General features: G+C 71.9%; 152 protein-coding genes, 3 pseudogenes and 1 riboswitch. Of the genes and pseudogenes, 63 read left to right on the forward strand and 92 right to left on the reverse strand.

The features are described from left to right. Positions 1 to 124: 124 nt before the first annotated feature. The 3 genes from ACWDVB_RS20110 to ACWDVB_RS20120 form a co-directional block, all read right to left on the reverse strand. Positions 125 to 1,375: a vWA domain-containing protein gene (locus ACWDVB_RS20110; protein WP_451514833.1), complete on the reverse strand. Its 1,251-nt coding sequence runs from the start codon at positions 1,373 to 1,375 to the stop codon at positions 125 to 127. Continuing rightward, positions 1,372 to 2,619 (reverse strand): AAA family ATPase, encoded by a 1,248-nt coding sequence (locus ACWDVB_RS20115; protein WP_451514832.1) that lies wholly within the window; start codon positions 2,617 to 2,619, stop codon positions 1,372 to 1,374. Before ACWDVB_RS20115 ends, ACWDVB_RS20110 begins: the two co-directional genes overlap by 4 nt. 102 nt (positions 2,620 to 2,721) lie before the next feature. Next, positions 2,722 to 4,143, reverse strand: coding sequence for a hypothetical protein (locus ACWDVB_RS20120; RefSeq protein WP_451514831.1), 1,422 nt, complete (start codon positions 4,141 to 4,143; stop codon positions 2,722 to 2,724). Between the two features lie 257 nt (positions 4,144 to 4,400). On the opposite strand from ACWDVB_RS20120, the gene ACWDVB_RS20125 reads away from it, so the two are divergent. After that, complete coding sequence (locus ACWDVB_RS20125; RefSeq protein WP_451514830.1) at positions 4,401 to 5,765, forward strand: FAD-dependent oxidoreductase; 1,365 nt, start codon at positions 4,401 to 4,403, stop codon at positions 5,763 to 5,765. 18 nt (positions 5,766 to 5,783) lie between these two features. Here ACWDVB_RS20125 and ACWDVB_RS20130 read toward each other — a convergent pair whose 3' ends face one another. Continuing rightward, complete coding sequence (locus ACWDVB_RS20130; protein ID WP_451611984.1) at positions 5,784 to 6,233, reverse strand: histidine phosphatase family protein; 450 nt, start codon at positions 6,231 to 6,233, stop codon at positions 5,784 to 5,786. A gap of 1 nt (position 6,234) precedes the next feature. Next, on the reverse strand, positions 6,235 to 6,408 hold the full coding sequence (locus tag ACWDVB_RS20135; protein WP_451514829.1) for a histidine phosphatase family protein: 174 nt from the start codon (positions 6,406 to 6,408) through the stop codon (positions 6,235 to 6,237). A gap of 185 nt (positions 6,409 to 6,593) precedes the next feature. Between ACWDVB_RS20135 and ACWDVB_RS20140 the strand changes: the two genes are divergently transcribed. Together ACWDVB_RS20140 and ACWDVB_RS20145 are read left to right on the forward strand one after the other, a co-directional pair. Next, entirely contained in the window at positions 6,594 to 9,686 is a 3,093-nt protein-coding gene (locus ACWDVB_RS20140; protein ID WP_451514828.1) for a BTAD domain-containing putative transcriptional regulator, read from the forward strand. A 295-nt stretch (positions 9,687 to 9,981) separates the two neighbouring features. Next, positions 9,982 to 10,671 (forward strand): M15 family metallopeptidase, encoded by a 690-nt coding sequence (locus ACWDVB_RS20145; RefSeq protein WP_451514827.1) that lies wholly within the window; start codon positions 9,982 to 9,984, stop codon positions 10,669 to 10,671. Positions 10,672 to 10,691: 20 nt separating this feature from the next. Here ACWDVB_RS20145 and ACWDVB_RS20150 read toward each other — a convergent pair whose 3' ends face one another. The 3 genes from ACWDVB_RS20150 to ACWDVB_RS20160 are packed head-to-tail and all read right to left on the reverse strand — an operon-like array spanning position 10,692 to position 13,342. Continuing rightward, entirely contained in the window at positions 10,692 to 12,047 is a 1,356-nt protein-coding gene (locus tag ACWDVB_RS20150; protein WP_451514826.1) for an aldehyde dehydrogenase family protein, read from the reverse strand. Next, positions 12,047 to 12,643 (reverse strand): TetR/AcrR family transcriptional regulator, encoded by a 597-nt coding sequence (locus ACWDVB_RS20155; protein WP_451514825.1) that lies wholly within the window; start codon positions 12,641 to 12,643, stop codon positions 12,047 to 12,049. The genes ACWDVB_RS20150 and ACWDVB_RS20155 overlap by 1 nt, the downstream gene beginning before the upstream one ends. A 3-nt stretch (positions 12,644 to 12,646) precedes the next feature. After that, a complete protein-coding gene (locus ACWDVB_RS20160; protein ID WP_451514824.1) occupies positions 12,647 to 13,342 on the reverse strand; it encodes a type 1 glutamine amidotransferase domain-containing protein in 696 nt (231 codons plus the stop codon). Positions 13,343 to 13,493: 151 nt separating this feature from the next. Here ACWDVB_RS20160 and ACWDVB_RS20165 point away from each other — a divergent pair, with 151 nt between their 5' ends. Then, positions 13,494 to 14,447 (forward strand): DNA-binding protein, encoded by a 954-nt coding sequence (locus tag ACWDVB_RS20165; RefSeq protein WP_451514823.1) that lies wholly within the window; start codon positions 13,494 to 13,496, stop codon positions 14,445 to 14,447. On the opposite strand, the gene ACWDVB_RS20170 is transcribed toward ACWDVB_RS20165, so the two are convergent. Beyond that, the gene (locus tag ACWDVB_RS20170) at positions 14,410 to 14,988 is read right to left on the reverse strand and encodes a TetR/AcrR family transcriptional regulator (RefSeq protein ID WP_451514822.1); all 579 of its coding nucleotides are present in this window, start codon (positions 14,986 to 14,988) and stop codon (positions 14,410 to 14,412) included. The genes ACWDVB_RS20165 and ACWDVB_RS20170 overlap by 38 nt on opposite strands. Before the next feature lie 236 nt (positions 14,989 to 15,224). Between ACWDVB_RS20170 and ACWDVB_RS20175 the strand changes: the two genes are divergently transcribed. The 4 genes from ACWDVB_RS20175 to ACWDVB_RS20190 are packed head-to-tail and all read left to right on the forward strand — an operon-like array spanning position 15,225 to position 20,029. After that, complete coding sequence (locus ACWDVB_RS20175) at positions 15,225 to 15,767, forward strand: (2Fe-2S)-binding protein (protein ID WP_451514821.1); 543 nt, start codon at positions 15,225 to 15,227, stop codon at positions 15,765 to 15,767. Continuing rightward, a complete protein-coding gene (locus ACWDVB_RS20180; RefSeq protein WP_451514820.1) occupies positions 15,764 to 16,756 on the forward strand; it encodes an FAD binding domain-containing protein in 993 nt (330 codons plus the stop codon). Before ACWDVB_RS20175 ends, ACWDVB_RS20180 begins: the two co-directional genes overlap by 4 nt. Then, positions 16,753 to 18,888: a xanthine dehydrogenase family protein molybdopterin-binding subunit gene (locus ACWDVB_RS20185; RefSeq protein WP_451514819.1), complete on the forward strand. Its 2,136-nt coding sequence runs from the start codon at positions 16,753 to 16,755 to the stop codon at positions 18,886 to 18,888. The genes ACWDVB_RS20180 and ACWDVB_RS20185 overlap by 4 nt, the downstream gene beginning before the upstream one ends. Then, positions 18,881 to 20,029 carry an XdhC family protein gene (locus ACWDVB_RS20190; protein WP_451514818.1) on the forward strand — a complete coding sequence of 383 codons (1,149 nt, stop codon included), beginning with the start codon at positions 18,881 to 18,883 and terminating at the stop codon, positions 20,027 to 20,029. Before ACWDVB_RS20185 ends, ACWDVB_RS20190 begins: the two co-directional genes overlap by 8 nt. Here ACWDVB_RS20190 and ACWDVB_RS20195 read toward each other — a convergent pair. The 4 genes from ACWDVB_RS20195 to ACWDVB_RS20210 form a co-directional block, all read right to left on the reverse strand. Beyond that, positions 20,008 to 22,227, reverse strand: coding sequence for a glycosyl hydrolase (locus tag ACWDVB_RS20195; protein WP_451514817.1), 2,220 nt, complete (start codon positions 22,225 to 22,227; stop codon positions 20,008 to 20,010). The genes ACWDVB_RS20190 and ACWDVB_RS20195 overlap by 22 nt on opposite strands. A 139-nt stretch (positions 22,228 to 22,366) precedes the next feature. Continuing rightward, positions 22,367 to 23,917 carry an FAD-dependent oxidoreductase gene (locus tag ACWDVB_RS20200; protein WP_451514816.1) on the reverse strand — a complete coding sequence of 517 codons (1,551 nt, stop codon included), beginning with the start codon at positions 23,915 to 23,917 and terminating at the stop codon, positions 22,367 to 22,369. 135 nt (positions 23,918 to 24,052) lie between these two features. Continuing rightward, positions 24,053 to 26,092 (reverse strand): CocE/NonD family hydrolase, encoded by a 2,040-nt coding sequence (locus ACWDVB_RS20205; protein ID WP_451514815.1) that lies wholly within the window; start codon positions 26,090 to 26,092, stop codon positions 24,053 to 24,055. 64 nt (positions 26,093 to 26,156) lie between these two features. Further along, the gene (locus ACWDVB_RS20210; protein WP_451514814.1) at positions 26,157 to 27,464 is read right to left on the reverse strand and encodes an ATP-grasp domain-containing protein; all 1,308 of its coding nucleotides are present in this window, start codon (positions 27,462 to 27,464) and stop codon (positions 26,157 to 26,159) included. Positions 27,465 to 27,573: 109 nt separating this feature from the next. Here ACWDVB_RS20210 and ACWDVB_RS20215 point away from each other — a divergent pair, with 109 nt between their 5' ends. Next, entirely contained in the window at positions 27,574 to 28,239 is a 666-nt protein-coding gene (locus ACWDVB_RS20215; protein WP_451514813.1) for an endonuclease, read from the forward strand. A gap of 20 nt (positions 28,240 to 28,259) precedes the next feature. On the opposite strand, the gene ACWDVB_RS20220 is transcribed toward ACWDVB_RS20215, so the two are convergent. Both ACWDVB_RS20220 and ACWDVB_RS20225 read right to left on the reverse strand, forming a co-directional pair. Beyond that, the gene (locus ACWDVB_RS20220; protein ID WP_451514841.1) at positions 28,260 to 29,648 is read right to left on the reverse strand and encodes a vWA domain-containing protein; all 1,389 of its coding nucleotides are present in this window, start codon (positions 29,646 to 29,648) and stop codon (positions 28,260 to 28,262) included. Between the two features lie 26 nt (positions 29,649 to 29,674). Beyond that, positions 29,675 to 30,544, reverse strand: coding sequence for an AAA family ATPase (locus tag ACWDVB_RS20225; RefSeq protein WP_451514812.1), 870 nt, complete (start codon positions 30,542 to 30,544; stop codon positions 29,675 to 29,677). Positions 30,545 to 30,684: 140 nt separating this feature from the next. Between ACWDVB_RS20225 and ACWDVB_RS20230 the strand changes: the two genes are divergently transcribed. Then, the gene (locus ACWDVB_RS20230; RefSeq protein ID WP_451514811.1) at positions 30,685 to 30,870 is read left to right on the forward strand and encodes a CGNR zinc finger domain-containing protein; all 186 of its coding nucleotides are present in this window, start codon (positions 30,685 to 30,687) and stop codon (positions 30,868 to 30,870) included. 21 nt (positions 30,871 to 30,891) lie between these two features. Here the strand turns inward: ACWDVB_RS20230 and ACWDVB_RS20235 are convergent, their stop codons facing one another. Both ACWDVB_RS20235 and ACWDVB_RS20240 read right to left on the reverse strand, forming a co-directional pair. Continuing rightward, complete coding sequence (locus tag ACWDVB_RS20235) at positions 30,892 to 31,182, reverse strand: hypothetical protein (protein WP_451514810.1); 291 nt, start codon at positions 31,180 to 31,182, stop codon at positions 30,892 to 30,894. Between the two features lie 185 nt (positions 31,183 to 31,367). Continuing rightward, entirely contained in the window at positions 31,368 to 31,808 is a 441-nt protein-coding gene (locus tag ACWDVB_RS20240; protein WP_451514809.1) for a nitroreductase family deazaflavin-dependent oxidoreductase, read from the reverse strand. 185 nt (positions 31,809 to 31,993) lie between these two features. On the opposite strand from ACWDVB_RS20240, the gene ACWDVB_RS20245 reads away from it, so the two are divergent. Beyond that, positions 31,994 to 33,055: a PucR family transcriptional regulator gene (locus ACWDVB_RS20245; RefSeq protein ID WP_451514808.1), complete on the forward strand. Its 1,062-nt coding sequence runs from the start codon at positions 31,994 to 31,996 to the stop codon at positions 33,053 to 33,055. Between the two features lie 39 nt (positions 33,056 to 33,094). Here the strand turns inward: ACWDVB_RS20245 and ACWDVB_RS20250 are convergent, their stop codons facing one another. Both ACWDVB_RS20250 and ACWDVB_RS20255 read right to left on the reverse strand, forming a co-directional pair. Beyond that, complete coding sequence (locus ACWDVB_RS20250; protein ID WP_451514807.1) at positions 33,095 to 33,502, reverse strand: CoA-binding protein; 408 nt, start codon at positions 33,500 to 33,502, stop codon at positions 33,095 to 33,097. A 47-nt stretch (positions 33,503 to 33,549) separates the two neighbouring features. After that, on the reverse strand, positions 33,550 to 34,125 hold the full coding sequence (locus ACWDVB_RS20255) for a TerD family protein (RefSeq protein WP_451514806.1): 576 nt from the start codon (positions 34,123 to 34,125) through the stop codon (positions 33,550 to 33,552). Between the two features lie 180 nt (positions 34,126 to 34,305). On the opposite strand from ACWDVB_RS20255, the gene ACWDVB_RS20260 reads away from it, so the two are divergent. Beyond that, positions 34,306 to 34,713 carry a BlaI/MecI/CopY family transcriptional regulator gene (locus ACWDVB_RS20260; protein ID WP_451514805.1) on the forward strand — a complete coding sequence of 136 codons (408 nt, stop codon included), beginning with the start codon at positions 34,306 to 34,308 and terminating at the stop codon, positions 34,711 to 34,713. Positions 34,714 to 34,736: 23 nt separating this feature from the next. Continuing rightward, entirely contained in the window at positions 34,737 to 35,669 is a 933-nt protein-coding gene (locus tag ACWDVB_RS20265; RefSeq protein WP_451514804.1) for a M56 family metallopeptidase, read from the forward strand. 21 nt (positions 35,670 to 35,690) lie between these two features. On the opposite strand, the gene ACWDVB_RS20270 is transcribed toward ACWDVB_RS20265, so the two are convergent. Next, positions 35,691 to 36,146: a tellurite resistance TerB family protein gene (locus ACWDVB_RS20270; protein WP_451514803.1), complete on the reverse strand. Its 456-nt coding sequence runs from the start codon at positions 36,144 to 36,146 to the stop codon at positions 35,691 to 35,693. Between the two features lie 149 nt (positions 36,147 to 36,295). Here ACWDVB_RS20270 and ACWDVB_RS20275 point away from each other — a divergent pair, with 149 nt between their 5' ends. Beyond that, positions 36,296 to 36,967 carry a thiaminase II/PqqC family protein gene (locus tag ACWDVB_RS20275; protein WP_451514802.1) on the forward strand — a complete coding sequence of 224 codons (672 nt, stop codon included), beginning with the start codon at positions 36,296 to 36,298 and terminating at the stop codon, positions 36,965 to 36,967. Between the two features lie 39 nt (positions 36,968 to 37,006). On the opposite strand, the gene ACWDVB_RS20280 is transcribed toward ACWDVB_RS20275, so the two are convergent. The 10 genes from ACWDVB_RS20280 to ACWDVB_RS20325 all read right to left on the reverse strand — a co-directional run bounded on the left by ACWDVB_RS20280 (position 37,007) and on the right by ACWDVB_RS20325 (position 45,624). Beyond that, positions 37,007 to 38,806 carry an ABC transporter ATP-binding protein gene (locus ACWDVB_RS20280; protein WP_451514801.1) on the reverse strand — a complete coding sequence of 600 codons (1,800 nt, stop codon included), beginning with the start codon at positions 38,804 to 38,806 and terminating at the stop codon, positions 37,007 to 37,009. Further along, positions 38,803 to 39,246, reverse strand: a complete 444-nt coding sequence (locus ACWDVB_RS20285) for a lasso peptide biosynthesis B2 protein (protein WP_451514800.1) — start codon at positions 39,244 to 39,246, stop codon at positions 38,803 to 38,805. Before ACWDVB_RS20285 ends, ACWDVB_RS20280 begins: the two co-directional genes overlap by 4 nt. After that, positions 39,243 to 39,497: a lasso peptide biosynthesis PqqD family chaperone gene (locus ACWDVB_RS20290; protein ID WP_451514799.1), complete on the reverse strand. Its 255-nt coding sequence runs from the start codon at positions 39,495 to 39,497 to the stop codon at positions 39,243 to 39,245. Before ACWDVB_RS20290 ends, ACWDVB_RS20285 begins: the two co-directional genes overlap by 4 nt. A 31-nt stretch (positions 39,498 to 39,528) precedes the next feature. After that, complete coding sequence (locus ACWDVB_RS20295) at positions 39,529 to 41,367, reverse strand: lasso peptide isopeptide bond-forming cyclase (protein ID WP_451514798.1); 1,839 nt, start codon at positions 41,365 to 41,367, stop codon at positions 39,529 to 39,531. A gap of 26 nt (positions 41,368 to 41,393) precedes the next feature. Next, positions 41,394 to 41,504, reverse strand: a complete 111-nt coding sequence (locus ACWDVB_RS20300; RefSeq protein WP_451514797.1) for a keywimysin-related RiPP — start codon at positions 41,502 to 41,504, stop codon at positions 41,394 to 41,396. A gap of 447 nt (positions 41,505 to 41,951) precedes the next feature. Next, positions 41,952 to 43,622 (reverse strand): amidase family protein, encoded by a 1,671-nt coding sequence (locus ACWDVB_RS20305; protein WP_451514796.1) that lies wholly within the window; start codon positions 43,620 to 43,622, stop codon positions 41,952 to 41,954. 65 nt (positions 43,623 to 43,687) lie between these two features. Beyond that, on the reverse strand, positions 43,688 to 44,101 hold the full coding sequence (locus ACWDVB_RS20310) for a lasso peptide biosynthesis protein (RefSeq protein WP_451514795.1): 414 nt from the start codon (positions 44,099 to 44,101) through the stop codon (positions 43,688 to 43,690). Between the two features lie 62 nt (positions 44,102 to 44,163). Then, positions 44,164 to 44,376 (reverse strand): hypothetical protein, encoded by a 213-nt coding sequence (locus tag ACWDVB_RS20315; RefSeq protein WP_451611982.1) that lies wholly within the window; start codon positions 44,374 to 44,376, stop codon positions 44,164 to 44,166. Beyond that, complete coding sequence (locus tag ACWDVB_RS20320) at positions 44,319 to 44,600, reverse strand: hypothetical protein (protein ID WP_451514794.1); 282 nt, start codon at positions 44,598 to 44,600, stop codon at positions 44,319 to 44,321. The genes ACWDVB_RS20315 and ACWDVB_RS20320 overlap by 58 nt, the downstream gene beginning before the upstream one ends. Positions 44,601 to 44,943: 343 nt before the next feature. Further along, positions 44,944 to 45,624 carry a 4'-phosphopantetheinyl transferase family protein gene (locus tag ACWDVB_RS20325; protein ID WP_451514793.1) on the reverse strand — a complete coding sequence of 227 codons (681 nt, stop codon included), beginning with the start codon at positions 45,622 to 45,624 and terminating at the stop codon, positions 44,944 to 44,946. Between the two features lie 159 nt (positions 45,625 to 45,783). Between ACWDVB_RS20325 and ACWDVB_RS20330 the strand changes: the two genes are divergently transcribed. From ACWDVB_RS20330 to ACWDVB_RS20340, 3 genes are all read left to right on the forward strand, one after another. After that, positions 45,784 to 46,410: a YigZ family protein gene (locus tag ACWDVB_RS20330; protein WP_451514792.1), complete on the forward strand. Its 627-nt coding sequence runs from the start codon at positions 45,784 to 45,786 to the stop codon at positions 46,408 to 46,410. Positions 46,411 to 46,505: 95 nt separating this feature from the next. Next, a complete protein-coding gene (locus ACWDVB_RS20335) occupies positions 46,506 to 47,669 on the forward strand; it encodes an exonuclease SbcCD subunit D (protein WP_451514791.1) in 1,164 nt (387 codons plus the stop codon). Then, complete coding sequence (locus ACWDVB_RS20340; protein WP_451514790.1) at positions 47,666 to 50,989, forward strand: AAA family ATPase; 3,324 nt, start codon at positions 47,666 to 47,668, stop codon at positions 50,987 to 50,989. The genes ACWDVB_RS20335 and ACWDVB_RS20340 overlap by 4 nt, the downstream gene beginning before the upstream one ends. 74 nt (positions 50,990 to 51,063) lie before the next feature. Here the strand turns inward: ACWDVB_RS20340 and ACWDVB_RS20345 are convergent, their stop codons facing one another. Next, a complete protein-coding gene (locus ACWDVB_RS20345; RefSeq protein WP_451514789.1) occupies positions 51,064 to 51,627 on the reverse strand; it encodes a TetR/AcrR family transcriptional regulator in 564 nt (187 codons plus the stop codon). 72 nt (positions 51,628 to 51,699) lie between these two features. Between ACWDVB_RS20345 and ACWDVB_RS20350 the strand changes: the two genes are divergently transcribed. Continuing rightward, complete coding sequence (locus ACWDVB_RS20350; RefSeq protein WP_451514788.1) at positions 51,700 to 52,857, forward strand: FAD-dependent monooxygenase; 1,158 nt, start codon at positions 51,700 to 51,702, stop codon at positions 52,855 to 52,857. Between the two features lie 221 nt (positions 52,858 to 53,078). Here the strand turns inward: ACWDVB_RS20350 and ACWDVB_RS20355 are convergent, their stop codons facing one another. From ACWDVB_RS20355 to ACWDVB_RS20390, 8 genes are all read right to left on the reverse strand, one after another. Further along, positions 53,079 to 53,852: a polysaccharide deacetylase family protein gene (locus ACWDVB_RS20355; RefSeq protein ID WP_451514787.1), complete on the reverse strand. Its 774-nt coding sequence runs from the start codon at positions 53,850 to 53,852 to the stop codon at positions 53,079 to 53,081. A gap of 205 nt (positions 53,853 to 54,057) precedes the next feature. Beyond that, positions 54,058 to 54,453: a hypothetical protein gene (locus ACWDVB_RS20360; RefSeq protein WP_451514786.1), complete on the reverse strand. Its 396-nt coding sequence runs from the start codon at positions 54,451 to 54,453 to the stop codon at positions 54,058 to 54,060. 94 nt (positions 54,454 to 54,547) lie between these two features. Beyond that, positions 54,548 to 56,509, reverse strand: coding sequence for a HEAT repeat domain-containing protein (locus tag ACWDVB_RS20365; RefSeq protein WP_451514785.1), 1,962 nt, complete (start codon positions 56,507 to 56,509; stop codon positions 54,548 to 54,550). Further along, positions 56,506 to 57,192: a DUF7019 family protein gene (locus ACWDVB_RS20370; protein ID WP_451514784.1), complete on the reverse strand. Its 687-nt coding sequence runs from the start codon at positions 57,190 to 57,192 to the stop codon at positions 56,506 to 56,508. Before ACWDVB_RS20370 ends, ACWDVB_RS20365 begins: the two co-directional genes overlap by 4 nt. Before the next feature lie 311 nt (positions 57,193 to 57,503). Further along, on the reverse strand, positions 57,504 to 58,391 hold the full coding sequence (locus ACWDVB_RS20375; protein ID WP_451514783.1) for a calcium-binding protein: 888 nt from the start codon (positions 58,389 to 58,391) through the stop codon (positions 57,504 to 57,506). Positions 58,392 to 58,700: 309 nt separating this feature from the next. Then, complete coding sequence (locus ACWDVB_RS20380) at positions 58,701 to 59,825, reverse strand: hypothetical protein (protein ID WP_451514782.1); 1,125 nt, start codon at positions 59,823 to 59,825, stop codon at positions 58,701 to 58,703. Positions 59,826 to 60,093: 268 nt separating this feature from the next. Further along, positions 60,094 to 60,561, reverse strand: coding sequence for a hypothetical protein (locus ACWDVB_RS20385; RefSeq protein ID WP_451514781.1), 468 nt, complete (start codon positions 60,559 to 60,561; stop codon positions 60,094 to 60,096). A 355-nt stretch (positions 60,562 to 60,916) separates the two neighbouring features. Further along, positions 60,917 to 61,363, reverse strand: coding sequence for an Lrp/AsnC family transcriptional regulator (locus ACWDVB_RS20390; protein WP_451514780.1), 447 nt, complete (start codon positions 61,361 to 61,363; stop codon positions 60,917 to 60,919). 94 nt (positions 61,364 to 61,457) lie between these two features. On the opposite strand from ACWDVB_RS20390, the gene ACWDVB_RS20395 reads away from it, so the two are divergent. Beyond that, positions 61,458 to 61,985, forward strand: coding sequence for a rhodanese-like domain-containing protein (locus ACWDVB_RS20395; RefSeq protein ID WP_451514779.1), 528 nt, complete (start codon positions 61,458 to 61,460; stop codon positions 61,983 to 61,985). 26 nt (positions 61,986 to 62,011) lie between these two features. On the opposite strand, the pseudogene ACWDVB_RS20400 reads toward ACWDVB_RS20395, so the two are convergent. Continuing rightward, positions 62,012 to 62,152 (reverse strand): annotated as a pseudogene (locus ACWDVB_RS20400) (VWA domain-containing protein); the annotation flags it as partial. A gap of 162 nt (positions 62,153 to 62,314) precedes the next feature. On the opposite strand from ACWDVB_RS20400, the gene ACWDVB_RS20405 reads away from it, so the two are divergent. After that, entirely contained in the window at positions 62,315 to 63,160 is an 846-nt protein-coding gene (locus ACWDVB_RS20405; RefSeq protein WP_451514778.1) for an SDR family oxidoreductase, read from the forward strand. A 135-nt stretch (positions 63,161 to 63,295) separates the two neighbouring features. Here the strand turns inward: ACWDVB_RS20405 and ACWDVB_RS20410 are convergent, their stop codons facing one another. Both ACWDVB_RS20410 and ACWDVB_RS20415 read right to left on the reverse strand, forming a co-directional pair. Beyond that, the gene (locus ACWDVB_RS20410) at positions 63,296 to 65,029 is read right to left on the reverse strand and encodes a DUF885 domain-containing protein (protein ID WP_451514777.1); all 1,734 of its coding nucleotides are present in this window, start codon (positions 65,027 to 65,029) and stop codon (positions 63,296 to 63,298) included. A gap of 32 nt (positions 65,030 to 65,061) precedes the next feature. After that, the gene (locus tag ACWDVB_RS20415; protein WP_451514776.1) at positions 65,062 to 65,577 is read right to left on the reverse strand and encodes an Lrp/AsnC family transcriptional regulator; all 516 of its coding nucleotides are present in this window, start codon (positions 65,575 to 65,577) and stop codon (positions 65,062 to 65,064) included. Positions 65,578 to 65,661: 84 nt separating this feature from the next. Here ACWDVB_RS20415 and ACWDVB_RS20420 point away from each other — a divergent pair, with 84 nt between their 5' ends. After that, positions 65,662 to 66,942 carry a trans-sulfuration enzyme family protein gene (locus tag ACWDVB_RS20420; RefSeq protein WP_451514840.1) on the forward strand — a complete coding sequence of 427 codons (1,281 nt, stop codon included), beginning with the start codon at positions 65,662 to 65,664 and terminating at the stop codon, positions 66,940 to 66,942. Here ACWDVB_RS20420 and ACWDVB_RS20425 read toward each other — a convergent pair. Then, positions 66,842 to 68,335 (reverse strand): GNAT family N-acetyltransferase, encoded by a 1,494-nt coding sequence (locus tag ACWDVB_RS20425; protein ID WP_451514775.1) that lies wholly within the window; start codon positions 68,333 to 68,335, stop codon positions 66,842 to 66,844. The two genes, ACWDVB_RS20420 and ACWDVB_RS20425, sit on opposite strands and share 101 nt — an antisense overlap. Positions 68,336 to 68,483: 148 nt before the next feature. Next, a complete protein-coding gene (locus ACWDVB_RS20430) occupies positions 68,484 to 70,079 on the reverse strand; it encodes an alkaline phosphatase D family protein (protein ID WP_451514774.1) in 1,596 nt (531 codons plus the stop codon). Positions 70,080 to 70,284: 205 nt separating this feature from the next. On the opposite strand from ACWDVB_RS20430, the gene ACWDVB_RS20435 reads away from it, so the two are divergent. Then, the gene (locus ACWDVB_RS20435; protein WP_451514773.1) at positions 70,285 to 70,695 is read left to right on the forward strand and encodes a VOC family protein; all 411 of its coding nucleotides are present in this window, start codon (positions 70,285 to 70,287) and stop codon (positions 70,693 to 70,695) included. On the opposite strand, the gene pdxR is transcribed toward ACWDVB_RS20435, so the two are convergent. Beyond that, entirely contained in the window at positions 70,653 to 72,119 is a 1,467-nt protein-coding gene (gene pdxR, locus ACWDVB_RS20440) for a MocR-like pyridoxine biosynthesis transcription factor PdxR (RefSeq protein WP_451514839.1), read from the reverse strand. The two genes, ACWDVB_RS20435 and pdxR, sit on opposite strands and share 43 nt — an antisense overlap. 168 nt (positions 72,120 to 72,287) lie before the next feature. Between pdxR and ACWDVB_RS20445 the strand changes: the two are divergent. Beyond that, a pseudogene (locus ACWDVB_RS20445) lies at positions 72,288 to 73,076 on the forward strand (DMT family transporter); the annotation flags it as partial. Positions 73,077 to 73,163: 87 nt separating this feature from the next. On the opposite strand, the gene ACWDVB_RS20450 reads toward ACWDVB_RS20445, so the two are convergent. Continuing rightward, the gene (locus ACWDVB_RS20450) at positions 73,164 to 73,994 is read right to left on the reverse strand and encodes an alpha/beta fold hydrolase (protein ID WP_451514772.1); all 831 of its coding nucleotides are present in this window, start codon (positions 73,992 to 73,994) and stop codon (positions 73,164 to 73,166) included. 190 nt (positions 73,995 to 74,184) lie between these two features. On the opposite strand from ACWDVB_RS20450, the gene sigJ reads away from it, so the two are divergent. Continuing rightward, complete coding sequence (gene sigJ, locus ACWDVB_RS20455; RefSeq protein ID WP_451514771.1) at positions 74,185 to 75,075, forward strand: RNA polymerase sigma factor SigJ; 891 nt, start codon at positions 74,185 to 74,187, stop codon at positions 75,073 to 75,075. 306 nt (positions 75,076 to 75,381) lie between these two features. Next, positions 75,382 to 76,143 carry a GntR family transcriptional regulator gene (locus ACWDVB_RS20460; RefSeq protein WP_451514770.1) on the forward strand — a complete coding sequence of 254 codons (762 nt, stop codon included), beginning with the start codon at positions 75,382 to 75,384 and terminating at the stop codon, positions 76,141 to 76,143. Positions 76,144 to 76,221: 78 nt separating this feature from the next. Here the strand turns inward: ACWDVB_RS20460 and ACWDVB_RS20465 are convergent, their stop codons facing one another. After that, a complete protein-coding gene (locus tag ACWDVB_RS20465; RefSeq protein ID WP_451514769.1) occupies positions 76,222 to 77,379 on the reverse strand; it encodes an ROK family transcriptional regulator in 1,158 nt (385 codons plus the stop codon). Positions 77,380 to 77,538: 159 nt separating this feature from the next. Here ACWDVB_RS20465 and ACWDVB_RS20470 point away from each other — a divergent pair, with 159 nt between their 5' ends. Next, positions 77,539 to 78,012 carry a hypothetical protein gene (locus ACWDVB_RS20470; protein WP_451514768.1) on the forward strand — a complete coding sequence of 158 codons (474 nt, stop codon included), beginning with the start codon at positions 77,539 to 77,541 and terminating at the stop codon, positions 78,010 to 78,012. 25 nt (positions 78,013 to 78,037) lie between these two features. On the opposite strand, the gene ACWDVB_RS20475 is transcribed toward ACWDVB_RS20470, so the two are convergent. The 5 genes from ACWDVB_RS20475 to ACWDVB_RS20495 form a co-directional block, all read right to left on the reverse strand. Further along, positions 78,038 to 79,090 carry an enoyl-CoA hydratase/isomerase family protein gene (locus ACWDVB_RS20475; RefSeq protein ID WP_451514767.1) on the reverse strand — a complete coding sequence of 351 codons (1,053 nt, stop codon included), beginning with the start codon at positions 79,088 to 79,090 and terminating at the stop codon, positions 78,038 to 78,040. A 21-nt stretch (positions 79,091 to 79,111) separates the two neighbouring features. Next, positions 79,112 to 80,104 carry a methylmalonyl Co-A mutase-associated GTPase MeaB gene (gene meaB / locus ACWDVB_RS20480; protein ID WP_451514838.1) on the reverse strand — a complete coding sequence of 331 codons (993 nt, stop codon included), beginning with the start codon at positions 80,102 to 80,104 and terminating at the stop codon, positions 79,112 to 79,114. 13 nt (positions 80,105 to 80,117) lie between these two features. Next, positions 80,118 to 82,319: a methylmalonyl-CoA mutase gene (gene scpA / locus ACWDVB_RS20485; protein ID WP_451514766.1), complete on the reverse strand. Its 2,202-nt coding sequence runs from the start codon at positions 82,317 to 82,319 to the stop codon at positions 80,118 to 80,120. Further along, a complete protein-coding gene (locus ACWDVB_RS20490) occupies positions 82,319 to 84,166 on the reverse strand; it encodes a methylmalonyl-CoA mutase family protein (RefSeq protein WP_451514765.1) in 1,848 nt (615 codons plus the stop codon). Before ACWDVB_RS20490 ends, scpA begins: the two co-directional genes overlap by 1 nt. Positions 84,167 to 84,305: 139 nt before the next feature. Further along, positions 84,306 to 85,094 carry a GNAT family N-acetyltransferase gene (locus ACWDVB_RS20495; protein WP_451514764.1) on the reverse strand — a complete coding sequence of 263 codons (789 nt, stop codon included), beginning with the start codon at positions 85,092 to 85,094 and terminating at the stop codon, positions 84,306 to 84,308. A gap of 480 nt (positions 85,095 to 85,574) precedes the next feature. On the opposite strand from ACWDVB_RS20495, the gene ACWDVB_RS20500 reads away from it, so the two are divergent. After that, positions 85,575 to 85,994: an SAV_915 family protein gene (locus ACWDVB_RS20500; protein ID WP_451514763.1), complete on the forward strand. Its 420-nt coding sequence runs from the start codon at positions 85,575 to 85,577 to the stop codon at positions 85,992 to 85,994. Then, positions 85,982 to 87,313 (forward strand): diaminopimelate decarboxylase, encoded by a 1,332-nt coding sequence (gene lysA / locus ACWDVB_RS20505; protein ID WP_451514762.1) that lies wholly within the window; start codon positions 85,982 to 85,984, stop codon positions 87,311 to 87,313. The genes ACWDVB_RS20500 and lysA overlap by 13 nt, the downstream gene beginning before the upstream one ends. Before the next feature lie 63 nt (positions 87,314 to 87,376). Here the strand turns inward: lysA and purB are convergent, their stop codons facing one another. From purB to ACWDVB_RS20520, 3 genes are all read right to left on the reverse strand, one after another. Beyond that, positions 87,377 to 88,819 carry an adenylosuccinate lyase gene (gene purB, locus ACWDVB_RS20510; protein WP_451514761.1) on the reverse strand — a complete coding sequence of 481 codons (1,443 nt, stop codon included), beginning with the start codon at positions 88,817 to 88,819 and terminating at the stop codon, positions 87,377 to 87,379. A gap of 97 nt (positions 88,820 to 88,916) precedes the next feature. Then, a complete protein-coding gene (locus ACWDVB_RS20515) occupies positions 88,917 to 89,438 on the reverse strand; it encodes an ATP-binding protein (protein WP_451514760.1) in 522 nt (173 codons plus the stop codon). A gap of 127 nt (positions 89,439 to 89,565) precedes the next feature. After that, positions 89,566 to 90,345 carry an SGNH/GDSL hydrolase family protein gene (locus tag ACWDVB_RS20520; protein ID WP_451514759.1) on the reverse strand — a complete coding sequence of 260 codons (780 nt, stop codon included), beginning with the start codon at positions 90,343 to 90,345 and terminating at the stop codon, positions 89,566 to 89,568. 135 nt (positions 90,346 to 90,480) lie between these two features. On the opposite strand from ACWDVB_RS20520, the gene ACWDVB_RS20525 reads away from it, so the two are divergent. Further along, positions 90,481 to 90,741, forward strand: coding sequence for a holin (locus ACWDVB_RS20525; RefSeq protein ID WP_451514758.1), 261 nt, complete (start codon positions 90,481 to 90,483; stop codon positions 90,739 to 90,741). On the opposite strand, the gene ACWDVB_RS20530 is transcribed toward ACWDVB_RS20525, so the two are convergent. The 3 genes from ACWDVB_RS20530 to ACWDVB_RS20540 form a co-directional block, all read right to left on the reverse strand. After that, positions 90,742 to 91,755, reverse strand: coding sequence for a hemolysin family protein (locus ACWDVB_RS20530; RefSeq protein WP_451514757.1), 1,014 nt, complete (start codon positions 91,753 to 91,755; stop codon positions 90,742 to 90,744). Continuing rightward, entirely contained in the window at positions 91,752 to 93,083 is a 1,332-nt protein-coding gene (locus tag ACWDVB_RS20535; protein WP_451514756.1) for a hemolysin family protein, read from the reverse strand. The genes ACWDVB_RS20530 and ACWDVB_RS20535 overlap by 4 nt, the downstream gene beginning before the upstream one ends. A gap of 174 nt (positions 93,084 to 93,257) precedes the next feature. Next, entirely contained in the window at positions 93,258 to 93,683 is a 426-nt protein-coding gene (locus ACWDVB_RS20540; protein ID WP_451514755.1) for a GNAT family N-acetyltransferase, read from the reverse strand. Positions 93,684 to 94,042: 359 nt separating this feature from the next. On the opposite strand from ACWDVB_RS20540, the gene ACWDVB_RS20545 reads away from it, so the two are divergent. From ACWDVB_RS20545 to ACWDVB_RS20575, 7 genes are read left to right on the forward strand one after another with little or no spacing between them, the layout of a single operon-like run. Next, on the forward strand, positions 94,043 to 95,257 hold the full coding sequence (locus tag ACWDVB_RS20545; protein WP_451514754.1) for a B12-binding domain-containing radical SAM protein: 1,215 nt from the start codon (positions 94,043 to 94,045) through the stop codon (positions 95,255 to 95,257). Beyond that, complete coding sequence (locus ACWDVB_RS20550; RefSeq protein ID WP_451514753.1) at positions 95,254 to 96,780, forward strand: B12-binding domain-containing radical SAM protein; 1,527 nt, start codon at positions 95,254 to 95,256, stop codon at positions 96,778 to 96,780. The genes ACWDVB_RS20545 and ACWDVB_RS20550 overlap by 4 nt, the downstream gene beginning before the upstream one ends. After that, positions 96,777 to 98,546 carry an AMP-binding protein gene (locus ACWDVB_RS20555; RefSeq protein WP_451514752.1) on the forward strand — a complete coding sequence of 590 codons (1,770 nt, stop codon included), beginning with the start codon at positions 96,777 to 96,779 and terminating at the stop codon, positions 98,544 to 98,546. Before ACWDVB_RS20550 ends, ACWDVB_RS20555 begins: the two co-directional genes overlap by 4 nt. Further along, positions 98,536 to 98,835 (forward strand): acyl carrier protein, encoded by a 300-nt coding sequence (locus ACWDVB_RS20560; protein WP_451514751.1) that lies wholly within the window; start codon positions 98,536 to 98,538, stop codon positions 98,833 to 98,835. Before ACWDVB_RS20555 ends, ACWDVB_RS20560 begins: the two co-directional genes overlap by 11 nt. Positions 98,836 to 98,862: 27 nt before the next feature. Beyond that, complete coding sequence (locus ACWDVB_RS20565; protein WP_451514750.1) at positions 98,863 to 100,116, forward strand: beta-ketoacyl-[acyl-carrier-protein] synthase family protein; 1,254 nt, start codon at positions 98,863 to 98,865, stop codon at positions 100,114 to 100,116. Positions 100,117 to 100,150: 34 nt separating this feature from the next. Beyond that, positions 100,151 to 100,582 carry a PaaI family thioesterase gene (locus ACWDVB_RS20570; protein ID WP_451514749.1) on the forward strand — a complete coding sequence of 144 codons (432 nt, stop codon included), beginning with the start codon at positions 100,151 to 100,153 and terminating at the stop codon, positions 100,580 to 100,582. Beyond that, positions 100,579 to 101,316: an enoyl-CoA hydratase/isomerase family protein gene (locus ACWDVB_RS20575; RefSeq protein WP_451514748.1), complete on the forward strand. Its 738-nt coding sequence runs from the start codon at positions 100,579 to 100,581 to the stop codon at positions 101,314 to 101,316. Before ACWDVB_RS20570 ends, ACWDVB_RS20575 begins: the two co-directional genes overlap by 4 nt. A gap of 47 nt (positions 101,317 to 101,363) precedes the next feature. On the opposite strand, the gene ACWDVB_RS20580 is transcribed toward ACWDVB_RS20575, so the two are convergent. Next, a complete protein-coding gene (locus ACWDVB_RS20580; RefSeq protein WP_451514747.1) occupies positions 101,364 to 103,928 on the reverse strand; it encodes an ABC transporter permease in 2,565 nt (854 codons plus the stop codon). A 14-nt stretch (positions 103,929 to 103,942) separates the two neighbouring features. Further along, entirely contained in the window at positions 103,943 to 104,773 is an 831-nt protein-coding gene (locus ACWDVB_RS20585) for an ABC transporter ATP-binding protein (RefSeq protein WP_451514746.1), read from the reverse strand. Positions 104,774 to 104,937: 164 nt separating this feature from the next. Between ACWDVB_RS20585 and ACWDVB_RS20590 the strand changes: the two genes are divergently transcribed. Next, the gene (locus ACWDVB_RS20590) at positions 104,938 to 105,237 is read left to right on the forward strand and encodes an antitoxin (RefSeq protein ID WP_451514745.1); all 300 of its coding nucleotides are present in this window, start codon (positions 104,938 to 104,940) and stop codon (positions 105,235 to 105,237) included. Positions 105,238 to 105,241: 4 nt separating this feature from the next. Next, on the forward strand, positions 105,242 to 105,613 hold the full coding sequence (locus ACWDVB_RS20595; protein WP_451514837.1) for a fic family toxin-antitoxin system, toxin component: 372 nt from the start codon (positions 105,242 to 105,244) through the stop codon (positions 105,611 to 105,613). Between the two features lie 42 nt (positions 105,614 to 105,655). Here ACWDVB_RS20595 and ACWDVB_RS20600 read toward each other — a convergent pair whose 3' ends face one another. The 4 genes from ACWDVB_RS20600 to bioB all read right to left on the reverse strand — a co-directional run bounded on the left by ACWDVB_RS20600 (position 105,656) and on the right by bioB (position 110,065). Then, positions 105,656 to 106,327 (reverse strand): class I SAM-dependent methyltransferase, encoded by a 672-nt coding sequence (locus ACWDVB_RS20600; RefSeq protein WP_451514744.1) that lies wholly within the window; start codon positions 106,325 to 106,327, stop codon positions 105,656 to 105,658. Between the two features lie 565 nt (positions 106,328 to 106,892). Then, positions 106,893 to 107,627, reverse strand: a complete 735-nt coding sequence (bioD, locus tag ACWDVB_RS20605) for a dethiobiotin synthase (protein ID WP_451514743.1) — start codon at positions 107,625 to 107,627, stop codon at positions 106,893 to 106,895. A 1-nt stretch (position 107,628) separates the two neighbouring features. Then, complete coding sequence (locus tag ACWDVB_RS20610; protein ID WP_451514742.1) at positions 107,629 to 108,909, reverse strand: adenosylmethionine--8-amino-7-oxononanoate transaminase; 1,281 nt, start codon at positions 108,907 to 108,909, stop codon at positions 107,629 to 107,631. Continuing rightward, positions 108,902 to 110,065, reverse strand: coding sequence for a biotin synthase BioB (gene bioB / locus ACWDVB_RS20615; RefSeq protein ID WP_451514741.1), 1,164 nt, complete (start codon positions 110,063 to 110,065; stop codon positions 108,902 to 108,904). The genes ACWDVB_RS20610 and bioB overlap by 8 nt, the downstream gene beginning before the upstream one ends. A 120-nt stretch (positions 110,066 to 110,185) precedes the next feature. Between bioB and ACWDVB_RS20620 the strand changes: the two genes are divergently transcribed. After that, the gene (locus ACWDVB_RS20620) at positions 110,186 to 111,403 is read left to right on the forward strand and encodes an 8-amino-7-oxononanoate synthase (protein ID WP_451514740.1); all 1,218 of its coding nucleotides are present in this window, start codon (positions 110,186 to 110,188) and stop codon (positions 111,401 to 111,403) included. A 32-nt stretch (positions 111,404 to 111,435) separates the two neighbouring features. On the opposite strand, the gene ACWDVB_RS20625 is transcribed toward ACWDVB_RS20620, so the two are convergent. Both ACWDVB_RS20625 and ACWDVB_RS20630 read right to left on the reverse strand, forming a co-directional pair. Further along, a complete protein-coding gene (locus ACWDVB_RS20625) occupies positions 111,436 to 111,660 on the reverse strand; it encodes a DUF397 domain-containing protein (RefSeq protein WP_451514739.1) in 225 nt (74 codons plus the stop codon). A gap of 9 nt (positions 111,661 to 111,669) precedes the next feature. Next, positions 111,670 to 112,536 carry a helix-turn-helix domain-containing protein gene (locus ACWDVB_RS20630; RefSeq protein ID WP_451514738.1) on the reverse strand — a complete coding sequence of 289 codons (867 nt, stop codon included), beginning with the start codon at positions 112,534 to 112,536 and terminating at the stop codon, positions 111,670 to 111,672. A 273-nt stretch (positions 112,537 to 112,809) separates the two neighbouring features. Here ACWDVB_RS20630 and ACWDVB_RS20635 point away from each other — a divergent pair, with 273 nt between their 5' ends. Then, positions 112,810 to 113,262, forward strand: a complete 453-nt coding sequence (locus ACWDVB_RS20635) for an ATP-binding protein (RefSeq protein WP_451514737.1) — start codon at positions 112,810 to 112,812, stop codon at positions 113,260 to 113,262. 61 nt (positions 113,263 to 113,323) lie between these two features. Here ACWDVB_RS20635 and ACWDVB_RS20640 read toward each other — a convergent pair whose 3' ends face one another. After that, complete coding sequence (locus ACWDVB_RS20640) at positions 113,324 to 114,241, reverse strand: LysR family transcriptional regulator (protein ID WP_451514736.1); 918 nt, start codon at positions 114,239 to 114,241, stop codon at positions 113,324 to 113,326. A gap of 118 nt (positions 114,242 to 114,359) precedes the next feature. Between ACWDVB_RS20640 and ACWDVB_RS20645 the strand changes: the two genes are divergently transcribed. After that, a complete protein-coding gene (locus tag ACWDVB_RS20645) occupies positions 114,360 to 114,977 on the forward strand; it encodes a LysE family translocator (protein WP_451514735.1) in 618 nt (205 codons plus the stop codon). On the opposite strand, the gene ACWDVB_RS20650 is transcribed toward ACWDVB_RS20645, so the two are convergent. From ACWDVB_RS20650 to ACWDVB_RS20665, 4 genes are all read right to left on the reverse strand, one after another. After that, a complete protein-coding gene (locus ACWDVB_RS20650) occupies positions 114,916 to 115,524 on the reverse strand; it encodes a DUF6328 family protein (protein WP_451514734.1) in 609 nt (202 codons plus the stop codon). The genes ACWDVB_RS20645 and ACWDVB_RS20650 overlap by 62 nt on opposite strands. Before the next feature lie 80 nt (positions 115,525 to 115,604). Beyond that, positions 115,605 to 116,078, reverse strand: a complete 474-nt coding sequence (locus tag ACWDVB_RS20655) for a C40 family peptidase (protein WP_451514733.1) — start codon at positions 116,076 to 116,078, stop codon at positions 115,605 to 115,607. Between the two features lie 3 nt (positions 116,079 to 116,081). After that, a riboswitch (cyclic di-AMP (ydaO/yuaA leader) is annotated at positions 116,082 to 116,249 on the reverse strand. A 355-nt stretch (positions 116,250 to 116,604) separates the two neighbouring features. Next, on the reverse strand, positions 116,605 to 116,913 hold the full coding sequence (locus ACWDVB_RS20660) for a hypothetical protein (protein ID WP_451514732.1): 309 nt from the start codon (positions 116,911 to 116,913) through the stop codon (positions 116,605 to 116,607). Between the two features lie 7 nt (positions 116,914 to 116,920). Beyond that, positions 116,921 to 117,556, reverse strand: a complete 636-nt coding sequence (locus tag ACWDVB_RS20665) for an ATP-dependent Clp protease proteolytic subunit (protein ID WP_451514731.1) — start codon at positions 117,554 to 117,556, stop codon at positions 116,921 to 116,923. 234 nt (positions 117,557 to 117,790) lie between these two features. Between ACWDVB_RS20665 and ACWDVB_RS20670 the strand changes: the two genes are divergently transcribed. Beyond that, positions 117,791 to 118,075 (forward strand): type II toxin-antitoxin system Phd/YefM family antitoxin, encoded by a 285-nt coding sequence (locus ACWDVB_RS20670; RefSeq protein WP_451514730.1) that lies wholly within the window; start codon positions 117,791 to 117,793, stop codon positions 118,073 to 118,075. A 297-nt stretch (positions 118,076 to 118,372) separates the two neighbouring features. On the opposite strand, the gene ACWDVB_RS20675 is transcribed toward ACWDVB_RS20670, so the two are convergent. After that, on the reverse strand, positions 118,373 to 119,407 hold the full coding sequence (locus ACWDVB_RS20675) for an ABC transporter permease (protein WP_451514729.1): 1,035 nt from the start codon (positions 119,405 to 119,407) through the stop codon (positions 118,373 to 118,375). 121 nt (positions 119,408 to 119,528) lie between these two features. On the opposite strand from ACWDVB_RS20675, the gene ACWDVB_RS20680 reads away from it, so the two are divergent. The 7 genes from ACWDVB_RS20680 (at position 119,529) to ACWDVB_RS20710 (ending at position 125,033) form a co-directional block, all read left to right on the forward strand. After that, positions 119,529 to 120,149 carry a TetR/AcrR family transcriptional regulator gene (locus ACWDVB_RS20680; RefSeq protein WP_451514728.1) on the forward strand — a complete coding sequence of 207 codons (621 nt, stop codon included), beginning with the start codon at positions 119,529 to 119,531 and terminating at the stop codon, positions 120,147 to 120,149. Positions 120,150 to 120,347: 198 nt separating this feature from the next. Continuing rightward, a complete protein-coding gene (locus tag ACWDVB_RS20685) occupies positions 120,348 to 120,650 on the forward strand; it encodes an urease subunit gamma (RefSeq protein WP_451514727.1) in 303 nt (100 codons plus the stop codon). A 17-nt stretch (positions 120,651 to 120,667) separates the two neighbouring features. Further along, entirely contained in the window at positions 120,668 to 121,012 is a 345-nt protein-coding gene (locus ACWDVB_RS20690; protein ID WP_451514726.1) for an urease subunit beta, read from the forward strand. Then, positions 121,005 to 122,726: an urease subunit alpha gene (locus ACWDVB_RS20695; protein WP_451514725.1), complete on the forward strand. Its 1,722-nt coding sequence runs from the start codon at positions 121,005 to 121,007 to the stop codon at positions 122,724 to 122,726. Before ACWDVB_RS20690 ends, ACWDVB_RS20695 begins: the two co-directional genes overlap by 8 nt. Before the next feature lie 36 nt (positions 122,727 to 122,762). Continuing rightward, positions 122,763 to 123,437: an urease accessory protein UreF gene (locus tag ACWDVB_RS20700; RefSeq protein ID WP_451514724.1), complete on the forward strand. Its 675-nt coding sequence runs from the start codon at positions 122,763 to 122,765 to the stop codon at positions 123,435 to 123,437. A gap of 118 nt (positions 123,438 to 123,555) precedes the next feature. Then, on the forward strand, positions 123,556 to 124,239 hold the full coding sequence (gene ureG, locus ACWDVB_RS20705; protein WP_451514723.1) for an urease accessory protein UreG: 684 nt from the start codon (positions 123,556 to 123,558) through the stop codon (positions 124,237 to 124,239). Further along, on the forward strand, positions 124,236 to 125,033 hold the full coding sequence (locus ACWDVB_RS20710; RefSeq protein ID WP_451514836.1) for an urease accessory protein UreD: 798 nt from the start codon (positions 124,236 to 124,238) through the stop codon (positions 125,031 to 125,033). The genes ureG and ACWDVB_RS20710 overlap by 4 nt, the downstream gene beginning before the upstream one ends. Before the next feature lie 276 nt (positions 125,034 to 125,309). Here the strand turns inward: ACWDVB_RS20710 and ACWDVB_RS20715 are convergent, their stop codons facing one another. Continuing rightward, positions 125,310 to 126,044 carry a lysophospholipid acyltransferase family protein gene (locus ACWDVB_RS20715; protein WP_451514722.1) on the reverse strand — a complete coding sequence of 245 codons (735 nt, stop codon included), beginning with the start codon at positions 126,042 to 126,044 and terminating at the stop codon, positions 125,310 to 125,312. A gap of 222 nt (positions 126,045 to 126,266) precedes the next feature. Here ACWDVB_RS20715 and ACWDVB_RS20720 point away from each other — a divergent pair, with 222 nt between their 5' ends. Continuing rightward, positions 126,267 to 126,659, forward strand: a complete 393-nt coding sequence (locus tag ACWDVB_RS20720; protein ID WP_451514721.1) for an SSI family serine proteinase inhibitor — start codon at positions 126,267 to 126,269, stop codon at positions 126,657 to 126,659. Positions 126,660 to 126,706: 47 nt separating this feature from the next. Here ACWDVB_RS20720 and ACWDVB_RS20725 read toward each other — a convergent pair whose 3' ends face one another. The 5 genes from ACWDVB_RS20725 to ACWDVB_RS20745 all read right to left on the reverse strand — a co-directional run bounded on the left by ACWDVB_RS20725 (position 126,707) and on the right by ACWDVB_RS20745 (position 131,189). After that, positions 126,707 to 126,865: a hypothetical protein gene (locus tag ACWDVB_RS20725; RefSeq protein ID WP_219689097.1), complete on the reverse strand. Its 159-nt coding sequence runs from the start codon at positions 126,863 to 126,865 to the stop codon at positions 126,707 to 126,709. 87 nt (positions 126,866 to 126,952) lie between these two features. Beyond that, the gene (locus tag ACWDVB_RS20730) at positions 126,953 to 127,903 is read right to left on the reverse strand and encodes a cytochrome c oxidase assembly protein (protein WP_451514720.1); all 951 of its coding nucleotides are present in this window, start codon (positions 127,901 to 127,903) and stop codon (positions 126,953 to 126,955) included. 108 nt (positions 127,904 to 128,011) lie between these two features. Then, positions 128,012 to 129,037 (reverse strand): 6-phosphofructokinase, encoded by a 1,026-nt coding sequence (locus tag ACWDVB_RS20735; RefSeq protein ID WP_451514719.1) that lies wholly within the window; start codon positions 129,035 to 129,037, stop codon positions 128,012 to 128,014. Between the two features lie 144 nt (positions 129,038 to 129,181). After that, on the reverse strand, positions 129,182 to 129,910 hold the full coding sequence (locus ACWDVB_RS20740) for a type 1 glutamine amidotransferase (protein WP_451514718.1): 729 nt from the start codon (positions 129,908 to 129,910) through the stop codon (positions 129,182 to 129,184). 40 nt (positions 129,911 to 129,950) lie between these two features. Then, positions 129,951 to 131,189, reverse strand: a complete 1,239-nt coding sequence (locus ACWDVB_RS20745) for a MurT ligase domain-containing protein (protein WP_451514717.1) — start codon at positions 131,187 to 131,189, stop codon at positions 129,951 to 129,953. 141 nt (positions 131,190 to 131,330) lie between these two features. Between ACWDVB_RS20745 and def the strand changes: the two genes are divergently transcribed. Continuing rightward, a complete protein-coding gene (gene def / locus ACWDVB_RS20750; RefSeq protein ID WP_451514716.1) occupies positions 131,331 to 131,870 on the forward strand; it encodes a peptide deformylase in 540 nt (179 codons plus the stop codon). A 12-nt stretch (positions 131,871 to 131,882) separates the two neighbouring features. Here def and ACWDVB_RS20755 read toward each other — a convergent pair whose 3' ends face one another. Further along, entirely contained in the window at positions 131,883 to 132,533 is a 651-nt protein-coding gene (locus tag ACWDVB_RS20755; protein ID WP_451514715.1) for a TetR family transcriptional regulator, read from the reverse strand. A 166-nt stretch (positions 132,534 to 132,699) separates the two neighbouring features. Here ACWDVB_RS20755 and ACWDVB_RS20760 point away from each other — a divergent pair, with 166 nt between their 5' ends. Further along, entirely contained in the window at positions 132,700 to 133,926 is a 1,227-nt protein-coding gene (locus ACWDVB_RS20760) for an acyl-CoA dehydrogenase family protein (RefSeq protein ID WP_451514714.1), read from the forward strand. 3 nt (positions 133,927 to 133,929) lie between these two features. Here ACWDVB_RS20760 and ACWDVB_RS20765 read toward each other — a convergent pair whose 3' ends face one another. The 4 genes from ACWDVB_RS20765 to ACWDVB_RS20780 form a co-directional block, all read right to left on the reverse strand. Continuing rightward, positions 133,930 to 134,718, reverse strand: a complete 789-nt coding sequence (locus tag ACWDVB_RS20765; protein WP_451514713.1) for a GNAT family N-acetyltransferase — start codon at positions 134,716 to 134,718, stop codon at positions 133,930 to 133,932. Positions 134,719 to 134,793: 75 nt separating this feature from the next. Beyond that, the gene (locus tag ACWDVB_RS20770; protein ID WP_451514712.1) at positions 134,794 to 135,786 is read right to left on the reverse strand and encodes a PhlD; all 993 of its coding nucleotides are present in this window, start codon (positions 135,784 to 135,786) and stop codon (positions 134,794 to 134,796) included. A 146-nt stretch (positions 135,787 to 135,932) separates the two neighbouring features. Further along, positions 135,933 to 136,754: an MmyB family transcriptional regulator gene (locus ACWDVB_RS20775; protein WP_451514711.1), complete on the reverse strand. Its 822-nt coding sequence runs from the start codon at positions 136,752 to 136,754 to the stop codon at positions 135,933 to 135,935. 434 nt (positions 136,755 to 137,188) lie between these two features. Continuing rightward, entirely contained in the window at positions 137,189 to 138,076 is an 888-nt protein-coding gene (locus tag ACWDVB_RS20780; RefSeq protein ID WP_451514710.1) for a Gfo/Idh/MocA family protein, read from the reverse strand. Positions 138,077 to 138,275: 199 nt separating this feature from the next. Between ACWDVB_RS20780 and ACWDVB_RS20785 the strand changes: the two genes are divergently transcribed. Both ACWDVB_RS20785 and asnB read left to right on the forward strand, forming a co-directional pair. Next, positions 138,276 to 138,884: a TetR/AcrR family transcriptional regulator gene (locus ACWDVB_RS20785; RefSeq protein WP_451514709.1), complete on the forward strand. Its 609-nt coding sequence runs from the start codon at positions 138,276 to 138,278 to the stop codon at positions 138,882 to 138,884. Positions 138,885 to 139,179: 295 nt separating this feature from the next. Beyond that, positions 139,180 to 141,021, forward strand: a complete 1,842-nt coding sequence (gene asnB / locus ACWDVB_RS20790) for an asparagine synthase (glutamine-hydrolyzing) (RefSeq protein ID WP_451514708.1) — start codon at positions 139,180 to 139,182, stop codon at positions 141,019 to 141,021. A gap of 49 nt (positions 141,022 to 141,070) precedes the next feature. On the opposite strand, the gene ACWDVB_RS20795 is transcribed toward asnB, so the two are convergent. Continuing rightward, positions 141,071 to 141,346, reverse strand: a complete 276-nt coding sequence (locus ACWDVB_RS20795) for a plasmid mobilization protein (RefSeq protein ID WP_451514707.1) — start codon at positions 141,344 to 141,346, stop codon at positions 141,071 to 141,073. A 212-nt stretch (positions 141,347 to 141,558) separates the two neighbouring features. Then, positions 141,559 to 142,314 (reverse strand): sulfite exporter TauE/SafE family protein, encoded by a 756-nt coding sequence (locus ACWDVB_RS20800; protein WP_451514706.1) that lies wholly within the window; start codon positions 142,312 to 142,314, stop codon positions 141,559 to 141,561. A 170-nt stretch (positions 142,315 to 142,484) separates the two neighbouring features. Between ACWDVB_RS20800 and ACWDVB_RS20805 the strand changes: the two genes are divergently transcribed. Together ACWDVB_RS20805 and ACWDVB_RS20810 are read left to right on the forward strand one after the other, a co-directional pair. Further along, entirely contained in the window at positions 142,485 to 143,417 is a 933-nt protein-coding gene (locus ACWDVB_RS20805; RefSeq protein ID WP_451514705.1) for a LysR family transcriptional regulator, read from the forward strand. A 212-nt stretch (positions 143,418 to 143,629) separates the two neighbouring features. Beyond that, positions 143,630 to 145,708, forward strand: coding sequence for a pectinesterase family protein (locus ACWDVB_RS20810; protein WP_451514704.1), 2,079 nt, complete (start codon positions 143,630 to 143,632; stop codon positions 145,706 to 145,708). A gap of 17 nt (positions 145,709 to 145,725) precedes the next feature. Here ACWDVB_RS20810 and ACWDVB_RS20815 read toward each other — a convergent pair whose 3' ends face one another. The 3 genes from ACWDVB_RS20815 to lpdA all read right to left on the reverse strand — a co-directional run bounded on the left by ACWDVB_RS20815 (position 145,726) and on the right by lpdA (position 151,328). After that, positions 145,726 to 147,246, reverse strand: coding sequence for an MFS transporter (locus tag ACWDVB_RS20815; protein ID WP_451514703.1), 1,521 nt, complete (start codon positions 147,244 to 147,246; stop codon positions 145,726 to 145,728). A gap of 376 nt (positions 147,247 to 147,622) precedes the next feature. Continuing rightward, positions 147,623 to 149,794 (reverse strand): MMPL family transporter, encoded by a 2,172-nt coding sequence (locus tag ACWDVB_RS20820; protein ID WP_451514702.1) that lies wholly within the window; start codon positions 149,792 to 149,794, stop codon positions 147,623 to 147,625. Positions 149,795 to 149,924: 130 nt separating this feature from the next. After that, positions 149,925 to 151,328 carry a dihydrolipoyl dehydrogenase gene (gene lpdA, locus ACWDVB_RS20825; protein WP_451514701.1) on the reverse strand — a complete coding sequence of 468 codons (1,404 nt, stop codon included), beginning with the start codon at positions 151,326 to 151,328 and terminating at the stop codon, positions 149,925 to 149,927. 276 nt (positions 151,329 to 151,604) lie between these two features. Between lpdA and ACWDVB_RS20830 the strand changes: the two genes are divergently transcribed. The 4 genes from ACWDVB_RS20830 to ACWDVB_RS20845 all read left to right on the forward strand — a co-directional run bounded on the left by ACWDVB_RS20830 (position 151,605) and on the right by ACWDVB_RS20845 (position 155,933). After that, positions 151,605 to 152,486 (forward strand): SAM-dependent methyltransferase, encoded by an 882-nt coding sequence (locus ACWDVB_RS20830; RefSeq protein ID WP_451514700.1) that lies wholly within the window; start codon positions 151,605 to 151,607, stop codon positions 152,484 to 152,486. Between the two features lie 202 nt (positions 152,487 to 152,688). Further along, positions 152,689 to 153,633: a TauD/TfdA dioxygenase family protein gene (locus ACWDVB_RS20835; protein WP_451514699.1), complete on the forward strand. Its 945-nt coding sequence runs from the start codon at positions 152,689 to 152,691 to the stop codon at positions 153,631 to 153,633. Positions 153,634 to 153,818: 185 nt separating this feature from the next. Continuing rightward, complete coding sequence (locus ACWDVB_RS20840; RefSeq protein ID WP_451514698.1) at positions 153,819 to 155,480, forward strand: ABC-F family ATP-binding cassette domain-containing protein; 1,662 nt, start codon at positions 153,819 to 153,821, stop codon at positions 155,478 to 155,480. A gap of 30 nt (positions 155,481 to 155,510) precedes the next feature. Next, positions 155,511 to 155,933, forward strand: coding sequence for a YunG family protein (locus ACWDVB_RS20845; RefSeq protein ID WP_451514697.1), 423 nt, complete (start codon positions 155,511 to 155,513; stop codon positions 155,931 to 155,933). Here ACWDVB_RS20845 and ACWDVB_RS20850 read toward each other — a convergent pair. The 4 genes and pseudogenes from ACWDVB_RS20850 to ACWDVB_RS20865 form a co-directional block, all read right to left on the reverse strand. Beyond that, positions 155,930 to 156,307, reverse strand: a pseudogene (locus ACWDVB_RS20850) (cupin); the annotation flags it as partial. The gene ACWDVB_RS20845 and the pseudogene ACWDVB_RS20850 overlap by 4 nt on opposite strands. Before the next feature lie 236 nt (positions 156,308 to 156,543). Next, positions 156,544 to 156,984 (reverse strand): subtilase-type protease inhibitor, encoded by a 441-nt coding sequence (locus tag ACWDVB_RS20855; protein ID WP_451514696.1) that lies wholly within the window; start codon positions 156,982 to 156,984, stop codon positions 156,544 to 156,546. Positions 156,985 to 157,309: 325 nt separating this feature from the next. Further along, the gene (locus tag ACWDVB_RS20860) at positions 157,310 to 158,506 is read right to left on the reverse strand and encodes a diaminopropionate ammonia-lyase (protein ID WP_451514695.1); all 1,197 of its coding nucleotides are present in this window, start codon (positions 158,504 to 158,506) and stop codon (positions 157,310 to 157,312) included. A 19-nt stretch (positions 158,507 to 158,525) separates the two neighbouring features. Further along, positions 158,526 to 158,969 carry a DUF3093 domain-containing protein gene (locus ACWDVB_RS20865; protein ID WP_451514694.1) on the reverse strand — a complete coding sequence of 148 codons (444 nt, stop codon included), beginning with the start codon at positions 158,967 to 158,969 and terminating at the stop codon, positions 158,526 to 158,528. Positions 158,970 to 159,150: 181 nt separating this feature from the next. On the opposite strand from ACWDVB_RS20865, the gene ACWDVB_RS20870 reads away from it, so the two are divergent. From ACWDVB_RS20870 to ACWDVB_RS20880, 3 genes are all read left to right on the forward strand, one after another. Beyond that, entirely contained in the window at positions 159,151 to 161,931 is a 2,781-nt protein-coding gene (locus ACWDVB_RS20870) for an alpha/beta hydrolase family protein (protein ID WP_451514693.1), read from the forward strand. 22 nt (positions 161,932 to 161,953) lie between these two features. Further along, positions 161,954 to 162,151, forward strand: coding sequence for a hypothetical protein (locus tag ACWDVB_RS20875; protein ID WP_451611983.1), 198 nt, complete (start codon positions 161,954 to 161,956; stop codon positions 162,149 to 162,151). Between the two features lie 302 nt (positions 162,152 to 162,453). After that, on the forward strand, positions 162,454 to 162,975 hold the full coding sequence (locus ACWDVB_RS20880; RefSeq protein ID WP_451514692.1) for a GNAT family N-acetyltransferase: 522 nt from the start codon (positions 162,454 to 162,456) through the stop codon (positions 162,973 to 162,975). Positions 162,976 to 163,106: the final 131 nt, after the last annotated feature.

The raw sequence follows: 163,106 nt of genomic DNA on the forward strand, positions 1-163,106 counted from the left end.
GCTACGGCATTCGCGGGGGGGTGGCCGACGGTCATGCCCAGCGAGGGTGTCGCCAGGGGCCCTCCCCCCCCCCCCCCGCGCGTTCCTCCTGCCGGCCGGCCGGGATGTCGTACTCGGCGGGGGCTCACCCGATGTCGACCACGCGTGCCCAGTCGGGCGGCAGATCCGGCACGTAATCGGGGTCGTCCTCGTCCCACGACCCGTCGGCTCCCTGCCGGGGGAAGAGGCCCACGACCGTCCGGCACGGCGGCCGCGTGGCCGGCCACGGCGTCTGGCCGTCGGTCAGGACGACGATGACATCGGGGCGCGGATTCACCCGGAGCGCCTTGGCGAAGCCCGTACGCAGATCCGTGCCGCCGCCGCCCATCAGCGGAATGCCTTCACCGCGGCAGAGCGGGTGCACGAGCCGGGCGGACGCGTCGCACGGCAGCACGGTCACCAGGTCCCGACGGCCGCCCACGGCACGGGAGATCGCGGCGACTTCCAGGAGCGCGCTGCCCAGTTCGGCGTCGCTGACCGAGCCGGAGGTGTCGATGACCACGCAGACCCGAGGCGGCCTGCGCCGCAGGCTCGGCAGCACGACGCCGGGCACCCCGGCCGAGCGCCGCGCCGGCCGGCCATATGTGTAGTCCTCGCCCACGCCGGGGCCGGAGGCCGCCGACCGGACGGCCGCGCCCAGCAGCTCCCGCCACGCCTGCGGCGGATGGAACGCCTCCTCCGCCCACCGCTGCCAGCTCTTCGGGGTCCTGCCGGGCCGGGCGGTGATGCCCTGCGCCACCCGGAACCGCACCGCGTCCCGTTCCTGCGCGCTGAGTCCGTGCGCGCCGTCCGGGCCCAGCTCCCACTCCCGTTCCAGCCCGTCGGCGCCGCTGCCGCAGTCCAGCCAGGCCATGGCCTGCGTACGCGGACCGAGCCGGAACTGGCGCAGGTAGTCCTCCATGAGCTCCCCTTCGGCAAGCCCCAACGTCCCCGGCGACACGGCACCCTCGGGCCGGACCAGACCGTCACCGAACACGTCGTCGTTGATCTCGCAGTCCGCGGCGATGTTCATCCGCAGCCGTTCCCCCGGACCGGTCAGACCGCGCTCCCGCGCCACCCGGTCACTGCGTCCGTGGTGGTCGCGCAGCAGGTGGGACACCTCGTGCACCCACACCGCGGCCAGTTCCTCCACCGGCGTCCCGGCCACGAAGCCGGGTGAGACGTAGCACCGCCAGTGCCGGTCCACGGCCATGGTCGGCACCCGCCGCGACTCGACGGTGTGCAGGGCGAACAGGGCCGTCGCCAAGTACGGGCGGGCCCGGGCCGCTTGCAGCCGGGCGGCGAAGAGCTTGTCGCGGTCCAGCGCTGACAGGGCTCCCACCGTGTCCGGGATCATCGGCCGGCCTTGGTGGCCACCCGGGCCCGGGCCGCCGCGCGGTCGGCCCGCTGGGACAGGGACACCGTTCCGGCGAGGCGCTCGATCGACGCCGGTACGTCCCAGTCCGCGCGGCGCAGCGAGGCGAGCGTCGTCGCGGGGACGACGACCAGGTCAGGGGCGCCGGTCTCCACCGCCCGGACCAGGAGCGCCCACGCCGCGTCCCAGCGGGACTTCTCCGGCCTCCCGCGCACCGCCTCCACCACGCCGTCGAGTACGGCCTGGCGCAGATCCCCCCGCTCGGGCAGGGCGGCGCCCGCCGGGTCGGCGAGCAGCACCTCGGGGTCCGGGAGGTCCATCCGGTCCAGGCCCGCCAGCAGTTCGAGCCCCGGGCCGTCCCCCACGGCGCCCCTGACGAGCAGGGAGAGCACCTCACGGGAGGAGCCGGCGGCGGTCGCGAAGGCGATCAGGCGCAGGGCCGTCTCCCAGCTCCGTGGGGACGGCCAGGCGCCGCCCCGGCGCGCTTCGCCACTGGGCAGCCGGTGGACGAGTCCGGGGCGGGCGGCGAGGAGCCCGCAGACCGCGCGGCGGGCGAAGTCCGCGGCCTCCGGCAGCTTCTGAGGGGCGAGCCGCGGGAGGGTCGCGCGGGGCCAGGTGCCACCGAGGCCGCGTACGACGACCTCGTGGTCGTGGGTCCACTGAAGATGGACGAAGCGGTTGGCCAGGGGCGGACTCAGCTCCCAGCCGTCGGCCGCCGACGAACGCGGGTTGGCGGCGGCCACGATCCGGACGCCGGGCGGCAGCCGCAGGGCACCGATCCGCCGCTCCAGGACGAGGCGGAGCAGGGCGGCCTGCACGGCCGGGGGCGCGGTGGACAACTCGTCCAGGAACAGCAGCCCGCGCCCGGCCCGCACCAGGCGCACGGCCCAGTCCGGCGGGGCCATCGGGACGCCCTGCTCGGCGGGGTCGTCTCCGACGATGGGCAGGCCCGAGAAGTCGGACGGCTCGTGGACACTGGCGATCACCGTGGTCAGCGGCAGGTCGAGGGACGTGGCGAGCTGGGCGATGGCCGCGGTCTTGCCGATGCCCGGCTCGCCCCACAGGAGCACGGGCAGGTCCGCGGAGACGGCCAGGGCCAGCGCCTCCAGCTGGGTGTCGGGGCGCGGCTCGGTGGCCGTGTCCCGCAGCAGGGCCAGCAGGGCATCGGCGACGCCGAGTTGGGAGGAGGGGGGCTCGGTGGGCGCGAGCGGGGTGGACGTGGGCATGTGTGATCACCTTTGGGTTCGTGGCGTACGGAGGAGAGGCGCTCATGGATCATGGTGAGCCGCGTGGGGCCGAGGGCGAACGCCCGCACAGCGGGCCCGGGTTCAGCGAAGGGTCGAGTGACGCGGGCGTGAGCGGCGTTCACGTGAACGCCCTTGGGCCGGCGGGACGCGGTCGGGCGCGGGGCCCGACAGACCGGCCCTGTAGAGCCCGTACGTGATCCGCCCGAGCGCGGCCCTCTCCAGCTCGTCCCGCAGAGCGCCGTCGCGGAGCACCGCGTCGGGACCCAGCAGGTTCTCGACGACGGCCAGCGCACCCGCGGTGTCGCCGTGGTCCAGGCGTTCGCGGACGTCGGCGAGGCAGGACGGATGGCGGTGCGCCGCGTCGATCGCCTGAAGGCAGGGCAGCGGAGTGCCGGACAGCGCGGCCAGCAGCTCCTCCCGCCGGATCTCGGCCGGATCGTGGTCCAGCGCGGTCAACACCCCGTTGACCAGGCCGATGTGGTGTTCGGCCCCCCGGCACTTCACCGGCCGCGGCTGTCCTGCCCGCCGGAGCGCGGGGGAGGGGCCGGTCGGTGAGCAACCCGGGGCCAGCGCCGATGCGACCAGCGGGTGCAGCCGCTCGACGTCGATCGAACCGGTGCGGACCAGCTCCAGGTCGGGCGGCACCCAGGTCGCCGCGTCGGGCAGGACCGGCAGCGTGGAGGCGCTGCCGTCCGTGGGCGCGGGCGTGATCCGCGGGTCGACGGCGGGCTCGGTGCGGCCCGGGACGGGGTCCAGGACCAGCCGGTGCCGGGCGTCGACCCGCACGAGGACCGGGCCCGAGGGCCGCCCTTCGGCGCGGAGCAGGAGGTCCGCCTCGGCCGCCCAACGGTCGAGGGCGTACGGGTGCCCGTGTCCACGTCCGTCCGGCAGTGCGTCCGCGCCCACCACGGGGCTGCCCTCACTGGGCGGTCGATCGGCTCCGGAACGGGTCCGCAGCTCATCCGCCCTGCGCGCGTCCCACAGATGTCGGTGCAGATCGAGGCGGAACCGTCGGCTGGGACGCGGATGCGGGTGGTGCGAGGCGCCGGCATCGAAGCGGGAGCCCGCGCCGGAGCGGGAGCCGTCCCACAGCGCGAGGCTGATCCGCTGACCGGACTCGGCCCATGTCGGTGCCGTCCTGGCCACGAGGTACAGGGGGCCCGCGCCGCCGCGCCCCGCGTCGGCGTACCGCGCCAGGGCGATGGTCAGGCCGGGGCGCAGCAGTCCGTCGGGAGCGATCCTCGGCATGTGCCAGCGCAGGAGGTCCGGAGCCAGGTGACGCAGGTCGTCCCGGAGCCGGGCCGCGAGTTCCGTGCCATGGGTGCGGGCAACGGAGCGCGGATGGAGGTCGAGGTCGAAGTCCGCGGCGGCGCACGCCCCCGCCCAGTCGCCGACATGGCGGCGGGCGGTCGCGGACTCGATCATGGGCAGCGGCACGGCGAACTCTCGCACGCGCGACCAGAAGGAGAGGCGGGAATCCCCGCGCGCTGTGTGAGTGAGCATCAGCACTCACCTTGCGCGGACGGGGCCCCCAATCTGTGAACAGAGTGAGTCGTCATCGCGGCGATCGTAGCGCTCTCCAGTTCGATCTACCAGGTGATTTCGGCGAGACGGAAGCCGCGGCTGAAGGCATCGCATCACCGGGGGCAACCCATAAGGCAGCCTTATGGGGTCATAAATCTGACCCGGCTACTTACTTAGGCATGCCTTAGCTTAGGCTTCCCGGTGAGTACCTGATCACCGCTCGAAGGGAACTGAACATGCCTCGCCCTCTGCGGGTAGCCATTGTCGGAGCCGGCCCCGCCGGGATCTACGCTGCCGACGCGCTGCTGAAGTCGGCGGTGGCTGTCGAACCCGGTGTGTCGATCGACCTCTTCGAGCGGATGCCGGCCCCCTTCGGTCTGATCCGTTACGGCGTGGCCCCCGACCACCCCCGCATCAAGGGCATCATCACGGCCCTGCACCAGGTGCTCGACAAGCCCCAGATCCGGCTCTTCGGCAACGTCGACTACCCGAACGACATCAGCCTCGACGACCTGCGCAGCTTCTACGACGGGGTGATCTTCTCCACCGGTGCGACGGCCGACCGCGCCCTGGACATACCCGGCGTCGACCTCGACGGCTCGTACGGCGCCGCCGACTTCGTGTCCTGGTACGACGGCCACCCCGACGTGCCGCGGACCTGGCCGCTGGAGGCCGAGAAGGTCGCCGTCCTCGGCGTCGGGAACGTCGCGCTCGACGTGGCCCGCATCCTCGCCAAGACCGCCGACGAGCTGCTGTCGACCGAGATCCCGCCCAACGTCCACGAGGGCCTGAAGGCCAACAAGGCGCTGGAGGTCCACGTCTTCGGCCGCCGCGGCCCCGCGCAGGCGAAGTTCAGCCCGATGGAGCTGCGGGAGCTGGACCACTCCCCGAACATCGAGGTCATCGTCGACCCCGAGGACATCGACTACGACGACGGGTCGATCGCCACGCGGCGAGGCAACAAGCAGGCCGACATGGTCGCCAAGACCCTGGAGAACTGGGCGATCCGCGACGTCGGCGACCGCCCGCACAAGCTGTTCCTGCACTTCTTCGAGTCGCCGGTCGAGATCCTCGGCGAGGACGGCAAGGTCGTCGGCCTGCGCACCGAGCGCACCGCCCTGGACGGCACCGGCAACGTCAAGGGCACCGGCGAGTTCAAGGACTGGGACCTCGGCGCCGTCTACCGCGCCGTCGGCTATCTCTCCGACGAACTGCCCAAGCTGCCCTGGGACGTCGCGTCGGGCACGGTTCCCGACCAGGCTGGCCGGGTGATCGAGGAGACCGGCGAGCACCTCGGCTCGACGTACGTCACCGGCTGGATCCGGCGCGGGCCCGTGGGGCTCATCGGACACACCAAGGGCGACGCCAACGAGACGGTCGCCAGCCTCCTCGACGACCACAGGAACGGCCGTCTGCACACCCCCGAGGCGCCCGCTCCGGAGGCCGTGGACGCGTTCCTCGGGGAGCGGAACGTCCGCTTCACCACGTGGGACGGCTGGTACCGCCTCGACGCCGCGGAGAAGGCGCTGGGCGAGCCGCAGGGCCGCGAGCGCGTGAAGATCGTCGAGCGCGAGGACATGCTCGACGCGAGCGGCGCCTGAGGTCTCCCACCCGGGTCGTCAGCCGAGGTGACGCGTGTCGCCCAGGCTGACGACCTGCCGGTTGTGGAAGAAGTCGTCCTCCCGCAGCACCGTGATGCTGCCGGAGGGCGCCCGGAAACTGACCGAGCCCAGCGACTCGTACGGCATCCTGATCCAGGCCGCCACGACGAACGTCAGCGCGAAGCCGTGCGTCACGACGATCTGGTGCCCGCCGGGGCGGCGCAGCAGCTCGTCCATGGCCGCGTAGACGCGCCGCGCGCACTCCCCTCTCGTCTCGGCGCCCGCGACGCCCTCCTGGTGGCCCATCCGGTCACCGTCGGCCGGCGGCGGGACGAACCGCCGGTCCAGCCACTCCTGCGGCCGCCCCTCGGCCTCCCCGTAGGACTTCTCCCGCAGTCTGCGGTCCAAGGACGTCTGTACGCCGAACAGTTCCGCCGCCGCCTGTGCCGTCTGCCGGGCGCGTCGCAGATCAGGAGATCAGCTCCACTTCCGCGCCCTCGGGGATCCGGGCCCGCAGCGCCCCGGCGATGGAGGACGCCGCGCTCCGGCCCGCCGCGGTGAGGTGCGAGTCGTGCCAGCCGCCGACCACGCGCTCGACGTGATGGGTCGCCTCCGGGTGGGCGATGACGTACATGCTGCGCATCAGTGCCTGCCTTTCCTGCGGGTACCCACCATGCGTGACGCGTGGCTGATTCCCTGTGCCCGAAGCCGAGTCGGCGCCCGGCGGACGTACCATGACCGTCGATCGGGGGCGGGGTCGCAGCGAGGGGCCGGAGAGCGGGGAACACGGAGCGGGGGCGGTGCGGGGCAAGACCCATGGAGATGGGCGTGGACACGGACATGCACTACCGCTTGCTGGGGCCGGTCGAGGCATGGCGCGAGGGGCGCCGCCTGGCGCTCGGCGGCCCCAAGCCCCGCGCGCTGCTCGCGGCGCTCCTCCTGGAGCCCGGCCGTGTGGTCTCCGCCGACGCACTGATCGACGCGATCTGGGGCGACCGGCCGCCGGACACGGCACGCTCCCTGATCCAGTCGTACGTCTCGGCACTGCGCCGCGCGCTGTCCGCCGACGTGATCGAGACACAGCCGCCCGGCTATCTGATCCACGCCGACGCCGACGTCGTCGACCGCGCCGCGTTCGAGCGGCTCACGGGACAGGGGCGGCAGGCGGCCGCCGCGGGCGACCACGCCGCCGCCGCCCGGCTCCTGAGCGAGGCCCTCGCGCTCTGGCGCGGCCCCGCCCTCGGCGGCATCGGCGAGACCCTGCGGGCCATGGCGGATCAGCTGGAGGAGGCCCGGCAGGCGGCCCTGGAGGAGCGGATCGCCGCGGACCTCGCCCAGGCCGGCCGGGAGACGGAACTGGTCGCCGAACTCACCGCCCTCGTCGCCACCCACCCCACGCGGGAGCGGCTGCGCGGCCAACTGATGCTCGCCCTCTACCGGTTGGGGCGCCAGGCGGACGCGCTCGCGGTGTACACGGAGGGCCGCGACGTACTCGCCGAAGAGCTGGGCATCGACCCCGGGCCGGGGCTCCGGGCGATGCACGAGGCGATCCTGCGGGCGGACGAGGAGCTGCTGCCCGCCGCCCGGATCACACCGGTGGCCGGCGACACCGCCGTCGGCGAACGCCCGCGCCCCCACGACGCGGGCCCGCCGCCCGCCCCGGCCCTCCTGCCGCCCGCCATCGGCGACTTCACCGGACGTGAGGCGCAGCTCAGCGAGGTGCGGGCCGCCCTGACCGGCCCCGGGCCGCGCGAGGCCATGCCCGTCGTCGCCGTCACGGGACCCGGCGGCGTCGGCAAGTCCGTCCTGGGCGTCACCGCCGCGCACCGGGTCGCCGAGGCCTACCCGGACGGGCAGCTCTACGCCGAACTGCGCGGCGCCACCGACCCCGTGGCCCCCGGCGAGGTGCTCGGACGCCTGCTGCGCGCCCTGGGAGCCGATCCCCCCGAGGGCGACGCCGAGCGCAGGGACCTCTTCCGCAGCCTGGTCGCCGGGCGCCGCGTCCTGCTCGTACTCGACGACGCGGGCAGCGAGTCACAGGTGCGCCCGCTGCTGCCGGGCAGCGCCACCTGCGGCGTCCTGATCACCGCGCGCGCCCGGCTCGGCGCCCTGCCCTGCACCCACCGCACCGACCTCGACGTGCTCGACACACGGCCCGGCGCCGACCTGCTCGCCCGGGTCGCGGGCGAGTGGCGCGTGCGCGACGAGCCCGACGCCGTGCGCCGCGTCGTCGAGCTGTGCGGCGGCCTCCCGCTGGCCCTGCGCATCGCCGGGGCCCGCCTCGCGACCCGCAAACACTGGACGGCGCGCACCCTCGCCGAGCGGCTCGCCGACGAACGCCACCGCCTGGACGAACTGTCCGTCGGGGACCTGGAGGTCCGCGCCGGACTCGGCCTGAGCTACCGGGCCCTGGACGCCCCCGCCCGCACCGCGCTGCGCCGCCTCGGCCTGCTCGCCGCGCCCGACGTCGCCTCCTGGGTGATCGCCGCCCTGCTGGACGTGCCGGAGACCGAGGCGGAGCGCGTCGTGGAGCAGCTCATCGACGCCCAGCTGCTGCACTGCACCGTCGTCGACCGCGCCGGACAGGCCCGGTACAGGCCGCACGACCTCGTACGGGTCTACGCGGCCGAACGCGCCGAGGCCGAGGACACCCCCGCCGAACGCTCCGCCGCCATCGGCAGGGCGCTGGGCGCCGGGCTCTGGCTCACCGGCCGCGTCGCGTCCGCCACACCGTCCGGCGCCGTCGAACTGCACCGCGGCTTCCTCGACTCGGGCGGCCCGGTCGGCGCCGCGTCCGACGCCATGCGCCACCTCGTGCGGCCCGTCGGGCCCGACGCCACCCGGCGGGCGCTCGCCGACCCGGCCGCCTGGTTCGAAGCCGAGGCCGACGCGTTCGCCGCCGCCGTCGAACGCGCAGCCGCCTACGACCTGCACACCCTGGCCTGCGAGGCCGCGGCCGCCCTCTGCTCGTCCGCGTACGCCGTCGGCAACCGCTTCGAGGCCTGGTGGCGCAGCCACGACGCCGCCCTGGCCGCCGCCCGCCGCGCCGAGGACCGCTCCGGCGAGGCCCTGCTGCTCATCGGTCTCGGCCAACTCCGCTACGAGCAGGACCGGTTCGACGAGTCGCAGGTCTACTTCCGCCAGGCCGCCGGGCTCTGCGCCGAACTCGGCGACGGGCGCGGCCGGGCCGCCGCCCTCGCCGGACTCGGCAGCGCCCTGCGCGAAGCGGGCCGGCTGCGCGCCGCCCTCGACGTGCTCGGCCGGGCGGTCGAGGGCTTCCGCGGTCTCCAGGACGATCCGGGGCTCGGGCTCTCCTGCCGGTTCGCCGGCACGGTCCACCTCGAACTGGGCGAACACGAGCAGGCGTTCACCCTCCTCGACGAGTCGCTGCGGGCCTACCGCAGCCTCGGCAGCCGCCGCGGCGAGGCGCTCACGCTGCGCTCGATCAGCCTGGTGCACCGCGCGCTCGGCGCGTACGAGGAGGCGGAGGAGCTGTCGGACCGCGCGGTGGACCTCCTGCGCGTCATCGGCGACCCGCTCATGTCGGCGTACGCGGTGCAGGCGCGGGCCAAGTGCCGCTTCCGGCTCGGCAGGTGGGCCGAGGCGGGCACCGATCTGCGGGACGTCCTCGCCACCTGCCGCTCCCACCACGACCGCTTCGGCGAGGCGCTCGCCCTGCGCACACTCGGCGAGTGCGAACTGGCCGCAGGACGCCCCGACGCCGCCGAGAAGCACCTCACGGCGGCGGCCACGCTCTGGGCCGCCCTGGAGCTGCCGCTGCCCCGGGCCCGCACCCTGCGCGACCTCGCCGCCGCGCGTGAGGCCCTGGGCGAACGGGACCAGGCGCTCACGCTGCGCGCCGAGGCACAGGAGGTCTTCACCGCGTACGAGGCACGAGAACGGGATGAGGGGGACGGCTGACCGTCCCGGCCGTGGCTCGGGGACGACTTGGCGCGGTTTTGCAGAGAACTTGCAGCGCCTTGCGGGACGCTCTACGTGTCGGCGGCGCCAAAGGGTCGACAACACGGGGGACGAATGCAACGGGGGATCTAACGGGGGAAAGGTCACTGTTGCCTCGCACGGCCCATACGACCGCGACAGTCGGCCGTATGGGCCGTACTTCGCGTGGAGCCACTGCAAGGCGGGGGACTCCGGGGGCGGGCCGTGGCCCGCCCCCGGAGCTGTGCCCGTCACTCCTGCCACGAAGGGGCCGAGCATGCCGCCGATCATCCTCATGAACGATCCACGCGTGGTCGGCATCCCGGTCCACGAGTGCGGCGAGGCCCTCGTCGACCTGCGCCAGCTGCCCTTCGTCGATGTCGACGAGCGTCTCGCCGACCCGGCGGGGGCCTACGCCCAGCTGCGCGAGGGCGTCGTCTGGCGGCTCGCCCGCGCCGCCCGGCTGCTGCCCGAGGGCCTGCGCCTGCTGGTCACCGAGGGCTACCGCCCGCTCGACCTGCAGATCAAGTACTACGAGGAGTACGCCGCCGAACTCAGACGCGCCCACCCCGACTGGTCGGCCGACCACCTCCACCGGCAGACGAGCCGCTCCCTGTCACCGCCCGAGGTGGGCCCGCACGTCGCGGGCGCCGCCGTCGACGTGACGCTGTGCACCACGGCCGGGACCGAACTCGACCTCGGCACACCGGTGAACGCCAGCCCCGAGGAGAGCGAAGGCGCCTGCTACACCGAGACCGACCGCATCTGCGCCGCGGCCCGCCGCAACCGCCGCACACTGAGCGCGGCACTGGCCACGGCGGGCCTCGTCAACTACCCCACCGAGTGGTGGCACTGGTCGTACGGCGACCGCTACTGGGCCCACACGACCAGCGCACCCACCGCCCACTACGGCCCGGTGACGTTCGGCGCGCGCACCGGGCCGCAGGGCGTGTCGCCTCACGCCTAGGCCCTGCCCGGCTGACCCTTCTAGCCGAGGGGCACGTCCAGGCGCGCGCGGCGGTGGCTGAACGCGGCGATGGAGTGCGGGCCGTGGTAGCTGCCCATGCCGCTCTCGCCGACGCCGCCGAACGGCAGGTCCGGCACGCGCAGGTGCGCCATCGGCAGCCCGAAGCCCAGCCCGCCGGACGAGGTCTCCGCGGCGAGGCGCCGCCGGGTGGTCTCGTTCTCCGTGAAGCCGTAGAGGGCGAGCGGCTTGTCGCGGTCGTTGATGAAGGCGATGGCCTCGTCCAGGCCGGCGACCTCGACGATGGGCAGGACGGGCCCGAAGATCTCCTCCCGCATGACGGGGTCCTCGCCCGTCACCCCGGCCAGGACGGTCGGCGCGATGTACACGTCGTCGCGGTCGGTGCGCCCGCCGAACACCGTCGTCCCGGAGTCGAGCAACGCGGCGACGCGGTCGAAGTGCCGCTGGTTCACCATGCGCCCGTACGCCTCTGACGACTGCGGGTCCGGGCCGAACATGCCCTCAAGGGCCTCGGCGAGGGCGACTTCGAGGGCGCGGGCGGTGGCCGGGTCGGTCAGGACGTAGTCCGGCGCCACGCACGTCTGCCCCGCGTTGCGGAACTTGGCGTCGGCCAGGCGCGTGGCGACCGTGGTGATGTCGGCGTCCCGGTCGACGAACACCGGGGACTTGCCGCCCAGTTCCAGCGTGACGGGGGTGAGGTGCTCGGCGGCGGCGCGCATCACGATGCGGCCGACCGTGCCGTTGCCGGTGTAGAAGATGTGGTCGAAGCGCTGGGCGAGCAGCGCCGTGGTCTCCGGGATGCCGCCCTCGACGACGGCGACCGCCTCCGGGTCCAGGTACCGCGGCACGAGACGGGCCATCAGCTCCGAGGTCGCCGGGGCCAGCTCGCTCGGCTTGAGGATGACGGCGTTGCCCGCGGCGAGCGCGCCCGCGACCGGCACGAGCGAGAGCTGCACCGGATAGTTCCAGGGCGCGATGACAAGGACGGTGCCCAGCGGCTCGTACTGCGTACCGGCCGTGGACCCCTGCGGCAGTCCGGCGAGGGCCTCCTGGTCGAGCGGCGTCGGGGTGAGCCACTGGGCCAGATGGGCCAGCGTGTGGTCGATCTCGTGGACGGGGAGGTCGACCTCGGCGGCGTACGCCTCGGGGCGGGGCTTGCGCAGATCGCTGTGGAGGGCGTCGGCGATGGCCTCGCGGTTCTCGGTGAACAGGGCGCGCAGCCGGGTCAGCTGCTCCTCGCGCCAGGCGAGGGGCCGGGTGCGGCCGGTGGCGAAGGTGGCGCGCAGCCGGGCCACGAGGGCCGCGGTGTCCTCGCTGCCTCGGGTCTCTTCGGCGGGGGTGGCGGCGGTGGTGGTCATCAGGATGTTCCTCGGGGGGTGCTGGGAGAAGAGTGGGTGTGAGGGGTGTGGGCGGCGCCGAGCAGGCCCGTCACGAGGGCGGCGGTCGCCGGGGTAAGGAGGTCGCGGGCGCGGGGCGTCGCTTCCAGGCCGACGACCATCGCGACGCAGATGTCGGCGGCCTCGGACGGCTCGACGCCCTCCGTGGTGCCCGCCTCGGTGAACAGGGCGATCAGGAGGTGGCGCAGCTCCGAGGTGGACGCCGTGCAGATCTCGCCGAACAGCCGGGCCTTCCCGTCGAGCAGCTCCGTGGCGTGCGGGGAGTCCCCGGTCAGCTGGAGCACGAGGTCGAGCTTGGCGGCCAGGACGCCGTACAGCCGCTCCCCGTAAGGGGCGTCCGCCTCGGCCGCCTCCCGGGCCCGCCGGAGCGCCTGCTCGTGGAGGCGTCCCGCGAGCCTGCGGAAGGCGTCGTCCTTGCTGCGTACGTACTGGTAGACCGCTGACCGGGACACGCCCATGGTGGCGGCGATGTCGTCCATCGTGGTGCGTCGCGCGCCGTACCGCGTGAGGCAGTCGTAGGCGGCGTCGAGGACCTCGTCGAGCCGGTCGGTGCCCATGGCTCAGGCCAGCTTCTTCAGCAGCTCGGCGGCGAGCGGGGCGGAGGAGGCGGGGTTCTGGCCCGTGACGAGGTTGCGGTCGACGACCACCTTCGGGGCCCACGGCTCACCCTCCTGGAAGTCGACGCCGATCTCGACCAGGCGGTCCTGGAGCAGCCACTTGGCCTTGTCGGCGAGGCCCGCCCGGGTCTCCTCGGCGTTGGTGAAGCCGGTCAGCCGGTACCCGGCGAAGACGTTCGAACCGTCGGCCTTCGTGGCGGCGAGCAGGGCGGCCGGGGCATGGCAGACCACACCCAGCGGCATGCCGATCTCCAGCGCCAGGGCGAGCAGCCTGCCGGAGTCGGCGTTGACCGCGAGGTCCTCCATGGGGCCGTGACCGCCGGGGTAGAAGACGGCGGCGTAGTCGGCGAGGTCCACTTCCTCCAGCTTGACGGGGTGCTGCAGCTCGGTGAAGGAGTCGAGCGCGGCGGCGACCTTGTCGGCGCCCTCCTGGCCGCCGTTGGCCTCCGGCGCGAGCGAGCCGCGGTCGACGGTGGGGACCACGCCGCCCGGGGTGGCGACGACGATCTCGTGGTCGGCCGCCTTGAACGCCTCGTAGGGGGCGACGGCCTCCTCGGCCCAGAAGCCGGTCGGGTGCAGGCTCCCGTCGGCCAGCGTCCAGTGGTCGGCGCCGGTGACAACGAAAAGGATCTTCGACATGGTGGTCTCCGAGGGTGAGGAGGTTCAGTGGCTCTGACGTTTCATGCGCAGAACGTCAGTACGGCGATGTCTCGACGGTAGACCGATCGGACATAACTATCCAATGCGGAAATAAATACGAGGTATCGGAAAACCGATGGGGGAACAGGGAATGCCGGAGCAGAGCGGTGAGCGGCGGGGCTCGACCGTGCCGTCGGTCATACGAACGCTCCGGCATCTGCTGGCCCTGGACGCCACGCACGGCGCCCGTGCGGCGGTGCCCGCGCTGCGCGACACCGTACGACGCGTGCCCGAGCTGTCCGCCGAGCCCGCGAGCCCGCGGCATCTCGACAGTGAGCTGCTCGCCGCGCTCGCCGAGCTGTGCGAGGTCATCGGCTGGATCCTCTTCGACGCCGGACTCCACCGCCACGCCCACCGGGCGAACGCGCGGGCGCTGGCCCTCGCGGAGATCTGCGGTGACCGCTGGACGGCGCGCCTCGTGCTCCTGAACCACAGCATGCTCCAGGCCCATACCGGCCGCCCCCGCGCCGCACTGGAGACCGCCTCCCGGGTGGCGGGGCCCCGCGCGCTCCCGGCCAGGGTCGACGCCCTCGTCCTGATCCGCCGGGCCCACGCCATCGCCCTGCTCGGCGGCCACCGTGAGCCCATGGAGCTGATCCGCCGCGCCCGGAGCCGCTTCCTGGACGGCGTCTCCCGCCACGACCCGCCCTGGGCGTGGTGGATCGACGGCACCGAACTGCTCGGCCACCACGGCTGGGTCCTGGCCCGGCTGCGCCGCTGGAACCAGGCGATCCCGCTCCTGCACCGGGCCGCCACGGCCCCCGGCGGCCCCGCCTACCGTGACCTGTTCGGCGCCCAGCTGCTCTCGGCGCTCGCGGGAGCCGGTGCCTGGCGGGAGGCCGAGGACGTCGTCGTGGATCTCGTGCCCCGCGCCGGCCGCATCGGGTCCGCCCGCACCGCCGGGTCCCTCGCCGCCACGGCGGTCCGGCTGCGCGGCAGCGCGGCGGCCCCCGCCTCGCTGCGCGACGGGGCGGCGCACCTCTTGAAGGTGCTCGACCTCGACGGGCTCAGCGCCCCGGAGCGCCGGCCTTCAGCCCGTCCATGACGAGGTCCATGAGGCGCCCCGCACGCGCCTGCCAGTCACCGTGCGGATCGATCTGCCACAGCCCGGCGATGGCGAGCAGGAAGTCGTCGGGGCTCACCCCGGGGCGGATGGTGCCCGCCTCCTCGTTCGCCTTCAGGAGGAGCGCCACGGCCTGGGTCAGCGGGCCGTGGCCCACCCCGGCGAGGCTGCCGAGCGCGCTGGTCGCACGGCGTATGGCGTCGGCCAGTCCCGCCTTGGCCATCGCGTACTGCACGAGGCGGTCCATCCACTCCCGCAGGGCCTGGTCGGGGGCGCGGGTGTGCAGCAACTGGCAGGCGGTGTCGGAGACCTGCTGCACTTCGTAGCGGTAGACCTCCAGGACCAGGGCCTCGCGGTTGGGGAAGTTGCGGTAGAACGTGCCCTGCCCGACACCCGCCTTCTTCGCGATCGTGCTGAGCGGCGCGTCGCTGCACCGCGTCAGCTCCGCCAGGGCCACTTCCAGGATGCGGTCGCGGTTGCGCTGCGCGTCCGAGCGCAAGGGTGCGTCCTTGTGCTGCCCCACTCGCTCTCCTCCCGCGCCTCACGGCCCGATTCGGCCTTGCTAAGCGGACAGCTGTCCACTAAGTTCGAAGGCTAATGGACAACTGTCCACTTAGGGCCACCATAGCGCCAGACACGGCCAGGGGGCAGTCCGCCGTGCGCGGGACGCCCCTCTCCTTCTCCTGTACAGCGCCACCTCCTCCCGAACCTCCCGCCGGGACCGCCTCGTTCGACGCGATTCGCGAAAGAAGGCTGCTCATGGCTCCATCGACGTCCAGTGCCCTCACCCTGAACATCAACGGCGAGAAGCACACACTGACCGTCGACCACCGCACCACCCTGCTCGACGCGCTGCGCGAGCGGCTCGATCTCACCGGCACCAAGAAGGGCTGCGACCAGGGCCAGTGCGGCGCCTGCACGGTGCTGATGGACGGCCGCCGCGCCGTCTCCTGCCTGCAGCTCGCGGTCGCCGCCGAGGGGCGCGAGATCACCACCATCGAGGGCGTCGCCGACGGTGACCGGCTGCACCCCGTGCAGCAGGCCTTCCTCGACCTGGACGGTTTCCAGTGCGGCTACTGCACCCCCGGACAGATCTGTTCGGCCCTCGGCGTGATCGAGGAGCACGCGGCGGGCTGGCCGAGCGCCGCCACCACCGACGTGCGGCCCGAGGCGGGCGTGCCCGAGCTGACCGCGGAGGAGATCCGCGAGCGGATGAGCGGCAACCTCTGCCGCTGCGGCGCGTACGTGTCCATCGTGCAGGCCGTCGCCAAGGCGGCCCGCGCAGAGGAGGAAGCGATATGAGGGACTTCGAATACCGGCGGGCGCACGACGTGCCCGGGGCGGTCGCCCTGCTCGGCGCCGACCCCGACGCCCGCTACCTCGGCGGCGGCACCAACCTCGTCGACCTGATGAAGACCGGCGTCGAGCGGCCCGCGCTCCTCGTCGACGTACGCGAACTGCCCCTGGACGGCATCGAGTCCACCGACGACGGCGGGCTGCGCGTCGGCGCGACCGTCACCAACAGCGACCTCGCCGCCCACCCCGAAGTGCGGCGCCGCTACCCCGCGCTGGCCGAGGCCGTCCTCGCGGGTGCCTCGGGTCAGCTGCGCAACATGGCGACCGTCGGCGGAAACCTGCTCCAGCGCACCCGCTGCGGCTACTTCACCGATCTCAGCAAGCCCTGCAACAAGCGCGCCCCGGGCACCGGCTGCTCCGCCATCGAGGGCGAGCACCACAACCACGCCATCCTCGGCGCCACCGAGCACTGCGTGGCCACCCACCCCTCCGACATGGGCGTGGCACTCGCCGCCTTCGACGCCGTCGTGACGTACGAAACAGCCGACGGGGCAGGCGAATTGCCGCTCGCGGAGTTCTACCTCCCGGTCGGGGACACCCCGCACCTGGAGACCGCGCTGCCCTCCGGCGCGCTCATCACCGGCGTCATCCTGCCGCCCGCCCCCGTCGCCGCCCACTCCCGCTACCGCAAGGTGCGCGAGCGCGCCTCGTACGCGTTCGCCATCGGCTCCATCGCCGGGGCGCTCGACGTACGCGACGGTGTCGTACGCGAGGCACGTATCGCCTTCGGTGCCGTCGCGTCCCGGCCGTGGCGGGCGCGGGAGGCCGAGCGGACGCTGACCGGGGGCCCGGCGACCGCCGAGGCGTTCGCCGCCGCCGCGGACGCCGAGCTGGCCGCGGCCCGGACGCTGCCCCACAACGCGTACAAGGTGACGCTGACGCGCAACCTCGTCGTGGCCCTGCTGACCGAACTCACCGAGGAGGCCGCCCGATGACCACGACGACCGGACCCACCGCGGTGACGCGCTTCGTCGGCGTCGCGCACACCCGCGTCGAAGGCGTCGAGAAGGTCACCGGCGCGGCGCGCTACGCCGGTGAGATCCCCTTCGCCGACCTCGCCCACGGCTGGCTCGTGCTCTCCACGATCGCCCGCGGCCGCGTCACCTCCGTCGACACCGGACCCGTCCTCGCGATGCCCGGCGTCCTGACCGTCCTGCACCACGGGAACGCGCCGCGCGTCGACGCGGACTACGAAGGGATGCTGGGGCGCCCCGACCCGGTCGTCGGCGTCTTCCAGCACGACCGCGTGCACTTCGTCGGCTGGCCGGTGGCGCTCGTCGTCGCCGAGACGTCCGAGCAGGCCAGGGAGGCCGCCGAGGCCCTCGTGGTCCGCTACGACCAGGAGCCGCACGACATCGCGTTCTCCGCGGGACGCCCCGGCACCTACACGCCGGACGGCGACGACATGCGTACGCAAAAGGGGGACCTGGAGGCCGAACTCGCCGCCTCCACCCACCTCGTTGACGCCGAGTACACCACGCCCGAAGAGCACCACAGCCCGATGGAACCGCACGCGGCGACCGCGCGCTGGGAGGGCGGACGCCTCGACATCGTCGACTCCAACCAGGGCAGCACCTGGATCGCGGACGAGCTGTCGAAGCTGTTCTCCCTCGACCCGGCCTCGGTGCGGGTGCGCTCCGAGCACGTCGGCGGGGCCTTCGGCTCCAAGGGCCTGCGGGTCCCCCAGGTCCTCGCCGCGATGGCGGCGACCGTTCTGCACCGCCCCGTCCGCGTCGTGCTCTCGCGCCGCCAGATGTTCTCCCTCGTCGGCTACCGCAGCCCCACCACGCAACGCGTCCGGCTCGGCGCCGAGCCCGACGGACGGCTGCGTGCCCTCGACCACCAGGGGCAGAACCTGACATCGACCGTCCATGAGTTCATCGAGCCGAGCGCCGGTTACGGGCGCCCGATGTACGACGCGGACGCGCACCACACCGTCAACCGCGTCGTACGCCTCGACGTGCCGACGCCGACCTGGATGCGTGCGCCCGGCGAGGCCCCGGGATCCTTCGCGCTGGAGTCCGCGCTCGACGAACTCGCCGAGAAGTGCGGCATGGACCCCATCGCGCTGCGGGCCCGCAACGAACCGGAGGTCGGACCCGTCTCCGGGCTGCCGTTCGCCAGCCGCAACTTGACGGCCTGCTTCGAGGAGGGCGCCCGCAGGTTCGGCTGGGCGGACCGCGACCCGCGTCCCCGTCTGCGCCGCGAAGGGCGCTGGCTGCTCGGCACCGGCACCGCCGCCGCGACCTTCCCGGTCCTGGTGGGCCCGGCCACGGCGGCCGTGACGGCGCGGGCGGACGGCACCTTCACCGTGCGCATCACCGCCGCGGACGTCGGCACCGGCGCCCGGACCGCGCTCACGCTCATCGCCGCGGACGCCCTGGAGGTGGCGCCGGAGCGCGTCCAGGTCCGCATCGCCGACAGCGACTTCGGTCCCGCGATGATCGCGGGCGGTTCGATGGGCACCCGGTCCTGGGGCTGGGCGGTCACGGTCGCCGCGCGCGAGCTGCGGGAGAAGCTGGTGCCCGGGGGTGACATCCCGCCGGAGGGGATCACTGTCCGGTCCGACACCAGCGCCCTCCTCGGCACGCTCACGCAGAAGGAGCGGCACTCCTACGGCGCGCAGTTCGCCGAGGTCGCCGTGGACGTCGCCACCGGTGAGGTGCGCGTACGGCGCATGCTCGGCATCTTCGCCGCCGGCCGGATCATCAACCCGCTGACCGCGCGCGGCCAGTTGACCGGCGGCATGACCTGGGGCCTGTCCATGGCGCTGCACGAGGAGGCGGTCAGGGACCGGGCCTCGGGCGCCCCGGTCAGCCCCGACCTCGCGGGCTACCACGTCGCCGCGCACGCCGACGTGCCGCACATCGAGGCGGACTGGGTGGACGACCTGGACCCCGACGACCCCGTCGGGATCCAGGGCATCGGCGAGATCGGCATCGTGGGCGCCGCCGCGGCGATCGCCAACGCGGTCTGGCACGCGACGGGCGTCCGCCACCGGAACCTGCCGATCCGCCCCGACCGCGTGATCGAGGATGCGACGGCGACGGGCAGCAGCAGTGCTTGACATCGCCGACGACCTGAACCGATGGGTCCAGGAAGGCCGGGACTTCGCGGTCGCCACCGTCATGAACGTCGGCGGCAGCGCACCGCGCGGCCCCGGCGCCGCCCTCGCCGTCGACGGGGAGGGCACGGCCATCGGCTCGGTCTCCGGCGGCTGCGTGGAAGGGGCGGTGTACGACCTGTGCGTCCAGGCCCTCCAAGAGGGCACGGTCACCGTCGAGCGGTTCGGGTGCAGCGACGAGGACGCCTTCGCGGTCGGCCTGACCTGTGGTGGTGTCATCGAGGTGCTGGTCACCCCGGTGGCCGCGGACGCGCCGGACAGGGCGGTCTTCGCCGCCGCCCTGTCGGCCGCCGCCCACGGCGGGACGGCCGCGCTGGCCCGCATCACCAGGGGCCCCGCCGACCTGCTCGGCAGGGCGCTCGTCGTGCGCGCCGACGGCACGTACGAAGGGAGCCTGGGCGGGCACCCGGAGCTGGACCGCACGGCGGTGGGGGAGAGCCGCGCGCTCCTGGCGGCGGGCCGCACCGGCGAGTTCGTCGTCTCGGAGAGCGGGTCGCGCTGCGGGAGCGCCCTGACGTTCCTCGTCGAGTCGAGCGTGCCGCCGCCCCGCATGATCGTGTTCGGGGCCGTCGACTTCGCGGCGGCCCTGGTCCGCGCCGGGAAGTTCCTCGGCTACCACGTCACGGTCTGCGACGCCCGCCCGGTCTTCGCGACGCCGGTCCGCTTCCCCGAGGCGGACGACATCGTGGTCGAGTGGCCGCACCGCTATCTGGAGCGCACCGCGACGGACGAGCGTACGGCCTTGTGCGTGCTCACCCACGACGCCAAGTTCGACGTGCCGCTGCTCGCGGCGGCGCTGCGGCTGCCCGTCGCGTTCGTCGGCGCGATGGGCTCGCGCCGCACCCACGAGGACCGCGACCGCAGGCTCCGCGACATCGGCGTCACCGAGGCGGAACTGGCCCGCCTGCACTCGCCGATCGGCCTGGACCTCGGTGCTCGTACGCCCGAGGAGACCGCCCTGTCCATCGCGGCGGAGATCGTCGCGGTGCGGCAGGGCGGCACGGGCCTGCCGCTGACCGGCTCCCGGACGCCGATCCACCATGACGCGTCCGGGAGCCGCCCTCAGCGGGTGGTCAGCTCGTAGAAGCCCCGGCCGAACGTGGCGGCCACCAGCCGGTCGTGCCCGGCGTCGTACTCGATGTCGTCGACCGGCACCGCGGGCATGCCCCGGCCGAGCCGCGTCCACGCCGCCCCGCCCGAGCCGGAGGTGAAGACGCCCTGGTCGGTGCCGACGTGCAGCCGCCCGCCGTGCCCGAGGACGAGGTCGTTCACGGGCGCGTCAGGGAGATTGCCCGACAGGTCCCTCCAGTTCCTGCCGCCGTCCGAACTCCCGTATACATGCGCCTTGGTGGAGCCGGATCGGTAGGCGGAGTGGGTGGTGTACACGCGGTCCGGGTCGCGGGGGTCGACCACCACGCGGGTCACCCAGGAGCGGCCCTCGGCCAGCTTCGTCCAGTGTCCGCCCAGGTCCTTGGTCACCCACACCCGGCCGTCGTCGGTGCCCGCGTAGACGGTGCGGCCGTCGCCCGCGGGCGCGATCGAGGTGATCGTGCCGTAGTTGGTGTAGAGCGGGTCGGGGCCGGGGCCGCCGGACAGGTCGGGGCTGATGGGCCGCCAGGTCGCGCCGCCGTCCGTGGAGCGGTTGAGCACCTCGGAGCCGTAGTAGAGGATCTTCGGGTCCTTGGGGTCGAAGACGACGGGTGTGAACCAGTTGCGGCGTTTGTAGGTCGTCCTGTCCGCGAAGTAGGTGAGGGTGTCGCCGCCGTCCGTGGAGCGGAAGCAGTTGCCGTACTGGTAGCAGGCGAAGACGTTGTTCACGTCGACGGGGCTGATCAGGTTCTCCTCGCCGTCCCCGCCGAGGTACTCGTTGAAGCGGTCCCCGCCCCAGGAGCGCAGGGAGCCGTTGTCCTGGGAGCCGCCGGAGATCCGGCCGGTGTCCTGCGGGCTGATGGCCGCGCTGTAGAGCTGGGTGTACGGCTCGTGCCGGGCCTTGACCCAGCCGCCGTCGCCGTTCGCGTCGGAGCGGTAGACGCCGCCGTCGTTGCCGAGGTAGACGCGGCCCGGCCTGCGCGGGTCCCACACCATCGCGTGCTGGTCGACGTGGATGCTGGTGTCGTCGGCGCTCCAGGTGGCGCCGCCGTCCTTCGTGGTCATCAGGGGCACGCCCGCGACCTGCACGTGGTCCGCGTCCTTCGGGTCGGCCCACACCTTCCCGAACCACCAGCCGAACGTCGACTGCGACTCGGTCAGCTTCTGGTCGGCCGGGGTGCGCCGCCAGCTGCCGCCGCCGTCGGTGGAGGCGTAGAAGCCCTCGAAGGGCCCGCTGGTCCTGTTGACGATCGCGTACGCCTTCTCACCCGCGACCGCCAGGCCGATCCGCCCCACGTCCGGCCCCTGCTCGGGAAGTCCGCCGCCGAGCCGTCGCCAGCTCTTGCCGTCGTTGTCGCTGCGGAAGATCCCGGAGCCCACGCCGCCGTAGGTGCGCAGTTCGGGCGTGCGGCGGTGGTCCCACAGCACCGCGTACAGCCGCTTGCCCCGGACGACGATCTCGGTGGCTCCGGTGAACTCGTTCGCGCCGGTCAGGATCCGTCGCCAGGTCTTGCCGCCGTTCTCCGAGCGGTAGACGCCACGGTCACCGCCGCCGTTGTAGAGCGACCCCGCGGCGGCCACGTAGATGCGGCGCGGGTTGTCCGGATCCACGGTGATCGCGCTGATGGCGCCGGAGTCGCGCAGGCCGATCCGCCGCCAGTGCCTGCCGCCGTCGGCGCTGCGGTAGAGGCCGGTTCCTTCGTACGTGATGCTGCCGCCGCCGGGGTTGGGCTCGCCGGTGCCCGCGTACAGGGCGCCGTCCGGACCGGTGGCGACCGCGCCCATGGCCTGGGTCCAGCTGTCGGGCCAGGCGGACTTGAACGTCTGCCCCGCGTCCGTGCTGCGCCAGATGCCGCCGCTGGCCGCGGCGGCGTACAGGGTGTCGGCCCGCTTCGGGTCGAGGGCGAGCGACACGATGCGGCCGCCGATGTTGGTGGGGCCGAGCGCCTTCCACCGGCCGCCGGTGGTGGGCAGCTCGCGGGCCTGCGCGGCGGCGTTCTCATGGGCGTGCCGGGGGATCGGCTCCCCCGGCACGGTCTTCTGCAGATAGCGGTACTCGGCCGGTGCGGCGGGCCCGCGCACGGGACGGTAGACATCGCCGGGGCCCGGCGGCGCGGCTCCCGCCGGTGCGGTGGCCAGGAGGGCGACGCCCACGAGCGGGGCGAGGACCAGATGGAGCAGCCGTCTGCGCATGGGCACGCACCCTCTTCTTCGTCATGGCCACAACAAGCCATGCCGAGGTTAGGGGAGGGCGCTGGGGAGCAGTAGGGCGGAAGTTGGCCTTTGTGACGGGGCGCGGCGCGGCCGTGCGCAGCGCCGCACCCCGGCCGCGTCATGAGCCGGGCAGCTCGCGAGGCTCCAGGGGACGGGTCGCGGGCCCCTGGAGGACCTCCCCGTCGGTGCCGAAGCGGGAGCCGTGGCAGGGGCACTCCCACGTGGTCTCCGCCTCGTTGAAGGCGACCAGGCAGCCCATGTGGGTGCAGCGGGCGGAGACGGCGTGGAGCGCGCCGCTCTCGTCGCGGTGGACCGCGCAGCGGCGCCCCTCGACCCGGACCACCGCCCCCGAGCCCGCCGGGATCTCGTCCACGGAATCGACGTGGCTGCGGAGCCGGTCCCCGACGAAGTGCTTGGCCACCTCCGCCTGCTGGCCCAGCAGTGCCGGGGCCTCCCGCACGGTCTTGAGCAGTCGGCGCGGGTCGTACAGGTCGGCCCAGGGCGACTTCTCCCCGCCGATCAGCCGCGCGAGCAGCGTTCCCGCCATGACGCCGCCGCTCATCCCCCAGCCGCCGAACCCCGTGGCCACATAGGTGTTGCGGGCGCCGGGGTGGAAGGGGCCGACCATGGGGACACCGTCGGTCACGGAGTTGTCCTGGGCCGCCCACCGGTAGGCCGTCTCCCCGACGTCGAAGCGCTCCCGCGTCCACGCGTCCAGCGCCCGGAACCCGGCGGCGGGGTCGCCCGTGCCCGGCGTGAAACCCTCACCCGTGACGATGAGGAGCCGCCCGCCGTCGTCGCCGTACGGCGCGGTCCGCACCGAGCGTTTGCCCTCCTCCAGCGTGATGTACATGCCGTCCGGGTCCTGCCCCGGGGCCAGTGGCGCGGCGACGACGAGTTCACGGCTCGCCGACAGCCGGGCGAAGAGCAGGGCGCGGTCGAAGACGGGATAGTGCGTGGCGACGACGACGGACTGCGCGGTGACCGTGTGCCCGGACTCGGCGGTCACCTTGCACGGGGAGCCTTCACGCAGACCGGTCACCCGGGTCCGCTCACGGATGACGCCGCCCCGCGCGCGCAGGTCCTCGGCGAGCGCCAGCAGATAGGCGCGGGGATGGAACTGCGCCTGGTCGTCGACGCGCACCGCGCCCGCCACGGCGAAGGGCAGCCCGGTGACCTCGGTGTACTGGGCGGGCAGACCGGCCTCGCGGGCCGCGGCGGCCTCGGCCCGCAGCTCGTCGGTGCCGTCCGCCCGGGTGGTGAAGGTGTAGGCGGGCGCGCGCTCCAGCCGGCAGTCGATGCCGACCTCGTTGCAGACGGCGGCCACGTGCTCCACCGCCTCCTGCTGGGACCGGGCGTACAGGTGGGCGGCCTCCGGCCCGCGGGTGCGGCGCAGCCGCTCGTACACGAGGGAGTGCAGTGAGGACAGCTTGGCGGTGGTGTAGCCGGTCACCCCGGCGGCGATGCGGTCGGCTTCGAGGACGGCGACCGTCCGCCCGTCGCGGGCCACCTCCCACGCCGTGCTGAGCCCCGCGATGCCGCCGCCGACCACGGCGACGTCCACCTCGATGTCCTCGGCCAGCGGTGGATACGACGTCGACTCGCTGGTGTCCATCCAGTACGACTCGGGTCGGCCCGGCAGTGGCCCGGTACGAGGTGCGACAGCCATGGCGGCTCCCTGGTCTCGGCGTTCTTGGATCGTGCGGGTTCCCCCGCGTCACCGGGTTAACCCGGCCGGGCGGCGGCCGGGATCTTGCCCACAGGCTACGCAAAAGGGACATCACGCGCCCGTGGGCCCGGCCCGTCAGAGCCAGTCGCGGGGCAGCGTCTCGTTCCACGTACGGGAGAAGACGCGGCGCTCGCCCTCGTAACCGTCGAGCGTCGCGTCGACGAGGAAGGAGTCCTCGTCGCACCGCAGCACCGTGCGGGTCCGCACGCTCACCTCCCAGTCGCCCCGCGCGAAACGCATGGTCCAGGCGGATTCGCCGGCCACCGACGTGAAGTCCTCACCGGTGGACGTGTACCGCTCGAAGGCGCGGCAGCCGACGTCGAGCCCGATGTCCTCGTACCGGACGGTGCCGCGGTCCTTGACGATCTCCAGCGCGGAGTCGTAGCCGATCAGGTCACGCCTGACCTCCCAGCGCTGCTCCGGCGGCGAGAGCCGGGTGGTGGCCAGCGGCCGGGTGCCCTCGGGCTCGTCGAAGGGACGCTGCGGCGCGTCGTCCGGCTCGGAGACCGGCCGTACCGGCAGCCGCAGCGCGCTGGAACCCTCGTACACGCTGAGCAGGACGGGCCGGGGCGGGGGCCAGGCGAGCGGCCAGTACGACGTGGAGAGGGAGAGCCGGATGCGGTGGCCGGGCGGGAAGGACTGGGCCACGCCGTTGAGCTGGAGGGTCGCGCGGTAGCGGCGGCCCGGCTCCAGGGGCTCGGGCTCGCCCGTGCCGTCCCTGCGGGTCAGGTTGAGCACGCCGTACGTCACCCGGGTGGCCCGCCCGTCGGGCGCGACGTCGGAGATGCGGGCGGCGACCGTGGCCACCGGCTCACTGACCGACAGGTCCAGGTCGACGGCGGGCGAACCGAGGATCTCCACCGGCTCGGTCAGCTCGGGGGAGTCGAAGACCAGCGAACCGCCGTCCTCCTCGCGCTGGTCGTAGGGCAGGTCGGGCGGAGCGTTGTAGGAGGCCCACTTTCCGGCGAACTGGCCGACCGACAGCGGGGACTGCACGGTCATGGCCTCACCGGCGGCGTCCTCGGCGGCCACCGGTTCCCCGTCCCAGGCGATGCGGTGGCGCGTCAGGGGCCGGGCGACCTCCTCGATGTGCGGGGAGGGCCAGTCGGGCTCGCCGACCCAGCGGCCGGGACGCTCCTCGTAGGCGGTCGAGGGCGGCACGCTCTCCTGCATCCAGGCCCGCAGCATCGGGCCCTCCATGACGCCGTTGTCCTCGCCCTTGAGCCAGTGGTCCCACCAGCGCACCACCTCCTGGAGATAGCCGATGGCGGGACCGGGCTCACCCAGATGCGGATACTTGTGCGACCACGGCCCGATCAGGCCCTTGCGTGGCACGTCCAGATGGCCGAGCAGCCGGGTCACGGCGTTGGAGTAGCCGTCCGCCCAGCCGCTGGAGGCGAGGACGGGACAGCGTACGTCCTGGTAGTTCTCACAGACCGAGGCGTGCTTCCAGTACGTGTCGCGGCGCTGGTGGCGCAGCCACTCCAGGACCCAGGGGCGCGCCTGCTCCATCCGCTCGTGCCACATCTCGCGCCAGCGCTCACCGACGACGGCCGGATCGGGCGGACAGGTGGCGTAGGCGAACATCGTGCCGGCCTCGGCGAGGTTGTCCGACAGCATCGCGCCGCCCATGTAGTGCATGTCGTCGGCGTACCGGTCGTCCGTGAACGACGAGATGACGATCGCCTTCAGGCTCGGCGGCCGCCGAGCGGCGACCTGGAGCGCGGCGAACGCGCCCCAGGAGATGCCCATCATGCCGGTCGACCCGTCGCACCAGGGCTGCTCGGCCAGCCAGGCGAGCACCTCCTCGGCGTCGGTCTGCTCCTGCTCCAGGTACTCGTCCCGCAGGACGCCCTCGGACTCGCCCGTGCCGCGCACGTCCACCCGTACGCACGCGTAGCCGTGCCCCGCGATGTAGGGGTGGTGGATCGAGTCGCGTACGGAACTCAGATCGCGCTTGCGGTACGGGATGTACTCCAGGACGGCCGGGACCGGCGCGTCGTCCGAGGATGTCGGGCGCCAGATCCGCGCCGACAGCCGGGTGCCGTCGGACATCGGGACGACGACGTGTTCTTCCTCTTTGGTCGCGTACGGGAGATTGCCCACGTGGCGCATGGGGGCCGTGCCACCTCTCGGTCGGTTCCTCCGCCGGGCAGGCGGATGTCGCAGTGTGTCGGTGCTAGTCGTTGGTGAGGTCGCGGCCGCCGGGCTCCGTGTCGTCGAAGGTCAGGCCGAGCGCGGCCACGCACCGGTCGTACTTGCGCCGCAGCTCCTCCTCGCTGTCGCCGCCGGTGGATATGTGCGCCAGCTCGAAGCTGTAGCTGTCCTGATGGCCGACGTCGGAGAGCCGCTGCCCCTCCTCGACCAGGACCTCGACGCGCACGTCCCCGATCTCGCGCTCGATGCGGTCGATCTCCTCGCGCGTCGGCACGTTGTGCACCACGCCGTCGGCGAACCACCGGTAGTACCACTTGGCGGAGGTCGCGCAGGGCCCCTCGCGGTGGGGGATCGCCGGGTCCTCGTCGAAGGCGAGGCTGACCATGCAGTGGTGGTTGGGTACGCCGTCGACGTACTCGAAGAGCTCCGCGTGCGACTGCGAGTGCCGGGGGTTGATCTCCAGCAGGTTCAGCTCGTCGCTGCCCGGGTCGTAGAAGTACTCGATGCTGAACGTCGCGTCGTCCATGCCGATCTGCCGCATCACCCGCACCGAGACGTCGTGCAGGCGCCGCACCACCGGCTCCGGCAGGGTGGAGGGGTACTGATGGCGCAGGAAGCAGGAGGAGTCCGGGTAGTTGATGGAGTCGAGGACGCCGTAGACGGTGACCTCACCCCGGTGGACGTACCCCTCGACGGCGACCTGGATCCCCGAGAGCGCCTCCTCGGCGAGACAGACCTGCGCGCCGATCCCCGCCATCTCCTCGGGCAGGTCGATCTGTTCGAGGATGTACTCGAAGGGCCGGCCGACCGTGCCGATCCCCTCCTTGATCTTCGCCACGGCCGCGTCGAACTCCTTCTCGTCCCGCACGCTGTAGGCCAGCTTGGAGGAGTACGAAAGGGCGGGCTTGAGCCACATCGGGAAGCGCACGCCCTCAGGGGGCCGCGGCGTCTCGGCGTCCAGATCGACCCGCCCGAAGCGCGGATGCTCGTCGACCACCTTCTGCTGCTCGAGGCGGCTCCAGTACTTGTGCTCGCACTTGACGACCGACTCCAGGCTGGTGCTGCGCGTGCCGTACCGGTCGCCGAGCATCGCCACGAGCGTGCTCACCGGGAAGTCCCAGTAGCCGACGATCGCGTCGACGCTGCCCTCGAACGCGTCGAGCACCTTCTGCGCCTTCTCCATGAGGTCCGGTACGGAGACCTCGCCGCCCTGGAGCTCCTCGATCGTGAGCAGGGGGTGGAACGCGTAGTCCCGGGCGTGCGGGATGGCGTTCAGCGTGGGCAGATTGGCCTCGTCCAGGCCGATCACGAATACGTTCTTCCGGCTCACAGCCACAAGTTTTTCCTTTCCCGAGGTCAAGGGGGCTGTGTACCCGAGGTCCCGACACGCACACGTCGGCCATGATGACCAGAAAGAGGACCCGATCGGGAGGAGAACCATGACCGACCGGCACAGCAGCGGCCGGACCGTCGTCCGCGCCCTGCTCGACAGCCAGGGGCGCACCTACGCCCAGGACGCCGGTATCCGGCTGCGGGACACCCCGCAGCCGCTGTACCAACTCCTTGTCCTGTCCGTACTGCTCAGCGCCCGCATCCGCAGCACCACGGCGGTGGCCGCCGCCCGCGAACTCTTCGCCGCCGGAATGCGCGACGCGCGCCGCATGACGTCGGCGACCTGGCAGGAGCGGGTCGACGCGCTGGGCCGCGGCGGCTACCGCCGCTACGACGAGCGCACCGCCACCCAGCTCGGTGACGGCGCCGAGCTGGTCCTGCGGGAGTACGGGGGCGACCTGCGCCGCCTGAGGGACGAGGCGGGCGACGACGACGAGGTGTTGCGCCGGCGGCTCCAGGAGGTGCCCGGCCTCGGGCCGACGGGCACCGACATCTTCCTGCGCGAGGTCCAGCGGGTGTGGCCGGGCGTGGCGCCCTGCCTGGGGGACAAGGCCCTGCAAGGCGCGCGCCGCCTCGGTCTGCCCGACGACCCGGACGCCCTGATGCGCCTGGCCGAGGACGCGGATCCCGCGGCCCTGGCGGCGGCGCTCGTCCGCGTCGCCCTGGACAAGAGCGTCGCCGACGAGCTGATGTCCGGGCCGGGCCGTTCCTGACACAGGCTCCGGCCCGGACATCAGACCGGCAGCAACCGCCCGATCAGCGCGCTGAGCTGCCGGGCGTTACGGCACTCGTGCATCTCGACCAGTTCCGCGTACGCGTACGCCGCCGAGTCCCCGGTCGACCACTGCGAGCGCTGCTCGGGGTTGAGCCAGTACACCCGGCGGGCCCGCCCGGCGATCTCCCGCAGCGCCGGAAGGTTGGGGTCGCTCATGTTCGTACGGGCGTCCCCGAGGACGAAGACCGTGGAGCGCGGGCCGACCGCGTCGAGGTGGCGCTCCGCGAACTCGCCCAGGGACGTGCCGTAGTCGCTGCTGCCGTGCCAACCCGTCACCGCGGCCTCGCCGAGGATGCGTCCGCCGAGGCCGGCCGGGTCCGCGGAGCCGTGCGTGAGCAGCCCGGTCACCTCGTCGACGCGGTTGACGAACGCGAACACACGCACCTTGCTGAACTGGTCGTGCAGCGCCTGCACCAGCAGCATCGTGAAGTTCGCGAAGCCCGCCACCGAACCGGACACATCGCAGAGCAGCACCAGCTCGGGGCGTGCGGGACGGCGGCGGCGCAGCACCGGCCGCATCGGCACACCGCCGGTCGACAGGGAGCCGCGCAGGGTGCGGCGCAGGTCGATGGTGCCGTGCGCGGCGCGTCTGCGGCGGGCGGCCAGGCGGGTCGCGAGCCTGCGGGCCAGCGGGTGCACGGCTCTGCGCAGTTCGTCCAGATGGGCGCGGCCCGCGAGCAGGAAGTCGACCCGGTCGGCGGTGGTGGCCACGGCGCGGCGGGCGATCTCCTCCGTGCCGCGCCGCTCGGCGACCCGGCGGCGCGCCTCGGTGCGTACGCGCTCGCGGAACCCTTCGATGCGGCGCCGGATCTCGTCGGCCTCCAGGCGGTCGGTGAACGCGGCGCCCGCGGCGGACTCCCCGCCGGAGCCCGTGCGCCGGGCGGCGAGGACACGTGCGAGGAGCGTCTCCGGCCTCAGCCGGCTCAGGGTCTGGTAGGAGGACCAGCCGTCCGAGCCCTGCGACGAGCCGTAGCCGCCGAAGCCGTCCACCGCCTCGCCCGCCAACTGCCCGAGCAGCGCCTGGTCGTTGGCCGCGAGCGCGGCGACGAGGCGTTCGCGCAGCGCGTCCCGGTCGGGCCCGGCACCCCCGGCGCTCTGCCGGTCCGGCGCGCCGACACCCAGCGGGAAGTAGAGATCGAAGACCGGATCGAAGACGGCCCGCTGGCTCTCCTGGTGGAGCAGCGCGGCGGCCAGCCCCTCCCGGACGCGCTCGCGGTCGGCGAGACCGAGCGCCTCCAACGCGGCGGCCGCGTCGACGGTCTCACCGGGGCCGATGCGCAGGCCGTGGGAGCGCAGCGCCTTGACGAGACCGGTGAGCCGGCCGGTGACCCCATCGGAGGCGACCATCCCGACAAGCCCGTCGGGCAGCGCCGTCACACGGCGTCCAGATCCAGCTTGGCGGCTGCCTTCAGCACGTCGTCCTGGTGCTTGAGGACGACGCCGAGGCTGTCGCGTACGACCGTCTCGTCCAGGGTGTCGGCGCCGAGCGCGAGCAGGGTGCGCGCCCAGTCGATGGTCTCGGCGACCGACGGCACCTTCCGCAGGTCCATCGCGCGCAGCGCGCCGACCACCCGCACCACCGACTCGGTGAGCGCCTCGTCGAGTCCGGGCACCTTCATCCGGACGATGCGCCGCTCCAACTCCTCGTCGGGAAAGCCGATGTGGAGGAACAGACAGCGGCGGCGCAGCGCCTCGGACAGTTCCCGGCTCGCGTTGGAGGTGAGCACGACGAACGGGCGCCGTTCCGCGCTGATCGTGCCCAGCTCCGGCACCGTGACCTGGAAGTCGCTCAGCACTTCGAGGAGCAGGCCCTCGACCTCGACGTCGGCCTTGTCGGTCTCGTCGATCAGCAGGACCTTCGGCTCGTCGCCGCGGATCGCCGTGAGCAGCGGGCGCGGGAGCAGGAACTCCTCGCTGAAGATGTCCGTGCGCGTCTCGTCCCACGACTCGTCGCGCCCGGCGGTGATGCGGAGCAGCTGCTTGGCGTGATTCCACTCGTACAGCGCGCGGGACTCGTCGACGCCCTCGTAGCACTGGAGCCGGACCAGGCGCGCGCCCGCGACCTGGGCGACGGCCTTCGCCACCTCGGTCTTGCCGACACCGGCCGGGCCCTCCACCAGCAGGGGCTTGCCGAGCCGGTCGGCCAGGAAGACGGTGGTGGCGACCGCCGGCGAGGCCAGATACCCGGTCTCGGACAGGCGGGCCGCGACATCGTCGACGGACGTGAAGTACCCGGTCGTCATGGACGTACCTGATCAGTTCCGGCCGCCGGCCACAACAGGCGCGCGCCGTTTGCGGCACACGTCACGTCCCCGGGCCGAGGCCAGACTCACGCCGGGCGCATGCGACATAGGCAAAGGCGTTACGCTTATTTCAAGATCTCGTGCTCAAGAACAGAGGAGCAGGCCATGCCGCGCGCCGCCTCAAGACCTGCCGCAACCCGCTGTGCCGGGTGGCGTTCTACGACCGGTCCCGGAACAACAGCGGGGTGTGGCATGACGTGAAGACGTGCGGGAACGCGGCGAACCTGCGGGCGTACCGGGCGCGTCGGCGCGGACAGGAGCCGTGACCACCGGGGGCGGCGTCGGCGTCAGTTCTGGACCGTTCCCAGAAGCGGCAGCGCGGGCCCGGAGGACTCGTCCTCGTAATGAGACTTCTGCCGGATCTCGTTGCACTGGAAGGCGCGAGCTTCGTCCAGCACCTCGGCGGGGACGATGACGTCGATGTCCTGAACGGTGGGACAGACATCACGAATCAATTCGATGCTCTGCGAGTCGCTGCCCTGGGGCGACTCGTCGGCCATGGCGAGGGTGACCGTCATACCCGTCGCGGCCAAGGTCAGCATCGACCCGGCCAGCACCTTCGTGTGCGTAGAGCTCATTTTGCTGAGCGCTCCCTTCCTGGATGACCCGGCACCGGTTCGGGTGCCGACGCCGGGTCAACTGGCCCGCTCCAGAAGAGGTTGCGCGAGGACACGGGCATTCACCCAGTCGCTGAGGCATCCCACGGCCGCGCGTCCCGGACGCTCACTCAGCTACTCGCCCAGACATTCACTCAGACACTCACTCAGGCCTCGAACGGCGTCAGGATGAAGAGCGGGATCTCGCGCGTCGTCTTCTTCTGATATTCGCCGTAGTCCGGCCACACCGCGACCGCCCGCTCCCACCAGGCCCGGCGCTCCTCGCCGGTGGCGAGGCGAGCGCGGTAGTCCTTCTTCACCGGGCCGTCCTGCAGTTCGACATGCGGGTGGGCGACGAGGTTGTGGTACCAGGACGGGTTCGCGGGGTCGCCGCCCTTGGACGCCACCACCGCGTACTCCCCGCCGTGCTCGACGCGCATCAGGGGGTTCTTCCGCAGCTTCCCGCTCTTGGCGCCGACCGACGTCAGCAGAACGACGGGCTTGCCCCTCATCGTCGTGCCGTCGGTGCCGCCGGAGCTCTCGTACAACTCGGCCTGCTTGCTCGCCCAGTCCCACGTACCGGGCTCGTACTCTCCAGTCAGAGGCATGACCTGTCAAACGGCCCGCGGCCGCGGATTGTTCCGGCCGCCGACTCCGCCCGCCGTCGACCCGCCATGCGTGAGGTCGACCCGCCATGCGTGAGGTCGACCCGCCATGCGTGAGGTCGACCCGCCATGCGTTAGAAAGAGATCAAAAGACATCAAGGGTTCAGCAAGCGACGACAGGGGCGGGCATGACGGGGCAGGACATACCGGAGGAGTATCTCGACGGCTATGCCCGCATCCTCGCCGCCGCCTCGTCGACGGGGCGGCGCCTGACCCGCGACGAGCTTGATTCGCGGCGCGCTCTGGGGGAGCGGGCCGCCGACGCGGGTCTCGGCCTCCGGGCGCTGGTCGGCGCGCATCTCGCGGCCACGCGCGCCCACTGGCCCGCCGGGGCCGCGGTCTCCGCCGACAGTGCGCTGGCCGCAGCGGAGCAGGCCGTGGACGCCTTCGCCGAGGGCTACGAACGTGCCCAACGCCTCGCCGTACGCCAGGAGGAGGCGGCGCGGCGGGAGTTCATCGACGACCTGCTCTACGGACGCAGCGACCTGGGCCTGCTCGCCGAACGCGCGGAACGCTTCGGGCTGCGCCTCTCCTACGAACACGCGGTCGCCGTCGCCGAGGGCCGAAACGGGTACGAGGAGGGGCACGCCGTCCCCCGCGAGGTCGAGCGGGCCCTCATCGGCCGCTTCGGCGACCGCAGCATCCTGCTCACCACCAAGGACGGCCGCCTGGTGTGCATCGCCCCCGGCGACCAGGACGAGGTCCTCGCCTTCTTCGCCAAACAGGCGTACGCCGCCACCGACGGCGGCCGCGTCGCCATCGGCCGCCCGCAGCCGGGCCCCGGCGGCGTCGTCCAGTCGTACGAGGAAGCCCTCAACGCCCTGGACCTCGCGGAGCGTCTGGATCTCGACGAACCCGTGCTGCGCGCGGCCGACCTGCTCGTCTACCCCGTCCTGACCCGCGACCGGCAGGCCATGGCCGACCTCGTGCTCAACACGCTCGGCCCGCTGCAGAAGGCCCGCGGCGGAGCGCGGCCGCTCATCGACACGCTCGCCGCGTACTTCGACTCGGGCTGCGTCGCGGCGGAGGCCGCCCGACGGCTGGCGCTGAGCGTGCGCGCCCTGACGTACCGCCTGGAACGCATCCACAAGCTCACCGGCGCCAACCCGTCGGATCCCGTGCACCGCTACACGCTGCAGACCGCGGTGATCGGGGCGCGCCTGCTCGACTGGCCCGAGAGGCGGTTCTGAGGCCGCCGCGGGTCGGGTCGGCCCCGGCGCGGCGGTCGCTCAGCCCAGCCGCGGGATCTCGATGGCGGGGCAGCGGTCCATGACCATGTCGAGGCCCGCCGCGCGCGTCCGTTCGTACGCCGACTCGTCGATCACGCCGAGCTGGAACCACACGGCCTTCGCGCCGGCCGCCACCGCCTCGTCGGCGACCTGGCCGGCCAGGTCGCTGTTGACGAACACGTCGACCACGTCGACCGGGAACGGCACGGCGGACAGGGACGCGTAGCCCTGTTCGCCGTGGACCGTCTCGGCCTTCGGGTGGATCGGCACGACGCGCTTGCCGAAGCGCCGCAGGACGGCCGCGACGCCGTACGCCGCCCGGTCGCGGTTGCCGGACAGGCCCACGACCGCCCAGGTTTCGCCCAGCTCCGTCAGGATCTTGCGCACCGTCTCGTGGTCGCCGTACATGACCTGCCTCCTCAAGGATCGCGGCCGGATGCCGTCAGGGGCCGCGGTCAGACATGCACGCCGAAGTCCGTCGCGATGCCCCGCAGCCCACTGGCATAACCCTGGCCGACCGCACGGAATTTCCACTCCGCGCCATGGCGGTAGAGCTCGCCGAAGACCATGGCGGTCTCCGTCGACGCGTCCTCGGAGAGGTCGTAGCGCGCGATCTCCACGCCGTCCGCCTGATTCACCACGCGGATGAAGGCGTTGCGGACCTGGCCGAAGCTCTGGCCGCGGTTCTCGGCGTCGTGGATCGACACCGGGAAGACGATCTTCGTGATCTGCGCGGGCACCTGAGCGAGGTTCACCTTCACGGCCTCGTCGTCGCCCTCGCCCTCACCCGTGAGGTTGTCGCCCGTGTGCTCCACCGAACCGTCCGGGCTCGTCAGGTTGTTGTAGAAGATGAAGTGCTGGTCGGAGACGACCTTGCCGGAGTCGTCGCAGAGCAGCGCGCTGGCGTCCAGGTCGTAGTCCGTGCCGGTCGTGGTGCGCACATCCCAGCCCAGGCCGACCAGTACGGCGGTGAGGCCCGGGGCCTCCTTGCTGAGCGAGACGTTGCCGCCCTTGGCCAGGGAAACTCCCACGATGTCCTCCTGAGATCCGAGTTCTGGGTACTGATTCGTTGTTCTGGGTGCTGCTTCGTTCCGGGTGGTGGTTCCGTAGAATCTACAGGAATGTAGAAGCGGGTGGGGCGGCTCGGGCCCGTTACGATGTGGCGCTCCCGGGCCGCCGCGGAGCACGGAGAGGCTGGAGGGAGCCCGGGCATGAAGCACCACGACGAGCGCGAGGAGCGCCGGCCACGCCTGCGCCGCCGCGCGCAGGGCGAGCTGGAGCAGCAGGTGCTCGCCGCCCTGCACGCCGCCCGCGGCCCGGTCAGCGCCGCCTGGGTGCAGGAGCGGATCGGCGGCGACCTCGCGTACACCACCGTGATGACGATCCTGACCCGCCTCCTCGCCAAGGACGTGGTGACCCGGGAGCGCGCGGGCCGGTCCTTCGCGTGGACGTCCTCCTCCGACGAGGCGGGCCTCGCGGCCTTCCGCATGCGCAAGGTGCTCGACGGCGAGAGCGACCGCGAGGCGGTCCTCGCCAGCTTCGTCACGACGCTGACGCCCGACGACGAGCAGCTCCTGCGCGAGCTGCTCGGGCGGGCGGGCGCCGAGACGGACGACTGACACCCGATGGGAGCTCTTGCCTGATGGGCGTCTTCGTCTTCCTGCCGCTCGTGCTGCCGCTGACCGCCTGGCCGGTCGCCCGCCTCGCCGAGCAGCATCTCCACCCGCGCACCGCCACCCGCGTGCTCACCGCCGTCGCCGGAGTGATGGCCGTGTGCAGCACGCTCTGCCTGGCGCTCCTCATGGTCGTCGGCACCGCCCAGCTGCCCGGAAATCCCCTGCCGGACGGCTGGTCCGACCCCGAGGTGCGCGCCGCCGTCCCCTTCGACGAGGTCGCGGGGAAGGCCGCGATCCCCGCGCTCCTCGCCGTGTGCGCCGCGTGCGCGCGCACCCTGTGGCGGCACGCGCGCGTACGCCACCGGGGGCGCCGCGCCCTCGAAGGGCTGCCCGGCACGTCCGTCGCCGTGCTTGCCGACGACACGTCGTACGCGTACGCGCTTCCCTCGCGCGGCGGCGGCCGCGTCGTGGTGACCACCGGCATGCTGGCCCGGCTGGCTGCCCCCGAGCGGCGCGCGCTGTTCGCGCACGAGCGGGCCCACCTCGCCGCACGGCACCACCGGCATCTGCTGGTCACGCAGTTGGCGGCCCGCGCCAATCCGTTCCTGCGGCCGCTGCGCACCTCCGTCGCCTTCACCGCGGAACGGTGGGCCGACGAGGCGGCGGCGCGGGCCGTGCGGGACCGGCGGGTCGTCGCCCGCGCGATCGGCAAGGCCGCCCTGGTCTCGCGGGGCGTGCCCGCGCCGACCCTCGCGGGGCTCGCCGCGCCGGGGCCCGTGCCGCGCCGCGTCGCCGCGCTGCTCGCCCCGGCGCCCGCCGGCCGCACGCGCCCCTCCCTGTTCACGGCGGTGGGGCTCGCCCTGTGGTGCGCGGCGTTCGGCACCGCCGTGTCCGCGATGTCCTCGGCGAACTCCGCGGTCACGATGGTCCTCATCCTGCGCGCGGCCACGCCGCTCTGAACCGGCCCCGCGCCGCGGCGGCTACAGGTCGAACTCGTGCGGCGGCAGGTCGAGCGCGAAGCACGCCTCGCGCACCACGGCCTGCTCGTCCTTGTCGAAGTCGCCGTCGGCGCCGCCGATGACGATGCCTATCTGGATGACCGCGCGGGCCTCCGCGGGCTTCTTCTTCGCCTTGGCGACCTCCTGGAGGACGCTCACCTTGCCGAACGCGAAGTCGGCGGTCAGCTTGTCGACACAAGCGTCGAAGCGGCGGCGCAGGTCGTCCGCCGGGAAGTTCTGCAACACCTCGTTCGTGCCGATCAGCTGGGCCACGCGCAGGCGCTCGGCGGGGTCCACGGTGCCGTCGGCGGCCGCCACCAGGGCGCACATCGCCATGCTCGCGTCGCGGAAGGCGCCGCTCTTGAGGTCGTTCTTCTTCGCCATCAGCTGGGTCTGCATCGTCGATGCGGATTCCTTGACGCGGTCCCACAGGGCCATGGGGAACTCCATAAACGTATCGATGTATCAGGGGTGCACGGCGTCGGCCCCGGTCGCTGTGTACGCGTCCGCGGCCTCGCCAATTTCTACAACAGAGTAGAAACTAGCAGTCGTACCGAGAAGTTCCCGCCCAGCGGAAGGTGCGTGCGATGACCCCGACGGCACACGAACTCCTGCGGAGCACGTCCGCCCGCCTCGCGCTCGACCCGGACGCCAACCCGCTCGTCCCGCGCATCGCGGACGGCACGGCCGCGCCCCGCACGCTCGCGGTGCTCGCCCTGGAGCAGCGGCACGTCATCCCCGCCGACCGCCGCTCCTTCCAGCACCTGGCCGGGCGGGCGGCCGAGGCCAAGGACCCGGAGTCCGCGGCCTTCTTCGACGCCCTGGCCGACGGTGAGACGCTCGCCCGGGCACGGCTCGTCCCGCTGCTCGCGGCCTGCGGGGTGAGCCGGGACGAGGCGGCGACGTACGAACCGCGGGCGGGCTGCCAGGCCTACCCCGCCTATGCCGCCTGGCTCGCGCTGAACGGCGAACCGGCCGATGTCGTCCTCGCGCTCACCGCCAACTTCGCCTCCTGGGGCGGCTGCTGCGCGACGATCGCCCGGGCGCTGCGCGAGCGGCACGGTTTCGGCGACGAGGCCTGCGGGTTCTTCGACCTCTTCGCCGAACCCGCGCCGGAGCTCGACCGGCTGGCGCTCGCCGCGGTGCAGGCGGGCCTCGACCGGGGCCGGGTCACGGCGGCGCACCTGCGCTATGGGCGGCTGGTGCAGCGCTACGAGGAGATGTTCTGGGCCACGCTGGTGAGCGGCGACGAGGCCTGAGCGCTTCGGTCGACGGTGCCGCCCGATACGAGCCTCGGCTCAGAGTTTCGTGTGCGGGCGGAGCATCTGTCCGGCCGCCAGTTCGCGGTACAGCGGGCTGCCGTCGAGGAGTTCCTCGTGACCTCCGCCCGCGGTGGCGCGCCCGTTGTCCAGGATGACGATCTGGTCGGCGTGCCGGACGGTGGAGAGCCGGTGGGCGATCACCAACAGGGCGCATTCCCGCGCGACGTCCTTCATCACCGTGGTGAGCGCGGTCTCGTTGATGGCGTCGAGGTGGGAGGTGGGCTCGTCGAGGAGGAGGAGTTCGGGACGGGCGAGCAGGGCGCGGGCCAGGGCGACGCGCTGGCGCTCGCCTCCCGAGAGAGTGTTGCCGCGGTCGCCCAGCAGGCCGGACAGGCCGCCCCGCAGCCGTCGTACGACATCGTCCAGCTGGGCCAGCTCGATGACGCGCCGCACCTCGTCCTCGGGGGCGTCCGGCACGGCGTAGGTGATGTTGTCGCGCAGGGTGCCGTGCACGACATGAGTGCTCTGGTCGACGACGGCGATCCGCTCGCGGCATTCCGCGCGGGTCAGTTCGGTGGCGGGCCGCCCGTCGAAGAGGAGGTCTCCGGAGTCGGGTTCGTAGAACCGGGCCACCAGAGCGAAGAGTGTGCTCTTCCCGGCACCCGACCGGCCGACCAGGGCGGTCTGGCTCCGGTGCGGAACCGAGAAGGTGACGCCGCGCAGGACCGGCCGGTCGGGGTCGTAGCCGAAGGTGAGATCCCGCAGCGCGAGGGCGGGCTCCTCGTTCGAAGCGGCTCGCCCGGCCGCCACGCACGTGCGCGCCCGCGCGGTCGGGCGCCCGGGGCATGAGGGCTCCACGGGCAGGTTCAGTGCCTGTTCGATGCGCTGGTAGGCGCCCATGCCGCGCTGGATCAGGCCGACCGCGCGGAACACCGACGACAGGGGCAGCACGAGGTAGGAGGCGTACAGCAGAAAAGCAACCAGGTCGCCGAGGGAGTTGGCGTGGCCGGTGACGCGCAGGCCGCCGATGACCAGGACGAGCAGGAAGGAGCCCTGGACCGCGAGCTCGACCGCCGGGCTCATCAGCGACGCGAGCTTCGCGGTCCGTACGCCCGCGTCGTGGGCGGAGTCGATGCGTTCGCCGACGCGCTGTGCCTCGCGGTCCTCGGCCCGGTGGACGCGGACCATCGGCAGCGCGCCGAGCGCGCGCTCCAGATCGGCGGCGATCGCGCCGACGGAGCTCTGCATGTGCTCGGAGGCGGCGCGGATGCCCTTCAGCAGGGAAGCCACGACCGCGGCCGCGGTGGCCACGGTCAGGGCGACCAGGACGAGCAGCAACGGATCGATCCACATCATCAGGCCGATCGCGCCGACCGCGACGAGGGCTCCCGTGACGAGGTCGACGAGAGCCTGCGAGACCACCTCCCTGAGCAGGGTGGTGTCGGCGGTCACGCGGGAGATCAGGTCGCCGGTGCGGTGGCGGTCGTACTCCCGCATCTCCAGCCGCAGCAGACCCGCCACCAGGCCGTGGCGGAGTTGGCGTACGACCCTCTCACCCATGCGTTCCAGGACGAAGCGGCCGATCGCGCCGGTGGCCGCTTCGCCGATGAACAGCACGGCCAGGAGGAGCAGCAGTGGCCAGTACGCCCGTCCGTGGCCGCCCGCGTCCACGATCTGCTTGGCGACGAGAGGCTGGGCGAGCCCGAGGACGGAACCCACGAGGGTGAGCACTGTGGCCACGACGATGGAGGCCCGATGCCCGGTGGTGAGCCGGTACATGGTGGCCACCGCGGCCCGTGTCGAGCGGTCCGGCGCCTCCGCCCGGGGGTCCGTCATGGGCGGGGCGGCCGGTTCGCGGTCATGGGCGCCACCGCGAGCAGCCGCGCGAAGTAGTCGTCGGGCATGTGTTCGCCGATGGACCGGCCCTCCGCCTCGATCCAGGCGTGCGCGTTGAAGGGAGGCACCACGCTCGCCCCGGTGCACCACGTGGGCCAACCACCCGACAGCCGGCAGAGCAGGGCCGCGCCCAGAGAGCGGGGCAGACACCCCTTCGGGCCGGCGCAGAGCAGGCTGGCCGCGCACATCGCGTCCCGGGCGTTCTTCGCCTGCACGGCGGTGGCCGGCGAGGCTCCCCGGCGTACGACACCGAGGACGGCGCGGATCCGGCGCGGGGGCAGCAGCGAGAGTGCGACGGCCGGGAGCAGCACGAGGCGGGCGGCCACGCGCCGGCGGAAGGGGACGCCGGTGGGCCGCTCCAAGGCGCTCGGTGTCGTCATGAGGCGAGCCCCGACTCGCGCAGTTCCTCTACGAGAGCCGCGACGTCCTGCTCCGCGCGGGCCCGGCCGATGTCGAACTCCGTGACGAGCGCGTCGACGGCCGCCGCTTCCCCGCCGCCGTCGAGGAGGGTCTTCACGACCAGGGTGCCGGTGGGGTTGAGCTCCCAGTAGTCGCCGCTGCGCTGGTCCAGGAGGACTGTGCCGTAGTCGGTCTCCGCGGTGGAGACATCGGGGTCGAACCGCAGTGCCATGGTGGGTGACTGCCTTTCTCCGGTGGCGGGCCTAGCGGGTACGCGCGGGGGAGAGGCCACGCAGCCATACTTCGGTGGCGATGGTGGAGTAGAGGATGGCGTCGCGCAGCCCGGGGGCGGAGGGCCGCTGCGCGAGGCGGCGCAGCGCGTCGCCGTCGACCAGGCCGAGCTGTTCCAGCCGGGAGTTCTCCCACAGGGTCAGCAGGTCGGCGCGGTGCCGACGCAGTCCGTCGGCGGCGTCCATGGAGGCGGCGGCCTTCGTGGTGCGCCGCAGGCACGTCTCGGGCACGATGCCGCGCATCGCGGCGGTGAGGACGGGCTTGTACGCCCAGGGCGTGACGCGCTCGTCCGGCCGGATCGCGAGGCACGCCTCGATGACGCGGTCGTCCAGGAACGGCGATGCCATCGGTACACCTGCGCGGGCCGCCATGCGGTCCCACTGGCGGATGATGCGTGTGCACGAGCGGATCTGCTCCAGATCGGTGTGCAGGCCGCGGTCGGGGTGGAGCGGAGCGACTGTCGAAGCGGCCTCTCGCAGTGCCCGCTCGGCCATGCGTTCGGCGTCGGGGGTGACCCAGTCGAAGAGGCGTGGGGGCATGCCCCAGCCGAGGCTGGTGGTGACCGTGGCGGGGAGCGGGTAGCGCAGCTGACCGGCGGCGTCGGCGAGGAACTTCCCGTACGGGCGGGAGTCGGCCAGGGCGCGGACCGTCGCGCCGAGCGGCCACTGCCACAGGGCCCGGAAGCCGCGCAGCTGCCGCAGCGCGAACAGCGGGCGGCCGCGCGCCAGCCGGTGGTAGTACGCCTCTGAGCACCAGGCCACGTGGTCACCGCCGATGCCCGTCAGGTGCAGCCGACTGCCCAGTTCCGCCATTCTCGGCAGATGGTGCAGCACCCGTGAACGGTCCATGACGCCGATGGTCGGTTCGTCGAGCAGGTCGTCGATGCCCAGCAGACCGTCGTAGACCAGCGGCGAGGCGTCCGCGTCCCACACCACGTGCTCGACGTCCGGCAGGTGTTTCGTCGCCTGCTCGGCCCAGTACAGATCGGTGTCGGCGGGGTCGCGCCCCGGCCAGGTGCTGGCCACCACCTGGGCGGGGGACCGGTCGGCCAGGAAGCAGATGGAGGTGGAGTCCAGGCCGCCGGACAGGTCGCAACTGACCACGCCGCCTCGACGGGTACGGACGTCGACGGCCGCTGCGAGGGCCTCGCGGACCAGCGGGGCGCCGTCGGCGAGCGTACGGACCGGCTCCGGCGGGGTCCACCACCGCGAGTGGCGTACGGTCCGCCCGTCCGCGGCGACGATCAGCGCGTCCTGCGGTGGAACAGCGGTGACACCGCGCCAGAGGGACGTCTCGAAGAGCGGATAGGGGGTCGGCCACAGCAGCCGGACGGCGAGCTGTTCCTCGTCGGGGTCGTGGCCCAGCGCGGTGGCGAGGACATCGGCGCGCGTGGCGGCCACCGGCACGCCGTCCACGGCGGCGTGGAAGACCAGCCGGAGCCCGGACGCGGTGCCCTGCACCCTGAGCTGCTGGTCCAGGGCGGCGACGAGGTGGAAGCTGCCGGGCAGTGAGCGGGCCAACGTGTCCAGCTCCGCCGGATCGCGCAGCCGCCCCGCCCGAACCTCCAGTTCAGCGGCGTCGACGGGGCAGCAGCCGACCACGGCGAGGGCGGCGCGGCCGACGTGCGCCGTGACGATCTCCTCGTCGTCCCACTGCCCCACCAGCCACGGCCGACCGGAAGAGTGCTTGAGGACGCGTGCTCCGGGGTGGGCGAAGGAGCGGGCCACGGCGGCCGCGTCCGCACGGTCGCTGAAGACCGTGAAGTGCGCGTCGCCGGGGCCCGTCCCCGCACTCTCGTGCAGTTCAGTCATGACGTCGGGTCAGAAACCGTCGGTCGTCAGTTCTTGCTCAGGACGAGTCGGTCGTTGCCGGCACGCTGCAGCAGTCCGGTCTTCTTCCGGAACGTCCCGAGCCGGACGAGCGCCGGCGCTTCGTAAGCCTTCTTCATGACCTCTCCTCGGATAGAGGTTTGACGACCTCTTCCCTGGTCGGCGGCGCGCGGGGCTCCGCCGACCTGCTCGGGGCCCATCGGGGACCCCGGGGCGAGGAAGTGGTCGCAGCACCCAGCTATGTGCATAACCGGAAGGCGTGACAAGACCACGAAAGAAAGTACGACAATATGAAAAAGTAGAGACAGGGGCCTGAGCGCATCGCCAATCGCCGGTCTCGTCAAAAACCGAACAGCTGGTTGGCCGGTGTGCGAACAAGGGCAAAAACGTTTCGACCTGCGTGCCGACACCCTCGTGGCGGCCCTGCCGGAGAAAGCCGACGGCCATGGCCGGGGGGAGCCGACGGGGCGCACTCGGCTCTCGCCGCACGCTCCATCTTCTTCGCCCCTCCGCCGCGATCCGGCGCCGAGGCGTGGGGTGCTCGGTGGGTCCGAGCCCTCCTGTGTTCATCGCGGCGCGCCGGACCCGGCCGTCGGCAGGTAGCGCGGTGCTCGCCAGGCCTTCAACCGGTGTTCCACCGCGGCTCCCAGGGACAGGAGTTTGGCGTCCTGCTGGTCACCGGCCATCAGGAGCAGGCCGACCGGCAGTTCGTTCACGGACCCGGCGGGCACCGAGAGGGCCGGGTATCCGGCGACGGCTGCCGGCGTGGAGGACGGGATGACGTCGTTGTCGCCGCGCGCGCAGTCGGTTGTCCAGGCGGGCGGGTTCGTGGGCGCGGCGATGGCGTCCAGGCGGTGGGCGGCCATGGTCTCGTCGAGGGAGCGCCGGGAGAGGCTCTTCAGTTCGGCGCGCATCGCCCGGTACTTGGAGTCGGTGGTGGGCGGTGCGGCGAGGGCCTGTTCGAACAGCTCCTGGCCGGCGAAGCAGGTCTGTTCCGCGGGGTGGGTGCGGTTGAACTCGATCAGCTCGGCGAGGTTCCGGGGTCCTTCGCGCGTGCCGAGGTAGGCGTCGATGTCCCGGTGGAACTCGCTGAGCAGCGCCGGGAATTCGAGCTCGGCGAGCCGCGCCTGGTACGGGGGTGTCACCTCGACGACCACGGCTCCGGCCTTGCGCAGCTTCTTCGCCGTCCGGGTCATCACCGCGTCCACGTCGGATCCGAGCGAGGGCAGGCGCCACAGGCCGATCCGCTTGCCGCGGAGGCTGCTGCCTCCCTGGTCCGCCACCGCGTCCTTGGCCGGGAGGCCAGGCGGTCCGGGGCGGCTCTGGAGGCCCGGGAGACCTTCCAGGCCACCAGAGCGAGTGCCGTCACCACGTGAGTCCTCGCGACCGCTCAGCACCGAGAGCGTGAGCGCGGCGTCGATCACGTTGCGCGCCATGGGCCCGGCCGCGTCCTGCTCGGCAGAGATCGGCACCACGCCCGACTGGCTGACCAGACCGAGGCTGGGCTTGTGGCCGACGACGCCGTTCATCCCGGCCGGGCACACGATGGAGCCGTCCGTCTCGGTGCCGATCGCCACCTGCGACAACGACGCGGCGAGCGCGGCGGCGGAGCCGGACGACGATCCGCACGGATTCCGGTCGAGGACGTACGGGTTGTTGGTCTGTCCACCCACCGCCGACCACCCCGATGTCGGCTTCGCGCCGCGGAAGTTGGCCCATTCGGACAGGTTGGTCTTGCCGAGGATCACCGCCCCCGCCTTCCGTAGTCGGGTCACCAGTGCGGCATCGGAGTGGGGTGGGCTCCCGGCGAGCGCGAGCGACCCGGCCGTCGTCGGCATGTCACGGGTGTTCACGTTGTCCTTGAGCAGAACGGGGATGCCGTCCAGCGGCCCAAGGGTCTTACCACGTCGGTGCCTGACGTCGCTGTCGGCCGCCTGGCGCAGGGCCGCCGGGCTGGTACGCAGCACCGAGTGGATCTTGGGATCGATGTTCTCGATCCGCCGCAGGTAGGCCCGGGTCAGCGTCGACGAGGTCAGCGAACCGTCCGCCATGCGAGCCTGTAACTTCGGAATCGTCACGGTGTCCAGGTCGATCCCCGGAGCGAGTGGTGACCCGGCGAGTGGCGGCGAACTGTCGGCGCCATGCTCGGCTACTTGCGCACCGGCATGCGGTACGCCCGTCAGAAGGGACCCCGCGACAAGCGCGGTGGTCATTGCGGCAATGCTCCTCTTTCCCATGGGGGTCAGCGGACTACACGGGCACCGTCCGACGCAAGGGTGTGGGGCTTCCGTGGATCGTCCGCTCAGGCTCGCGCTGATGGGTTTTCCGGCTCCGACGTGAGCCACGCGGCATGAAGCCGCGGGACCGGTTCAGACAAGGGCGGGCATCCCACCCGTTGGAGTACCGTATGGCCGCTCTGGACGGCGGCCGGAACGTCGTTGAGGACCTCGTCGTGCAGTTCCGTCCAGGAGTGGCAGGCGAACGGCGCGCCGATCGGCGAACGCTGCCGGGCGATCACGGTCTCGGCCGGCACCCCGAGTGCCGACAAGTGGACGGCAAGCGCGGACGACCTGGTCAGGCACAGCGCGTCGGGGTCGAACAGCCGTACCACTGTGGGGTTCAGCTGGAAGTAGACGCCCTCGGCGGTGTCCAGGAGCACCCCCGTACCGTCGGCGGGGTCAAAGACTGTCTGCTCCGCCAGTTGGATCAGCGGCATTTCGGTCTCCTCTCGCGAGGTCCGGAGCACGCGCGTGCCCATCGCTCCGTGGGCGCGGGGCGTTACTCCCTCGGCACCGGGGCGAGCTTGTGCGCCAGGTCGCGCAGGAACAACTCGACCATGGCCGTACACAGCAAATTCTCCGCGTTGCGATGCAACGCGCGCGGGTCGGCGAGGACGGCGGCCAGGCGGCGCGGATCGATGACGCCCAGGACGGTCAGCCGGGCGTCGGACCGCCGGGTACGTCCGCGACGGCGTCCGGATGGCGCAGGCACCACGTCTCGTCCGGCGATCCGAGCCAGTCCTGCCCATAGTGCCGCCACACGAGGGAGGGAAGACCCCGGCGGGCGGCGACGAGACGCAGCACGGGCTTGTCGATGGTCCGGTCGGCGTGGGGGATCACCCGGTAGGCGTTCGGCAGCCGGGCCGCCATCCGGCGCAGTTCCCTGCCGCCCCAGGGCTTGGCGCAGTGGATGCCGTACGGCCACCAGACCGTCATGTTCCGGATGCGCTCCTGCGCGGCGGAGTCCGGTTCGTAGCGTTCGGCGTCGGCGTCGGGAACCCGGAACCGGGACGAGGAAGTCGCTCGCGCGCTCGGTCTCGGCGGTCGCTTCCGCGCCGTCGTAGAGCGAGTGGCCGGGGCGGATACTGCGGGCGACCCTGTCAGCTCCCACGGCGCCGTTCTGCTGGCCACCGCGGGCGTCGTCGGGCTGCCCTACCAAGCCCGTACTGCTCCTGACGCTGCTCGCCACCATGGCGCTGACGTCGTTGTCCTCACCGTCCTGGCGGCGGCACCGGCCCTCGGCATCCGCAGCGTGGAGTCCTTCCACATCCTGCTGACGTCAGGACCGGCGGCCCACGGCCGACGTCAGCGGCAGGACGATGGCCGTGGCGGCGATCCCGTCCCGGACGATCCACTGACCCGAGAACACCTTCAGCTCGACGCCCTCCACCACGGGCCCCTCGACGAGCAGCCGCGCGGTGAACGTGCCGTCCGGCTCCAGCTCCACGTGGGCGTCCTCGAAACCGAGCCAGCGCCCGGTGAGGGGGAACCACGTCTTGTAGACGGACTCCTTGGCACTGAACAGCAGACGGTCCCAGGGCGTGCCCGGATACCGGGCGCCGAGCCGGGCGAGCGCCGCACGCTCCGTCTCGTCGGCGATCAAGGTCAGGACGTCCGGGTCGCGCAGCGGCTCGCCCGGCTCCGCGTCGACGCCGAGCGAGGTCACCTCACCGGCACGGGCCACGACCGCCGCGCGGTACCCGGCGCAGTGCGTCATGCTGCCGACGACACCGGCCGGCCAGCGGGGCGCGCCGCGCTGCCCCGGCAGGATCGGGGCGGGCGGCACGCCGATGAGGTTCAGCGCGGTCCTGGCGCAGTGGCGCACGGTGGTGAACTCGTTGCGCCGCTTGGCCACCGCGTTCGCCACCACCGCCTCCTCCTCGGGGAAGAGCACGGCGTCGGCGGGGTCGTCATGTGTCTCGACGACGGTGACCGGCACGGCGGCCAGCAGGGATGCCAAGGGGCCCGAGGCTTCCGGGGTTTGGCGCACGGGTATCGAGGGTGACGTCACGAGAGATCACCGTACCGGGCAGAGGCCACGCGCGCGTGGACAGTGACCTGTGCCACCCCGCGCCGCTCCCGGTGCGGGCGGCGCCCGGCGAGCGCCTACGCTGGCGTGATGCAGGACGAGTACCGCACAGTGGCCCGCGAGGGCGTGCACGAGACCGAGATCAACCGTTCGCGGTTCCTGTGCGCCCTGGCACCCGCGGCCACCGAGCGGGAGGCCCAGGACTTCGTCGCGCGCGTCCGCAAGGAGCACCCGACGGCCACCCACAACTGCTTCGCCTACGTCATCGGGGCCGACGCGTCGATCCAGAAGGCCAGTGACGACGGCGAGCCCGGCGGCACGGCGGGTGTCCCGATGCTGCAGATGCTGACGCGCCGCGACATGCGGTACGTCGCCGCGGTCGTGACCCGCTACTACGGAGGCGTCAAGCTCGGCGCCGGCGGACTCATCCGCGCCTACGGAGGAGCGGTCGGCGAGGCGCTCGACACCCTCGGCACCGTCACCCGCCGCCGCTTCCGCCTCGCCACCGTCACCGTCGACCACCAGCGCGCGGGCAAGGTGCAGAACGATCTTCGGGCGGCGGGCCGTGACGTGCGTGACGTCCGCTACAGCGACGCGGTCACCATCGAGATCGCTCTGCCCGACGCCGACGTGGACGCCTTCCGGGGCTGGCTGGCCGACGCCACCGCGGGCAGCGCGGTGTTCGAGCTCGGGGGAGAGGCGTACGGGGACGCCTGACGCGCGGCGCCCCGCGAAGCCGGGGCCTTGGACGGGACGACGGTTACGGGAGTAGCCACCCGTGATGTCCGACCCGCCCGTTAGTCTCGGGGATCATGAGGCTGCTGCACACGTCCGACTGGCATCTGGGCCGCTCGTTCCACCGCGTGAACATGCTCGACGCCCAGGCCGCGTTCATCGGTCATCTGGCGTCGACCGTGCGCGAGCGCGAGGTCGACGCCGTCCTGGTGGCCGGGGACGTGTACGACAGGGCGGTGCCGCCGCTCGCGGCGGTCGAGCTCTTCGACGACGCGCTGCACCGCCTCGCGGACCTCGGCGTGCCCACGGTGATGATCTCCGGGAACCACGACTCGGCGCGCCGCCTCGGCGTCGGCGCGGGCCTCATCGACCGCGCCGGCATCCACCTGCGCACCGCCCCCGCCGCCTGCGCGGAGCCCGTGATCCTCACCGACGACCACGGGGACGTGGCGTTCTACGGCCTGCCCTACCTCGAACCCGCCCTGGTCAAGGACGAGTTCGGGGTGGAGAAGGCAGGCCACGAGGCGGTCATCGGCGCCGCCATGGACCGCGTGCGGGCCGACCTCGCCACCCGCGCGCGGGGCACCCGGTCCGTCGTGCTCGCCCACGCCTTCGTCAGCGGCGGCCAGGTCAGCGACAGCGAGCGGGACATCACCGTCGGCGGGGTCGCGGCGGTGCCCGCCGGCGTCTTCGAAGGCGTCCACTACGCGGCACTCGGTCATCTGCACGGCAGCCAGACGCTGGGGGCGCGCGTACGCTACTCCGGCTCCCCGCTGCCGTACTCCTTCTCCGAAGCCGACCACCGCAAGAGCATGTGGCTGGTCGACCTCGGCCCCGAGGGGCAGATCGAGGCCGAGCGCGTCGACTGCCCGGTGCCGCGCGCGCTCGCCCGCATCAGGGGCACGCTCGACGAGCTCCTCGACGACCCCGGCCTCGCGCGGCACGAGGAGGCGTGGGTGGAGGCGACCCTCACCGACGCGGTGCGCCCGGACGACCCCATGGCCCGGCTCTGCGAGCGGTTCCCGCACACCCTCAGCCTCGTCTTCGACCCGGACCGGGCCCCCGACGACCCGGACGTCTCGTACGCCCAGCGCCTCCAGGGCCGCAGCGACCAGCAGATCGCCGAGGACTTCGTCGCCCATGTGCGCGGCGCCGGGCCCGACACGCACGAGCAGGCGGTGCTGCGGTCCGCCTTCGACGCGGTCCGTACCGAAGACACCCTGCACGAGGTCGCCCGATGAGACTCCACCGGCTCCGCGTCACCGCCTTCGGACCCTTCGGCACCACCCAGGACATCGACTTCGACGAGCTGTCCGCAGCCGGGCTCTTCCTGCTGCACGGCCCGACCGGCGCGGGCAAGACCTCCATCCTCGACGCCGTCTGCTACGCCCTGTACGGGTCGGTGCCGGGAGCGCGGCAGGGCAGCGGACAGGGCATGTCGCTGCGCAGCGACCACGCGCGGCAGGGCACGCGCACGGAGGTGTGCCTTGAACTCACCGTCGCCGGGCGCCGCCTGGAGATCACCCGTCAGCCGCCGTGGGCGCGGCCCAAGAAGCGGGGCACGGGCACGACCACGGAGAAGGCGCAGAGCTGGCTCCGCGAAGGCACGCGGGCTGACGGTTGGAAGGAACTGAGCCGGTCCCACCAGGAGATCGGCGAGGAGATCAGCCAACTGCTCGGCATGAGCAAGGAGCAGTTCTGCCAGGTCGTGCTGCTGCCCCAGGGCGACTTCGCGCGCTTCCTCCGCGCGGACGCGGAGGCGCGCGGCAAGCTGCTCGGGCGGCTCTTCGACACGCGCAGGTTCGCCGCCGTCGAGCAGCGGCTCGCCGAGCAGCGGCGCACCACCGAGGCCGAGGTCAAGGACGGCGACGCGGCGCTCCTCGCCGACGCGCACCGCATGCAGCAGGCCGCGGCGGAGGGCGGCCGGGACGCCGAACTGCCGCTGCCCGACCTCGCGCCCGGCGACCCGGGCCTCGCGACCGAGGTCCTCGCCTGGGCCGCCGTGGCCCGCGCGGGAGCCCGTGAGCGCCTCACCATCGCGCACTGCGCGCTCACCGCCGCCGAATCCGCGCAGGCCGCCGCGGAACGCCGACTGGGGGACGTACGCGAACTCGACCGGCTGCAGACCCGGTTCGCCGAGGCGCAGGAGCGCGCCGCGCGGCTCCACGCGCGCGAGCCGGAGCAACGGGAGTACGAGCAGCGCCTGGAGCGGGCGCGCAAGGCCGAGACCGTCGCGCCCGCGCTCGGGCTGCGCGAGGCCGCCGAGGCGGAGCACCGCCGGGCCACGCAGGAGGAGGCACGCGCGCGTGGACACCTCCCCCCGACGTTCGAGGCCGCCGGCGCGTCGGGGCTCGCCGCCGCCGCGCGCAAGGCCGCCGAGGAGCTGGGCGGCCTCGGCTCCGCCCGGCGTGCCGAGCAGCGGCTCGCCGACATCACCGCGGAGCGCGCGGCGCTGGACCGGCAGGAGCGCGCCGACGACGATCTGCTGCAGGACGCGGCGGGCTGGCTCGACGGCTGGGAGGCGACCCGGGCCGCCCTTCAGGAACGCGTCGAATCCGCCCAGGAAGCCGCGACGCACGCCGAGCGCCTGGCGGGCCGCCTCGAACCCGCCCAGGACCGCCTGGACGCGGCCCGCCGCCGCGACCGGCTCGCCCAGGACGCGGCGGCGGCCAAGGACCGCGCCCTCACCGCACGCGAACACGCCACCGCCACGCACGAACACTGGCTCGCCCTCAAGGAACAGCGCCTCACCGGCATCGCCGCCGAACTCGCCGCGCACCTGACGCACGGCGAACCGTGCGCGGTGTGCGGGGCGACGGAACACCCAGCCCCCGCACGGAAGACCGCCGGGCACGTGGACCGTGGCGCCGAGGAGGCAGCACTCGCCGCCCACCGCGCGGCACTGGAGTCCCGCACGACCGCCGAGCGCGTACTCAGCGACGTACAGGCATCGCTGGCGGCGGCGACAGCGGCGGCGCGGGGCAGTGCGGGAGCGGAGGTCGACGGCTCCGTCGGCGCGCACGGGGGCGCGGGGTCGGTCGTCGGCGAACTCGCGGCGAAGGCGGTGGCGTGGGGCGGCGTGGGAGCGGAGGTCGACGGTCCCGCCGACGCGTATGGGGATATGGGGCCGACCGTCGACGGACTCACGACGACGGCGTGGGGCGGCGTGGGAGTGGAGCCCGGGGGCCCCGTCGGCGCGTATGGGGATACGGGGCCGACCGTCGACGGACTCGCGGCGGCGCGGGGCAGTGCGGGAGCGGAGGTCGGCGGCTCCGTCGGCCCGCAGGCGGACAAAGAGCCGACCGTCGATGAACTCGCCGCGGCCGTCGAGGAGTTGCGCCGGGCCCACGCCGAAGCCCGCGACCGCGCCTCCGGGCTGCACGCCGCGCGGGAAGCGCTCGCGCAGGCCGGGCGCGAGTACGACCGCAGGGTCGCCGGGCAGCAGGAGGCCGCGCGTCGCGCCGCGTCACGGGCCACCCTGCGTGACGTGCTCGACCGCGAACAGGCCTCCTTGAGTGCAGAGTTGACCCACGCACGTGGGACCACCGGCAGCGTCGCGGCCCGCGCCGCCCAGCTGGAGCGGCAGACCGCACTGCTCACCGAGGCCGCGGATGCCGCGCGCGTCGCCGACGACACGGCGGAGCGCCTCAAGGCGGCCGACGCGCGACTCGCCGACGCTGCCTTCCGCGCCGGGTTCGACACGCCGGAGACCGCGGCCGCCGCCCTTCTCGACGACGCCCGGTACCGCGAGCTCCAGCACCGCATCGACGCCTGGCGCAACGAAGAGGCCGCGGTGCGTTCCGTCCTCGCCGAGCCGGACACGGCAGACGCCGCGCGGCAGCCGGCCGCCGACCTCCCGGCGGCGCGGGCCGAGGCCGAGGCGGCGGGGCGGCGGCTGCGGGCCGCCGCGTCCACGCGCGACGCCGCGGCACGGCGCTGCGCCGAACTCGACCGGCTCTCCGCCCGCACCATCGCGGGGACGCGCAGGCTGGCGCCCCTGCGCGCCGCCTACGACCGGGTGGCGCGGATGGCCGCACTGGCCGCGGGCACCTCGGCGGACAACGAACGCCGGATGCGCCTGGAGTCGTACGTGCTGGCCGCCCGCCTGGAACAGGTCGCCGCCGCCGCGACGGTCCGGCTGCGGCGGATGTCGTCCGGGCGCTACACCCTCGTGCACTCCGACGACCGCTCCGGACGCGGCCGTTCGGGGCTCGGCCTGCACGTGGTCGACGCGTGGACGGGCCGCGAGCGCGACACGGCGACCCTCTCGGGCGGCGAGACGTTCTTCGCCTCACTGGCGCTCGCGCTGGGCCTCGCCGACGTGGTCACCGACGAGGCGGGCGGCGTACGGCTCGACACGCTCTTCATCGACGAGGGCTTCGGCAGCCTCGACGACCAGACCCTGGACGAGGTGTTGGACGTCCTCGACTCGCTGCGCGAACGGGATCGCAGCGTCGGCATCGTCAGCCACGTCGCGGATCTGCGGCGGCGGGTGCACGCGCAGTTGGAGGTCGTGAAGGGGCGCGACGGTTCGACTGTCCGTCAACGGGGCGGGGCCTGAGGACTCAGGGGTCAGTTCAGAGTTCTGCTGGTCTATGACCGAGCGCACTTCGCTCAGGACGGAGTCATGGACGGTCAGGGCTGATGCAGGGCGGCGGCCACGAGGCCTTCGAGGGCCTCGCGCGGTACTTCGCCTCCGCATACAAGCCGGTCGAAGACCAGACCGTCGATGCAGGACAGCAGCGTGTGCGTGCGGTTCTCGACGTCCGTCACGCCGTGCCCGGCGAGGAACAACCGAACGGCCTCGCGGCCGGCGTTCTCGCGGGGTACGAGGATCTCCCGCAGTTCCGGGTCCCGCGCGCTCTCGACGGCGCAGGCGAAGCGGGCGAGTGAGCGGCGGCGGCCCTCGCCGGTGAGTCGCTGGTGGATGAGCAGCGTCATGCTGTTCGCCAGGTCCTCGGCAGTGCGGAGGGGTGGGAGCTGCTCCGCTGTTGTTTGTAGTTCTGCCTGGTCGAGTTGGACCAGGCGTGTCACGAGTGCGGTGAGCAGTGCGGCCCGGGTGCGGAAGTATGCCGACGTGGTGCCGGGCGGCATACCCGCTTGGCGGTCCACCGCGCGGTGGGTCAGGCCGCGGATCCCTTCGTCGGCGAGTACGTCGAGAGCCGCGTCCGCGAGGAGGGTGCGCCGATCCGTAGCCATGGTTCCTTTCTACACCTGTAGTACTTCGGATAAGGTCATCTTCTACAGATGTAGAAGAAGTGGGGGCTCACCATGGGCAATACAGCAGTAGTCGTCGGAGGGGGCATCGGCGGGCTGGCCGCCGCGATCGGTCTGCGCCGCGTCGGCTGGGAGGTGAGGGTCGTCGAGCGTGCGCCTGTGCTCGACGACGTGGGGGCGGGCATCTCACTGGCCGCCAACGGCCTTCGAGCACTGGACGAACTCGGCGTGGGCAAGACGGTGCGGGAAGCGTCGCGGGGCCAGTACAGCGGCGGCACCCGCACGCCGGGGGGCGGTTGGCTGGCCCGGATGGACGGCGCGGCGCTGGAGAAGGCGGTCGGCACGCCGATCATGGGTATACCTCGCGCCACCTTGCACCGGCTGCTGCGCGAGGCCCTGCCCGCCGAAACACTGCTGATCGGCTCCGAGGCCGACTCGGTCCAGCAGGTCGGGCCCGGGGCGGTTCGAGTCGGCTGCGGCGAGACGGTCCTGGACGCCGATTTGGTGGTGGCGGCCGACGGCATCGGCAGCAAGGTCCGCGACCGTCTCTTTCCCTCGCATCCCGGTCCGGTCTACAGCGGCTCGACCGTACTGCGTGCCATCACCGAGCACGCGGTCGAACTGCGCACCGACTTCGAGTTGACCTGGGGGCACGGCGCCGAATTCGGGCACATCGCCTTTCCTGACGGGCGCGCCGAGTGGCACGCGGTCCTCAGCCTTCCCGCCGGGACGCGGTTCGCCGACCCCCTTGCCGAATTGCGCCGACGGTTCCACAACTGGCACGACCCGATCCCCGCCCTGCTCGACGCGGTCCGGCCCGACGCCGTGCTGCACCACGACGTCAACGAACTGCGCACGCCGCTTCCCTCGTACGCGGTCGGCCGGATCGCGTTGCTCGGTGACGCGGCGCACGCGATGACCCCCAACCTGGGACAGGGCGCCTGCCAGGTGCTGGAGGACGCGGTCACCCTGGCCGCCGCGCTCACCGTCGAGCCCACCGTGGAAGCGGCGCTCGCCCGGTACGACGCCGAGCGCCGACCGCGCAGTCAAGCCGTCGCACGCGCCGCCCGGCAGGCGGGGCGGATGGGCCAGCAGCTCTCCCACCCATTGCCCGTCGCCCTACGCAACACCGCGATGCGGATGACCCCCTCCCGCGCTGCCGTACGCATGATCCTCCGGCATCACGACTGGGCCCCGCCGCACCTGAGCTGATCCGGGCGTCCGAGTGGCTGTTGACCTTGTTCAGGACGGCTTGCGGGAGCGAGTGGCTCCGCTGCTCCCGCCTGAGGTGAGTACCAGACATGCCGACACGAAAAGAAACGCCCACTTGACCCGACGCAAGACGCGGGTGGCTACGGCAAGCCGCTGATGTGCCCGGCGTGCCGGGGCCCAGGGACGGCGCCACGAACGCCGGGACCGGCCGGGGCCGGAGTTCAGCGCACCGGGAAGCCGAAGGAGTAGCCCTGCTCCTTGAGCCGGGGGAGGAGGCGGCGCAGGGCCTCGACGGTCTGGGTACGGTCACCGCCCGCGTCGTGGAAGAGGAGCGTCGGCCCGCCTGGCAGCTCCCGTTCGACGGTGGCGACGATGGCGTCCGTGCCCGGACGTTCGAAGTCCTTGGTGTCCACGTTCCAGCCGAGCGGGCGCATGCCCCGGGATGCGGCGAGCTTGCGGCTGTACGGGGTGAAAGCGCCACCGGGGGCCCGGTAGTACATCGGCCGTACGCCCCCGGACGCTTTGGTGATCATGCGTTCGGCGTCGAGTATCTGCTGCGACTGGTAGCTCTTTGAATCCTTGTCCATGGCGGTGTTGTGCGACACCGAGTGGTCGCACAGCCGGTGCCCGGCCGCGACCACCTTCTTCACGAGGTCCGGGTGGGCCTGCGCCTGCGTCCCGACCATGCAGAACGTGGCCTTCACCCTGTACTCCCGCAGTACATCCAGCACTTGGGGGGTCCACACGGGGTCGGGGCCGTCGTCGATGGTGATGTTGACGCCGCGCGTCCCCTTCTCCGAGGCGTGCGCGATGGTCGCCGCGACCGGCTTGACGTCACTGCCGGGCGTGGCCGGCGCGGTCGCCTCGGGTGACGAGTCGCCCGTGGAACCGGCCTGCGCGGTCCATACCGAGGCGCCGGTGGCGAGCACCGTCACCCCGAGCGCCGCACCGATGACCTTGCCGTACCAGCTCCGCCCGCCGCCATGCCGTGCCATGCCCGCCCCTCTCACGCAGTCCCTCGCCGATCCCGGTCGCCGTGCGACCAACTGACAGGACGAGGGGCAGTGGCCAGGGGATGCGTCCGTTACCGATCACGGACAATTCCGTGAGAGTCCGCGGACAACTCGCCGCGAGCAGCGGGCGGGCGATGGCCTCGGTTGGACTCGGGGGTGGCCACGCGCCGGACTGGGCACGCGGGACCTACGGCGCTGCCACCCTGGTGAGCACCATGGACGGCGGCTTGTCGGGAGTGCGGAACTCCACCGTCCCTTGGCCGCTCGTGTAGAGCTGGATACCGCCGATCTCACCGAGTCCACCGTCATCGACCGTCAGGTAGACGAAGTCGCTGGACGAGCTGCTGTCGACGAACTCCCATCGGCCGCTGAAGTCGGCGGTGCCGGAGACCACGTATGTCGACACATCAGTGGCGGAGAACGTCCCGTCGGACCCGAGCAGGATCTCGCCGCCGGTCGCGTCGTTGCGGTACACGCCGGGCAGATCGTCGGTGTCGACCGAGTCCGTACACCCTGAGGTGAGTACCGCAGAAGCGGTCAGTGAGGCGACAAGCCACCGTCTGCCTGTCCCTCTGATCATCATGGCCCCAGCGTAGCGGCATCACGAACAGCCGAATCGTCACACTGGTCACGCCTCAACCGGACGGTGACCGGCACGGTCACGCGGGCCTGCCGAGCTACATCCCCAGCCGAACGCCCCGGGCATCCGCGATGACGTCCAGCGCCTCGACGTGCCATCCGTAGAGATGCGTGACCGTGAGGCAGTGGGTCAGCACGCGCTCGTGAGCCTCGTCGGTGCCGATCCGCAGCAGGCCGCGTACGGCGGTCTCCTTGGTGTCGGGATGCAAGTCGGCATCGAGCAGTGCCGCCAGGGGTGCGACGCAGTCGGGTGTGCCCCGCTCGCTCAGCGCGGCGGACGCGGTCTCCTGGGTCGGCGGCGCCGCCGCAAGCCGCCCCAGGGCGGCGGTCGCCTCGGTCTCGGGGCGGACGGCGAGCGCCGCGACCAGCTGGTCTGCCACGTCCTCGCGTACGTCGTCCACGAGCCGGACGAGGACGGGCACGGCCGGTGCGCCGATCCGGCCCAAGGCGTGCAGGGCGGCCCGTGCGACGTCGGGCTCGGAGCCGTGTGCGACGACCTCCCCGAGCGCCTGGACCGCCGCCCGCACCGGGAACCCGCCCAACGCCGTCACCGCCCGCCCCCGTATCGCCTCGTGCGGGGAGCGGGCGCAGGCCAGCACCACCGGCAGCGTGTCCGGCGCGCCGATCAGGCCGAGGGCCCGCACGGCGCGAGCGCGCACGGTGCCGGGCTGCTCCTCGTCCTCCGCCAAGGCGGCGAGCGGCGCGGCTCCCGCCAGGAGCCGAAGCGCGCCGAGCGCGTCCACGACGGAGGTGCGCACCGCCGTCGGGGCCATGTCGTCCGCCAGGACGGCCAGGAGCGACGGTACGGCGGCCGCGTACCGGGCCGCCCCCAACGTGCGTGCCGCGGCGCCCCGTTGAGCCGCCGGGCCTCCCGTGTCGGCGAGCAGGGCCAGGACCTCCCGCAGCGGCGGCTTGTGCAGGCCGGCGAGCAGGTCCGCCACCGCGTCGCCGATCCGCGCGTCGCCCAGCGCCTCCAGCAGGGCCCCGCTCGCCTCGGCCCCCGCACAGGCGGCGAGGGCCCGGGCGGCGGCCCGGCGCACGGTCGGTGCCGCCGCCTCCCACAGGTGGTGCCGGAGCAGGGCGACGTACGCGCCCCGGCCGGGTACGTCCACGCCGAAGAGGCCGGGCGCCTCCGCGACGCGGTCGCAGACGGCGGCCACGGCGTACGGCGGGCACGCGGCATCCCGCGGTGAGTGTGCCGCCGCGCGGAGCACCCCCCACAGATGCTCCCGGCCGTCCTCGGTCCTGGAGAGCAGGGCGGTCGCGAGGCGGCCCGTCTCGGGGTCCGGGTCGCGCTGCGTCTCGCGCAGGACCTCCTCGGCGGACGGGTAGCGGCGTCCGGGCGGCCAGGTGGCGGCGGGCAGCGCGTGCAGCGCCCTGACCGCGACCCGGCGCAGGTGCGTGTCCGAGGCTGGGGAGTGCACGAGGACGAGGAGCGCGGAGCCCGCGCGCGGGTCACCGATCGCGCCGAGCGTCCGCACCACGTGTTCGGCGTCGTCGGGCAGGTAGTGCCAGAGCGAGGCGAGGAGTGGCGTCACCGCCTCGCGCGGGCGCAGCCGGGCCAGCGCGTCGAGCGCCGGCATGGCCGTGGACCTGTAGCGGTCGGTCGCCACTTGGTCGAGTATGTCGAGCAGCCCGCGCACGGCGTCCGGTCCGCCGATGGCGGCCAGCGCCTCGCAAAGGGTCCGGTCCAGTTCCTCGTGGGTGTTCCGCACCTCGGGCAGCAGCCGCAGTAGTTCCGGCACCGCGCGTCGCTCCCGCAGTCGCCCCAGCGACGCGACGGCCTGCCACCGCATCCCCCGATATGGCTCGCCCTTCCGCCGGAGGCAAGTGAAGAGCGCCTCGACGACCTCCGGCGACCCCGCGCTGCCGCCCAGCAACTCTGTCGCCCGCGCCGCGACGCCATGGTCGTCGGACCGCGTGGCCCGGCACAGGCCCGCGACATCGCCCTCCATGCGCAGCCGCACCAGTTCGGCCCACGTCAACGCCTGCCCACTCACGCCTCCCCGCCGTCCCCGGGCTCCCGGTCCGACATCGCGACGTACACCGGCGTTCCGATGACGACCGCCAGCTCCCGCCCGTCCTCCCGCGTCACGGTGCCGCGCATCAACCGCCGCGCGAGGAATTCGCAGTACACCGGCGGCACGGTCAACGCTCCGGCGCACCGGGCCACTTCCTGCATGATGCTGTCGCCGCCCACTCTGTGCCTACGGGTCCGCCAGCGCACATTCATCTGGGACTCCCACTCGGGCGGGAAGTCCCGCAGCAGTCCGAACATCGACGGCAGCCCCGAGAAGCCGACCTTGTGCATGTCGGGCGCGATCTGGTAGCCGATCAAGTGGTGGGCCGACCCGATGAGCGCGACCAGCGTGTCGCCGTCCTCGCCCATCATCAGCGTCGGACCGTTCGCGTCGCCGTATCCCGCGATCCGCAGCCCCAGGTCCCCGCGGAACCAGGCCGTCGGCTCCGACATCCAGCCGACGTCGAACTCCCGCTCCAGATATGTCTCTACCAGATCGAGACGGTCGTACGTACTCGTGTCGGTACGTGGTGACTGCACAGCCACGCTTACGACCTTCAGGTCGACCTTGGCCTCGACGGCGAGGCGCCGCAGGAGCTTCGGCGGGATCTGCTCGTACAGCATGTCCACCTTGGCGGTGGAGACGTAGATGTAGTACCGCACGTGTCAGCCGCCCTCAGGGGCGGCGCCCCCGGCCGAGCGACAGGAAGGCGGACCATGGTACCGGGGTGTAGCTGGACTCGAACCACTCAAGTCCGGTGCCGCTGCTCATCGCTCTCCTAGTAACCGGTCCAACACGCCGTCGTGTCCTCGATGTTGAGGCATCGGCCCGCAGCATCCCATACTCGTGGGCCAGGATCACCAGCTTGGTGTCGCGGGGCAGGGGGCGGGTCACCCCCGGCCCGTTGGCTCGGGTCGAGGGGTGGCCCGCGCGGTCCGGGCGTGGCCGCCGGAACCCTGCTTCGGGGGGCTGTTCAGTCCTGGTGGAGTTCGTTGCGGCCGGGGCCGCCGGAGAGCTTGTCGGTGCCTGTGCCGCCCCACAGAACGTCGTCACCGCTGTTGCCCCACAGCGTGTCGTTGCCCGCCTCGCCGTACAGCTTGTCGTTGCCCTTGCCGCCGTGGAGGACGTCGGCGCCGCCCTTGCCGTGCAGGACGTCGTTGCCGTCCTCGCCGTGCAGGGTGTTCTCCTCGCCGGTGCCGGTCAGGGAGTCGTTGCCGGGACCGCCGAAGCAGTCCTGGCTGCAGTGGGCGAGGGTGTCGTTCCCGGCGTCACCCCACGGGCCGAAGCCGAACGGGCCGCCGCCGCCGTCGAGGCGGTCGTCGCCGTCGCCGCCGTGCAGGAGCGCGGACTCCGACGCCTTGATGACATCGTCGCCCTTGCCGCCGTAGATCCCCGCCCAGGCCTGGCTGTCCGGCGCGAGGGTCGCGGTGTCGTTCTTGTCGCCGAGGTCGATGTCGTAGCTGTCGGAGTCGTCCGAGTTCTCCGGGATCTTGACCGCGCACCGCACGGCGGTGCGGTCGCCCTCCTCGGGGTACACGCACTTGTCGTCCTCCGCCGCGTCGGCGGAGATGGCGATGTCGTACCGGTCGTGGAAGGTGAGGACGTAGTAGGAGTCGTGCTCGCCGCGGTTGTCTATCTCTTCGTCGACTGTCACCTTGTTCTGCTGGCCGGGTGCCGCCTTGTACCAGAGCTCACCGTCCGCGACGACGACGGAGGCGGTGGCCAGAGCGGCGGACGAGGCAGCCGGGGCGGATGGGGCGGATGGGGCGGCCTGGGCGGTCGACGCCGTTAAGCCGGCCGTGCCGAGAGTCAGGGCAAAGGTGGCGGTGGCGGTGGCTGCGATGGTCCGGTGTATGCGCATGCGGAAGTGACCCTTCAGGGTGTACGTGTATGTGTGCGGTGTGCAGTGGTGCTTCTGGTCACCCGGTTAGACAAGAGGCCCGAGAACGGAGTTGCCCGGCGGCTCATGAACAGCGGCGGACGGCGTGGTGACCGGTACGTGGACGGCGCCACTGCGACGGCCGCCCGCTCATGAGGCGACGGTGCAACTCGACGAGCACGATCACAGACGGCTGTGCACGCGGACATCGCCGTGGGCGTGGGAGTTCACGACGGTGAATATCTCTGTGCCCGGCAGTGTCGTAGCGATGGCGCGCAGCCGGTGCCGGCTCTAGGAGCGGGTGGCGGTCGCGCAGTCGTCGCCCGTGGCCGTCGTGCCGTTGCTCGTGTCGAGCGGCTTGCTGCGGTCGTACGGATCGACCTGGTGGGCCTCGTCGGCGGGCTGCTCGTCGGCCGTGCCGAAGGGCGGCATGAAGTAGCCGGTCGGGGCGGAGCAGCCGCCGTTGGTCATGTCGAGGGTGTACGAGATGAGGGACATCGTGCCCGGTTCGGTGATGACCTTGGCCGGGTCGTCCCAGCTCATCACCACCTTGCGCCGCACGATCGTACGGACGACCTCGGCGTCCCGCCCGCTGTCGCCGGCCGAGGTGACCGGGTATACGAAGGTGACGTCCGCCGTCATCTCGACCGCCCCCCGTTTCCCCTCCCGGTACGTGAGCCGACCGCGCGTCTTGACCACGTCACCGACCAGCCGGGCCTGCGCCGGCCGGAAGCGGCTGAACAACAGCAGCGGGTCGGTCTTGTCGGTGGGCGCCGTCGACGACAGGGCGGTACGCAGGTACTCCTGGACGTCCTTCTGGTGCGGGTTGAGCAGCGCGATCGCCTTCGTGGGCCGCTTGCCGCGCAGCACGCGGGAGTCGAGCCCCGACGCCACCAGGAAGTCCCTGCTCTGCCGCAGTGCCCGTTCGACCTGGGCGGCGTCCATCCAGCCGGTCGCCTTGGCCGACGGCACCGTGATCCCTGCCGCGCCGTCGGCCCAGCGGGCGGCAGGCGAACCCCGGAAGGGGGCGGCGAGGGTAGGGCGCAGACCCGGCTCAGCGCCGGGCGCCTCCCGCGGGCTTTCCGACTCGGCGGCCAACGGCGCCCCGTCCTGCCCGCCGTCGGTACCACCGAACCAACCGGCGACCCGCTGCGGGAAGAGCCCCACGACCAGGAGGGCCACGGCCGCCACCAGGCCGGTCACGTACCAGCCTGTCCTGCGCCGGGGCCGGGCCGGTGAGTACGCACGCCAGCCTTCCGGTTGCCCGGGGCGTTCCCGCAGTCGCCGCTCGACCTCGCGGGCGCGCGCCGACGGCTCCACAGGGGCCCCGGCCGCACCCGTAACCGATTCACGAAGGAACCGCTCCCACTCCTCCTCGGACGCGGACGACCCGTCCTGCCCCCCAGCCCCGCTCACACCGCGCTCCCGTTCCAGCTCGCTTGCTCGATGCCCGCTGCTCGATGCCCGATGCCCGATGGGTCGATCGTCTGATCAATCACTGTGTACCGGTCCATCGAGAGCCGCTCACATGATCGCATGAGCAGGCCGCCGGCCTGCCGGGGGCACATCAGCTGCTCCAGGCAGCCACCGGAATAGTCTCCCCGCACGTCCCACGGCGCGACGAAGAGCCCCCGGAGTGGTCAACGGGGGCTCTTCTGTGCTCTGTCTTGGCTCTGTCTTGCCGTCAGAGGTTGTAGCGCTCGACCTTCAGCACCCAGTTCTGCACGCCGCCCGAGTCCCCTTCGCTCACGCGGAGCCTCACCTGGGCGTTGACGTACCGTTCGGCGAACTCGGGTTCGAAGCGGGCCACGCGGATGAATGTGTGACTGGACCATTCCGGGTTGCCGCGCGCGGTGATGTAGCGGTGGTTGTTGCTGAGCGGCTCGGCCTGCTGGTCGCCGAAGAAGACCGTCGCGTTCAGCATGCCCTGCCCGTTGCCGCCGAGGTCGGAGGAGAGGGCCTCCGCGGAGAAGGTGGCCACGAAGACCGCGCCGTAGGAGGGGGCTCCCTGTCCCAGGCGCAGGTCGATCGATGCGCCTGGAAGGTCGGTCCAACTGGTGCTGGTGGTCTCGAAGCGTTCGGCGTCCCACTTCGCGTAGGTGATGTTCGGGGCGCTGGTGATACGGAAGGAGTTCTGCGGAGGCGTGCTCATGGCTGCTCCTCGTCAGGGGGAGGCGGCCGGCGCACCGGAGTTCACGCTGGCCAGTGCTGCGAGGATCACCGCGTTCCGCCTGCGCCACACCTCTTATCGTGACAGCACGCATCTGGTTGGATACTTTGAGTCATTGTGCGGTCGCATCGCCGCCCTCCGGCGTCACACCGAACACGGACGAGTCGTTCATGCGTCCTAAGGGGCCGTCGGTTCAGGCGGGACAGGGCGACTGGCGTGTGGAACACAACAGTCCGGAAACGGCTCACCCACTCGGATGACTCATGTCTCGCAGGGCAACGTGCAGGAGTCGTACCGGAGTTGGCGAGGACCGCCCCGTTCAAGGGAGCGGGCGTGATCAGCGTCCCAGTGGGCGCCTCGGCAGGGGAGAGGAGTAGACGACGCTCGTCGTCACCGAACCCAGCGCGCCGATGCGGCCCGAGACCTCTTCGAGGTGGTTCATGGAACGTGCGGCGACCTTGATGACGAAGCAGTCGTCGCCCGTGACGTGGTGCGCCTCCAGAATCTCCGGGGTCGCCTCGACCAGGTCGTGGAACGGTTTGTAGTTGCCCGTCGGGTAGCGCAGACGTACGAACGCGAGAATCGGCAGGCCCAGCCGATCCGGGTCGACCACGGCCGCGTAGCCCTGGATGACGCCCGCCTCCTCCAGGCGCCGCACGCGCTCGGTGACGGCGCTCGCGGACATCGAGACGGCGCGCGCCAGTTCGGCATAGCTGGCGCGGCCCTCGCGCTGGAGGACGTCGAGGATGCGCCAGTCGGTGGCGTCCGTGGAATAACCGGTCATGCCCGAGAGGAAACAGGGAAATCCCTGGCCGATCAAGAGGGATGCCGGGGATCACCGCTTCAGACTTTCGGCCACGAGCCATAGATTTTCTGCCATGAACAACACGAACGCGCAGCTCAGCGCCCCTTCCGCCGCCTCCGCCGCCCCGGTCACCGCCGTCGCGAATCCGGTTCTGCGGATTCCGCCCGCCTCCCCGGCCGCGGCCGCCGCGTACTTCGGGGCGAGCCTCGCCTTCCACGCCGATGTCTCCGACGTGGCGTCCGCGCTCGCCGCCGACGGTGACCCCGGCTTCGTCGTCATCGACACCCGCTCCACCGCGTCCTGGGACCAGGGCCACATCCCGGGAGCGCTGCACCTGCCCACCGCGCTCATCCCCGAGCAGGCGGAGGCGCTGCTCGACAAGTCGGTGCCGGTGGTCACCTACTGCTGGGGCCCCGGCTGCAACGGCGCGACCCGGGCGGCCCTCGCCCTCGCCCAGTTGGGCTTCCAGGTCAAGGAGATGCTCGGCGGCTTCGAGTACTGGGCGCGTGAGGGCTTCGGGTTCGAGACGCGGGAGGGCCGCGAACAGCGCACCCCGGACGCGCTGACGGCCCCGGTCGACGCGGCCGACTGCGGCTGCTGAACGTGACCCGCCTTGTCGACGCGGGGTCGGATCACGTGGAAGAGGCCGGCGGCGGCCGACCCTGCGTCGGCTGCGCGCGGGGCGCCGACGGCCATGCCGAAGACACGGAAGCCCAGCAGGTGCGCGACGTCGTTCCAGCCGCGCATCCACTCCTCCGTGACCCCGCACCCGCTCGGCCGTGCCCTGCGTCTCGTACGTGCCCTGTGCCCCCTGTGCCCCTTGCGTCCCCTGCGTCCCCTGCGTCCCCGTGCGCATCCTGTGCGCTCACATTCGACTCCCCCTCAAAACCGTCGTGCACATCACGGCCCCACCGCCCATCATGAACTGCCATGCCACACCTTCCGCCTCCCTCTCCCGCCCAACTGCGCCGCGACCCACTCCCGTTGCGCGGCCGCACCGCTCTCGTCACCGGGGCCAGCCGGCGCGGTGGCATCGGGTATGCCGTGGCGCGCCGCCTCGCCGCGTACGGAGCCGGTGTGTATCTGCACCACCACGTCCCGCACGATGCCGACATGCCCTGGGGCGCCGACCAGCCGGATGACGTCGTCGAGGGAGTGCGTGAGGCGCTCGGCGACCCGGCCGCGACGGTGCGCGCGGGGCCGGGCGACCTGGCGGAGCCCTCCGCGCCGGCCGAGTTGATCGACACGGCGGCCGACGCGCTCGGCGGGCGGATCGACATCCTCGTCGCCAACCACGCGCTGAGCGGCAGCGACGGCTCGCTCGACGCCGTCGACGCCGCCATGCTCGACGCGCACTGGGCGGTCGACACCCGCTCCGTGATCCTCCTCGTCCAGGCGTACGCCCGGCTGCGCGCGAGGTCGGAGCCGCCGGGCCCCGGCGGGCGCGTCGTGATGATGACGTCGGGGCAGGACATCGCGGGCGGCATGCCGCAGGAGATCGCGTACGGCCTCCAGAAGGGCGCGCTGGCCTCGGTGACCCGGTCGCTCGCGACCGGTCTCGCCGACCTCGCCACCACCGTGAACTGCGTCAACCCGGGCCCGGTGGACACCGATTACCTCACGGGCGAGGTCTACGCGCAGGTCGAGGCCCGGTTCCCGGCGGGCCGCTGGGGGATGCCCGACGACCCGGCCCGGCTCATCGCCTGGCTCGCCACCGACGAGGCGGCCTGGATCACCGGCCAGGTCATCGACTCGGAGGGCGGCTTCCGCCGCTGAGCAGGCGTACGTACGTACGTCGGTGAGTGGACGCACGTACGTACATTAGTGAGTGGACGCACGTACGTACGTAAGCGGGCGGCGGGCCGGGAGACGCGCGAGCGCCCGCCCCGCCCCGGCCCGCCGCCGCTCCCGTCACAGTGCGGACAGCTCGTCCACCAGGTCGTCCAGGCCCAGCGAGCCCTGGGAGAGCGCGGCCATGTGCCACGCCTTGGCGTCGAACGCGTCCCCGTGGCGGTGCCGCGCGTTGTCGCGGCCCAGGAGCCAGGCCCGCTCGCCCAGCTTGTAGCCGATGGCCTGGCCGGGGATCGTGAGGTAGCGCGTCATCTCGCTCGCCACGTACTCCGTCGGGCGGCTGCAGTGCGCGTCGTAGAACTCCTGGGCCAGGTCCGGCGTCCAGCGCTCACCGGGGCGGAAGGGGGAGTCCGCCGGGATCTCCAGCTCCAGGTGCATGCCGATGTCGACGATGACCCGCAGCGCCCGCATCATCTGGGCGTCCAGATAGCCGAGCCTGCGCTCCGGGTCGGTGAGGAAGCCCAGCTCGTCCATGAGCCGCTCCGCGTACAGCGCCCAGCCCTCCGCGTTGGCGCTGACGATGCCGACGGTCGCCTGGTAGCGGGAGAGGTCATCCGCGACGTGGGCCCACTGGGCCAGCTGCAGGTGATGGCCGGGCACGCCCTCGTGGTACCAGGTGGAGACAAGGTCGTAGACGGGGAAGCGGGTCTCGCCCATGGTCGGCAGCCAGGTGCGGCCGGGGCGGGAGAAGTCCTCGGAGGGGCCCGTGTAGTAGGGGGCCGCGGCGCCACCGGGCGGGGCGATGTGGGACTCCACCTTCCGTACGCGCTCGGCGAGTTCGAAGTGCGTGCCGTCCAGCGCCTCGATCGCCTCGTCCATCAGCTCCTGCAACCAGACCCGCACCTCCTCCACGCCCTCGATGTGCGTCCCGTGCTCATCGAGGTGGGCGAGTGCCACCCACGGCGTGGCCGCGCCCGGCACGATCTTCTCGGCCTCGGCCCGCATCTCCCCGAGCAGCCGGTGGAACTCCGACCAGCCGTACGCGTACGCCTCGTCGAGATCCAGGTCGGTACCGTTGAAGTAGCGGGACAGCAGGGCGTAGCGCTCGCGGCCCACGGTGTCGGGAGAGCCCTCGATCGCGGGCGCGTAGACGTCCCGCATCCAGTCGCGCAGCGCCACGACGGCGGCGGTGGCGGCGCGTGCCGCGGCGTCCAGGTCGGCGCGGAGCGCGTCCGGACCCGAGGAGGCGAACTCCTCGAACCAGCCGCGGCCACCCGCGCCGCCCTCCCCACGCTCCTCGCCGCCCTCGCCCGCCCACTCAGTGAGCTGCCCGATGAACGTGGCGGTGGGGCGCGGCGCCGCGAACAGCTTGCGTTCCAGACCGAGTTCGAGGGAGGCGCGGTAGCCCTCGTACGCGGCAGGCACGGCCCGCAGCCGCTCGGCGATCGCCGCCCAGTCCTCCTCGGTCTCCATGGGTGTCACGGTGAAGATCTCGCGCACCTCATGCGGCACCGTGTGCAGATTGCCGACCCAGCGCAGCACTTCACCGGTGTCGCGCACGGCGAGCTCCGCGGTGAGCCGCTCCCGCAGCAGCCGGCCGCAGCGGCGCTCGATCTCGCTGTCCGCGCCGGGCCTGCGCTCCGCCTCGTCGAGCCGCGCCAGGGTCGTCCGCGCCAGCCGGGCGAGCGCCTCCTGGCCCGCGGGCGAGGTGTCGGGGAGCCTGCTGTTGCTCTCCTTCACGCCGAGATAGGTGCCGGTGATGGGATCGAGGGCGATGAGCTCGTCGACGTACGCGTCGGCGACCTCACGGGGCAGGGGGCCGGTGTTCGGATGCGGGTTCTTCGTGGCTGACATGCGGACATCCTCGTACGAGGGGCCGGTGCGCGTCACCATGATTCACCGTCGACATCGGATGGCCCGTCGGCGGCGGCCTCGGGCGGCAGCAGCGGACCGCACTCCCACTGCTGGAAGATCAACCTCGTCTCCACGCGGGCCACTTCGCGCCGCGCCGTGAACTCGTCGAGGACGAGCCGCTGCAGATCCGCCGGACCGGCCACCGCCACATGTACAAGAAAGTCGTCCGGGCCCGTGAGATGGAACAGGGACAGCGACTCCGGCAGCGCCCGGATCCGCTCCACGAAGGGGCCCACGAGGTCGCGGCGGTGCGGCCGCACCTGCACCGAGAGCAGCGCTTGCAGGCCACGCCCGAGCTTCGCCGGGTCGAGCCGCAGCCGCTGTCCGAGAATCACCCCCGAGCGCCGCAGCCGCGTCACCCGGTCCAGGCACGTGGACGGCGCGACACCGACCTGCGCCGCGAGGTCGCGGTAGGTGGTCCGGGCGTCGTTCTGCAGCAGGCGCAGAATGTGAAGGTCCACCGGGTCCAGTGCGACAGATTCAGCCATTGGCCGAACGTAACACGGTATTCGCCCCCGAAACCCCGGGTGATGTTCAGCCTGTGGGGCATGGACGCGAACACGGAGACAGTGATGCATGAGGCGCCGCCCGGCGGGTCGCGGGTGGCGGACGAGACCCGGGGAGACGGGGCACCGGCGCCGCGTGCCCTCGCCACCGAGGCCGTGCACGCCGGGCGCGACGATCTGGCCGAACTGGGCCTGCACGCCCCGCCGATCGACCTCTCGACGACGTACCCCTCCCACGACAGCCGGGCCGAGGCCGCCCGCATCGACGCCTTCGCCGCCGACGGGACCCTCGACGACGGGCCGCCCGTCTACGCCCGTCTCGGCAATCCGACCGTCGCCCGCTTCGAGACCGCCCTCGCCCGCCTCGAAGGCACCGAGAGCGCCGTCGCCTTCGCGAGCGGCATGGCCGCCCTGACCGCGGTCCTCCTCGTACGCGGGGCCGCGGGCCTGCGCCACGTCGTGGCCGTCCGGCCGCTGTACGGCTGTAGCGACCACCTGCTCACGGCGGGTCTGCTCGGCACCGAGGTGACGTGGGCGGAGCCGACCGGCATCGCGGACGCCATCCGCCCCGACACCGGCCTGGTGATGGTCGAGTCACCGGCCAACCCCACCCTCGCCGAACTCGACCTGGCCGCCGTGGCCCGCTCCTGCGGCGAGGTGCCGCTGCTCGCCGACAACACCTTCGCGACGCCCGTGCTCCAGCGGCCCGTGGAGAGCGGCGCCCGTCTGGTCCTGCACAGCGCCACGAAGTACCTGGGCGGGCACGGGGACGTCCTCGGCGGGGTGGTGGCGTGCGACGAGGAGCTCGCGCGGCGGCTGCGACAGGTGCGGTTCGCCACCGGCGGGGTGCTGCATCCGCTCGCCGGATATCTGCTGCTGCGAGGCCTCGCCACGCTGCCGGTCCGGGTGCGGGCGGCGTCGGCCAACGCGGCCGAACTGGCGCGGCGCCTCGCCGGGGACCCGCGCGTGGCCCGCGTCCACTACCCGCGGCTCGGCGGCGCCATGGTCGCCTTCGAGGTGCGCGGCGACCCGCACGAGGTGACCGCAGCGGTGCGGCTCATCACCCCGGCGGTCAGCCTCGGCAGCGTCGACTCGCTCATCCAGCACCCGGCGTCCATCAGCCACCGCGTCGTGGACGCGGCGGACCGGCACTCGTCCGGCGTGATCGACCGGCTGCTGCGCATGTCGTGCGGGCTGGAGGACGTCGAGGACCTCTGGCGCGACCTGGACCGGGCGCTCGGTCCGGTCAGCGGTGCGCCCGCTGGTGCCGCCCGACACGGGCGTCCTGCTCACGGCGGTCCTGCTCACGGCGGTCCTGCTCACGGTCGTACGGCGATCGCGCGCTGACGGTCGTCGCGTCGAGGCGGGCCGTGATCACCAGCGTGCCCTCCTCGATCTGGTAGTCGAGCGGCAGGCCGAGCCCGCGCATCGCCGCGACCATGCCCGTGTTGGACGCCTGCGTCACCGCGTACACGCTCTCGCAGCCCGCCTCGACCGCCATCGCCACGAGCCTGCCGAGCAGCTGGCCGCCGATGCCGCGCCGCTGCCAGTCGTCCTCGACGAGCAGCGCGATCTCGGTCTCGTCGCCGTCCCAGAGCAGATGGCCGATGCCGACGACGCGGCCGGAGGCGGTCTGCACCGCGAGGGTGCGGCCGAACCGAGGGCTGAGCAGGTGGCTCAGATAACGGTCGGCGTCCCGCACCGGACCGTGGTAGCGCATGCTCAGCGTGCGCTGCGAGCAGCGGTCGTGCATGGCCTTGGCGGCCTCGACGTCGGCCGTGTCGGCGCGGCGCACGGTGATGGCGTTGCCCTCGGGCAGCGTCAGCACGTCCTCGCCGCGCGGAACGCGCGGACCGAGCCGCGTGTCCAGCTCCACCAGGGCACGCGCGCGGGCGAACTCCGTGGGCGTGAACGGCAGATACGGCCGCTCCACGGTGATCACCTCGCCCTCCGGGCCCTTCAGGCGCAGCACGGTCCCTTCGAGCACGCCGTCGACCGGAACCTCGTGCGCCGCCTTGTTCTCGCGCCCCACGGCCCGGGACGCGGCGGGCAGCGACCGGATGGTGCAACGGCCGAGAAGCTGCCGCAGTGCCAGCGGCAGCTCCGCCGCGTCGAGCGCGGTACGGGTGGCCAGGCCCAGGACGCGGGTGGGGGCGTCCACCAGATCGTGGGCGTCGGCGCGTTCGATCCAGGTCCCCGAGCCGCCCGCCCGGGCGATCGACCGGGTGATCTCGGCGGCGGAGAGCGCCTCGGGGGCGCGCAGCAGGAACTCGTCGACCGTGCCCTCGGCCAAGGGGTGCGCCTGCAGGCTCAGGATGTCCACCCGGCTCTCGGCGAGGGCCACGCACAGGGCGGCCAGTGAGCCCGGCTCGTCCCGTACGGTCGTACGCATCCGCCACAGCGTCGTCCCACCGGACGGCTCGGCGGAACGCCCCGAAGGGTTCTCGGCGGCGGTGGGCCCGGCCTGCTCCGCTGCGGCGGGCGGCCGGGCGCCGGTATCGTGCGCCGCCGGCGGCGGTGCGTGGTTGTGGCGCCGTGCCCACCAGAGGTGGAACCCGGCCGTGGCGAGCAGCACCACGGCCGAGACCGCGAGCAGGGCGGGGCCGTCGGGCCCGTGCCCGATCATGTTCGCCACGGCGTCCGCCACCGCGACGGCGGTGAACAGCGCGGCCAGCTCGACCACGTCGCGCCGCCAGTGGTGGACGGGGCGGCCGTGCTTGGTGCGTGTCACGTCAGGCATGTCAGCTCTCATACGGCCACTGTGCGGGACCGGTGTTGCGTGATCACGAACGCCTTGTGACTGATGGGTTAAGAGGTCATCTGCCCTCTTCGCGCCTTTTGCCCCGCGCCAGCGGCCCACGCGACGGGCCGCTGACCCACGCGGCGTACTACTGGCCCACCCGGCCCGGCCGCAGGACCTTCGTGAAGAGTACGCCGCCGCCCTCCTGCCGCAGACGCACGGTCAGGTCACCACTGCCCCCGTCGATATCGACCTCACCGAAGTACTGCGGAGTCTCGGCCGGGGAGGTGTTCGCGCGGCTCGGCGCCTTGATGAACGCTTGTTCCGGTCCGAACGTCGCGTCGAGCTTCGTCGCGGGGAATCCTCCGGCGGCCAGCGGCCCGGACACGAACTCCCAGAACGGCGCGAAGTCCTTGAACGCCGCGCGCGACGGGTCGTAGTGCTGCGCCGAGGTGTAGTGCACGTCGGCCGTCAGCCACAGCGTGCCGGTGATCCTCCGGTGCTTGATGTGCCGCAGCAGCTCGGCGATCTGCAGCTCGCGGCCCAGCGGGGCGCCCGGGTCGGCCTGCGCCACGGCCTCGAAGTTGGTCCTGCCGTCGGGCACGACGAGGCCCAGCGGCATGTCGGACGCGATCACCTTCCACACCGCCCGGGAGCGCGACAGCTCCCGCTTCAGCCAGGCGAGCTGGCGGGCGCCGAGGATGCCGGTGGCGTCGTCGGGCTGTCTGTTCGGCGAGTTGGCGTTGCGGTACGAACGCATGTCCAGGACGAACACGTCCAGGAGCGGGCCGTGGCGCAGCACCCGGTACACCCGCCCGTCCTCGTCGCCCGGTGGCAGCGTGGACACGGAGAAGTACTCGCTGAACGCCCGCAAGGAGCGGCCCGCCAGGACGTTCACGTCCTTCTCCGTGTAGCGGGCGTCGTCCAGGATCTGCCCGGGGTACCAGTTGTTGCGCACCTCGTGGTCGTCCCACTGCACGATGGACGGGACCTGGGCGTTGAACCGCCGCAGGTTCTCGTCGAGCAGGTTGTAGCGGAACGCGCCGCGGAACTCCTTGAGGGACTCGGCGACCTTGGACTTCTCCTCCGTCGTGACGTTCCGCCACACCGTGCCGTCGGGGAGGGTGACGCTGGGCTGGATCGGCCCGTCGGCGTAGACGGTGTCGCCGCTGCACAGGAAGAAGTCGGGGTCACGGCGGCGCATCTCCTCGAAGACGCGATAGCCGCCGCGGTCCGGGTTGATGCCCCAGCCCTGGCCCGCGATGTCACCCGACCACAGGAAGCGCACCCCCTCCTTGCGGCCCCTCGGCGTCGTACGGAACGTGCCGGTGACCGGCTCTCCGGTACGCCGCGGGTCGTCGGGGTCCGCGAGCAGCACCCGGTAGTGGATCTGCTCGCCCGCGGGCAGCCCGCGCAGCCGGGTCGTCCCCGTGAAGTCCGTGTCCGCACCGAGCAACGGGCCGCGCCAGCGCCGCGGATCGCGGAACGACTCCGTGGCCGACGTCTCCACGACCATCCGGGCCGGCCGGTCGGAGCGGACCCAGACGAGCCCCGCGTGCGCGGTCACGTCCCCCGCCTGCACGCCCCACCCGGCCTTGGGACGTCCCGACAGCGCGAACGAGGGAGCCGCCCCGGCCGACGCGGGCACGGCGAGCGCGGGCACGGCGAGCGCCGCCGGTACGGCGAGCGATCCGCGCAGCACGCTACGGCGACGCGGGGACGGGCTCGGCTGACGTGATGACATGGATGCGCCTCCAGTTGACGGGTGCGACCAGTGTGCGGGCGCTGCTCGGGCCCGCGCCAGGGCCTGGGTCGAAGGTCGCAGGTCTGCGGGCGGAGGACCAGGGACCCGCGCACCAGGACGTATGATCGATGGCTTCATGATCAACGGCGGCTACGCTCTTGAACCAGGGGCACGCGAACGGGCGTGCCGCACAGAGGGGGCCCACATGCCTGTCAGCGGTCAGAGCCACATCCGTATCGCCCGCCCGTCGCGCGACCTGGCGGCGGCGGAGCGCTTCTGGGTCGGCGGACTCGGACTGGGGGTGGTGTACCGGTCCGAGGGCAGCGACATACCCGGGGAGCACGATCTGCTCATGGTGGGGTGGCCGGACGCCTCCTGGCACCTCGAACTCGTGCATGAAGCCGCCGCTCCCGTCCAGCCGCGGCCCACCGAGGAGGATCTCCTCGTCGTCTACGTCGACGGTGAAGTCCCCGAAGCGCTGGTGGCGCGCCTTGAGGAGCACGGCGGCAAGCGGGTCCTCTCGCCCAACCCGTACTGGAACGAATGGGGCGTCACGGTCGAGGACCCGGACGGCTATCGCCTGGTGCTCTCCACGCGCGCGTGGTCCAACGCTTGAACCTGCCGCGCCCCTTGGACGGCTTCGGCCAGCAGCCGGACGCCCTCGGTGATCCGGGCGGGCGTCAGGTGCGCGTACCCGAGGACGAGACTCACTCCGGCCCCGGTCGGCGTCCCGTAGTCGCTAAGCGGCCGGAGTGCGACCCCGGCCGCGGCGGCCCGCTCCAGGAAGACGTCCTGCGGCCCCCAGCGGCCGGGCAGCCGGGCGATGACGTGCAGGCCCGCCGCGATACCGGTGACCCGCACCCCCGGCAGGTGCTCGCGCAGCGCCGACACCAGGGCGTCCCTGCGCTCCCGGTAGGCGCGCTGGCAGCGGCGCAACTGCCGGTCGTAGTCGCCGCGTTCGACGAAGCGGGCAAGGAGTGCCTGGTCGAGCGTCGGATTGCCCAGGTCCATCACGCGCTTGCGCTCGACGACCTCCTCGGTGAGGCCGTCCGGCACGAGCAGCCAGCCCAGGCGCAGTCCGGGGGCGAGCGACTTGCTCACCGAACCGGTGTAGGCGACGTGTTCCGGGTCGAGCCCCTGCAAAGCGCCCACGGGGGCGCGGTCGTAACGGAAGTCCCCGTCGTAGTCGTCCTCGATGACGAGGCCGTCCACCGACCGCGCCCACTCCAGGAGCTCGGCGCGCCGCCTCGCCGAGTACCCGATCCCCGAGGGGAACTGATGGGCGGGCGTGGTGACGACCGCGCGTACGCCCCGCTCCCGCAGCGCCCCCGGGTCCACGCCTTCGTCATCCACCGGGATGCCCACCGGGGTGATCCCCGCGGCGGCCAGCAGCGTCTCGTGCTCGGGGCTTCCCGGGGCCTCGACGCCGACCGCCGTCCGCCCGCGCGCGCGGAGCACCAGGGCCAGCAGCGTCATGGCCTGGGCCACTCCGGAGCAGACGACGACGCGTTCGGGCTCCGCGACCACGCCGCGCCGCCGCACCAGCAGATCGGCGAGGACCGTACGCAGCCGGGGCAGCCCGCGCGGATCGGGGTAGCCCAGCATGTGGTGCGGCAGCTCGGCGAGGACCTGACGGTGGGCGGCGGCCCAGGCCGCGCGGGGGAACAGCGAGAGGTCCGGGACGCCGGGAAGGAAGTCCACGCGCGCGTGCCCGGGGCGGGGCGCGCGATCGCGCACCGCGGGCGCCGCGGCCCGTGCCGCGCCGCCCACCCAGGTGCCCGAGCCCCGGTCGCTGCGCAGATAGCCCTCCGCCGTCAGCTGCTCGTACGCCTCCGTGATCAGGCCGCGCGATACGCCCAGGTCGGCGGCCAGTTCACGGCTGGAGGGCAGCCGCGTGCCGGGCGCGAGCCGGCCCGCTCTGACGGCCTCACGCAGGGCCGAGCGCAGGTCGCGGCCCCGGCTGCGCGCGGGGGCGGAGGCGGCCGGAAGGAGGAGCTCCCAGGCGGCGGTCCCTTGCGGGTCTTGTGACGTCAGCGTGATGCACCTCTTCTGGAGAGCGGTTCTACGGGAGAGCGGTTCTACGGGAGAGCGGTCGAGGACGCGAAAGGAGCGAGAGGCGGGAGCGGTTCGCGCAAGTGCGAAGTGGTCCCCGAACCAGCCCTGGAAGTGGACCTTAATGGGGGCCGCCCGGCTTCCTAGCGTCAGGGCATGAACGTGAACTCCTCTCGCGGGGCGCTGCTCGCGGCCCTCGCCTGTCTCCTCGTCGGCGGCTCCTTCACCGCCAACAGCCTGCTCGGCGACTATCCCTACGCCGGCGGCCAGTTCCTCCGCTACGGACTGGCCTGTCTGCTCCTCCTGCCCTGGCTGGGAAGGGGCGGAGCCGCCGCCCTCCGGCGTCTGCCGCGGCGCCAGTGGGGCCGCCTGGCGCTCCTGGCGGCCGTGGGGATGGTCGGCTTCAACATGGCCATCCTGGCCGCTGAACGATCGGCGGAACCTGCCGTACCGGGTGTCTTCGTAGGGTGCGCGCCGGTTGTTGTCGCCATCATGGTGCCGCTCCTTGAACGGCGTACCCCTCAGCGCACCGTCATCCACGGAGCGCTGCTCGTCGCCGTGGGCGCCTTCGTCGTGCAGGGATGGGGGCGCACCGACGGCCTGGGGCTCGTCTTCTCGGTCTGCGCGCTCGCGGGGGAGGTCGGCTTCGCGGTGCTCGCCGTCCCCGTGGTGCGTCCGCTCGGTCCCAGGCTGCTCTCGGCCACCGTGTGCGCGCTCGCCGCCGTCGAGTCGGCCGCCCTCGGCGTCGTTGTGGACGGCAGTGAGTTCGTGCGGTGGCCCGACCGTACGGAAGGCGCCGCCCTGCTGTGGCAGGCGGTGATCGTCACGGTCGTCGGCTTCGTGCTCTGGTACACGGGGCTCCAGCGCATCGGCGCCGAGCGCGCCACGCTCTTCTCCGGCCTCATCCCGGTCGCGGCGGCGTGCACGGCGCCCCTGGTCGGCACGGGCACGTACGGTGCCGCCCAGGCCGTCGGCAGCGCGCTCGTCGGTGTCGGAGTGGCGGTGGGCTCCGGTGTGCTGCGCGGGCGCCCGTCAGCGGCAGGTGTCGAGGATGACGCGGGCGACCAGGGCCGGGTCGTCGTTCATCGGGACGTGACCGCAGCCGGGCAGCCGCACGAGCCGCGCGCCGGGGATGATGTGCTTGGCGCGGATTCCCTGGCGCCGCAGGAGCAGCCGGTCCCGGGTGCCCCAGGCGACGGTGACCGGCAGGCCCGTCACATCGTCGCGGAAGAGGACCTCCCGCCCGGCCGTCAGCGTCGCACCGAACCCCGTGGCATGGCGCAGCGCGAGCGTCTCGGCGACGACCGCATCCGGTGAACGGCGCCCGGGGCGGGCGTAGATGGTGCTGGTGAGCGCCGCGCGCCCGGCCGCGGTGCCGGACAGCCGCTCGATCACCGGCAGCGGCAGCAGGCGCGCGCCCTGCCGCATCGCGAGCAGCGTGCCGAACGCGTACCTGCGCTCGGCGGCCGACCAGAAGCCGCCGGGCGAGAGCGCGGTGACGGAGCGCACGAGCTTCTCGCGGCCGAGCTCCAGGGCGAGCAGCCCGCCCAGGGAGTTGCCCGCGACGTGGGGGCGCTCGATCTCCAGGGCGTCACACATCGCGCCGAGCGCCGGCACGACCGTCGGGAGGCCGTACGTCAGTCCGTCCGGCAGCGCGGGCGACTCGCCGAAGCCCGGCAGGTCCACCGCGATCACGTCGTGCTCGGCGGCCAGGATGTCCACCACCGGGTCCCAGGCCTGGCGGTGGTGGCCTATGCCGTGCAGGAGCAGCAACGGCTCGCCCGCGCCCGAGCGTTCGTAGGCGATCGTCACGGGGAGCGGGCCGCTGGGCGACGCGACGCTGAAGGACACCTCTGCGGCCATGACTGCTCCTGTCCCCGCCGCGGGGCGACGGTTCCTCAGATACGTTAGACACGTTGTCAGCAACAATTACCGCTCAGTAGGCCCCACTTCAAGAGGCTGACCGCCTGTCCGTGCCGACCGGCCGGTCATGTGCTGTGCGCCGCATCGTTTCCTTCTGGACAGCGGATGCCCCGTGAGCTGGGATGGAGGGGTGGCTACCGACAGCGTGACCGACCTCTTCGAACAGCACCGCCCCGTCCTGATGGGTGTCGCCTACCGCATGCTCGGCCGGGTGGCCGACGCGGAGGACGTCGTCCAGGAAGCCTGGCTGCGCTGGTCCGCCGCAGACCACGGCCAAGTGCGCGAACCGCGTGCCTATTTGGTGCGCGTCACCACCCGCCTCGCCATCGACCGGCTGCGCCATGTGCAGTCCCGGCGCGAGGCGTACGTGGGGCCCTGGCTCCCCGAGCCCTACGTCACCGACTTCGGCCCGACCGTTCCCGACACGGCCGAGCGGGCCGTGCTCGCCGAGTCCGTCTCCCTGGCGGTCCTCGTCGTCCTGGAGTCCCTCTCGCCCCTGGAGCGCGCCGTCTTCGTGCTGCGGGAGGCCTTCGGGTTCCCGTTCGCCGAGATCGCGCTCACGCTGGACCGCAGCGAGTCCGCCGTGCGCCAGCTCGCCGGACGGGCCCGCAAGCACGTCGAGGCGGGCCGCCCCCGCTACGAGGTGGACCCGGCCGAGCGCCGCGACCTGACCGAGCGGTTCCTGGCCGCGGCGACGGAAGGCGACCTCGAAGGGCTGATGTCCATGCTCGCCCCGGACGTCCGGCTGGTCGGCGACAGCGGCGGCAAGGCCAAGGCCCCGCTGCGCGTCGTGGAGACCGCCGACAAGGTGGGCCGCTTCCTGCACGGCGTCGCGGCCAAGGGCGTCACGCCCGGCGCCGAGCTGGAATTCCGGTTCCTTGAACTCAACGGCGTCGAGTCCCTGCTCATGCTGGCCGACGGCAAGCCCGACAGCGTCTTCCAGGTGGACGTTGTCGACGGTCGTATCCAGAAGATCTACATCATCCGCAATCCGGACAAGCTTGTGTCGCTCGCCCGGTAGTACCGCACAGAAAAGGCGAGCGAAACCGCATAATTCCTCAGAAAGAAGCCCCCACCGGCCGGTGGGGGCTTCTTTCTGAGGAATTTCGACGCACCTCCACGCGCGCGTGGCCGGTTACGCCTGCTTGGCCCCGTGCGAACTCCATGTGAATGCTCTGTGGCATCACTCCTGTGCGGGCTGTAACGGATCGAGGATTGGTCTTGACCAAGGGTGGGTGCGGGCCTATGGTCGCAGGGATAGTGCAGGAACCTTTAATAAACAAGGGCGCTAAAACGCCGCCGTTGAACGGCGATTGCGGAGGACAGGGTGGGGACCACGCAGCTCGACACGGTGCCGGAGCCGAAGTACTGGCACCTCAAGACCGTGCTCAGTGAGGCGCTCGACTCCGAGTTCGCCGTGGGAGAGATCCTGCCGAACGAGCGAGAACTGGCCGCCCGCTTCGGCGTCGCCCGCGCCACGCTCCGTCAGGCACTCGAACAGCTCGAACTGGAAGGCCGGCTCCAGCGCCGCCGCGGAGTCGGTACGACCGTGGCTCCGCCGCGGATGGGCGTGGCCGTCGGGTCCGCGCAGGGCACATGGCCGGGCGCGGTCGGCGACGCCTGGCAGCCCGCGGACTGCGTTCCGGCGGTCCCGCCCGCGGCCGTCGGCCGCATGCTGGAGACCTTCCCCGAGGAGCAGGTCCACACGGTGCGCCGCACCCGTGTCTCGCAGGGCCAGCCCGTCGCCGCCGAACTGCTGTACGTCCCGTCGTCGTCGGTCGCCGAACTGACCGGCATGGACGCCCCGTCCGGCGCCGCCCGCGCGCGTGTGGTCCTGCGCGAACTGGCACGGCTCGGCCTCGAAGGGCAGGACAGGGCCGTCGAGCTCGGCTCGGCCCGCGCGGACGACGCCAAGGCGCTCGACCGGCTCCCGGGAGCGCCGGTCCTCGTCGTGACGACCCGCTTCTTCGCCGAGGGCCGCACGGCCGCGGTCTCCGTGGCGACCTACCGCGCGGACACCTGCCGGCTCACCTTCGGGGACTCCGTCGGCGTGGAGATCCACCACGGCCCGGAGCGCCGCGCTTCCTGACGAGCGCCTCCCGGCGGCGCCCTCAAGGGCTCCCGCCGGGACAGCGTCGGCAACGCTCCGCACCGCATGGCGCGTCCCTCAACGGCGAGCGGTGACGGTGCCCTCCACGGCGAACAGCTGCTCCTCGACGTGGTCGAGCGCAAGCCGCAGCGCCCCCGTCGCCACCGCCGCCTCGCCCAGCACCGACAGCGCGACGCGGGGCGGCCGCAGGCAGTAGCGCGCCAGCTCCCGGTGCAGCGGTTCCAGCACGCCGTCCAGGCCGGCCGCCCAACCGCCCACGACGACGAGTTCGGGATCGAGGGCCAGTACCAGGGCCGCCACGTCGTGCACAAGGCGCTGGATGAACCGCTCCACGGCCGCCCGCGCCCGCTCGTCGCCCTCCCGGGCATGCGCGAAGACCTCGGCGACCGCCTGCTCGTCCAGCGGGTGCAGCGGCTCTCCCGTGGTGGACAGCAGCGTCTCCGGAGTGACCTCACGGCCCAGCAGATGCAGCGCGCCGATCTCGCCCGCCGCGCCGCCGTACCCGCGGTGCAGCCGACCGCCGATCAGCGACCCGGCTCCCGGGCTCAGACCCGCGAGGACGAACACCACGTCGTCGATGTCGGTCGCCGCGCCCTTCCAGTGCTCGGCGACGGCCGCCGCGTTGGCGTCGTTCTCCACGAGCACCGGGCACTTGAACGAACGGCGCAGCCGCTCGCCGAGCTGGAGCCCCGTCCACTCGGGCAGCGCCGTGCTCAGCCGCACCGTGCCGTCCGCCTCCAGGATGCCGGGGCTGCCCACCCCGACCGCGCGCAGCGAGCTGCGGGCGATCCCCGCGCGGCGCAGCAGATCGGCGACCGTGGTGCGCAGCCGTTCGAGCCGCTCGTCCGCCGGGGCCTCTTCGGAGACGTCCTTCGACGCCGTGCCGAGGACCTTGCCGTCCAGGTCCGACAGGACGGCCGCCACCCGGTGCGGCCCGATCTCCAGGCCCAGCAGATGACCCGCCTCCGCCCGGAAGCGGAACTTCCGCGCGGGCCGCCCCTGGCGCCGGGCACCGCTGTCCTCGGCCGCGGACTCCACCACGAGCCCGGCCTCGATGAGCCCCTCGACGACCCCCTCGACGGTGGGCCGGGAGAGCCCGGTCACGCGGGTGATCTCCGTGAGCGTCGCCAAGTCCGTGGCGCGCAGCGCGTGCAGCACCACCGCGGAGTTGATCCGCCGCAACAGAGAGGGGTCCCCGCCGGTCAGCTGCCCCAACGTACGTCCTTCCAGCTCGCGCGCATGATGGCCGGATCGTACTCGTAGGACGGGGCAGCGGCGAGTGCCGGGCCCGCATTCACCCTGCGTACGGCCGTCATGCGGGCCGGACGGAGTCCGTATGACCGATTGTCAGTGGCGCCCGCTTTACTGGGCTTCATGAGTACCGCACAGCATTTCGCCGCGATCGACCTGCTGCGCTCACGGGAGTTCCCCGCGGAGCACGGCAGGTCGGAGTGCGGCTCCGAGGGTCCGGGGTACCACATCGCCGAGTTACTGACGAGCGACACCTTCTGGGAGGACGACGGCACGCGGTGGCACACCACCGAGGAGCAGTACGAGGCCGAGCGGGACGGCCTGACGGTCCTCCTCACCGACCGCTGGGGGCCGCCCCAGAGGTTCAGCCTGGCGAGCCTCTTCGAGCGTGCCGTGGACGCGGAGTTGGGGACCGACGGCCGGGGCGGGGCCGAGGCCGAGGAGATACCGGAGCCGTGGGCCCAGCTCAGCTCGTCCGTGCCGGATCTGCACCTGTGGCAGGTGGGCGGCCGCTGGATCGCCCTCGGTGTCGCGCAGTGGGACAAGGAGCTGCCCTTCCAACTCCTGGCCGTGGTCACCGAGATCGACCCGCCCTGAGCCCTGCCGCCGCCGCGACGACGCGTCACCGCCGGCGCGGGGCGTGCACGTCGACGTCCTCGAAGAAGCGGGCCACATCCGCCTCCGTCACCTGCTCAAGCCCGGCGGGCGACCAGCGCGGCCTGTGGTCCTTGTCGACGACCTGGGCCCTGATGCCCTCGGGAAGGTCGGGCGAGCCGAGCGCGGCACAGGACACGCGGTACTCCTGCGCGAGGACGGCCTCCAGGGACGGCAGTTCACGCGCCCGGCGCAGCGCGGCGAGCGTGACCTTCAGGGAGGTCGGGGACTTCGTCAGGATCGTCTCGGCCGCTTCCTTCGCGTGCCGGTCGCCGGAGGCGTGCAGCCGGTCGACGATGTCCTCGACGGTGTCCGCGGCGTAGCAGTGGTCGATCCACTCGCGGTGCGCGGCGAGTTCACCGGCCGGGACCGGACGCGCGTACCGCCGTACGGCCTCGGGCGCCTCGGTGTCGGCGAGCGCCGCGGTGAACTCCTCCAGGCGCTCGGAGGGTACGAAGTGGTCGGCGAGGCCGCACAGCACCGCGTCGCCCGCTCCCACGGCCGTGGCCGTCAGCGCGAGATGTGTGCCCAGCTCGCCCGGCGTACGCGTCAGCAGATAGGTGCCGCCCACGTCCGGGATGAAACCGATGCCGGTCTCCGGCATGGCGACCCGCGAGCGTTCGGTGACCACCCGCACGCTGCCGTGCGCCGAGACGCCCACGCCGCCACCCATCACGATGCCGTCCATGACGGCGACGTACGGCTTCCGGTAGCGGGCGATCCGCGCGTTGAGGCGGTACTCGTCGTGCCAGAACGCGGCCGAGGCCGCCCCGCCGCCCGCTCGGACGTCGTCATGGATGGAGCGGATGTCGCCGCCCGCGCACAGGCCGCGCTCCCCGGCGCCGGTGAGCACCACCGTCGCCACCGACTCGTCGTCCTGCCAGGCGGTGAGGGCGTCGTCCATCAGCCGGACCATGGCGTGGTCGAGGGCGTTGATGGCCCGCGGCCGGTTCAGGACGAGGTGCCCGGCGCGGCCCTCGCGGCGGACCAGGACGGGGGCGTCGTCGCGGGGGGTGTTCATGGTGCGGGTGGCTCCGTTCATTCACGTGCGGCGCGTCTGGAACGCGTCGAGGATCCGCTCGGCGGCCGAGGTGGCCGTCAACGTACCCTCCCGGACGCGTCGCTCCAGCTCAGGGGTGACGCGCCGCACGTCCGTGTGGTCCCGAAGCCTGCCGAGCAGCTCGTCACGCACCATCGACCACGTCCAGTCGACCTGCTGGTCGCGGCGCTTGGCGGCGAGGCGGCCGGTCGATTCGAGGAGCGTGCGGTGCTGCTCGATCCGCTCCCAGAGCGTGTCCAGACCGCTCGACTCGCGGGCGCTGCACGTGAGTACGGGCGGCGTCCAGGCGGCGTCGGAAGGGTGCATCAGCCGCAGGGCGCCCGCCAGTTCACGCGCCGCCGAGCGCGCGTCCCGCTCGTGCGGCCCGTCCGCCTTGTTCACGGCGATCACGTCCGCCAGCTCAAGGACGCCCTTCTTGATGCCCTGCAACTGATCACCCGTGCGGGCCAGGGTCAGCAGCAGGAACGTGTCGACCATGTTCGCGACCGTCGTCTCCGACTGCCCGACGCCCACGGTCTCCACGAGCACCACGTCGTAACCCGCCGCCTCCATCACCACGATCGACTCCCGCGTCGCCTTGGCGACTCCGCCGAGCGTTCCGGCGGAGGGAGACGGACGTACGAAAGCGGCGGGATCCAGCGAGAGCCGCTCCATCCGCGTCTTGTCGCCCAGGATGGAGCCGCCCGTGCGCGTCGACGACGGGTCGACGGCGAGCACCGCGACCCGGTGGCCGAGCGAGATGAGCATCGTGCCGAGCGCGTCGACGAACGTGGACTTGCCCACGCCCGGCACACCGCTGATGCCGACCCGCCGCGCCCGCCCGCTGTGCGGGAGCAGCTCGGTCAGCAACTGCTGCGCGAGCGCACGGTGCTGCGGTCGCGTCGACTCGACGAGGGTGATGGCGCGCGCGACGTACGCGCGCTTCCCGTCGAGGACGCCCTTCACATACGTGTCGATGTCGATGGTCACAGGCAGCGGGCTCACCGGCTCACAGGTCGTGGCCGAGATCGGCCGCCAGTCGGGTCACCAGGTCGTGCGCCGCGTCCGGGATCACCGTGCCCGGCGGGAACACCGCCGTGGCGCCCGCCTCGTGCAGCGCCTCGACGTCCTGCGGAGGGATCACCCCGCCCACGACGATCATGATGTCGTCGCGGCCCTCGGCGGCCAGCTCCTCGCGCAGCGCCGGTACGAGGGTCAGATGCCCGGCGGCCAGCGAGGAGACGCCCACGATGTGCACGTCGGCCTCGACGGCCTGGCGGGCGACCTCCGCCGGGGTCTGGAAGAGCGGACCGACATCGACGTCGAAACCCAGGTCGGCGAAGGCGCTGGCGATCACCTTCTGGCCGCGGTCGTGCCCGTCCTGGCCCATCTTGGCGACCAGGATGCGCGGGCGGCGCCCCTCGGCCTCGTCGAACGCGTCCACCAGCGCGCGCGTGCGCTCGACGGACGGGGACTGGCCTGCTTCGGTGCGGTACACACCGGAGATCGTACGGATCTGGCCCGCGTGCCGCCCGTACACGCTCTCCAACGCGTCGGAGATCTCACCGACCGTGGCCTTCGCGCGGGCCGCGTCGACCGCGAGGGCGAGCAGATTGCCCTCCAGGCCCGGACCCGAGCCGCGCTCGGCCGCCGCGGTCAGCGCGCGCAGCGCGTCCTGGCAGACCGCGTCGTCGCGCTCCTCGCGCAGTCGGCGCAGCTTGGCGATCTGCTGGGTGCGCACCGAGGAGTTGTCGACCGCCCGGACCTCGATCTGCTCGTCGGTCTCCACCCGGTACTTGTTGACGCCGATCACGGGCTGGCGCCCCGAGTCGATGCGGGCCTGGGTACGCGCGGCGGCCTCCTCGACGCGCAGCTTCGGGATGCCGGCCTCGATGGCCTGCGCCATGCCGCCCGCCGCCTCGACCTCCTCGATGTGCTGCCAGGCACGGCGTGCCAGGTCGTACGTCAGCTTCTCGACGTACGCGCTGCCGCCCCACGGGTCGATCGTCCGCGTCGTCCCCGACTCCTGCTGGATCAGCAGCTGCGTGTTGCGGGCGATGCGCGCGGAGAAGTCGGTCGGCAGGGCGAGCGCCTCGTCCAAGGCGTTCGTATGCAGGGACTGGGTGTGGCCCTGCGTCGCCGCCATCGCCTCGACGCACGTACGCGTGACGTTGTTGAACACGTCCTGCGCGGTCAGCGACCAGCCCGACGTCTGCGAATGGGTGCGCAGAGACAGTGACTTGGCGTTCTTCGGGTCGAACTGCTTGACCAGCTTCGCCCACAGCAGGCGCGCCGCCCGGAGCTTGGCGACCTCCATGAAGAAGTTCATGCCGATCGCCCAGAAGAAGGAGAGCCGGGGCGCGAACGCGTCGACGTCCAACCCCGCCTCCTGCCCGGCCCGCAGATACTCCACGCCGTCGGCGAGCGTGTACGCCAGCTCCAGGTCGGCCGTCGCACCCGCCTCCTGGATGTGATAGCCCGAGATGGAGATGGAGTTGTAGCGCGGCATCTTCTGCGACGTGTACGCGAAGATGTCGGAGATGATCCGCATCGAGGGCTTCGGCGGATAGATGTAGGTGTTGCGGACCATGAACTCTTTGAGAATGTCGTTCTGGATGGTCCCGGCCAGCTTTTCGGGCGGTACGCCCTGTTCCTCGGCCGCCACGATGTACAGCGCCAGTACGGGGAGCACGGCGCCGTTCATCGTCATCGACACCGTCATCTTGTCCAGCGGAATGCCGTCGAAGAGCTGACGCATGTCATAGATGGAGTCGATCGCCACGCCCGCCATGCCGACATCGCCGGTGACGCGCGGATGGTCGCTGTCGTACCCGCGGTGCGTCGGCAGGTCGAAGGCGACCGACAGGCCCTTCTGACCGGCCGCGAGATTGCGGCGGTAGAAGGCATTGGACTCCTCGGCGGTGGAGAAACCCGCGTACTGCCGGATCGTCCAGGGCTGGTTCACGTACATCGTCGGGTAGGGGCCGCGCAGATACGGGGCGACACCCGGGTACGTCCCGAGGAAGTCGACGCCCTCCAGGTCGGCGCCCGTGTACAGCGGCTTGACCGCGATGCCCTCGGGCGTCTCCCACAGCAGGTCGCTCTCCGACCTGCCCGTGGACTCCTTCACCGCGGTGCGCCACTGCTCGGACGAGCCCTCCGCGCCCGCGCCGGAACCCAGGTCGACGGAGGAGAAATCGGGGATGCGCATTACGCCACTCCCATGCGGTCGAGGGTGGAGGAGAGCACGGCCACGGCGTCACAGCCGGCGAAGACGTACGCGTCGACGCCGTCGTACGTGCCGCGCCCCGCGAGGAACACCTGCCGCGCGCCCGCGGACTTGAGCGCCTGGGTGACGGCCTCCGCCTGCTCGGCGTAGAGCGCGTCGCTGGAACACAGGCACGCGACCGTCGCGCCGCTGGCCTCGAAGGCGTCGGCGGCCGTCGCCGCGTCCACCGTCGCGGGCTCGTGAACGGCCTCGATGCCGCCCGCCTGGAAGAGGTTCGCGGCGAACGCGGCCCGCGCGGTGTGCGCGGCGGCGGGGCCGAGCGCGGCGAGGAACACCTTGGGGCGCGCGCCGGTCTCCGCGAGGTGCGCGTCCGAGCGGGTACGCAGTTCCTCGTACGCCTCGTCGCGGCGTACCCGGGGCAGCCCGCCGGTCGGCGCGGCCGGTGCGGCCTCGCGCTCCACGGGCCGCTCCGCCAGGAGCGGGAACTCACTGACGCCGGTGATCGGTTCCCGGCGCCGGGCGAGCTTCGCGCTGCGCTCGGCCCAGGTGCCGGCGAGACGCCCGCCGATCATCCCGGAGCGCAGGGCGGCCGCCTGGCCGCCCGCACGCTCGATCTCCTGGAAGAACGCCCAGGCCGCGTGGGCCAGTTCGTCGGTGAGCCGCTCCACGTACCAGGAACCGCCCGCCGGGTCGATGACGCGGGCCAGGTGCGACTCGTCGATGAGGATCGTGGACGTATTGCGGGCGATGCGGCGCGCGAACGCGTCCGGGAGGCCCAACGAGTGGTCGAACGGCAGCACGGTGACGGCATCGGCGCCGCCGACGCCCGCGCCCAGGCACGCCACCGTCGTGCGCAGCATGTTCACCCACGGATCGCGGCGCGTCATCATCACCGGCGAGGTCACGGCGTGCTGACGCTGCGCCCCCGCGGCGGCCGCCCCGCACACCTCGGCGACGCGGGCCCAAAGGCGGCGCGCCGCACGGAGCTTGGCGATCGTCAGGAACTGGTCGGCGGTCGCCGCGTAGCGGAACTCCAGCTGCGCGCAGGCCTCTTCCACCGACAGCCCGGCCGCGGTCAGCTCCCGCAGATAGGCGACGCCCGTGGCGAGGGAGGCGCCCAGCTCCTGCGCGGCCGAGCCGCCCGCCTCGTGGTACGGCAGCGCGTCCACGGCGAGGGCCCGCACCCATGGGTACTCCCGCCCGCACAGCCGTGCGAGCTCGACGGCTTCCGCCGGGTCCAATGCCTCGCCCGAACGGGCCTCGTGGCCGAGGACGTCGGCGCCGAGCGTGCCGCGCGCCGACTCCTTGGGAACGCCCGCGGCCTCGTACAGCCGCAGCAGCTCGCGCGCCGCGGGGCCGTACTCGGCGCCCGCGTCGAGCGCGATCGGGGCCAGGTCCAGATAGACGCCGTCCAGCGTCCGCGCCAGGGCGGACACCGGTACGCCTCCCGCGCCCACGCCCAGCCACAGCGAGGTGACGCCGTTCTCCAGGTCCGCGAGCACGGCTTCGTTCGCGCGGGCCGGGTCGGCGCTCACGTGCCGCTGCCGTACGTCCCAGCCCGTGGCGGTGGCGCCACCGGGTGTGCCGCCCCGTACAAAGGGGGCGAAACCGGGGAGGCCGGCGGCGGGCGCGGCGTCACGGGAGGTGTACAGGGGGCGGGTGGTGAGCCCGTCCTCCAGGGCGGTGGACAGCGCTTCCTCTGCGGCCGTGTCCGATACGTCCTTACCCGACTTGCGCAGCACGCCTTCCACAAGGCGGTGCCACTGCTCATGGGTCGCATCAGGGAACTCGGCGGCCAGGGAAAGCCCGTCGTCAGGCAGGACCGTCATGCCCCGATGCTAGGGCGCAACCCATGGCACGCGGTGCCATCAAGCGCTGTGACCTTGCCCTCTTCTGATCGCTCTTGATCTCGAACGAGCGGGCGGCTAGGACGTGCGGGGGCACCCGGTGTACCGGCGCGGCGCCGGCTCACGCGGAGGCGCGGGGTGCGGACTGAGGTCGCGCGACAGGGTTCCCGGTGGCGTACCGGACGTACTCGCGGTGCAACCGGAACCCCGCGTTCCAGGCGAGGAGGCGGCTGGGCCGGTCGTTGCGCCCGCACGACCAGCTCGCGGTGCGGCCGCGCGCGGTGATGTCCGCGCACAGGGCGGTGACACAGGCCGCCGCCAGGTGTTCGCGGCGGCGCTCGGGCAGGGTGAGCACGGCCACGTCCTCATACGCGTCGCCCACGAAGTAGCCGCAGGCGACGGCGGCGATCCGGCCGCCCCGGTCGAACGCGGCCCAGCCGTGCCCCGAAGCGGCGAGTTCGGCCGGGCCGCCCCAACTGGTGTGGACCCAGGCCGAGTCGGGGGAGAGGTCGATGAGTGCGGGAGCGTCGTCGGGCGACAGTCGGCGGACGGTCACACCGCGCGGCGGACGCGGCGGGGCCACCGGCTCGCGGTGTACGTAGACCATGCGCTCGGCCGGGGCGACCCGGTCGAAGGCGGCGCCGAGCACCGGCAGGAAGCGGGCGGGTGCCTCGACCTGGCTGTGCGCGAAGGGGGCCAGGGAGGCCGGGTCGACGCCTCCCGGGTCACCGCTCAGCAGCACGTGGCCCGCGCACGAGACCGCCACGGCCCGCGGTCTCAGCGCGCGGTCGCCCCACCAGGCGCCCACCCCGGTGGCGGCGACGTGTTCGGGCAGGCATGCGGGCCCGGGGGCCCCGGCGGTGAACCAGCGGGGCGCGGCGGTCAGACGGTGCGGGGAAATCTGGATCATGAGCCGCTCCTCCGGAGTAGGACATTGGTGGGGCCTCGGTGGGACAGTGGTGGGGTCTCGGTGGGACATTGGTGAGGCCCCGATACGACATCGGTGGGGTCGCGGTGGGACTTCGGTCGGATCTGGGTGGGACTGTGGTGAGACCTTCGAGTGAATTTCGGACCGCATGTGCGCGAGAAGGGGCGAGCCGTCGGTCGCGGACCGAACTCATGTCGTCGGCCGCCTCACCCCGGGTTCCCATCTCCCCGCCTCTCCAACTGGCCCGCATATGTCCCCTCTCGTCATCCAACTGGCCCGCGTACGGCGGCTCAAGAGGGCCTCGTCGGCGTTGACGCGGCCCTGATGGCCGGGGCGGCGGCGCGCCAGTGTCGCGTCAGGGAGGGAGGCTGACGCGTCAACGTCGCGTTATCGACGAGCGGTTGGCACTCCGTGCCGGGCATAACGTCTCCGTACACCTTCTCTCTCCACCGGAGGAACCTCATGGCAGAGCTTCTGTGCGGCGAGGATCCCGAGCCCTGCGAACCCGGCCCGGCCGGGCCGCTCTACGTCCCCGTCCGGCCGGGACCCGCGGGCTGCGTGGCCCGCCTGTTCCGCACACCCGTCGGCGGGCGCACCGCCGTCGCCTTCACCACACCGCAGCGCCTGAGCGCCGTGCTCGGCTCCCGGCAGGTGTGGATCAGGCTCTCCGAACCGGCACTCCGTGCCCTTGTCGCGCCGCTCGGCGTCAACGGCATCACCGTCGACCCCCGCCTGGCCACACACCCCGTCGGCCCCGCGCCGGCCCGGCCGCGCGAGCGCTACGCCACTGCGTGGCGCGAGCGGGACGCACGAGCGGTGGGCGCGCTGCGGGTGAGCGGCGCGGCGGCGCTGGTGGGTGCGGTGGCCCTGTGGATCGGCTGAGGACGAGGCGGACCACGCCCGACAGTGGCCTGTCCATCTGGCCCGCGTCCGCCACACCCCTCGCCCACGGCGATCTCGCCGTCGGCGGAGTGTCGCTCTCCGAGGTCGCCGAGCGCTTCGGTACGCCCGCCTACGTCCTGGACGAAGGCGACGTACGCGCACGCTGCCGCGGCTACCTGCGTGCCTTCGAGGGCGCCGAAGTGCTCTATGCCGCCAAGGCGTTCCTGTGCCGTGCGATGGCGCGCTGGATCGACGAGGAGGGCCTCGGGCTCGATGTCTGCTCGGCCGGGGAGCTGGAGCTCGCCGTCACCACCGGGTTCCCCGCGGACCGCATCGTCCTGCACGGCAACGCCAAGAGCCCCGACGACCTGCGGGCCGCGCTGCGGCTCGGGGTCGGGCGGATCGTCATCGACAGCGCGTCGGAGATCGCACGCCTGGCCGCCGCCGTGCCGCCGGGCAGCCGCCAGAAGGTGATGGTCCGGGTCGTGCCGGGCATCGCGGCCGGCGGGCACGTCAAGATCCGGACGGGCACGGACGACCAGAAGTTCGGCCTCTCCCTCACCGACGGCTCGGCGCAGCACGCCATCGCCCGTATAGTCGGCCAGCCCACGCTCGAACTGGTGGGCCTGCACTGCCACCTGGGCTCGCAGATCACCACGGAGAAGCCCTTCCTGTGCGCGGTGCGGCGCCTGGTCGGGCTGATGGCACGCGTCAAGGACCAGCACGGGATCACCCTCCCCGAACTGGACCTCGGCGGTGGACACGGCATCGCGTACCGCCCGGGCGAGGACGCGCTCGACATCGCCTCCCTCGCCCGCAAGGTGCGTACCGAACTGACCGGGAGCTGCGCGGCGGCCGGCCTGCCCGTGCCGCGGCTCGTCGTGGAGCCGGGGCGGGCGATCGCCGGCCCCGCCGGGGTGGCGCTCTACCGGGTCCTCGCGGTCAAGCGGACCGGCGGGCAGACCTTCGTAGCGGTCGACGGAGGCATGAGCGACAACCCGCGGCCCGCCCTGTACGGAGTGCGCTACGCGCCCCGCCTGATCGGCCGGCGCTCGATGTCCGGGCCGCAGCCGATGACGGTGGTCGGGCGGCACTGCGAGGCGGGCGACATCCTCGCCTCGGACGTCCCGCTCCCCGGCGACGTACGGCCGGGGGATCTGCTCGCCGTCCCCGTCGCGGGGGCCTACCACCTGTCGATGGCGTCCGGCTACAACCTCGTGGGCCGGCCGCCCGTGGTCGCGGTGGCCGACGGGCACGCCAGGCTGCTGGTCCGCCGCGAGTCACTGGCGGACTTCCGCAGCAGGGACATAGGTCTGTGAAGCCTGTGGAACACGGCGGCCCCGGGGCGTCTCGCCCCGGGGCCGCCGTACGCGACATGACCGTCAGAGGATCGCGCCCGGCGTGTACGCCGCGGCCTCCGGGTGCTGCTTGAGGAGCGTCTCGATCCGCGCGACGACCGTGGCGACCTGGTCGCTCGCCGCCCCCGTGAAGGACAGCTTGTCGGCCATCAGCTCGTCGAGCTGCGCGCGGTCCAGCGGGATGCGGGAGTCGGCGGCGAGCTTGTCGAGGAGTTCATTGTGCTCGGCGCCCTGCTCCCGCATGGCGAGCGCGGAGGCGACCGCGTTCTCCTTGATGGCCTCGTGGGCCTCCTCGCGGCCGACGCCCGCGCGCACCGAGGCCATCAGGACCTTGGTGGTGGCGAGGAAGGGGAGGTAGCGGTCCAGCTCGCGCGCGACGACCGCCGGGAAGGCGCCGAACTCGTCGAGCACGGTCAGGAAGGTCTCCAGGAGGCCGTCGAGCGCGAAGAACGCGTCGGGCAGGGCGACCCGGCGTACGACCGAGCAGGAGACGTCACCCTCGTTCCACTGGTCGCCCGCCAGCTCGCCGGTCATCGAGGCGTAGCCGCGCAGGATGACGGTGAGGCCGTTGACGCGCTCGCACGAGCGGGTGTTCATCTTGTGCGGCATCGCGGACGAGCCGACCTGGCCCGGCTTGAAGCCCTCGGTGACCAGTTCGTGCCCGGCCATCAGCCGGATCGTCTTGGCGAGGGAGGACGGCGCGGAGGCGATCTGCACCAGCGCGGTGACGACCTCGTAGTCCAGGGAGCGCGGGTAGACCTGGCCGACCGAGGTGAAGGCGCGGTCGAAGCCGAGGTGCCCGGCGATACGGTCCTCCAGCTCCGTCAGCTTGTCCGTGTCGCCGCCGAGCAGGTCGAGCATGTCCTGGGCGGTGCCGACCGGGCCCTTGATGCCGCGCAGCGGGTAGCGGCCGAGGAGGTCGTCGAGGCGGCGGTAGGCGACGAGGAGCTCGTCGGCGCCGGTCGCGAAGCGCTTGCCCAGCGTCGTCGCCTGCGCGGCGACGTTGTGGGAGCGGCCCGCCATGACCAGCTCGGCGTACTCGCCGGCGAGCTTGCCGAGCCGGGCGAGGACGGCGACGGTGCGGCCGCGGATCAGCTCCAGGGAGAGCCGGATCTGCAGCTGCTCCACGTTCTCGGTGAGATCGCGCGAGGTCATGCCCTTGTGCACGTGCTCGTGCCCGGCGAGGGCGTTGAACTCCTCGATACGGGCCTTCACGTCATGGCGCGTGACCTTCTCGCGCTCGGCGATGGAGGCCAGGTCGACCTGGTCGAGGACGCGCTCGTAGTCGGCGATGGCGGCGTCCGGGACCTCGATACCGAGGTCCTTCTGCGCGCGCAGCACGGCGAGCCAGAGCTGACGCTCCAGTCTCACCTTCTGCTCGGGCGACCAGAGGGTGGCGAGCTCGGCGGAGGCATAACGTCCCGCGAGGACGTTCGGGATACGGGGCTTTGCAGGCGCGGCAGTCACGTGTACGGAGTTTACCGGGCGTCCATACGGGCTCCGAACCATCTTCGTGATGTAGGAACCTACAGGTCAGACGCCGTTTTCATGGGGCGGGCGGGCATCAGCTCCTGACGGCCTCCGCGATCCGCAGGGCGGCCTGGGCGGGCGTGAGGTGCGTGGTGTCGACGACCTCGGCCTCGCCGTGCAGCCAGGTGCGGGCCGCCTCGGCGTAGGGCTCGAGGTATGTGAGGCGGAAGGGGGAGGGGCCGAGAAGGGTGTCCCCCTCGATGCGCCCGCGGAGGGTGTCCTGGTCGGCGTGGAGGACGAAGTGCCTCACCGGGATGGAATGTCGGGCGAGACCCGCGCTGATCTCGCGCCAGTACCGCTCGACCAGGACGGTCATGGGCATCACCAGGGTGCCGCCGGTGTAGTCGAGTACGCGGCGGGCGGTCTCGACGACCAGCGGCCGCCACGGCGGCCAGTGCTGGAAGTTGTCCGTCCCGGGCAGCCCGGGCGTGATGTCCATGAGCGTCTCGCCGACCTTCTCGGCGTCGAACACCCGCGAATCAGGGAGGAGCGGCTGGACGAGTGCGCTGGTCGTGGTCTTGCCCGCGCCGTGGGTGCCGTTGAGCCATACGATCATGCGCCGACGCTAGCGCTGTGCGGGCCGCGGGAACAGGCACGGCGGAGATCCGGTACGGCTTCCGGCCGCGTATCAGGCCGCTCCCGCGAGTGGCCCGTCGTCCCCGAGTGGCCTTTCAGCCGTGCCGCTACGGCAGCGGGCCGTCGTAGGGCAGCAGCTCGGGACGCTTCGGCGGGCGGCCGTCGCCGGAGGAGCGGCCGGTGAGGCGGCGGCCGATCCAGGGCATGAGGTGCTGCCGGGCGAAGCGGGCGTCGGCGACGCGGCGCCGGGCCCAGTTCAGCGGCACGGCCGCGGACAGCGGGGTCTGCCAGTCGTCCTCGGGCGGGTAGCCGAGGGACTGCCAGACGGCCTCGGCGATCCTGCGATGCCCCTCCGCCGTGAGGTGCAGCCGGTCCACGTCCCAGAGGCGCTGGTCGCCGAGGACCGAAGCGCCGTACAGGTTCACGACCACCGCGTCGTGCCGGGACGCCAGGTCGTCGATATGGGCGTAGAGCTCCTCCATGCGCGGACGGAACCGCTCCATCACCGGGCCGTTCCGGCCCGGACTGCGCATCAGGACGAGCTGCTTGCAGGAGGGCGCCAGGCGTTCGACGGCCTCTTCGAGGAGGTCACGTACGCGGTTCATGTCGCACTTGGGGCGCAGCGTGTCGTTGAGCCCGCCCACCAAGGTGATGACGTCGGGCTGCATCGCGGCCGCCACGTCCACCTGCTCGGCGACGATCTGGCCGATGAGCTTGCCGCGCACCGCGAGGTTCGCGTAGCGGAAGCCGGGGCTGTGCGCCGCCATCCGTGCGGCCAGGAGGTCGGCCCAGCCGCGGTAGCTGCCGTCGGGCAGCAGGTCCGACATGCCCTCGGTGAAGGAGTCGCCGACCGCGACGAGACTGGTGTAGTTGGCATTCATCTGCATGGCGGAAGCGATGGTAACCCGCCCGCCGCCCGTGGAGCAGGCGGCGGACGAAGCCGAGGCGCGCGCGATCTGTGCAGCGCGCCCCGGCGGCGGTATGCCATGGGCAAACCGTCGTCCCGAGAGAGCGAGTACGCCATGTGGACCGCAGCCTTCTGGAAAGCCACGGCGGAACGTGCGATCCGCACCTTCGCACAGGCGCTCGCCGCCGTCCTGGTCGCCGGGGCGACCAGCCTCCTGGACGTCGCCTGGGGCGCCGCCTTCGCGACGGCCGGTCTGGCGGCGGTCCTCGCCGTCCTGACCGCGATCGGCGCCTCGGAGGCCGGGGCGGCAGGCCCCGGCATCACGGAGGAACCGACTCCGGAACGCACCGACGCGCCCAGGGCCCCGGCGGGGTAGCTACGCGGTCTGGCCGAACAGCTCCCGCAGCACGTCCTCCATGGTGACCATCCCGGCGAGTCTGCCGTCGGAGCCGAGCACCGCGGCCACATGCGTACGGCTGCCCCGCATCGCGGTCAGCACGTCGTCCAGCGGCGTCGTCTCGCGCACCTGGGCGATCTTCCGCATGTCCGGGACCCGGAACGGCAGATCCCGCGGCGCCCGGTCCAGGGCGTCCTTGACGTGCAGATAGCCGACGATCCGACGGCCCTCGTCGACGACCGGGAAGCGGGAGAACCCGGACTCCGCCGAGAGGTTCTCCAACTGCTCCGGAGTGACGCCCACGCGCGCGTAGACCACGTCCTCCAGCGGCAGGACCACGTCCCTGACCGGGCGCCGGCCCAGTTCCAGCGCGTCGTGCAGCCGCTCCTGCGCGCGGCCGTCGATCAGACCGGCGGCGCTGGAGTCCTTGACCATGCGGGCCAGGTCCTCGTCCGAGAAGCTCGCCGAGACCTCGTCCTTGGCCTCGACCCGCAACAGCTTCAGCAGACCGTTGGCGAACGCGTTGATCGCGAAGATCACCGGGCGCAGCGCCCGTGCGAGCGCCACCAGCGGCGGGCCGAGCATCAGCGCCGTGCGCACCGGCTCGGCGAGCGCGATGTTCTTGGGAATCATCTCGCCGAGCAGCATGTGCAGATACGTCGCCACGGTCAGCGCGATGACGAAGGAGATGGGGTGCACCAGACCGTGCGGCACTCCGACCCCGTCGAACACCGGCTCAAGGAGATGCGCGATGGCGGGCTCCGCGACGACACCGAGGACGAGCGTGCACAGCGTGATGCCCAGCTGCGCCGCCGCCAGCAGCGCCGACACGTGCTTGAGGCCCCACATCACGCTCTTGGCGCGCCTGTCGCCCTCCTCGGCGTGCGGTTCGATCTGGCTGCGGCGTACGGAGATGAGGGCGAACTCGGCGCCCACGAAGAAGGCGTTGACGACGAGCGTCGCGAAACCGATCAGCAACTGGATGGCGATCATCGGGCGTCCTCCGCCTCGTCTGCGGTCGGCGGGGCGTGCAGGAGCACGCGCGCGGCGCGGTGCCCGGCGGCGTCCGTGACGTCGAGCCGCCAGCCGCCGACGTCGACGCTGTCGCCGACGGCCGGGATGCGGCCGAGTTCGGTCGCGACGAGCCCGGCGAGCGTCTCGTACGGCCCGTCGGGCGCCCGCAGGCCGACCCGCGCGAGCTGGTCGGTGCGGGCCGCGCCGTCGGCGGAGTAGAGCGTCCTGCCGTCGTCGTCCTTGCCCGCGGAGGCGATGTCGGGCGTCTCGTGCGGGTCGTGCTCGTCCCGCACCTCGCCGACGACCTCCTCGACGATGTCCTCCAGGGTGGCGACCCCGGCGGTGCCGCCGTACTCGTCGATGACCACGGCCATCGTGCGCTTGCCCGAGAGCCGGTCGAGGAGGCGGTCGACGGTCAGCGACTCCGGTACGAGCAGCGGCTCGCGCATCAGTTCGGCGACGGACACACGCGGCCTGCGTTCGGCGGGCACGGCGAGCACGTCCTTGATGTGGGCGACGCCGACGACCGAGTCGAGGTTGCCGCGGTAGACGGGGAAGCGGGACAGGCCGGTCGCACGCGTGGCGTTCGCGACGTCCTCGCAGGTGGCGTGGGTGTCGAGGGCCATGACCTGGACGCGCGGCGTCATCACGTTCTCCGCGCTGAGGTCGGCGAGGTTCAGCGTGCGTACGAACAGCTCGGCGGTGTCCGCCTCCAGCGCGCCCTCCTTGGCGGAGTGCCGGGCCAGGGCCACGAGCTCCTTGGGGCCGCGCGCGGAGGCCAGCTCCTCGGCGGGCTCGATGCCGAAGCGGCGTACGGAACGGTTCGCGGTGTTGTTCAGATGGGCGATGAACGGCCGGAACGCGGCGCTGAACAGCCGCTGCGGCGTCGCCACGCGCTTGGCGACGGCGAGCGGCGAGGAGATCGCCCAGTTCTTGGGGACCAGCTCACCGATGACCATCAGGAAGACCGTCGACAGCGCCGTACCGATGACCAGGGCCACCGAGGACGCCGCCGACCGGGGGAGACCGAGGTCGCGCAGCGGGCCCGAGATGAGCTTGGCGATCGAGGGCTCGGAGACCATGCCGACCACCAGGTTGGTGACGGTGATGCCGAGCTGGGCGCCGGAGAGCTGGAACGTGAGGTTCTTGGCGGCCTTGAGGGCGCCGGCGGCGCCGCGCTCGCCGCGCTCGACGGCCCGTTCGAGCTCGCCGCGCTCGACCGTGGTGAGGGAGAACTCCGCCGCGACGAAGACACCGCAGGCCACACAGAGCAGCACCGCCGCGAGGAGCAGGAGCACTTCGGTCATCGGGTCACCTCCTTCCCATGATCGGGCAGGGGCGGAAGGGATGCGCGATGTCGGGTACTGGGAGGCTCGCCCATGGGCGGACGCTCACACCTTTCAGTCGAATACGAGTGTGACGACCATGGTAAAGGACCAGCAAAGCCGCTTTCGAACCCCCGCAGGGCCCTGCGGCCGGGCTCAGTCCGTGAGGGGCTTCACCCAACGGCTCCACTGCGGTTCGGGGCCGTAGCCCGCCGCGCGCCACGTGTGGTGGGCCAGTTCGTTGCGGTCCAGGACCATGGCGTCGACCCGTCGCCCGCCGAGGCGTACGAACCTGTCCTCCGCGGCGGCCAGCAGCGCCGACCCCACGCCCTGGCGGCGGTGGTCGGGGTGGACGGCGAGACGGTAGGCGGAGCATCGCCACCCGTCGAAGCCGGCTATCACGGTGCCGGTGAGGAGGCCGTCGCGCTCCGCGAGCAGTAGGGCTTCGGGGTCCCGTGTGATGAGGCGGGCGACGCCGTCGTGGTCGTCGCTGATGCTGGTTCCTTCCGCGGCCTCGCGCCAGAACAGCAGTACGGCGTCGATGTCGGCGAGGGTGGCGGGGCGGATGTAGAGATCGCTCATGGGAAGAGCCAAGCAGAGCGCCGGTTCATCTGGCGACCGCTTTCTCCGCATGGTTCCGGCCGAGTTGTCCGGAAAGGACGCGTCCGGATCGGACAACCGGACCTCGGCCGGTTGGCGTGAATTCAGTGGCTGCAATAACCGGGTTGTTCTATGGGTTGACACCGGGATTGGCCGATCCTAGAGTCAAAAATCTGTGCATGAATGTGTGAATGATAAATAAAATAGTTCTGGTATCGCGGGCCGGTTGAGGCGAAGGGGAACAGCGGATGAAGAGAGTGCTCCTCACGACCGCTCCGAAGGAGGCCCTGGTCGAGTCCGACGGTATCGGTGGGAACTGGTACGACCGGACCGATACATATATGGCCTGGACCTGCGCGGTAGATCTTGAGGACCGGCTCTCCGTCACCTGTCCACCGACCGGACTCAGCTTTATCAAGTACAACGTGCCGGATGTCGAAATTCTCGAGTACCCCACCTGGGACGAGTACCTCACCGCGCTCCAGTCCGAGACGTGGGACATGGTCGGCATCAGCTTCTACACCTGGTCGACGCCCGTCGCGATCGAGATGGCGAAGGTCGCACGCGAGGCCGGTGTACCCGAGATATGGGCCGGTAACTACGGCGTCCTCTCCCCGGGAATCGACGAGTACTTCACCAAGAAGATAAAGGGTGCGGGCGAGGCGCCGATCCACCAGTACGTCTACGGCACGCCGTTGCCACGTGTGCGACACCCGGCCATGCTGGGCGAGAGCGGATTCCGCGGGATGAAATCTCCGGTCGGTTACTTGTATTCGAAACGTGGATGCAATATCGGCTGTACCTTCTGTTCGACGCCGATCTTCAATCCCAAAGAAGAAGCCATCTTCATGGAGGACACGTACGCGGCACTCGACGCGTACCGGGAGGCCGACGTCGCTCACGTCATCATCTATGACGAGAGTTTCTTCCTCACCAACACCCTGGCCGAGCAGGTCGTGGACGCGCTGGCGGAGCGCGAACTCCCCTGGATCTGTCTGACCCGAGCCGACCTGATCCGGGGAAGAATTCCCGAGCTGACCGACCGCTATATGGACGGTGCGATCGTCGGTATCGAGTCGTATCGGGACAAGAACATCGCCGACGTGAAGAAGCGCGACGACGTCTACAACGTCCGGCAGACGGTCCGCGAGCTGATCGACAATGGCCGCCGTGCGCTCGGCACCTTCATGGTCGGGTTCGCCGAGGACAGCATCGAGGACATGCGGTTCGACATCGAGCAGCTGAGCGAGGAAGGGCTGTTCGCCTGCCAGCTGACGCTGCTGACCCCGTTCCACGGCACCCGCCTCTACCGGCAGATGGAGCACCTGGTCGACGAACCGGACCTCAGCAAGCACGATCTGTACAACCTGGTGTGGAAGCACCCGAAGATGAACCGCAGTGAGGCACGTGACCTGCTCGCGTGGGCGCAGCGCCGGGTCAACGACCCGGACCGCATCGCCGCCAGGCTCAAGCAGGAAATGAAGGCGAAGGTACGGAAAGAGTTCGCGCGCCGCCACGGCGCGGCGCCGCTGAGCCCGTCGGGATCCGCGTCATGAGAAGCCTCAACATCCTCTGCGTGCAGCTGAGTTTCCACGAGGCGTACCCCGACGCGTCGACTCTGGCGACGACCTACAACGACGGGATCTACTACGTCGCGTCGTTCGTCCAGCAGGAGTATCCGGACGCCCGGGTCGAGATGTGCCAGATGTTCTGGGGGGAGAAGCCGGAAGACTTTCCCCTGGCGAGCTACGACTACATCCTGATCTCGGCACTGGCCACCCACTTCTGGTCGAACCTCCAGGCGCTCGAGTTGATACGGCGCGCCAAACGCCCCGGCTGCGTGGTCATCATGGGCGGACCGCACGCCGCGTTCGCACCCTACGAGGCACTGCGCTACGCGGATTACGCGGTGATCGCCGAGGGCGAGATCCCCGCCGTCCAGCTGATCAACGCGTTGGAGGCCGGCGATCCCCTCACCGAGGTCGACAACCTGGCCTACATCGGAGCCAACGGCGAGCTGACCCTGAACAAGATCGCCCGTTACGGGAACATCGACCACGCGATCAACCCGCAGTTCCTGAAGCGCGCGCCGAAGCTTCACTGGGCCACGGTCTCGATGTCGCGCGGCTGCCCGTTCGACTGCTCCTTCTGCTATGCGATCCGCCTGCTCGGGCGACGGTTCCGCACCAAGACGGTGGAAGACGTCCGCAACGAGTTGGATGCCATCTACCAGCAGACCGGATGCAACCGCTTCTATGTCACGGATCTGAACTTCACGACCCGCAAGAGCTACTGCCGTGAAATCGCCGAGGCATTCCGGGACCGCGACTACAAGTTCATCGCCATGAGCCGGGTCAACCACGCGGACGACATGGACCTGGTCCTCGACCTCAAGCGGTCGGGGTTCGACGAGTACTGCCTGGGAGTGGAATCGGAGGACCCGAGTGTCCTCCAGGCGTTCAACAAGCGGGTCGACCCCTCCGAGCAGACCCGGCGCCTGCTGCGTTTCGCCGAGAACGACATAGCCATTCACTCCGCGATCATCTTCGGGCTCGACGTCCAGGACCGGCAGGCGATCGAGGCCACCGCGTACTGGTGCGCCGACGCCCGCATCATGCACCCGGTGTTCGTGTGCCTCGCGGAATATCCCTTCCAGAATCTGCTGTACGGGGCGCGCCAGGATGTCGAGGACCACCGGATCATCATGGAAGTCCCGACCTACCAGCATTACTCGTTCGTCGGCATCTTCCCGCGCGAGATGCGCCCCAGCGAACTGCAGCGCGGCATACTCGACAGTTACGGGATCTTCTTCAAGCGGGCGTTCGAGGTCGAGACGCGGCCCCAGCGGCGGGCCCGCCTCAAGGCGTATGCGCGCAGTGTCGACCGCGGCCGCGCCGGAATGCAGCAGCACATCCACTTCCTCGAGCAGTTGGAGAAGCCGTACTACACCGCGGCCGGGACACTGCGGGAGGACTTGTTGAAGGCGGACTTCGACGCGCGGCACGGAGAGCTCCGCGACTGGCTGGCGCGCTCCTCCAAGTGCACCGACGTGGAATTCGTGAAGAAATACGCTCGATGACGGGACACCAACGAGCAGGGACCGTCATCGACGCGTTGCTCGACAGCGCCGCGCGCACCCCGGACCGGCTGGCGTTCCGTGTGATCGAGAGATCCGAGGGCGAGTTCGAACTGAGTTACGCGGACGTCTGCCGCCTCGTCGGCCGGACCGTGGCCGGACTGGAGGCACACGGCATCGAGGAGGGGGACCGCGTCGTCGTCGTTCTGCCCACCTCCCGCGACTTCCTCTCGGTCTATCTGGGCTGCCTTTACGCGGGAGTCGTGCCGGTCATCGCGGCGGAACCGACCGGCGGCAATCCCCACTACGCGACCAACCTGCGCGCCCTCGCCGAACAGGCGCAGGCCACCACGGTCATCGCGCCCCCGGAACTGGCGGACACGCTCGCGCCGTTCCTGCCGCCCGTCACGGTCACGACACCCGACGCCCTGCGCGGGGAACCCCTCACACTCGACTCGCCGCGGGCGACTCCCGCGTCGCTCGCCCATCTCCAAGCGACCTCCGGCTCGACCGGGGCCCCCAAGCTGGCCCTGATCCGGCACGGCAACATCGTCGCCAACGTCCGGGCGATCGCCGAGGCGATCCGGGCGAGACCCACCGACTCACTGGTGAGCTGGCTGCCCCTCTTCCACGACATGGGCCTCATCGGAGTCTCGTACGCGCTGCACGCCCACATCCCGATGGTGCTGTCGGACCCGCTCAACTTCCTGCGGAACCCGATGTCATGGCTGCGTTGGATCAGCCGCCACCGCGGCACCCTCTCACCCGCGCCCAGCTCCGCGTTCCACATCTGCGCGCGCGTGGCCGGGCGGCGGCCCCCCGGCGATCTCGACCTGTCCTCGTGGCGTGTCGCTCTGTGCGGTGCGGAACCGGTGCACGAGGCCACGCTGCGCGAATTCCAGGCGGCGTTCGGTCCTTTCGGCCTGTCCGAAACGACGCTGAGACCCGTGTACGGACTCGCGGAGACGACGCTCGCGGCCACCATCTCGGACGTCGGCCGCCCCTACTCGGTCGACCGGGTGGACGCGGAGGCCGTCTCGGCCAGGGGCCGTGCCGAGCCCCGCCCGGCCGACGATCTCCGCAGCATGAGCATGATGTGCGTGGGGCCGGCGGTTCCGGGCCATCGGTTGAGGGTGGTCGGCCCGGACGGAACGCCGCTGCCCGACCGTGCCATCGGTGAGATCGAGGTGGCCGGCCCCAGCCTGATCGACGGCTACCTCCCGGAGCGGGACGCTACGGAAACGGCTACGGAACCCGCCACAGAAACCGTCACGGTCGACGATCAGCTCAAACGGCCGGACGGCTATCTCCGCACCGGCGACCTCGGATATCAGCTCGACGGGGAGCTGTACGTCACCGGTCGCCGCAAGGAGATAGTGATCATCTCCGGTCGCAACTACATACCCGACCAGATCGAGAGGTTCGTCGAAGCCGTCGCACAGAGCCCGCGCACCCCCGCGGTCGTGGCGGTCGGCGTCCCCGACCCGATGCTGCTGACCGAGCAGCTGCATCTCCTTCTCGACGAGCGGATCGGTGAGGGCCGCGACCGGCGGACCATCACCGACCAGGTGCGTGGCGCGCTGGCCGAGGCGTTCGGGATCAGCGGCGTCACCCTCCACTGGATCCGGCGGGCGCAGCTGCCCCGGACCACCAGCGGCAAGGTCCAGCGCCATCTCTGCCGAAAGATCATCGAGGAACGCTCCGCGCCGTTCCCACGTACCGACGAGCCGACGAGCGTGACCTCTGGAGGGCCACCCGATGCAGGATGAGAAGCAGGAGCAGAAGCACGACCAGGAGCACGATCAGGAGCTTTTCGACAAGATCGTCCGGCACATCGGCGAGTTCGTCGAAGCCGACGTGTCCCACCTGACTCCGCAGTCGAACATCGGCAACTCCATCGAAGGCATGAGCTCGCTCAAGATGGTCGAACTGCTCCTCTTCCTGGAGGACTGCTTCGGCGTCGACTTCGACGAGTCCGTCATGGACGAACTCCAGACCATGCAGGACCTTGAGCAGTACATACGGCGGACAGTGGACGCGGCTGGACAGCAAGCCTGACACGGCCTCGAAGTGCCAGGACACGGCGTGGTGGTTACCGGGATGGGTGTGGTCTGCCCGCTCGGCTCAACGGTCGACGAGGTGTGGCAGGGGCTCGTCGCCGGACGCTCCGGGATCACTCCACTGACACGCTTCGACCCCGGCCGGTTCCACAGCCGCCATGCCGGCCAGATCGACGACTCCGTCATCACGTTCGCCCCAGGCCCGCTCCGGTTCGAGATGAAACGCATGAGTGCCTTCGTGCGCTACGCGCTGTTCGCCGCCGATCGAGCGGTTGAAGACAGTCGTTTCTCCGTGGCCGCGGAGCACGAGGCAGGTGGGGGACCGGCGCGCCGCCGGTACCCGCCGGGGGGCGGCGTGTACCTCGGCGTGGCCATGGGGGGACTGCCCAGCATCGAGGCGGGCGTGCTGAGACAGGAGCAACAGGGAGTACGGAGGACCAGTCCGTTTCTGATCCCCTCACTCATTCCCAACATGGCGGCGAGCACGATCGCGCTGCGCCACGGCATCGAGGAGGAGCAGGTCACGATCGCCGGTGCCTGCGCCAGCGGCAGCCAGGCGATCGGTCAGGCGATGCGCGCGATCCGGTCCGGTGACCGCACCTGGGCGATCGCCGGCGGAGCCGAGGCGGTCATCACTCCGATCACCTACTCCGGCTTCCAGGCGATGAAGGCGCTCAGTCGGCACGACGATCCGGCGACCACCCCCCGCCCGTTCGACCGCTCGCGGGACGGGATCGTCGTCGGCGAAGCGGCCGCCGTCTTCGTACTGGAGGACCGTGCCCACGCCGAAGCGCGCGGCGCGGTGATCCATGGCGAACTGACCGGCTTCGACTCCAACAGCGGTGGTGACGACCTCACGGGCATCTCGACCCGCCACGTCACCCGGTGCATGAGCGGCGCGGTCGCCGACGCCGCGGTGGAACCGGACGCGATCGACTGCGTGTTCGCCCAGGCATCCGGCATGGTCCAGGGCGATGCCGCCGAGCTGGAGGCGTTGCGTGCGCTCACCGCGGACAGCGATCAGAAGCCGGTTGTCACGTCGATCAAGGGACATATGGGGTACACGTTCGCCGCGAACGGTCCGCTGAATCTCGCCGGTGCCCTCATGGCACTGCGCCACCAGGCCGTCCCTCCCACGCTGAACCTGAAGGAGACCGACCCGGAGTTCGTCAAGGTCGACATCGCCCGTGAAGTCCGGGGGATGAGGATACGTCGCTGTCTGATCAACGCATTCGGGTTCGGCGGGATCAACGCCAGCCTCGTCGTGTCCCTGGCATGACCCTGCCGCTGTCCATAGAGGAGTACTGAGTACTGTGTCGACGCACTTCGAGAAGCTCACCCGTTGCTGCATGAGCTGCAAGATCTCCCGATTTCTGAGCAAGACCATCGAGATCGAGGAGGCCGGGGTCGCACGGGTGGCGATTCCGTTCCACGGCGACCTCACCCAGAACGCGGACTTCCTGCACGCCGCCATGATGTTCGAGGTCGGGGACACGGCCGGGTTCGTGGCGGCCAACTCGATGGAGGAGACCTTCAGCGTCCTGACGGTCGACTACCACATCAACCTGATCCGGCCGGTCCAGAAGGAGGGCATCTACGCCGTCGGCAAGGTGGTGACCGCGGGAAAGACGATCTACGTCGCGCGCAGTGACATCTACAGCGACAGCGGCAAACTGGTAGCGGCCGGGCAGGGCACGTACACGGTGTCGAAGATCCCGCTCACCGACCTGGAGGGGTACGAGTGATTGACGTATCCGACCACGACGGCATCGCCATCCTGACACTGAACCACGGGCCGGTGAACGCACTGGACCGGGAACTGCTCACGCAGATCGCCGATACCTTGGCGGCTGTCGGCGATGCCCGCGCGGTCGTGCTGACCGGCAGCGGGCGCTCCTTCTCGGCGGGGGTGGACCTCAAACGGGTGATCGACGGCGGCCTGGACTACGCCGACACCTTCCTCCCCGCTCTGCACCGCGCGACGCTCGTCCTGTTCGAGCATCCCCGGCCGGTGGTCGGGGCCGTCAACGGGCACGCCCTGGCCGGTGGATGCGTGCTCGCCGCCGCCTGCGACATGCGGCTGATGTCCGGCGGCTCCATCGGGCTCACCGAACTCGCCGCCGGGGTGCCCTTCCCCACGGTGTGCCTGGAGGTCGTACGCCATGCCATCGGTCCGGCACTCGACGCGATGGTGCTGGGCGCCGGCCGCCTGACGCCCCAACAGGCCCTCTCGATCGGCCTGGTGCACGAACTCGTCGAGCCGGACCACCTGCTCACCGCCGCACTGCTGCGAGCGGAAGAGCTGAGCCGCGCCCCGTCGGACGTCTACGCCCTCTCCAAACGCCAACTCCACCGGCCGACCCACCAGCGCATCGGCGCGGCCCGGGAGTTGGACGACGGCGAGGTGCTGAAGATCTGGAGCTCCGAGCGCACCGGCCGCACCCTGCGCGCGTACCTGGCATCCCTGCGCCGGGGTTGACAGCGGGTGGACGACACCGGGCCGGACATCCGGCCCGGGGCCCACCCTCACTCGTGCGCGATGGCCGCCAGCACATTCATACGGGACGCCCGCAGCGCGGGCAGCAGCGCCGCGGCGAGGCCCACGACCACCGAGCCGATCACCACCGCGACGATCGTCGGCCAGGGGAACGCGAGTTCCTTCATGCCCTGGAGCGCCAGCACCTGCTGCACGGCGACGCCCCAGACCAGACCGAGCGCTAGGCCGAGCAGCGCCCCGAACACCGCGATCACCACCGACTCCAGGCGGATCATCCGGCGCAGCTGACGCCGCCCGAGCCCGATGGCGCGCAGCAGCCCGATCTCCCGGGTGCGCTCCACGACGGACAGGGCGAGGGTGTTGACCACGCCGAGGACGGCGATGACGATCGCGAGGCCGAGCAGTGCGTAGACGAGGTAGAGCATCACTGCTATCTGCTGCCGGATCAGCTCCTTGTAGTCCGCCTGGTCGCGCACCTGCACCTGCGGGTACGGATCGAGGGTCTTGTCCAGGCGCTCGCGCAGGGTGTCCGCGTCCGTGCCCGCGGCGGCGTTGACGTACACCGCCGAGTCCTGCCCGTCCGGCACGTACTTCTCGACCGTGCCGAGCCCCAGGAAGAGCCCGCCCTCGATGCCGAACCCCTCGGGCGAGTCCTCATCGGTGAGCGCCCCCACCGTCAGCTTCGCCTCGCGCCCGCCGGGGAACGTCGCCTTCAGCACGTCACCGACACGCACCTCGTGTTCCCGCGCGAACTCCTTGTCCATGCCGATGTGCCCGGACGCGAGCGCGGCACGCGAACTCCCCTGCGCGTACGTGACGTTGGCGACGTCGTCGAGCCGCGGGTCGTAGCCCGCCGCGGTCGACTCGACGCTTCTGCCGTCGGGGAGCGCCAGTTCGATGGGGCTGAAGCGCTGGCGCACGACGAGCCCCGCGCCGTCGGTCTCCCGGACCTTCCCGGTGATCTCCCCCGAGAAGGGCATGAAGTTGCTGTTCTGCACGACGAAGTCCGCGCCGAGCGTGTCGTCGATCTGCCGGTCGAACGACTTGGTCATCGACGCGCTCGCCACCGAGAGCCCGCCGACCAGCGCGAGCCCCACCATCAGGGCGGCCGCCGTGGCCCCCGTGCGGCGCGGATTGCGCAGCGCGTTGCGCTGGCTCATCCGGCCGACCGGGCCGAAGACCGCGGGGAACGCGCCGCCGAGCACCCGGATCACCGGGCGCACCAGGAGGGGCCCCGCGATGACGGTCGCGACGAGGGTCAGCACGATGCCGAGCCCGAGATACGAGGCCGCCGACGACGTCTTGTCGGCCAGCGCACAGCCCACGAGAGCCGCGGCCCCGGCCACCGCGACGACGGAACCCGCCACCGCCCGCACCTTGAGCGGCCGCCCCACCCCCGCGATCTCGGCGTCCGCGAGCGCCGCCATCGGCGAGACCTGCGCGGCCCGGCGCGCCGGGAGATACGCCGCGAGGAAGGTGACACCGACCCCGACGACGTACGAGGCCACAGGCGTCGCCCACTTGACGACCATCTCCGTGGACTTCAGGTTCATCCCGAGCAGCCCCATCAGCTCGATGAGGCCGAGGGCCAGACCTATCCCGACGGCGAGGCCCAGCGTGGAGCCGACCAGGCCGAGCAGCAGCGCCTCGATGAGCACGGAGCGGCGCACCTGCCTGCGGTCCGCGCCGAGCGCGCGCAGCAGGCCCAGTTCGCGGGTGCGCTGCGCGATCAGCATCGAGAAGGTGTTGACGATCAGGAAGACGCCCACGAGTACGGCGACACCGGCGAAGCCGAGCATCACGTACTTGATGACGTCCAGGAATCCGCCGAGCGAGGACGCGGCGGACTCGGCCTGTTCGTCGGCGGTCTCCAGGTCGTAGCCCGCGCCGACCTCGGCGGCGATGCGGCGCTTAAGGGTGTCGTCGTCGACGCCCTCGGCGGCGGTCACCGAGACGCTCGTCGCCGCGTCCGTCGAGCCGAGGAGCCTGCGCTGGGCGGTCGGGGTGTCCAGGAAGACGAGGGCGGCGCCGGGGTTCGTGGTGGTGAAGGTGGCGATGCCGACGATCTCGACCTTGAACGAGCCGGGGCGGGCGAGGATCGTGAGGGTGTCGCCGAGCTCCACGCCCTTCTTGTCGGCCGTGTCCGCGTCCAGCATCGCCTGGCCCGCGCCGCGCGGTGCGTGGCCCGAGGTGAGCTCCACGGGGCTGCGGTCGGTGGGGTACCAGTTGGTGGCGATGGTCGGCGCGCCGGTCGTCGGGCCCACCGACTCGTTGTCGCGGTCGACGACGGTGATGTTCTGGACGGACGCGTCGAGGTGGGCGTCCGCGACGCCCTCGACCTTCGCCACCTTCGCCTTCAGGCTCGCGGGCACGGTCGGCGTCCGCCCGGAGGGCACCGACTCGTCGAGGTCCTCCTTCGGCGCGACCGTCACATCGGCCGATGTGGAGGCGAACAGGCGGTCGAAGGTGCGGGTCACCGTGTCCGAGAAGATGAGGCTGCCCGCGACGAACGCGACCGAGAGGATGACCGCGAGGGCGGAGAGCACGAGCCGGCCCTTGTGCGCGAGGAAGCTCCTGAGCGTTGCCTTCAGCACCGTTACCCCTTGGCTCAGCTCTGCTCGGACGCGCCGTCGGTGGGCGCGTGATCGCCCGGCCTGCTGTGGAGGCCCAGCGCGTCGAACCGCTTCATGCGTTCGAGCACCGCCTCCGCCGTCGGGCGCTCCATGTCGTCCACGATCCGCCCGTCGCCGAGGAAGAGGACCAGGTCGGAGTGGGCGGCGGCGCCGGGGTCGTGGGTCACCATGACGACGGTCTGGCCGAGCTGGTCGACCGCGTCCCGCAGAAAGCCGAGGACCTCCAGACCGGCCCGCGAGTCGAGGTTGCCCGTCGGCTCGTCGGCGAAGATCAGCTCCGGCTTCGACGCCAGCGCCCGCGCACAGGCCACCCGCTGCTGCTGCCCTCCGGACAGCTGGGCGGGGCGGTGCTTCAGCCGGTCCCGCAGCCCCAGCGTGTCGATCACATGCTCCACCCACGCCTCATCGGGCCGCTGCCCCGCGATGTCCATCGGGAGCGTCATGTTCTCCAGCGCGTTGAGCGTGGGGATGAGGTTGAACGACTGGAACATGAACCCGATGCGGTCGCGCCGCAGCCGCGTCAACTCCCGCTCCTTGAGGCCGGTTATCTCCGTGTCACCGAGCCACACCTGGCCCGCCGAGACGTTGTCGAGCCCGGCCAGGCAGTGCATCAGCGTGGACTTCCCCGAACCGGAGGGACCCATGACGGCGGTGAAACGCTCGCGCGCGATGTCGACGTCGACCGAGTCGAGGGCGAGCACGGTCGTCTCGCCCGAGCCGTACGCCTTGGTCAGACCGCGGGCGCGCGCGGCGGTCCCGGCGGCCTCCGAGCGGCCGGTGAACGGTGCCGAAGCAGGTGTGGACAAGGCCCCTCCTGGGTTGTGACCGTTCCAACTCCCGTAGTCCGGCGAAGAGTAGTGGGGCGGACCGGGCCCGCGGTATCCCTCCGGGGTCGGTACCCGTAGACGCATGTAAGGGACATGGTCCTGACGGCCTTGTCGTGCTAGCACCCCGGCGCTAGCTTGAAGGCATGGCGAAGACCCAGCTGAACGTGCGGGTGGACGAGGACACCGCCCGGGCCGCGCGGGAGCGCGCCCTGGCCCGAGGCATGAGCGTGAACCGCTACATCGAGGAACTCGTGAAACAGGACGCCGGTGAGGTCGGGCATACGTTCGTCGAAGCGGCGGCCGACTTCATGAAGCAGTACGAGACCGTCTTCGCCGAGGAGTTCGGCGCGGAGCGCGAAGGTGCCCGCCCCGTCCGGGAGACCCTGCACTCCGCGCGTGCCCCGCACGATGCCGCGCGGCCGCTCGGTGAAGGTCGTCGTTGAGCCGTTGGACCTCAGAATAGATCTTGCCTGGCTCCTGATGATCGCCGAACACAAGACGCCCGGAGACCCCCAGGTCACCGACTGGGGAGCGCTCGTCGCCGCCCTCAGCCGGCACGAGGCGGAGATATTCGGCATGCCCGTGTACGAGACGCCGCACGACAGGGCCGCGGCGCTCCTGCAACTGCTCCTCCATATCCCCGCCCTGGAACGTTCGAACGCGCTCTTCGCCTCCTCCGTCGCGTACGCCTATCTTGTCTCCAGCGGCCTGAAGGTCGTCACCTCCCCCGAGCAGGTGCGCGACCTGGCCCGTCTGGTGAAGGAGGACGGCGCGAGCGTGCACGCGATCGCGGAGCGGCTGAGGCAGTGGAGTCTGTGAACCCGTGGGACCGCCGGGCTCCCGCCGCATCCATCCCGGGCGTCAGGAGGCGTCCGGGCGGCGGGCCGTGCCGAGCACGCAGTACGAGGTGGGCAGGCGCGGCCCCCTCGCGGGCACCAGGAAGTGGCGGTACGCGCCCAGTTCGAAGCCCGCGTCGCGCAGCGCGCCCAGCGTGTCCCGCGAGACGTGGCAGCCGCCGAAGAGCGGGGGCCACACCGTGCGGTCCAGGGCGCGCTGGGTGGCCGCCATCAGGGTGCCCGGGGCCCGGCCGTGCTCGAAGAAGCGCAGTTCGCCGCCGGGCCGCAGGACGCGGCGCAGCTCGCCAAGCGCCCGCTGCACGTCGCGCACGCTGCACAGCACGAGCGAGACGACGACCGCGTCGAACGCCTCGCTCTTGACCGGCAGCGCCTCGGCGGCGCCCGGCACGACGTCGACGGGGACGTCGGCGCGCAGGGCCGCGGCGACCGCCAGCCGCCGCAGCACACGCTCCGGTTCGATCGCCACGACCTCGGAGACCGCGCCCGGGTAGTACGCGAAGTTCAGCCCGTTGCCCGCTCCGACCTCGATCACCCGGCCGGAGAGCCCGGCGAGCAGTTCCCTGCGGTGAACGGAGATCACGGGCTCGGCGGCCACGCTCTGGCGTGCGTAGAAGCGGGCGAAGACGGGGTGGTGCACGGCGTCCCGGGACGCGGGTTTGGCGGAGCGCGGTGACATGGGCCCTCCTCGGCGGGGCGAGCGGATACCGCAATGGTGCCCCGGTGCGGGGCATTCCCCTCCTGCCCACGACGAGGAGTCCCGCGAGTCCCGCGCGGGGGCGAGAGGCGAGTCCCGTACCGGACCATGGGCATGACGGGCGAACCCCACGGGACCGCCCCCACCACGCTGGCAAGCCGCCAGCACGCGCCGCCGCCGCTCGGCCACCCGCGACGCCCAGCGCGCCGCCGCCGACACCGCCAGCGCTTCAGCGCCGCGGCGCCAGGACGTCTGCGGCGCCAGGGCCGCGGCGCCTCAGCGGGCCATCGGCCCCGGTGGCCTGGCGGCTCCGGTGGCCTGGCGGCCCCGGCGGCCTCGGCGCCTCGATGCCCCGGCGGCCTCAGCGCCTCAGCGCCCCGGCGGTCTCAGCATTCCGGCGCCCCGGTATCCGCACCTCACTGGCCTCGGTGCCTCGGTGCCTCGGTGCCTCGGTGCCCCGCTGGCCCCGGCGGCCCGATGCTTCGGTGGCCCTGGTGCCCCCGTATGACCTCGGCCCTCGGCCCAGCGCCTCGCCGTCCCCGTCGCCTCAGCCCCCCGCCACCCCCGCCGCCTCCCTCCGCGTAAAGGAATCCACATCCCACGTGCCCCCCAGCGCCGGACCCAGCCAGTTGCCCGCTGCCGTGCGGAAGGAGGGGCCGGTCAGGGAGCCGGCGCCCTCTGGGATCGCGCCCAGGAGTGGTGCTTCCGCTGCCGAGGGGAGGTCCGCCAGGTTGCAGCGGGAGGCCAGGTCGGGGTGCGTTGGCCAGCTGCCGATGGTGATGCCCAGTTGACGTACGCCTCGCGCGCGTAGGGCCTCCGCCGTCAGGGTTGTCGTGTTCAGCGTGCCGAGGCCCGCCGTCGCGACGACCAGGACCGGCGCGCCGAGGAGCCTCGCCGCGTCGGCGAGCGTGCCGCCCTCGTCGTCGAGGCGGACGAGCAGGCCGCCCGCCCCCTCGATCAGGACCAGGTCGTGCTCGGTGGCCAGCTTCTCCGCGGCGTCGGCCACGTCGTGCGGGCGTACCGGCGCCATCCCGGCCCGCCGCGCAGAGGTGTTCGGCGCCAACGGCTCGGGAAACCGGGCGAGTTCCAGCGTGGTGACGCCGGCGCCCGCCAGCCGCGTCACCTCCTGCGCGTCGCCCGGCTCCCCGGGCGCGACCCCCGTCTGCGCGGGCTTGAGCACGGCCACGCTCCGCCCCGCCGCCACCGCGACAGCGGCCACCGCGGCCGTCGTCACCGTCTTGCCGATCTCCGTGCCCGTCCCGGACACCACGATCACCGTCATGTCAGCCCTCCCTCGCCGCCGCGCACACCGCGCGCGCGATCTGTGCCACGTCGTCGTCGCCCGTGATGAACGGCGGCATCGTGTAGATCAGGTCGCGGAACGGCCGTACCCACACGCCCTCGCGCACCGCCGCCCGCGTCGCCGCCGCCATGTCCACCGGGTGGTCGAGCTGGACGACGCCGATCGCCCCGAGGACGCGGACCTCCCGTACGGAAGGAAGCGCGTCCGCCTCCGCAAGGCCCTCACGCAGACCCGACTCGACGCGCTTGACCTCCGTCTGCCAGTCCTGCGCGAGGAGCAGGTCGATGGAGGCGCCGGCCACCGCGGTGGCCAGCGGATTGCCCATGAACGTCGGCCCGTGCGCGAGGACCGGCACCTCGCCCTGCGAGATGCCGTCCGCGACCCGCGGCGTGCACAGCGTCGCCGCCAAGGTCAGATAGCCGCCGGTCAACGACTTGCCCACGCACATCACATCGGGGGTGACGCCCGCGTGGTCCGCCGCGAACAGCGCGCCCGTGCGGCCGAAGCCCGTCGCGATCTCGTCGAACACCAGGAGCACGTCGTGCGCGTCGCACGCCTCACGCAGCACCCGCAGATAGTCGGGGGAGTGGAACCGCATCCCGCCCGCGCCCTGCACCACCGGCTCCACGATGACGGCGGCCAGTTCACCCGCGTGCCGCTCGATCATTTCGCGCAGGTGATCCGCGTACGTCTCCTCGTAGGCGGTCGGCGGCGCGTCCGCGAACACCTGCTGCGGCAGGACCCCCTGCCACAGCTCGTGCATGCCCCCCTCGGGGTCGCAGACGGCCATCGGCTGCCACGTGTCGCCGTGGTAGCCACCGCGCCACGTCAGCATCCGCCGCTTCTCAGGACGGCCGAGCGAACGCCAGTATTGGAGGCACATCTTCACCGCGACCTCGACCGAGACCGAACCCGAGTCGGTGAGGAAGACGTGTTCGAGGCCCTCGGGGGAGATGTCGACAAGGCGCTTCGCCAGGGTTACGGCGGGCTCGTGCGTGAGGCCGCCGAACATGACATGGCTCATCCGGTCGAGCTGGCCGCGCACCGCTTCGTTCAGCACCGGGTGGTTGTAGCCGTGGATCGCGGACCACCACGAGGACATGCCGTCGATCAACTCGCCCGAACCGCCCGCGAGCCGCAGCCGCACCCCGCTCGCCGACTCGACGACCAGCGGTTCGTCACGTCCCGGCATGGGGCCGTAGGGGTGCCAGACATGGCGACGGTCCAGTTCGAGGAGGTCGCCCGGGGAGAGGTCAGGCATTGGGCGCCAGGTCCGTTCCCGCGCCCCGGCGACGTACCGCCACCAGGTCCGTCCGCGCCTCGTTGGACTCCACCGAGGGCTCGCCCGTCCCGCAGGGCCCGCAGCCGCCCCCCTCGTGCGAGCCGCAGCCCGCCGCGACGGCGTCCGCGTCCACCCGGTGCTCCGGCAGCGTCACCTGGTCCGCGCCCTCGACCTCGAAACCGGCGTCCGCGATCATGTCCAGGTCCGCCTTGCCCGCCTGGCCCTCGCTGGTCAGATAGTCGCCCAGGAAGATCGAGTTGGCGAGGTTCAGGGCGAGCGGCTGCATCGAGCGCAGATGGACCTCGCGGCCGCCCGCGATGCGCACCTCGGCGTCCGGGCAGACGAAGCGGACCATCGCGAGGATGCGCAGGCAGCGCTGCGGCGTGAGGTTCCACTCCTTGGCCAGCGGGGTGCCTTCCATGGGGATCAGGAAGTTCACCGGCACCGAGTCCGGGTCGAGCTCGCGCAGCGAGAAGACCACGTCGACGAGGTCCTCGTCGCTCTCGCCCATGCCCGCGATCAGCCCCGAGCAGGCGGAGAGCCCCGCCGCGTGCGCCTTGCGCACGGTGTCCACACGGTCGGCGTAGGTGTGGGTCTTGGTGATGCCCGCGTACGTCGCCTCGGACGTGTTGAGGTTGTGGTTGTACGCGTCGGCGCCCGCACCCCGCAGCCGCTCCGCCTGGCCGTCCGAGAGCAGGCCGAGGCAGGCGCACACCTCGACGCCCTCGTTCTGGTCCTTGACGGCCGCGATGGTCTGCGCCACCCGGTCCACGTCACGGTCGGTGGGCCCGCGGCCACTGGCGACCAGGCACACTCGCTTGGCGCCGCCCGCGACACCGGCCGCCGCGGCCTGCGAGGCCTCGTCGGGCTTGAGCCAGGTGTACTTGAGGATCTCGGCCTTCGACCCGAGCCGCTGCGAGCAGTACGAGCAGTCCTCGGGGCACAGGCCCGACTTGAGGTTGACCAGATAGTTGAGTTTCACCCGTCGCCCGAACCACTGCCGCCGTACCTTCCCGGCGGCGGCCACTACGTCCAGGAGATCGTCGTCGGAGGTGGCCAGTACGGCCAGCGCCTCTTCGCGGGTCGGCAGTTCGCGCCGAAGCCCCTTGTCCACCAGCGTGTTCAGCAGATCCATGGCGCTGATCCTTACGCACGGCAGGCTCCCCGGCCAAGGAGGATTCGTACAACAGAACCGGTTTGAGGTGTGGGTATTGCCACATCCTGGTCCGGTGGCAGGGCGGATAGGGTCTGTGCAATGTCTACAAACAGGCACCCCGCGACGGGCGCGTCCACCTCGCCCGGCACCACGCCCTCGCCGCGCTTGCCGCGCGCGGCGAACACGCCGTTCGACTGGATCGACGAGCAGGCCGGGCTGCGCGCCGCCGCCGGGCTCGTCCGCACCCTGCGGCCGCGCGCCGCCGACGCGGACGGCCTCCTGGACCTGGCGAGCAACGACTATCTGGGCCTGACCCGGCACCCCGAGATCACCGAGGGCGCCGCCGAGGCGGCCCGGCGGTGGGGCGGCGGAGCCACCGGCTCCCGGCTCGTCACGGGATCCACTCGACTCCACGCCGAGCTGGAGCGCGAACTCGCCGAGTTCTGCGGCTTCGAGGCGGCGCTCGTGCTCTCCTCCGGCTACGCGGCGAACCTCGCGGCGGTCACCGCCCTCGCCCCGCACGGCTCCCTGATCGTCTCCGACGCGGGCAACCACGCCTCCCTCATCGACGGCTGCCGGCTCGCGCGCGCCGCGACCCAGGTGGTGCCGCACGCCGACCCGGAGGCGGTACGCAAGACACTGGACGCCCACGACGGCCCCGCCGTCATGGTCTCCGACTCGGTGTTCTCGGTGGACGGCGACGCCGCGCCGCTGGCCGAACTGGCGGACGTGTGCCGGGCGTTCGGTACGGGGCTGATCATTGACGACGCCCATGGCCTGGGCATCCTCGGCGACGGCGGCCGGGGCGCACCGCACGCCGCTGGCCTGGCGGGATCCGCCGACACGGTGGTCACCCTCACCCTCTCGAAGTCCTTCGGCAGCCAGGGCGGCGCCGTCCTCGGCCCCGCCAAGGTCATCGACCACCTGGTGAACACCGCGCGGACGTTCATCTTCGACACGGGCCTCGCCCCGGCGGCGGCCGGCGCCGCGCTCGCGGCCCTGCGACTGCTGCGCCGCGAGCCCGAACGCGCCGCACGGGCCCGCCATGTCGCCGCGGAGCTGCATCGGCGGCTCACGGCCGAAGGTCTGTCGGCGGTACGTCCCGACGCCGCCGTCGTCTCCGTGCGCGCACCGTCACCGGAGTCGGCCGTGCGCTGGGCCGCCGACTGCCGGGCCGCGGGCCTTGCGGTCGGCTGCTTCCGCCCGCCGTCGGTGCCGGACGGCATCTCACGGCTGCGGCTGACCGCCCGCGCGGACCTCACCGACGCACAGATCGCCGATGCCGTACGAGTGATCAGCCGCACCGCTCCCCGATGAGGTGTCCGGCCCCGAGCGGGGCCGGACCACGGTCACCGGAGGCTGTCGACGAACCTCTCCCAGGGGCCGGGGGAGAAGAGCAGGGCGGGCCCCGCGGTGTTCTTCGAGTCGCGCACGGCCAGCAGGCCGGCCGGTGCGCCGGAGTCGAGCGTGGCTGTCTCGACGCAGTTGTTCATTCCGTTGCTGCGGCTGCTGCGCTGCCACCGCGCACCCTGCAGTGTGATGCTGGAAGGTACGTACCGAGGCATTGCGGTCATGGTGCCTCCTTACGCGCCGTCGCTTAGCCCGGCGATGAATTCCTCTGAGTCCTCGGGTGAGAGCGCTTGTTCCTGAAGGGAGTCGAAGGCCTCCGCATACGCCTGGAGGTCTTCTTTCCGTTCGAGATAGAGGCTACTCGTCAAGTGGTCTAGAACAACCACATCCAGATCAGCAGTGTTCGGAAATGAGAAAATAACGAAAGGCCCGATGAGGCCCACATGCTCTCCGGAGGTGTACGGCAGCACCTGAAGTCGCACCTGGGGCAACAACGCCACCTCCCGTAACCGCGCGAGCTGTCCCGCGAAGACGCGTGGTCCGCCCACCGAACGGCGCAAAACCGCCTCGTCCAGGACCACGCTCAGGCGCAGCGGCGGCTGCGCGCGCAACACGTGCTGCCGGGCCAGGCGCACCTCCACCAACGCGTCGACCTGCTCCTCGGGGAGCCCGCCGAGCGCCGCCCGGGTCACCGCGCGCGCGTACTGCGGGGTCTGCAACAGCCCAGGGACCACGGAGGTCTCCAGCGTGCGCATCCAACTCGCCTGCGCCTCCAGACTGATGAAGTCACGGTAGGCGACGGGCAGCAGGTCACGGTAGGCCTTCCACCAGTGATGACGCCCCGCCGACGCGGTGTCGTCGGTACCGGCCAACGCCACGAGCAGCTCACCGAGATGCGGGTCCTTCACGTCGTAGGCCTCCAGCAGGAGGCGCACGTCCGTGGCCTTCACACCGCTGCGGCCCGTCTCGATCCGGCTCACCTTCGACTGGTGCCAGCCGACCTTGGCGGCGGCCTGGCTGCTGGTGAGTCCCGCGACGCCGCGCAGCGCGCGCAGTTCGGCGCCGAGTCTGCGGCGGCGCACCGCGGGGCCGTTCTGCATGTCCGTCTCCTTCCGGACCGAGCCGTCGGGTCACCCGGCGGCAGAGCGGGGGACAGAGGCGACAGTAGAGGAAGCACAGACCTCGCACCCAAATACGTTCGGTCGTAGCAGAGTTCACCGCTTCGAGCGACAGATATATGCACATCTCGGTGGATCGCCACCCGTGACCGGCAAAGGAGTGGGAGGCTGGCGCGAAGGACCAGTCCGGGGCGTCCTCGAATTCAACCGCTCCGAGTCGGAGACCGACCCCGGTGGGAAAGGGACAGCGTCGCCATGGCAGACCACCAGGAAGCATCCGTCACTCTGCCGAGCGATCCCGCCTCGGTCTCCGCCGCCCGCAGGTACGTGGCGAACGTACTCGCGGAATGGGGACTGCCGGGCGAGGCCGAGATGGGGGAGACGATCAGACTCATCGTCTCCGAGCTCGCCACGAACGCCGTGCAGCATACCCGCGGTCAGTCACCCACCTTCACCGTGGACGTCGAGCTGGACCGGGACGAGCAGCTGCGGATCGGCGTCACCGACAGCCATCCGCGCTATCCGAAGCGGCTGCCGGCGGCCGTCCAGCAGGACAACGGCCGCGGCATGGTCATCATCCGCTGTCTGACCGCCGAGTGCGGCGGCAGGCTCTCGGTCAGCCCCACCGAAGAGGGCGGCAAGACCGTGTGGATCGCCCTGCCCTGGACGGTCCCCGTCCGGCACCGGCCCCGCGACGCCGCGCACTGACCCGCGGGACGCCGCTGGCCCCGGGCCGCTGCCTGGCCCCCGGGGCCCCCGGGCCCCGGGCTCAGCCGGTGTTCGCCGAGCGCCCGAACGCCCCGCGCAGCAGCGCCCGGAAGGAGTCCGCCGCGGCGTTCGACTCGTCGGCGCGGTGCACGACGGAGATGGTCCGCCGCAGCTCACCCGGGTCGAGAAGCCGCATCCCGACCGGCGTCGCGGCGGTCCGCGCCACCATCTCCGGCACCACGGCGACACCGAGCCCGGCGCTCACCAGGGCGCAGACCAAGGCGTAGCCCGGCGTCGCGACCACCACGGCGGGCGTCGCCCCGGCCCGCGCCAGCGCCCGCTCCACGGCCCGCCGCGGCGGATGGTCGGGCGCCATGCTGATCAGTGGCTGTCCGGCCAGCGCGGCCGGCGCCAGCCGTGAGGTGCCGCTCGTGAGGGCGTGCCCCGGCTGGGTCACCAGGACCAACTCCTCCACCAGGACCGGCTCGGCCGACACGGCGGCGGGCAGCGGCACCGGGTCGGCGGGCTCGTAGGTGTGGGTGAGGGCCAGATCGACCTCGCCCGCCGCCACGGCCGCGACGCCGGACGGCGGTTCGTGGTCCGTCACGGTCAACTCCACCTCGGGATGAGCCCTGCGGAAGGCAGTCAGAACGGGCGGCAGCAGGTGAATGCCCGCGGTCTGGAAGGTGCCCACGCGCAGCCGGCCGCCGGAGAGCCCGGCGAGCCGCGCCAGTTCGTGCCGGGCCCGCTCCATCTCGTCGAGCACCCGGCGGGCGTGCCCCGCGAGCAGCTCGCCCGCGCCGGTCAGCCGGGCGCCGCGGTGATGGCGTACGAGAAGGGCGGCGCCCGCCTCCCGCTCCAGCTTGGCCAGTTGCTGGGAGAGGGCGGGCACGGTGTAGCCGAGGCGCTCGGCGGCCCGGGTGATCGAACCGGCCTCGGAGACCGCGACGAGCGCGGCTAGCCGCGTCGGGTCGTACATGGCAACCACCCTCCTGCGGCGCACGCCCGGAGCAGAGCCGAGGGTAAACGTCTGCTTAAGGCAGACCCAGGATATTGCACATACCCGCTGAAGGCCCATGCCCGGCAGGCTGGGCGGCATGGACGCACAACTGGTCGCCTTCACCGGGGTCGCCGCGGGCATGGTCGCCATGCCGGGCGCCGACTTCACCGTCGTCGTACGCAACGCCCTCGCCTCCCGGCGGGCCGGAGTCGCCTGCGCGCTCGGTGTCGCCGCCGGGCTCCTGGTGCACACGGCGCTGGCGGTCGCGGGGGTCGCGGCGGTGCTCGCGGCCGTCCCCACGCTCTTCGAGGTGCTGCAACTCGCCGGCGGCGTCTACGTGCTGTACCTCGCCTGGCGCGCGCTGCGGTCGGCGGCGCGCGCACGCGCCACGGAGGACGACGAGCCGGTGGTACGGGGCGGCGGCCTGCGCGAGGGGTTCCTCACCAACGCCCTGAACCCGAAGGCGTCCATCACGTTCCTCAGCGTGCTGCCGCAGTTCGTGCCCGACGGCAGCCCCGCGATGCCGAGGACCCTGCTGCTCGCGGCCATCGTCGTGACGCTGGCCCTGCTGTGGTTCCCGGTCGTGGCGCTCCTGGTGGACCGGCTCGGCAAGTGGCTGCGCGGACTGCGCGCCGCCCGCGCCGTCGAGGCCGTCACCGGCACCGCTCTCGGCGCGCTGGGCCTGGTGCTTCTCCTCGAACCGCTCCGCGCGTGAAGACCACGGTCTTCTGAGGCGAGGGCGTGGGAGGCTTGGCCGTCTCGGCCGGGGGCGTCTCGTCGTCCCGCAGCCCCGCACGCCGCACCAGACGCGGCAGTACGCCCCACAGCCCGGCGCACACCACGAACGTCCCGACGCCCGCGGCCACGCCCTCGGCACGCCCGGCCGTCACATCCACGACGAGCAGCACGGCCCCGGAGAGGGCGAGCACCAGTACGCACAGACCGATGGCGGCGAGGCGGGAGGAGACCCGCACGATCAGCGGCTTGGCGCGCTGTTGGAACAGTGATCTGTGCAGCGCGGCCGGCGCCGTGAACAGAGCGGCCGCGGCCACCGCGAGCAGCAGCGTCGTCACATAGGTCGCGCGCTGCATGGCGTCGAGCGAGGGGAACCGCGCCGTGAACGCGAGGCTCAGCAGAAAGGCGAAGAGGATCTGGACGCCGGTCTGGGTGACCCTCAACTCCTGGAGAAGCTCCGCGAAGTTGCGGTCGGCGCGCTCCAGCGGCGTCTCATTGCGTGCGGTGCAGGAATAGTTGTCCGACATTCGGTACGGGTATCCGCGCCGGCGCGGACCAAGCACCCCGGGGGTGCTCGGTCCGCGTCCGGCCGGACACCGCGGGCGGGTCAGCGGACCCGGCCGTACCAGACGCTGTTGGTCCAGATCTTCTCCAGGCGCACTACGGTCCCCCTCTTGGGCGCGTGCCAGATACGGCCCTTACCCGCGTAAATACCGACGTGGTAGACGTTGCGGCCCGAGTGGAAGAACACGAGGTCGCCGCGGGTCCGCTGGGACTTGGTGATGTGCCGCGTCTTGTTGTACTGCGCGGCGGCGGTGCGGGGCAGCTTCTTGCCCGTGCGCTTGAACGAGTACAGCGTCAGGCCCGAGCAGTCGAACCGGTTGGGTCCCACCGCTCCATAGCTGTACGGCGAGCCCTTCTTGGACGCCGCGATCTTGAGCGCCTTCGTTCCGTGGGTCGCTGCCTCGGCCTCCGACGTGAGCCCGGGGGCCACGAGGGTGCCGCCTACGACGGCGAGCGTGAGAGCCGATGCGGCCCCCGTTCTGCTGAGGAGCGACGGAACGTGATTCAGCGCGGTCATGCGTAACCCTTCGTCAGCCGCCTGTGAAAGATGACCTGTCGGGTTCGGGCAGGCGAAGATGCCCGGCCGCGTCGTGCTCTGCGGCTTCACCCCAAGGGCGTCGTCCGGACTTCCCGGACGGGCCCGTCTTGCTCGGGTCCTCCACTCCTGCCGATGCACCGATGTCGACCGGTCATCCGGGTGGCGGCAGGACTCGGCGTCCGCCCGGATCGCCCCGCCGCTGTGGCGGGGGCTTGTCGTCGGAAGGGATCTTGACCCGAAAAGGGTTCGAAAACCGAGCCGAAACCGTCTTTTGTGAGGCTCCTCACGACTGACCCGTTCGGGTGGACACTGCCGAAATGGGCTCGCGGCCCCTGGGTCCGACGACGGCTCCACCAGCATTGGAATGTGTCATTCCGCCCGCTCTGTGCGCGCTCTGTGCAACTTGCGGCCGCGCGCGAATGGACGCGCATATACCCCAACTGGGGTAGCCCATCTGGTCCACTGCGAGGCGGTCCCGGACGGCGCGAGGAGCGGAACGCCACATTCAGTGGCCCGGCGGGGGCGGTACGCCGACCCGTCGGGCCCGCCGCTCGCCGTCGAGTACGCGCAGCGCCTGGGCGAGCGTGGCGGCGTGCACCTCGCTCTCGCCCCGCTGGTGCATGAGCGTCAGCGCGTCCCGCAGGGCCGTCGCCCGGCCGACGAGCGCCTGGGCGGCGCGCAGCCCGCCGTACGTGTGTTCGGCGCGGGCGGGGTTGATCCGGCCGAGCAGATCGACGACTTCGAGGTAACGGTCGATCAGCTCGGCCTCGGCTCGGGTCAGTGCGGGCAGCGGCGGCAGGTCGGGCGGCAGCATCGGCGGCTCACCGCGCTTCGCGCTCGGCGAGCGAGGTCTTGCGGCTCGGGACGATCCGGTCCACGAGCCCGTACTCCAGCGCGGCCGCGGCGTCGAGGATCTTGTCCCGCTCGATGTCCGCGGAGACGCGCTCCGAGCTCTGTCCCGTGTGCCGTGCGAGGAGTTCTTCGAGGAGCCGCCGGGTGCGCAGCATCTCGTCGGCCTGGATCGCCACATCGCCGGCCTGGCCCTGGAACGGCTCGGAGGCCGAGGGCTGACGGACCAGCACCCGTGCCCCGGGCAGCGCCTGCCGCTTGCCGGGCGTGCCCGCCGCCAGCAGAACGGCGGCGGCCGAGACGGCCTGCCCCAGGCACGTCGTCTCCACATCGCAGCTGACGAACCGCATCGTGTCGTAGATGGCGGTCATCGCGCTGAACGAGCCGCCGGGGCAGTTGATGTACAGCGAGATGTCACGGTCCGGCGCCAGGTACTCCAGGTACGTGAACTGCGCCATCACGTCGTTCGCCGAGGTGTCGTCGATGGGGGTGCCGAGGAAGACGATGCGCTCTTCGAGAAGTCGCGAGTACGGATCGAGGGTCCGCGTCCCCGAGCTGGTGCGCTCGGTGAACTCGGGCAGAACGTAACGGGCGGACGGACGGTTCATGGCGCGGCTCTCTCCTTGGGCGGTTTGGCGGAGCGGTCCGGCTGTCCATCAAGAATGTACAGGACGTACGTAACCTTGAGGCGGGAAATCTGCTCAGGGCCTACGCGGCGGCAGCGGCGCGGCCCATAGAAATCACTTCAAGCCCACTCCAAGCCCCCTCCAAGCCCCCTCCAAGCCCGCTCCGAGATCGCTCACGCCCGCAGCCCAGGAACGGCGGCGTCTAAGCTGGAGGACATGGCCTACGAGATTCCGGTGACGCAAGCCCGGGCAGAGCTCGCCGAGCTGATCAACCGCGTCGTCTACGGCGGCGAGCGGGTCGTCGTCACGCGACACGGCAAGCCGCTCGTGGCGCTGGTCTCCGCCGCCGACCTGGAGCGCCTCGAAGAACTCGCCGAGGCACCCGAGGAGCGGACGGTCAGTACGGTCACCTCAATCGGCTCCGCCCCGCCCGCCGGCACGGCTCAGGAGCACCGCCGCTTCGGCATCGCGGCCGAGCACCGGGGGCCTAACGTTACGTAGCCCGGAGCGGTTCCAGTGCCACCTAGCCCCCGGGGGCGGGGTCCGGGGCCACCTAGCCCCGGGGCGGGGCTGAAGGCCACGCAACCCGGAGCGGGGCCGAACGTCACCACGTAGCCCCCGGGCAGGCCCAACGCCACGTAGCTCCGGGCGGGCCCAACGCCACGTAGCTCCGGGCGGGCCCGGTGTCACCTAGCCCCGGGGCGGGTCCAGCGCCACCACGTAGCCCCCGGGCAGGCCCAAACGCCACGTAGCCCGGGGCAGGCGGCGCCGCCTGGCCCCAGGCGACCCCGCGCCGGCTCAGCCCACCGGCGCGGCCTCACGCCGGACCGAGGGCTTTCCCGTGGCGGGCGCGCGTCGTCCGCGGAGCGTGAGCAGCAGGACGGTCGTGAGGCCGAGTAGGGCCCACGCACCGAGGGTCAGCGCGGGCGCCGCGGCCTGCGCGCCGTCGAAGAAGGACACCGAGCGCAGCAGGGAACCCCCGGCGCCCGGCGGCAGCAACTGCCCGAGGAATCCGACCGGTTCCGGCAGCATCCGCGGCGCCGAGGTCACGCCGGAGAAGGGGTTGCCGAGCAGCACCATCAGCAGGGCGCCGACCCCGATGCCGGCCGGGCCGACCAGCGCGCCGAGTCCGGCGACGGTGGCGCTCACCGCGAGCGTGGAGAGCCCCAACACCCCCGCTTCCGCCCACCAGTTGCCCGTGATGATGCCCAGCCAGCTGTGCGCGAGGGCGGCCGCGACGGCGCCGACGAGTACGGCGGCGACGGCCAGCGCGGTCACCGCGTGGATGCCGCGTAGTCCGCGCAGCGTGACGAGCGCGCCCGCGGCGACCCCGGCGATCGCCAGTGGCAGCACACTCGATCCAAGGGCCGAGCCCCGAGGGTCGGCCGTGGGGGCGGGGACCACATCGACGGTCGGCACCGCCGAGCCCTTCGGGGCCTGATCCCGCACCGCCTTCTCCAGGAGCTGCGCGACGACAGGGCTCGCGGCCGTCGCGGTCAGCAGCTTGGGTCCTTGTCGCGTGGCGACGATCGCGCCGTATGCGGAACGCTCCTCGATGGCGGACCGGGCGGCGGCCTCATCGGCGTAGCGATGGATCTCGAACGCGCCCTCGTGCCATGAGAGTTGCTGGGTGATCGGCCCCGCCGCGGCGGCCGGTCCCGCGACGCCGAGCGGCAGGTCGCGCGGCGCGGTACGGGCGGCGGGCCAGGCGAAGGCCCAGAGTGCGAGAGCCACGAGCGCGGGAACCAGGACGGCGACCAAGGCGATACGAGGTGCGGGTGCGGGTGCGGGTGCGGGTGTGGGTGTGGGCGCGGTGACGGGTGGCGTGGACATGGGTTCCTCCCGCGTTGTTACGTCGAATTAAAGAGAAGGATCGTTCGTTTTATCGAACGAGGTCACTGTCCTGCCGGGCGGTTCGCTTGTCAAGAAGGAATGTTCGTTCTACGTTGAGACCATGGCCCGCGTATCCCAGGAACACCTCGACGCCCGCCGTCGGCAGATCCTCGACGGCGCCGCGCTCTGCTTCGCGCGCAACGGCTTTCACGCCACGTCGATGCAGGACGTACTGAAAGAGGTGGGCCTCTCGGCGGGGGCCGTCTACCGCTACTTCACCGGCAAGGAAGAGCTGATCGCCGCGATCGTCTCCGAGGTGCTCGCGGACATCAGAGGCATCTTCGACGCCGCCGCCAGGCAGAGCCCGCCGCCCCCGCCGGACGTCCTCCTTGGCCAGGTCATCGCCGAGGTCCTCGACCTGAGGCCCGGCATGCGGGACGGCGACACCTCGTACTTCCCGCGGCTGATGGTCCAGGTCTGGACGGAGACCCTCCGCGACGAGCGGCTGTCGGCCGTCATGGCCGGCGTCTACGCCGAGGTGCGGGCGGGCTGGGTGAGCGTCGTCGAGGCCTATCAGGAGGCGGGGATGATGCGCGCGGACGTGCCGGCCGACCATGTCGCGCGGACCATGATCGCCGTGGTGCAGGGGTTCGCCGCGCAGTACGCGCTCTTCGACGACGTGCGCGTCGAGGCGCTGCAGGACGGTCTGCGGGCCCTGACGAGTATGGGGCAGCCCAGCTGATGGTCATGGGCCGGTCAACGACTGGTTAACCTCGTTGAAACTCCCCCCAACTACCCTCCCATCCCACGCCACCAGGGGTTTTCGTAACCAGGGTGCGCAAGATCGCGCGCATTCGCTGTGTGTTACATCTATACCCGTCGCGGTGGCCGCGGCAGCCGGACCCGCACGGTTCGGACCAGGGACTGTGAGGTGGGACGCGTGCAACTGACCCCGCACGAGCAGGAGAGACTGCTCATCCATGTGGCCGCGGATGTGGCCGAGAAGCGAAGGGCGCGGGGGCTGCTGCTCAACCACCCCGAGTCGATCGCCCTCATCACCTCCCACATCCTCGAAGGCGCCCGGGACGGCCGCACGGTCGCCGAGCTGATGTCGTCGGGGCGCAAGGTCCTGACCCGGGACGACGTCATGGAGGGCATCCCCGAGATGATCCACGACGTCCAGGTCGAGGCCACCTTCCCGGACGGCACGAAGCTCGTCACCGTCCACGACCCGATCGTCTGACGGGAGTCACGCGCCTCATGCATGCCGCGACGTACGGCACAAGTCAGGGCCTCGTTCCCGGAGAGATCCTCTTCGCGGACGACCCCGTCCCCTTCAACGAGGGCCGCGAGGTCACCCGCCTCACCGTCCTCAACGCCGCCGACCGCCCCGTCCAGGTCGGCTCCCACTACCACTTCGCCGAGGCCAACCCGGGTCTGGACTTCGACCGCGGCGCCGCACACGGGAAGCGGCTCAACATCGCCGCTGGAACCGCCGTGCGCTTCGAGCCCGGGATACCCGTCGACGTCGAACTCGTCCCGCTGGCCGGCAAGCGCATCGTGCCCGGCCTGCGCGGTGAGACCGGAGGTGCCCTCGATGCCTGAGCTGTCCCGTGCCGCGTACACCGATCTGTTCGGCCCCACCACCGGCGACCGGATCCGGCTCGCCGACACCGATCTGCTGATCGAGATCGAGGAGGACCGCGCGGGCGGACCCGGACGCTCCGGCGACGAGTCGGTGTTCGGCGGCGGCAAGGTCATCCGCGAGTCGATGGGCCAGTCCCGCACCACCCGCGCCGAGGGCGCCCCCGACACCGTCATCACCGGCGCGGTGATCATCGACCACTGGGGGATCGTCAAGGCCGACATCGGCATCCGCGACGGCCGCGTCACCGGCATCGGAAAGTCCGGCAACCCCGACACCATGGACGGTGTCCACCCCGACCTCGTCATCGGCCCGGAGACCGAAGTCCTCGCGGGCAACGGCAAGATCCTCACCGCGGGCGGCATCGACACCCACATCCACTTCATCTCGCCGACCATCGTCGACGAGGCGCTCGCCTCCGGCGTCACCACGCTCTTCGGCGGCGGCACGGGCCCCGCCGAGGGCAGCAAGGCGACCACGATCACCCCGGGCGCCTGGCATCTGGCACGGATGTTCGCGGCCATGGAGTCGAGCCCCGTCAACATCGGCTTCCTCGGCAAGGGCAACACCGTCTCCGCCGAGTCGATGCACGCCCAGCTCCGCGCCGGCGCCGTCAGCTTCAAGATCCACGAGGACTGGGGCGCGACGCCCGCCGTCATCGACGCCTGCCTGAACGTCTGCGAGGAGACCGGCGCCCAACTCGCCGTCCACACCGACACATTGAACGAGGCCGGCTTCGTCCAGGCCACCTTCGACGCGGTCGCGGGCCGCACCCTGCACGCCTTCCACGTCGAGGGCGCGGGCGGCGGACACGCCCCCGACATGATCACCGCGGTGTCGCTGCCGAACATGCTGCCGAGCTCCACCAACCCGACCCGGCCGCACACCGTCAACACCGTCGAGGAACACCTCGACATGCTGATGGTCTGCCACCACCTCAACCCGGCCGTCCCTGAGGACCTGGCCTTCGCCGAGTCCCGCATCCGGCCCACCACCATCGGGGCGGAGGACATCCTCCACGACCTCGGCGCCATCTCGATCATGTCCTCGGACTCCCAGGCGATGGGGCGCGTCGGCGAGGTGATCATGCGTACGTGGCAGACCGCGCACGTGATGAAGCGGCGCCGCGGCTTCCTGCCGGGGGACACCCGCGCCGACAACCGACGCGCGCGTCGCTATGTCGCCAAGTACACGATCAACCCGGCCGTCGCGCAGGGCATCGACCACGAGCTCGGCTCGGTCGAGGCCGGCAAGCTCGCCGACCTGGTGCTGTGGGACCCGGCGTTCTTCGGCGTCAAGCCGCAGGTCGTCCTCAAGGGCGGACAGATCGCGTACGCGCAGATGGGCGACGCCAACGCCTCCATCCCCACCCCGCAGCCGGTCCTGCCGCGCCGCATGTACGGAGCGCACGGCAAGGCCCCGGCCCTTAACTCGGTCAACTTCGTGACCCGGTCAGCATTGGACGACGGGCTTCCGGAACGCCTCGGCCTGGACAAGCAGTTCCTGCCCATCCACTCCACCCGCGGCCGCTCCAAGGCGGACATGCGGGAGAACGACGCGCTGCCCCGGGTCGAGGTCGCCCCCGACAGCTTCGCCGTCACCATCGACGGCGAACTGGTCGAGCCGTCACCGGCCGCCGAACTGCCGCTCGCCCAGCGGTACTTCCTCTTCTGACGGCCCCGATCCCCGACGACCACTGGCGACCATCACATGTCACGCGCAGCACTCCTCGTCCTGGCCGACGGCCGCTTCCCCGCCGGCGGGCACGCCCACTCCGGCGGGGCCGAAGCGGCCGTCAAGGCGGGCCGCGTCACCGGAGCCGCGAGCCTGGAGGCCTTCTGCCGGGGGCGGCTCCACACCAGCGGCCTGGTGACGGCCGCCCTCGCGGCGGCCGCCGCCCTCGGCGTCGACCCGGTCGCCCTGGACGAGGCGGCCGACGCCCGCACGCCCTCACCCGCCCTGCGGGCCGCGGCGCGGCGGCTCGGGCGGCAGATGATGCGGGCCGCCCGCGCCACCTGGCCGCACCCCGAACTCGACGCGCTGGCCCGGCGGTTCCCCAAGGGCGCCCATCAGCCGATCGTCCTCGGACTCGCCGCCCGCGCCGCCGGGCTCGGACCCGAGGACGCCGCGTACTGCTCCGCGTACGAAGGTGTCAGCGGCCCGGCGACCGCCACGGTGCGGCTGCTGAGCCTCGACCCCTTCGACGCCACGGCCGTCCTTGCACGGCTCGCCCCCGATCTGGACCGGGTCGCGCTGGACGCGGTCGAGGCGGCGAGACGCGCCGCCGACGAAGGCGTCGACGAGCTGCCCGCGGCGTCCGCCCCGCTTCTGGAGATCGGCGCGGAGGCGCATGCGGCCTGGCCCGTGCGGTTGTTCGCCTCCTAGCGGCGCTCTGCCTTCCGTACCCGATCTGGGGGCTCTGCCCCCAGACCCCCTATCGGCCTGAACGGCCTCGTCCTCAAACGCCGGACGGGCTGAAACCCCCCATATTGGAGCCGTAACCATGCACCTCGACCACTCCCACAACGGGCCCGCCGCCGTCAGCGCCGACGCCGTCCGGCCCGACGGGCGCCGTCGCGCCCTGCGCATCGGGCTCGGCGGGCCCGTCGGTTCCGGCAAGACCGCGACCGTCGCCGCCCTGTGCCACGCCCTGCGCGCGGAGCTCTCCCTCGCCGTCGTCACCAACGACATCTACACCCGCGAGGACGCCGAGTTCCTGCTCCGCGAGGCCGTCCTGCCGCCCGAGCGGATCACCGCCGTGGAGACCGGCGCCTGCCCGCACACCGCGATCCGCGACGACATCTCCGCCAACCTGGAGGCCGTGGAGGACCTGGAGGACGAGGTCGGGCCGCTCGACCTGATCCTCGTCGAGTCCGGCGGCGACAACCTCACCGCCACCTTCTCCAAGGGGCTCGTCGACGCGCAGATCTTCGTCATCGACGTCGCGGGCGGCGACGACATCCCGCGCAAGGGCGGGCCCGGCGTCACCACGGCCGACCTGCTCGTCGTCAACAAGACCGACCTCGCCCCGCACGTCGGCTCCGACCTCGCCCGGATGGCCGCCGACGCCAAGGCGCAGCGCGCGGAACTCCCGGTCGTCTTCCAGTCGTTGCGCTCCGACGAGGGCGTCGGGCCGGTCGCGGCCTGGGTGCGCGAGCAGTACGCGGCGTGGACCGCGTCGGCGTGACGCTCGGCCTCGCCCCACGCGGCCGCACGGAGCCGGGCCGTGGCGCGGGCCTGCGCGCCACCGCCCGCGTCGTGGCGCGCGCCGACGGCCGCGGCGGCACCGCCCTGCCCGTACTCGACGGTGAGGGGCCGCTCGCGCTGCGGCGCACCCGTTCGACCGGCCCGGCGGCGCACGTCACCCTGGTCGGCGCGATGAGCGGGCCCCTGGGCGGCGACCACCTCACCATCGAAGCCACCGCTCGCGAAGGAGCGCGGCTGCGCATCGGCTCCGCCGCGGCCACTCTCGCGCTGCCGGGCCAGACCAAGGAGACGGCGCGCTACGACGTGCGCCTCACCGTGGCGGAGGGCGCCGAGCTGCACTGGCTGCCCGAGCAGTTGATCTCGGTGTGCGAGAGCGATCTGCGCGTCACGACGCGGGCGGAGCTGGCCGCCGGGGCCCGCCTGGTGCTGCGCGAGGAACAGGTGCTCGGCCGCACCGGCGAAGCCTCCGGCCGCCTGACCAGCCGCCTCACCGTGCGCCGCGCGGGCACGGCGCTGCTCGACCAGGAGCTGTCGTGCGGGCCCGGCGCGCCCGGCGGCTGGGACGGTCCCGCCGTCCTCGCGGGACATCGCGCCGTGGGCCAACTCGTCGTCGTACGACCGGAGTTCGAGCAGGGCAAGCCGCGGGCCGCGCCGCTGGGGGAGTGGGCCGCGCTCACTCCTCTGGCCGGGCCCGGCGTCCTGATCACCGCCGTCGCCCCGGACGCCCTGCGGGTGCGCCGCATTCTGGACGAGGCTCTGCGCGACCTGGGCTGAACCACTGGGAAATCGCCTCGGTGCGAGGCCGGGCGATCTCCCGGTAGTCCGCCGTCCGCAGCGCCGGCGGGCGGTCGAGCCGCGCCGCGTCGAAGAAGATCTCCTCGTGCGCCAACAGGGCCGGATCCACCACGCTCCCCGAAAGCCGCTCCGCCCTGCCGTTCTCGTGCGGCCCGCAGCTCGAACCCGTCGGCACTTGGCCGCCTGCTCCAAGGTGTTCCCGCGCAGAGCGCTCACCGCCTGCAGGAACGAACGCCGCGTGTGGCCCCGGGTTCCTCAGCTCAGCGGCATCCGCGGGAACTTCCGGGGCTCCCTGGCGCCCGCCGCGGCGCGCTCGGCCTCCTCCGCCTTCACGACCGCCGCGTACTTGTCGACGTACTCCTGCCCGGAGAGCCCGAGGATCGCGTACATGATCTCGTCGGTGACGGCCCGCAGGACCGCCTTCTCGTTGTCCATGCCGAAGTAGCGGGAGAAATCGAGGGGCTCGCCGAAGCGGATCGTCACGCGCCGGAAGTTCGGCACCTTCTGGCCCGGCGGCTGCGCCTCGAAGGTGCCGATCATCGCGCAGGGGACCACCGGCACCTCCGCCTTGAGCGCCATCGCCGCGACACCGACCTTGCCCTTGTACAGCCGCCCGTCGTGCGAGCGCGTGCCCTCCGGGTAGATGCCGAGCAGCTCGCCCTTGTTGAGCACGCCGAGGCCCTCGCGGATCGCGGCCCGGCCCGCCTCCTTGCCGGAGCGGTCGACGGGGATCTGCCCCGCGCTGCGGAAGAACGCGGCCGTCAGCCGGCCCTTGAGGCCGGGCCCCGTGAAGTACTCGGCCTTCGCGAGGAAGGTGATGCGGCGCTTGATGATCGCGGGCATCAGGAAGTGATCGGAGAACGACAGATGGTTGCCCGCGACGATCGCGGCCCCCGACTCGGGCACATGTTCCAGACCCTCGATCCTGGGGCGGAACATCAGCCGGAGCAGTGGGCCGAGGATCACGTACTTGAGCAGTAGATAGAACATGGCGGCCGCCTTCCCTGATCCAGGTGCGGACGCACAGTAGCCAATCGGCGACGCGGACGCGAGAGCCCGTTCGGGCCCTTACGCGCCGCCGTGCGGGCGACCCACCGGTGAGGCGGCTCGACGCGCGGCACGGACGGGGGGTCCGCTGGCTTCCTCCGAGCGTCCCCGACGCCACGGACCGACGCCACAGAACGTCACCGTCACCCCTTACGGAGGTTTCGCATGCGCCCGTTCACCGTCGCTGCCGCCGCCCTGATCGCCCTCGGCGCCACCGTCCCCGCCCACGCGGCGGACGACGCCCACACCCCACGGCACCCCGGGCTCTTCCTCACCGTCTCGGGCGCCGAGAACTCCTGGATGCGCGGTGTGCTGCTGCGCTGCGAGCCCGCGCCCTCGGGGCACCACCCGCACGCCGCCAAGGCCTGCGCGGCCATCGCCGGCGCCAAGGGCAACTTCGACCATCTCGCCGACGACCCGCACGTGTGCACCAAGGAGTACGACCCGGTCACCGTGACCGCGACCGGGTCCCACCAGAACCGGTCGATCAGCTGGCACAAGACGTACCCCAACGCCTGCACGCTGGACTCGGACACCGGCCACGTCTTCCGCTTCTGAGACCGGAGCCCGCCCGGGCAGACCTGGCCTGTCGCGCGCCGCGGCGTTCACGTGGCGCGCGACAGCACCATCCCGAGCGTGATCAGTCCGAGCACGACCCAGCCGAACCACAGCCAGCCGTTGCTCCCGAGCCCCACCGAGTAGGCCGTCACCATGACCAGGCCTCCGATGGTGAACCCACCCATGGTCTTCGTGGAACCGGGCATCGCTCAGCCTCCTCCCGGCAGCCTCCGGCGCCTGCGCGTCGAGACCGCGGTCCGAAGACCATCGTCACCCCGCGAGGCCCTTCGGCGCTAGCGTCCGCGTGCGGCCAGTGAGGCCAGATAGGCGTTGTACGCCGCCAGCTCCTTGTCACCGTCACGGTCCGCGGCGCGGTCCTTGCGCCGGGACTCGCGGTCCTCGGAGCGCCGCCACTGGAAGAGCAGCGCCACCAGGACCACCACGGAGGGGATCTCGCTGAACGCCCAGGCGATGCCGCCCGCCGCCTCCTGGTCGGCCAGCGCGTCGATGCCCAGCGAGGCCGGCGGATGCATGTACGTGCCGATCATCGGCTCGGTCCCCATCATCAGCGCGATGCCGAAGAACGCGTGGAACGGCATGCCCGCGAACAGCTCCAGCATCCGCATCACATAGCCGGGGCGGTGCGGCCCGGGGTCGACGCCCATGATCGGCCAGAAGAAGACCAGGCCGACGGCGAGGAAGTGCACCATCATCCCGATGTGGCCCGCCTTGGAGCCCATCAGGGTGTCGAAGATCGGCGTGAAGTAGAGCGCGTACAGACTCGCGATGAACAGCGGGATCGTGAACGCGGGGTGCGTGACGATCCGCATGTACCGGCTGTGCAGCAGCCACAGCAGCCACTCACGGGGCCCCTTGTGGCCGCGCGCCGCGACCGGCAGCCCCCGCAGCGCCAACGTGATCGGCGCGCCGAGGAGCAGCAGGATCGGCGACAGCATGCTGATCACCATGTGCTGCACCATGTGCACGCTGAACATGACCATGCCGTAGTCGTTGAGCTTGGTGCACATCACGAGCAGGACGGTCAGGATGCCCAGCACGAAGGAGATCGTGCGGCCCACCGGCCACTTGTCACCGCGCCGCACGAGCCGCGCCACGCCCCACCCGTACAGGGCGAGGGCCACCAGGCAGCCGATGAGGAAGAAGGGGTCGGCCGAGAGTTCCAGGCCTCGCCCCAGCGTGAACGGCGGCAGATCCATGTTCATGCCGTGCCCGCTGTGATCCATCCAGTGGCTCCTGATTCGTGCGGATTGTGCGACGTGTGTCGGCACCAGAGTAGAACCGCCCCCGGCCGCTGACGCGACCGGGGGCGGATAGTTCAATCGGCTCCGGCGTCAGAGCACGCACTCCGCCTCGGCGTACCGCTCGTCCGGCACGGTCTTCAGCGTCTCGACGGCATCGGCGAGCGGCACCATCGTGATGTCCGTGCCGCGCAGCGCCGTCATCCTGCCGAACTCGCCGCGGTGCACGGCCTCCACGGCGTGCCAGCCGAAGCGGGTCGCGAGGACGCGGTCGTACGCGGTCGGGGTGCCGCCGCGCTGGACGTGGCCGAGGATGACAGGGCGCGCCTCCTTGCCGAGGCGCTGCTCCAGTTCGAGGGAGAGCTGCCGGGCGATGCCGGCGAACCGCTCGTGGCCGTAGACGTCCTTGCCGCCCTCGTCGAACTCCATGGAGCCCGCGCGCGGCTTGGCGCCCTCGGCGGCCACGACGATCGCGAACTTCTTGCCCGCCGAGAAGCGCTCACCGACCTTCGCGGCCAGCTCCTCGATGTCGAAGGGGCGCTCGGGGACGACGATGGCGTGCGCGCCCGCCGCCATCCCGGAGTGCAGGGCGATCCAGCCGGTGTGCCGGCCCATGACCTCCACGATGAGCACGCGCTGGTGCGACTCGGCGGTGGTCTTCAGCCGGTCGAGCGCCTCCGTCGCGACGCCCACCGCGGTGTCGAAGCCGAAGGTGACGTCGGTGACGGCGATGTCGTTGTCGATCGTCTTGGGCACGCCCACGATCGGCAGGCCCGCGTCCGAGAGCAGCCGGGCCGCCTTCAGCGTGCCCTCGCCGCCGATCGGGATGATCGCGTCGAGGCCGAGGTCCGCGACGTGGCCCTTGGCGCGCTCCACGCCGTCCCGCAGATGGGCGGGCTGCACGCGCGAGGAGCCGAGGATCGTGCCGCCGCGGGCGAGGATGCCGCCCACCGCGTCGAGGTCGAGCTTGCGGTAGTCGCATTCCAGGAGGCCTTTCCAGCCGTCGTGGAAGCCGATGACCTCGTCGCCGTGGTCCGCCACCGCGCGGTGCACGACGGAGCGGATGACGGCGTTCAGGCCGGGGCAGTCGCCGCCGGAGGTCAGGACACCAATGCGCATAGCCCGGAATACCTTTGCAACGTGGGCCGAATGGCCGGACCACGTCGTCCGGCTGGATCCCCGCCACCCTATAGGCGCCGGGGGGCGGGGCCGCATCCGGCGTCCGAGGGCTGGACGCCCCCGCTCACATGTGCGGGCGGGGCGTCAGGCGGGCTGCTGCGCGGCGTTGATGCGCTCGTTGCGCAGCGCCTCGTACCAGCGGTCGTCCGTCGGCGGCAGCGCGTTCACATCGAGGGCCAGCTTGAGCAGCAGGTCCGCGATCAGCGGGTTGCGGGCGAGGACGGGGCCGTGCATGTACGTGCCGAAGACCGTGCCGTTGTACGCGCCCTCGGTGCCGTCGCCCGTGCCGTTGCCCCGGCCGAGCTGGACGCGGGCGAGCGGCCGCGCGGACGGGCCGACGTGGGTGACGCCCTGGTGGTTCTCGAAGCCGGTCAGCGGGGGCAGACCCAGCTGCGGGTCCAGGTCGGCGAGGACGTCACCGACGCACCGCTCGCCCTCGCCGCGCGTGGAGACCACGTCGAGCAGGCCGAGGCCCGGCTCGCGCTGACCGAGGTCGTTGATGAACTCGTTGCCGAGGATCTGGTAGCCGGCGCAGACCGAGAAGACGATCGCGCCGTTGCCCACGGCACGCTGCAGGCCGCCGTCGCGGCGCAGCCGCTCGGCCGCGAGGCGCTGCGGGCGGTCCTCGCCGCCGCCGATCAGATAGATGTCGCCGGAGGTCGGGATCGGCTGATCGCTGCGCACGTCGTAACGCTCGACCTGGAGGCCGCGCTGGCGGGCGCGGCGCTCCACGACCAGGGCGTTGCCCTGGTCTCCATACGTGCTGAGCAGGTCGGGGTAGACCCACACCAGCCGCAGGCTGTTGTCGCTCATGCTCATGTGTCCCTACGAAGGTCTGGAAGGGCCGGTGGGGTCAGTTGCCGACGCGGCGGCGCAGGTCCTGGAACGCGGTGTAGTTCGCGATCGTCTCGATGCGTCCCGGCGGGGCCAGCTGCGCCGCCTCGTCGACGCTCTCGCAGACGCGGAAGTCCAGGCCCGCGACCTCCAGGCGCACGGCCAGGTCCAGCTTGCGGTCGCCGAGCACGAAGATCGGGTGACCGGCGAGCCGGGTGTAGTCGACGTCCCAGAGCCAGGAGGTGTCCGTGCCGTCCGCGCCGCGGGCGTTGACGGAGAGGATCACCGGGGTCGGCGGCGGGTCGATCAGCGAAAACGTCTCGAGCCAGCCCGCGGGGTTCTTCGCGAGGAGCAACCGCAGGTCGCGGCCCTGGAACTGCACGACGTCATAGCGCCCGGCGACCGCCTGCACCTGGTACATGCGCTCCAGGGCGACCTGCGGCGGCACTCCGAAGACGGCGGCGACGGCCGCCGACGAGGTGGCGTTGGCCTTGTTCGCCCGGCCCGGCAGCTGGAGGTGGATCGGCCAGGCCGAGCCGTGCGGGTCCAGGACGTGGTCGCCGGAGAGCACCCAGCTGGGCGCGGGGCGGCGGAAGCCGCACTCGCCGCAGAACCAGTCGTCCCCGGGGCGCTGCATGACGCCACCGCAGGACGGGCACGACCAGGCGTCGTCCTTCCACTCCTGGCCGGCCGCCACCCACACCACGTTCGGAGAGGAGGAGGCGGCCCAGACGACCAGCGGGTCGTCCGCGTTGGCGATGACGACGGCCTTCGTACCCGCCAGGCCCTCGCGCCACTTCTCGGCGAGCATGCGGGTCTCGGCGGCGCGGTCCAGCTGGTCGCGCGAGAGGTTGAGCAGCGCGATCGCCTTGGGGTCCACGTCACGGGCGACGCCCGAGAGGTACTTCTCGTCGACCTCGATCACGCCGTACTTGGCGTCGGAGCCGCCGGCGAGCGCCGAGGTGATTCCGGCGGGCATGTTCGCACCGAGTGCGTTGGAGACCACCGGGCCGCTGGCCCGCAGGGCCTCCGCGATCAGACGCGTGGTCGTCGTCTTGCCGTTGGTGGCCGACACGAGGACCACGTCCAGGTGTGTGGCGAGCCGCCCGAGCAGCTCCGGGTCGAGCCTGAGCGCGACCTTGCCGCCGATCACCGATCCGCTGCCGCGGCCAGCCGCCCGCGACACCGCCGCGGCCGCCTTGCCCGCCGTCACGGCCAGCTTGGCCCGCGGCGACAGCGGGTCCGTGTTGCCTGACATCTGTCGAGATCCTCCTTGCGTACGGCGCCGCGCCTGCCCCCGGCATCGTTTCTCTGCTCAGCCTATCGAGATCCGCTGACAAGCCCGAACCACGGCACCACCTCGGTGCCGCTCCACCGCATGGACCGTACTCTTGCCGCCATGCGACACGGCTCGATCCCGGGCGCCTCGGGGCGCGTACGACCTCTGACCCTGCTCGGTGACCCCGTGCTGCACACGGCCTGTGAGGAGGTGACCGACTTCGGTCCCGAACTGGCGCGGCTCGTCGAGGACATGTTCGCGACGATGTACGCGGCGCAGGGCGTGGGCCTGGCCGCGAATCAGATCGGTGTCGCCCAGCGGGTGTTCGTCTACGACTGCCCTGACGACGAGGACGTCCGCCACCTCGGACACGTGGTCAACCCCCGGCTCGTGGAGGCGGACGGCGTGACCGTGCGCGGGCCCGAGGGCTGTCTGTCGCTGCCGGGCCTCGAAGCGGGCACGCCACGCTTCGACCATGCCGTGGTCGAAGGGGTCGACCTGCGCGGGAAGCCGGTACGGGTGCACGGAACGGGCTGGTTCGCGCGCTGCCTGCAGCACGAGTGCGACCACCTGGAGGGCGGCGTCTACACCGACCGGGTCACCGGCTGGCGGCGCCGCAGGGTGCTGCGGGCCGCCGCCAGGGCCTCCTGGACAGCTTGAGGGCACCCGAGGTCAGAAGCCCGGACCGCCGACGCGGTTGCCCGCGGCGGCCAGGCGCCCCCAGAGCAGATCCGCCAGGCTGCGGACCAACTGCTCGCGGGAGCAGGGCCGTTCGCCGAGCCACCAGTCGCCGGCCGCGTGCATCATGCCGACGATGCCGTGGCCCCACACGCGGGCGAGCTGGGCGCTGTCCGGTCCGAGGTCGACGCGCTCCTCGATGACCTCCGCCAGCTCCTCGCCGAGGCGGCGCAGCAGGGGGGCGGAGTGCAGACCGACGTCGAAGCCCTGCTCTCCGGGGGACGGTGCCTCGGAGGGGTGCATCAGGAACCGGTAGACCTGCGGACGTGACTCGATCGCGGTGAGGTAGGTGTCGAGCGTCGCCTCGACCCGCTCCCTGCGCTCGGCCGGGGCGTCCAGGGCGGCGCGCAGGGCTTCGAGGAGCGCGTCCGTGTGCCGCTTGGCGAGCGCGGCGTAGAGTCCGCCCTTGTCGCCGAAGTGGCGGTAGAGGATCGGCTTGGTGATGCCGGCCTCGGCGGCGATGGCGTTCATGGAGGCGCCGGGGCCGTCGCGGAGCACCACCCGGTCCGCGGCCTCGAGCAGCTCGCGCCGCCGTCGTCGATGGTCCGCGGATCTCTGCTGTTCGGTGCGTTGCGTGGTCTCCATAAGCGTTCTCTCCCCGCCCGTGCGATTGCGTGACGCACGCGCAACGTAACACTCGGCGTGCGAGGGGCATCGAACGGGCTGCCGGGAGTTGACACGGACTACTCGCCGGTAACACACTTCTGTTACCGCTAGTAACGCCTTAGTTGTCGCAGGTTCTGGAGGGGTCATGGCCGAGTTCACCATGGAGCTCAACGACGAACAGAAGGAGGTCCGGGACTGGCTCCACGGGTTCGCCGCTGACGTGATCCGTCCCGCGGCCGCGGAGTGGGACGAGCGTGAGGAGACCCCCTGGCCCATCATCCAGGAAGCGGCGAAGCTCGGGATCTACTCCCTCGACTTCTACGCCCAGCAGTTCTTCGACCCCACGGGCCTCGGCATTCCGATGGCCACGGAGGAGATCTTCTGGGGTGACGCGGGCATCGGCCTGTCCATCATGGGCACGGGCCTGGCCGCCGTCGGCGTGCTCGCCAACGGCACCGAGGAGCAGATCGGCACCTGGATCCCGCAGATGTACGGCGACGTGAACGACGTCAAGGTCGCCGCCTTCTGCTCCTCCGAGCCCGACGCCGGATCCGATGTGGCCGCGATGCGCACCCGTGCCGTCCACGACGAGGCGAAGGACGAGTGGGTCCTCAACGGCACCAAGACCTGGGCGACCAACGGCGGCATAGCCAACGTCCACGTCGTCGTCGCCGTCGTCGACCCCGAGCTGGGCTCGAAGGGGCACGCCTCCTTCATCGTCCCGCCGAACACGCCGGGCCTGTCCCAGGGGCAGAAGTTCAAGAAGCACGGCATCCGCGCCTCGCACACCGCCGAGGTCGTCCTGGAAGACGTACGTGTCCCGGGTCACTGCCTCCTGGGCGGCAAGGGCAAGCTGGACGAGCGCCTCGCCCGCGCGCGGGAGCGCGCCAAGTCCGGCGGCGAGCGTGTGAAGAACGCCGCGATGGCCACCTTCGAGGCGTCCCGCCCGGCTGTCGGCGCGATGGCGGTGGGCACGGCCCGTGCCGCGTACGAAGAGGCCCTGGAGTACGCCAAGACGCGCACGCAGTTCGGCCGTCCGATCATCGACAACCAGGGCGTCGCCTTCCAGCTCGCCGACATGCGCACCCAGATCGACGCGGCCCGCCTCCTGGTGTGGCGCGCCTCGTGGATGGCGAGCACCGGCAAGAAGTTCGAGTCGGCCGAGGGCTCCATGTCCAAGCTCTACGCGAGCGAGGTCGCCAAGAAGGTCACCGCGCAGGCCGTGCAGATCCTCGGCGGCAACGGCTTCACCCGCGAGTATCCGGTGGAGCGGATGCACCGCGATGCCGCGATCTACACGATCTTCGAGGGTACGAGCGAGATCCAGCGCCTGGTCATCGCGAGGACGCTGTCGGGGATGTCGATCCGCTAGGGCCTACGGCTGGTACACGTACGGAGTGGTCGTGCACAGCGTCGCGAAGCCGAGCCGGTCCAGGATGGGGCGGCTGTCGTCGGAGGCGTCGACCTGCAGATAGCGGTAGCCGCGCTCGGCGGCGATGCGGGCGCGGTGGGCCACCGTCGCGCGGTAGACGCCCTTGCCGCGCCAGTCGGGGGCGGTGCCGCCGCCCCAGAGCCCGGCGAAGTCGGTGCCCGGGCGGAACTCCATCCGGGCACCACAGACGGGCCGCTCGCCTGCCATGGCGACGACCGCGACGATCTCGTCCGGCGCCTCGGTCAGCTGGGCGAGCACCCGCTTGGCGAGCTGCTCGCTCAGCGCGGCGTCGGCTTCCCCGAACGCCGCGAGGTGCGCCTCGGCCATGAGCTCGACGCCCGCCGCGTCCGTCACCGGGACCAGCCGGATGCCCTCGGGCAACTCAGGGCCCGCGGGCAGCTCTTCGACCTCGGCGACCATCACGGTCTCCAGGGGGTCGGCCACGAAGCCGGCGGCGAGGAGCCGCTCGGGCAGGTCGGCGGGGTGGTCGTAGGAGTGCAGCTTCCACTCGAACTCGCGTCCGGCGGCGGTGTAGTGGCGCACCTGCTCCGCGATCACGGCGTCCGCCGTCGTCGCGTCGGTGTCCGCCCACAGGACGCCGTTCCAGTCGTGCTCCGAGCCGGTCTGACGGACGACTCCACCGACCCGCTCGACCCGCGCGCCCGGACTCTCGCTCCGCGCGTCGCGCCTGATCTGCCGGTCGTACGCGGCCAGTACCGCTGCGTGATCCATTCGGTCACTTCAGCAGGGGCGGGGAAGGGCCGGCAAGCGAATATCGGCGATCGCCGATGGCCGGGGAGTGAGGGGTCAGGAGTGCCAGCGGCAGCGGAGGGCCGCGGTGATGAAGCCGGGACCGAAGGCCACGGCGACACCGTTCGCCCCGTCGGCCGGCGCATCCGCGTGCGTGCGTTCGAGGACGCGGAAGACGCTGACACCTCCCATGTTGCCCTCTTCCGTCAGGGTGTCCACGGAGTGGCGGGCGCCGCTCGGACCGAGGCCGAGAGCGTCGGCCGTGCCGGTGATGATGCGCAGACTGCCCGGGTGGATGACCGCGAAGTCGGTGGTGTGGTCTCCCAGCCAGTCCGTCAGGGGAGTGAGTGCGGAGACGGCCGTGTGAGGAGCCTGCTTGGTAGAGTCGAAGTGCATCCCGTGGGGGTCGAGCCGCCCGCGGTAACTGTCGAGGCTGTCCGGAAGGGCGTACTCGAAGGAGTCCTCGACCACCAGCCCCGGGCCCGACGGAGCGCTGGTGACCACCGTCGCGGCGGCGGCGTCCGCGAACAAGGCCTTGTAGATCATCGATTCGATCGTGTCGGCGATGTGGTTGTAAGAGGTCGAGAGCACCTCGGCCGCGACGACCAGCACTCTGCTGCCGGGCCGCGCGGTGACCAGGTCCGTGGCACGGATCAGGGCCTGGACGCCGCCCGCGCAGGCCACCGTCGTCAGAGCCACCCGGCGCACCGTCGGGCGCAGGCCGAGGCGGTCGATGAGATGGACGTCGAGGTTGGGCACGGCCCATCCGGTGGCATGGGAGGTGACGATCGCGTCGACGTCCTGCGGCGCCAGCCCGGCCGCCCGCAGGGCCTCGACGGCGGCCTGCTCCGACATGTCGACGGCGTCGTCGAACGCGGCCTGCGTCCGCTCCCGGACATCGGCCGTACCGGAGACCGTGGGGGAGACGAGGGGACGTGTGAAGTGGCGTGAACTCACACCGCAGTTGTTGACGACGCGGAGGATCGCGTTGAGTCGGGGATGGTCGCGGTGGTGTGTACGTATGTCTTCGGCGATCTCATCCGTGGTCACCTTGTGGGCACCGAGGACAGTTCTGGGGACGGACACAAAGGCTGGCATGAGGCACTCCCACGGTACTGATCGGGGCGGGGGGTGCCGATAACGTACTTGACGGTGCGGTCGGTGTCCCCTATGCGTGGGAGCGGAGCCTCGGGTCCCTACACGGCTCGCAGCATGGGTGCGCGTGCATGCCTGCGCTCCGTGCCGGCGTGGTAGATGAGGATGAACAGACGCGAGCCGGGAGCGGTCATGGGCTGTGCCGCACAGATCGAGACCCAGCCGAGGCCGTGGACGGCGTGCCGCAGGGGGCGCTCATGACCGTCGGGGTGTATCAGGGCGCCGTCGACGTCGTAGAGGTGGGCGAGCTCGGGGTCCGCGAGCACCTCCTTCTCGATGCCGCGCAGAATCTCGTCGTCGGGGCGGGCCACCAGGGCGGCGCGAAGCTGCGGCAGCACCATCGGGAGCCATGAGGTGCGCCAGTCGGTCAGCCGCTCGCGGCCGTCCTGGTCCAGGAGCATCCACCGCATGGTGTTGGTCGGCACTTTCCGGTCGGGGAACATCGCCTCGAACGCCTCGTTGTGGGCGAGGAGTTCCCAGGACGCGTCAGTGACGTATGCCATATGCGTGATGCTGTCGACCGCCTCCTGCCAGACGCCGGGTATCTCCTTGCCCGACGAGGGGTGGAGCGGACCCGGCGGGTCCTGCAGCAGCGCGTACCGGCACAGCGACACCCACTCCTGCTCATTGAGCCCGAAGAGCCGCGCGACATCCCGCAGCAGCGAGGTCGGCGGATTGGGGTAATGGCCGGACTCCAGACGGTGATACGTCCCGAACGTTCGGTGCAGCAACTGGTCGACCTGGTGCTGCGACAGGCCGGGAGCCCGCCGCCCCTGGCCGCTCGGCCGGGAGAAGCCATGCGATTCGGGGGCAATGAGGGCGCGTCGTTCGCGGAGCAGAGCGCGGAGCGCCGTCTTGTTCATGGTGGGTAATCCCTCTTGGTACACGCCGAGTTGGAGCGTGATCAGTCTAAATATTCACAACTTCTTTGGTAGTAAACATTGCCCGAAGAAAACGATCAGACGCTGCGGCATCATGGTGTGCGCGACCTCGTCGACCTGCAGGTTTGATCGTCGGCGAGTGCGTGGGCACAACTGTGGGGCATCTTGTCCGGGGCGTTCGAGAATGGCTGAAATTCCCCGGCATTGGGTACCTCCTAGGCCCAACGGGCCGATGCGGGAAGCGTGTGGGACGGTTGTTCGTATTCTGATCCGTGTGGTCGGAAACGGGGCAGCGCGGAGCCGCATGGAGCTTCTTCCCGGACCGGTCTCGGGGGTCCACCGGCTGCGGCCGGTGCCGTCACTCGCCATTACGTAGCGGCCACGGTACCGGCCGCCCGTGGTTGTCCCCGGGCGCGTCACGCGGCAGCGATCCGCTCCTCCGCCCGCGCCAGGATCTCCGTGACCCGCAGCCCGAACCGGACGTCGCACGGGTGGGCCGTGCCGGTGCGCGCGGCCGTCACCAGTTCGTCGACCGCGGTCCCGAACGCCCCGTCGGCGCCCTCCCACGTGGGCAGCACCGCGATGCCGTTCTCGCCGCGCAGCTCCACCGCGAAGCCCGCGCACTTCACCGGCGCCGTCAGGCTGAGCGCCGCCGTGCTGGACGCGCCGCCGGTGTGCCGCAGGATCAGATGGGCCGTGTCCCCGGGGCCGCGCGCCGCCGTCACGTCGCTCACGTCGCCGAGGACCGGCAGCAGCATCGACAGGGCGTGCGGGCCCACATCCCACAGGCCACCGCGGCTCGCACGCCACGGCGAGGAGAACGCGCCACACCCGTCCGGGGTGTAGAACGAGCCGTACCAGTCGGCGCGGCCCGTGAACCAGCCGCCTAGGGCGGCCTGTTCGGAGAGCCACGCGGAGCTGACGGCGGCGAAGCGCAGCGTGAAGAAGACCACGGACGCCACCTGGGCCCGCTCGGCCTCCCGCGCCAGATGGCGCGCGGCGTCCGGCGCCGTGGCCACCGGCTTGTCCAGGAGCAGGTGGCAGCCCGCCGCCGCGGCCCGCGCGGCCAGCGGCGCCTGCACGTCGGGCGGGACCGCGAACGCCACCGCGTCACTGGCCGCGAACAGCTCGTCCACGTCCGCGTACGCCGTCGTCCCGTGCGCGGCGGCGAGCGTGGCCGCGGCCTCCGGCCTGCGGCCCCACACACCGCTGAGGTCGACGTCCGGATGCGCGGCGAGAGCGGGGGCGTGCGTGGCGGTGGCCCAGGGCCCGGTACCCACCAGGCCGATGCGGAGACGGTTCATGGGCGGCAGTATGACCGAAGGCGTCCGAATGCGACCTATCACGGCAGAAACCCCCTTCTTCAATGGCCAGTTGCCGGCCATGCGTATTCGGGACACGAGAGGCATGGGCCTCGGGCACATGCCAGCTTCCGGGGGTTGAATACCCATACACCCACTATGGTGAATTTCAATTCACCTCATGCAGGCGGGGGAGTTTTTGATGAAGACCGTCCCGGTTTCAGGCGATGCTCCGCAAACGTCCCCGACCTCGGACCCGCCCTGCCGCAGAGACGCCGAGGCGACCAAGGACGCGATCTCCCGAGCCGCCAGACACCTCCTCGCACGGCACGCGCACGGTGACATCACCCTCAAGGCGGTGGCCGAACGCGCCGGGGTGAGCGCGCCACTGGTCCTGAAGTACTTCGGCAACAAGGACGCCCTGTTCACGCACGTCATGTCCTTCGAAGCCGACGCGGAGGCGCTTCTCGACGCGCCCCTCGCCGACCTCGGCCGCCACATGGTCCGCCGGCTGCTGACCGGCCAGGCCGAGCGGGGCGCCGACCCCATCCTGCGCATCGTCTTCGCCCCGCTCCACGGCGAGCGGGGCGACATCCTGCGCGCCGACTTCCGCGCCCAGGTGTCCCAGCGGCTGGGCGAGCGGCTGGCGGGGCCGGACGCGGGCCTGCGCGCCGAACTCGCCGCCGGCATGCTGATCGGTCTCGGCGTGATGTACGGCATCGCCCGCGGCCCCCATCTGCGCGCCGCGACGATCACCGAGCTCACCGACCGGTACGCGCCCGCGGTGCAGGCGTTCCTGACTCCGAAGTGACGCGCGACGCGCGGCGTCTGCTGGCGTCCGTCGACGGGCAGGCCCCGGCCGATCGTTGACAAGTCTTTGCGCTTGGCCGGAATGTTTCCTTCTGTGATCTCCGGTGGTCCTCGTGACCACGGGTCAAGGGGGCGCGGTCACCCACGAAACGCCTTCTGGCCTTGGTAAAGCGCGGCCGAAAGTGGGTGGGTGGTGACCGTCGCGCAGTCGACGACATGTTGACCGTACGCAACCTCAGGCGCACGATCCTCATATAGATGTTTATTACATCTATTTCGCAAGCAGGAGGAAGCGCATGTGTGGCATCACCGGCTGGGTCTCCTTCGACCGTGACCTGACGGCCGCGTCCACCACTCTGGACGCCATGACGGAGACGATGTCCTGCCGCGGTCCCGACGACCGCGGCACGTGGACCGGCGGCCCCGCCGGGCTCGGGCACCGCCGGCTCGCGATCATCGATCTGCCCGGCGGGCGCCAGCCCATGACGGTCGAGACGCCGACCGGCACCGTCGCCCTCGTCTACTCGGGGGAGACCTACAACTTCACCGAGCTCCGGCGCGAACTGGCAGGACGCGGCCACCGGTTCACCACCGAGTCCGACACCGAGGTCGTCCTGCGCGGCTATCTGGAGTGGGGCGAGGCCCTCGCCGAGCGGCTCAACGGCATGTACGCCTTCGCGGTCTGGGACGCCCGGCACGACAAGCTCGTCATGGTCCGCGACCGCATGGGCATCAAGCCCTTCTACTACTACGAGACCTCCGACGGCGTCCTGTTCGGCTCCGAACCCAAGGCGATCCTCGCCAACCCGCTGGCCCGCCCCCGCGTCGGCATCGACGGGCTGCGCGAGCTGTTCTCCGTCGTCAAGACGCCCGGCCACGCCGTCTGGGAGGGCATGCGCGAGGTCGAGCCCGGCACCGTCGTGACCGTCGACCGCTCGGGGCTGCGCCGCCAGGTGTACTGGTCGCTGGAGACCAGGCCGCACACCGACGACCGTGACGCGACCATCGCGAAGGTGCGCGAGCTGCTGGAGGACATCGTGCGCCGCCAGCTCGTCTCCGACGTACCGCGCTGCACACTGCTCTCCGGTGGCCTGGACTCCTCCGCGATGACGGCGCTTGCCGCGCGCCAACTGGCCGAGGCGGGCGAGACCGTGCGGAGCTTCGCCGTCGACTTCGTCGGCCAGACCGACAACTTCGTCGCCGACGAGCTGCGCGGCACACCCGACACCCCCTTCGTGCACGACGTGGCGAAGGCGGCCGGCACCGAGCACCGCGACATCGTCCTGGACTCGCACGCCCTCGCCGATCCCGACGTACGCGCGAAGATGATCCGCGCGCGGGACATCCCCATGGGCTTCGGCGACATGGACGCCTCCCTCTACCTCCTCTTCCGCGCCATCCGCGAGCACTCCACGGTCGCGCTCTCCGGGGAGTCCGCGGACGAGGTCTTCGGCGGCTATCTGCAGTTCTTCGACGAGAAGGCGCGCACGGCGGACACCTTCCCCTGGCTGGTGCGGTACGCCGACCACTTCGGTGACGACTCCGGCGTACTGCGCCCCGACCTGACGGCGGCGCTCGATCTCCCCCGGTACGTCAAGGACAGTTACGCGACGGCCGTCGACGGCATCCGGCGTCTGGACGGCGAGAGCGACTTCGAGTACCGGATGCGCAGGATCTGCCATCTGCACCTGACCCGCTTCGTCCGCGTCCTGCTCGACCGCAAGGACCGCGCGAGCATGGCCGTCGGTCTTGAGGTGCGCGTCCCGTTCTGCGACCACCGCCTCGTCGAGTACGTCTACAACACGCCCTGGTCGCTGAAGTCCTTCGACGGCAGGGAGAAGAGCCTGCTGCGCGAGGCGACCGCCGATGTGCTGCCGCGGTCGGTCTACGACCGGGTGAAGAGCCCGTACCCCTCCACGCAGGACCCCAAGTACGCGGTCGCCCTCCAGGGGCACGTCAAGGATCTGCTCGCCACGCCCGGCCACCCGGTCTTCGAGCTCGTGGACCGGGAGCGGGCGGCGCGGGCCGCCGGTCGGGAGGCGCCGCAGATCACCCAGGCGTCGCGGCGCGGCCTGGAGCGCACCCTGGACCTCGCGATCTGGCTGGACCTCTACCGGCCGGACCTCGCGCTGTCCTGACCCGCCGAGTCACTCACTCCCCGGCTCCTCCGCGGTCGGTCGTTCCTTTTCACTCCTTGGGCTCGGCCGACGCGGCGAGGGTGTCGAGGAACCGCTGGAGCGCGGGCCTCCCGCCCGCCCCGAGGCTCCGCTGGACGGGCGGCACGCTCGCCCCGCGCCGGGCTTCGGGGATCCGGCACGGACCACCGGGGTGCTCCTCGGTGCGGACGGTCACAGCACGGCGTATGAACTCCGCCACCGGCATCCCGAGCCGGTCCGCGTGGAGCACGAGTGCGGCGTACTCCTCGGGCGTGAACAAGACCTGCACAGGCTTGGCACCGTCCATGGACGCATGATGCCGCCCGGGCGGGTGTGGCGCGGCGCGGTCGGCATATTCGCCCACGAAGGCGTGAAAACGGCGGAAGCCGTCGGCATGAACGAGAAGTGACCCCGACCGGACGGGGGAATCGCGGTCGGGGTCACTTCCTGTTCAACGATAAACCATCGTGGGGGGTGTCCAGGTCAGGGGCATGGCGGTGTGAGCTGCTGCGTTACGCGCTAGTTCACGATCATGGCCACCGACGCCGTGACGCCCACGACGACGATGAACCCGCGTAGCGCGACCGGCGGCAGCCGACGGCCGTAGCGCGCGCCCACGAGCCCGCCCACCGTGGAACCGGCGGCGATGAGACCCGCCGCCGTCCAGTCGATGTCCGCGACCACGATGAACACGACGGCCGCGACGCCGTTGACGATCGAGGCGAGGACGTTCTTCGCGGCGTTCAGGCGTTGCAGGTCGTCCAGGATGAAGGCGCCGAACAGGCCCATGAGCAGCACTCCTTGCGCCGCTCCGAAGTAGCCGCCGTAGACGCCGGTGGCGAGGACACCGCACCACATCGGCACGCCGCCGTCCCGCTTGCCCGGGCTCTCGCGCTCCTTGAGCCGCCGGTTGAGCCAGGGCTGCAGCACCACCAGGGCGCAGGCGGTCAGGATCAGTACCGGCACCACGGCCTGGAAGGCGTCATCAGGCAGCTTCAGAAGGAGCAGCGCGCCGATCAGACCGCCGATGAGGGAGGCCGCGCCGAACCGCACCAGGCGCCCCAGCTGCCCCTTCATCTCCCGCCGGTAGCCGTACGCGGCGCTCAGGGTGCCCGGCACCAGGCCCAGGTTGTTCGACACATTCGCGAGCACCGGCGGAAGGCCGAAGGCCAGCAGCGTGGGGAAGGTGATCAGCGTGCCGGACCCCACCACCGCGTTGATCCCGCCGGCCGCGACACCGGCGACTCCGACGGCCACCATTTCGAGCGCTTCCACACATCACCTTTTCCACAGGGTCGTGGCCCGGCCGCCGGGGTCCCGTCGACCCCGGGTCGGCGCCCGTCGCCGGGTCGCCGCCCGGGCCATGAACGATCTTGGGCCACAGTGAAAACCCAAGTCAATCCTCGGGTTTCCTTGCATCCCCCCAAGAGATAACTTCACTTCTTGTGACTCTCGACGATCTCCGTGTCTTTGTGGCCGTGTGCCGCGCGGGCAGCCTCAGCGCGGTGGCCCGTGACCTCACCTGTACGCAGTCGGCCGTGAGCCAGCACGTCAAACGCCTCGAACGGGAACTCGGCGTGAGTCTCCTTGAGCGGCACGCGCGCGGCGTCGTGCCCACCTCGGCCGGGCGGGTCCTGCGGGCCGCGGCGTCCGAGGGGATCGGCGGCATCGACCTCGCGGTGCGGCGCCTGCGGGAACAGGCGCGGGGCGACGGCGGCGCGGTGCGGATCACCACGGGCGCCACCACCGTGCGGCACTTCATGGCCGAGGCCGTCGTCGGCTTCCGGGAGCGCTATCCACGCGTCGGCCTGGAGTTCCAGACCGTGAGTTCGAGCAGCGGCTGCTTCGACGCGCTCGCCGCCGACGACCTCGACCTCGCCTGGATCACCCTCGGGGAGCCCGTGCGCGGCATCGAGCAGCGGCCCGTCGTGGCACTGCCGTGGGTCCTCGCCGTCCGCGCCGACGATCCGCTCGCCGACCGGCCGCGCGTCGAGCCCGCCGAGCTGGCCACGGGGCAGCTCATCACGCCACCGGCGAACTCGACCTCCCGCGCTCAACTGGACGCCCACCTCGACGAGTTGGGCGTGGTGCTGCCGCCGGGCACCAGCGTCGCCGACTGGGACACGGCCGTACTCCTCGCGGAGCTGGGTCTCGGCCAGGCCGTCGTGCCCGCGCTGCCCGGCTGGCGGGGCCGCGCTCCCGCCGGGCTGCGCATGGTCCCGCTCCCGGAGCTGCCGCCCCTGTCGGTCGGCTGGGCGGTGCGCCGCTGGGACGCGCTCAGCCCGCTGGCCCGCGCCTTCGCCGACACCGTGGCCGAGCACTGCGCGCCGCTCGGCCAGGTGCCGGCTCAGGGCGGCGGCCCGGCGGCGCGGGTCTGAGAGCCTGTCTTCGCACCCCCGCCTGCGCAGCGTCGCCCGGCCCGCACGCCGATCGCACGCACCGACCGCCGCTGCGCCCGCGCTCCGCGCGAACGAGGGGGGTTCAAAGACAGGCTCCGAAGGTCGCGGCAACCTTTCGCGGCTCCGCGGCGACTGCTCAGCAGCCCGTTTCCACGGGCGCCCCCCACGTACGTACAGATGGGAAGCGACGCATGAGTGAGCTGCACGGCCACGGCAAGGCGCGGCACCGCAGAAAGAGGACGGCCCTGCTGGCAGGTGTTCCGCTGGCGCTGGCCGCCGCGGGGGCCATGGCCTACGGCACGGCCTTCGGGGTGTTCGGCGACGACGCGGAGCCGAAGGCCGCCGCCGCACCTGCCCGGGCCGCCGCCGCTAACGCCGCCGCCGACACCGCCGACGGCTTCGCGTCGGTCCACGCGCTCGGGCAGAAGGGGACGTACGGCGGGCGGGACGGGAAGACGGTCACCGTGCGGAACCTCGCCGACCTGGAGAAGTACGCGACCGCCCCGGAGCCGTACGTCATCGTGGTGGCCGCGACGATCTCGATGGACCCGAAGGGCAAGGAGATCAAGGTCGCCTCAGACAAGACGATCGTCGGCGCCGGCACCTCGGGGCAGATCGTCGGCGGCGGCTTCTTCCTCGGCCGGGGCGTACACAACGTCATCATCCGCAACCTCACGATCCGAGACTCGTACCACGGCGTCTGGAACGACAAGGAGCACGACTGGGACGCCATCCAGATGGACGGCGCCCACCACGTCTGGATCGACCACAACAACCTGCGGCACATGGCCGACGGCCTCATCGACAGCCGCAAGGACACCACCTACGTGACGGTGTCCTGGAACAAGCTGAGCGACAACAACAAGACGTTCGGCATCGGCTGGACCGAGAACACCACCGCGGACCTGACCATCCACCACAACTGGTTCCGCGAGAGCGAACAGCGCAATCCGTCGACCGACAACGTCGCGCACGCGCACCTCTACAACAACTACCTCCAGGACGATCCGGGCACCGACATCACGTCGTCCTACGGCAACTACTCGCGCGGCAGGACGAAGATGGTCCTGGAGAACAGCTACTTCCAGGGCGTGCACAACCCCGTCGTCAAGGACGCCACCGCCGCCCTCGTCCAGCGCGGCAACGTCTTCTCGCGCACCAGCGGCCGCAACGAGAGCGGCGGCACGGCGTTCGACCCGAAGGCGTACTACAAGTACCGCCTCGACAAGGCGGCCGACGTGCCCGCGCTCCTCAAGTCCGGGGCGGGGCCCAGGAGATCGATCGGTACGGCAGCGGGAAGCGGAGCCGCCGCGCAGCGCACCCTCACCGTCGCCAAGGACGGCAGCGGCCAGTACGAGAGCGTGCAGAAGGCCGTCGACGCCGTCCCGGCGGGCAACACCTCCCGCGTCGTGATCCGGATCGCCCCCGGCACGTACCGCGAGACGGTGAAGGTCCCGGCGAACAAGCCGCACGTCACATTCGAGGGCACCGGCCGCAGCCGCAAGGACACCGTCATCGTCGAGGGCCACGCCGCCGGGATGACGAAGCCGGACGGTTCGGGAACGTACGGCACCGGCGGCAGCGCGACCGTCGCCGTGGAGGCCGACGACTTCCGGGCCCGCAACCTCACCGTCGCCAACGACTTCGACGAGGCGAGGAACCAGCAGCTGAACGGCCACCAGGCGGTGGCGCTGCGCACCGCCGCCGACCGGGTCCGCCTGGACGCCCTCATCGTCAGCGGCGACCAGGACACCCTGCTCCTGGACACGGCCGCCAAGGACAGGACGGGCCGGGTGTACCTGACCAACTCCTATGTCATCGGCAACACCGACTTCGTCTTCGGCCGCGCCACCGCGGTGATCGACAAAACCGTCCTCACCCTGAAGAAGCGCTGGAACGGCACCTCCGCCGGCTACGTCACCGCGCCCAGCACCCCCGCGGGCCGCAAGGGCTTCCTCATCACCCGCTCGACCGTCGACGGCGATGTGTCCGCCCGGAGCTTCCACCTCGGACGCCCCTGGCACGCCGGCGGTGACGTGAGCCTCGACCCGCAGACCACCGTCCGCGACAGCACCCTCGGCGCGGCCGTCAAGGCGGCCCCCTGGACGGACATGGGCGGCTTCTCCTGGAAGGACGACCGTTTCGCCGAGTACGAGAACACCGGCCCGGGTGCGGGTGCCCCCGGCGGTGAGCGACCGCACCTGACCGACGCCCAGGCCGCGTCCCAGGAGACGGCGGACTGGCTCGGCGACTGGAAGCCCACCGCCTGACCCGGCGGGGTCGCGCCTCAGCCCATGTGGACGGGCGCGGCCCCCTCCGCCACCTGCTGCTTCCCCGCGTTGATCGCGAGCGCGGTGACGGCGAGACCCGCCAGGAACATGACGCCCGCGGCGACGAACGCCAGGGTGTAGCCGTGGGTCAGCGCGTCGGCGGCCCTGGCGATCAGGCCGTGGTCCTCGGTGGCGATACCGCGGTAGAACGAGGCGGCGGCCTCGGGCAGCCGGTCGTCGGCAGCCGAGGTGGAGATGGTCGAGAGGACGGCGAGGCCGAGCGCGCCGCCGATCTGCTGCGCGGTGTTCAGGAGCGCGGACGCCACGCCCGTCTCCTGGTGCTCGACGCCGCTGACGGCGCCCAGCGTCATGGGTACGAAGCTCATGCCGAGGCCGAGCGCGGTCACGAACATCGCCGGCATCAGATGCCCGGTGTACGACGAGTCCGGGGTGAGCGTGGCGAACCAGAACATGCCTCCGGCGGCCACCAGCAGCCCGGGCCCGGCTATGAGGCGCGGAGCGAGGCGGGTCACCAGCTTGGCGCTGAGGGCCGCGGCGATGCCCATGCCGAGACTGAACGGCAGGTTCGCGAAGCCGGTCTTGACGGCGCTGTAGCCGAGGATCAGCTGCATGTAGAGGGTGAGGAAGTAGAAGGTGGCCATCATGCCGGCGCCGATGAACAGCATCGTGGCGTAGGAGCCCGAGCGGTTGCGGTCCTTGAAGAGGCGCAGCGGCATCATCGGGTGGGCGGTGCGGTTCTGGATGAACAGGAACGCGCCGAGCAGCACGACGGCGACGGCGAAGCAGCCGAGTGTCACGCTGTCGGTCCAGCCGTGCTCGCCGCCACGGGTGATGCCGTAGACCAGGGCGATCAGACCGCCGGTGCCGGTGACGGTGCCGGGCAGGTCGAGGCGCCCCGGGTGGCGCTCGGCCTCGACGAGCGTCCTGGTCCCGGCGAGGACGGCCAGGCCGATCGGGATGTTGACGAAGAACACCCACCGCCAGTCCAGGGCGTCGGTCAGGATGCCGCCGAGCAGCAGGCCGACGGTGGCGCCGATGCCGGCCATGGCGGCGTAGACACCCATGGCCTTGTTGCGCGGCTTGCCCTCGGGGAACGTCGTGGCGATCAGGGACAGCGCACTGGGCGCCGCGATGGCCGCGCCGACGCCCTGCAGGACGCGCGCGCCGATCAGCAGGCCCTCGTTCGGGGCGAGACCGCCGAGGAGGGAGGCCAGGGTGAACAGGGCGATGCCCACCTGGAACATCCGCCGGCGCCCGAAGAGGTCGCCCGCCCGGCCGCCGACCAGCAGCAGACCGCCGAAGGCGAGCGCGTACGAGTTGACGATCCACGCGAGGTTCGCGTCGGTCACACCGAGGGCGGTCTGGATGCTGGGCAGGGCGATGTTGGTGATCGTGCCGTCGAGGACCACCATCAGCTGGGCGGCGGCGATGACGAACAGGGCGAGGCCGAGATGCCGGCCCTTGCGGGAGCCCTCCGCCGGGGCGGGGGCGGTGACAGCAGGGCTGTCAACAGACATGAAAGAACTCCAGAACGAGGCGTGGACACATTCCGCCGGAACCGGAAGCAGGCACAGAAGATCGGCTTCCATTCCGGGTGGGATAAGTCGTGCAATCCGAGCTGCGCGACGCGTCGAAGTCGGCCTGGGCTCGGGACGAAGGGAAACCTTAGCACCTTATAAAGGCAGGTCGGGGGCTGTCTCCCCGCATTTTATCGATGCCCTCGGTGCACTTGACATTCGCCTTCGATATGTGAACACACGAAAGGAGAGTGGAATTCAGTATGTCGCTTGCATTCTCGGAGAAAGTGTGAGCAATAAGGATGAGTGGAGGAATCCGGTGTCCACACTTTTCTCCGAAACGCAAATTGCCGGGTGAGCGGGCCGCCAGGGCCACTCAGCGTGTGCGCGTCGCGCCCCCGACCCGCTCCTCGTCCGTGTCAGGAGGCGGCGGTGTCCCGCCGCCGCTGTTCCGCTTCTCGTCCCCGTGGCCGGGCCACCAGGCGGCGTGCCCGATGAGCGCCGTCAGCGCGGGGGTGAAGACGGTCGCCATGATGAAGGCGGCGATGATGATGCCGAAGGAGAGCGAGAAACCCATCTGGGAGAGCGTCGAGTTCCCCGCCAGCATCAGCGTCGCGAACGTACCGGCGAGGATCACGCCCGCCGAGCAGATCGTGGGACCCGAGTGCCGCACCGCCGTGCCCGCCGCGTCGTGCGGGCCGCGGCCCTCGCGGGCCTCCTCGCGGAGCCGCGACACCATGAGGATGTTGTAGTCGGTGCCGAGCGCGACGACGAACAAGTACATGATCACCGGCAGCATGAACATCAGCCCCGGCTGGTCGCCGAGCTGCTGGAATATCAGCGAGGTCGCGCCGAGCGTCGCGCCGAAGCCGAGCGCGACCGACAGCATCAGATACCAGGGCGCCACCAGACTGCGCAGCAGCAGTCCGAGGATCACCATGATGGCGATCGCAGCGACCGGGAAGACCACCGAATAGTCGCGGTCCACCGCCTTGTTGATGTCGACGTACACCGCCGTCGTGCCGCCGACCAGCGCCTGCGAGCCGTCCGGCGCGTCCTGGTGGGCGGCGGGGCGCAGCCGGTCCTTGACGGTCGACAGGGCCTCGTCGGAGGCGGGCGGGTCCGAGAGGATCACCGAGTACGACGCCGTCGTGCGGTCCGGGCTCAGACGCGGCGCCGTGACCTCGCCCACGCCCCGTACGTCGGCGAGCCGCTCGCGGAAGGCGGCGGCCTGCCGCCCCGTCACCGGCTCGTCGTTCGTGGAGGAGAGATAGACGGAGGTCGGGTCGGTGGTGCCCGCGGGGAACCCCCTCTGGAGGTCCTCCATGGCGACCATCGACTCCTTGTCCTTGGGCAGCGAGGACCCGGCGAGGTCGAAGTTGGCCTTGTAGCCGAGCGCGCCGAGCGTCAGGGCGCCCATGAACAGGGCCGAGACGACCGCCCACACGGCGGGCTTGCGCGCGATCGACGTGCCGAGCCGGGCGAATCCGCTGCCCTGCGGCTCGCGCTGCCAGGACTTCGAGGGCCAGAACACCTTCGTGCCGAGCAGCGAGACCACCGCCGGTACGAGCGTGAGACCGGCCAGCAGCGTCAGGAACACCGCGATGGCGAGCGCCGGGCCCATCGAGCGCAGCATGCCGAGCGAGGAGAGCGTGAGCGCGGCGAAGGCGACGATGACGGCGCCCGCCGCCGACGTGATGGCCTCGCCGACCCGCTCGACGGCGTGCACCATGGCGCCCTTGGCATCCTCGCCGGCCCGCAGCGCCTCCCGGTAGCGGAAGAGCAGGAACAGGATGTAGTCGGTCCCGACACCGAACAGGACGACGGTCAGGAGTTCCTGGATGGAGGAGTCCGCCTTCATGTCGAAGGCCTTGTTGGCGGAGGCGATCAGCCCGGTCGCCATCGGCGAGACCAGGCCGATGAGGACGACCGGCAGCAGCGCGATGATCGGGCTGCGGAAGATGACCAGGAGCAGCAGGATGATGATGATGATCGTGCCGGCCCCGACGAGCAGGCCCGCCCGCTCGGAGGCGTCGCGCTCGTCGAGCGCCTGAGCCGCGGAGCCGGTGATGCCGGCCGACAGGTCCGTGCCCTTCAGCTCCGGCTTCAGATCGGACCGCAGCCGCTCGACCGCGTCCTGCTGCGAGGTGTCCTCGGGGTCGGTGATCTTCGGCATCGCGACGACCGACGTCTGCACGAGCTTGCCCGGCGAGGCCTCGCCGGGCACGACGGCCTGCACGCCCTCGATCTTCCGCGCCTGAAGGTCCTTGGAGACCCGGTCCACGTCGGCGGAGTCGGCGGCCGTCAGTTTTCCGCCGTCGGATCGCTCGAAGACGATGATGGCGCCGATGTTCTGCTGCTTGGGGAACTCCTTCTCCTGCACATCGGCCGCGCGAATCGACTCGTAATGATCGGGAAGGAAACTTGCCTCGTCACTGCTGGAGGTGAGCTTCGGCGCCAGGGATATCACCGCGCCGGCCATCACCACCCACGCCAGGATGATCCACCAAGGGCGGCGAACCACGAATCGGCCCAGACCAGAGAACATCGGCTACTGCCTCTCCTCGCCCCCGAGGCATATCAGTCGTGTTCAGCCCAGCATCGGCCGCTCCGGGCGGCCCCGCCACTCGAGCCACTCGATTTCAGTCACTCGCGTCGCGGCGGGGCGCCCGGCACCGTCAGAAGTTGATCATGTGCCCGGCCAGGCCGTGCACCGCTTCCTTGACGGCCTCGCCGAGCGTCGGGTGCGCGTGGACGTTGCGCGCGACCTCGTGGACGGTGAGGTCCCACTGCTGGGCCAGGGTCAGCTCGGGGAGCAGCTCGGTCACGTCCGGGCCGATCAGGTGGGCGCCGATGATCTCGCCGTACTTCGCGTCGCTGATGACCTTGACGAAGCCGACGGTGTCACCGAGGCCGTGCGCCTTGCCGTTCGCCTGGAAGGGGAACTTCGCGACCTTGACGTCGAAGCCCTTCTCCTTGGCCTGCGCCTCCGTCCAGCCGAAGCTCGCGATCTGCGGCTGCGAGTAGGTGGCGCGCGGGATCATCGGGTAGTCGAGCTCCATCGTCTCGGCGTCCGCGAGGGTCTCCGCGGCGACCACGCCCATGGCCTCGGCGGTGTGCGCCAGCATCAGCTTCGCGGTGACGTCACCGATGGCGTAGATGTGCGGGACGTTCGTGCGGCAGCGGCCGTCGACGTCGATCGCGCCGCGCTCGGTGAGCGCCACGCCCGTCGCCTCCAGGCCGAAGCCGGTGACGTTCGGCGCGAAACCGATGGCCTGGAGGACCTTGTCGGCCTCCAGGGTCTGCTGCTTGCCGTCCTTGCCCGTGACGGTCACCCGGACCTGCTCGCCCGACTCGTCGATCGACTCGACGCGCGTCGAGGTCATGACGTCGATGCCGAGCTTGCGGTACTGCTTCGCCAGCTCCTTGGAGACGTCCGCGTCCTCCAGCGGCGCGACGCGGTCGAGGAACTCGACGATCGTCACCTTCACGCCGTAGTTGTGCAGCACGTACGCGAACTCGATGCCGATCGCGCCCGCGCCCGCGATCACGATGGACCGGGGCAGGGAATCGGCGAGGATCTGCTCCTCGTACGTGACCACGCGCTCGCTGCGGCTCGTGCCGGGCAGCAGCCGGGGCGTGGCGCCGGTGGCGATGACGCAGTTGTCGAAGCCGATCGTGGCGGTCGTGCCGTCGGACTTCGCGACCTGGAGCGTGTTCGCGTCCAGGAACGTGCCCCGGCCGTCGAACTCCGTGATGCCGTTCTTCTTCATCAGGAAGTGGACGCCCTTGACGCGGCCGTCCGCGACCGTGCGGCTGCGGTTGAACGCCTCGCCGTAGTCGAAGGAGACCTGCCCGTCGACCTTGATGCCGTATGTCTTCTGCTCGTGCGTGAAGAGATGGGCCAGCTCGGCGTTGCGCAGCAGCGCCTTCGTCGGGATGCAGCCGACGTTGAGGCAGACACCGCCCCAGTACTTCTCCTCGACGACCGCTACCCGCTTGCCCAGCTGGGCGGCGCGGATGGCGGCCACATAGCCGCCGGGTCCTGCTCCGAGCACGACGACGTCGAAGCGGTCTTCCATGGGGAGGTCCTCTCTGGGTGGAACGAATCCAGTGGTGCGGATGGCTCTGTGCCACGATCATGCGCCATGCGGGGGCCCGGATGGCGGGCGGGTGGCGCACACCACTGCCCGTCCGGCGCAACCCTCACGAGCGCGTGACCGTTCATCATCTCAACCGACTTATCACGTACGTCTGTTGGAGTTCCCGCCCGCGTTCACCCGAACGTGGATCGCCGGATAGTGTCACGGCAACGGCACACGTTCCGTGAACCCCGCGGGAGAGGTGGAGAGCGCACAGTGGACAGCGACAACCAGCCCGGGACGGTGTCCCTTCCGTCCCATCCGTCCATCCCCTACGACATCCCGACCTCGGCACGCGCCTACGGCTGGATGCTGGGCGGCAAGGACAACTACGAGGTCGACCGGAACTTTCTGCTCTCCACGCTGCCGTCGTTCCCCGAGTGCGTCGACATCGCCCGGCAGAACCGTGAGTTCCTCTTCCGTGTGGTGCGGTATCTGACCCGCGAGGCGGGCATCCGCCAGTTCATCGACATGGGCTGCGGACTGCCCACCGACGACAACGTCCACCAGGTCGCCCAGCGCTTCGCCCCCGACGTCCGCGTCGTCTACGTCGACATCGACCCGATCGTCCTCGCGCACGGCCGCGCGCTGCTCGCCGACGACTCCTCCACCACCGTGATCACCGGTGACATGCGCGACCAGAAGGCGATCCTGGACCACCCCGACGTGGTGCGCCTCATCGACTTCGACGAGCCGGTCGCCGTGCTCTTCCTCTCCGTGGGCCACCACCTCGTCGACGCCGACGGACCGGCCCGCGTCCTGCGGACCGTCATCGACCGGGCGGCGCCCGGCAGCCTCCTCGGCTTCTCCCAGGTCGTCGCCGACGATCCCGCCCGGGGCGCGGCGATGACCGCGCACATCTCCGGTGGCGGCGTCCCGTGGCAGACCCGCACCCCTGCCGAGGTCGACGCGCTCCTCGACGGCCTTGAACCGCTGGAGCCCGGCCTCGTGAACCTCGTCGACTGGCGCCCCGACGCCGACCAGCCGCCGCTCGCACCGGTCGACCCCGACCTCGCGCCCTACCTCGGCGCCACCGAGGTCAACAAGGGCATCTACGAGTACGGGGGAGTGCTGAGGGTGCCGCGGCAGAACGGCTGAGCGGTCAAGGGGAGGTTGACCCCCGGTCGCCCGGCACCCCACAATGACCACCATGATCCAGCACCTGACCGCCGCCGTACGGACGTTCGACGTCCCGTGGCGGCGCGGGTGCGAACGATCGGGCCGCTAGCTGTACGGAGCCTGCCCCTATGGCTGCTCTCCGCACCGCCCGCCCGTTCCCGCACCCCAAGGATCACTCCCCATGGCTGTCACCGACCGCACCCCCCTGCCCCCGGCCGCCCTGCGTGACGCCCGCGTCCCCGCCGACGGCATGTACGAAGGCCGCCGCACCCTGCGCCGCCTGCCCGAAGGATGGCAGGAGCGGCCGTACGACCTGATCGACGTCGTCCCCCAAGGCCGCCTCATCGGCGCCGAGATCCGGGGCGTCGACCTGGCACGGCCCCTCACGCCCCCTCTGCGCGAGGAGCTGAACCGCGCCCTCCTGGAGTGGAAGGTGCTGTTCTTCCGTGGCGCGCACATCACCGCCGAGCAGCAGCGCGCCTTCGCCCTCAACTGGGGCGACCTGGAGACCAACCCGCTGCTCGCGCGCGGCTCCGCCGACGACGTCGTCCGGTTCGACAAGGGCGGCAGCTCCGTCCCGACGTACGAGAACGTCTGGCACGCGGACGTCACCTTCCGCGAACGCCCCGCCCTGGGCGCCGTGTTGCAGCTGCGCGAGGTGCCGCCGTACGGCGGGGACACGATGTGGGCGGACATGGCGGCCGCCTACGACAACCTCCCCGAAGCCGTCAAGGAGCGCATCGAGGGCGCGCGGGCCGTGCACGACTTCATCCCCGGCTTCGCCCGCTTCTACGGCCCCGAACGGCTCGCCCCGCTCCAGGACCGCTTCCCGCCCGTCACCCACCCCGTGGTGCGCACACACCCGGAGACCGGACGGCGGATGCTCTTCGTCAACACCTCCTTCACCACGCACATCGTCGGCATGGAGCGGGACGAGAGCGACCGGCTCCTCGGCTTCCTCGTACGCCAGGCCCACGTACCGGAGTACCAGGTGCGGTTCCACTGGCAGGCGGGCGACGTCGCCTTCTGGGACAACCGCGCGACACAGCACTACGCCGTCGACGACTACGCACCGCACCGCCGGGTCGCGGAACGGGTCGCGATCACGGGCGACCGCCCGTACTGAGCCGACCCTGTCGCCCCCTGTTAGCATGATTGTCATGACACGAGGTATCTGGTCGCAGAAGGTCCGCTCCGCCCGCTGACGGCGGCGCCCTTTCTTTCCTTCTGCTGAATCCGCGCTCGCCGTCCCGGTTCCCGCCGGGCGGCCTCTCCTGCTGCCCGGCTCCCATGCGAGCTGCGGAGCACCCCGTGAACCTCATCCCGACCCCCGAAGCCATGCCCCTGCCCGTCGAGGCGGGCACCCGCGCACATCTGCGCGCCGAGGGCCTCACCGTCACCCGCGGACCCCGGCGCGTCCTGAACGACGTCACCGTCACCGTCTCCGCCCGGTCGCGGATCGCCGTCGTCGGCGAGAACGGCCGGGGCAAGACGACGCTGCTGCACGCCCTCGCCGGGCTGATCACACCGGACCAGGGCACCGTGCAGCGGGCAGGAACCATCGGCCTGGCCCGCCAGGAACTGTTCGCGCGAGGCGGTCAGACCGTCGCCACCCTGACGTCCGAGGCGCTGGCCGCCTCCCTCGCGGCCCTCGCCGCGCTGGACGAGGCGGCCCTCGCCATGACCGAGGGCGACCCCACCGCCGACGACCGCTACGCCACCGCGCTCGACGCCGCCACCCGGCTCGACGCGTGGGACGCCGAACGCCGCGTCGATGTCGCCCTTGAGGCCCTAGGTGCCTGCGCCGACCGCGACCGCCCCCTGTCGACGCTGTCGGTCGGCCAGCGCTACCGGGTCCGCCTCGCTTGCCTGCTCGGCGCGCGCCACGACGTCCTGCTGCTCGACGAGCCGACCAACCACCTCGACGCGGGCGGCCTCGACTTCCTGACCCGCAGACTGCGCGAGCACGACGGCGGCCTCGCCCTCGTCAGCCACGACCGGGCGCTGCTGCGCGACGTCGCGGACCGCTTCCTCGACCTCGACCCCACCCGCGACGGGAAGCCCCGCCTGTACGCCGGTGGCTACGACGCCTGGCAGGACGCCCGCCGTCGCGAGCGCGGGCGCTGGGAGCAGGACCACGAGGAGCAACAGGCCGAGCACCGGCGGCTGCAGGACGCCGTATCGAAGGCCCGCGACCGGCTCTCCACCGGCTGGCGGCCGGAGAAGGGCACCGGAAAGCACCAGCGCCAGTCCCGCGCACCGGGCGTCGTGCAGGCCCTGAACCGGCAGCAGGACGCCCTGGACGCGCACCGCCTCGACGTGCCGGAGCCGCCGCCGGCACTGCGGTGGCCCGACCTGGGTGTCCGGCCGGGCGCGCCACAGCTGCGGGCGCACGGCGTCACCGTCGACGGGCGCCTCGCCGGCCCGGTCGACCTCACCATCGACGGCGGCGACCGGCTGCTCGTTACCGGCCCCAACGGCGCCGGAAAGTCCACGCTGCTCGCGGTGCTCGCCGGTGCGCTGGAGCCCACGTACGGGCACGTCCGGACGGCGAAAGGGGCGCGGATCGTCCGGGTCACCCAGGAGACCGCCGAGCAGGACCCCGGACTCACCGCCCGCGACGTGTACGCGCGTCACGTGGGGCGGCTGGTGGCCCGCGGGATACTACGCGACGCCGACGCCGTCCCGCTGGGGGCGCTCAGGCTGCTGGACTCCGACGCGATGCGGACGCCGGTCGGGCGGATGTCGCAAGGACAGCAGCGGCGCCTCGACCTGGCGCTGGCACTGGCCGGGCGGCCCGGCCTGATCCTGCTGGACGAGCCGACCAACCACCTCTCGTCGACGCTGGTCGACGAGCTGACCGACGCGATCCGCGATACGAGCGCGGCGGTGGTCGTCGCCACCCACGACCGCCAACTGCTGCGCGACCTCGCGGACTGGCCCCGTCTGGAGCTGAGCTGCGACGACGGGTGATTGTCAGTGGTGGGTGCGAGGGTGATCGTCATGACATCACTTCTTCTGAGTGACATCGAAGCGGCCCTACGCGACAGTTGGGGTGCGGACACCTTTCCGCCGGACTCGACGAAGCCCTGGCCGCCACAGAACCCCGCCCGGGGTCAGTGCGGCGTCACCGCGCTCGTCCTCAACGACCTGCTGGGCGGGGAACTCGTACTCGGAGAGGTCCACGTCGACGGCGTCCGGGTCGACTACCACTGGTGGAACCGCCTGGGTGCGGGCCTGGAGATCGACCTCACCCGCGAGCAGTTCGCACCGCACGAGATCGTGACGGAGGGCGTCGTCACCGCCAGGCCACCGGAGATCCGCCGCTGCCGGGAGGAGTACGAACTGCTGCGCGCCCGCGTGTTGAAGAGGCTCGACGAGCTGGCCGGCGACCGATCGGCGGCGGCCGTTCACGTCACGTCCTAGACGTCGAGCCGCCCGCACATCCCGAACCTGCCCCGCTTGGCGGGCTCTTCGGAGCGTACGGCGGCCCGTGCCAGGTAGTCGGCGTCACCGCGCTCCAGCCGGTCGAGCTGCGCGCCGGTCGCCTCGGCCGCGGCCGCCGCCCCTGCCCGCCAGCGCTCACGCCACCGCGCGGCCAGGGGCCGTACGAGCGCGACGGCCGCGCGGTAGAAGGCGGCCAGCGGCTCCGGGTCCCCGTCCCGCGTGGCCTCGGCCAGGTCGCGGCGGTGCCGGGCGGCGGCTGCCAGCTCTGCCTCGCTCCCTTGCGGCGGCAGGGCGACGGCCGCGCGGTAGGCCTCGGCATCGACGAGCAGCGGGAGCGGCAGAGTCTGCACGGCGCCGCGCCCCGCGGTCACCGCGTACCCCTGGCGGCGCGGTGGAACTCCCCATCCGCACCTGACCTGTTCCGTGGGGAGTCCTTCGTACGACGCGGGCGCGGCGGGTGGATTCACCATGGGAAAAACACTACGGCCCCCGGTGTCCGAGGACACCGGGGGCCGCCCCGCGTCCCGGCTGCCTTCCCCCACGAAAGGTCACCGGGACTCCCCTGAGTGTGGATCAGGGTCGGATCTCGTCAGAAGGTCAATGCGGCACCCTCCCCGAGACCAGCCTTCATCGTGCACCGGTTGGAGAAGGTGGCGGACCAACTGACATGCCTGCCGTTCCATACTCCGTCGGCGGTCACCGTGACCGGCTGCCACTCCTTGGTACAGATGGCGTCGGACGTGTCCCTCACCAGGTGGCCGAACTGGCCCCCCGCCTTGGTGAGTTCGGCACACGCGGCGGCCGCCGAGGGGTGGCTTCCGGCGGGGCGCGGCGCACAGATCAGCGTCACTGCGCGCTCGACCGCCGCGGAGTTGGCGTCCTCGCCCTGGCCGACCGTGAGCACCAGGGCGGACGGCGCGTAAAGGCTCGTGGGCCCGGGGGCCTCGGCCTGCGCGGTGCCTGATGTCGCGGCGAGGACGCAGGTGGCAGCCGCGGCGGTTGCTCCCATCGCCCTGAGGGTGCGACGCATGGTGGACTCTCCTTCGCTCGATGCGGTTGATGACTGCGCTGAGGAGTCTTGCCGGTGCGGAGAGTGAGTGCCAATACGGATGGTCGATTTCCGGATGTGTGCGTCCGGTGGACGGTGTCCGTACGGACGTTCGGGCAGCTCAGAGGTGGTGGGGCGAGGGCGTGCCGACTGTCCAGCATATGGACCAAGGTCACTGGTATAAACGCCAACTACCCTCTGACCTGCATCAATAGGAAATTGGTTCTTTCTTCGACCATTCGCATCGACCGGAAATCATCGCTGGCTGAAGAGATTCTCGGGACCGCCGACGGGTGTCCCCGTCACCTCACACTTGCGGGTGACCGTTCTTCCGCCGCCGGGTGGCGCCCGGGGTGATGCGCGCCGGGTTGGCGGCCGTGCCCTCGGTGCTGATCAGTACGACGGTCGAGTCGGCTCCGATGCCCAGTTCGGCGCGGCGTCCGGCGCTGCCCTCGCCGGTGAGGGCAGCGCGCACCCCGGCGAGGGACGCGGCGCCGCACGGCCCGGACGAGACACCCAGGCCCGCCAGGTCGCGCACGGCCGCCGCGCTGTCGGCGTCGGTGACGGCGACCGCCGCGTCCAGGCCGTCGCGCAGGGCGGGCCAGGCGAGCGTCGACGGCGTGCCGCAATTGAGGCCGGCCATCGCCGTGACACCGGTCGTCACACTGGTGAGCCGCCCGGCCCGCAGACTGGCCAGCAGGCAGGCGGCCGCCTCGGGTTCCACCGACAGGAGCGCGGGAGCCGGGGCGGCTGGAGCGGTAGCGGTGGGCCGTCGGCCGCGGTAGTGCGTCACGGCGGCCTGGGCGAGAGACCCCACGCCCACCGGAACGGCGACCAGAGAGGGCGACCCGGCGCCCGCCGCTGCCAGTTGGGCGTCGATCTCGGCGAACAGCGTCGCGTACCCCTCGACGATCAGCGCGGGAATCTCCTCGTAGCCGTCCCAGGCCGTGTCCTGAACGAGCACCGCGTCCGGCGCCCCGGCAGCGTCCGCCGCCCTGCGCACCGCCGCGTCGTAGGACCCGGCCACGGCCGTGACCTCGGCGCCCTCGCCCTTGATGGCGGCCACGGCCGCCGGGTGGACGCCTTCGGGGACGAAGACGTGGGCGCGCCGCCCGAGTCGCCGCGCCATCCGGGCCACGGCCCTGCCGTGGTTGCCGTCGGTGGCGGTGACCAGGCGCAACGGCCGTCCGCCCGAGGCCGCCGACGGGCCGTTCTCGCGCCGCGCCAGGATCTGGTGGATCGCCCAGGACGCGCCGAGCGCCTTGAACGCGGGCAGGCCGAGCCGTGCCGACTCGTCCTTGACGAAGACCCGCGCCACCCTGAACTCGGCGGCGAGAGAGGGGAGTTCGCGCAGTGCGGTGGGCGCGTAACCGGGGAGCGTGGAGTGGAAGTCCTGTGCCTGCGCCGGGACGGAGGCGCAGGTCCATGCCCGCGCGGCGGGCCGCGCGTACCAGGGGAGGGAAGCGGCGGCGCCGGCCACGGAGTCAGTCTGTCGGTTCGTCATGGGACCAGCCTGCGGCTTTTCAGCTCCGCGAGAAGGCCAGTACCGCCGCCAGGTTCATGGGCTGCCGCGTCGAGAGGTAGACGTACGGCGCGCCGCCGTAGGCGTCGCGCAGCTCGATGCGCAGGGCGGTCGGGATGTAGGAGCGCAGAAGCAGCATCGCGTACGGGTTCGCCCTGACCGTGCGCCACTCGAACGCCTCCCGCTCGTCGAGGATCTCCGTCGCGCCGAGCGCGTCGATCGGGATGGTCCGCTCGCCCACGACGAGGGAGCCCGGCGTCACGAGGATGCGCACCCTGCCGTGCGCGTGCACGATCGCGGCGGCCACCGTCATGCCGATCACGGCCACGGTCACCGCGGTGATCGCTCCGAAGGGGATCGCCCCGATCCCCAGTCCCGCTCCGCCCAGTGCGACCAGGGCCCACCAGGAGCGGGGGACGCTGAGCCGCTCTTCGTAGATGTGCATGCCCGAATCCTGGCAGGGGCATCGGCCGCGGCGGACAGAGGGTTCCCGTCGCGCCGCTCTCCTGCCGCCGGTGTGCGCGGAGAGGCAACGCGGAGGCGCTGGTTGCCGTCCTCGAAGAGGCAAGAGGGGCACATGAGTTCGCTCGTGTGTCCTGAGGAGAGTGATCAGGAGGAGGACCACTTTGAGACGTGTCTCACGAGTGGCGACCACAGTGCTGGCGGTACTCGCGCTCGCGGCGGTCACCCCGGGGGCGGCGCACGCGCTGCCGTCCGCCGACGCCCCGCCACCCGCGTCGCCCGCCCCGCCGGGCGGCCATGACCAACTGCCGGAGGGCTGGCGCCTCGCGGGTGAGGGCAGCGGCAAGGAACTGGTGTGGGCCTCGCCCGAGCCGGTGCCCATGGGAGACGCCCGCGTCGAGTTCTACGCCGGGGAGAAGCTGCTCGGCCGGCCCGAGGCCGCGCGGGACCGCCGCTCGTTCCGGCTGCCGCTGGGCGCCGCGCGCATCGGACCGGTGAAGAAGCTGCGGGTGCTGGCCGGCGGGCGCCGCCTGGACGAGGCGGGAGCCGGGCAGGAGTCGAACGCCGCGCGCCCCGCGTCGCCCGCGGCCCTGCCTCCCGCGAACGAGGTCGACCCGGGGAAGCCGGGCCGCTACCGCACCGTCAGCGGCGCGTACACCCTGAAGTCCCAGCGGCTGCCCGGCTTCCCGGAGCCGGTGGAGATGCGGGCCGACGTGGTCGGCCCTGCGGACGCGCCGGGGAAGCGGCCGCTGGCGCTGTTCCTGCACGGCCGTCACTACACCTGCTACGGCGCCGGGGACGGCCAGGACGGCAGCTGGCCCTGCAAGGCCGGCACGAAGCCGGTGCCCAGCCAGTCCGGCTACAAGCGGGCCCAGAAGCTCCTGGCCTCCCAGGGGTACGTCACCGTGTCCATCGCCGCCAACGGCATCAACGGCCAGGACCACCTCGCCGAGGACGGCGGCGCGCAGGCCCGCTCCTCGCTGGTCCGGCTGCACCTCGCCCGCTGGGCGGACTGGGCCGAGCAGCGGGGCGACGCACCGGCGGCCGTGCGCGAGGTCGCGCCCGCGGACCTGTCCCGTGTGCTCCTCGTCGGCCACTCCCGTGGCGGCGAGGGCGTCAACAGGGCCGCGCTCGACAGCCTCTACGCGCCGCCCGCCGACCAGGACGGCTACCACGGTCCGGTGCGCTGGAAGATCCGCGGCAACGTCCTGATAGGCCCCACCATCTTCGGGCAGAACCCGGTCCCCGACGTCCCCTCCGCGACGATCCTGCCCGGCTGCGACGGAGACGTCTCCGACCTCCAGGGCGAGATCTACGTCGACGGGACGCGCCGTATCAGCGGCGGCACCGCCCTGCACAGCGCGCTCTACATGGTCGGCGCCAACCACAACTTCTTCAACAGCGAATGGACCCCCGGACAGGCGAAGGCGCCCGCCGCCGACGACTTCCAGGCCGACGGCACCGACCCGGTGTGCTCGCCGGGCAAGAAGACCCGCCTGACCGCCAAGCAGCAGCAGACCGCGGGCGCCACGTACATAGCCGCGGCGGCCCGGCTGTTCGTCGCGGGCGACGACCGGGTGCGCCCCCTCCTCGACGGCTCGAACCGCCGTGCTCCCTCGGCGGACCCCGCGCGAGTGCTGACCCACGCCGTCGGAGCGCGCCGCACCGAGGCCTTCCTGCCGGACGCCTCGACTGGAGTCAAGGGCGGGCGGCTCTGTGCCCAGGTGCACCCGGACGCCGCCCGCGCCTGTCTGCCGCCGAACACGGCGGGAGGCTCACCGCACTTCGCCGGGTGGGAGGTCTCGCCGGAGCCCGGCCGTGACGCGGTGGCGATGCGCTGGACGCGGGCCGGCTCCCCGACGCGGATCAGCCCCGGCCGCCCGGTGTCCCTGGCGGGCGCCAAGGACGTGGCGCTGCGGGTGATCGTGCCGCCCAACACCACCGGCACCCGGCTGGACGTCACGCTCGTCGACGCCTCCGGCCACCGCGCGAAGCTCGGCACCGCCCGCGTCGACGGGCTGCCGGGCAGCGCTCGGACCGCCTCGTACTGGGCCAGAGAGGTCCGCGTGCCGCTGACCGCACAGGCCCGGGAGAAGCTGGACCTCAAGCGGGTGAAGACCCTGGAACTCACCCCGCGCAGCCGCTCAGGCAAGGCGTGGCTGATGGACGCCTGGGGCCGGCGCCCGGGCACGCCCGCGGTGAAGCCGGCCGCGCTGCCCCGCGTCGACATCGGCCGGCTGACCGTCGACGAAGGCGACTCCGGGGTGCGCACCTACCGGGTTCCGGTGAAGGTCTCCGGCACGGGCAGCGGCCAGGTCCGCCTCTTCGTTCCCCAGCCGGGCTCGGGCCAGGTCACGCACCGCACGGTGACGGTGCGACCGGGCGCCCACGACATCGACGTACCGGTCGAGGTACGGGGCAACACCCGCTACGGCTACGACGTCACGCAGGACGCGTTCGTCAAGGCGGTGCGCGGTGCCGTGGTCGGCTCCCACCACGGCGGGGTGACGGCGCGGAACGACGACCCGATGCCCGAGGTCACCCTTGAGCCCGTCGCCGACCGCGTCACCGAGGGCAAGCCGCTGAAGTGGCGGATGACGCTGGCGGAACCCGTCGACGTGGACGTCATGGCCGGGCTCGCCTTCCTGCCGGTCGACGGCGGCGCCGAGCTGTCCACGCTCGACGTGGACCCGCGCTGGCTGAAGGACGAGGCCGGTCAGAAGCCCCGCCCTGAGCGCGCGCTCTCCAAGATGTGGGAGGACGGCGAATCCCTGTTCCTCACCCTGCCCGCGGGCAAGAAGAGCGTCGAGGTGCGCGTGCCCACCATCAAGGACGGCGTGCGCGAGCCGGACGAGTTCCTGAAGGCCCAGCTGCTCCCGTACGACGAGAACTGGGAGCCGAGGGAGGGTCCGGTGGTCACCGGCACGGTCCGGAACGCCCCGTAGCGCGGCGGGTGGCCGCCCCGGCGTGCGATCAGCCGGGCCGGCCACCCTGTCAGCTCCATGGATCTACCGGCGTCTCCGCCCCGAGCGCCGACTCGATCGACTCGGCCGCGCGCAGGCACAGTTCCTCGCCGAAGCACGGGCCGATCAGCTGCACCCCCTGCGGGAGGCCGTCGACCAGGCCGACCGGGACCGCGACCGCGGGCAGCCGGAGGAAAGTTGACGGCGACCGTCACGCGGAGCCAGTCCACGATGCAGTGTGCCGCTTCGACACCCGCCCAGGCGCGGGCGATGCGCTGCCGGGGCGTGGACATTTCGGCGTACGCGTCCAGGTCGGGGGCGGGCACCAGCTGGAAGATCAGCTCCATGAAACGGCGGCCGTCACTCGCCATGAGATGGGCCCACCCGCACGGTTCGTACCGCGGTTCGTACCCCTGCGCCTCCAGGATCACCGCCGCGCGCCGGACGGCCTCGGTGACCGACGGGAGTCCCCGGGCGCGGTGGCCGGATGCGTAAGGTTCCTCCATGTCCCTCTCGTCGAACGCCCCCTGGAACGCCCCCTCGAACGCCCCTGATCTGCAGCTTCTCGGGCCCGAGCACGCGCCCGCCCTGCTCGCCTTCGAGGAGGCGAACCGCGCCTACTTCGCCGCGTCGGTGCCCGACCGCGGTGACGCCTACTTCCGGGACTTCGCGGCGCGGCACACCGCCCTCCTCGCCGAGCAGGCCGCGGGGGTCTGCTTCTTCCACGTCCTGGTGGACGACGCGGGCGCGGTGCTCGGGCGGGTCAATCTCGTCGACGTGGCCGGCGGCGGCGCCGAGCTCGGCTACCGGATCGCGGAGCGGGCCGCCGGGCAGGGCCTGGCCACCCGCGCCGTCCGGCAGGCCTGCGACCTCGCCGTCACCGCGTACGGCCTCACCGAACTCCGCGCCGCGACGACGTTCGACAACCCGGGCTCACGGGCCGTGCTCGCCCGCACCGGCTTCGTGCCCAGCGGCGACATCCGGCTCGACGGCCGCCCGGGGACCAGCTACCTGCTGGCGCTCTGACGCGTCCGGGCTTTCGGGCCTCTGGCCGCCGCCCGGCTGCTGGGCCCGCTCCAGGAAGCGGAGCAGCTCCACCGGGAAGGGCAGGACGAGGGTGGAGTTCTTCTCGGCGGCGACGGCCACCACGGTCTGGA

The organism is Streptomyces sp. NPDC003379 (assembly GCF_053589195.1).

What these genes read in the sequence shown, in the direction of transcription:
- ACWDVB_RS20395 (WP_451514779.1), top strand. Translation starts at nt 61,458, where the DNA reads ATGAACAACACGAACGCGCAGCTCAGCGCCCCTTCCGCCGCCTCCGCC.
- ACWDVB_RS20350 (WP_451514788.1), top strand. Translation starts at nt 51,700, where the DNA reads ATGGGCAATACAGCAGTAGTCGTCGGAGGGGGCATCGGCGGGCTGGCC.
- ACWDVB_RS20150 (WP_451514826.1), bottom strand. Translation starts at nt 12,047, where the DNA reads ATGACCACCACCGCCGCCACCCCCGCCGAAGAGACCCGAGGCAGCGAG.
- ACWDVB_RS20845 (WP_451514697.1), top strand. Translation starts at nt 155,511, where the DNA reads ATGACATCACTTCTTCTGAGTGACATCGAAGCGGCCCTACGCGACAGT.
- ACWDVB_RS20515 (WP_451514760.1), bottom strand. Translation starts at nt 89,438, where the DNA reads ATGATCGTATGGCTCAACGGCACCCACGGCGCGGGCAAGACCACGACC.
- ACWDVB_RS20720 (WP_451514721.1), top strand. Translation starts at nt 126,267, where the DNA reads ATGCGCCCGTTCACCGTCGCTGCCGCCGCCCTGATCGCCCTCGGCGCC.
- ACWDVB_RS20345 (WP_451514789.1), bottom strand. Translation starts at nt 51,627, where the DNA reads ATGGCTACGGATCGGCGCACCCTCCTCGCGGACGCGGCTCTCGACGTA.
- ACWDVB_RS20735 (WP_451514719.1), bottom strand. Translation starts at nt 129,037, where the DNA reads ATGCGCATTGGTGTCCTGACCTCCGGCGGCGACTGCCCCGGCCTGAAC.
- ACWDVB_RS20630 (WP_451514738.1), bottom strand. Translation starts at nt 112,536, where the DNA reads ATGCAGAACGGCCCCGCGGTGCGCCGCCGCAGACTCGGCGCCGAACTG.
- ACWDVB_RS20860 (WP_451514695.1), bottom strand. Translation starts at nt 158,506, where the DNA reads ATGACGAACCGACAGACTGACTCCGTGGCCGGCGCCGCCGCTTCCCTC.
- ACWDVB_RS20815 (WP_451514703.1), bottom strand. Translation starts at nt 147,246, where the DNA reads ATGTCTGTTGACAGCCCTGCTGTCACCGCCCCCGCCCCGGCGGAGGGC.
- ACWDVB_RS20330 (WP_451514792.1), top strand. Translation starts at nt 45,784, where the DNA reads ATGCAGGACGAGTACCGCACAGTGGCCCGCGAGGGCGTGCACGAGACC.
- ACWDVB_RS20780 (WP_451514710.1), bottom strand. Translation starts at nt 138,076, where the DNA reads ATGAACCGTCTCCGCATCGGCCTGGTGGGTACCGGGCCCTGGGCCACC.
- ACWDVB_RS20490 (WP_451514765.1), bottom strand. Translation starts at nt 84,166, where the DNA reads ATGACGGTCCTGCCTGACGACGGGCTTTCCCTGGCCGCCGAGTTCCCT.
- ACWDVB_RS20545 (WP_451514754.1), top strand. Translation starts at nt 94,043, where the DNA reads ATGGCCTGGACCTGCGCGGTAGATCTTGAGGACCGGCTCTCCGTCACC.
- ACWDVB_RS20520 (WP_451514759.1), bottom strand. Translation starts at nt 90,345, where the DNA reads ATGCAGATGAATGCCAACTACACCAGTCTCGTCGCGGTCGGCGACTCC.
- ureG (WP_451514723.1), top strand. Translation starts at nt 123,556, where the DNA reads ATGCACCTCGACCACTCCCACAACGGGCCCGCCGCCGTCAGCGCCGAC.
- ACWDVB_RS20185 (WP_451514819.1), top strand. Translation starts at nt 16,753, where the DNA reads ATGACCACGACGACCGGACCCACCGCGGTGACGCGCTTCGTCGGCGTC.
- ACWDVB_RS20125 (WP_451514830.1), top strand. Translation starts at nt 4,401, where the DNA reads ATGCCTCGCCCTCTGCGGGTAGCCATTGTCGGAGCCGGCCCCGCCGGG.
- ACWDVB_RS20310 (WP_451514795.1), bottom strand. Translation starts at nt 44,101, where the DNA reads ATGCCGCTGATCCAACTGGCGGAGCAGACAGTCTTTGACCCCGCCGAC.
- scpA (WP_451514766.1), bottom strand. Translation starts at nt 82,319, where the DNA reads ATGCGCATCCCCGATTTCTCCTCCGTCGACCTGGGTTCCGGCGCGGGC.
- ACWDVB_RS20165 (WP_451514823.1), top strand. Translation starts at nt 13,494, where the DNA reads ATGCCGGAGCAGAGCGGTGAGCGGCGGGGCTCGACCGTGCCGTCGGTC.
- ACWDVB_RS20700 (WP_451514724.1), top strand. Translation starts at nt 122,763, where the DNA reads ATGTCACGCGCAGCACTCCTCGTCCTGGCCGACGGCCGCTTCCCCGCC.
- ACWDVB_RS20160 (WP_451514824.1), bottom strand. Translation starts at nt 13,342, where the DNA reads ATGTCGAAGATCCTTTTCGTTGTCACCGGCGCCGACCACTGGACGCTG.
- ACWDVB_RS20665 (WP_451514731.1), bottom strand. Translation starts at nt 117,556, where the DNA reads ATGAACCGTCCGTCCGCCCGTTACGTTCTGCCCGAGTTCACCGAGCGC.
- ACWDVB_RS20695 (WP_451514725.1), top strand. Translation starts at nt 121,005, where the DNA reads ATGCCTGAGCTGTCCCGTGCCGCGTACACCGATCTGTTCGGCCCCACC.
- ACWDVB_RS20420 (WP_451514840.1), top strand. Translation starts at nt 65,662, where the DNA reads ATGCATGAGGCGCCGCCCGGCGGGTCGCGGGTGGCGGACGAGACCCGG.
- ACWDVB_RS20115 (WP_451514832.1), bottom strand. Translation starts at nt 2,619, where the DNA reads ATGCCCACGTCCACCCCGCTCGCGCCCACCGAGCCCCCCTCCTCCCAA.
- ACWDVB_RS20835 (WP_451514699.1), top strand. Translation starts at nt 152,689, where the DNA reads ATGGCTGTCACCGACCGCACCCCCCTGCCCCCGGCCGCCCTGCGTGAC.
- ACWDVB_RS20215 (WP_451514813.1), top strand. Translation starts at nt 27,574, where the DNA reads ATGACCGACCGGCACAGCAGCGGCCGGACCGTCGTCCGCGCCCTGCTC.
- ACWDVB_RS20415 (WP_451514776.1), bottom strand. Translation starts at nt 65,577, where the DNA reads ATGGCTGAATCTGTCGCACTGGACCCGGTGGACCTTCACATTCTGCGC.
- ACWDVB_RS20610 (WP_451514742.1), bottom strand. Translation starts at nt 108,909, where the DNA reads ATGCCTGACCTCTCCCCGGGCGACCTCCTCGAACTGGACCGTCGCCAT.
- def (WP_451514716.1), top strand. Translation starts at nt 131,331, where the DNA reads ATGCGACACGGCTCGATCCCGGGCGCCTCGGGGCGCGTACGACCTCTG.
- ACWDVB_RS20430 (WP_451514774.1), bottom strand. Translation starts at nt 70,079, where the DNA reads ATGTCATCACGTCAGCCGAGCCCGTCCCCGCGTCGCCGTAGCGTGCTG.
- ACWDVB_RS20435 (WP_451514773.1), top strand. Translation starts at nt 70,285, where the DNA reads ATGCCTGTCAGCGGTCAGAGCCACATCCGTATCGCCCGCCCGTCGCGC.
- ACWDVB_RS20715 (WP_451514722.1), bottom strand. Translation starts at nt 126,044, where the DNA reads ATGTTCTATCTACTGCTCAAGTACGTGATCCTCGGCCCACTGCTCCGG.
- ACWDVB_RS20620 (WP_451514740.1), top strand. Translation starts at nt 110,186, where the DNA reads ATGTCTACAAACAGGCACCCCGCGACGGGCGCGTCCACCTCGCCCGGC.
- ACWDVB_RS20765 (WP_451514713.1), bottom strand. Translation starts at nt 134,718, where the DNA reads ATGGATCACGCAGCGGTACTGGCCGCGTACGACCGGCAGATCAGGCGC.
- ACWDVB_RS20410 (WP_451514777.1), bottom strand. Translation starts at nt 65,029, where the DNA reads ATGTCAGCCACGAAGAACCCGCATCCGAACACCGGCCCCCTGCCCCGT.
- ACWDVB_RS20590 (WP_451514745.1), top strand. Translation starts at nt 104,938, where the DNA reads ATGGCGAAGACCCAGCTGAACGTGCGGGTGGACGAGGACACCGCCCGG.
- ACWDVB_RS20235 (WP_451514810.1), bottom strand. Translation starts at nt 31,182, where the DNA reads ATGAGCTCTACGCACACGAAGGTGCTGGCCGGGTCGATGCTGACCTTG.
- ACWDVB_RS20375 (WP_451514783.1), bottom strand. Translation starts at nt 58,391, where the DNA reads ATGCGCATACACCGGACCATCGCAGCCACCGCCACCGCCACCTTTGCC.
- ACWDVB_RS20530 (WP_451514757.1), bottom strand. Translation starts at nt 91,755, where the DNA reads ATGATCGCCATCCAGTTGCTGATCGGTTTCGCGACGCTCGTCGTCAAC.
- ACWDVB_RS20390 (WP_451514780.1), bottom strand. Translation starts at nt 61,363, where the DNA reads ATGACCGGTTATTCCACGGACGCCACCGACTGGCGCATCCTCGACGTC.
- ACWDVB_RS20725 (WP_219689097.1), bottom strand. Translation starts at nt 126,865, where the DNA reads ATGCCCGGTTCCACGAAGACCATGGGTGGGTTCACCATCGGAGGCCTG.
- ACWDVB_RS20560 (WP_451514751.1), top strand. Translation starts at nt 98,536, where the DNA reads ATGCAGGATGAGAAGCAGGAGCAGAAGCACGACCAGGAGCACGATCAG.
- bioB (WP_451514741.1), bottom strand. Translation starts at nt 110,065, where the DNA reads ATGGATCTGCTGAACACGCTGGTGGACAAGGGGCTTCGGCGCGAACTG.
- ACWDVB_RS20690 (WP_451514726.1), top strand. Translation starts at nt 120,668, where the DNA reads ATGCATGCCGCGACGTACGGCACAAGTCAGGGCCTCGTTCCCGGAGAG.
- ACWDVB_RS20305 (WP_451514796.1), bottom strand. Translation starts at nt 43,622, where the DNA reads ATGGGAAAGAGGAGCATTGCCGCAATGACCACCGCGCTTGTCGCGGGG.
- ACWDVB_RS20120 (WP_451514831.1), bottom strand. Translation starts at nt 4,143, where the DNA reads ATGCTCACTCACACAGCGCGCGGGGATTCCCGCCTCTCCTTCTGGTCG.
- ACWDVB_RS20625 (WP_451514739.1), bottom strand. Translation starts at nt 111,660, where the DNA reads ATGACCGCAATGCCTCGGTACGTACCTTCCAGCATCACACTGCAGGGT.
- bioD (WP_451514743.1), bottom strand. Translation starts at nt 107,627, where the DNA reads ATGACGGTGATCGTGGTGTCCGGGACGGGCACGGAGATCGGCAAGACG.
- ACWDVB_RS20640 (WP_451514736.1), bottom strand. Translation starts at nt 114,241, where the DNA reads ATGTACGACCCGACGCGGCTAGCCGCGCTCGTCGCGGTCTCCGAGGCC.
- ACWDVB_RS20145 (WP_451514827.1), top strand. Translation starts at nt 9,982, where the DNA reads ATGCCGCCGATCATCCTCATGAACGATCCACGCGTGGTCGGCATCCCG.
- ACWDVB_RS20280 (WP_451514801.1), bottom strand. Translation starts at nt 38,806, where the DNA reads ATGACGGACCCCCGGGCGGAGGCGCCGGACCGCTCGACACGGGCCGCG.
- ACWDVB_RS20540 (WP_451514755.1), bottom strand. Translation starts at nt 93,683, where the DNA reads ATGAGCGATCTCTACATCCGCCCCGCCACCCTCGCCGACATCGACGCC.
- ACWDVB_RS20195 (WP_451514817.1), bottom strand. Translation starts at nt 22,227, where the DNA reads ATGCGCAGACGGCTGCTCCATCTGGTCCTCGCCCCGCTCGTGGGCGTC.
- asnB (WP_451514708.1), top strand. Translation starts at nt 139,180, where the DNA reads ATGTGTGGCATCACCGGCTGGGTCTCCTTCGACCGTGACCTGACGGCC.
- ACWDVB_RS20290 (WP_451514799.1), bottom strand. Translation starts at nt 39,497, where the DNA reads ATGGCACTGCGGTTCGACCCCGATGTCTCCACCGCGGAGACCGACTAC.
- ACWDVB_RS20880 (WP_451514692.1), top strand. Translation starts at nt 162,454, where the DNA reads ATGTCCCTCTCGTCGAACGCCCCCTGGAACGCCCCCTCGAACGCCCCT.
- ACWDVB_RS20525 (WP_451514758.1), top strand. Translation starts at nt 90,481, where the DNA reads ATGTGGACCGCAGCCTTCTGGAAAGCCACGGCGGAACGTGCGATCCGC.
- ACWDVB_RS20660 (WP_451514732.1), bottom strand. Translation starts at nt 116,913, where the DNA reads ATGCTGCCGCCCGACCTGCCGCCGCTGCCCGCACTGACCCGAGCCGAG.
- ACWDVB_RS20405 (WP_451514778.1), top strand. Translation starts at nt 62,315, where the DNA reads ATGCCACACCTTCCGCCTCCCTCTCCCGCCCAACTGCGCCGCGACCCA.
- ACWDVB_RS20535 (WP_451514756.1), bottom strand. Translation starts at nt 93,083, where the DNA reads ATGACCGAAGTGCTCCTGCTCCTCGCGGCGGTGCTGCTCTGTGTGGCC.
- ACWDVB_RS20265 (WP_451514804.1), top strand. Translation starts at nt 34,737, where the DNA reads ATGGGCGTCTTCGTCTTCCTGCCGCTCGTGCTGCCGCTGACCGCCTGG.
- ACWDVB_RS20200 (WP_451514816.1), bottom strand. Translation starts at nt 23,917, where the DNA reads ATGGCTGTCGCACCTCGTACCGGGCCACTGCCGGGCCGACCCGAGTCG.
- ACWDVB_RS20775 (WP_451514711.1), bottom strand. Translation starts at nt 136,754, where the DNA reads ATGAACAAGACGGCGCTCCGCGCTCTGCTCCGCGAACGACGCGCCCTC.
- ACWDVB_RS20680 (WP_451514728.1), top strand. Translation starts at nt 119,529, where the DNA reads ATGGCCCGCGTATCCCAGGAACACCTCGACGCCCGCCGTCGGCAGATC.
- ACWDVB_RS20730 (WP_451514720.1), bottom strand. Translation starts at nt 127,903, where the DNA reads ATGGATCACAGCGGGCACGGCATGAACATGGATCTGCCGCCGTTCACG.
- ACWDVB_RS20675 (WP_451514729.1), bottom strand. Translation starts at nt 119,407, where the DNA reads ATGTCCACGCCACCCGTCACCGCGCCCACACCCACACCCGCACCCGCA.
- ACWDVB_RS20180 (WP_451514820.1), top strand. Translation starts at nt 15,764, where the DNA reads ATGAGGGACTTCGAATACCGGCGGGCGCACGACGTGCCCGGGGCGGTC.
- ACWDVB_RS20155 (WP_451514825.1), bottom strand. Translation starts at nt 12,643, where the DNA reads ATGGGCACCGACCGGCTCGACGAGGTCCTCGACGCCGCCTACGACTGC.
- ACWDVB_RS20245 (WP_451514808.1), top strand. Translation starts at nt 31,994, where the DNA reads ATGACGGGGCAGGACATACCGGAGGAGTATCTCGACGGCTATGCCCGC.
- ACWDVB_RS20855 (WP_451514696.1), bottom strand. Translation starts at nt 156,984, where the DNA reads ATGCGTCGCACCCTCAGGGCGATGGGAGCAACCGCCGCGGCTGCCACC.
- ACWDVB_RS20300 (WP_451514797.1), bottom strand. Translation starts at nt 41,504, where the DNA reads ATGAAGAAGGCTTACGAAGCGCCGGCGCTCGTCCGGCTCGGGACGTTC.
- ACWDVB_RS20240 (WP_451514809.1), bottom strand. Translation starts at nt 31,808, where the DNA reads ATGCCTCTGACTGGAGAGTACGAGCCCGGTACGTGGGACTGGGCGAGC.
- ACWDVB_RS20220 (WP_451514841.1), bottom strand. Translation starts at nt 29,648, where the DNA reads ATGGTCGCCTCCGATGGGGTCACCGGCCGGCTCACCGGTCTCGTCAAG.
- ACWDVB_RS20450 (WP_451514772.1), bottom strand. Translation starts at nt 73,994, where the DNA reads ATGGCCGCAGAGGTGTCCTTCAGCGTCGCGTCGCCCAGCGGCCCGCTC.
- ACWDVB_RS20495 (WP_451514764.1), bottom strand. Translation starts at nt 85,094, where the DNA reads ATGATCCAGATTTCCCCGCACCGTCTGACCGCCGCGCCCCGCTGGTTC.
- ACWDVB_RS20645 (WP_451514735.1), top strand. Translation starts at nt 114,360, where the DNA reads ATGGACGCACAACTGGTCGCCTTCACCGGGGTCGCCGCGGGCATGGTC.
- ACWDVB_RS20335 (WP_451514791.1), top strand. Translation starts at nt 46,506, where the DNA reads ATGAGGCTGCTGCACACGTCCGACTGGCATCTGGGCCGCTCGTTCCAC.
- ACWDVB_RS20175 (WP_451514821.1), top strand. Translation starts at nt 15,225, where the DNA reads ATGGCTCCATCGACGTCCAGTGCCCTCACCCTGAACATCAACGGCGAG.
- ACWDVB_RS20425 (WP_451514775.1), bottom strand. Translation starts at nt 68,335, where the DNA reads ATGCCTGACGTGACACGCACCAAGCACGGCCGCCCCGTCCACCACTGG.
- ACWDVB_RS20225 (WP_451514812.1), bottom strand. Translation starts at nt 30,544, where the DNA reads ATGACGACCGGGTACTTCACGTCCGTCGACGATGTCGCGGCCCGCCTG.
- ACWDVB_RS20385 (WP_451514781.1), bottom strand. Translation starts at nt 60,561, where the DNA reads ATGAGCACGCCTCCGCAGAACTCCTTCCGTATCACCAGCGCCCCGAAC.
- ACWDVB_RS20795 (WP_451514707.1), bottom strand. Translation starts at nt 141,346, where the DNA reads ATGGACGGTGCCAAGCCTGTGCAGGTCTTGTTCACGCCCGAGGAGTAC.
- ACWDVB_RS20650 (WP_451514734.1), bottom strand. Translation starts at nt 115,524, where the DNA reads ATGTCGGACAACTATTCCTGCACCGCACGCAATGAGACGCCGCTGGAG.
- ACWDVB_RS20600 (WP_451514744.1), bottom strand. Translation starts at nt 106,327, where the DNA reads ATGTCACCGCGCTCCGCCAAACCCGCGTCCCGGGACGCCGTGCACCAC.
- lpdA (WP_451514701.1), bottom strand. Translation starts at nt 151,328, where the DNA reads ATGGAAGACCGCTTCGACGTCGTCGTGCTCGGAGCAGGACCCGGCGGC.
- ACWDVB_RS20555 (WP_451514752.1), top strand. Translation starts at nt 96,777, where the DNA reads ATGACGGGACACCAACGAGCAGGGACCGTCATCGACGCGTTGCTCGAC.
- ACWDVB_RS20635 (WP_451514737.1), top strand. Translation starts at nt 112,810, where the DNA reads ATGGCAGACCACCAGGAAGCATCCGTCACTCTGCCGAGCGATCCCGCC.
- ACWDVB_RS20135 (WP_451514829.1), bottom strand. Translation starts at nt 6,408, where the DNA reads ATGCGCAGCATGTACGTCATCGCCCACCCGGAGGCGACCCATCACGTC.
- ACWDVB_RS20250 (WP_451514807.1), bottom strand. Translation starts at nt 33,502, where the DNA reads ATGTACGGCGACCACGAGACGGTGCGCAAGATCCTGACGGAGCTGGGC.
- ACWDVB_RS20755 (WP_451514715.1), bottom strand. Translation starts at nt 132,533, where the DNA reads ATGGAGACCACGCAACGCACCGAACAGCAGAGATCCGCGGACCATCGA.
- ACWDVB_RS20820 (WP_451514702.1), bottom strand. Translation starts at nt 149,794, where the DNA reads ATGTTCTCTGGTCTGGGCCGATTCGTGGTTCGCCGCCCTTGGTGGATC.
- ACWDVB_RS20760 (WP_451514714.1), top strand. Translation starts at nt 132,700, where the DNA reads ATGGCCGAGTTCACCATGGAGCTCAACGACGAACAGAAGGAGGTCCGG.
- ACWDVB_RS20295 (WP_451514798.1), bottom strand. Translation starts at nt 41,367, where the DNA reads ATGACTGAACTGCACGAGAGTGCGGGGACGGGCCCCGGCGACGCGCAC.
- ACWDVB_RS20655 (WP_451514733.1), bottom strand. Translation starts at nt 116,078, where the DNA reads ATGACCGCGCTGAATCACGTTCCGTCGCTCCTCAGCAGAACGGGGGCC.
- ACWDVB_RS20340 (WP_451514790.1), top strand. Translation starts at nt 47,666, where the DNA reads ATGAGACTCCACCGGCTCCGCGTCACCGCCTTCGGACCCTTCGGCACC.
- ACWDVB_RS20360 (WP_451514786.1), bottom strand. Translation starts at nt 54,453, where the DNA reads ATGATGATCAGAGGGACAGGCAGACGGTGGCTTGTCGCCTCACTGACC.
- ACWDVB_RS20320 (WP_451514794.1), bottom strand. Translation starts at nt 44,600, where the DNA reads ATGACGGTCTGGTGGCCGTACGGCATCCACTGCGCCAAGCCCTGGGGC.
- ACWDVB_RS20740 (WP_451514718.1), bottom strand. Translation starts at nt 129,910, where the DNA reads ATGAGCGACAACAGCCTGCGGCTGGTGTGGGTCTACCCCGACCTGCTC.
- ACWDVB_RS20260 (WP_451514805.1), top strand. Translation starts at nt 34,306, where the DNA reads ATGAAGCACCACGACGAGCGCGAGGAGCGCCGGCCACGCCTGCGCCGC.
- ACWDVB_RS20110 (WP_451514833.1), bottom strand. Translation starts at nt 1,375, where the DNA reads ATGATCCCGGACACGGTGGGAGCCCTGTCAGCGCTGGACCGCGACAAG.
- ACWDVB_RS20275 (WP_451514802.1), top strand. Translation starts at nt 36,296, where the DNA reads ATGACCCCGACGGCACACGAACTCCTGCGGAGCACGTCCGCCCGCCTC.
- ACWDVB_RS20470 (WP_451514768.1), top strand. Translation starts at nt 77,539, where the DNA reads ATGAGTACCGCACAGCATTTCGCCGCGATCGACCTGCTGCGCTCACGG.
- ACWDVB_RS20475 (WP_451514767.1), bottom strand. Translation starts at nt 79,090, where the DNA reads ATGAACACCCCCCGCGACGACGCCCCCGTCCTGGTCCGCCGCGAGGGC.
- ACWDVB_RS20270 (WP_451514803.1), bottom strand. Translation starts at nt 36,146, where the DNA reads ATGGCCCTGTGGGACCGCGTCAAGGAATCCGCATCGACGATGCAGACC.
- ACWDVB_RS20285 (WP_451514800.1), bottom strand. Translation starts at nt 39,246, where the DNA reads ATGACGACACCGAGCGCCTTGGAGCGGCCCACCGGCGTCCCCTTCCGC.
- ACWDVB_RS20865 (WP_451514694.1), bottom strand. Translation starts at nt 158,969, where the DNA reads ATGCACATCTACGAAGAGCGGCTCAGCGTCCCCCGCTCCTGGTGGGCC.
- ACWDVB_RS20205 (WP_451514815.1), bottom strand. Translation starts at nt 26,092, where the DNA reads ATGCGCCACGTGGGCAATCTCCCGTACGCGACCAAAGAGGAAGAACAC.
- ACWDVB_RS20500 (WP_451514763.1), top strand. Translation starts at nt 85,575, where the DNA reads ATGGCAGAGCTTCTGTGCGGCGAGGATCCCGAGCCCTGCGAACCCGGC.
- ACWDVB_RS20355 (WP_451514787.1), bottom strand. Translation starts at nt 53,852, where the DNA reads ATGGCACGGCATGGCGGCGGGCGGAGCTGGTACGGCAAGGTCATCGGT.
- ACWDVB_RS20810 (WP_451514704.1), top strand. Translation starts at nt 143,630, where the DNA reads ATGAGTGAGCTGCACGGCCACGGCAAGGCGCGGCACCGCAGAAAGAGG.
- ACWDVB_RS20785 (WP_451514709.1), top strand. Translation starts at nt 138,276, where the DNA reads ATGAAGACCGTCCCGGTTTCAGGCGATGCTCCGCAAACGTCCCCGACC.
- ACWDVB_RS20550 (WP_451514753.1), top strand. Translation starts at nt 95,254, where the DNA reads ATGAGAAGCCTCAACATCCTCTGCGTGCAGCTGAGTTTCCACGAGGCG.
- ACWDVB_RS20745 (WP_451514717.1), bottom strand. Translation starts at nt 131,189, where the DNA reads ATGTCAGGCAACACGGACCCGCTGTCGCCGCGGGCCAAGCTGGCCGTG.
- ACWDVB_RS20670 (WP_451514730.1), top strand. Translation starts at nt 117,791, where the DNA reads ATGGCCTACGAGATTCCGGTGACGCAAGCCCGGGCAGAGCTCGCCGAG.